This is a genomic window from Agitococcus lubricus, from assembly GCF_003051055.1.
GTDB lineage: Bacteria > Pseudomonadota > Gammaproteobacteria > Pseudomonadales > Moraxellaceae > Agitococcus > Agitococcus lubricus.
This window is the reverse complement of sequence record NZ_QAON01000002.1, coordinates 115,344-286,868: the sequence shown is the minus strand read 5'-3', so window position 1 is coordinate 286,868 and position 171,525 is coordinate 115,344. Positions and strand designations below refer to the sequence as shown.

Genomic DNA, 171,525 nt, shown 5'->3' with positions numbered 1-171,525 from the left:
TAAATTCAGGGCTAAAACGTTTTGCCATTTCTTCTCTCCAAACATAATTCTTAAATTAGCTTTAGAGGGAATAATTGTCCATTTAGTTGGCTAGGATCAGTTGGCAAGTGCGTCATTTAGGGCTTACAGAGTTTGAGCTCAGAGGGGCTTATGCCCAATTGGTTTTAGACGCGGAACAGCCCATCAGTCTACATGGCTTGTTGCAAGAGAGATATTGGTCGGAGTTATTGAGGTTTTTGCAAGATTTGCCTGTGCATTTTCTAGCAGAGTTATATGATGAAGATGGGCAACAAATAGCGCATTTTCATTATTAGATACCAACAATGCGTTTGACCTCATAAGCAGTCCCCATGCAACTAAAAAGCCGTAGGCTTATCCAGAAATCAGCATAGAGTAGAATAAATTTTAGAACTACTTGCATTTGTTAATGAGAATTATTATCATTATTGTGTGGAGCATAATCAGGAGTCGTCCATGCAAAGCACTGTTTCAAAACCAAGCATTAGTACACACCGTTATCCAACACTAGACACACAATCGTTATTTGTGGCAACCAAAGAAATTCGTATTCGTCACGAGGGGGAGGAGTATCGTTTGCGTATTACAAGTAATAATAAATTAATTTTAACCAAGTAGCGTGTGGTGTAAGACTCCCTTCGACTCCGTCAGGGAGCGCGTTGGCTGAGCAGAGTCGAAGCCGAATCGAGCGACTATGATTTTTTGTGGTGTGATTGGCGATGGTCAAGCCATAATTTTTCCATCATCAAATAAGTAAAAGAGGCAGACCAGCCAATCATTAGTAAACCTGTTAGCGCCTCAACGCCTGCAATTAAACGCATGTGTCCCAACGGATAAATATCGCCAAAACCAACAGACGTGTAGACGACAACCGAAAAGTAAATAAAATCAAAAAAATGATTCGTACTTATCCCGTGAAAGGTGCCAAATCCCAGCTCTGCACCCAACACATAGTACGCAATACCAAATAACCAAACTTCTAAGGTATGTGCTATAAAAGCGCCATAAATGACGACTAAAATCCGTAATCTGGCTTGGATTTTTAGCTTGGGTATTAATTCAGAAATCAGTCGTAGAATTTCGTAATGAATAGAGACTGTCAAAAAGACCAATAGTCCTGTGATGAGTGTGGCTAACCAAAAACTACTGTGAATACTCATGATAGCCCAGATGTGAAATCCAAGAGGGATGTAGCTTATTCCAATGATTCGCGGGCGAATGACTCAAAAATGGTGATAGCCCATCAAAAAATACGGGCGCAAAACGACCGCGCCCTAAATTACTCCGAGGAGAGTAAAAACTGTGAATAATTGGCGTGACAACAGCACTTTTATAAGGTGGTCAATAGCAAAAAAAAGCTAATACATAAAAAACACGGGGGAATAGACAGTGTTGTCTAACCTGCGCTACTTAATAAGTGCTATCCCCACGATTCTGGCGTATCACCTTCGGCCAAAATCATAAAATACTGGCTGACGGCCTGTTCTAAATCGGCAACATAATCACGTAGTAATTGCATAACACACCTCGTACGTTGTTTGTCATATCTTCGATTCAGTGTAGACCTTTTTACAGCATTTGCCTAACGCTCTTCGGTATTTAAACGAAAAAATCGACGAATATTATCCAATAAACGGGCATGATGTTGCGCATGTGAGGAAGTGACTTGTCCTTGAACGGCCACTAATTGCTGATTACGTTCCATCAAAATACGGGCAAATTCATCGGCCAATTGAGGACGGGAGCGAATAATATGCTCAAAACTGGTTTTATCAATTCTATAACATTCGACGTCCGTTTTGGCAATCACGGTGGCTCGCCGTGGTTCACCCGTCATTAAACCCATTTCGCCAAATACACGACCTGCACTCAAACTGGTTAAATGTTTGCGTTCATCACGATTAATTTCATACCAAATATCGACTTCACCACTGATGAGCACATACAACCAATGGGCAACCGCGCCCTGACGGGTAATTAAATCGCCTTTAGCAAAGGGAGCATAGGTCAGCGTTTGTGCTAAATGATGGCATTCTTCGGCAGATAATTTCGAAAATAAATCAATGTGTTGTAGCGCTTGTTGTCGTTGTTGTAGCTCGGCATCTTGTAAACGCAGTTCGCGTTCTAGGGTGTCTGAGGTCATGGTAATATCGAGGGCAGGTGAGGCGAGCTGATAACCTTGACGTTTGAGCGCAGCAAAGATATGGCTACGAATCATGCTATCGGTTGGGTCGTCAATTTGAGGATTAGTCAGCCAATAACGTACCGCATAGACGGATAAACCATCCTTATAATTCATTAAAATACAGTTTGGAGCAGGGTTTTTGCTGACTAAATCCAGTTCGGCTTCACTGAGTGCTTTATTGATGCTATCCATGACGCGTTGAGGTGGAATGTCAATATTGAGTGAAAAATAGACCCAACGTCGCCATTGATTCACGTCCTTACTGCCAACGATGGTGACTTTTGCCTTCATTAACACACTATTAGGAATGACGACAATTTCGCCGTTACGTGTACGCACAGCGGTATGTCGCCAATGCACCTCAATGACTTGACCACTGATGTCATCTACTTTAATCCAATTACCGATACTGATGGAGTCATCCAGTTGTAGAGCCAAGCCTCCTAAAATATTGCCAAGTGTGTCTTGCATCGAAAATGCAATAATGCCTGTAATCACCGCAGACGTGGTGACTAAACCCGACAGGTTGACGCCTGCCAAGCTCAGCCGCACCATGCCCCATGCGATATAAGCCAATATCAATAAAATATCTTCTAAAATGCGTGGAGGCATAAAACCGATTTTGGGCAGCCATACTCTAAATAAGGTCAAACCTGTAATACGCAAGGTCAGCACGCCCATTAACAGCATCGCCATTTCATTCAATACCCGACTGGGGGTATGTAACGCCGCTAAATAACACAGTGTACTTAATACGATTAAGACGGTGATGGTAAATAAAAAGCCAAGCGTACTTTTAACAATGGCGAGTGCTTCTTGCCGACAGCGTAAGAGGATGAGCAATAAAATGCCAATAAAAGCCAGTGCTTGAATATATTCACTGTGCCATGTTTGGCTTAAGGCATGTTGTAGCTTATCGGCGAACATAGCCAGCATAAAAACTCCGCTGTGGTGTGTGCGAGACAGCCCCTAGACCGTTAAAAGAGACGATTGCCTTAATCATACATCTTTGCCTGCACGCAGAATAAATGTGACTTGGCTGAATCAAGTTGGATGTTGTGGTCTGCGGTGAGCGTAGTCCAACTCAAAACAATAACAATATCCCCGAAATGCCTCTTTTTGAACAGCATCATAACATGGGGAGAGAGGTGATTGAATATTGAGCGAGAACGGAGAGATATGCGGATGAATGCAGTAGGCACTCATCCGAATAGAGACAGAAGAAGGGGCTTAACGACGCATATATTCAGGTAAATGTGGCGCAACCGTTGTCACTAAGGCTTTCATGACCTTGATGTTGCCCGCAATAATATTGCCTGATTTCAAATAGTTATGACCGCCTGCGGTATCACATACCATGCCGCCTGCTTCACGGATTAATAAATCGCCTGCCGCCATATCCCACGGCGACAAACCCAGCTCAAAAAAGCCATCTAAACGACCCGCCGCGACAAAGGCTAAATCTAAAGACGCTGCCCCTGCACGACGTAAACCAGCCGTTTGTAAGGCAACGGCCTTAAAGGCATTGAGGTAAGCATCTAAATAGCTGTGTTGGTCTGGACGGAAAGGAAAACCTGTGCCAATTAACGCACCGTCTAAGCCTTTACGTTGTGTCACACGCAAACGACGGCCATTGAGAGTCGTGCCATAACCGCGACTGGCACTAAAGCATTCTTCTGTGATGGGGTTGTAGACAACCGCGTGTTCAGTTTGACCTTTATGTTGTACGGCAATACTGACGGCATATTGTGGTAAGCCGTGAATAAAGTTGGTCGTGCCGTCTAAGGGGTCGATAATCCATACCCAGTCTTGGCCTACCCCTGTACCTTCAATAAAACCACATTCTTCGGCCTGAAAACTATGCGTGGGATAGGCTTTGCGTAAGTTTTCTAGAATTAGGCGTTCGGCATCACGGTCAACACGGGTGACAAAATCATTCACGCCTTTGGCTTCGACTTCAATATCAACAAATTGTAATTGTTGAGCGGCTTTGGCTATTAATTCGCCTGCTTGTTTGGCGGCACGTACGGCCATCGTCAGCATCGGTTGCATGGGGGTAGGACTCTTAAAGAACAATAACAGGACTGTGGCAAGGCAGCCCTTAAGGCATTAGGCTGCAAATTATAGCAGAGAGTTATCAATTATTTTGCTAACATGACGTATCTTTTTTTCGACTATTTGCCTCATTATGTTTAGTAATATCCGTATTGTACTGGTCAATACCAGTTTACCCGCCAATATTGGTTCGGCTGCACGCGCCCTAAAAACGATGGGTTTGCGTCAATTAGTGCTGGTTGATCCCAAAGTTTTTCCCAGTAGTGAAGCAACAGCCTTAGCATCGGGGGCGTCAGATGTGTTGGCTACGGCAAAAGTAGTCGCCACTTTAGAGGAGGCGATTGCTGACTGCCCGTTGGTTATTGGCACGAGTGCGCGTAGCCGTACCATTCCTTGGCCTATGTTAGATGCACGTGAAGCAGGTGAGTTGAGCCGTATAGAATCCGAAAAGCACCCAGTTGCTATTGTATTTGGTCGCGAAGACCGTGGCTTGACTAACGAGGAGTTACATCAATGTCATTATCATGTGCAAATTCCGAGTGATAACGAATACGGTGTCTTAAATGTCGCGGCGGCAGTACAAGTGATTGCCTACGAAGTGCGTATGGCGCATTTGCTGGCCGAAAAAGGTCAAGCTCCTACCGAGCGTACCATGCCTCTAGCCCATGCCCCGTGGGATGAAGAGTTAGTACCCGCCAAAGAAATGGAACAGTTTTTTAGTCATTTTGAAGCGGCATTGATTGAATCTGGCTTTTTAGACCCCAATAATCCACGTCAAATGCCAACGCGTGTCCGCCGAATGTTCAGTCGTTTGCGTTTAGATAGACTAGAGTATAATTTATGGCGGGGTATTTTTAGTCGGATGCAAGCAATGGCAGCCGACATTACGAAACTTAAAAAAGAGTAAACTGGATGATGCAGGCTAATCACCTCGTCGAATTACACCAGACATTACGATGTTGTGGCGTTTAAGTTTTTTGCTCCGCATGGCCTTCAGTCGGTAAATGCCAAGTCCGTTGTGTGGGATGTGGTCATTGACTCATCAACAGAGCGGGCTAGAAAAGCGTAGCTCCACCGCCAAGGTCTTAACATAAAGCGCTCACGCATCGTTAATGTGACAACGAGGTTATATCGGTATGTTCAAATTACTCAAACAATTACAAGAAGATGTGCAGTCTGTTTTTGCTCGTGACCCTGCGGCACGCAACACCTTAGAGATTGTCCTTAACTATCCCGGTATTCATGCCATCGCTATGCATCGGGTTGCCCATCATTTATGGCAATCTGAACATAAAGGCACCGCACGCGCAGTGTCTACCTTTAGCCGTTTTTTAACAGGCATCGAAATTCATCCTGCAGCCAAGATAGGTCGGCGTTTTTTTATTGACCACGGTATGGGTGTGGTCATTGGGGAGACAGCAGAAATAGGCGATGACGTGACCTTGTATCATGGTGTCACACTCGGCGGTACGACATGGCAAAAAGGCAAACGTCATCCTACCCTAGAAGATGGCGTAGTTGTTGGGGCAGGCGCAAAAGTATTAGGCCCTTTTACGGTTGGACAAGGTGCAAAAATAGGCTCCAATGCCGTCGTCACTAAGGCACTACCAGCCGGTGCGACAGCAGTAGGAAACCCCGCTCGTATTATTCTCAAACACGTATTCGAATCGCACCCTGATGAAAAAGCACGTTTAGATTTTGCCCAAAAAATAGGCTTCCAAGCCTATGCGGCCAGTCCAGACTTGCCTGATCCCGTCGTGGAAGCGCTGCGTGTGTTACTAGACCACATGCAAGCCACCGATAAGCGTTTAGACAAAATGTGCGGTGCATTAAAACGAGTGAATAAAGATTTTTGCGATGAAAAGCCCGATGCGCTGAAACCCGAATCCTTATCGGTGATGCAAGAATCCGAGTCATAACTTATCGGGTATTATACTTGACTAAAAAAGTCGGAATTAACTATACTATCTGCAAGTAGACTGTTATTGAGGGCGTATTTATTATGCGATTAACTACCAAAGGCCGTTACGCTGTGACGGCTATGCTAGACCTCGCGATTCATGCCCGTCTTGAACCAGTGAGCTTAGCGGATATTTCCGAACGTCAATCGATTTCTATTTCCTATCTAGAACAGCTCTTTGCCAAGCTACGCAAAAGTGGCTTGGTCTCTAGTGTGCGTGGGCCAGGTGGTGGTTATCAGCTTGCGCGTCATGGCGGTGAAATTTTCATTGCACAAATCATTGATGCGGTAGATGAACTGGTCGATGCAACACGTTGTAGCGGACAAGGGGATTGTCAACAGGGTATGATGTGTCTAACCCATGAATTGTGGACAGACCTGAGTGCTCAAATTCACTCTTTTTTAGCAGGTATTAGCTTAGAAGAGTTAGTCAATCGTCGTGAAGTGCAAGCGGTGGCGTTACGACAAAGTAAAGCCTTACGACAAGGTGAAGAGTCATCGTTATTTGCCCTGTAAACCCAGCATTAGCTAGGTCATCAAAGTACTTTTATGAAACGTCAAATATATCTTGATTATTCGGCAACTACCCCCGTCGACCCACGCGTTGCCGCTAAAATGGTCGAATGTCTCACTATGGATGGTAATTTTGGCAATCCCGCCTCACGTTCACACGGTTATGGTTGGCAAGCCGAAGAAGCTATTGAAACAGCACGTCAACAAGTGGCCGATTTAGTCCATGCGGACCCACGAGAAATAGTTTGGACATCAGGTGCTACGGAGTCTAATAACCTTGCTATTAAAGGGGCTGCGCATTTTTACCAAGGCAAAGGTAAGCATATTCTTACCTCTAAAATTGAACACAAAGCAGTGTTGGATACCTGTCGTCAGTTAGAGCGCGAAGGCTTTGAAGTCACTTACTTAGACCCACAACCACAAACAGGGTTGATTACGGTCGAGATGGTTGAGGCCGCTTTACGTCCTGATACGATTGTAGTCTCGCTCATGCATGTCAATAATGAAATTGGCACGATTACCGATATCGCAGCGATTGGCGAATTAACACGTAGTAAAGGTATTATTTTTCACGTCGATGCCGCCCAGTCTACGGGTAAGGTAGCGATTGATTTAGATACCATGAAAGTGGACTTAATGAGCTTTTGTGCGCATAAAACCTATGGGCCAAAAGGGATTGGTGCGTTATATGTGCGTCGCAAACCGCGTATTCGTTTAGAGGCGCAAATTCATGGTGGTGGCCATGAGCGTGGTTTCCGTTCGGGTACGTTGGCCACCCACCAAATTGTTGGGATGGGTGAAGCATTTCGGTTGGCCAAAGAAGAAGGTATGGCCGAACAAGCGCGTCTAAAAGTATTACGCGATAAATTATGGGCAGGTTTAACGTCCTTAGAGCAAGTATTTTTGAATGGTGATGCTGAACAGCGTATTGCAGGCAACATTAATGTCAGCTTTAACTTTGTTGAAGGCGAATCTCTAATTATGGCACTCAAAGATATTGCCGTGTCTTCGGGGTCTGCGTGTACTTCTGCCAGCTTAGAGCCATCTTATGTCTTGCGTGCTTTAGGCTTATCCGATGAGTTGGCGCACAGTTCTATTCGTTTTACCATTGGCCGTTTTACCACCGAAGAAGACATTGATTTTGTTATCAATCATGCTCAAAACGCAGTCAATAAACTGCGTGACTTATCGCCCTTATGGGATATGTATAAAGAAGGTATTGATTTAAGCAAAGTACAGTGGGCGGCACATTAACAATGACTCCTCTCCTTTGTTAAGGAGGAGGAAGGGAGCGGGCTAAACCCCATCCTAACTCTCCTCTAAAGAGGAGTGAACTTTTTACGATGAGGATACCATCATGGCTTACAGTGAAAAAGTCATCGATCATTACGAAAACCCACGTAATGTGGGCACATTAGATAAAGAAGATACCCATGTTGGCACAGGTATGGTGGGTGCGCCCGCGTGTGGCGATGTCATGCGTTTACAGATTCGTGTCAATGACGAGGGAGTGATTGAAGATGCGCGCTTCAAAACCTACGGTTGCGGCTCAGCCATTGCTTCTAGCTCTTTAGTGACCGAATGGTTAAAAGGTAAAACCTTAGACCAAGCTCAAGCCATTAAAAATGCGGAAATTGCCGAAGAATTGGCCTTGCCACCTGTCAAAATCCATTGTTCGGTATTGGCAGAAGATGCTATTAAGGCGGCAATTGAAGATTACCGTCAAAAGCAAAAGTAAGTGCTGAGTTTAAGGGCTTGTCTACCAAGCCCTTGGTTAGACAATAAGGCTTAGGTTGAAAGACTTAAGTATCAGCTCTACCAAGCTGAGTGTTCTTGAGAGGAAAAAATCGTGGCTGTTACCCTAACGCCTGCTGCTGCCAATCATGTAGCTGGTTTTATCCAACATCGTGGCAAAGGAGAAGGGATTCGTCTCGGAGTCAAAGTCTCTGGCTGTTCTGGTCTGGCTTATGTGTTAGAGTTTGTCGATAATGCAGACCAAGCTGACCAAGTATTTGAATCACATGGTGTGAAAGTCTTTGTAGACCCTAAAAGTTTGGTTTATTTAGAGGGTTTAGAAATGGATTTTGTCAAAGAAGGTTTAAATGAAGGCTTTAAGTTCAGCAATCCCAACCAAAAAGGGGAGTGTGGTTGCGGAGAGTCCTTTACTGTTTAAGAGAACATCGCTGTGGAAGCTCACGATAATTATTTTGTCTTATTTAATGTGCCTATCGGCTTTCAGGTCAATGCCGAAGTATTGGCAAGCCGTTATCGTGAGTTGCAACGTCAATTCCATCCTGACCGTTTTGCTCATAATCCTGACGAGCAACAAAAAGCTGTGCAGTGGTCGGCAAAACTCAATACGGCCTACGAAGTCTTAAATAGCCCCGTCAAGCGCGCCAGCTATTTATTAGAGTTAGTCAATAGACCCATTTCGCTCAACACCAGTATTGCAGATACTGACTTTTTGATGAGTCAACTAGAATTACGCGAGCAACTGGATGATGCAGAAAGTCCCGAACAACTCGTCAGTCTACGGTTGGAAGTTGAAGAATGGTTAGACAGTCTCGCACGTGAGTTTGTCTTGGATTATGACGATGAAGATTGGTCAGAGGCGCAAGATACCGTACGCAAAATGCACTTCATGTCCAATTTTTTACTCGATATTCGTCAACAAGAAGACCGCTTTGATGATGAAGATTATTATGATGAAGATTAAACTTCATTAGCCTGAAGCTCTGGCGTGCCATAGGCATGCTGGCTATCGCCTAGTACCACTCTAATCTTATTTCTGATTGCCACGCAAAGTAAATTTATGGCCTTACTTCAAATTGCTGAACCTGGACAAAGCCAAGCCCCGCATCAACATCGTCTTGCTGTTGGTATTGATTTGGGTACGACCAATTCCTTAGTGGCGACCGTGCGTTCAGGTTTAGCGAGTACCTTAGCCAATGAGCAAGGTCAACATCTTTTACCCTCCGTTGTGCGTTATTTGGCCGATGGCAGCAAGATTGTCGGGGAACAAGCCAAAGCGGCGGCAACCGAAGACCCACACAATACGATTATTTCAGTCAAGCGATTGATGGGACGTGGTTTGGCCGACCAAAAGCGTTTGGGTTCAGAGTTTGTCTATCAATTTCGACCCAGTCAAGAAGGTATGCCAGCGTTTGTCACGGTACAAGGCGATAAAACACCCGTTGAAGTATCAGCCGATATTTTGGCGACCTTAAAACAACGTGCCGAACGCACCTTGGGCGGTGACTTAAAGGGAGCAGTCATTACCGTTCCTGCTTATTTTGATGAAGCACAACGGCAAGCGACGCGTGATGCCGCCAATTTAGCAGGCTTGCCTGTTTTACGCTTATTAAGCGAACCAACAGCGGCAGCCGTAGCCTATGGTTTAGACCAAGGAGCAGAAGGGATACATGCTATTTTTGACTTAGGTGGCGGTACCTTTGATATTTCACTATTACGTTTACATAAAGGCGTTTTTGAAGTTTTGGCCACAGGTGGCGATGCCGCTTTAGGTGGCGATGATTTTGACCGTGCGATTGCATTATGGTTGATGCAGCAAGCGCAGTTAGCCGAGCCAAGTCCTAGCCAACAGCGTGCATTAATGATGGCGGCTTGTCAGGCCAAAGAGGCATTAACTCACCAATCTTGTGCATATATTGATTTAGCTGAATGGCAAGGTGACTTGCAACGAGCGCAATTTAATACACTGATTGCCCCTTTAGTAGAAAAAGCCTTACGAGTCTGCAAACGTGCTCTACGGGATGCCCAGTTAACAAGCCGTGATATTTTAGAAGTAGTGATGGTGGGGGGTTCGACCCGTGTGCCCTTAGTTCGCGAAAAAGTGGCTGAGTTTTTTGGTCGTCAACCCCTGACCTCGATTGACCCAGACCGTGTCGTCGCGATTGGTGCAGCCATTCAAGCCGATATTTTAGTGGGTAATAAACCCGATGCTGACATGTTGTTGCTAGACGTCATTCCGTTGTCGTTAGGTCTAGAGACAATGGGGGGCTTGGTTGAAAAAGTCATTCCGCGTAATACGGTCATTCCTGTCACACGTGTACAAGAGTTTACGACCTTCAAAGATGGCCAAACAGCGATGAGTATTCATGTGCTGCAAGGTGAGCGTGAGTTGGTGCAAGATTGCCGCTCTTTAGCACGTTTTACCTTAACAGGTATCCCCCCTATGGTTGCAGGTGCTGCGCGTATTCGTGTGGTATTTCAAGTGGATGCGGATGGCTTACTCAGTGTCAGTGCCACTGAAATGAGTACAGGCCAAAAAAGTGAAATTATGGTCAAGCCGTCTTATGGCTTAAACGAACAAGATATCAGTCGCTTATTGACAGAGTCTTATCAGTCTGCCGAAGCCGATAAACAAGCACGTGCCTTGCACGAAGAAAAAATCGAAAGTCAGCAATTATTAGAAGCCATTCGCGCTGCATTACGTGAAGATGCCAAATTATTATGTGAAGGCGAGTTAAGTACGCTACAAGAAGCGATTAAACATCTAGATATTGCCTTAGGGTCTAGCCAACGCCACATTATTGAAAAAGCACGTTTAGCATTGGTGCCCTTATCAGATGCCTTTGCAGCACGTCGTATGAATCAACATATTCATGAGGCTTTGAGTGGTCATAAGCTGAGTGAGTGGGAGTAATTATGCCAAATATTATTTTTTTACCACATCAAGTCATTTGTCCTGACGGTGCAGTGGTTGAAGCAGAAACAGGTGAAAGCATTTGTGCGGCTGCTTTACGTGCAGGTCTGGAGTTAGAACATGCCTGCGATATGGTGTGTGCCTGTACCACGTGCCATGTGATTATTCGAGAAGGCATGGAAAGTTTGAATGAAATGGATGATTTAGAAGCCGATATGCTCGATAAAGCATGGGGTTTAGAACCCGACTCTCGATTATCGTGTCAGGCGGTGATTGCCGATGAAGATGTCGTGGTCGAAATTCCTAAATATACGATTAACCATGCGTCGGAAAAGCATTAATTTTTATTCCCCTAATTTAGGGGCTGTTGACATTTTGATTGTGGTTGCGAAAGAGACTATTTTTTAGAGGATACGCGGCGTGAAGCACGTGATTTGGTGATTCCAACTAAGCGATGAACAACAAAGTCGCCTCAAAAAATCGTTCTTTCCCTTTGGGTTACGTTAAAAATTGACTCATTCTGCGTGACAACACTTGTCAATAGAACGACTATTAACAGCGTTTTGTGCCTTGCCTGAGTCAATGTTTATCAGCAACGCGGCTCACACGCCAAACGTCAACAGACCTTAGCGCGGGATTAAGTCAGCTACTGACAACCTCGCTCTTATCAAGGGCTAGCATTTGATTGGAGTAACTTCGATGAGCCTAAAATGGACAGATTCGCGTGATATTGCCTTAGATTTAATAGAGGCACATCCAGACGTAGACCCTAAAACGATTCGCTTTACTGACCTGTTTAATTGGGTGATGGCACTACCAAACTTTGATGATGACCCCAAACATTGTGGCGAAAAGATTTTGGAAGCCATCCAAATGTGTTGGTTGGAAGAGGCGGACTAATTTTACGGTCATGTCATGTTTTGTCGTGCCAATCTGACAAAACCTGCGTATAATCGCGCCCCGACTTTTATAAATCCGTGTGTGGGTATTTTTGATAAAAAACCGACACAACCACGGTCATTATTTCCAACCCTTGTCAGTTTCAGGAGTTTATCATGGCGATTGAACGTACTTTATCTATCATCAAGCCCGATGCCGTTGCCAAAAACGTGATTGGTCAAATTTATAGCCGTTTTGAAGGCGCTGGTTTACAAATCGTTGCCGCTAAAATGAAGCATTTATCTAAAGCCGAAGCCGAAGGCTTTTATGCTGAACACAAAGAGCGCGGTTTCTTTGCTGATTTAGTGGCTTTTATGACGTCTGGTCCAGTGATTGTACAAGTTTTAGAAGGTGAAGGCGCTGTATTAAAGCACCGCGATATTATGGGTGCAACTAACCCTAAAAATGCAGCGGCTGGTACAATTCGTGCTGATTTTGCATCCTCTATCGACGAAAATGCAGTACACGGCTCTGACTCCGAAGCCTCAGCAGCGCGTGAAATTGCGTATTTCTTCAGCGCAACTGAAATTGCACCACGTACACGTTAATTCATTTTAATGTGGCGAACAGGGCGCATGATTGCGCCCTTTGTTTTTATGCTAAAATTGTCTCTCTTTACCTGCTCTACTTGCTGCGGTTGTCCTTATGAATCCTGCTGTATCTGACACTTCGTCAACCTCTGAAAAAATTAATTTACTTGGCATGACACGGACGCAAATGGAAGCGTTTTTTGTCAGTATTGGTGAAAAGAAATTTAGAGCGGCGCAAGTGATTAAATGGATTCATCAACTGGGGGTGGATAATTTTGATGAGATGAGCAACGTCTCCAAAGCGCTACGTAGTAAATTAGCAGAGATTGCCGAAATTCGTCCTCCCAAAGTGGTTTACAAAGAGTTTTCTAATGATGGTACACGCAAGTGGGTTTTAGACGTTGGCAATAACAGCATGGTCGAAACGGTATTAATTCCTGCCGATGGCGACCGCAAAACCTTGTGTGTCTCTTCGCAGGTTGGTTGCGCCTTGGACTGTAGTTTTTGTTCTACAGGCAAACAGGGCTTTCAGCGTGATTTGAGTTTGGCGGAAATTATTGGGCAAGTCTGGGTCGCTAATCGTTCGTATTTTGAAGAAAATCAAGACTATGATAGCCGTGAGCGTGCGATTACTAATGTCGTGATGATGGGCATGGGCGAACCCTTATTAAACTTTGATGCCGTTGTCCCTGCGATGGAGTTGATGTTAGATGACTATGCCTATGGCTTATCTAAGCGTCGGGTCACGTTGTCTACGTCGGGTATTGTGCCGATGATGGATAAACTGTCAGAAGTCATTGATGTCTCATTAGCCGTCTCCTTGCATGCCCCAAATGATGAGTTACGTAATGAGCTAGTACCCATCAATAAAAAATATCCTTTGGCCGAATTAACGGCAGCTTGCCGCCGCTTTTTGGCGAAGTTTCAGGGCGAAGAAGGTGGTCGTCGTAAAATTACCATGGAGTATGTCATGTTGGCAGGGGTGAATGACCAAGCCGAACATGCGAAACAGTTAATTAAATTGCTCAAAGATGTACCGAGTAAAATTAACTTAATTCCATTTAATCCATTCCCACATGCGCCTTACGACTGTACGCCGCGCCATGAGATTTTGGCTTTTCAACGTATGCTGACCGAAGCAGGTTTTATTTGTACCATTCGTACCACCCGTGGCGATGATATTGATGCCGCGTGTGGTCAATTGGTGGGTAAAGTACAAGACCGTACCCGTCGTGCCGAGCGTTGGCAACAAAAACTCAAAGCAGGCGAAATTATACGCAGTGGCCAATAAAGGTCTGCCCATTTTAGATAGTGATACGACGAGCAATATAGTATGAAGATGGTGTATACCTTATTGAGACAACGTAGTGGTTTAATAGCCGCCAGTATCTTACTGACACTGAGTTTGTCTGCTTGTACCGTACAAGAGTTTCCTAATCAACGCAAAGCAGACCCTGTGGCCAGCTCAAAAGCCAGAACCGCACTTGCCGCCGAATATTTACAAAAAAATCAACTGGAGTTGGCACAGCAGCAGCTCAAAAAAGCCTTAGAGTTAGACCCCAAATCGCCCGAAGCCCATAATATTATGGGCGCTTTGTTAGAGCGTGACGAAGCCTTTGCCGATGCCGAGCAATATTACCGTAAAGCCATTAATTTACGTTCAGATTACTCACAAGCGCATAATAATTATGGTGTATTGTTGGTTCGCTTAAAGCGTTATAAAGATGCGATTGAGCAGTTTAGTGCCGCCGCCAATGATTTGGGTTATGAGCGCCGTGATATTGCCTTAGTGTATTTGGGGCAAACCGCTTTGTTACTCAACGATACTGCCAAAGCGAAAAATGCTTTTGAACGGGTGTTACGCATGAATGCCCGCTCCTTAGAGGCATTATTGGAGCTGGCGACATTGGCGTTTGATGCAAAAGACTACGCCACCGCCCAAAATTATTATCAACGTTTTGTGAAAGTGCTAGGTAGTGCGCCACAAACTGCACGTAGTTTATGGTTAGGCATTCGTTTGGCACGTCAAAATAATGATGACATTGCTTTAGCAAATTATGAGTCTGTGTTAAAACGGCAATTTGCCAATACCAATGAATACAAGGCGTATTTAGACTCCTTGACTCAGGGTAGATAAATAAGTTGCATGCTGTACAGACGACGCGGCGGGAGCATGTATGGAGCATCAAAGTAGCAAAACAGCGATTAACCAAAGTGCCTATTTAGCCTTTAGGCCAGGCGCTCGCCTAAAGCAAGCCCGCGAGCAGCAAGGTCTGACGGTAGCCGATGTGTGTCAAACACTAAAAATTTTACCCCGTATCATCGAACAACTCGAAGCTGATGATTATGCGGCTTTACCCGAAGCGGTATTTATACGCGGCTATTTGCGTCAGTATGCACAATTATTATCCCTACCGGTTGAGGATATGTTGGCGCGTTTTGACGAGTACTATGTGGCCGACCGTGGTCAACCGCCATCACGTAGCCCGCGTGAACATATTCCTTTTCCTAAGTTACCACAACATATCACTAAACCTGCTCCGCGGGTAAAATGGGCGCGTCCACACAAAAAAATTCCTCTCAAACCAATCGTTATTATTTTCTCCTTAGTGCTGCTCATCAGTGTGCTTAGTCAATCAAATACCTTAATGGCGCGACTGAATTATGCATGGCAGCAAGCGCAGCGCTCTACCGCCAGTCCTGTCCCCGCAGTGATGAGCGAAAACACCATCAGTCTTCCTAACACCACCACGACGGCACAAGCGATAGATACGTTAGACCTGCGCTTTCGTGAAACGTCCTTGGTGGTGATTCGTGATGCCAGTGGCAAAGAATTGGCAAATGGCCACAAAAAAGCAGGCGATAGTTTAGTGGTAACGGGCGAATCCCCATTTAGTATTGAGCTGAGCCAAGCGTCGGCTGTCGAATTTAGATTTAATGACAAAACCATAGATTTGAAACCCTACACTGTAAACGGTGCAGTTAATTTTCGCTTATCGAGGTAAGAATGCATATTTCGCCTATTAAACGTCGTGTGACGCGTAAAATTCGTGTTGGCTCTGTGTATGTAGGGGGCGATGCACCCATCAGTGTGCAAACCATGACCAATACCGATACCTGTGATGTGGCCGCCACCGTCGCACAAATTCAACGCTGTGTGTTAGCAGGCGCAGACATTGTCCGTGTCTCTGTGCCCTCCATGGAAGCAGCAGAAGCATTTGGTTTAATTCGGCAACAAGTACAAGTCCCTTTAGTCGCTGATATTCATTTTGACCACCGTATTGCCCTAGCTGTGGCCGAAAAAGGGGCAGATTGTTTACGGATTAACCCTGGTAATATTGGTTCGGATGACAAAGTACGTGAAGTGGTTGCGTGTGCGCGTGATAAAGGTTTGTCAATTCGGATTGGCGTCAATGCAGGGTCTTTAGAAAAAGATTTGCAAAAAAAATATGGCGAACCCACAGGTGAAGCCCTATTAGAGTCGGCCATGCGCCATATTGATATTTTAGACCGTTTAGACTTTCAAGAATTCAAAGTCAGTGTCAAAGCCTCAAACGTTTTTTTGACCTTAGATGCCTATCGTTTGTTGTCCGCACAAATCGAACAGCCTTTGCATTTAGGCGTGACAGAAGCGGGCGTTTTTAGGTCAGGCACTGTCAAGTCAGCGATTGCCTTGGGCGGTTTGTTGTTAGACGGTATTGGGGATACGATTCGTATTTCTTTAGCGGCTGAACCCGAAGATGAAGTGAAAGTGGGTTTTGATATCTTAAAAGCCTTAGGTATTCGTTCTAATGGCATTAATTTTATTGCCTGCCCAAGCTGTTCACGTCAGGAGTTTGATGTCATTCGGGTGATGAATGCTTTAGAGGCACGTTTAGAAGATGTGCGTATCCCAATGGATGTATCCGTCATCGGTTGTAAGGTTAATGGGCCTGGCGAAGCTAAAGAGGCCGACATTGGTGTCGTTGGCGCTAGCCCCAATAGCTTGGTATACCGTAATGGTGAAAAAAGTCACCTGATTGCAACGGATAAATTGGTCGATGAAATTGAAGCCATGGTGAGAGCCAAAGTCGCGGCAGAAGAAGAAAAACAAGCCAAAATTATCGTCAAAGGGTAGCCACTTGGGGAGACTCAAGGCCTGTCAGCGTATCTGACAGGCAAGGAATCAACCTGTCTCACGCGCTATTGGCCGACGCTCGTCTGTAATCCACTCACTCCATGAGCCTGCATATAAATAGGGCTCGTTTAATTGCGCATGTACCATCGCCAAAATAGTGTGACAGGCCGTGACACCCGACCCACAATAACAAATGACTTCAGGCTGTAATACGGCGGAAAAACGTGCATGTAACTCGGCGGCACTTCGCCAAAACCCATCCTGACAATTTGCCGTAAATGGCATATTCAGCGCGGAAGGAATGTGACCTGCTTTGGCATCTATGGGTTCTTCTTGACCACTAAAACGCTCAGCTTGTCTCGCATCGAGTAAGGCGACATGGGGTTGATAAAGGCGTGTTTGTACCTCAGCACTGCTTAAACAACGGCCTTGCCATTTACCAAGAAATTCGGAGGGTGTGACACAAGGTGTGTGCGCTTCAACAGCACCACCCTCAGCCAGCCATGCACGATAACCACCGTCTAAAACCGCAACCCGAGTATGTCCCATCGCGCGCAACAACCACCAAAAACGTGCAGCAAACATACCAAGGTCTTGGTCATAAGCAATCACTTGTGTCTGTGGGCGGATACCAAGCTGGCTAAAAAATAGGTTCAGTTGCGCAGGTGTAGGTAGAGGGTGTCGTCCTGTTTGCCCCTGAATCACAGGCGATGATAAGTCTCTGTCTAAATGGGCAAAACGTGCTTGTGCTATATGACCGAGATGGTATTGTCGTTCCCCCCACGTGGTGTCACTTAATTGATGGCGACAGTCGACAAAAATAGCTTCTGCTGAGCATTGTTTGGCCTCAGCAACCGAAATTAAACTTTGGAACATCACATAGTCCTTGACTCAGTCAACACAGGTATGATTTGGCAAGTCATTATAGATGCCTCATACCCCAACGCACGCGCTATTGAAAATTCTGCCATCACACAAAACAAAAACAGTCATGCTGACATCAAACGTCAATCTTTTTGTCATTTTTTTCGTCAACAATCAAGCAACAACTTAATAATAGACTAGTCTTTACAAACACCAAAACAAACAAGTCTTTACCATGACCAGCCATGATGCGTCAGAGAAGACATTAACCATTACCTGAGGGGAAAATGACATGAATCGTCGTCAGTTATTAAAGCAGGCAGGTTTTTTGACCAGCTCTGTGGCGGTATTTGGTTTATCCGCTTGTAATAGCAATAATGACAGTGACAGCAAAACCACACCGTCCAAACTGTACAGTTTTCCTCAAGGTGTGATGGCAGCAGACCCTAAACCGAATTCAATTATTTTATGGACACGCGTTGTTGCCCCCAATGATGACCCCATTGCACAAACGGCCAGTGGTCGCCCCGATATTGAGGTCAGTCTTGAGTTAGCAGCCAATAATAGCTTTGCGACCTTACTCACCCCCGCGATTCGTTTAAGTGCAAAAGCAATTTACGACAACTCGATTCGCCATAAGTTGACGGGCTTAAGTCCTGCCACAGAATATTATTATCGTTTTCGTTCGGGTACAGGCATCAGTCGGGTAGGGCGTTTCAAAACCGCGCCTGCGTTAGATGCTGACCCCAGTAGCTTGAAATTTGCCTTTATGGCCTGTCAGGATTGGAGTGTTAACCATTGGCTAGGTTTGAGTGCTTTAGTACAGCAAGATTTGGATTTTGTTGTCCATTTGGGTGACTATATTTATGAGGCAGCAGGCGACAGTTATCAGTCTGAAACAGTTGAAGCGGCGCATGATGCGATTGTGATACCTAGTCAAACCAACAAACCCAATAGTACCACCGCAAAAGTGGCGACTACCCTAGAAGACTATCGCTATTTATATAAAAAATACCGTACCGATAGTCGTTTACAAGCTTTACATGCCAGATTTGCCTTGGTCGCGGTCTGGGATGACCATGAGTTTTCAGATGATTGCTGGCAGAATAACGAAACTTACACGAATGGCTCAGTAAAAATTGAAGGCGGATTGCCTTTATCGCCTGCGCAAATCACAGGCTCAGATACGACCTCTGATACGAATCGTCGTCGCGCGGCGAATCGGGCATGGTTTGAGTTTATGCCCGCCGATATCCCCACCTTAGATGAAACCGTGGCTACTAATTTTGAGACGGTCAAAATTTATCGTGATTTGCAATTTGGTAAACTCGCGCATTTAGTCATGACCGATGAACGTTTGTATCGTGCAGACCATGTTATTCCAGAAGCATTGGATAATCCCTTAACGCCCTTAGCTGACCAGTTAGGCAGTATTGGCACTCGCTATTTTGTGCCAGAGCCGAGTTTTGCACAGTTACAAGGTGGCAAGATGTTGGCTGCCATTAAAAAAGCGATTACGGTTGTCCCAGAAGGGGCAACTAAGACACTGTTACAATCGATAGATGCCAAGCTGAGTCTTGACCCCACAGGCAGCACCTTAACGGCACAAGAGTTTGCCACTTTTAATGAAGTTGGCTTGCCCTTAGTATCCATTTTGGGAGAGACCCAACGAAACTGGTGGAAAAACAAAATGGCCACCAGTACCGCAACATGGAAGTTTTGGGGCAATGAAGTGTCATTGTTACGCATGGCACTCAACTTAAAAGCCTTAGCAGGGGTTGTTGCCGCAGGAGAGAGTAACCCTGCTTTAGCCGCGATGATTAACAGTTACATCATTAATGCTGACCAATGGGATGGTTATAGTGCAGAACGTAGTAATTTAATGAGCTTTTTGACCACCAATAACATCAAAAATGTGGTGGCGGTGACAGGCGATATCCATGCATTTTTTGCAGGCGAAGTGGCGGCAAACTATGCTAGTTACAGTGCAGGCAATGCCGCAATGGTTGATTTAGTGACTGCGGGTATCAGTTCGTCGAGTTTCTGGAGTTATTTGGCCAGTGTTGTCGGCGATTTTCAACAAGAGGTTGATGCTACCTTACAAGGTCGTACGGCAAACCCAAGCACTTACCTCAATCTGTTGGAGTCGGGTGATAATCCGTTTGTCGCCTTGCGTCCTTTGGTCTACACCTGTCCTAATATGCTGATTTATCAGAATGTCAAAAGCGCGGTATTAGCGGCGACTCCTGCCGAAGCGCTCAGTACAGAAGCAGGTAAAGCAGCGGTATATCGTGCTGTGTTTGAGCAATATCTGACGGCCATTAATACAAGTGGTACAAACAATGCCATCGGATATAACCCCATTAACACCCTAAATGAAACCTTAGCGGGCGAGATGGGCAAAACCATTCAAGGTCTTGCGTTATCTTTAGGACAAACCATTCCTAATCCGTATACCAGTACGCCAACAAAACCATCGTTTGACTTTCCGCCCGTACAAAATCCTTGGTTAAAGTATGTGGAAACTAAAACTCAAGGCTTTATTACCGTCAACGTATCTCCCAATCAGGTAGTGGCTACCTACCATCATATTAAGCCGCTGGCGGCTAATCCGACAGCAAGCGAGGTGATTGATGCCACGAAAACCAAAACCATCACCATCAACAAAAACTCGACCTTATTAACTCTCAGTTAAGGACAGATGGGGTTGTGGGATGGCCACAACCCTGTTTTTTCTAAACGCGAGGCATTATTTGTCATCAATAAAAACTATAATCGTGCTATTCACAGACGCCAGTATCACGTGAAGTCTCAAAAGACTGTTTCTTCGTGTTGCTGCATTGTTTACAATGCCAGCCGTTTTTCTTGCTGTTAATAGAGATGCATCATGGCTGCCAAAATCACCGCGATTCGCGGAATGAACGATATTTTGCCCATTCCCACCAAAGACAATCCCGTCACTAGCCAGCGTTGGCAAGCAGTTGAGCAAATATTGCGCCATACCATGCACCAATATGGTTATAAAGAAATTCGTCTACCTATTGTTGAAAATACGCCATTATTCAAACGAGCGATTGGCGAAATCACCGATATTGTCGAAAAAGAAATGTATACCTTTACTGACCGTGGCGGTGACTCTATTACCTTACGCCCAGAAGGCACAGCAGGGTGTGTGCGTGCTTGTTTGGAGCATGGTTTGACCTACAACCAAACACAGCGTTTGTGGTACACAGGGCCGATGTTTCGTTATGAACGGCCACAAAAAGGACGTTACCGACAATTTCATCAATTTGGCGTGGAAACCTTTGGTATGGCCAGTGCCGATATTGATGCGGAGTTGATTTTGTTGACTGCCCGTTTGTGGCGCGAATTGGGTCTAACCGAGGTAGTACATTTAGAAATTAATACCTTAGGCGAAGTACAGGCGCGTCAAACCTATAAAGAGGCATTGGTCGCTTATTTGAGTACACATCTTGAACACTTAGACGAAGACTCCAAGCGCCGTTTAAGCAGCAATCCACTACGCATTTTAGATAGTAAAGATGCCAAAACACAGGCATTATTGGCCAATGCTCCCACCTTATCTGATTATTTAGATGCGGAGTCCACACAACACTTTGCTCAGTTACGTGCCATATTAGATGTTGCGGGCATTCACTATCGAGTCAACCCGCGTTTAGTGCGTGGTTTAGATTATTATAATAAAACGGTCTTTGAATGGGTGACAACGGCATTGGGCGCGCAGGGCACTGTGTGTGCGGGTGGGCGCTATGACGGTTTAGTCACACAATTAGGCGGGCAAGCAACGCCTGCCGTGGGTTTTGCGATGGGTTTAGAGCGTTTGGTACTGTTATTAGACACCTTGCAACAAAATACAAACAGCACTGAAGCGGATATTTATTTAGTGTCCGAGTCCAGCACCATACAGCATGCCTTGTTGGTAGCCGAAACCTTACGCAATCAGTTGCCCAATTTACGCATTGTCAGTCACTGTGGTGGTGGACAATTAAAAAATCAATTAAAACGGGCAGATAAAACAGGGGCAAAACTTGCATTATTAGTGGGTGAGCAAGAAGTGCTCAACCAAACAGTGACCGTCAAATGGTTGCAAACAGGTGAGCAGCAGCAAATAGCACAAACCGAATTGACCACGTATTTAAGTCAGCAGATAGCGACGTTATCGTGGTAATGAGATTCATAACAATCACGGCATGCGTCTACAGACAAAGCCCGTGATTAGCGATATAAGCATGGTTTTATCACTGAGATAAGGCTTAAAGACAACAGCCGCGCGGCAGTGATTATTAGGAGCATAAGCGTGAGTACGCATGACGATGAACAACTAGAAAACTTGAAACGCTTTTGGCAAGACTATGGAACGCCCATTTTAGTGGGCGCAAGTATGGCATTGGCGGTATTTGTAGGCTGGCGTTATTGGCAAAATGATAAAGTACAAACCTCACTACAGGCTTCAACTTTATATGAATCCAGTTATGAGGCGTATCAAAAACTCAATACCAACCCAGAAGACAAAGCGGCCAATACGCAACTACAACGAGATGCCCAAAAACTGTCACAAGAGTTTGGCTCAACGGTATATGCCAATAATGCTAGCCTATTGCTTGCTAAACGTGCGATAGAAAATAAAGACCTGAAAGAAGCCGAAAAACAACTACGTAATGTGTTAACCCAAAGTACTGACGATGGTTTGAAAAGCATTGCTAGTTTTCGGTTAGCGCAAGTCCTATTAGAAAAGGGCGACAATAAAGCCGCGTTAGACGTTTTGAGTAAAGAGACGAGTGTGGCTTTTTTACCGAGTCGTGAAGAGTTGCGTGGTGATATTTTGAAGTTAAACGGTGATACCGCAGGGGCAATCAAAGCCTATCAAGCTGCTTATGATGCACTTAAAGCACGCAATGAACCACGCCCCATTTTAGAAGTCAAAATGGCCGATTTAGGGTTAGATGTGCCTGAATTGAAGACAGAGTCATTACTCAATATCAATCCTTAACGCGTATTGTCCTAATATTGTGAGTCTCTTGATTGGCAATGCCATGTCTGTATGAGGTTATTTTGAAGCGACATTTATCTTTAGTGCTAACCCTGTGTGTAGTAGCGGCTTGTAGCTCCAACCCCAATGAGCATAAACCGTCACCTTTACCCCCCTTGCCGACCAAAAAAGAGCAAGTATTCTTAAAGCGTGTATGGAAGCAAACAGTCGGTGACGGGGTGGCAAAAGATGCCATCAACTTACGAATGGCTCGTCAAAATCAAACCTTATTTGTCGCCAGTCGAGATGGCGTGATTGCTGCGCTAGATGACCAAGGCAAAATACAATGGCAACAAAAGACTAAGCTCCCCTTAACGGGTGGCCTCAGTGCGGGTTATGGCATCTTGGTGATGGCCACAAGCAAAGGCGAACTGCGTGTGTTATCTGCCACAGACGGTCAGCTACGTTGGCAAAAGAAACTACTCGCCCCCGTATTAGCGCCTGCGGCCTTAACGGCAGATACCCTGATTGTGCAGAGTAACGATGGCAAGGTTTATGGCCTTGATTTGCAAACGGGTGAACAACGCTGGGTGTATGATGTGCCTGTCCCCAGCTTGAGTTTACGTGGGTATGCCTCCCCTTTAGTGGTAGACCAGCAAGTACTGATTGCCACATCCTCCGCAAAGGTCGTTTCTTTAGAGGCGAAAACAGGTATTCCCCAATGGGAAAGCCGTGTAAGTGTCAATAATGGCCGCTCAGAGTTAGCGCGTATTGCGGATATAGATGCAGATATGCGCTATGAAGAGGGACAATTATATGTGGTAGGTTATCAGGGACAATTAGCGGCTTTAAGCCTTGATGGTGACAAAGCCAAAATGCGTTGGCAAGCCCCCATGTCGAGTTATCAGACAACGGCAATCGGTACAGACTATATTTTTGTTGTCGATGCAGACAGTACGGTATGGGCACTGAGCAAAAATAGCGGTGAGGTTGTGTGGAAGCAAACCTTGTTTGCATGGCGTGGATTATCCAATCCTGTCACCGTGGGGGATTATCTGATTGTAGGTGACCAAGATGGCTATTTGCATGTGATGACTCAAAAAGAGGGTAAATTATTAGGGCGACAAGCCATTAGTGGGGCAGTGGTGAATCTCTCGGTGCATGATAAACAAGTCCTTGCCTACGGTGCAGAAGGGCAGATTAGCGCATGGCAGTTTCAGCCTTAATGCAACAATCAAAGGGTTACACTGGGAGTTGGCTTTCGTTTTATCCCAAACGCAAGCCAAGTCAGCGCATCTCTGTCAGTAACGCTGTACTAAAACTTTCGTTTGTCTCAAATCATCCAACCGTTCTGTTCCCTCCATAGCCCCTAATACCCTTTGTATGTGTCGACAATTATTCTGCTCAACTGTCGACAAAATCTGTACCTTTTGCCCTTAGCAGCCTACAATACGCCGCTTTAATCGGCAGGCCTTTGGCCTGACGACCGCCTGCCTGTGGGTTTGTCATCGTAGCGATGGTAAAACACACCGATTGCTGTTTTAGAGATTCTCGTCATGAAGCCTGTCATTGCCCTAATTGGCCGCCCCAACGTGGGTAAATCCACCCTATTTAATCAATTAACCAAAACCCGCAATGCCTTGGTTGCCAATTTGCCTGGTTTGACCCGTGACCGCCAATACGGTGATGGCAAATTTGATAACAAATCATTTATTGTGATTGATACGGGTGGGTTAGGCGAAAGTGACGAAGGCATTGATGCTTATATGGCCGAGCAGGCAAAAACAGCGATTCAAGAAGCAGATATCGTTTTATTTGTCGTCGATGCGCGTGCGGGTTTATTAGGCTCAGATGAAATGATTGCTGACCATATTCGCCGTCTAAACAAAACCTCTTATTTAGTGGTTAACAAAATCGATGGGCTACATGAAGATGCCGCAGTTGCCGAGTTTCATCGTCTAGGCTTTAGCCAAATTTTTCAAACGGCGGCCAGTCATGGTCGCGGTGTGTTCCAACTTATTAGTGATGTTTTAGCACCTTTCCCTGACGATGCGCCTGAATTGTCTGAAGCAGAAACAGGCATTAAAATCGCCGTGGTTGGGCGTCCTAATGTGGGTAAATCGACTTTAGTCAATCGGATGCTCGGTGAAGACCGTGTGATTGTCTATGATATGCCTGGCACAACACGCGACAGTATTTATATTCCCTATGAGCGTAACGGCAAAAAGTATACCTTAATTGATACCGCAGGCGTGCGTCGTCGTGGCCGTGTACAAGAAACCGTCGAAAAATTCTCCGTCATCAAAACCTTGCAAGCAATTAAAGACGCGCATGTCGTCATTATTGTTTTTGATGCGCGAGAAGGGATTGTTGAGCAGGATTTGCACATGCTAGGATTCGCTTTAGACAGTGGCCGTGCCGTCGTGTTAGCCATCAATAAATGGGACAACATGACAGAGTATGACCGCAATCAAGTCAAAGGTGCGATAGATAGACGATTGGATTTTATTCCTTTTGTCAAAATTCATTTGATTTCGGCTTTGCATGGTACGGGCGTCGGAGATCTCTATCCCTCTGTGCAACGTGCCTATGATTCTGCTATGTTAAAGGTACCGACTAACCGTCTGACGCAGATTTTACAGGATGCGGTTGAAGGGCATCAGCCACCACTTGTTAATGGCCGACGTATTAAACTGCGTTATGCCCACATGGGCGGACAAAATCCACCTGTGATTGTGATTCACGGCAATCAAACGGAGTCGGTGCCCAAGGACTACAAACGTTATTTAGAAAATATCTTTATAAAAGTATTGAAATTACAAGGAACACCTGTGCAACTGGAATTCAAAACAGGCGACAACCCATATAAAGATGAGGTCAAACTCAAGCCTGCACAACTCGAGAAAAAACGCCGATTTGTGCCAGAACATAAAAAAAGAGAAAAACGCTAGTTGTTAGCGTAACAAACACGGCTTATCTGTATAAGGACAAAGTCACAGCCGTGTGTGTCTGAATAACAACTGGCTGGGGTTATTAAGACATATGAAAAAATTAGTATTAGCGATTGCCATACTCTCTGCGTTTGATAGTGCAAGCGCAGAAGACCTCTTATTTGCTGACCAAGACATGCCCGTTGTGTTATCCGCAACGCGCTTAAAACAAGCGCTTGCAGATGCCCCTGCATCGGTCACCATTATTGACCGTCAAATGATTCAGCAAACGGGTGTCCGAGAGTTACCCGAATTACTGCGCTTAGTGCCTGGCATGGTGGTGGGCTATGAAAAGGGGTGGGAAGCCTTTGTCAGTTATCATGGTACTTCCGCCGATATGGCGCGCCGTATGCAGGTGTTAATTGATGGTCGTTCGGTTTTTCAACCCAGTTTAGCCTTTGTCGATTGGATTGGTTTGCCTTTAGAGTTGGAAGATATTGACCGTATTGAGGTCGTCAGGGGGCCTAATGCGGCTGCTTACGGTGCAAATAGCTTTTTGGCTGTGGTGAATATTATTACCCGAGCCCCTGCGGATTTACCGACTGTTCGTGCCTATACGCGACAAGGTAGTGGCGGTATTAACGATAACTTTGTCAGTTATGCGGGGGTTAATAACCAATTCAGTTGGCAGTTGTCGGCCAATCAACGTAACGATAATGGGTATAGTACCTTCTTCAAAAAAGAAACCGCGCGCGATGCGAACGGTGAGAAAATATTCGATAAAGACGGTAATGCTGTCAAAGTATTTAATCCCTATCCGTATGCAGACGATAAACGACAAAAGTCAGTTTATGGTCAGTTGGTAATGGAAACAGAAAATGATGGTGTGGCTAAAATCGCGTTTGGTCATTCCGAAATGTTAGCGGGTGAAGACTCCGAAACAGAGATAGTGCAGTTTCTAGAGGATCCCGACATTGAAACGAGCCAAAATTATCTCAATTTAGATTTAGAACACAATGTCAAAAACCATAAATTACAATTTCAAGCAAATTACTCGGAGTTTAACTCTAAACAGCATATTCGGGTGGCTGCCCCGCCAGAGTTCTTTTTGCCAGAATTAAGGCAGATGTTTGTCATCGACAGAATATTCACCAAGGCCTTTATGGACGGAGAGCTAGGCGCATCTGAAAATGATGAGTTGATGGGTTTAGCTTATACCGTGTTGTGTAAGCTAGGTCATCCCGCAGTCCCTGAGCCATTGTGTCAGAGTTTACAAGCAACTAAAGATGACTTTTTGGCAAGCGACCAAGAGCTGATTTACGGTGCAGATATTGATAAGCGTGAAACCCGTATTGAGCTTGAATTACAAGACACTTGGAGTATTTCACCCAGTTTACGTCTGGTGTATGGTGCAGGTTTACAAGACTCGCGTGCCGACTCACAACACTATTTTAATGGCAAAGTCGAAAATACCGTGTGGCGAGTATTTGCTCATGGCGAATGGGAGTTTAGACCTGACTGGCGCTTGAATGTTGGTATGATGGACGAGCATGATGATTATGCGGGGCATTTACAGTCGCCACGTGTCGCGCTGAACTGGCGTTTTTTACCCACGCACTCCTTACGTTTAGTGACATCTAAAGCCTACCGTACACCCGACCTGCGTGAGTCTAAAGCGTATTGGCAATTTTATGGTCAAGCCGAAGACCGTCAATATAGCGCACGCGACGGTTATTTTCCGTATTTAGGGCAAGCCCCTGTTAAAGGCCAAGAAACTTGCGTATTTAGTAAAAGTTATGATGATGGTACCTTAGTTTGTACCAATGGCGCACCGTCAGAGCGTATTGTCTCGCGTGAAATTGGTTATTACGGGGAAATTCCAGCATGGCATTTACAAACAGATATTCGGGTATTTCATGACCATTTAGAACTCAGTGAACATAATTTAGAAATTGATGATTTCGTTATTGCCCCCTTAAAAAAGCATGAGCAACGGGGGGTAGAGCTATCGACACAGTGGCGACCACATGCCAATTGGCGTTTTATGCTCAATTATGCCTATGACGACATGAGTTTTAATAACGATAACAATGATTTTGTCCCATTACACAGTGGCAATGTGGCTGCTTGGTATGATAGCCAAGAGGGTATACAAAGTAGTGTGAGTTATGTCTTCTATAATCAGTTATATAATGATTACCATGACGGCGGCTTATATTTTGACCGTTTAGACTTACGGATGGCTAAAAAGTGGTCGTTGCACAAACGTCAAGATTTGGAGTTATCTGGCGTATGGCAAATTCGTCTCACCGAAGATAATGAGTTGCGCCGAGAAAATGGCGCACCGCGTGATAGAATGTGGTTAGGGTTGACGTACACATACGATTAGGGGCGGTTGATGTTGTGATGATGATTGCTCACACGCACCTAGTCGTTTTGCCAATGTTTTGTGTTGTCTCTCATCGTATAACACAAGAACAGGTGCGTTAAACAGCATATCGTGTTAGCTTGATGGCGAGTCAATAAGAAATCAACGGGGAAGCTAATCAAAGCAGACCCCATTAGGCAAGGATTATCGGATAACGCATACAAATAAGAGTGGCGTATTCAACCTCAGTCGTTTTGTTAGCATACCGTTTGAATAAAGACGATGATGTGAATAAAACCGTGAGAAAATCGTCACTTCGGATAAGGATTGGATGTTGTATGTTCTGGTTGTAGAGGGCTAATCGTACTTGCCGATTAGCGTTTAGTAAGGAGGCACAAGGGAAGGTGCATAACATGCTTAGGATTCTTCAGCAACTGCTCGTCATCTGTTATTGCCTATGGACAACAACCATAGGCTATGCAGCGACTAAAGTTCAAATTGTCACTTCGCAAGCAGGCGAGTCTGCGGAGCTAGTCGCCCATTTAACTAAAATTCTCAAAGAAGATGTCACCATCATAACAGGTGATGTTGTCGCCGATAATACCGATATGTTGGTTGTTCTCAATACAGAAGCGGCCAAAAAACTCACGGCTAATCGTCCCCCGACCTTATTTGTCTTGGCTCAACCTAGTAGTGTGGAGTTACAAAAGCAAGACAGTGCCTTGTATTGGTCGCCCAGTTTGGCAGCCCAACTGGCACTCATCCGTGTCATGCTGCCAGCTACAAATCGCATTGGTATGTTAGTCAGTAATAACGAAGACATGTCGTGGTTACGCGTTTTTAAGCAATACGCCGCCGAACAGTCTGTTGAAGTTCGTGTGCAAACGCTAGATAAAGCACGTATTGCTCGCCAAGTTTCGGAGTTAGCTGCGACAACCGATGTCTTATTAGCTCAACCAGATACCGATATTTACAATCGGGATACCATACGTTTTATTTTATTAGCCGCCTATAGACAAAACAAAGTGTTGATTGGTCCTAGTCCTGCGTTTGTGAATGCAGGTGCGCTAGCGACCTTATACGCGCCAACGCCTGTTATTGCCGAAGACATTGGGCAAAAAATCAAATATTACATCAAAAATAATAAGCTGCCGCCGCCTGCTCGCATTAAGGATTTCAGTGTGAGTTTGAATCCACAAGTGGCAAAATCTTTGGGTTTATCAGTACCTGCTATGAACGAATTAGAGCGTTTACTGCACTTAGAGGAGCTTCCAACATGGCCGTAATGACCAAGTGGAGCTTACGTTGGCGGACGCTGATTTTAGCGTTAGTACCCGCCTTAATTATGTTTGTTGTAACATTAGCCTATCATGTCCATGTGCGGCTTGCAGATGCACAAAATGAGCAAGCACGTTCGGGTGCAATCATGGCCACCCAATTAGCCGCTTCTGCCGATTTTGCCGTGATTTCTGGCAATATGGATTCGTTAGTCCCTCAAATTGATACCATCCTTGCCCAGCCAGGTGTGGTATCGGTCAGCATCTTAGATAACGAAAAACAGACCTTATTCAACAAAAGTAATAAGCATCACAAAGGCATACAATTACATCGTTATACCGCGATGATTACGCAACAAGCCTTAGCTTTAGACCATAGCGACTGGTTAGTAGATGCGCCTATTAATAACGAACCCAGTACTTTAGGGTTGGTTGAAGTGGGTATTAGTTCAGACCACATCGTACAACGTGAACATGACATCGTATTAAAAAGTATATTGCTCGGCTGTTTGTTATTGGTCGTTATTGCGGGGATTGGTTTTTGGATGGCACATAGCCTAGAAAGACCATTACGCGCCATTATTGGTTTAGTGGGGGCATTAAAAAATCGCCAATTCACAGCAAGGGTCAGTATTAAACAAGATGGCGAATTGGGCGCATTGGCTTACCATCTTAATTTATTAGCCGCCATGCTCGAAGAGAGCCGTACCCTGCAAATTTCTTATACTGAAGAGTTGATTACCGCTCGTGGTCGTGCAGACAAAGCCAGTCAAGCCAAAAGTGAGTTTTTGGCTATGATGAGTCATGAGTTAAGAACGCCCTTAAATGCGATTTCGGGCGGTTTACAGTTGTTGAATGGCACACCTTTATCACCAGACAGTAAAGAGTATGTCAATCTGGCTACGATGGCGACGAATGATTTACGGCATTTAGTCGATGACGTATTAGATTTTTCTAAAATGGAAGAAGGCCGTTTAATCTTACAGCCACGACCTTTTTTACCTAAAAAATTGCTACAGCATTTGACAGACGGGTTTCGTTTGGAAGCCGAGCATAAAAAACTGGACATCAGTCTGACCTTAGAAGGACAAACCGACTTATGGCTGAAAGGTGACGAAATGCGTATTCGGCAAATTCTCTCGAAATTACTCGATAATGCGATTAAGTTTACCGAAAAAGGTCGTATTGGTATTAGAGCGCGTATTAGTACCTATAATGACATGCAAGCTCAATTCTTATGTGAAGTGTATGATTCGGGTATCGGCATAAATGCAAATGCATTAACGCATATTTTTGAGCCGTTTATGCAGGTTGACCGCTCTCATAGTCGACGTTATGGCGGTGCAGGCTTAGGTTTAGCCATTGCTTCACGTTTAAGTCGTTTAATGCATGCCGATTTACGTGTGGAAAGTGAGCCTTTGGTGGGCACATGTTTCTGTTTTGAATTGGTATTACCCATTTGCGAAGAATGCAGTCACGTTGCTGATATCAGTCAACCGAATTTACATAAGTCTGCCTTTCATGCGCATGTTTTAGTGGTTGACGATAATCCCGCCAATCGCAAAGTAGCAGAAGCGATGCTGAAGTCAGCAGGCTGCACAGTGAGCAGCGCGAATAATGGCCGTGAAGCCTTACAGTTAATGGCAGCGGGCGATATAGATTTGGTGTTGATGGATTGTCAAATGCCGATTATGGACGGTTACGAAGCGACGCAAGAATGGCGCAGCCAAGAACGTGACAAACGACTACCGATTATCGCCTTAACGGCCAATGCGAGCGCAGACAACGAAACGGCCTGTCTGACGGCTGGCATGGATGGCATGCTCAGTAAACCTTTCCGTAAACAACAGTTAGAGATGTTATTAAGTGCATGGCTATAACCCTGTTTACCAACAAAGGTGATGCACCTGCCAAACAGGCGTGTCTAAGTGAACGGCCGCGCTTAATTGCCAGTCGGTGCTGGTCATGCGCCATAACGTGAGAGGTAAATGTTGTACATCCTCTGGGGTGAGGATGGGCGAGAGTTGTTCAGCACCAAATTCAATACGGTGCAAATGATGTGCTAAACCACGATGCCATGCCTTAACGCAGGCTTCTTTACGCGTCCATAAGTCTAAAAACAAGTCGGCACTTTGAGTTTGTGCTAACCATTGATACTCCTGTGGGGTAAAAAAACGCTTGGCAATGGCTAAAAAACGGGCAGGTGCAGGACGCATTTCGATATCAATGCCACAATAAGGGGTCGGTGCTAACAAACAACACACCCAATTATCGCTATGACTTAAACTGATGAAACGCTCGCTTTGCTGAGGGCAAATATAAAGGCGTTGCTCTTGCTTATAAAAACGCCAAGCCTGTTGGCTGCTTTCAACTTGATTAAACGCATGATGTAATAATTGCCGACTAGCAACATAACTACGCAAACGTAAGGGATGTGGGTATTGGCGCGCTGCGTGCTGCATAACGACAGGTAGATTAGCTAACTGTTGGTAGGTTTGTTCTGTATCCCACGTGATACGCGCAATAAAAATATCAATCTGCTTAGTCATGGTGACGGGGGAAGCACTAATAAAGGGTCAACCCGTGCATTATTGATGCTGAGGCCAAAATGTAAGTGTGGACCCGTAGCACGCCCTGTTTGTCCCACTTTACCCACCCGTTGTCCTGCTTTCAGCGTTTGTCCTTTTTCAACGTCAATTTGACTTAAATGGCATAACATCGAAATAATGCCTTGCCCGTGGTCAATCATCACCGTTTTACCATTAAAAAAATAATCACCGATTTGAGCAACAATACCATCGGCGGGTGCATAGATGGTTTTACCCTCAGGAGCAGCAATGTCTAAGCCCGAATGCGGGTCGCGTGCTTCACCATTAAAAAAGCGTTTTAAGCCAAACGGACTGCTAATTTCTCCCTGAATTGGCCAACGAAAGGCTGGCCATTGTGAGGTATAAGGATTAAAAGATTGATAAACGGCTTTTTGTTCTGCGGCTTCACGGCTATAACGTGCAAGTTCTTCCTCGTTAGGGTTTACCTTGTTGGTGGCTTTTAGCGTAATCCGTTGCTCTGGATAGGCTTTAGGATTAATGTCAATACTCAGTTGGTCGGTAAAGTTATCTGCATTTAATAATAATTCGGCATGACCTGTTGGTGTAGATAAAGGCAGTCCTACAACTGCCATACGACTGCCATTAGCCTGTTGAATAATGGGTACTTGATAGCCATTAAATCGGACGTTTACGGATAATGGAGCGTATTCAGGCAAGGGCACTAAAGCAATACCCCCTGCATAACGGGCTTCTTGTGGTAGGGCTACTGCTTGCCCAGCCAAACATAACAAACCTAAATAATGTAATTTGATTGCCATAAGCCCTCTTGTTGGCCTGTATTTGCCAAAGATTAGGTTAGGAAATTAGGGTGTTATCATGCCATAAACCAATGAGCCTTAGCTGTATTTTCGCGTAGGGCGAATGTAGCCAAAATTCACCATTAGCAGATAGATAGACTTCGCTCAGTCACCAGAAATTGAGGTCGCTCAGTATATACTGTCATCTTGAGATGCTATTCTTTATATAAAAAACAGGATGTAGAGGCCGAGTGAGAAGATGCAAAAGTTAGATATCATCAGTATTTTATTAATGACGTCAGCCGTAGGCGTTTGGACACAACGCGACCGCTTGACTGCATTATGGCAAGCGTATCAACGTGAGCAGCAAACAGCAGTCACCATTTATGGGTGGCAAGATAAAAATGGCGAATGGCATTATTCGAGCACACCAGATGATAAACGCGCACAGGCTATTACCTTAGACTCTAAACATATCACCCCTTTACCACCTTTAGCCGACGTACACGCTAACACTACCGAGAATCAGCCACCCACGACGGAGTCGGCCAAGCCTCTTAATGTGCTAGATATCCACGGTTTACGTGAGAGTGTCATTCAGCAACAACAGCACATACGCGCTGAAAAAGAAAAGCAAGTTTTAGCAGAATAGAGCTTAGCCTAAGGTGAGCTAATCTGAATCATGCACTTAAAGTCTAAAACCAATCAATAACATATTATAGACAATGTGACATTGAAAGCCTGCTATAAAGGAGGTTATAACAATATAACGCGTGGCAATACGTCTGTGCCAAGATTTTGATTAGCTAAGTCCATATTTTGCATACTCAGAAGACTGTAAGCCTAGACAGATTGATATTTAGCGTTGCGATATATATGCCCATCCAATATCAATAAACGCTGGGTTTTAGCACTCAGTATAATAATTACAATAGGAGCATCATGATGAAAAAAAATGCCTTAGCCCTTGCCTTAATGGCAGCCACATTGGGCTTGGTGGGTTGTATTGGCGATGATAAAGACCAAGACACACAAGCATTGAATGATGCTTATGTGGGTTTTGAGCCTGTTATCGCCAGTGCCGATAACGCAGGATTACCCGATAGCCAAAAACGTGGGCCTGTGATTCCATTTCCATTTGACGGATTATTTGGTGATTTAACTAAACCGACCTTACAAATTCCTAATCCGAGTAACAATCCCTTGGTGACGCAGGCAAACTTACAAGACGGTTTTTCGACAACCGCTTCATGGTTTGTTGATGTGTTTGGCTTTGTGGACATGAGCACTGTGCCCAGCCATATCGTGATTATTAATCGTTCTACAGGGCAGCTTCTCAAATATAACGAAGACTTTGTTGTACAAAGCTCTACCGTCAAAGATAGCGCGGGTGTACCCATTAACCTGCAACGTACGCGCTTGCTCATTGAACCCTTAAAGCCGTTAGCACCCAATACCACGTACATTGTTGCCTTGACCAAAGGCATTAAAACAACCAATGGCGGCACAGTACAACCCAGTTATGTATTTAGATTGCTGAATAGCGATACTCCCATTAGCGCGCGTTCAGACAGTTATTTACAACGCTTTAACGCCGCCGAAAAAGCTAACTTAGAAAGTTTACGCAGTCAGTTGGTACGACCGATTACGCAAGCCTTAGACGGGCTTGGTATCAAAGAGGTGGTACTGGCTTATAGCGTCACTACACAAAGCACAACAAAAACCTTAGATAAATTAGCGGCTACAACGGTAGCGGGTGCAATCAATGCCCAAGCAACGGGCTTGACCGTACAAAATTTATTGCCTGTGACAGTGCCTAATGCTAACAATACCGATGTCTATGTCGGTACATTAACCGTTCCTTATTATGGCGAAGTGCCTTCTGTGGCTAAACCAACTGCTATTTTGTCAACGTATTGGAAAGCCGATACCACACAGCCTGATGTCAGTGCTAAGTTCTTAGACAAAGTGGTGTGTGGCGCGTATGCAACGGGTGCAGCATTGCCAGCAGGTACGGCTCAAGCCAGTATCAGTACGACGACCTGTTTCCCTATGCCTGTCAAACAGAGCGACCAAACTATCCCCATGTTAGTCACTGTACCTAAAGGGGCAAAGCCTGATGGTGGCTGGCCTGTTGTGATTTTTCAACACGGGATTACGGGTAATCGCAGTAATGTCTTACCCATTGCGCCTGCACTGGCACAAGCGGGTTTTGTGACTGTAGCTATTGATTTACCTTTACATGGCATTACACCGAATGATGTGGCTAAGGCCTTACGTATGACGGGAGTATCAGAGCGTACGTTTGACGTTGATTTTGTCAATAACACCACCAGTGCCGCAGGGGCAGATGGCAATGTCGATAGTTCGGGCACGCATTTTATTAATTTGTCTAGCCCTATCACCAGCCGAGAAAACCTACGTCAAGGTGCGGCGGATATTTTAGTGTTAGCCAAAAGTTTAGCCAATCTGAATTTAGATGGCGTAGCGGGTGGCGATATCAATACTAACCGTGTGCAATTGGCCAGTATCTCGTTGGGTAGTATTGTGAGTACAGTCGCCTTAGGAGCAGATAAAGCCAAAACTATTGGCGCCGCATCGTTATCTGTGGGTGGCAGTGGTATTGCTAAATTATTAGATGCTTCTAAATCCTTCGGACCTCGTATTGCCGCAGGTTTAGCCACGAATGGCGTGACTGAAGGTACCGATAACTACGAAACCTTTTTACGCTTTGCACAAACTTTGGTTGACAGTGGTGACCCCGCTAATTTTGCGGTCTCAGCAAAAGCCAATCATACGATTCATTTAACCGAAGTGACTGATGACCTTGTTGTCCCAAATCAAGCACTAGCAGGTGCAGCTTCTGCCACGCAGGATACGGTCAGTTTAACGGGCTTTTTGTCGGGTACAGAACCTTTAGCCAAAATTTTAGGCTTTAGCACGCCGCAAGCGGTGGATGTGACGAGTCTAACGAAAGCGAATCTGACAGGCGGGGCATGGGTGAAGTTTAAGCAAGGGGCGCATAGCTCTTTATTAGATACCACCGCAAATCCTCCAGTCACTGTCGAAATGCAATGCCAAACAGCAGGCTTTTTTGCCACCAATGGTGCCGTGGTTCCTGTGGGTTGCTCGTTGCCAACAGCAGAGTAAATGTGTGTAGTATAATAGTGGGGAGCTTGACTCCCCATTATTGTTGGTGAGTGGTAGTATCTATAAACAGATTGAACTGCCGCGGATTTTGTCAGAAAACCCACTAGAATGCGCCTTCAATAAACAGAGTTTTAAGCGCTAACGCTATTACTACTTTTGTTAACGCGCTGACAGGTCTATAATTGCGCGACTTTTAATTTAGTCAACGGGTGGCGCGTTCATGTTAACCATCGTCCAAGAAGCCCTCACATTTGATGATGTGCTCTTACTTCCTGCTTTTTCCAACGTTCTTCCCAAAGATGTCTGTTTGAAAACCAAACTCACGCGCGGTATTCACTTAAATATCCCGTTAATGTCAGCCGCAATGGATACGGTATCCGAAGCCAAAATGGCGATTGCGATGGCACAAGAAGGCGGTATTTCTATTTTGCACAAAAATATGGAAATTACTGCCCAAGCAGCAGAAGTGCGTCGTGTCAAAAAATACGAAGCAGGCATGGTTAAAGACCCGATTACCGTTAGCCCAGAAACGACCATTGCCGAGCTATTAGCCTTAACCCAAGCCCATAAAATTTCGGGTGTTCCTGTGGTAAAAGGTAATGATTTGGTCGGCATTGTCACTAGCCGTGATTTGCGTTTTGAAACAGGTTTAAATCAGCCCGTTTCTGCCATCATGACGCCTAAAGATAAATTAGTCACCGTCAAAGAAGGAGAATCTTCTGAGACAATTAAGGCCTTATTGCATCAACACCGTATCGAAAAAGTGTTGGTGGTTGACGATGATTATCAGCTCAAAGGCCTAATTACGGTTAACGATTTCCGTAAAGCCGAAATGTATCCCAATGCGTGTAAAGATGAGCAGGGACGTTTGCGTGTCGGTGCAGCCGTTGGTACAGGTGCAGATACGCCTGCGCGTGTTGACGCCTTAATTGAAGCAGGTGTTGATGTTTTAGTGGTTGACACCGCACATGGCCATTCCAAAGGCGTGATTGACCGTGTGGCATGGATTAAAAAGAACTTCCCGCATATGCAAGTGATTGGTGGCAATATTGCCACAGGTGATGCGGCTTTAGCTTTGTTAGATGCAGGTGCTGATGCTGTTAAAGTGGGTATCGGGCCGGGTTCGATTTGTACCACACGTATTGTGGCAGGGATTGGTGTGCCACAAATTTCGGCGATTGATAATGTGGCGCGTGCCTTAAATAATCAAATCCCCTTAATTGCTGATGGCGGTATTCGTTATTCGGGCGATATTGCCAAAGCCATTGCCGCAGGTGCGCATGTGATTATGGTTGGCTCGTTATTGGCGGGCACAGAAGAAGCGCCAGGTGAAGTAGAGTTATTCCAAGGCCGTTATTACAAAGCCTATCGAGGCATGGGGTCATTGGGAGCGATGTCTGGTCGTACAGGTTCGAGTGACCGTTACTTCCAAGATGCTTCTGCGGGTGTTGAAAAACTTGTACCTGAAGGCATTGAAGGCCGTGTGCCATATAAAGGGCCAATGAGTGGTATTGTGCATCAGTTAATGGGTGGTTTACGTTCGTCAATGGGCTACACAGGTTCGGCCAATATTGAAGACATGCGTAGCAAGCCGCAGTTTGTCAAAATCACCTCGGCAGGTATGAAAGAGTCCCACGTTCATGACGTGACCATTACCAAAGAAGCCCCTAATTATCGTATTGGTTAAGTCTTTTCTAGGTTGCTCCTCCCCCTGATAAGGGGGAGGCAGGGAGGGGGTTGACCTCACCCCATCCCTCTCCTTAGCAAGGAGAGGGAGATTTAAACCCCACCCTAACCCTACCCTAAAGTGGGGGAGGGCATTGCACCTTTATCTTCTTAGAGTATTCCTATGCAAGTTGATATTCACGCCCATCGTATTTTGATTTTAGATTTTGGTTCACAATATACCCAGTTGATTGCTCGTCGTGTACGTGAATTGGGTGTGTATTGTGAGTTACGTGCTTATGATATGACGGCTGATGAAATTAAAGCCTTTAATCCTAAAGGCATTATTTTGTCAGGCGGTCCTGAAAGCGTCACCGAAGCCAATACTCCACGTGCACCTGAAGCTGTTTTTAGTTTTGGTGTGCCAGTCTTAGGGATTTGTTATGGTATGCAAACCATGGCACAACAATTAGGCGGTTTAGTAGAATCGTCTAATGTGCGTGAGTTTGGTTATGCCGAAGTTAACATTGAACAAGCTGATAGCTTATTTAATGGCATCGAAGACCGAACAGGTTTTATTGATGTGTGGATGAGCCATGGTGACAAAGTCACACGTTTGCCTGAAGGTTTTAATATCACGGCAAGCACACCCAGTTGCCCAATTGCAGCTATGAGCTGTGAAGCTAAACGCTTTTATGGTATGCAGTTTCATCCTGAAGTCACCCATACTTTACAAGGTGAAGCGTTATTACGTCGTTTTGTCCGTGAAATTTGTGCGTGTGATGACTTGTGGACACCAGCCCAAATCATCGAGGACAGTATCCGTCGTATTCGTGAACAAGTGGGTGACGACCATGTGTTGTTGGGCTTGTCAGGTGGTGTTGACTCTTCCGTGGTAGCGGCTTTATTACATCGTGCGATTGGTGACAAACTCACGTGCGTGTTTGTGGATAATGGGTTGTTGCGCAAAAACGAAGGCGATATGGTCATGGACATGTTCGCCAAAAACATGGGCGTTAAAGTCATTCGTGCCGATGCCGAAGCCAAGTTTTTGGGCGAATTAGCAGGCGTTGCTGACCCAGAACAAAAGCGTAAAATTATTGGTCGTGTGTTTATTGAAGTATTTGATAGCGAGTCGGCAAAATTAAATAATATCAAATGGTTAGCCCAAGGCACAATTTATCCTGATGTCATTGAATCTGCCGCTAGCAAAACGGGTAAAGCGCATGTCATTAAGTCACACCATAATGTGGGTGGCTTGCCAGAAGATATGAAATTCAAATTGCTCGAACCTTTACGCGAATTGTTTAAAGATGAAGTGCGTAAAATTGGTTTAGAGTTAGGCTTGCCCTATGACATGGTCTATCGACATCCATTCCCTGGCCCGGGTTTGGGCGTGCGTATTTTGGGTGAGGTGAAAAAAGAATATGCCGACGTATTGCGCGAAGCCGATGCCATTTTCTTAGAAGAATTGCATAAAGCAGGTTGGTATCACCGTACCAGTCAATCGTTTGCGGTATTCTTGCCAGTGAAGTCGGTAGGCGTGGTTGGCGATGGTCGTCGTTATGCATGGGTGATTGCCTTACGTGCCGTTGAAACCATTGACTTTATGACCGCACGTTGGGCGCATTTGCCCTATGAGTTAATTGAGAAGGTATCTAACCGTATTATTAACGAAATCTCAGGCGTATCGCGTGTGGTCTATGATGTGTCATCTAAACCGCCAGCAACGATTGAGTGGGAATAAGTACCTGAAAAAGGCTTGTTACAGCTAATGCTGGTCACTTAAGCATTTTTGTTGGTTTCGACTCACTTCGGCTGTGCTCAGTGACCACCGCTCAACCAACGAAAATGTACCCTGAGCGAAGTCGAAGGGGTATTTTTAAGGGACAATGTTCTCTTAACTGACTGGCATTATTTGCTACAGCAAGCCTTTTTTATCCTCAAAAATGCGACTTACTTGACGACAAATAGGGATAACATACCTTGTCGATGCTTGCCAAAATAGAAAATGCCGAAGCAGCCATTTTAGAGTTGATGTTATTTTTTATTCGTCACAGTTTACCTGCATGGCCAGCTAAGCTCAGTACGGTTTTAGAGGCTTTACGTCAACAAAACCCACAACTGGCCTTAAGCGAATGGGCAAAAATTCCCTTAATGGGGGAAACAGGTTTAATGGAAGTGATAGTCAGTTATGACTATGGCTTTCATGTGCTTGACCCTAGCCAAGAGCAATCGCATTTTCAACGTCTGTTAGAGCAAGCTATGCACGCAATTAATAACTTACGTTTATATGTTCGTTCGGGTGTGAATAAACCGTTGATAGACATTTATCTTGATGTTAAGTCCTAATTTTTCTGAACAAGACCAGCAGTTTATGCGTCAGGCTTTGGCATTAGCACAACAAGCGGCTGATGTTGGGGAAGTGCCTGTAGGGGCAGTGATTGTGGTGGATGGGCAAGTGGTGGGCGAAGGTTATAATCAGCCCATAGCGACACATGACCCAACTGCCCATGCTGAGGTGATTGCCATTCGCCAAGCGGCACAAAAACGCCAAAATTATCGATTAGAAAATAGCACCTTATATGTGACCTTAGAGCCTTGTACCATGTGTGTGGGCGCATTGATTCATGCGCGAATTAAACGCGTGGTGTTTGCAACCACAGAACCCAAAGCAGGCTCGTTAGTCAGTGCCAGAAAACAACTAGAAACAGGTTATTACAACCATGTGTTTAAATTCGAAGGCGGTTTACTGGCTGATGAAGCCAGTACGCAGTTGTCGGACTTTTTTAGGCGCAGGAGAGAGGCGAAGCGTTTAGGGCTGTAAATTAGATGTAATAGCATCCATTGCAATTTTATTAAAAGCATAATGTGTTTGGATATGACCAGTTTCGAGAGTTTTTCCGTAAAAAACTTTTCCATCATGTTCGGTATAAAAGGGCTGAGCTAAATAGTTAATACCAAACTCAGGTTTGGAGTTAATATTAATCTTTAACACTTTTTGATTGTTGATAAGTTGTTCTTGCCAGTAGCCACTATTTGAAAAAAGCTTTATTTCTAATGAGTTAGAGTTTTTTATGGTTTGTTTGATTATGTTTAGCTGACCACTATTTAAGAACTGGAGGTGATAGTCAACATCATATCGATTTGTTGTGGAATCTGAACTTTCTTTGTATTGAACTGTGATACCCATTGTCGATAAAAAGTTATTAAAAGGTACTTGGTTGTTTATTTGTGCTGTATTTTTTAGGTCTTGTAGAGATAAAAAAGAATTATCATTACTTTGAGTATGCTCGTATTTTTCTTTTTTGCTAACGAAGTATATTTTATAGCTATACGATTCAGCTGGAAAAGTGGCAGATATAGGTGTTTTAATACTACTAATGAGTTGGAGTGCATTGAGGACATCATTTACTTTTAAATGAGATAAATTATATTTAAAAATGAAAATACTTTGATTGGTGTCATTGTTGATAGATATCCTATTTGATGTTTGCCAACCCGTATTAGTTAATAAAAAGCGATAAGTGAAATTGTTGAAAGTGTTAATTTCGGTGTTTGCTTTGTTGGCTATTGAGTATTCTGTTAGAACTTGTTCAATCTCACCTTTTGTTGTGGACTTGAGTGTAACGTATTGAAAATTAGATGAATAGTCTTTGATATATGGCGTAAATGGATAAATACTATACAAAGGAAAAGCACTTATAACGTTAGATGGGGATATATTAGTATGTGATTTAGTATAGTAAAGATAGTTTTGGGTTGCGATTCCATTAAAATGTGTCATAAAAGATGAAATACCTTTAATCTCGGACTCAAGTGTTTCAAAAGAGTATTTGACAGGAACTCGCATCTCAATAAAACTTAATCGATTTAATGTCACTGTATGAAAAAGATGTTTATAGTTTTTGATGGTATCAGGAGGATTATCTAGATTTTTCCCCCATTTTATACTTTCGTTTAAAACATCCAAAATCAGTTTACCACTTTCACTACTATCGCTCCGATAATCTTTAAACACATCAAAGTCTTTGACTTTTAACTGATAACTAACAATCTGACTAGCGGTATCAATATCCATACCTTGATGCAATCGCATCGTTTCCATCACAAAACTGGTTAAAGGACTAATGACAGCGTGTTTGCCAAGCGGTGTGGTTAAGCTATAAGGCTTGTCAATAATCTCTTTAGTGACAACATCCATCGCACCTTGCGGAATATAAGCAACAGTAGAAGACTGTTTTGCGGTTAAAGCATTTGCATTAAATTGATAAACACCTGATTGATTCGTTTTTGCTTGTGGTTCTTGCGCTTCGCACAATAAATTATCATTGCTATCTAAACAAACAATCGCACCCTGAATGGCATTAGCTCCTAAAACAAGGCCTTTTAATGTGGTCTGTGGGGAGTGAGGTGCTATATGACCATCAGGATTTTCATTACACGCCGCTAAAGCAATGAAAGAGCTGAATAAGGCTAAATGTTTAACTATGCGTGACATCGTGTCTTGTTCCTAATGCGGCTTGTTAGAGCGCAGAATTATATAATATAAACGACTATTCAGCCACGACCCACTTTTTATCTAAACTCGCCATCCAATGATGACGATTACCTTCTAATAATAAGGCATCATAATAACGTCGCACTTCTTGCACATAAACTAAGGCTTGGCCTGAGCGGGGGAGTTGTCGCAAATGACGACTTACATCTAACCATTTGTCGGGGTCATCACCATAACGTGCCGTCAGTTCTCTGGCTTTTAATACATGGCGATATCCCATGTTATAGGCAGCTAAGGCCATCCATGTTCTATCTGGCTCATGTACTGTTGCAGGGATTTTATCAATCATCCGTTGATAATAAGCCGAGCCTGCTAAAATGCTTTGTTGGGGATTGTTACGATTAGCAATGCCCATTTCTTTTGCGGTGCTTTTAGTAAGCATCATAATACCTGTTACACCCGTTGGTGATACTGCGGCAACATCCCACTTAGATTCTTGATAAGCAATCGCGGCGAGTAAGCGCCAATCCATATCGTGTTTATCAGCTTGTTTTTTGAATTGCGTTTGGTAGAGCGGTAAGCGTTGTTGGATGTCTTTTTGAAAAGTCATCACGCCAAAACTATTAAAGGTATTGCCCTGACTATAAAATGCGGTTAAGCGTTTGAGTGTGCCATCTTTGGTAGCGGTATCCAAAAAACGATTGGCAACACGTTGTAAGGTTTTATCTCGCGGGCGAATTGCCCATGATAATTGGGCATTATTTAATTCAGTTTTGATGGTTAAATCAGGAAAGCTCATACGACGCGCAGCAAATTCGCTATCGGTTAACACCGTATAATCGACCTCACCCGCATTAAGCTCACTGAGTAGGGTGTCTGGCGTTGCATGGCGAATTTCAACAACAGAGCCGTATTGTTGATGCAATACTGTCTGCGCTTCGGCGCTATTGGCGCTAACCGCAATTTTGGCCTCATCACTGACCGTATGTTGCCGATGTTTAATCAGTTGTAGACGCGTTTCTAAATACGGATGGCTGAGTAAGAGTTTAGCCAAACGGGGGTCGTCATTAACTAAGCCTGTAATGCCTATATCGGCTTCGCCTGCTTTGAGCGCACTAATGACAGCATCGGCATTGGGGGCTTGTTCAATGACTAGGCTCATATTCAGTTCGTCAGCCAATTGACGCAAAAGCTCATATTGTAAACCACGTACCCCAGCATCGCCGTGTGGTAAAAAAGTGGTAGGCCCTGCAACCCCAATCACACGTAGCTGGCCGCGTTCTAGCACTTCGTCGAGCGTATATTGTTTAGAAGGGTGTAAATTGAGGAGTGCCAGCAAACAAAGGCTAAGCATTGCCCCGCGCCATAGCCGCTGATGATGTTGGCGTAGGGTAGCAAAGGCAGTGGGAAAGCGCATAGTCAGCGCTTGGATAACAGCAGTATAAAACACATAAACGCATACGAAAAAAACGGTACAGCGTGAATAACATCGTTTGGCTGGCAAGGCCAATTTGCCTAACATGTATAGCACCTCATTAGAATAGATGGTCAACAGACACACAACGGTTGGGAGTTAGTCCTTATCCTAGTCTCCATATCACCTGAGTGGTTGGCGGTCTTGCTGTTGAGATGTTCCCCCTGTATTCGGTTTTTGTATGATAATTGAGCGAAAGTGCAAAATTTATACGACAGTCTAACAAAAGTCGAGTGAGTGCCGTCATTTTTCGTCTGTTTGTTAGACAATTTGTATCTAAATATGACTGAAATAGCGGTTGCACTGTTCAGGTATAGCATCGCAGACGTATCAAGATGACACTTGTGAATGGCAGACAATCTTTGCAGAATTGACGCCAATAACGACACGGCGTGGCAAAAAACGCTAAAAAACGGCCATCAGTACTGTAATAAGCCATCACCGCGTCTACGCTAATAATGTTATAATCTGCACCCTTCAAATTCTCAGCACTCTCGTGATGGTCTGTTGTTGTCACGGGAATGAATCTTTTTTTCCTAATGAGCGAGTATGTCATGTTGATTGTCAGTGGTGCTAAGGCGTTATCCTCTTTCAAAAGCCAACGTCTATTAGCCGATTTGCAAGCGATGGAGCCAAACATTGTTGGTTTAAGTAGTCGTTATGTGCACGTCGTATCAGTTAGTCAACCCTTAGATGAGCCACAGCAACAACAATTACAAGATTTGCTACATTACGGTGAAGAATTTAATGGCGAAGGGTTTAGTGATGCCGATTTTGATGCCATGTTTGTGATTACTCCACGCATTGGCACGATTTCTCCGTGGTCATCTAAAGCCACTGACATCGCGCGTAACAGTGGCTTAGATAAAGTACAACGTGTTGAGCGTGTTACCGTCTATTGGTTACAAACCACCCGTGAATTAAGCGCAGAACAACGCCAAGCCGTTGCCGCTAAATTACATGACCGCATGACCCAAAGCGTATTAGCCAGTGTCGAAGATGCAGAGGTGTTATTTGCCGAACATGAGCCACAGCCTTTACAAAAAATTGATATTTTAGGCGGTGGTCGTGATGCCTTAAAACAAGCCAACCAAGAATTTGGTTTTGCCTTATCCCCTGATGAAATTGATTATTTAGTTGACAGCTTTCAGCAATTAGGCCGCAATCCACACGATGTGGAATTGATGATGTTTGCTCAAGCTAACTCTGAGCATTGTCGTCACAAGATCTTTAATGCTGAATGGACAATTGACGGCGAAAAAGCCGATAAGTCTTTATTTGGCATGATTAAAAATACCTACAATCATGCACCAGCCAATATTTTGTCTGCCTATAAAGATAATGCTTCAGTGATTGTTGGTCATCAAGCTGACCGCTTTTTCCCAAATCCAAGCAGCAAAACCTATGGTTATAGCAATGAGCCTGTTCATATTTTAATGAAGGTTGAAACCCACAACCACCCAACCGCGATTTCTCCGTTTGCAGGGGCATCGACAGGTTCTGGTGGTGAAATTCGTGACGAAGGTGCAACAGGTCGTGGTGGCAAACCCAAAGCAGGTTTAGCAGGCTTTACCGTATCCAACTTACAAATCCCCAATTTTGTGCAACCTTGGGAAGTGGCTTATGGCAAGCCCAATCGTATTGTGTCTGCTTTAGACATTATGATTGACGGGCCTTTGGGCGGTGCAGCCTTTAATAACGAATTTGGTCGCCCCAATTTGTGTGGTTATTTCCGTAGCTTTGAATTAGCCGTCAATGGTGTTAATGGGCTTGAAGTCCGTGGTTATCATAAACCGATTATGATTGCAGGCGGCTTGGGTAATATTCGTGAAGAGCATGTGCAAAAAAATGCCATTCAAGCAGGTGATTGCCTGATTGTGTTAGGTGGCCCAGCGTTGTTAATTGGTTTGGGTGGCGGTGCTGCGTCGAGTATGGCCAGTGGTGCAAGCTCTGAAAACTTAGATTTTGCCTCGGTACAACGTGATAATCCCGAAATGGAACGCCGTTGCCAAGAAGTGATTGATGTGTGTTGGGCAATGGGTAACAACAATCCTTTAGTCTCTGTACATGATGTGGGCGCGGGTGGCTTGTCGAATGCGATGCCTGAATTAGTTCACGAGTGGGATTTAGGCGCAACCTTAGAGTTAAGAAAGATTCCTAATTTAGAACGTGGTATGAGCCCACGTGAAATTTGGTGTAATGAAGCACAAGAACGTTATGTGTTGGCGGTTCGTCCAGAACGTTTAGCCGAATTTGAAGCCATTTGTCAGCGTGAACGTTGTCCATTTGCGGTGTTAGGTCAAGCTGAGAAAGTACAACACTTAACCGTCAGTGACAGTCATTTTGCCAACAAAGCAGTCGATATGCCCATGCAAGTGTTGTTGGGCAAACCGCCAAGAATGTCGCGTCAATTTAACAGCCAACACATTGAACAAGCCAGTTTTGATAGCAGCCATATTGATTTAACCGAAGCCACAAAACGCGTATTACAAGTACCAACCGTCGCTTCTAAATCGTTCTTAATTACCATTGGCGACCGCTCGGTGACAGGTTTAGTCGCACGTGAACAAATGGTTGGTCGCTATCAAGTACCTGTTGCTGATTGCGCGGTGACTGCCAGTGGTTTTCATGCGTTTACAGGCGAAGCCATGGCAATGGGTGAGCGTACTCCCTTAGCGTTGATTGATGCAGGTGCTTCTGCACGTATGGCGGTTGGCGAGTCGATTACCAACATCGCTTCTGCCAAAATTGCTCAGTTAAGCGATATTAAATTATCAGCAAACTGGATGGCTGCGGCAGGTTATGGCATTGAAGACCAAAACTTGTTTAATGCGGTAAAAGCCGTGGGCATGGAGTTGTGTCCTGCCTTGGGTATTGCCATTCCTGTGGGTAAAGACTCGTTGTCGATGCGTACCGTATGGAAAGACGGTGAAGAAAACAAAGCCGTGACTGCACCTTTGTCATTGATTGTGTCTTCGTTTGCACCTGTCACCGATATTCGTCAAACCGTCACCCCTGAATTAAAAACAGACGTAGACAGCGTATTGATGTTGATTGATTTGGGTCAAGGCAAAAATCGCCTAGGTGGTTCAGTCTTAGCACAAGCTTATAGCCAAGTGGGGAATGTTGCGCCCGATTTAGATAGCCCCAACTTATTAATTGATTTCTTTAATGGCATCCAAGCACTCAACGGCAAGTTATTAGCTTACCATGACCGTAGTGATGGTGGTTTAGTGGCAACTTTAGCAGAAATGGCTTTTGCCGCACGTGTCGGTTTAGAGCTTGATTTATCTGCTTTAGCAAACAGCAAGCAACAATTAGCTGCCGTCTTGTTTAACGAAGAATTGGGTGCAGTGATTCAAGTGGCCAAAGCCGATGTTGATGCCGTGACAGCCGCATTTGCCAACACCAGTTTAGCCAATGCTGTGTCAGTATTAGGCGGCATTAACCTAACTCAAGACATTCGCTTTAATTATCAAGGCGAAATCGTGTTACAAGGCACACGCGCACAATGGCAACAAGATTGGGCAGAAACCAGTTATCGTATTCAAGCCATTCGTGACAATGCCGACTGTGCTGAGCAAGAATTTGCGTTAATTGCCGATGACACTCAAGCTGGTTTGATTGCTAAGTTAAGTTATGACCAAGATTTAGACATTGCCTTGCCATTTATTAACACAGGTGTACGTCCACGTGTGGCGATTTTGCGTGAACAAGGTGTCAATGGTCATATCGAAATGGCGGCTGCTTTTGATAAAGCAGGTTTTACCAGTGTTGACGTCCACATGAGCGATATTTTAACAGGCCGTATTAGCTTACGTGACTTTGTTGGTTTAGTGGCTTGTGGTGGATTCTCTTATGGTGACGTGTTAGGTGCTGGTGGCGGTTGGGCAAAGTCGGTATTGTTTAACAGTCGTGCGCGTGATGAATTTACCGCGTTTTTTAATCGTCCAGAAACCTTTAGCTTAGGGGTGTGTAACGGTTGTCAAATGTTGTCACAGCTCAAAGATTTGATTCCCCATGCTGAATTGTGGCCACGTTTTGTGCGTAACACCAGTGAGTCTTTTGAAGCGCGTACCTCCTTAGTCAAAATCGAAAAATCGCCGTCTTTATTCTTTAAAGATATGGAAGGCTCAATTATGCCGATTGCCGTGGCGCATGGTGAAGGTCGTGTATTGCATAACCATGTTGAAGTCTTAAATAACAGTGGTTTAGTGGCTGCTCGTTTTGTTGATGCGACTGGTGCAGCAACACAAACGTATCCATTAAATCCAAATGGCTCTCCGTTTGCAATTACCAGTGTCACCAGTGGTGATGGTCGTGCAACGATTTTAATGCCCCATCCTGAACGTGTGTTCCGTGGCGTGCAAAATTCTTGGCAGCCAAAAGATTGGCAACAAGATGGCGCGTGGATGCGTATGTTTAGAAATGCCCGAGTATTTGTGGGTTAGTTAAAATCTGTTATATTTAAAGGCGACGAAAGTCGCCTTTTTTTATGATAATTATAGGGATATATAGAATGCATCTTTTATTAGTACTGCTTTGTTTTTTGTCGTCGCTGACTCAGGCTGATATCTTTAAAGGACAAGAAAAGGATGGATATTTTTATCCTGAGTTTCAGGCATGGCGGGTTGTCGAGGCACGCTATTTATCGCCTATAAACGTCAAAACAGATGTCAGTGCAGTCCCACGTATCCTTTTAAACTCAATGGTTTATGTTGCTCCAAATTATTTCACCCTGAAATCAGTTAATTCAGGGGGAGATATGATTTTTCCTGCTTGTTTTGTTCAGGATAAAAAAGATACGCAAGCACAAATTTTATCTGATGATGGCATAGAATTTATCGGTGATTATGTTGACTTTAAACCTGCTAAAAAAGGTCTAGTTTATATTTTTTTATATAACAGTATTTTGTTAACGCTTAAGCAAGAGACGGAGTTCGATATAAGTCAAAGAGACAAGTTTGAAGAAGCGGTTGCTAAACGACAGAATATGCAAGGCCATTATCAATATATTGAATCTTTCAAAACAAAATATGCAGAGAAGCCTGATGTATTGGCTAAATATTTACCAGAAATCATAAAAAACGGTGCTACATTACTGCAAAAAAAAGCGTGTGATTTTATGCCAGCTCCCCAAGAAATGGCTACAGAACCAAAAAGTTTAAGAGTGATATTTCCACAATTAAATCAAAAAATTGTAGTGCCTGATGGTGTAATGAGTTTAGCTAAAAATATAAATATGGCCTATGGCAACACACACCATAAACAGTCTCGTTCAGTCGAATATGTCAGAAAAAATCAATGCGTATCTGAAATCTTTTTTAGTCATTACACCGTTATTAGTCAGGCCGATAATCATAGGGAAAAATTGAGAGTTACAACAGAGAGAACATATCGTCAGCATAACGCAAGCTCTATGGAGGGCGTTATCACCAAAGGCTTTATGGGGACTTTAGATACGGCAAATCTAGCAATAACAACCGTACGTAGTACATCCTATATGGAGTGGTTAAAATTATTTTATCAATTAAGAACATCTGGTCTAAAGGTTGAAGGTTTACATTTATCTGATATGTTTGCCAAAGCATCGGGTGCTAGTTGTCATCGTGAACAATATCGTAAAAAGTTTAATGTGAATCAAATGCTAACACTCTTTGATGGTTTTCAAGGTTTTACCTTAGAAGGCAAACTTTTAGAAGATTATCCTAGTAAATGGGAAACAAATGATTTATTAGTCTTAACTGCACCTGAGTATAAAATTAAGATTTATGATAGTGGTCAAGATGAGTTAACGGTATTTTTAGAATACCCCATCGTGAAGGAGTAATATGCGCCACTTTTTTATCTTCCTCATCACCTTATACCAAAAGTACATCTCGCCATACAAAGGCTTTAGATGTGCTTATGCTGAGTTTACGCGTCGTGCCACGACTAGCGCGTTGAGTGAGGCACAAATGACATTAGGTCATTTGTCGTCCGAACGAATAAGCGATAACAGCGTAAACGATAAAAAGAATTATCACGACTCATTATCCTGTTCAGCCATAATCAAAAACATCATTGCCGAACAGGGTTTATTCGCAGGTTGGCCGTTAATAAAACAGCAATTTAATAATTGTCATTTGGCTTACCTCGCCTTAGAAACGGAACGCGAAAAGAAGGAGCGAGAGCGCCGCGAACGGCGTTTGCGGCGTGAGCCATGTTTTAGCAAAAAAGATAAATGTGATTGTGGTTTGAATAGTTTGGATTGTTTGCCCGATTTGCCCTGTGACGCTAATCCTTGTAATTATTATACGTTTAAAAAATCTATTCACCAAAAGCGTCAACATCCTCATAAATATGATATAAGAGAATAAAAATAACCCAAAAAATCTATTCATCATGCAACCAACTTTGCTCAAATTATTAGCCAAACAGCCGCAATCGGCCAAAGAGCTAACCCAACAACTCAATATCTCGCAGCCGACTTTATCGCGTTTAGTCAAACAGCAGCCTGCCATTATTAAAATTGGCAAAGCCCGCGCTACGCAATATGCCTTGCAACGTCCGATTCGTGATATGGGTAGTCAATGGCCTGTTTACCGAGTGAATGAACAAGCAAACATCAGTTTGGCAGGGCAGCTCATTGCCATTCATCCACATGGTCTTGTGTGGCACGATGCACTGACCCAAAACGATACGCTTTACGAAAGTTTGCCGTGGTTTTTGTGGGATATTCGGCCACAAGGCTTTTTGGGGCGTGAATTTAGTGCCATTCATCAGCAACTTGGCCTTAATCCACGTTTACAAGATTGGCAAGATGACGATGTCTTAACCTTTTTATTAAAGTTTGGTTTTGTTCAGCCGAGTCATTTTTTAGTGGGCGAAGAAAGTTGTTTGTCTTTTTTGCGTTTACAACAAGATGTCTTGCAACCTGATGAGGAGGATGGTTGGCTAAAAACCCGCGCCTCGTATGGCCAAGAAGCGTGTAAAGTGATTCGGCATGATATTGCCCGTTCTTCTGCGGCAGGGGAGCAACCCAAGTTTGGCTTATTTGTGTTGGAACAACAGCAAGCCTTTGAGTTATTAGTAAAATTCAGTCCACCTATCACCAGCGAGAATGGTCAGCGTTGGTCAGATTTATTAATTGCTGAGCATTTAGCTTTAAAAACTTTACAACATTTTGGCATTGCTGCGGCACAAAGTCAGATTGTGCAAACCGCAGGGCGTACCTTTTTAGAAGTGCTACGTTTTGACCGAACAACCTTGTTGGGACGTAAAGGCATGGTGTCTTTAGAGGCGGTGAGTAATGAGTTTATTGGCCATAACAAAGCGTGGGACGAACAAGCCAAATCTTTACTCACGCTTGGAAAAATCTCAAGTACAGATTATCAATCAATTCTCAAGGTATTTGCGTTTGGCCGTTTAATTGCTAATGAAGATATGCACAATGGCAATTTAAGTTTCTTTTTAGCAGCCGACTTTAGTTTAAGCCTTGCACCGATGTACGATATGTTGCCCATGCGTTTTGCGCCAACGATTCATGGTGAAGTGGTTGAGCGTGAGATAAAACCTGTTCAAGCGACAGCATTAACACAACCCATATGGTCAGAGGTCAGTGGTTGGGCATCATCTTATTGGCAGCAAGTCGCGCATCATCCGCAAATTAGTGCCGAGTTTAGAGCGATTGCCGCACAATATCACCGTATGATGTAGGATGAGTTGAGTGTCGTAGCCCGTATTGAGTATCGCGAAATACGGGATTAAACTCATTAAAAACAAAGATTTATTTCTTTGCTCTTGTCATAAACCCGTGTTTCGTTGCACTTCACACGGGCTACTTGCTACTCGCTGAGTGTAGTCAAATGGTAGCTGAGCGTAGTCGAAGCTAAAAAAACACTATTTGATACTCGGCTGTAAAACGCTCACCACTCCCTAACTGCATAATTCCGCGTTTGTTAACTAACTCAGGTGCGCCATTTTCTAAGTCTGCATGACCAAACCACGGTTCAATACACAAGAACGGTGAGCGTTTATGTTTGCCATCGGCAGTCCATAACGCGACTTCAGGAAACCCCTTAAAATCAACCGTGACACCGTGTCCATGATGGCGATTTTTGAGGGTAATTTGTTGAATTTGTTGATGAGGAAACACAAGGGCATCAACCTCAAAATAGTGATAACTCAACGCAAATTGTTGTAGTGGCTCTTGAAAAGGAATGTCTTTAGCAACCAGTTGCATACGTTCATTTAATTGCCATAAGTGATATTGCTGATGGGTGTCAAATATCACATTGTAATCTTCAAATTGGTCATCGGCATGAAGTTGTGTAGAAAATGCAGGGTGTGCGCCAATCGAAAAGGGTAATGAACAAGCATTAGGATTATCTACATGCCATGTCACACGGAGGCTGTTTTCTGTGAGACGATAAATCACCGACAGCACAAAGTTAAAAGGATAACGGGCTTGATGTTCCGTTTGCGCGTGTAGTACAAAATGTGCGCTATTGGCATCATGGTGCACACAGTCAAATACATCATCACGAGCAAAGCCGTGTTGCATGATTTCGTAGATTTGTCCGTTGATGAGCGTGGTATTGTTGGTTAAACGTCCCACAATCGGAAATAAAATTGGTGATGTTCGACCCCAAAATTCGGGGTCGGCACGCCACATATAGTCAATAGCGTGTTGTTTATGTTTGACGCTTTTTAGTTCAGCACCTACGCCATGAATGGCAATCTTTAAGGTCTCGTTTTCTAAATGATACACGGCGTTGATATCCTATAACGGGGGATTAAAAACAACGACAACCTGCTCTTGTTTGAGCCGTTGTTTTAGCCAAGCATGAATGAGGGAGTGTGAGGGTGTTGGTTTCAGCAATGGGCTTTGTGTGCGAATAATAACAAATTGCGTTACGCTTTGAAGCCTGCTTGACTCACTAATCTGTCCTAATTCTACACTGCTGATTTCGGGATAAAAGACCTGTAATTCGGTCAGTAAATTATGAGCCAAATTGACAGTGACGGTATTGGCCGATGTTTGCTGGAGTTTGCTGAAATCTTCGCGTAAATGCGATACTTCTTTACGCAACAGCTCGGTTTGGTGATTAATGTCACCCAATTGAGAAAAGGAAAAACCTTGTTGAATCGTCAATTTAGCTGCCAAACCGCGACTTTGTGCAAGCTGTTGTAGTTGCTGTTGCTGTGCCTCACTCAGTCCCACTCCACCAAAAATCAAATTAATCTGTCGTCTGGCAGGTTGGACGTCATATTTTAATAAGTAATTGTTCTCGACTTTGATTTGATTGACGAACTCTTTAACTTCTCGTTGAAACTGGTCCTGACGAATAAAGCTAATACCCAAAAAAATACTGGGCACTAAGGTCAGCGCAACAATAAAAGTGACATAACGGTTGGCTTTTCTCTTTTGTGCTATATCGGCTTGTTGAATCAGGGGTTGACCAAATAAACGCGTGGTCACTAAGGCGGCTAAGGCAATAAATACCGTATTGATAGCCAGTAAATACAACGCCCCCGACACAAAGTTAAACTGCTGCGAGGCCAAACCATAACCTGCGGTACATAGCGGCGGCATTAAGGCGGTGGCAATAGCAACACCTGTGATGACATTGCCTTTGTTACGGCTGACAATGGCAATAAAACCCGCTAATCCACCAAAAAAAGCAATCAGGACATCGTAAATAGTGGGTGTGGTACGTGCGAGTAATTCGGAGTGCGCTTCGTTGAGGGGCGATACACTAAAATACAAAGTTGACACAATCAGGCCGATGACAAGTGCAAACAAATAATTTTTAATGGCCTGACGGACTAAGTCAAAATCATACGTTCCTAAGCCATAACCCATGCCAATAATCGGGCCCATTAACGGAGAAATTAACATTGCACCAATAATCACGGCGGTGGAATTGACGTTTAAGCCAACACTCGCCATTAGAATGGCGACCATCAAAATCCATAAATTTGTACCTCTAAAGACAATACCACTGAGAATGTTGTCATGGATAGTTTGTGGGGATTCTTGCTCGTGCGCTAAGCTAAAATGCTTTGCTAAATGACTTAGCATGGGACATGCTCCATAAATCATGGAGTAATAACGAACGATATACCGAGCAACAACTGGCTTTTGTAAGTTTTGTAACCACCAGCTTACAAAACAGGCACTAGCGAATCAGTAAAAAAAGGAGAAACTTTGATGCAGCAATCATCACAAGGCAACACAGGACTTTGGATATTAACTACCTTACTACAACGTTTTTTACGCAGCGAAAGTAAGGCGGGTATTATCTTGATGCTGTGTACAGTGATGTCACTCAGCTTAGCTAATTCAGGAATTGGCGAGAGTTACACGCATTTTTGGCATATAAAAATTGCAGGCATGAGTCTGGAACATTTTATTAATGATGCACTCATGGCCATTTTCTTTTTATTGGTTGGTTTAGAAATCGAACGACAAATTTATGTCGGGGAGTTGCGCCAGTTAAAAGCAGCGTTATTACCTATCTTTGCGGCGATTGGCGGTATGTGTGTGCCTGCACTGATTCATTACGGTTTTAATGCGGGTACACCCTATCAAAGTGGTTTTGGTATTCCTATGGCCACCGATATTGCGTTTGCATTAGGCGTGTTATTGTTATTGGGTGATAAAGTACCTGTTACCCTAAAAATTTTCTTGGTTGCGCTGGCCATTATTGATGACTTGGGAGCGATTATCGTCATTGCTATTTTTTATAGTAAAGGCATTGCATGGGCGTATTTATCCGTTGCGCTGGCTATTTTTATAGGATTAGCCATCTTAAATCGTCTACAGGTGAATCGTTTAAGTCCTTATTTACTTGGTGGCGCAGTTGCATGGTACTGCATGTTACATTCAGGGATTCATGCCACCATCACAGGCGTTATTTTGGCCTTCTTAATTCCCTTTCGTGATGGAGGAGAGCAGTCACCATCGTATATTTTGGAACATAAATTAACTGGTGTAGTTGCTTTTATCATCTTACCGCTCTTTGCCTTGGCCAATACGGCGATTGTTATTCCAAACACATGGGCAGACCAATTATTGACCACACACAGCTTAGGTATTATGTTGGGCTTAATTTTGGGTAAACCCATCGGCATATTTTTATTTAGTTATTTGGCCATTCGTTTAGGTTGGTCAAGTTTGCCAACGGCAATGACATGGCGTCATGTTTGGGGCGTTGGTTTACTCGCAGGGATTGGCTTTACGATGTCGATGTTTATTACCGTCTTAGCGTTTGATTCGGCAGCGCTCATTATCAGTGCTAAGATTGCCATTATGCTGAGTTCTTTGGTTGCCGCGATAGTGGGGGTGACATGGCTACTTTGTGTTGGCCGCTCGCCTAGCCCCATGGAGCAAAAAGTGAATGTATAAAATAACGTTTTACGTGCCTGTGACGCATGTTGAGAAGGTCAAAAATGCCTTATTTGCCGCAGGCGCAGGGCGTATCGGGGATTATGACTCGTGTGCGTGGCAGGTGCTAGGGGTGGGGCAGTTTCGTCCTTTAGCCAATGCACAACCGTTTTTAGGACAAATAGACCAGATTGAGCAAGTTGCAGAATATCGGGTCGAAATGGTTTGTGAGGCGGCGTGTATTGAGGCGGCAATACACGCACTTAAACAAACGCACCCTTACCAAACACCTGCCTATGATGTCTTAAAAATGGAAGCATTTTAAGATAAATGGCTGTGGTATCGCTATCAGTCAAGGGCATATAAATGCACTTGAAATAGCGACACAGCCCTGTGGATTTCGAGGATGAAACGCGTACTTCACTGTCCTTAGACCCTATCTATAAGTCTGATATTACACAAAGAGACCCATTAAATTTTATCTTGGTGACACAGCAAAAAAGTCAATTCCATATAGGCAATTGCTTGATTTTATAAAAAATAGTGCTTTACTATTAGTCATTCACCCCTATGCTACTGTCGCATATCGCCTATAAAAGTGACCAATATCGATAGGGAAATATGTCATTGCCTTGTTTTGATTTAAGAGAAACATAATGTCTGAACGTACTGATGCCGCCATTTTATTACGTTTTATTTATCAAGCGATGCGTAATGCGGGTCTGCCTGCGGAGAAAGTACTGATGGGGGCAGGTGTGGGGCTTAATCGTTTAGACATGAATCAACGTACGCCATCTGCCGCACAAGTTGCGTTTTGGCATTCTGCCGAAGAAGTTTCCAAAGACCCGCATATTGGCCTTCATTTAGGTGAACATTTGCCTTTGTATAGAGGTCAAGTGTTAGAGTATTTGTTTCTCAGTAGTTCAACCTTTGGTGAGGGCTTAAAACGGGTATTGGCGTATCAGCGTCTGATTAGTGATATGTTACAAGCACAATTGATTATTCAAGATGATGAGTGTTACTTAGCCAATATGCTCAATGATGCCACCTTTCGCCATACGGCAGAATGTATTTTGGTGGCGGTATTACGTTTCTTCCGTTTTGTCTCCGAGGGGCAGTTTCAGCCCTTAATGGTTTATTTTACTCATATTGAGGGGGCAAATGCCGAAGAATACGAACGCGTCTATGGTTGTCCTGTGGTTTTAGGTGCGGACGAAATTCGCTTGTACTTCAAGCCAGAGGTTTTAAATACGCGTATTTGGCAAGCAGAGCCTGAGTTGTTGCGTTTTCATGAGCAATTGGCACATGAAAAATTACAAGAGTTAGCCCGTTTTGACTTGGTGGCAGAGGTGAGACGAGCGATTGGTGAATCTTTAGAGAGTGGCAATACCAGTTTAGAAACGGTGGCCAAACGTTTAAGTGTCGCACCACGACGTTTACGCAGTCAATTAACGGAGGCAGGGACGAGTTTTAATCAAGTATTGGCAGACTATCGTTGTCGGCTTGCTAAGCGCTTACTGGCTCAAACGAGTGAAAGTATCGAGCAGATTGTGTATTTGACGGGATTTTCTGAACCGAGTACCTTTTATCGCGCTTTCAAACGTTGGACAAATTTAACACCTATTGAATATCGCCGTAAAAAACAGTCCTAATTAACCAGCTTGCAGGGCGAGCAAGCGCTCACCCTAAGCAATTAGAAGTGAAACTGAGCGCCAATCATTGCGCCATCATATAATTTCACGCCATTTGCTTGGTCGTAGTCGGCACGATTATTTCGATAACCTACATAGCCCGTTAATTGCTCACTGACTTTATATTCGCCACGCAATTCAAATTCACGGTAATTATCCATATCACCAAACGATAATACGTTAGGTGCTAAATACAAACTGGCAGCGATTGCCAGTTTTTTGTCGGCAGCAGGGGTGACACGCAGTGTGCCACCAATGGCGATGGCTGTGCCGTCGGGTAGGTCGTCATGTTGTTGAAAAACGGCCTTGCCACCAATAGCACCCGATAAGTCATTATTAAATTGTTGATTCAAACCTAAACCCGCACTAAAACTATTGCCTAAGTCTTTGACATGTGTCCATGCAAAATCACTTTGGTAGTTAGCATCTATACTATGTTGGTAGTTGATGCGTAAAGCATCATCATTTAAGTCTAAGGATAAGTTATCGGCAGTGGCATAAGAGGCCAAGCTAGCCAACACAATCGCGAAAGAGTGAGATAATAATTTCATTGTTTGCTCCAAGAAGGTGCGTTAAGGTTGTAAAAACCTTATAACGTGCTGGGTATGCTTGAAAAGATGAGTTGTGTAAATACTTTGTTACAATTGCAAAAAGTATATCGTAACTGTGGACAGTTGGCAGTAGATTGACCGTATTTTTGTCACAAAGGCGAGAAAATATGGACTAAACTGACTGAATAATGTCAGAAAAATCAGTATAACTCATAAAAAAATCAGCAAAAATCGCGTGCCCGCTATTAAAGTCACTGTTTATCTGGCCATAATAAGGAATAATAGGCAGGGTTATCGTGCTAAGTATTTTTGTGATGTGACTGCCTATGACGCATGATGAGTAAATTGACGGGTCAGCTAGGTTGCTGACGGAATATGACTGCGTATAAACGGTCAAGCATTGCTGATAATCTGCATATAAAATGGCTATAAATCAATTAAACAGATAACTTGTCGCTAAATAAAAGGTCTGATGGGTCAGTTATTGTTGTTCTAGCGCTCCTAAAGGGGAAGGTTATGGGGCATCGTCTCTCGACGGTGAAAAGTCTGTTGTTACTAGGCATGTTGAGTTTGCTTAGCCTCAGCCTATTTGCGCGTGGTGAGCCAAGTGAAGACCAAGTAAAGGCAGCCTTTGTGTATAACTTTGCCAAGTTTGTCGAGTGGCCAGATAACGCGTTTGACAATAAAGAAACGCCGCTTAATCTATGTGTTATCGGTAAAGATAGAGTCGGGGCTGCATTACAATTATTAGAGCAGCGAGAAGCCCAAGGTCGCCAACTCCATGTCACGGCCTTATTAGCCAGTAAAGACACCCTAAAAGGAAGCCGTTGTCATATTTTATTTATTGCGAGTAGTGAAGCCGCGCGTCAGCAAGAAATTCTTGAGCAGTTTTTAGATGCCCCTGTACTGACAGTAGCCGATAATTTAGACTTTGTTAAACAAGGTGGCATGATTAGTCTTTATGTAGAAGAGCAACGTGTGCAGTTTGCCATTAATCAAAGTGCAACACATAATAATGGCCTCAAACTGAGCGCGCGCATGCTTCAGCTTGCGCGTGTACCAAGGTAGGTGGCTGAGAATGCAAAGTTTAGCCCATTTACCCTTAGAACAAAAATTACGCCGTATTCTCCTCATCAGTGCAGGGGTCGCTTTATTTATTGCATGGCTAACCTTCGCTGTTACCTCAATGGTCAAGCTACACCAAGATACCAATCAACGGTTGACGACCTTAGCTCAGGTCACGTCATTTAATAGCCAAGCGGCATTAACCTTTGATGACCCCAAAGAAACAACCAATGTCTTAAGCTCCTTGCGTAGTGACCCGAATATTGTCTACGCCTGTGTGATTCGCGCATCAGGACAGGTCTTTGCCGAATGGCATAAAGTCACACATAAAAACCAACAGCGTTGTTTAGATAAGCCCGATAACCGTGATGATTGGCTGATACGAACGCTGCATATTAAAGAGGCCATCTTTTTAGAAAATGAACTGATAGGCCACTTGCATATTGACCTTAATATGATGCCTTTATGGTTAACGCTGGTGATGTATTTATTAGCCTTAGCCGCCTTTTTAATCTTGGCATTATTTGTGGGAGCATTATTAGGCCTGCGTTTAAGTAAATATTTAACTGAACCCATTTTAAGTTTGGCTTCTATGGCCGAAGAAGTGTCACAACAAAAAAACTATGCCTTACGGGCAATGGGTAGTGGGCCTGATGAAGTAGGTCATTTGGTTGACCGTTTTAACGAAATGCTGGCGCAAATAGAGCAGCGCGATGTGGAATTAAAAGAACACCGTGAAGGCTTAGAACAACTCGTCACACAACGGACTTATGAATTAAATATTGCCAAAGAAACCGCCGAAACGGCCAATCGTGCCAAATCACAATTTTTGGCGACCATGAGTCACGAAATTCGCACCCCCATGAACGGTATTTTGGGGATGTCTGAATTATTACTAGGCACATCTTTAGATTCTAGGCAACGCCGTTATGTCGAAACTGTTCATGGTTCTGGTGAGGCTTTGCTGCTGATTATTAACGATATTTTAGATTTTTCTAAAATTGAGGCGGGGCGTTTATTGTTAGAATCTGTCGATTTTAGTCCTAAAATCATTGTGCAAGATGTGGTGAGCTTGCTGTCAGAACAGGCACACCGTAAAGGTTTAGTATTAACCTGTCAGATTGAAAGTGATATTCCCCCGTTGTTAAATGGCGACGCAAATCGCTTACGTCAAATCTTACTCAACTTGGTCGGTAACGCACTCAAATTTACTGAACAAGGCTTGGTCAGTATTCATGTACAACGCTCACGCTTAAAAGAAACTACCTTAGAGTTTAAGGTCTCGGATACAGGCATTGGCATCAATCCTGAAGTGCAATCGCATTTATTTCAACCGTTTATTCAGGCCGATAGTTCCCATGCGCGGCGTTTTGGTGGCACAGGTTTAGGCTTAGCGATTGTCAAACAATTAGTCGAACTCATGGGGGGACGTATTTTTGTCCGTAGCGAATTAGGGCAGGGCAGTTGTTTTGAATTTTCCATTAGTTTAGCGCCTGCACAACACGATGAAACACAGTTGCCAACCAACCCACATACAACGCAAAGTAACCGTAGCTCGTGGCAAGGTTGTCATATTTTGTTAGCAGAAGATACACCGACCAATCAAGACGTGATGAAAGCAATGTTGCATGCCTTGGGTTGTGATGTCGATATTGTGGTCAATGGTCAACAAGCCTTAGATGTACTTAAAAATTCGCATTACGATTTAGTGTTAATGGATTGCCAAATGCCTGAAATGGACGGTTTTGAGGCAACACGTCGATTTAGAGACTATGAACAGACACAGGGGGCTAAAAAAACGCCGATTGTCGCGGTGACAGCCAGTGTCTTAAGCGACGAACGAGCAGCCTGTATGGCATGCGGCATGGACGATATTTTGGCCAAGCCCTTTAAGCGTAAAGAGTTGTCGATGATATTGGAGCGCTGGCTAAAACCACAAACTGCACAGAAGTAAATTAGCATGATAAATGCTTCGTATAATAATAAAGAGTATATGCAGATTGGTTGTCAACAAACAAAGCAGATAGGCTTTGCACTCACCTTTTGTCTGTACGCCTCAGTCGCCAGCGCAGTCGACAAAACAGAAGGCACGTTATTTGATATGCCTTTAGAGTCCTTATTGCAGCTTAAAGTATCCGTCGCCTCCCCGTTTCAAGAGCGAGTAGCGAATACCGCCGCATCGGTCTATGTATTGACCCCAGATGATTGGCAACGCCGCTCAACCCATCGTTTAGAGCACGCTTTAGAGCAAGTCCCCGCCTTGGTGTCGTATCCCTCCTTAGGTACGGCCTATATGACCGCTATTCGTGGGTATTCAACCGAGTTATCTGTACGTGGGATTGCGAATTTACTCGATGGTGTGCCTCTGAATAATTTTAGTTATGCGGCCAGTGTCTATGATTTACCTTATGTGCCTTTAGAGTTATTGCAACGGGTAGAAGTGATTAGGGGGCCAGGGAGTACCTTATATGGCAGTGATGCATTTCACGGTGTATTGTCTTTATCCACACAAGGCGTCCTGAGTGACGAACAACGTGTACAAATCAGTGCTAGCTCAAATCAGCGTTATAACGTCAGTGCTAAAAATAGTTTAGCTTCGGAGCGTCTGAGTTTGCAAATGGGAGCAGCATACACCGATTGGCAAGGCCATGCTGTTGATTATCAATATACAGATATCAATAGCCAACACGTTAAAACCAGTGAAAGACAACACATATTATCCGATAAAACAGGCTATTTACATCTTATACTCGGTGATAAAACGGAGGAGTTAGGCGCATGGGGCGTGAGTGTTTATAGCAACGATTATCAGGCGCAAGATTTTGCAGGTGGAGGTACACAGTTCTATCCGCCTGTTACCCGTATCTTACAATTAACAAACTTAAATTTAGCAGGTAGCGAAGACGTCAGTAGCCAAGAATCACGTTTTTCATTGTGGAAACTCACCCATGAGCGATTATTAACTGCCGATATCGAGCTAAGCCTTAAGGCTTATGAATGGCAAAGTCAACAAACATGGGTTTTTGACTTTAGTCAATATCCACAAGAATCGACTTTATTAAATGGCCAAATGGTGCCTTGTCGCCAACAAGCGATGGCAGGAGCATCGCCCTTGTTTTGTCCCCATTATTTAGAGCAAGGAACAGCCGATACCCGCCAAGGCCTCGAGTTGTTGATTAAATCAGATAAGGGGTATAGCGGCCAATGGGCGATTGGTTTAGGACGGGATGATGAGCAAGTAGAAAAAGCGACGGTGCGACGTATTGGCGTGAATCAACAGCTATATGTAGATGCACATGCGCCCTTTGAGGGCAAAGGTCGTACTATCGACCATCTTTTTTTCCACGTACGACATCCTTTATGGCGTGATGACTTACAAATGATTTATGGTCTCCGTTGGGATGATTACAGTGATATTGGCAGTGCCACATCACCACGTTTAGGCTTTGTGTGGCAATTTAGTGACGCATGGACACATAAATTATTGTATAGCCATGCGTTTAGAGCACCAAGTGCAGCAGAACGGTTTGGCTCAGGGGCAGGGTCGCAACAATTTCCGAATCCCAATATTAAACCAGAAACCATAGATACCTTTGAGTGGATTAGCCAGTATCAGGCTGAGCAACAGCAACTCGAGCTAACGGCATTTTATAATCATTGGCAAGACAGTATTGTTTTGACACCCATTACGCAGGTATTAAATCAGTACATCAATACAGGCGAAAATAAAGCCTATGGTTTAGAGTTAGTACACAAGTGGGACGCACGGCCTTGGCAAATACAGAGTAGTGCTGCTTATGTAATGAGTAAAAACGATACGACAGGCCAACGCTATACCACCTTTCCACGCTACAGTGCGAGTCTTGCTGTGGGTTATCAATGGCCACAATATTGGTCAACATGGCTACATCAACGCATACTTTTGCATCAAACAACAACAGACGTATTGGCTACCCAAACCTTGAAAGAGGCAGATGACTACTATCGGACGGATTTGACGATACAGTATCAACGCGATAAGCAACGGTATTTTTTAGATGTGCGTAATCTGTGGCATCAAGGTTTGACTGTGCCGTCTTTATATAATGCCGAAAATGGTATTCCAGAAGAAGGGCGTGTATGGCGTATTGGCTTAGATTGGCAGTGGTAGTGTTTGTCTGTTGAGTCCATTTCAGTCGGCTGTTGAGCACAACTGAAATGGACGCACGAGCGGCTTATAAGCCTGCATCGGCTTTTAATGCGGCAGCTCTATCGGTTTTTTCCCATGTAAATGTGGTAAATGTATCGTCACCTACGGTCATCGTTTGTGGGGTGCGACCAAAATGACCATAAGCGGCGGTTGGCTTATACATGGGGTGTAATAAATCCAACATTTTAGTAATCGCATAAGGGCGTAAATCAAAATGACGACGCACTAAGTCAATAATTTTGTCATCACTGATTTTGCCTGTACCAAAGGTGTTTAAGGAAATAGAGGTGGGTTCAGCAACCCCAATAGCATACGATACTTGAATTTCGCAACGGTCAGCTAAGCCTGCGGCCACGATATTTTTAGCCACATAGCGGCCAGCATAAGCAGCGGAGCGGTCAACTTTAGACGGGTCTTTACCCGAGAAGGCGCCCCCACCATGACGCGCCATACCACCATAAGAGTCAACAATAATCTTACGACCTGTTAAACCGCAGTCACCAACGGGACCGCCAATAATAAATTGGCCTGTGGGATTAATGTGGAACTTAGTCCCTTTATGTAACCATTCAGCAGGTAACACTTGCTTGATGATTAACTCCATGACGGCCTCTTGAAGGTCGGCATAAGCAATGTCTGGGTTATGTTGTGTGGATAACACGACGGCATCAATGGCAACGGGTTTGCCATTTTCATAACGAAAAGTCACTTGTGATTTAGCATCTGGGCGTAACCACGGTAATAACCCCGTTTTACGCACTTCAGCTTGACGTTCTACTAAGCGGTGGGCGTAACAAATGGGGGCAGGCATTAAAACATCGGTTTCATTGCTGGCATAACCAAACATTAAGCCTTGGTCGCCTGCGCCTTGGTCTTCAGAACGTGCGCGGTCAACGCCTTGTGCAATATCAACCGACTGTTTACCGATGATGTTGATAATACCGCAAGTCGAGCCATCATAACCTACCGTCGATGAATTATAACCAATATCATTAATCACTTGACGCACGAGGTCTTCCAAATCGACCCACGCACTGGTGGTGATTTCACCAGATACAATCGCAACCCCTGTTTTCACCATCGTTTCACACGCGACGCGTGCATATTTATCTTGGGCAATAATGGCATCTAACACGGCATCTGAAATTTGATCCGCGATTTTGTCAGGATGTCCTTCGGACACGGATTCACTGGTAAAGACACTGTAGTCGCTCATGGTCAAACCTTTTCTTAAAAATAGTGCAAAGGAGAGGGGGTGTTGCCTACTTAGCAGCAGTCATCAACAGACCCGACAGGACAAATAAAATAAACGGCTAAAGATAAAGTGTTTAACTGATAAGGGCAAGGGAACAATCTTCATGTCTCTCGTTAAAGATACGCAACTTGCATAAAATTGCGGCCAATCCCGTGCCTTTGTATGAGGATTCTGTCCTAAACGACAAGAAAAATGACAATAGCATTTGCCCCGCAACCACAATTAAGCGACAATTATGCGCTTTTATTAACGGCTATTTATAGCCAGCCTTTCTGACTGCCCGCCTTTGGAGTCTTATATGCCCGCCGTCGCTTTACCTGAACGTCGTCTTGCCAATGCCATTCGTGCCCTTGCGATGGATGCAGTACAACAAGCCAATTCTGGTCATCCTGGTGCCCCAATGGGCATGGCCGATATAGCCGAAGTTCTCTGGCGTGGTATTTTTAAGCATAACCCTAGCAATCCAAACTGGATTAATCGTGACCGCTTTGTCTTGTCTAATGGACATGGCTCGATGTTGCAGTATGCTTTATTGCATTTAACAGGGTATGACTTAACTATTGACGACTTAAAGCAATTTCGTCAATTACATAGTCGTACACCGGGTCATCCTGAGTATGGTTATACCGCAGGGGTAGAAACCACAACGGGGCCTTTAGGTCAGGGGATTGCTAATGCCGTCGGCTTTGCGATTGCCGAAAAAACCTTGGCCGCGCAATTTAACCGTGATGGCTTTAATGTCATTGACCACCATACCTATTGTTTTTTAGGTGATGGTTGCTTAATGGAAGGTATTTCCCACGAAGTATGTTCTTTAGCAGGTACTTTAAAGTTAGGAAAATTAGTCGCTTTTTATGATGACAATGGTATTTCCATTGACGGCGAAGTCGAAGGTTGGTTTACCGATAACACAGCACAGCGATTTGCCGCTTATGGTTGGCAAGTGATTGGCCCAATTGATGGCCACGATGCCGACGCGGTACGTGTGGCTATTATGGACGCACACAGCGACAGTACACGCCCCACCCTTATTATTTGTAAAACCGTGATTGGCTGTGGCTCACCCAATAAACAAGGGAAAGAAGAGTGTCATGGTGCTCCGTTGGGCGCCAGCGAAATTGCGGCTACGCGTGCAGCGTTAGGCTGGGATTATGCCCCTTTTGAGATTCCTGCGGATATTTATGAAGCATGGGACTGCCGTGTTAAAGGTGACGTGTTAGAGAAAAATTGGCAAGGTCAGTTTGATGCTTACCAAAAAGCGCATCCTGATTTAGCCTCGGAGTTATTACGTCGTCTCAAAGGCGAATTGCCTGCCGCCTTTGCGCTGCAAGCGAAAGCCTACATTGAGGAGGTCGCCTTAAAAGGTGAAACGATTGCTTCCCGTAAAGCCTCCCAAAATGCCTTAAATGCCTTTGGCCCACTATTACCTGAGTTATTAGGTGGTTCTGCTGACTTGGCAGGCTCTAACTTAACGCTGTGGAAAGGTTGTCATGGTATTCAAGAGAATACCGCAGGTAACTATGTGTTTTATGGTGTGCGTGAATTTGGCATGAGCGCCATTATGAACGGTATTGCACTGCATGGTGGTTTTATCCCCTACGGTGCGACCTTCTTAATTTTCATGGAGTATGCACGTAATGCGGTACGCATGAGTGCGTTAATGAAGCAACGCGTCATTTATGTCTTTACCCATGACTCTATTGGTTTGGGTGAAGATGGACCAACCCATCAACCGATTGAGCAATTAGCCAGTTTACGCGGCACGCCCAATATGTCGGTATGGCGACCAGCCGATGCAGTTGAATCGGCAGTGGCGTGGTTATCTGCCTTGCAAAAAACAGAGGGGCCGACTTCGTTGGTGTTTTCGCGTCAAAATTTGCCACACATGGAGCGAGATGCGCTACAACTGGATAATATCAGTAAAGGTGCTTATATTTTGGCCGAAGAAAAAGGTGTACTAGAAGCTATTATCATCGCGACAGGTTCAGAAGTAGAATTGGCTGTGAAGGCGCAACAACAACTCACCGCACAGGGCAAAGGCGTACGTGTGGTGTCCATGCCGTCTGTTGATGCGTTTATGGCACAAGACGTGAGCTATCGTGACAAAGTCTTACCGCCTGCGGTTCGTGCACGTGTTGCCGTAGAGGCATCGCATGCCGATTATTGGTATAAGTTTGTGGGGCTAGATGGCAAAGTGATTGGCATGACCAGTTTTGGCGAATCTGCGCCCATTAAAGCTTTATATCAGCATTTTGGCATTACCGTAGAGGCCGTTGTAGACGCGGTGAATAGCCTGAGTTAATTATGTTAAGACTTGCCATCAACGGTTATGGTCGGATTGGGCGTCATGTACTCCGCGCTTGGTTTGAGCGCGGCTGTCCTGCAGCGTTAGGATTTGTTGCCATTAATGATTTAGGTGCAGCAGAGACCTTAGTGCATTTAACGCGTTATGACAGCACACATGGCCGTTTTTACGGCGAGGCAAATCTAATTGATGGGCATTTGGCCATGCGTTCAGCAGATGGTCAACAAGTCTGTATGATACCGCTTTACAATCAAGCATTGCCTGAAAACCTGCCTTGGCAAGCGCTGGCAGTAGATGTGGTGTTAGAGTGTACGGGGCAGTTTAGAGCAAAAGCAGAAGCGGCTCGGCATGTGCAGGCAGGGGCTAAAAAAGTGATTATTGGCGCAGCCCCTTTTGATGAAGTCGATGCAACGATTGTGTATGGTGTTAATCACCAACAATTAACCAATGAGCAAAAAATTATCTCCAGTGTCTCGTGTACAACGCATGCACTGGTGCCAATGATGAACATCTTGGATGAGGCTTTTGGTATTGACTCCGCATTGATGACCGAAATTCATGCCGTGACGTCCGACCAAGTGTTACTTGACCATACGCATCGTGATTTACGTCGAGGTCGTGCGGCTGCGCACAATATTATCCCAACGACGTCGAGTAGTATTGGGGCGGTAAAACGGGTATTACCCCATTTGGCTGATAAAATTGATGGTTATTCGATACGCGTACCGACCTTGAACGTGGCGGCGGTCGATTTAAGTTTTGTGGCGCAACGCCCCATCAGCAAAGCGGCTATTAATCAATTGTTTAGTCAAAAGGCTGCCCACGAATATGCCCAAATTTTGGCATATTGCGACGAATGGTTAGTATCTAGTGATTTTAATCACTCCCCCTATTCATTGATTTTTGATGCCACTGAAACGCGAGTGGTTGGGCAGCAGGCAAAAGTTTTAGCGTGGTATGATAACGAATGGGGTTATGCCAATCGTTTATTGGATTTGTGTTTGATGCTAGCGCGTATGCACTAGTTTTTTCGATTCTGGACTGATGCGTATCGACAACAAAACCGTGATGCGCTCAAGACCGACGTTGACGAAGATTGAGGAGTAATTATGTCCGTCTTAAAAATGGCCGACTTAGATTTGGCGGGTAAACGTGTATTGATTCGTGAAGACTTAAATGTGCCGATTAAAGATGGCAAAATCACCAGTGATGCGCGTATTGTCGCTGCTTTACCCACCATCAAATTGGCGATGGAGAAGGGGGCTGCGGTGATGATTTGTTCGCATTTAGGCCGTCCTACCGAAGGTGAGGCTTCTATCGAAAATTCCTTATTACCCGTCGCTACTTATTTGAAAAAGGCCTTAAATCATCCCGTCCCGCTTATTGAAAACTACGTGGATGGTTTTGATATTAAAGCAGGCGATGTTGTGCTGTTTGAGAATGTACGTTTTAACAAAGGCGAAAAGAAAAACAGTGATGAGTTAGCACAAAAATACGCTGCCTTATGTGATGTATTTGTGATGGATGCGTTTGGTACTGCCCATCGTGCCGAAGCCTCTACGCATGGCGTAGCCAAGTTTGCAGCTGTTGCCTGTGCGGGGCCGTTATTAGCCGCAGAATTAGAGGCTTTAGCCAAAGCCTTAGATAACCCTGCCGCGCCGATGGTGGCTGTTGTTGCAGGCTCTAAGGTCTCGACCAAACTGGACGTATTGAAATCTTTGGCAGATGTATGCGACCAATTGATTGTCGGCGGTGGGATTGCTAATACCTTCTTGGCGGCCGCAGGTTACAATGTCGGTAAGTCCTTATATGAAGCCGATATGGTAGACACCGCTAAAGAAATTGCGCGTAGTGTCAGTGTACCTTTGCCAGAAGATGTGGTTGTAGCCAAAGAGTTTGCTGAAAGTGCCAAAGCCACCGTCAAATCGATTAAAGAAGTTGAATCGGATGACATGATTTTGGACATTGGCCCATTAACAGCGGCTAAATTTGCAAACCTGATTAAATCGTCAAAAACCGTCTTGTGGAACGGCCCTGTAGGGGTGTTTGAGTTTGACCAATTTGGTGAAGGCACAAAAACCTTAGCGCAAGCGATTGCCAATAGCAGCGCTTTCTCGATTGCGGGTGGGGGTGATACCTTAGCAGCCATTGATAAGTATGGCGTTGCTCAGCAGATTTCATATATTTCTACAGGTGGCGGTGCTTTCTTAGAGTTTGTCGAAGGCAAAAAATTACCTGCGGTGGAAGCCTTAGAAGAAGCCGCAAAACGCGCTTAATTGAATACGGAAGGAAGCCTTTTGGATTGGCTTTGACTCCGCTCAGCTAGCGTAAACATGCGCTCTGAGCGAAGTCAAAGGGTTATTTCAGAATGGTTCGGCGGAACACTCTACAAGATATTTTTAAAGGAGAACGCACTCATGGCTTTAGTATCCATGCGTCAAATGTTAGACCATGCGGCTGAGTATGGTTATGGTATTCCTGCATTTAACGTCAATAATTTAGAACAAATGCGCGCCATTATGGAAGCAGCAGATAAAACCAATTCGCCTGTTATTGTGCAGGCTTCTGCAGGCGCGCGTAAATATGCAGGCGCACCGTTTTTGCGTCATCTAATTTTGGCGGCGGTTGAAGAATTTCCACACATTCCTGTGGTGATGCACCAAGACCACGGTACTAGCCCAGCGATTTGTCAGCGTTCGATTCAGCTCGGTTTTAGCTCGGTGATGATGGACGGCTCTTTGGCTGAAGATGGTAAAACACCCACTGACTACGACTATAACGTCCGTGTGACAAAAACAGTCGTTGAGATGGCGCATGCCTGTGGTGTATCCGTTGAAGGTGAAATTGGCTGTTTAGGGTCTTTGGAAACCGGTCAAGCAGGCGAAGAAGATGGGGTCGGTGCCGAAGGCATACTTGACCACTCTCAATTGTTAACCGACCCCGAAGAAGCTGCACGTTTTGTGGCGGATACAGGGGTTGATGCGTTAGCCATTGCGATTGGTACATCACACGGTGCTTACAAATTTACCCGTCCACCGACAGGCGATATTTTGGCGATTGACCGTATCAAAGAGATTCATGCGCGTATTCCCAATACACATTTAGTCATGCATGGTTCTAGTTCTGTACCACAAGATTGGTTAGCGATTATTAATGAATTTGGTGGCGATATTAAAGAAACGTATGGTGTGCCTGTTGAGCAAATCGTGGAGGCAATTAAACACGGTGTCCGTAAAGTGAATATTGACACCGATTTACGTTTAGCTTCTACAGGCGCAATTCGTCAATTCATGGCAAAAAATCCAGCCGAATTTGACCCGCGTAAATATTTAGCTAAAACCGTTACTGCGATGCGTGATATTTGTATTGCGCGTTATGAAGCCTTTGGTACCGCAGGCAATGCCAGCAAAATTCACCCTATCTCGTTAGAGAAAATGGTCAGTCGTTATAGTAAATAACCAGCATGCTCTTTTACTTAATGTTAGTGAAAGAGCAAGCCTTGTGAAAGTAAGCACTAAAGCCAATTTTTTTATCTTTAGTGCTTATTTTATATCAAAATAATTAGTTAATTGGACGATACTGATTATTGCTATATTGATTCTTATTTGATTCGAGACTATACCCTCAGTAATTTTAATGATAAAAAATACTGAGAGTGAAGTTTTGAGATGGATTTAATAAATGAACTTTCGGAATGATATAAATGGTCTAAGGGCATTAGCTGTAATGTCCGTTGTACTCTTTCACTTTGGTGTACCTTACATGGAGGGAGGGTTTGTTGGTGTTGATATATTCTTTGTCATTTCTGGCTTTTTGATGACAAGTATTATATTTAACAAATTAGATAAAAATAAATTTTCTGTTCTAGATTTTTATGTGGATAGAGCAAGAAGAATCATTCCTGCTTTATTATTCTTATGTATAGCACTGTTGGGGTTTGGTTGGTTATTGCTTTTACCAACAGAATACCAATTATTATCTAAGCATATTTCATCTAGTCTGCTTTTTCTATCGAATATTTCTTACTCTCTAGAAACCAGTTATTTTGATGTCGCGTCGCATGAAAAATGGTTGTTACATACATGGTCACTGTCTGTAGAATGGCAGTTTTATATTATCTATCCACTATTTATTCTGCTTCTAAAGAAAATAATAAAAGACCTTAAATGGGTTAAGTTAGTCATATTGGCATCAGCATTATTTTCATTATTATTGTCAATATTCCTTTCGGCTAAATATCCAACACATGCGTTTTTCCTGTTGCCAACAAGAGCATGGGAGATGTTCGCAGGGGGATTGATAGTTTTATATCCATTAAATCTTCGCGAGCGTTATTCACGTGTACTTGAGATGCTAGGTATCATATTGATTGTGATATCGATAGCCTTTTTATCCGAAGGTCAACCTTGGCCTGGTCATCTTGCATTGTTACCTGTTGTTGCCACCATGATGATTATTGTGGCTAATCGTTCCAGCTCTTGGCTTACTTCAAATCCTATAGCGCAGTTTTTAGGTACTACGTCATACTCAATTTATTTATGGCATTGGCCCATAGTCGTATTACTAAATTACTTATCAATTAGCTCTATTTCCATGAAAGTGGTTGGGATTGGTTTATCAATCGTATTAGGTTATTTGTCTTATAAGTTGGTTGAAGAAAAAACAAAGAATATTGGTAAAGGTTCTGTATTAGGTAAAAGTTGGCAGAACCGTCAAATGTTAGTATTGATTTCGTTAGTGGGCTTAAGTTTTAGTGCTAGTACCTCAGTATTAATATATAAAGGTATTCCCAATAGAGTCAGTGAACAAGTCAGAATGATGGATGCTGCACATAATGACAATAGCCCATTTAGAGATACTTGTTTCTTGCAGAGCGGCACACAAAGTCCAAACTGTATATTTGGTAATAAACAGGCAGAAAATAAATTCATATTTTTAGGCGATAGTCATGCTTTAGCATTATTAGGCGGTGCAATCGAGGCATTAGGCCCGCAACAAAACCTATTATTTAAGGGGTATTCGGGCTGCCCCACGGTATTAGGTGTTAACCCGAGAAGTCGACCTGAATGCGGAAAGTTTGTTCGTTTAACCATAGATGAGTTGAATACTAAATATATCAATGTTCCTGTCATTATTAGTAATCGTGCGCCGTTAGCAGAGTATCTCAGTAGCTCTACGAAGCGCTCAGATACACTTAAAATTAGTTTTGCTGGAAAAAATATAACCGATAAAGCTGAGCTGAAGCGTGTGTATACTCAGCAATATATAGAAACAATGTGTGCGCTCACAAAATACCATAAAGTATATGTGATTATGCCTGTGCCTGAGCCATCGATAGATGTGCCTAAAATAATGGCGCGAAACTTTAATTTATATGGAAAATCACCAGATTATTCTATTTCGCTTATACAAAATAGACAAGAAAATAGATTTATATTAGATGTCATGACTCAAGCTCAGAGTATATGTGGTGTGACATTGATAAATCCAAGTGATTTTTTATGTGAGAATAATATATGTGCTGTAGCACAAAATAACTACCCACTCTATTATGATGATAATCATTTGAGTGAAAAAGGTAATCGTTTATTAGTCCCTATGTTTCAGCGTATATATCAGCAGTAATCAATAGGGGCCGTTGATATTTTGCGTGTGAGCCGCGTTGTTGATAAAAATTGTCTATTTCGACCTGACATTAAATAAGCAGATACCAATCCCCAAAACCGATGCAGACTCTAGTGTTGGCATCGGTTTTTTATTTATAAGCCTTTAACTGCTCACGTACAGACAAACGCGCTTGACGACGTATCTCAGCGGCTTCAAAACGCTGCTGCTCTTTATCGTTTTCGGGCGTCAGCGTGGGAACGGGTGCGGGTTTTCCATCTTCACCCAAGGCGACAAAGGTAAAATAGGCAGAAACAATATGCCGTTTAGTGCCTAAATAACTATTTTCTGCTTCAACACGTACACCAATCTCCATCGAAGATGTCCATGCTTTGTTGATGGCCGCGCTAAATAATAGGGTGTCATTTTCTTGAGCAGGGGCAACAAAATGCCAAGAGTCGACAGAGGCGGTGACGCAGGTATGACCGCTATGGCGTTCAGCAACCACAACCGCTAAACGGTCGGCCATACTCATAATTAAGCCGCCAAAGACCGTACGTTTGGCATTGAGGTCATTCAAAAAAATTTTATAGACATGATTGTCAATTTTGGACGCAGAAGAAGGTTTGCTATTCATCAGTCATCTGTCTCACATAGGGTTATGCATGGAGTGTAAGAAAATAAAGCCAGTAATCCTAGTTGAATTTTCTTGAATGTTATTCAAGATTGAATTATATTGAATGGCATTCAAGATTGTACATATCATTCGATGATAACGAGGTAAACATGGCCGTTGAAGCCGTATCAGCCATCACAGAGTTACAAGCGTTTTCTACAATAGAGCTTCTTAGCATATTTCGTACGTTAAGTGCACCGAGTATTGCACAAATGCACGGTGAGTATCGAGCCAAACTATTGGCGCAACCCTCTCTCTTGGCCAAATTAGGAGGACAGTTAGCGGTTGCAAACCCATTTATACCTTGGTTATGTAAGGCATTTAGACCTGTCACTGCGTTCGAGGGACGTGGTTACAATACGTTCTTATGGCGAAATCACATCATTCAGCGTTATCCGATGAAAACACGCATCGCTTTATCACGTTATGACAATCAGCCCGTTTATCAGTTAGTGTATCGTGCTTATCATTCTTTATGCGGTGATATGTATATGGTTGATGAACTACGCCAGTTATCTGATACCTTGTATTTGGGTATTGGCACATGGGGATTGACTAAAAAACAGCAGCAAATTCCGTTGCCTTTTGTATTAGAAGGGGCAATAGCGAATTATCGTGGTGATATTGGCCAAGAACGCGCAAATTTTAATTGGTAAACATCAGTGGAGTAAATTAAATGAGTATTCAGCAGCGTACCGCATTAATTACAGGCGCATCGGCAGGCATAGGTGCAACTTTTGCGCGCTTTTTAGCGGCACAAGGTTATGATTTATTATTAGTGGCTCGTCGTGTAGAGCGCTTAAATGACTTGGCTACAGAGCTTAAGCAGCAATATGGGATTCAAACTTATGTATTTGCTGCCGATTTAACCGATAAACAAGCCCCTTCAGCCATTATGGCCTTTGCCAAAGAGCGGGGCGTTGTGATTGATATGTTAATTAACAATGCAGGTTTATCAGGTAAAACCGCATTTGCCGATACCCCATGGCAAGAATTAGCCAACGAAATTCAATTGATGATTACGGCGGTGACTGAATTGGCGCATCGGGTGATTCCTGATATGAAACAACAAGGCTGGGGCAGAATTATTAATTTATCGTCATTAGCGGCCTTTTCTCCACCGGGTGCCAGTTTGTTATACACAGGTATTAAAAGTTATGTGTTAAATATTTCTGAATCTTTAGATATGGAGTTAAAACCGCATGGTATTCATGTCACGGCCTTATGTCCAGGTTTTACCCATAGCGAATTTCATGACGTGATGGGAACACGAGATGCAGCGAACCATTTGCCTGCGATTTTGTGGCAGCAACCAGAAGCGGTAGTGAAAGAAGGTTATGAGGCAGTGATGAAGGGTAAACCTGTGTGTGTACCAGGTATCGTCAATAAAGTGATTGCCAGTAGTATGCGTCCCATTCCTGAGTCAGCACGTTACTTTTTGGGAAAGACCTTTAATCCGTTTAAGAATTGATAGCAGAGTTTAGAGAGGGTTTTTCCTCTCTAAACCCGTTTTAAGCGCTGTTAGAAAGTATAGCCTAAGCTCAGCGCAGAGTGTGTGATGTCATAGTTCACATCACTATCAGAAGGCTCTAATGAAGTTTTGGTATATTCTACACCGATACGTAGTTGTGGTGTTGCTTGGAATTGAAGCCCAATTCCGTAATACATATCTGTACCGTCTTCTTCATACTGGAAAGTGATACCTGGAAAGGAGCTGTCTTTTTCTTCGATATCCATACTCCAGTCACTCATGCCTAAACGCGCATTCAAACTGAATTTGTCATCAAGTGGAATAGTGCCTTTAAGACCTAAGTTTAATGACGTTACACTGAATTTATCGGTAATAAAATCCCCAAATCCATCAACATAGCTGGTATCTACTTCGCCGTGGTCGCTATACCCGAGTTCAACACCAATATAAGGGGTGATTGCATAGCTGCCACGAATGGTTATTGCAGTATCGCTTTCGGAAAGAAATTGCATACTATCGTAGTCAGCTTCATGAGTGGACTTGCCCAAGACTAAGTCTATAGAACCCTGAGACTCCGCAAAAACAGGCGTGGCTAATAAGGATACTAACATCCCTAAAACTAACTTTTTCATTATGACTCCATTTTACCATCACTGTGATGCCTCTTTAGCTTAGAAGAGGCAACATAAAGTATGACATATAATGTAAGGTATGTGTTAGTCTCACTGTTGCTGTTGCTGTTGCTGTTGCTGTTGCTGTGCTTGTTGTTCGCGGGCAATCGCACGGTAGCCAATATCCGTACGATGATATGCATCTTGCCAGTGAATATGTCTTAAATGGGTATAAGCGCGTGCTTGTGCCTCGCTGACCGTCTGACCTATCGCTGTCACACATAATACCCGTCCGCCCTGCGTGATGGTGTGACCTTCTGCATTGAGGCTTGTCCCCGCATGAAAGACTTTGCTATTAGCGACTAAGGTCTCTAAACCCTGAATCATATCGCCTTTGCGTACTTCATTAGGATAGCCACCCGCAGCCATGACCACACCCACCGCAGGACGCGGGTCCCATTGCGCATCTTGAGGTAGTTGTTGTGCTAGACCTGCTTCTACTAAGGCAACTAACGAAGACTGCAAACGCATCATGATGGGTTGAGTTTCAGGGTCACCAAAACGGCAATTAAACTCAATGACTTTGGGTGCGCCTGTGGCGTCAATCATTAGACCTGCATACAAAAAACCAGTATAAGGATGACCTTCAGCCGCCATCCCTTGTACGGTAGGCATAATCACTTCACGCATGACACGGGCATGCACTTCAGGTGTAACCACGGGTGCAGGTGAATACGCGCCCATGCCACCCGTATTAGGCCCTGTATCGCCATCACCAATGCGTTTATGGTCTTGGCTAGTCGCCATGGCTAAGGCATTAACCCCATCAACCATACAAATAAAGCTGGCTTCTTCGCCTGCCAAGAATTCTTCTATGACAACACGGGCGCCCGCGCTACCAAATTTATTATCAGCCAACATGTCCATGACTGCGGCTTCGGCCTCGGCTTGACTCATGGCAACAATTACACCTTTGCCTGCCGCTAAACCGTCGGCTTTAATGACAATGGGCGCGCCTTTGCTGCGTACATACGCTAGGGCTTCGTCAACATCGGTAAAGACGGCATAAAAAGCGGTTGGAATATGGTGGCGAGCCAAAAAATCTTTGGCAAAGGCTTTTGAACCTTCTAATTGTGCCGCGTGTTGGGTTGGCCCCCAAATTTGTTGGCCTGCTGCTCTAAAAGCATTCACCACACCATTGACTAAAGGGGCTTCTGGCCCAACAATCGTCAAGGCGACGGCCTGTTGTTGGGCAAATGCGACTAAAGCGGCATTATCTAAAATATCCAGTGCCACATTTTGGCATTTTTCTTCGTGAGCAGTCCCCGCATTACCTGGGGCAACAAATACCGTATTAACTCGAGGGTCTTGAGCGCATTTCCATGCTAAGGCGTGTTCACGGCCGCCTGAACCTAAAATCAAAATATTCATGTTAAGCTCCATGTAATGAGGGCAAACAAAAAGGGCTTGGAAAACCAAGCCCCTTATCAACGATACATCAATGACGGAAGTGGCGCATGCCTGTAAATACCATCGCCATGCCGTGTTCATCGGCAGCAGCAATGACTTCGGCATCACGCATCGAACCACCGGGTTGAATCACACAGCTAATACCCACTTTGGCTGCATTATCAATGCCATCACGGAAGGGAAAGAAGGCATCAGAAGCCATGACTGCCCCTTGTACTTGTAACCCTGCATGTTCGGCTTTAATGGCAGCAATACGTGCCGAGTTAACGCGGCTCATTTGACCTGCACCAATACCAATAGTTTGACGGCCTTTGGCATAGACAATAGCATTGGATTTAACAAACTTAGCCACTTTCCATGCAAAAATTAAATCATGAATTTCGGCTTCGGTAGGGGCGCGTTTGGTGACTACTTTTAAGTCACCCTCGGTAATCATGCCAATATCTAAATCTTGTACTAACAAACCACCATTAACACGTTTGTAATCTAATTGTTGGCTACGTTCAGCAGACCATTGACCACATTCTAAAACACGCACATTTTGTTTAGCCGCAGTGACAGCTAAGGCCTCGGGACTGACTTTGGGTGCAATAATGACTTCCACAAATTGACGGTCAACAATGGCTTTGGCAGTTTCGGCATCTAACTCACGGTTAAAGGCAATAATGCCACCAAAGGCCGATTCGGTATCGGTTTGGTACGCTAAGTCATAAGCGGCTTTAATACCGTCTAAGGAGACAGCAACACCACAAGGGTTGGCGTGTTTGACGATGACACACGCAGGTTTCACAAAAGACTTAACACATTCTAAGGCGGCATCCGTGTCAGCAATGTTGTTATACGATAACTCTTTGCCTTGCAATTGTTTTGCGGTGGCAATGCTCGCTTCTTTGGGTTGAGCTTCGACATAAAAAGCAGCTTTTTGATGAGGATTCTCACCATAACGTAAATCTTGCGCTTTAATAAACTGACTATTAAAGGTACGAGAGAATTGTTGCGCAGGCTCAGTCACTAAACGGCCTAAATAATTGGCAATCATGCCATCATAAGCAGCAGTATGCTCAAACGCTTTAACCGCTAAATCAAAACGTGTGTTTTGGCTTAAACCACCTGTCGCTTGAATTTCGGCTAAGACAGTGGAGTAGTCAGTGCTATTTACCACAATACCCACATGCGCATTGTTTTTGGCGGCAGAGCGCACCATCGTTGGCCCGCCAATGTCGATATTTTCAATGGCATCTTCTAAAGAGCAATTAGGTTTAGCAACGGTTTGCGCAAAGGGATATAAATTTACTACGACTAAATCAATACGGCCAATGCCATGCTGAGTCATCACTTCATCATCTGTGCCACGACGACCTAAAATACCGCCATGAATTTTCGGATGTAAGGTTTTCACCCGACCATCCATCATTTCTGGAAAACCTGTGTAATCAGCAACTTCTTGCACAGGAATGCCATTATCTTTAATCAATTTGTATGTGCCACCTGTGGATAATAGGGCAACACCTAAATTGGCTAATTCACGGGCAAAGTCAACAATGCCAGTTTTATCTGAAACAGAGAGAAGGGCGCGAGTAACTTGCATGGAGAGTCTCGAAGGAAAACAATTAAGCGGAAGTAATAGATAGAGCCTAGACGTAGACGCCTAAGCTCTAAAGCGACTTAGTCAAAAATGAAACCGTGAGTTTTCATTTTTTTACGTAATGTACCGCGATTTAGTCCTAATAACTGAGCTGCTTTGGTTTGATTACCACGAGTGAACTCTAACACGACGGATAACAATGGCTTTTCGACTTCCGCTAAAACAAGTTCATATACGTCACAAGGTTTTTCGCCATGAAGTTGTGCGAAGTAATGACGCATGGCGCGCTCAACGTGCACACGTAAAGCGGCATCACTTTGAGGAACTGGAATAGAGGACTTAGGACTATTCATATTGACCCTACTACGAAATCAAAATTGGTTGGGTTAAGACAGCGCAGCAAAAAAATCTTTGACTGCGTTGCGTTGCTCAAGGCGAGTGGTAAGTTTGTGAAACTGCCGAACAAAAGGGCGGCTATTGTCCAAATATTCGCCATACCATGCAATATGTTTGCGGGCAAAACGAACACCTAAATCTTCACCATAAAACTCATGCACAGCACAAACGTGTTGATAAATGATATCAGCGCGCTCTTGAAGGCTGGGCGGGGTTAAAAAAGTGCGGGTATTTAGATAGTGGCGAATCTCACGAAAAATCCACGGGCGACCATGGGCGGCGCGGCCGAGCATAATACCATCACAGCCCGTATGTTGCAGCACTGTTAATGCTTTTTCTGGTGAATCTATATCACCATTTGCTAACACGGGTATCTTGACAGCCTGTTTTATGGCACGAATGGTGTCGTATTCAGCATCACCTTCGTATTTGTCGGCACGCGTGCGACCATGAATGGCTAACAGTTGTATGCCGCTATCTTCCGCGATTTGTGCAATCGTCACGCCATTTTTATGTTGTCTGTCCCAGCCTGTCCGAGTTTTTAAGGTCACGGGAACGCTGACCGCCTTGACAACTTTGCTCAAAATGCGTGCGACTAAGGCTTCATCTTGTAATAAGGCGGAGCCTGCTAAACGATTACACACTTTTTTAGCGGGGCATCCCATATTGATATCAATCACTTCTGCTCCGCGCTCAACATTCAGTTGTGCGGCTTCGGCTAACATGTCGGGGTCGTAACCCACAATTTGTACCGATTTAGGACTCTCCTCGCCTGCATGATTTAATCTAAAACTGGACTTGCTCGTTTTCCATAAGAGTGGGTCGGAAGTGACCATTTCTGACACCACATACCCCGCGCCTTGTTGTCGGCACAGTTGGCGAAATGGACGGTCAGTCACACCTGCCATGGGCGCAAGCGCTAGTGGCTCAATGGTGTATTGACCAAGTGGAATAGGATACAACATGGGGATTTGACGATAACGAACTACGGCCAGTTATTATGACATGCTTGGCTAAGAGATTAAAAGATGATGATAAAGTGAACAGTTAAAAAATATTGAATGAATTGTGGCTTTATTAGCGTGGGCAGGCACGAAAACCCGTTGAAAATAATAGGGGCTGTTGACGTTTTGATGGTGGTTGCGAAAGAGACTATTTTTTAGAGGATGCACGGCTTGAGTCGCGTAGTTTGGTTATTCCGAATAAGCGATGAACAACAACGTAGCCTCAAAAAATAGCTCTTTCGCTGCGAGTTGCGTTAAAAATGGATTCATACTATGTGACAAAACTGGCCAATAGAATCACTATTCGCTGCGTTTTGTGCCTTGCCTGAGTCTATTTTTATCAGTAACGCGGCTCACACGCAAAGCATCAACAGCCCATAATATGGAGGGAGTCAAAAAGCTACTGATAAGCGCTAACATGAATGACGGTATACGTCATTCATGGTTCATGGTTAATACAGGGGCTGCATTTTATAATTGCGTAGCTCGGCTTCGGGTTTGATAATCTCTAGGCGAATATGGATGGGCGTTTCTGGTGGAATACGTCGTAAGTTACTGCCTTCACCACGTAAGTACTCTTTAGGTTGAAAGGCACGTGAGGCCGTTACCTTGCTTTTCTTGTCTAAAAACATGAGTTTAAGAGCGGGTAAAGGTTGTGCAAAATCCGCTTTATTATAAATAATTGCATTGACTTCTAAGGCATTCGTCACTTCAGGATGCGGTCTGACACTCAGTTTGTTAATAGCAATCAGTTTGATATTAGGTGGTTCAGGCACTTTGCAGCCTAAAATATTACATAATTGCGTGATTTGAGGACGTGTTTGATCTGCAATGGCAAGGTGGTTAAAATTAAAATAAATATACTGGCTGATTAACATCAGTACGCCCAGTAAACACAATGTTGACCATGTTAACCAATAGCTCCAGTTGACGGACACCATGGTATGTTGGCGTACCTCGACGGGTAAACTCGCATGCCGTTGATTGATGACTGGAGCACTGTTGCTATTAAGAAAGCTCAATAAGTCATCATCTTTATTGAGCGTAGCTTGGTTATCCACTTTAGCGGTGCTGCTAGTTTTATTTTCAGCAACAGGACTCGCTTTGCGTGCAGGCTCTTTGGGCTTGGTCGGTTGTAGCTCCATGCTATAGTTTTTCGACTGCTCTTTTTTCTCTTCCTCTTCAAGCTCGGAAATCAATGCCTGTGCCCAACTTTCGTCGGCGGAGGCTTTGATTTTATCAACTTCCCCAATCCCTTTGAGATGGTCTTTTTCAGCAGGCTCGACCCATGCCTCATGAAGTAAGTCGCTTAATTCATCATCAAATAGCGGTTTTTTACTGGCTTTTGCGGGTGTGGGTGGCGGCGTATTGGCAATGGCCGATTTTTTGGGTACAGGTACAGGCGGAGTGTCTAGAGCGAGGTCATCGAGATTAATATCATCATCGAGTAGATTCGTTACCCATGAGTCATCTTTGACCTTGGGCTTTTTACTCGGGCTAGCCGTCTCTATGGGACTAGGCGTAGGGGTTGGCACACGTGCAGTGGCAGGTGCGCTTGGAGCCATAGGTGACGCTGGCACGGATTGAATCACCGACTCAGTGACCAAATTTTGGTCTGCTCTAAAGACTTGCAAGCAACCGCCGCAACGCACATGGCCGCCGCGCGCCGCAAGTTGGTCATCGGTAATGTTAAAAACACTACTGCAATGTGGGCAGCGTGTTTGTTTGGTTGTGCTCATAATCCCTCAAGCTCCAAATCTTGTAAGTAATTCGCGTATTATACAAATTTTGGTAATAACTTACAGTTTTTTTGTCGATTGGTTCACAGTTTTTGGGGCTGACTCAAAATCACGTGCTGTTACATGCTGGGTGATGTCCGTGATAACGGTGTCGTTATCACGTAGACAGGCTCAAAGAGTAAGCTGCACGCATAGTCTCAGCATACTATGCTAAACGTATGCCAGATAAGCGGCACCAATTCTCATCTTTGATTTTTAGCTGCGTTAAGCTAAACCACGGTTGATAGGCGAGTTTGAGGTCTTCGACTTGACTATCAATAATACCCGACAAAGCTAAGTCGCCGTTGGCATGACATAGTCCCGCTAAGGTGGGGGCTAACTCGGCGAGGGGGCCTGCTAAAATATTGGCAACCACAACCTCTGCACTGACAGAGGGCATGTCTTCTGGAAAACATACCGTCATTTTATCGGCAACACCATTACGCGCGGCATTATCTTTAGTCGCTAATAAGGCTTGAGGGTCGGTATCCACGCAATAGGCATGTTTTGCGCCTAATAACAAGCCTGCAATCGCCAAAATGCCCGAGCCACAACCATAGTCGACAATGATTTTATCTTGTAAATCTAAACCATCTAACCATTCTAAGCACAACGCCGTGGTTGGATGTGTGCCTGTTCCAAACGCCAAACCAGGGTCTAATAATAAGTTAATGGCGTCAGGGCGTGGTGGGGGAGTCCAGCTGGGCACAATCCACAAACGCTCACCAAAACACATGGGATGATAATGGTCCATCCATGCGCGCTCCCAGACTTGGTCTTCTAAAATCTCAACACGATGTGCAGGTAAACCGCCTTCTAGTTGTGCTTGTAAAAACTCTAAAATGGCATCCATATCAGAGTCAATGGTAAACAAGGCGACAATACGTGTTGCGTCCCATAGCGGGGTTGTGCCTAAGGGGGGTTCAAATAAGGGTTGGTCGGCGGCATCTTCCATCATAATTGCGCCAGCACCGACTAATTCCAATGCTTCTTCAATACGGTTGGCGTCTGCTTTGGAGCTGTCGATTTTGAGTTGTAACCATGCCATTGTATTAACCTAAACCTAATTTTTTCTCAAGATAATGAATATCGACGCCACCTTCGTTGAAGGCAGTATCGGTCAGAATGACATCGCGGTGTAAGGGAATATTACTTTTAATACCTTCAACAACAATTTCATCGAGGGCGTTACGCATACGTTGTAATGCAATTTGACGGTCATTGCCAAAGGCAATGAGTTTTCCAATCAGGGAGTCATAGTAGGGAGGGACACTATACCCTGTATAGATGTGAGAATCCATACGAATGCCTAAACCACCTGGTGCATGATAATAATTGATTTTGCCAGGACAAGGTAAGAAGTTTGCAGGATCTTCGGCGTTGATGCGGCATTCAATGGCATGGCCACGAATGACAATATCCGATTGCTGATAAGATAAACCTAAGCCTGCGGCAACGCGTAATTGCTCTTTGATAATATCTACCCCTGTCACCATTTCAGTCACAGGGTGTTCTACTTGAACACGGGTATTCATTTCAATAAAGTAAAAACGGCCATCTTCATATAAAAACTCAAATGTGCCTGCCCCACGATATTTCATTTGCTGACACGCCTTAACACAAGCGGCTGCGACCTCAGCGCGTATCGCATCGGGGATATGAGGAGCAGGCGCTTCTTCGACGACTTTTTGATGACGACGTTGTAGGGAACAATCACGGTCGCCTAAGTGAATTGCAGCCCCCTCACCATCACCCAAGACTTGAATTTCGACATGGCGAGGGTGTTGTAAAAACTTTTCCATGTACACGGTATCGTCACCAAACGCGGCTTTGGCTTCGGCTTGGGTAATTTCGAGTGAACTTAAGAGTGAATCTGCATCGTGTACCACACGCATGCCACGACCACCGCCGCCTGCGGCAGCCTTAATAATAATGGGAAAACCAATACGCTGGGCATGAGCCAGTGCTGTTTCGGCACAAACAGCGCCATCAGAACCAGGCACAGTGGGTACACCTGCGGCTTTCATGGCATCAATGGCGGCGACTTTATTGCCCATCATCCGAATGGTATCGGCACGCGGGCCAATAAACGTAAAGCCAGATTGTTCGACAGCATCTGCAAAGTCGGCATTTTCTGACAAAAAACCATAACCTGGATGAATGGCTTGGGCTTGAGTGGCTTCGGCGGCCGCAATGATAGAGGGAATATTAAGGTAGCTTTCTTTAGAAAAGGCAGGGCCAATACACAAGGCCTCATCTGCCAACCGAACATGTAGTAGGTCGCGGTCTGCTTTAGAATAAACAGCCACAGTGTTAATGCCGAGTTCTTTACAGGCACGTAAAACGCGTAATGCAATTTCGCCACGGTTGGCTATGAGTACTTTATTGAGCATAGTGGCCTCAAATGCGGTTAGACGATCGTAAATAAGGCTTGGTCAAACTCAACCACTTGACCGTTTTCAACTAAAATGGATTCGATGACACCACTCTTTTCGGCTTGAATCTGGTTCATCATTTTCATGGCTTCAATGATACATAAGGTATCGCCCACTTTAACACTTTGGCCAACTTCGGCAAAATTAGCCGCTGCGGGCGAGGGGGCACGGTAGAATGTACCGACCATTGGCGAACGTTGAATAAAACCTTGTGTGGCAGGCTCGACTGCCGCAGGTGCGGTACTATGAGGTTCAGCGATTGGATTCGCCGTAGGGGCGGCCACAGGAGCGGCTGTCATTGGTATCGGTGCAGGCATATAGCTTGCCGTACTGACCACGGAACGGTGACGACAGAGACGAATCGATTCTTCACCTTCTTTGATTTCTAATTCATCAAAGCTGGATTCTTCTAACATATCAATCAATTTTTTAATTTTACGAATATCCATAGCTCAAGTCTCGTTAGCGATTGCTGAAATGGTGAATAGCGTATTGTAAGGCAAAGTCATACCCTTGAGCGCCCAAACCACAAATCACCCCAATAGCGATATCGGAGAAATAAGAGTGATGACGGAACGATTCACGGGCATGTACATTGGATAAATGTACTTCGATAAAGGGCAGTTTTACCGCTAAAATGGCGTCACGTAGGGCAACAGAGGTATGCGTAAAAGCGGCAGGATTGATGATTAAAAAATCAGTACCATCCTGTGCCGTGGCTTGAATACGGTCAATGAGTACCCCTTCATAATTGCTCTGTAGGGTGGTCAGCGTATGACCTGCTTGTTGCGCCTGTGTGACAAGACGGTGATTAATCTGCTCTAAGGTTGTTGCTCCATAAAGGGTTGGCTCACGCGTACCGAGTAAGTTGAGATTGGGGCCATGAAGCAGTAAAAGCTGAGCCATAGAGTTTTTATCATCCGTCAGAAAGAGTGAAAATACGTGAAAATGTAGGGAAATTCACACCTAATCGAGAAATATTCTTGGTTTTTGCCGCGAAGATACCTAAAGTGTTGCTTGAAGGCAATCCTTAACACGCATCAATTTGGCACGGAGTTCACATGCTGGCTAGAGTAAAGTGTTTTTTGATAGGTTTATGGGCATTTTGCCTGACAATTAGACCCGTTTGGTCTGATGAGCAAGTGGAAGAGCAAGTCTTAGCCATGCCTAAGGTGGTGATAGATTTATCTGATGTGGCCTTGTTGATTTTTCAGCAGCAAAGCAAAATAGTCGCATTTATGTTGTTAATTGCTTTGTTTACAAGTGTGTTGGCGTATGGCTTTCTAAAACGTACTCAGCAAGAGCAAACAATAAAAGATGGGATGTTGCCAAGTGTTGTCAGCGTGGTGGCGGTGTTGGTTGTGTTGATGTTAGCGTTGGCTTTACCTGTGATGCGTTATTGGTTAGTGGGTTTGAAATAAATAGGAAGGGAATGACCCTTCCTAAAACGAGTATCAATAAACTGACGATTAAGCCCGTAAACGGCGTGTTTGGAAGGTTTTGAACCCGTGTTCGCCCGCATTCATTAAAAACGATAATAAAGCAGATTCATTGGGCTTAGGCTGTTTGCCATGCGCCATACGACGCAGTTGACGGGAATACCAAACAACTTCCATTAAGGCCATATTGTCAACCATTTTAATGCCCGTTTTGATGGGCTTAACTTGGTAACGTGGCTCTAAACCTGCCAATAAACGCTTGGCAACGTCTGGCTCAATGGCCAACGCGCGGCCTAAACCCACGAAGTCTACGGCACCACTCTCAATGGCCTCATTCATACCAGCCAGACTTCTAAATCCGCCTGTAACCATTAACGGTGTTTTGGTGGTGGCACGTGCTTTTTCGGCAAACTCTAAGAAATAGGCTTCACGACGGCGTGTGGAGTCTTTAACAGGGACTTTTTTGGTGCCACTCATCGCGGGGGCTTCGTAAGTTCCTCCCGAAATTTCAATCATGTTGATGCCAGCATCAGACAAGGCACGAATCACATCTAAGGATTCTTCTTCGCTAAAACCGCCTTTTTGAAAATCTGCGGAGTTGAGTTTGATACCAATCGGAAAGTCGTTGCCTACTTGTTTACGCATTTCAGCATAAACAGCCAAGACAAAACGACGGCGGTTTTCGGCACTGCCACCCCATTGGTCGTTACGCTGATTGTGCTTGCCAGATAAAAATTGGCTCACTAAATAGCCGTGTGCACCGTGAATTTGTACGCCAGAAAAACCTGCTTTTTTGGCAATAGCGGCCGTACGACCAAACCGAGCAATAATTTCCAATATTTCGTCATGTGTTAGTTCGCGCGGGGTAGCAAAAAAGTTGGCCAGTTCTTTGCCAAAAGGAATCGCAGACGGCGCGACATTTTGTCTGTTTAAGCCAATAGGCGACTGCTTACCAGGATGATTGATTTGCATCCACAGTTGTGTGCCCTGACTCGTGCCTGCCTGTGCCCATGCTTGTAATAAGGGTAAATCACGCTCATCTTCAATGACGACATTATTAGGTTCTCCTAATGCGCGACGGTCTACCATCACATTGCCTGTAATCAGAATGCCCATACCACCTTCTGCCCAACGACGATATAAGGTCACTAAGCCTTGTGTGACACGATTATCAGTCGTACCTAAGGCTTCGCTCAGTGCTGATTTAACGAGACGATTTTTGACAGTGACTTGACCTAAGCTAAAGGTTTGGCCAATGGTTTGTGTTGAGTTTGCAGCAGTCATAACCAAGCTCCATAACACGCTCTGATTCAGAGTATGTTATTAGGGTGAAAACGGGGGACAGGCGAGTCAAGACCCAAACTTCATTGGGCTTAACAAGCACTAGCGTCCCATAACTATAAAATATAGTTTGATGATTGTCAAATTATTAAACTGTCGAATGGTTATTGTAAAAAACTCAATACCAAGCCAATTAAACCGCCGACTAAGGTGCCGTTAAGACGAATCATTTGTAAATCTGCACCGATGGCTTTTTCGACCTCACGCACCATTTTTTCGGAGTCCCAACTGCGGACTTGATGACCAATAAAATCAATAATGGCATCACTATAGGCGCTGGTAATAAAACAGAGCGCATCGGTAATCCCTTGGTTTAAGTCTTTTTGAAATTGTTCATCTTGCGCCAAGTTGCGACCCAGCATCATTAAGGCATCTCTCACTGAGATTAAAATGGCAGGCTTAACCGAGTTGAGGTCTTTTTGAATGGCTTCACGAATACTAATGACAATGCTGCTAAAAAACTTAACAACATCAGGGTTATTAATCATTTGGTCTTTGAACGCATTTAAGCGCCGTGATTCGGGCGAATCTACACTCAATACCCCAATATAATGTTTGGCGACTTCATCCAATTTAATCCTAAAAATATGATTAGGGTCATTACGAATTTCATGGGTGAGATTGATTAATCCGTCAATAATTTTTTGTTCTACGTTCAGGGCAGAGGTGAGATTTGCCCGTAGCTGGTCTGCGGCTTTACGAGTTTCAGGTTTCGCAAAGGTAGCAATGCCGCCTACAATCAAGGACACTACGCCTTGTGCTTCATTGCTGATAGACGCTCGCACCCGACTCAAAATCGGGCCAATTAAAGTGTCAATCACGGGGTTGAGTAAATCGCTAGCCTTGTCAGGGTTGTGTTTCAACCAATCATCGGTTTGTTCTAGGACAAACTGAAAGGCTTGTTGATGATTCCCATTATTAAAAATGGCTTGTAGCATTTGGGCAGTCATGGTGTTGGGCGAGGAGGCTCTGACCCATTCCACCACATTACGTTGTACAAAACTTTCAACCGCGTGATGGCGAAAAAATTGCAAGATACGTGGTGCAATAATACCAATCTCATGCGCTAATTGACTGGCGTTCGCCTCTTTTTCTAACCATGAAGCGACACTACCCGCAATATTTTGTTTACTACAACTGCGACGAATCGCTTCATCAGTCAAAAAGTTAGACTGCACAAATACGCCAATCGTGGCGGCAATACGGTCTTGATTATTGGGGATAATCGCGGTGTGTGGAATGGGTAAATTTAATGGGCGACGAAAAATAGCCGTCACTGCAAACCAGTCCGCCAAACCACCGACAAGTGCCGCTTCAAAGGCCATTTTGACATGTGGCATCCATGCACTATAAGCAGGAAAGTGACTCACCAGTGTGGGTTGAATGGCAAAACCAGCGGCGGCAGTGATTAATGCAATATTGGCGACCATTTGTCGCTGTTCTAACGGTTGATTACTTATCATTATTTTCATTCACAGGTTATGAACACAACCCTCTACGGGCAGGGAGCTAAAGAGAGGGCGTGTTATCTATTTATTGTGGTCTTGACTTGGACATTAGCAGTGTTTAACTGTCGATAGCAAGTTATCTGTGTTTGCTCTGGGTCTATTTTTACTTGCAATATGGCTGATATGCAAAACGTCAATAGACGCCATGTTAAGGGAGATTCCGTGGCCGATAGAGCCTCTAATTTTGTCCATACAGTAAATTTTTATTGCGGGTTAGTCGAAAAGGGTGTCTAATCGGGCAGTCCGTGAGAGCTCCAACTGTGTCACCTGATGTTCGCTGATGTTTGGCCGTTGTGGGAAAAAGAGTCTAAAGCATAAAACCTCAGCTTAGGGGTATCCTAAGAGGATGATGAACTCACTGTCTCATGCTTTAGATTCTCATGTAGGTAGCGGCTAAGGTACGCCATGCGTAATTTTCAAACATGAGAGAGAGTCTATTATGTCAACTCGTGAACAAGGCACAGTTAAGTGGTTTAACGATGCAAAAGGTTTTGGTTTTATTCAACGTCAAGCTGGCGAAGATGTATTTGTACATTTCCGCGCAATTTTAGGTGACGGTCATCGTTCTTTACGTGACGGCCAAAAAGTTGAATTTACTGTTGTCAAAGGCCAAAAAGGCTTTCAAGCTGAAGAAGTCCGCACTATTGATTAATGCAGACTAAGCAGTGATAAAAAACGACCCATCATGGGTCGTTTTTTTTGGTTATCAGAGAACGAGGCATCAAATCTATAAAATAAACATGCCATGCATCCAGTGCATTTGTTGTTCTTTTCACAATCTTAAAAAATCAAAAATCTCAACAGACTAAGCGTTTTTGTATTTCGCTATTTACGTGTATATATCGTGTGAATAATGGCCACAAAACACAGTGTCTAATCGTCATAAACAATAATATGCTGCACGTGCTTTTTAGCAGTAACTAGTCTCTCTGCCATGCCATTCATGCATGACTGCAATGCGTTTTGTGGCTTTTGGCATATTAAGTTCGATTTAATTCAGCCTATGTATCGCAAAGTGGTGAGATGTTATCGTGATGGTCGATATTTGAAGTCACGCATACGGATGCCACTTGTGAAGCAGTCAATACGAGAAATGATATGACATACACAGATGACATGATTGCGCCTGCTCCTTGGCAACTCACAGGGCAGGGATATTTGGTCGCGGTTTATTTACCAGCGTCTTTTGATGAGTCGCAACATTTTGTCCCTCCTGCTCTAGCAGCAAGCCGTCGTGGTCGATTTGCCTATGTCATCTTTGCCGATTATCAACAGTCCGATGTGGGGGCATATCATGAGTTATTGTATATCGGGGGGAGTTTACAATTTCCGCAGCGTCGCCATTTGTCGATTTCTAAAATTTATGTGTCGAGTCAAGCCTCAGTGAGCAATGGCCAGCGCAATTGGGGTATTCCTAAAGAGTTAGCACAGTTTCAAGTGACTTATGGTACGGCTAAAAATAATCCAGACAATATTGTACTTAAAACGCCAATGGGTGAAGCGATTGCCCGTTTACAATTTTGTCATTATGGGTGGCCTTTACCTGTGAATACGCGTTTTGTCCCTGTTAAATTACGCACTTTGGGGCAGCTATGGCAGCAACAGTATTTCTTTTTTAGTCCAGAAGCGCAAGGTCATATTCAACCTGCTCGTGTGCAAGCATGGCAATTTGATGCCCGCTACTTTCCTGACTTGGCGAAGGCTAAGGTGGTCGCCTGCTTTAAGGTCAATGATTTTAACATGATATTTCCTGTCCCAAAAACACAAGCAGTTGAGCAATAACATTGCGGTGTGAATTGAGCTATCTTGTTGGCTAGATAATATATCTGTGATATTAAGCGGTAGTTTTAGAAAAAATAGTGATTGCCTGAGTGCCCATGACGCTCTGTTATGGGCTCAGTTTTTTATCAGTGAGCGAAATTCGTTATGGTGTTATCGGTCTTAAAAGAAGTTCAGCATTATTTGGGTGTCGGTGATTTACCTGTCAGTACCTTAAAAGCGCGTTATGGGCAAGATGCGTATTATGAACAGGTTTTAGGTGTGGATGTGCGTATTAAAGAAAGTGGGCAGGGTGAGCCGCTATTGGTATTGCACGGATTTTCTGCATCTGCGGATACATGGGATGGTTGGCGCACAGAATTAAGCCAGCACTTTAGAGTGATTGCTATTGACGTTCCTCCCTTTGCCATAACAGGCCCTTTGCCTTTTGCCAAAACGACACCCCAAAATGTCATTCATTTTATCAATGCGGTCGTTGAAAAATTAGGCATTACTCGTTTTTACTTAGCAGGAAATTCTTTGGGTGGGTATTTAGCATGGAATTACACCTTGCATTATCCGACCAAAGTTAAAAAACTGATTTTGATTGATAGTGCAGGTTATTCGATGCCAACCCCGATTCCTGTCTTACTCATGCGTACGCACGGTATTCGGCATTTGACCAAACATGTAGCTCCCTTGCCTTTTGTCATTCAAAGTGTACGCTCTGTGTATGCGAATCCGAGTCTGATTCCTAAAGGGACAATACGCCGTTATCAAGATTTATTGCGTAGAACAGGGACACGCCATGCAATCGCTGCTATGATGCGTGGTATTGTTTTGGATTCTCCAGACATAAAATTAATCCGTACTCCCACATTGATTATGTGGGGCGCGAAAGATACGTGGATTCCACCGCGCCATGCACATTTATTTCAGCGCGATATTCCACACGCTAAACTAGTTTGCTATGACGATTTAGGTCATATTCCCATGGAAGAAGACCCCAAGCGTACAGCAGCCGATGCAAGACACTTTTTAACACAATGACCCAACAACCGACTTTTGAACAACTTAAACTCAGCCCGTTAGTACAACGGGCGATTACTGACCTTGGCTTTGTTCAGCCAACACCTATTCAAGCGCAAGTCTTACATTTTACCTTAGCAGGCCATGATGCGATTGGTCGGGCACAAACAGGCACAGGTAAAACGGCGGCGTTTTTAATTACCATCATCAATGATTTACTAAATAAACCAGCTGCGCCTGAGCGTTATATTGGTGAAACGCGCGCTTTAGTCTTAGCCCCCACCCGCGAATTAGCCTTACAAATTGCCAAAGATGCAGAGCAGTTAGCAAAATATAGTGGACTGCGGATTGTGACTTTAGTGGGGGGAATGGATTATGACAAGCAAAAGCAACAACTCTATGCGGACTATGTCGATATTATCGTCGCGACACCTGGCCGTTTAATTGATTTTGTTGACCAACAAGCCATTTATTTAGACCAACTTGAAGTGCTCGTGATTGACGAGGCTGACCGCCTATTAGATATGGGCTTTATTCCTGCCATCAAAAAAATAGTACGTCATTGTCCACCTAAAACACATCGTCAGAGCCTATTTTTTTCGGCAACCTTTAATCAAGATGTGTTAAACCTTGCTGACCAATGGCTGTATCAGCCTGTCAAAGTTGAAATAGAACCCGAACAAGTGACCAATGAAACGGTACAGCAAGTGGTTTATATTGTCAGTACCGAACAAAAATACGATTTGCTCTATAACCTGATTCAATTAGATAACTTTGAGCGGGTGATGGTGTTTGCCAATCGCCGTGACCAAGTGCGTAATTTAGCGGATATACTCAAGCGTCATCATATTTCCTGTGCCGTATTATCGGGTGAAGTGCCACAAGAAAAACGGGTTAAAACTTTAGAGAGTTTTAGGGCAGGCAAGGTGCGCGTCTTAGTCGCTACAGATGTCGCAGGGCGAGGCATTCATATTGATGATGTCAGCCATGTCATCAATTTCACCTTACCTGAACATACAGACGATTATGTACATCGTATTGGCCGTACAGGACGGGGTGGCGCAACGGGGGTGAGCATCAGTTTTGCTTGTGAAGATGATGCGTTTTTAATTCCCAATTTAGAAGCGGCCATTGGCCGAAAATTAGACTGTACACATCCGCCTGAGCAATTATTAAAAAAAGCCCGTTAACGCAATAGGCGATAAGGTCTTGCGTTTGAACAGCCGTATGATGAACCTATGATGAAATACATCGCTTGTCTGGCTATGCTGTTTGTCTCACCCTTGGTGCTGGCAAATGATAGTCAATTGCAACTGGGTGTTTTATATGCCGAAGACATACAAGCAGTGGGTTTGTATGCAGGCTTAGAAGTGGTTGATTTAGCCCCCCAAGTAGCAGGTTATTTGGACGTGAGTCTTTTAGTCTCAGAGACCTACCATGCCGAAGAGCCTGTCTTTGGGGGTGTTGCGGTAGGACTAAGAACGGGTTTTAATAGCCCCGTCGCGCCCTATGCAGGTTTGGGTGTGTATGTGGGACAAAATAGCCATGAGCATCCCGCACAACAAGATAAAGTCGATAATGATGATGATGGTTTTACAGATGAAATTGGAGAAACGACTGTAGACAATCAATGGATGTCAGCAATTTATCCTGAGTTGGGAATGCGGATAGCATGGGGACAACAGTTTACCCTGCGGACGATGGCACGTTATATGGTGTCTTCAGCAGGACGTCGGCAGGACGATTGGTTTTATGGGATTAGTTTCGCTTTTAGCCAACAATAACTCGACACACGCAAACCCGAATCATTTAGCGTATGCCATTTTTGCGGCGGTAATGATTCATGCCTTTATTATTATGGGCGTGACTTTTGTTGCCCCTGCAAATCCGCCGCAAGCGATGATGGAAGTGACAGTAGCCTTGCATCGTAGCCCTACCGCAAACCAAGAAGCAGATTTTTTGGCGCAAGCCAATCAGGCAGGGGGAGGGCAACTCAAAAACGCGCGTGAAATCACGACGACACAAGCAGCCGATTTTTATGATGCGCAAATCAACGAAATTAAACCCGAAGATAACTTGGCGTTTGCCCCACCGCCCGAGCCTATCAGTCACCGTTTGATTGTCACGCATCACCGTTCGGTGGTCAAAATTCCGCCCAGTGAACATAAAAAACAGCCGCCCACACAGCAAACCAGTGATGGTTTATTACAAATGTCGGCACAGTCGGCTGCTATTGCCAGTTTGGAAGCGCGCTTAGCCGAAAAACGTCAAGCCTATGCCAAAAAGACTAAAGTACACACGGTTTCTTCTGTGTCCGCACGTCAAGATATGACGGCTGCATATATTGATGGTTTTAGACAAAAAGTAGAAAAAATGGGCAATTTGCATTATCCCGATATTGCTCGTAGTCGACGTTTACAGGGAGAAGTGCGGTTATTAGTCGCGATTTTACCCAATGGTACAGTCAAACAGATAGAGGTTCGTTCTTCATCGGGGTATGGTATTTTAGATGAAGCCGCTAAACGCTCGGTTAAATTAGCAGAGCCTTTTCAAGTCTTTAGCCCTGACATGCGAAAAAATATAGAAGTCTTACAGATTATTAGAACATGGCGTTTTGCCGAAAAAATGCATAATGAGCAATAGCCATTCATGTGATATGTCTTTTAAGTGCATAACGCGCAAGTAGCCACAATCCGCTCAAAGTGGAAGTTAGATGGTTGCACCCCAAAAAGCACGCTTAATAAATCTAATGCCAGTCAGTTAAGAAAAATTGGCACTTAAAAACTGCCCTTCGACCCTTCGGCTTGCTCAGGGCTGGCCAAGCTCAGGGCGCATTTTTGCGTTGACTTAGCGGAGTCGAAGTCGGCAAAAATGGCTTAGCTGACAGGCATTACTCTCAATAAATCGCATTATCCACAAATTTTTCACAATCAAAACCATTGAGTCTTTGCAAAGAGGAAATATGAAAACGTGTTTTCTTCGTTGATTTAGCGCTTCCTTTATTTTTCTCATAGTTGATGGATGAGCCATTGAGATAATTAATACTCAGTCTATAGTAACTGTTATCTGCAAATGACTCCGAGATATCTTCCCGACCAATGAGTTCTAAATCTGAGTATTTTTTATTAAAACGATATTGTGAGGAATGCGTGATGCTGCCGCTTGCATCGGCTTTATGAACCGCTGTTACAAACAAAGATGAGCCAACTATTTCTAAATTATAGAACTTTTGTGCATCACAATATGTGCCAGAGACAGATAAAAGTGTATACCCTCCAGAAGCTAAACCTGCCAATACTAAGACTTTCTTTTCAATAGGATAACCCTGCTCACCTTCGTTGCGAGGCAACGTAATTATCATGGCGACATCGTCCGTCCCGTCACCAGTCAAATCCCCTTCTGCTGAAGTCCACATCCAAGGATTATCATGTGGAAATAGCGTATTAATGGCAGCTTCTCTACTAGAAAATACATTTAATTGCGCAAATACATTGGAGTTAAGCGTGATTGAAATTAATAACACAAAAAGTTTAAGGCTTATACGCATATAGGGTCTAAATTGAAAAATATATAAATATTATCAATAACTTAACGTGTAATTTCTGGATGCTCACTGAGTAACTGGTCGCGCATTTGTTGAATACGGCGCAGTTTTTCTTCTCCTTCGGCAATTTGCTCTGGTTTTAAGCCCATGGCTTTGGCTTTGGCGATATCTTGTTGTAAACGTGGAATTTCTGTATCGGCAGCAGCAACATAACCTTTATATAATTTCATATTTTGCCGAGCTTCATATTGTGCATATAACTTGGGGTTGGCTAATTCTTCGGGGCTGGCGGCTTCTTGTACGGTATCATGAATAATGACAGGTGAGCGCGGGTCGCCATTTTTGAGTGCATTGGCCATCGAGGTGGCCGCGTCGACTTGGGTATTGGCGAGTGGCAAGAGCGGGCTGTCTGTCCCAGAAACGGGCGCAGGCGCGACCTGATTTGGCGAAGGCATACGATTTGCTGTTAATGAACCACTCATATCGGCACTGTTGTTTTCGTGTGCGAGTTGTGCAAAGGCTGGCCTTTCTTTGGCGTCTGTGCCTAGCCAATGTTGAGCAGCAAGCGCTAACACAGTAAGGGTAATTACACCAATACCAAAGCCAATAATGGGTTTTTTCATGCTCTTAATCTTCTAGTGGTGGTGATGGTCTTCATCGCTCGGCTTGTCAATCACAACGTCGCGCTCTAAGTTGTCAGTTTGTGACTTATAGCGGGGCGCAATATGAATATCAGCGTCTTTAATCAGTTTAGTACGGATTTGTTGATATTCTTTAATCACTTTTTGCCGCGCAATAATTTGCGAAGCGACATAGCGTACGCTATCACTATCTGGCGCTTGGAATCCTTCTTCTTTGGCGGTCACTAACAAAATCTCCCACTGTCCTGTCGGGGTTCTGACGGGACGAGAGGGGACATTAGGCGCTTGCACGAACGCTAAGGTATTCAACCAAGAGGGATTTTTGTTGTCATGCACAATCCAACCTAAGTGGCCACCATTCGCTTTATCCATCGCCATAGAATATTGCTGTGCTAGCTTAGTAAAATCACCGCCTTTTTTGAGAGCATCTGCAACGAGGTTAGCTGTTTTTTCGTCAGCTAGGGTAATGTGCTGTGCTTTGACACGTTCAATGCGCTTAAATTCATTTTTATGGTGTTGATAATAGTGTTTAATTTCTTGGCTAGTGACCTTTTTAGCAAGGTCTTTAATGTATTGCACGTCGTCATGAATGTCGGCGGCAATACCAATTAGAGAGGCAAAGGCATCGTGATAGTTTTTATCTTGAATGGCCTCTTTAATCGCGGTAATTTGGGCTTGGCTCAACCCTGAAGCCGTCGTTAGCCAATAATCCAGAAAGTGATTGACGACGAGTTCACGCGCTTGCTGGCGTACAAATTCTGCATCACGGTTGTGGATACTGGTGCGCCCTTGCACATTTTGTGCGTTATAAACTTCTAATAAGCTGATACTGCCTTGATGGGTGGTATCAAATTTATAATTGACTAATATCCGCTTGCTGGCCGCTTCTTCACCTGTGGTGCTGAGTTTGAATTCGGCTTGAATGGTTTTGTTGCTCGGTAAATAGGTATCCCACTCAGTCGGTTTGATAGGCGATTCGTTACTGAGCGTTTGGTCTAAATTGCCACCAAATTTTTTGCGTGCGTCGGCTAAAGGTTTGGCAAATGCAATTTGCATCACCGCTCTAAACTCTTGCTCTTCATAAACTTTAGGCTTAAAGCTGACCTTATTATCTTCGACTAAGGCACTCCGTCCAAAACGTTTGAGTGCATATTGACCCAAGAGTTGATTTTCAATCAAGGCACTTAAAACGCGGCCACGACTCAAGTCTGGCCGCTGTGCAGTAGAAACTTTATACATGACATCGAGTAAGGATTCATCAATCACACGGGTATTGATTGTCGCGGCTTGACCTGCCTTATTTAGGTCATATTTTACTTTGGCGTGACTGGGACTCACACTGAACAGTGTCGCAATCAGGGCAAGTGACCAAGTGTGACGTAGCATAAGCGGCCTCTTTATGGCTGGGTGCGAATGTCATTCGCTCGTTGTAATTATTTAGGGCTGATTGGCTTTGAATGGTTGCGGTTTATATCAGACCTGTGTGTAGGGCGATATCGCTATCCATCCCAACTTATATGCGTACATATTATGTTAGTTTTGCTTAGGGTTAGCTTAAGCATAGATGAAAGTTGAGAGTTTAGGCAAAAAAAATCCCTCTAAAACAATGCTCTAGAGGGATGGGATAAGCGTATTAAAACTTAGAAGCGTTCAGCCGCACGATTTAATACACGGACAACGGTGGCAATCGCATGTGGAATAACGATTTTGCCGACATTACGGCGGTCATTGCTGTCTGTGCTAGATAACACAATCCCGCCTTGGGTATAAGCAACGCTGGCCGCTTGTGTTAATAATGGACGGATATCGGTAGCGGTGGGCGCGATGGGGGTTAAATTATTCAACGCCGTGGTGACTAATGCCGAATTATTTAAGCCTTCGGTGTAATAATTGTCATTTACCCATGTTTCCCAACCAGCATGATTAAGGGCAGAGGTTGTCCAAACGTGGTGTGGTTGCAACAAGTCGGTTGTGTGCATCACAAAACCTAAGGTTTGTACGGTTGGGGTAGTTAAAAATTGTTGAAACCAGTATTGACCCAAGTTATCAATCGGTTGGAAGGGCATTTTTTCAAAGTCGGCATACATGGCATTGGTAGAATAACCGCCTAAACGGTAGTTCTTTTCGGTAATACCATAAGAGTTGTATTTGGTGCTATCACCAAACCAAGCACTGTTACCGCCTTTACCGTCATCTAAGTAGTCGCCGTATAACCAAGAGGCTGCCATATTATCAATATCACCCCAAACAGTGAGCTTGGCGTAGTTATAACCACCTAAGTCATTACCGTGAACGTCAGCACCTTGGGTATGATTTTGGAAGTGCCAGTAAGAGGTATATTTGACGATACCAGAACCTGCGCCCCAAACAGGCGCTTGTTGGCAGCTACCTGTGCTTGCACCGCATAAAAAGGTATCATTAAAGTCATCCACATCGTAAGCACCTTGACCTAAGGCGGCTGCGAATTGGTCAATCGTCAGACCTGCTTTGGTTGCCCCTGCTAAGAGTTTAGCATAGTTGGTGGTGCTGGGATTAGCCTTCATGTAGTTGACGGCATCAATCGCGATACGGCGATGGGTTTCTTGAGAAAATGCTTGGGCATCCATGGCCAAACTGAATGCTAATGTTGCGCCACAAACGAGTTTGGTGAAGGTTGTCATTTTATACCCCTTAAACGATGTTGTTATTGATGACACAAAGGATGCCATCGAATTGAGTTAATAATAGACGAATAAATCAGCACTTATTTGAAGAAAAATGACAAAAACTTAACTTCACGCGCCACCAAGATAAACGGCATAAAAAAAGGGATTAAAGGTAATTTGCCTAAGATAAATGGTACTTAATTTTGGATAAGCGGTGTGTCTAAGGCACAAAAAAGCCCAATCAAGATTGGGCTTTGGCGTGTTTGGTTGTCCTAAGACTATCCATGTCAATTTAGAAGCGTTCGGCTGCCCGATTTAATACACGTACTACCATCGCAATCGCGTGTGGCACCACAATTTTACCGACGTTACGACGGTCATTGCTGTCTGTGCTAGATAACACAATCCCGCCTTGGGTATAAGCAACACGTGCGCCTTGTGTTAACAAAGGGCGAATATCGGTGGCTGTCGGCGAAAGTGGTGTTAAATTATTTAACGCAGTCGTCACTAAAGCGGAATTGTTTAAGCCTTCGGTGTAATAATTATCGTTGACCCATGTTTCCCAGCCCGAATGGTTGAGAGCAGAGGTTGTCCAAACGTGGTGTGGTTGCAACAAGTCGGTTGTGTGCATCACAAAACCTAAGGTTTGTACGGTTGGCGTAGTTAAAAATTGTTGAAACCAATATTGACCTAAGTTATCAATCGGTTGGAAGGGCATTTTTTCAAAGTCAGCATACATGGCATTGGTAGAATAACCGCCTAAACGGTAGTTCTTTTCGGTAATACCGTACGCATTATATTTGGTACTGTCACCAAACCAAGCACTGTTACCGCCTTTGCCATCATCTAGGTAGTCACCATACAACCATGTTGCGGCCATATTATCAATGTCGCCCCAGACTGTGAGCTTGGCGTAGTTATAACCGCCGATGTCGTTCCCATGAACATCAGCACCTTGGGTATGATTTTGGAAGTGCCAGTAAGACGTATATTTAACAATCCCTGCACCTAAGCCCCAAACAGGGGCTAATTGACAACTGCCTGTGGTTGCACCACATAAATAGGTATCCGCAAAATCATCGACATCGTAAGCACCTTGACCTAATGCGGCAGCGAATTGGTCAATCGTCAGGCCTGCTTTGCTTGCCCCTGCTAAGAGTTTAGCGTAATTAGTGGTGTTGGGATTAGCCTTCATGTAGTTGACGGCATCAATCGCGATACGACGATGGGTTTCTTGAGAAAATGCTTGGGCATCAATACTGGCAGTGATGGCGGTCGTTAAGCAGAGTGTTTGAATGATTTTATTCATGGTGTACCCCTTTACTTGGCATGTAGTACCATGCGTACTCGATACCGTTACTGGATTGCATCAGCAGGCATAATGGATACGAATGGTCAGTCGTTGTTATAGTGCATAAGCATAGATTAGTACAAAAAATAGACTTGACCCAATGCGCCAAATTATTGACAGCTTTTAGCAACAGGGCAGACAATATCATGCTAAGGTTTAGCTCTCAAAAAACGCGGCAGGTTTAGTTTTACACATATCTACCCCTTATGGATTCTCAAGTCACCGCCTGTTGCTTTTGCTATCTAAGTTTAAGATGGCAGCACGTGCTTAATATCCATTCTTATAAGGATGCTTCCAAAAACACCCGCACAGATGGGTGTCGGGAGCTTGTATCGAGATAGACAAGAGGTTTACAGGAGCGCTACTAGCTTCTTAGCGACTCTGGTTTAGCAACATAACCGTGATGCAGGCAACCACGCGCTCAAACCAAGATTTTGGTTGTCGATAGCTCTTAGCTTGCTTTCGCGTTATCATTAGCCCGCATCGAAGAGGATGTTTTTGTAGAGCCACTCGGTGAAGGCGATAGACTTTGGCTATCGCTAACTAGCGACAAGTATGTCGAGTTTTTCCTCTTGCGTCATGGTTCATCTTACTCTTTATACATTCAGTCTGCGTTTTAGAGACAGAAATGATGGTCTAAAACAATGCCACTGAGCTGTTTTCATAGGGAATTAGTATCTTGCAACACTTTCGAATATCTTTCATTGTCACCTTTGTGTGCTTAGCACTCTCTGCGTGGTGGGGCTTAACACATGGCCCCGAAGCGGGCATTAATGCCATGTTCAAAGCCTTACTGATTACAGCAATTTTAGCTGTGATGGAAGTTTCTCTCTCCTTTGATAATGCGGTTGTTAATGCGTCTGTCTTGCGTAACTGGGACCATTTTTGGCGTACCATCTTTTTAACGGTTGGTATTTTGATTGCCGTATTTGGCATGCGTTTGGTCTTCCCGTTACTGATTGTTGGCGTGACGGCTGATATGAGTATGGTTGAGGTCGCACAGTTAGCACTCAATGACCCCAAATCATATTCCGAAAAACTGATGGCACATCATGCAGAAATTGCAGCTTTTGGTGGGTTATTTTTGCTATTGGTATTTTTGAACTTTTTATTTGATGATGAAAAAGACACCCATTGGTTTCATTGGTTAGAACATAGACTCGCCAATTTAGCCAATGTGCCTGCGATGTCCGTTTTTATTAGTTTAATTGCGCTCTTGTTTATGGTGAGTGCAGTTGAAGGCGAAACGAAATTAGTAGTGACGCTCGCGGGTATTTGGGGCATTGTTGTTTATGTCGGTGTTAAAGCACTCGGGCATTTACTCGAGAGCAGTAGCCATGATGACGACGCACAAGCCACAGCCAATGTGTCGGGTAATGTTGTCAAAGCAGGTATTGGTGGTTTTTTATATTTAGAAGTCTTAGATGCCTCCTTTAGCTTTGATGGGGTGATTGGTGCTTTTGCGATTACCAGCGATGTCGTCATTATTATGTTGGGCTTAGCGATTGGTGCAATGTTTGTGCGTTCGATGACCATTTATTTGGTAGAAAAAGGTACCTTAGAAGCTTATATTTATTTGGAGCACGGTGCACATTATGCAATTGGTGCATTAGCCGCCATTATGTTACTCAGTGGTACAGGCGTGCATATCCCTGAAGTTATCACGGGGTTAATAGGCGTGGCGTTTATTGGTTGGTCCGTATGGTCATCCATACAACACCGTAAGCTAGAAGCCGCTTAATTATGGGCTGCAATAAAAAGAGCGCTTCGGCGCTCTTTTTTTATGTGTACAAAAGGGCTACAGCTCAATACAAACAGTCCAAAAAATAAGAATTTAGCCTCCTTTTACAATTCTGCTATAAAGTCATATTTGTAAGCTATGATAAAAGCCACATATAAAGCACAAGATTAAGCACTAAGCCCCAAAGTCACCGAAATATACATACAAGGAGTTGTCATTATGGCACTGAGTTTACAAAAAGGCGGAAATGTTAGCTTAAGTAAAACCACCCCTAATCTGAGCCAAATTGTCATCGGTTTAGGTTGGGACGCACGGTCAACCGATGGTGCACCTTTTGACTTAGATGCCAGCCTATTTATGGTGGCAGACACTGGCAAAGTGCGTTCGGATGCGGATTTTATTTTTTATAATCAAACGCGCTCAAGTTGTGGCTCGGTAGAGCATACGGGAGACAACCGTACTGGCGCGGGTGATGGGGATGACGAAGCGATTAAAGTCAATCTGAGCAAAATACCGCCAGAGGTGATGCGTTTAGTGGTGGCGGTCACCATTCATGACGCAGAAAGTCGTCGGCAAAGTTTTGGGCAAGTGATGGGCGCTTTTATGCGTATTATCAATGCCGTTGATAATAGTGAAATTGCGCGTTTTGATTTGAGTGAAGATTATTCGACCGAAACGGCCATGATTTTTGGTGAGGTTTATCGGTATAACGGGGAATGGAAATTTAAGGCAGTAGGTCAAGGCTATAGCGGCGGCCTATTTGCATTATGTAAACAACACGGCGTGAACGTGGGTTAAGACAGCGAAATTTTTAACAAAGGAGCAAGAAAATGGCGATTAGTTTACAAAAAGGTGGCAATGTTAATTTGAGCAAAGAAGCCCCAACCATGACCAAAATGATTGTTGGTTTAGGCTGGGATGTGCGCGCAACTGATGGCGCCGCCTTTGACTTAGATGCAGTCGCATTTGTGTTAAATGCCAGTGGTAAAGTCCGTAACGATAATGATTTTATTTTCTTTAATAACAAACAAAATGCCGAAGGGTCGGTCGCACATGGTGGTGATAACCGCACAGGTGCAGGCGATGGCGATGACGAAACCATTGTCATTGACTTGAGCAAAATGCCAGCCGACGCTGAAAAAGTGGCTGTCTGTGTCGTGATTTATGATGCAGAAGGTCGTCGTCAAAACTTTGGTCAGGTTTCTCGTGCGTATGTGCGGGTATTAAACGATGCGGGTCAGCAAGAAGTTGCGCGTTATGACTTGTCTGAAGACGGTTCGACCGAAGCCGCGATGATTTTTGGTGAAGTCTATCGTCACAATGGCGAATGGAAGTTTAAGGCCGTTGGTCAAGGCTTCAAAGGCGGATTAGGCCCATTAGCGGCCAGTTATGGTGTCAATGTCTAATTAGCCGCTAAAAAAGGCGAGCTAGTCTCGCCTTTTGTTTTAGGATGACATCATGGATATGATTCGTGGCCAAAAATTAAAAATCAGTGATATGTGTCCCACCCAACAACTGGATGTTTATTTACAGTTGCAGAGTGCACTCACCATAGACATCAGTTGCTTTGGTTTGGACAGTCAGGGCAAGCTCAGTGATGAGCGTTATATGACGTTTTTTAATCAGCCACAATCGCCCTGTGGCGGTGTCACCTTAGTGAGTGCGCAAGCACAACAGACCCATTTCCGCATAGATTTAAGTAAATTACCTAATGCTATAGACAAGCTGGTCTTTACCGCCGCTATCGACGGTCAAGGCACGATGTCGCAACTACAGATGAGCCATTTCGCAATCACGACAGGACAAGGTTGTCGTTTTAGTTTTTCAGGGCAAGATTTTGCCGCTGAACGTGCGTTGATGGTGGCAGAACTGTATCGTAAAGACGGTATATGGCGTGTAGCGGCGATTGGACAAGGCTTTAATGGCGGGTTGGCGGCATTAGTCACCCATTTTGGTGGTCAGGTAGCTGACACACCAGCACCCACTAAACCCCATTTAACGAAACGGGTACAACTCGAAAAACGTATTGAGCAAGAAGCCCCACAATTAGTTAATTTAGTCAAAAAAGCACAGATTTCCCTCGAAAAGTCAGGTTTGTCCGAACATCGTGCCAAAGTCTGTTTGTGTTTAGATATCTCTGCCTCGATGAGTGAACTATACAACCAAGGCAAAATTCAAGCCTTTGTAGAACGTATTTTGGCTTTAGCCTGTCGGTTTGATGATGATGGTGAAGTGGATGTCTTTTTGTTTGGCGAAAAGTCACATCATGCGCCAACCATCGACCTGCGTAATTACCAGCACTATATTCGTCACTTAACTCAACAATACCGTCTGGAATTTGGTACAGATTATGCGCCTGCGATGAAGTTGATTCGTCGGCATTATTTAGAGGATGATAGCGAGCGTCAATATCCCATAAAATCGCCTGCCGAATTGCCTATATATGTGATGTTTGTTACCGACGGGGCAACGGGCAATCGTAAAGCGGCCGAAAAACAAATGCTGTATGCCTCCTATCAACCTATTTTTTGGCAGTTTATGGGCATTGGTCGTTCGGGCGCGTTTGAGTTTTTAGAAAAATTAGACGACCTAACAGGTCGTTACGTCGATAATGCGGACTTTTTTAGCGTCAAAAGCCCGCAAGAGCTGAGCGACGAACAATTATTTGCCCGCTTGATGAATGAATACCCCAAGTGGTTAGCCCAAGCACAACAAAAAAATCTACTACACAGAGGATAGGGCATGGAAATTAGCCGTGGTCAGCGTTTGCCAATTGCGTCTTTACTGAATAGCCAAACCTTTGAATTGGCGGTGACAACCGTAGGCGCCTTAGTTGTTGATATCAGTTGTTTTGGGCTAGACGCAACACAAAAGCTCAGTGATGAGCGCTATATGACTTTTTTTAATCAGCCCAAAACGCCCTGTGGTGGCGTAAAGATGATTCCCTCTACAGGTAAAGACGGCACGACCTTTGCCATCAACTTAGGTTTATTGCCATCTACCATTGACCGTTTAGTGATTACGGCTGCTATTGATGGTACAGGCACAATGAATCAATTACGCGAGGGTAGTTATTTACGCCTGTTAGCGCAGGGCGAAGAAAAAGCCCGATTTGCGTTTGCAGGCCGTGACTTTGCCGAAGAAAAAGCCTTAATGCTTGGTGAATTGTATCGTAAGCAAGGCGAATGGCGTTTTTGTGCCATTGGTCAGGGGTTTAATGGCGGCTTAGACGCCTTAGTGACCCATTTTGGCGGGGCTGTTGCCGCGCCAGTCCCAGTGACTGCGCCACCCATGCCGCCCGCCACGCCTGTCAAAGTTTCCCTAAAAAAAGTGGTACTCGAAAAGTCAGGTGACAAAATTTCCCTGACTAAACTAGATGCTAAAGGTTTTGGGCATATTAAGGTCAACTTAAACTGGCAGCGTAAAGTCGCTAAAACAGGGTTTTGGAATACGGGTCAGCAAAATATCGACTTAGACTTGGGCTGTATGTTTGAAACGACGCACGGTGCCAAAGGCGTGGTACAAGCCTTGGGCAATCATTTTGGTAGTTTGCAGCAACCGCCTTTTATTTACTTAGCAGGTGATGACCGTACAGGCGCTGTTAGTGAAGGAGAAAATCTCTGTATTAACGGCGAATATTTTGACGTTTTTAAGCGGATTCTTATTTTTGCCTTTATTTATGAAGGTGTACCGAATTGGGCTGCCACAGATGGAGTCGTCACGATTCAAGCCGAAAACCAGCCGCCTGTTGAAGTTCGCCTCGATACCAGTGATAGCAAAGGGATGTGCGCGATTGCCATGATTGAAAATAAAAACGGGCAATTAGCCATTACCAAATTAGTGGAATATTTTCATGGCCATCCTGATATGGATAAGTGGTTTGGCTTTGGTTTTAACTGGCGAGAAGGCAGTAAATAGACTTCGACTCCGCTCAGTCAGCGCAAAATGCGCCCTGAGCCGAGTCATAAAGCGTTCCCTGAGCGGAGTCGAAGGGAATAAGTAAACATAGATTTTAAGAGAGAATAAATGGCACAGTTTACAGTCACAGGTGAAGTTGACCCGTTTTTGCATGTCAGTTTGCAAACAGGTGAAAAAATCTATTGTGAATCCAATTCGATGGTCATGATGGAAGATACCCTTGATTTGAAAGGAAAAATGGGCGGAATTGGTCAAGCATTAATGCGTAGTTTTGCCAATGGCGAATCCTTGTTTCAACAACACATTGAAGCGGTGAGGGGGGCGGGTGATTGTTTGTTATCGCCTGTACTTACAGGGGGGATGCAAATTTTAGATGTGGGAACAAGCAGTTATTGCTTAAGTGATGGTGCATTTGTTGCCGCAGAAACAGGCGTCAGTTTAGTCTCGCGTATGGAACAGCTCAGTATGCAAGGGGCGTTAATGAGTATGTTTGGTCAGGCTGGCGGCTTTTTTTATTCCGAGGCTTCTGGTTTTGGCAAACTCGTTGTCTCTGGCATGGGGTCTTTGTTTACCTTAGATGTAGAGCCTAACAAAGATGTCATCATCGATAATGCGCATGTCGTGGCATGGGATAGTCGTTTGCAACACAAAGTCTCTTTAAGTACCAGCCAAGGCGGTGGCTTAATGAGTCGTTTGGTAAACAGCGTCACCAGTGGCGAAGGCGTGGTATTACGTTTTTCGGGCAAGGGGAAAGTTGTGATTTGCTCACGTAATAAAGAGAATTTTATTGCATGGATGCGCAGTTCAACCGCAGGTAATGGTTAGTCTTGATAAGTTTAGTTTCGACTTCGCTCAACTAACGCAATCTGTTCCCAGAGCGAAGTCGAAGGATAATAGTGATTTGTTTTTGTTGTTCAAACAGCCTTAATTTTTTAACGTGGAGTAGGGTAAAAATGGCAGTAAATTTACAAAAGGGTCAAAAAATTTCTTTAGAAAAAGAAGCTGGAACTGGCTTGACCCGCGTGGTAATGGGCTTAGGTTGGGACGTTGCTAAAAAGAAAGGTTTTTTAGGTTTTGGTGGCGGCTCGGTAGAAATTGATTTAGATTCTTCTTGTTTACTGTTTGATGACGCGGGTCAGATGGTGGATATCGTCTGGTTTAGACAATTACAAAGTAAAGATGGCAGCATCAAACACAGTGGTGACAACCGTACAGGCGCAGGTGAAGGAGATGACGAGCAAATCGCCGTCGATTTAAGTCGTATTCCTGCGAATGTCAAAAGCCTCGTGTTTACAGTCAATAGCTTTACGGGTCAAAGTTTCTCGCAAGTCGAAAATGCCTTTTGTCGTTTAATCAACGGTGGCAATAACCAAGAAATCGCCCGTTATAACTTGTCTTGTCAAGGCGACCATTCAGCGCAAATCATGGCTAAATTGTATAAACATAACGGCGAATGGAAAATGCATGCCATTGGCGAAAATGGTCAAGGCCGTACCTTTGAACAGTTAATGCCCCAAATTCGTAGTTACTTATAAGCTACTTAGGCACTGACTTAAGGTGAGTGCCTATGCTCTCGCATCCTCATTAACCCTCCAATTATGGAGGGTTTGCCTTCTATAAAACAGACATCACACCCAGCTAGGCACTTGCTATGACCAGAGTTTGGTATAACAAATCGTTTTCTTTTGTCCACGCGATGATTCAACTGATTAAACAGGCCGATACAGACGGGGAGTTTTATCTGATTGCCAGTCATACCCAACACCATGCTCGCGCATTATTGGTGGCCGATGAAGCCTATCTAGAGCCAGCAGGTTTAGTGGGGCAAGCCTACGTTTCATGGTGTTTAGCGTTTTGCCAGCAGCATCAGATTGATATTTTTGTGGTGGGTAAAGAAGCTATTTGTTTGGCAGACTATCAAGCCGAGTTTTTAGCACAAGGCACACGTTTGTTAGTTGTGGCAAGCAGTGAGACGCTAACATTATTAGACGATAAAGCGGCATTTGCGCAACAATTACCCCCTGACATTGCTGTACTCCCGACGACCATCAGTGTCAATAATGGTGCACAATTTCAGGCCGCCTATCAACATTTACGTCAACAGTTTGATACGCTGTGTGTGAAGCCATCACAATCGATTTTTGGTTTGGGTTTTCGCGTCATTGATGAACAACGTGATTGTTTGCAACATATTTTGGCAGGTGATGAATACATTGTGTCATTTGCCGAATTAACACACGCCATTCAACAGCACAGTGAATTTAAGACTTTATTAGTGATGGAATACTTGAATGGCGATGAATGGAGTGTCGACTGTTTAGCGGAACATGGCCAATTATGGTCAGCGATACAACGCCGTAAACCGATGCAAAAAGGACAAATTCCGCATCAAGTGATTGATAATAATCCCCTCATTGCCGCCATGACAGCGCGTTTAACGCAGCATTTACAACTCAATGGCCAATTTAATGTTCAATATCGTCAAGGTGCACACGGCATTAAATTATTAGAAATTAATGCAAGACCGTCTGGGGGTATGGCTATGGCCTGCCTTGCGGGTGTAAATTTACCCTATCTCTTGTTAAAAGGCCTAGTCTGTGGTTATGCTCAGTTACAGTGGCCAGTCCCACAAGTCGGCATGACGGTGGGCGAGGTGAGTCAGGCTTTAGTATTAACAGCGCCTACAATCACCCAACATCAATGAGGGGCATATTGCCCCTAACAATAAGGAAAATAACATGGCAGTGAGTCTTAAAAAAGGTGAAGGTCTTTCTTTACGTAAAAGCGAAAACGATTTAACCCAAGTCACCATTGGTTTGGGCTGGGATATTGCCCAAAGCGCACAAAAAAAAGGTTTTTTTGGCTCTCTGTTTGCGGCAAAACCTGCCGAATTCGACTTGGATGCAGTGGCTTTTTTATTAGATAAAAATGGTAAAGTCGCGAGCCTAGGCGCAAAACAAGACCTGATTGGCGGGGATGTGGTGTTTTTTAATAGCAAACAACATCCGAGTGGTCATATTTGGTTGACGGGCGATAATCGAACAGGTGCAGGTGATGGCGACGATGAACAAATTGTTGTTAAGCTCAACCAGTTAGGGACACAATATCAGCGCATCCTCTTTGTGGTGTCTATTTACCAAGGTCAACAACGCAACCAGCATTTTGGTCAAGTCGCCAATGCCTTTATTCGTGCGGTCGATAGTAAAGGCAAAGAGCTGTGTCGATTTAATATTAGCGCAGAATCACACTACGACCATATGTGTTCGATGACCTTTGCCGAAGTGGTGAGAGAGGCAGACGGTTGGCAGTTCCGTGCCTTAGGGACACCCAATGCCAGCGATAGTTTTGTTGAAATCTTAAAACAGTATTTATGATAACTCAGGCGTGGCTGTCTCCGTTTAGACAGTCACTCGAGTTATTTACTTCAGGCGCTTGTGAGAGTATTTGCTCATGATGACCCGTCGTTTAGCGGTATATTTATTATTAGATACGTCTGGTTCTATGCGTGGTGAGCCGATTGCATCGGTCAATAGTGGCCTCAAAGCCATGCTCGCTTCGTTACGCCAAAACACGCAGGCCTCAGCGGCGGTACACATGGCCATTATCACCTTTGACTCGCAAATTAAAGAAGTCGTGCCCTTAACCCCTCTTGCTCAGCTTAATTTACCGATGATTGTTTGCCCCGAATCAGGTGCGACTTTTTTGGGAGAAGGCTTGGCAACCGTGTGTCAACGGGTCGATAGAGACCTAAACATTGACGACCAACACGATTGGCCGCCCTTATTATTTATCATGACCGATGGCAAACCATCGGATACCTTGGCATTTAGTGAAGCCATTACTGACATTAAAGCACGTAGGTTTGGTCAAATTGTGGCCTGTGCAGCAGGGACTAAAGCCGATGCCAGTGCACTAAAGCGCCTTACAGAGACAGTGGTTAGCTTAGATACCATGGATAGCACCAGTTTTGCAGGCTTTTTTCGTTGGTTATCGGCAACTGTCAGTGCGAATCAACACAGTGAAACAAGCATGACATTGCCGCCGCCACCCGCAGAAATCCATATTGTCATTTGAGGCTATTCTCATGCGGGTGTTCTGAATAACAAGGAGGTGTGTATGCGTCGTTTGCCTATTTTCTTTTTGTTAGATGTCTCTGAGTCTATGGCAGGTGATAATTTGCGCCAGCTACAACACGGTCTGGAGCGTTTAGTCGCCAGTTTACGCACCGACCCCTACGCACTAGAGACCGTCTATTTATCGATTATCGCCTTTGCAGGGAAAGCGAAAACCCTAACGCCCTTGGTCGACGTGGCTTCCTTTTATCCTCCTCGTTTACCCGTTGGCTCAGGCACAGCATTGGGTGCCGCATTAAGCCATTTGATGGCAGAAATAGACCAACAAGTGTTAAAAACCACGCCCGAACGCAAAGGTGACTGGAAACCTGTGGTTTATTTGATGACGGACGGTAAACCGACAGATCATCTCAAAGACGCCCTGTATCGTTGGCAAAAATATTATCAACATCAAGCCTCTTTAGTCGCGATTGGGGTGGGCGAGTATGCCGACCTCAATGCCTTAGCCAAATTAACTCCCCATGTCGTGCATTTGAATGCCCAAAACGAAGACGATTTTAAGCGTTTTATTGATTGGGTGAGTCAGTCAGTGGTAGCACAAAGCCGCAGCGTATCTGCACAACAAAACGGCGTCAGTCTGGCCAAGTTAGATGATTCTATTTTGAGTAAACTGGGCGATTTAAGCCTAGCCGCCAAAGTAGATGAAGACTATGTGATTCTCTCAGGCGTATGTCAACGTAGCCGTCTGCCGTATTTGATTAAATATGAACGCTTGCCAATGACCTTAGCCAATGGCCAATTTAATGTCGATTTTGGTCGTTATCATCTGGTGGGCGTGATGCCCTTAGAGCGGGATTATTATGAATTGTGTGATGACAGTATGGCCACGCCGACGATTAATACCGATTTATTGGTAGGAGCGGCAGGTTGTCCCCATTGTGGACATCGTTATGCCTTAGCAGCCTGTGGTAATTGCAATAATTTATTATGTATTGGTGGCGAAGGTGAGGCGATTTGTCCACACTGCCAATATGAAAATGATTTTGTACTGTCTACTGGCGATGGTTTTGATATCAGCCGTGCGCGTGGTTAAACCATGAACTCTGTAGCCCAGTTTCATTTTGTCCCTGCCTATGTTGGCCGCGCTTATCAGCAAGTGCCACAAACACAGTCTGTCGCTCAGTGGCGAATTTGTGCCCTTGATATCGCCACCAGTACAGGTTTGCGTTTTGACGAGCAACAACAGGCACTGGTGGGGACACCTCAGCAAGCAGGCCAGTATGCCGTACAGATATTTTATCAAGCGACAGATAAATCAACAGCCATTCTCAGCGCGGTCGCCCAACTGACCATACACGCTGACCCGCGTAGTTTGTGGCAAAATATTCCTTCGCGGCCAGATATCTATCCTAAACCAGATAGCCAGTCGCAAATGCTAAACAACAGCGACTATCAGCTAGTTGCCGCGAGTCAACGCGGGCGTGCACACGCCCATAAAGGTTTGTGTCGAGATGACGATTATTTTATTGCCGCGCAAGAGAATTGGGCGATTGCGATAGTTGCCGACGGGGCTGGTAGTGCCAACTATAGTCGTTATGGCGCATATTTGGCTTGTCAGCAAGCAGGTCTTTTTTTACAGCAAACACTCAATCAAGCACCATGTAATCCCCAACAAGTGGAGCGCTATTTACAGCAAGCGGCCGCTTGTGCATGGCATGCGATTGAGCAAGCTGCCAGACAGCAACACGTCTCTACCAATGCCTATGCAACGACCTTATTAATCTTAGTGGTTTGGCGACAAGACGGCCAATTTCACTACCTGAGTTTAGGAATTGGTGATGGCGTATTAGCACTGTATGAGCCAGAACAACCCTTGGTGTGTTTGCATCAACCTGAAACGGGACAGTATGCAGGCGAAACGCAATTCTTAAACGCACAGACGTTGGCGCAGGTACAGGTTAAACACTATGTTAGCCTCATACCGCGCGCCGTTTGGTTGATGACAGACGGTGTCAGTGATGCCTTCTTTGAGTCAGAAAACGCCTTACAGCAGCCTCAGCATTGGCAACAGTTAGACGCACAGATTGGTACAACAGCACAGCAGGCAGAAAGTCTTTTAGCGTGGTTAGACTTTTGGTCGGCAGGTAATCACGATGATAGAACGATAGTACTCCTGCGGAGACGGACAAATGAGTCGAGTCATTCAGCTAACAGCCTTTGATGGCGCAAAGATTGAGTTTATTGATGAAATCAAAGCCTCAGGTGCAATGAAGGATGTCTATTTTTCGCCACAACGGGAGTATGTCGTCGCATTTTTTAGACGTAAAGCAGACGCAGCTTTAATTGAACGTTTGCAAGCGATTACAGGGAGCTATCGACAGAGGGTTTTTCAGCAGCAAGGCGCGGACTATTGGACAACCGTTTATTGCTGGCCAACCACGTTAGTGTCCTACCAAGACCGTATAGGGGTTGTTGTTCCATTTTATGCGCCACATTTCTTTTTTGCCTATGGTGCCAAACAACAAGATATGCTCGGCATCAAAGGTAAAGAAAAAGAAGGCAAATGGTTTGCCTCCGCCAGTAATCGACAAAAATTTTTAGACGAGCGAGAGTTAGGCACATGGTTACACCACGTCCGTATTGGCTTGCAAATTGCCCGCGCGGTGCGACGTTTACATGCCGCAGGTTTAGCACACTCCGACCTGTCGTATAAAAATGTTTTAGTTGACCCCATCACAGGTAATGCCTGTTTAATCGACTTAGATGGTTTAGTTGTGCCCGATAAATTTGCGCCCGATGTCGTCGGTACGCCTGATTTTATTGCACCTGAATGTGTTAAAACGGCACATTTAGCAGTCACAGACCCTGCGCGGGTATTACCGAGCATCAGCACAGACGAGCATGCCTTAGCGGTCTTGATTTATATGTATTTGTTGTATCGTCACCCATTGCGTGGGGACAAAGTCCATGATGTCCGCAATACACAGCGTGATGATGCCTTAATGATGGGCGAGGCAGCACTCTTTATTGAGCACCCCGAAGATACGAGCAATCGCATTAACAAGGCGTATGTCAACGCGGCGGAATTACCGTGGAAAGATACACAAAAATTGCCCTACACGGTAACAGGTATGTATTTGTCGCCTTTGTTTTTTCGGGCTTTTGTCACGGGTTTACATCAGCCGCAGTTACGTCCTAGTGCCGATGAATGGGAGCAAGCGTTGATTAAAACAGTGGATGTCATGTTGCCCTGTGGTAATAGCGCCTGCCAGCAGAAATGGTATGTCTTGACACAAACACCCGCCATCTGTCCGTTTTGCCACACCCCGTGGCAAGGTAGTCTGCCTTTGCTGAACTTTTATTCTGCCGCTGAGGCGGGACGTTTCGTTCCTGATAATCACCGTTTGACGGTATATCACCATCAATCGCTCTATCCGTGGCATAGCCATCATCATATTGTGCCCAATGAACGGCTAAGTCCTGCGCAAAAAAAGCGAGTTGGCTATTTTGTTTTTCATCAGCAACAATGGCTGTTAGTCAATGAAGCCTTGCCCGATTTAGTCAATGTTTCTAGCAAACAACCGATTGCAATAGGCGATAATGTGACCTTGGTCGATGGTTTGCAACTCTTATTATCTAAAGGCGAAGGCAGTCGCTTGGTCGTCGTACAAATGGTCTAAACTCGCTCAAAACATCAACAGACCCTACCGTGAATTACTGTTAAAATAGGCTATATCTGTTTGAAAACACACACTTCTTATGACTTCCTCTTTTGCTGTCCATCTTCAACGCGGTACGCTGTCCGTGCAGGTAGAGCAAGCCGCTATTGCGCCTGAGCAATTATTTGGTTTTGCCGAACGACGCAATCCGAAACGCGCATTTTTATTTGTCTCTAAGGTATTAGGCCGACATATTCCTGTTAAACCCTCGGTGATGACAGATGCCTTTACACAATTAGCAGCAAAAATTCCTGATAATTTACCAGAGCCTATCTTGGTAATTGGCATGGCCGAAACGGCGGTGGGCTTAGGCGCGGGCGTACATCGGGCGTTACAAACACGTTATCCACAGGCAATGTATTGGATGAGTACCCGTCATAGTTTAGGCACACCGTTGTTTGCCCGTTTTGAGGAGGAGCATAGTCATGCCAGCTCCCATTTATTGCATTGGCCTGTTGATGAGGCCTTAAAACAACAATTATTAGCCACTAAAACTTTAATTATTGTTGATGATGAAGCCTCAACAGGGAAAACGTTTATTAATTTGGCGCACGCCTTACAAGACACAGGTTTGCAACAGATTGAGCGTATTATTGCCACGACCTTAACCGACTGGTCGGGGGATGCGGTGCAAGCAACCTTAGGCAAAAAAGCCCAAACGGTATCCTTATTGTCGGGTACTTATTGCTGGCAAGATAATCCGAATGCTCCCTTGCCCGATATGCCCAAAGTAGATAGCGTCGCTCAGGGACAATGGCAACCTAATTTAGCCTTAGATTGGGGACGTTTGGGAGTAATTCATCATCACGCCACGCTAAACGACAAAGTGTCGGCAAATAAAGGTGAAAAAATATTAGTGTTAGGTACGAGTGAATATGTCTGGCGACCCTTTTTATTGGCGGAACAGCTAGAGCAACAAGGGGCTGAGGTGTATTTTGCTTCAACCACGCGCTCACCCATCGCACTGGGGCATGCCATTCACATCAGTCGTGCGTTTAGTGATAACTATGGTTTAGGGATTGCTAATTTTTCTTATAATGTTGATGTTAATCAATATGATAGAATTATTATTTGCACAGAAACCCCCGCAACCATGATAGATAAAACGTTGTTGACCGCATTAAATGCACAGGTGATTGTGGATGATTAAGCCGCTATTTTTAATGGACTTGGATGACACCTTGCTGCAAACGGCACGCAAAATGCCTGCTGATATGCCAAGACAAGTCGCTGCACTAGATAAACAAGGGCAGCCATTGAGTTTTACCAATCCCAAACAACGTGCTTTTATTGACTGGTTGTTGACCCATGCGGATGTTGTACCTGTCACCGCGCGGAGTGTCGATGCCTTCAAACGCGTACAAATTCCGTTTAATCAAGGCGCGATTTGTGCACATGGTGCGGTGATATTAACGCGAAATGGCGACATAGACCCAGATTGGCATGCTGTTATGCAACAACAGCTAAATCCGTATGCCATGTTGTTAGAGGAAGTTCGAGAAAAGCTAGCGCGTATAGGGCAACAGTTGAATTTAACCTTAAGAACATGGTTGGTTGAAGAGCAGGGCTTAGCCTGTTACGCCTTAGCTAAACAAAGTGGTCATGACGATAGTGTGTTAGCCGATGTCGAGCAGCAAATCCAACAGCAGTTGGCGTTAACCGCATTTTATATCCATAGAAATGCGAATAACTTAGCGATTTTGCCCAAGGTATTACATAAAAAATTTGCCGTTGACTATTGGTTGCAACAAGACAAAAAGCGGCATGGCGAGCGTCCCATTTTAGGATTTGGGGATAGCTTGTCGGATGTTGATTTTTTGCAACGCTGTGATTGGTGGGCAACGCCGCAACAAGGCCAATTAGCGAAGAGCGTCTATCAACAATTGGGTATAACGGAGTGATGCAGATGACGGGTTTTGCAGGCACTTATTTGGCCTCAGATGTTGAGTTTTTACTGCAACAACTGACGCTACCTACCGTAGATATTCTAGAAAAAGAGCGTTTAATTCAGTCGGGACAAAAGCACTACTCGCAAATGCTCAGCGAAGAGCCTAAACCCACGGCTTTACATCAACAGTTTTATCAACAAGCCTTACAGCAAGGTGGCGTGAGGTTTGCACAAGATATTGAGTTATTGGCGAGTGCGCTAGCCCCATATGCCCATCAACAAGAAATTACGCTGGTATCTTTTGTTAGAGCAGGTTTACCCATTGCCATCTTGTTAAAACGCGCATTAATACGTCGGGGTTGTCGCGTAACACATTATGGTGTCAGTATTATTCGTGATAAAGGCATTGACCATGTAGCGATGGCGCATATTTTGGCTCATCATCATCCTGACAGCATTTTTTTTGTCGATGGTTGGACGGGTAAAGGGGCTATTGCACAAGAGTTAGCACAGAGTTTAAGTCACTATCCTGAGCTAAAGCATCGTTTGATTACCTTAGCCGACCCCTGTGGCAAAGCATGGTTAGCGGCTTCTGCCGAAGATTGGTTAATTCCATCGGGCGTATTAGGCGCAAGTATTTCGGGTTTAGTCTCGCGTTCGGTACTGACAGAACAAGGTTTTCATGGGTGCATGTTGTGTCCGCATTTGGCCGATGTCGATGTCAGTCAATCGTTTATTGAACACATAGACCATCTGGCACAACAAACCATACTCGGCGAAAAGACAATAGCCCCGTGGACACACCAACAAGCGCAGCATTTACAACAAGCCAGTCAAACCGTCATTCATCAATTTGCCCAACGTCATCAGGTACACAATATCAATCGGATTAAGGTAGGTATTGCCGAAGCCACGCGGGCAGTGATGCGTCGTGTTCCCGAAAAAGTGTTAGTCCGTAGTGACAAAGACCCTGACATTGCCTTATTGCTGTATTTGGCCAAGCAAACAGGCGTGAGGATTGAAGAAGCAGGTGAAGCGTTGGGACAATATCGAGCCTTAACCTTGATTAGGAGTATGCGTTAAATGGAAAAACTATCCCCTTATGCCTTGGGTGCAACCTTATACATGCCTGCAACGCGTAATGATTTATTGGCAGTGGTGTGTGGTGAAAAAATTCCGCAATTACGCTCTTTGGTCATTTGTTTGGAAGATGCGGTTGCCGAACAGGATGTCGACTTTGCGCTCAATAATTTACAGCGTTTATTACTCGATTTGTCACGTCGTGAGCGTTACAAAGATGCGCCCCTAGTCTTTGTGCGGCCTCGCCATTTGAATATGGCTAAACAGTTAGTTGATTGGCCATTAATGTCTTTAATTGATGGCTTGGTATTACCCAAATTTACCCTGCATGATGTAGCGATTTGGCAACACCTTTTACAAGGTACCAGTTTACGAGTGATGCCCACCTTAGAAAGTAAAGAAGTATTTGATGCCACCGCGATGACCGAACTAGCACAGGCATTACAGCAAGAGTTAAATGATAGAGTGTTAGTCTTGAGGATTGGTGGTAATGATTTACTCAGTTGTTTAGGCTTAAGACGCAGCAAAAACCATACACTCTATCAAAGTCCTGTAGGTTATGTGATAGGAATGTTGTCGGGCGTGATGGGGGCGGCTGGTTTTAGTTTAACCGCTCCTGTGTGTGAGCTACTCCAGCAACCCGAATTATTGCGCCAAGAATTAATCTTAGATATAGAACATGGTTTAGTCGGAAAAACCGCCATTCATCCCACCCAAATAGCGATTATTCATCAGGCATTACAAGTGAGTCTTGAAGATTATCAAGCCGCCAGTTTGATTCTCAATCACAGTGCGCCTGCCGTATTTCAGCATAATGGCGCTATGTGTGAGCCTGCTACGCATGAGCGTTGGGCGAGACGTATTTTAGAGCGTGCTTATTGGTATGGGATGAGTGATGTCGCGGTGATTACCGTTTAAGCCTTCAAAGTCTCCCCCTGAAAAGAGGGAGATTTAGGGGGTATAGACTAATGAAAATCCCCCCATAACCAATTTAACACGCTTAATACGGCAACGGGGGCGGTTTCGGTACGTAATACCCGTTGTCCTAAGCACCACGGCGCAAATCCGTGTTCGATACTTTGACTAATTTCGCGCTCAGAGAGTCCGCCTTCTGCACCAATTAATACCGCAATCGTTTGTGGTTTTTGGCTAGGGTTGGGTAAGCCTGTCACGCTCGGTGCTAAGACAAAACGTAAATCAGCTTGAGTGTTTGCCGTCCATGTTTCTAAAACTTGAGGTGGATTAATTTTAGGGACAATATTTAAGCCTGATTGTTCGCAAGCACTAATGGCTACGCCTTGCCAATGTGCCATTTTTTTATCTAAGCGTTCATTACCTAAACGCACTTCGCAACGCTCACTGATGAGTGGGGTAATTTCGCTAACGCCTAATTCGGTGGCTTTTTGAATGGCATAATCAAATCTATCGCCTTTAGATAATACTTGCCCTAAATGAACTTTTAGCGGAGAGCTTTTGTTATTTTCAATAAAGGTTTCTAGGGTGACATAAGCATGGCGTTTGTCAGCACGGCTTAATTGGCCATGATATTCACCCCCTTCACCATTAAATAAACACACTGCATCGCCCACGCGCGCGCGTAAGACTTTAATAAAATGATGAGCAGCTTCTTCAGGCAGTTCAATTTCGGTGTTGAGCGATAAGGGAGTAGGGGTGTAAAGACGGGTCATGGTGTTGCTAAACCTAATGAAAAAGCAATATCTTGAATGGAACGAAATAAAGTTAATGGATTGTCAATTGATGGAATAAATCCTTGTTTTTGCCAAAACTCTGCTGCTTGCGTGTTGATTGCATGGACAATCACCGCTCGGCCACCAATTAAGTGCGCGCCTTGTACACAGCGTTCTAACGCATGGCGTAACAAACCTAAACCAATTCCTTGCCCCATAAAAAGTTTATCGGTGGCTAATTGTCCTAATAATAAACAAGGAATGGGGTTGGGCGGTTGGCCTGTTCTGATGTTTCTAGGTAACTGTTTAGCAATCACCGCAGTTGGAGCAATACTATAATAACCTACTACTTGATAGTTTTGATGCACCACCATCACCACACTAAAGCCACGTTGTTGATTGCTTAATGCACGCTGTTTGATCCAAATGTTTAAAGCTTCTGTGCCACAATCAAAATCGTTAATTAAATGTTGTGTATTTAGTTTTTCGGGGGCAGAAATAGCCATTTATGGCTTATCCCACGGGGCTTTATGTTGGCGTAAAGCAGCAATGGCAGGGGAAATTTGAGGTTCTGCATCAATAGATGCTTGAAAAGCAGCAAAACCCTCGTGACTCATCACCACTAAAGATTGTTCTAAAATGGTTTGAGTTGCGGCTTGTATGGCGGCATTACGCATAAATTGGGTGCGAGAACAGCCTTGTATGTTTGCGGCGCGGTCAATAAGTGATAAATCAACATCAGGCAAACGGAGAGATAAGGGATGTTCGGTACGAGCTTGTTGCATGGTAAAAACTCCTAATTTATAGAGTGTAGTGCTTTTTACAATACGTGGCAAATTGTTATTGATTACTGGTCAAGTTATGCGGAGGTATTTGATCCTGACACGCATCAATCTGTCGGTAAGCATGCAGGAACCAATCATGTGGAGCGATTTAATGCCACTGCACGTCATCGACTGGGTCGGTTAACTCGTCAGACGTTGAGCTTTTCAAAAAACAAGGAAAACCATGAGGCCGTCTTACATGCCTTTATATTGCAGTACAATCAGGAAATGATGCAAAAATATCAAACACGTTAAGTTTTGACACTACCAAAAATTATTAGATAGATGGTCTGTACAGACATCCCATAACTCAAAATGATCACCTTCTGATAGCACTTGGCCTAAATAGACGTTGAGTGGTTAGCTTTTGTTATTTTCAATAAACGTTTCTAGGGTGACATAAGCATGACGTTTATCAGTACGACTTAATTGACCATGATATTCACCGCCGTCACCATTAAATAAACACACTGCATCGCCCACGCGCGCGCGTAAGACTTTAATAAAGTGATGAGCAGCATCTTCAGGCAGTTCAATTTCGGTATTGAGCGATAAGGGAATAGGGGGGTAAAGACGGGTCATATTAAACCTAGTGCTGAATGAGTTTTAGAGCAGTCAGTTTATTATATATGGCTTGGGCAACAATTTGATTACCTTGTGCATTAAGATGAAGACCGTCCTTACGTAATGATTGTGGGACTATATCTTGTTGATAGTTGTTTATGTCAACGGCATCATCTTGCCGATAGCTATCAACTAATACTTGTCGAATATCTAGTACTTGTTGCCCATATGTTGCTATGAGTCTGCGATTAAGTTCTAAAATTTTTGTATGAATACCTGTATTAACACCTTCTCCTTGACCGTTTAAGACAGTCAGTATCAAATAGGAGGATTGATGATGTTTGAATTGATTAACTATCAATTCAATATCACTAAGCACACGTTCTGTCTGAGCGGCATTGTTTCGTCCCACCCAAATAATCCCAATACTGTTTGTCGTATCTATCAATGGGGTTCGTAACTGAAGGTTTTGGGTATTGACTGATTCTGTTAAGGTTAAAAAATAGGTTTTTTCAACTAACTGAATTTCACACTGTATATGGGTTAGGGTTTGACACGTAATTTGTTTGGCGCCTTGAGAAGTAATAGGGGGAGGGAAAATACGACTGAGTTCATTACGTCCTTCAATAAAAAAACCTGCTTTAGCAGATACGTCTATCGCTCGTAATCCTAAACGAGCACTGATATGGTCAGAGCGTTGACCCCCGACACCATAATTAAGCACTGTTAGTTTAGTTAACTCTGCCAGTGGCTCACGATAGTTATTATTTTTACCGCCATTCGTCAGTGAGTCTCCAATTGCAAGGATGCTTAGTTGCGGTGAGTTGAGTCTTGTATCGGCGATATTAGGATGAGATGTTGAACAAGCCTGCAACAGCCATATCAGAGACAACCATAAAACACGCATATTCATTTCCTCTTTAAGGCAAACTTACGCCTACATCACTTCCTTTTGCAGGTGCTTGGGTCGCTATATCCACTGCATTACCTGCCACTTTAAGCACATAACGCAATTCATCATCGGTCATTACATACGGCGGCATCACATACACGGTATTACCAATAGGGCGTAATAACACGCCTTGTTCTAATGCAGCTTGAAATACCTGCAAACCACGACGCTCACGCCAATCAAACGGTGTTTTGCTTGCTTTGTCTTGCACCAAATCAAACGCGCAAATCGTGCCTGTTTGCCGAATATTGACAATATGAGCATGATTTTTTAACGGCTCTAAGGCTTTTTGGCAAACGTGATGAATTTGCTGCTGGCGTTGTAATTGTGGGTCAAGGGCAAATAGTTCTAAAGAAGCTAAAGCGGCTCTTGCCGCTAAAGGATTGCCTGTAAAACTATGCGAATGTAAAAAACCTTTGAGCGTAGAGTAAGGATGGTAAAAGCCTTGATAAATAGCTTCAGTGGTTAACACCACCGACATGGGTAAATAACCTGCGGTTAAGGCTTTGGATAAACACAAAAAATCAGGGCGAATATTGGCGTGCTCACACGCAAAAAAACGACCTGTACGGGCAAAACCAACGGCAATTTCATCAGCAATTAAATGAACGCCATAGTTGTCACAAGCGGCGCGTAATAACTGTAAATAGACAGGATGATACATTTTCATGCCTGCCGCACCTTGAATTAACGGCTCAACAATCACCGCACAAATTTCGCTGTGTTTTTCAATTAGCAGTTGTTCAAGCACGTTAAATTGTTGTCGGGCAAGGGCTTCGGCTGTCATGCCCTCTGGCGCTTGTGTCCAATCTGGCGATGGCACACGGTAATGTTGGGTGAGTAGTGGGGCGTAGGTTTCGGAAAACAGAGGAATATCAGTCACGGCTAATGCGCCAAGCGTTTCACCATGATAGCTACCTTGCAAGGACACAAAACGTGTTTTTTGTTTTTCACCTTGATTATGCCAATAGTGCATACTCATTTTTAAGGCAACTTCAACAGCCGCCGAGCCATTATCAGCAAAAAAACAACGGCTTAAACCTTGTGGTGCAAGGGCAACGAGTTTTTCGGCTAATTCAATGATAGGTTCATGGCTAAAACCTGCCAAAATCACATGCTCAAGTGTATCTAATTGCTGTTTGATGGCTTGATTGATATGAGGATGCGCGTGTCCCCAAATATTGACCCACCACGAGCTAATCGCATCAATATAACGTTTACCCTCAAAATCTTCTAACCAAATACCTTGCGCTTTGGCAATTGGGACTAAAGGAATGTGTTCGTGGTCGTGCATTTGGGTACAAGGGTGCCACAAGACCGCTAAATCACGTTGCATTAGTTGTTGGTTAGTCATTGTTTTTGCCTCGTAAAATCAACGAGGCATTATAGACAGGTTTTGTAAAGGTAGCGGAAATTTGTTTGGTTTCGACTTCGCTCAATCACCATGGCTTTGCTCCCTGAGCGTAGTCGAAGGGCAACCATTTTAGATTTGGTATCCTGAGCGAAGTCGAAAGCTAAGCTAAGCCTTATCCCCCAAATATTTAGCTTTAAGTTTATCTACCATAGATTGGCTATTGTGTTGCCAAGGATGAAAGTCTTTGCGGTAGTACTTAAAATAACTGGGAATCATTTTTCTAAAAATACCTTTTGTTCCCCAATAATAATTAATGCCTTTTGCCCACATTTTAACGTCACCTTGACGCCCCGATTCTCGCATCAAGGTGATAAAGTCATAAGTCGAAAAGCCTAAAAACATCACGGTACAAATCGCCATTTGTGATAAGCGAATCCACTCATTATTGACAGTGGCTTTATAGACATCAAAAGCCACTGCTTTGTGTTCGGTTTCTTCAATGGCATGCCACGCCCATAACGGCGCTAAACGGGCGTCCATTTTGTCTAACTCATTGCTGTTAAATAAGTATTCTTCGGCCATTAATGCGGTAAAGTGCTCAACAGCGGCCGTATGAGCCAATTGACGGGCAGGGCTTAAATAGGTTTTATACCATTTCATCGCAAAGGCAACATTACGGTCAATACGGTCAATTGAATAGCCATGTTTAATCATTAAGTCATTTAATACTTCGTGTTCTTTGGAGTGATGGGCTTCTTGGCCAATAAAGGCGCGAACGGCTTGGCGTAATTCGGGGTCTTTAATTTGGTCTTGAAAATGACGGATGGAATGAATAAAAAAGTGTTCACCTGCGGGAAATCCACCGGATAATGCGGATAGTAGTAAGGTTTTGAAAGGGTCGTTATCATACCAAAATTCGGGAATATCGTTGAGGGCAAAATCCATTTGACGCACTTTTAAATCGTGATGATGACCAGCATGGGTTTGGGTCAATGCGGGGTTAATTGCAGCAGTCATGGCACACCTCTTAGTTAAAATCAGCATACTGAGCAAAGTTGAAGTGTGGTTACTGAGCGGAGTCGAAGTAGGCTTCGACTTCGTGCAGCCGCCGTTATCACATTTGCTCATGGAGCATATTATGGCTTAAGCATAATTGCCTTTCTGGTGAAATCGTGAGACGCTACGCGGACAAGTCACTTATCATTGGTGGCCAGCATGAGCCAAATTACCTATCCAAAAGAACAAACACTATATGCGCATTTGCCAGTCACTTATCCTGCGATTTATTTACAAATTGCGGAAGAGCGCGGGGTGAGCCAAGCGCAAGTATTAGCGCATGCACAGCTTAATCCACAACTCTTTGCTCAAACAACGGGGCGTGTTTCCAGCCAAGACTATGAAAAATTAGTGACGGCGGTCATCGCCTTAGTGGGTAATAATGGCTTAGGTTTAGAGGTTGGTGCGCGCCAACCCCTGACCGCACACGGGAGTTTAGGCTATGCCTTAATGTCGGCGGCAACAATTGCTGATGCGATGTATATTTTACAGCGTTTTTGGCATGTGCGTGGTCGTGGGGTGAATTTACGTTATATTGACGACCCACATTGTGTGGTATTTTCAATTTACTGTCAGTACCCCATGCCTCCCGAGGTCGAAAAAGTGTTGTTGGAGGCTGTACTATCGGGCATTTATTATGGCCTAAAGTTTTTATTAGCGGGTGAAAACTTAGACGCAGAGCTGCATTTTGCCATGCCTGAGCCTGACTACTTAACACAAGTGTCACATTTGGCATTACCTACCTTATGTTATGAGCAAGCGGTGACCCAACTGAGAGTGCCTAAAGCGGTACTGCACTATCCTATTAAAACCGCTAATCCCGAAGCCTTGACCTTAGCGATTGCCCAATGTGAACGAGAATTAGCCCTGTTGCCAACGATGCAACAAGATATGGTGATGATAGTCAAAAACTTATTACAACATCACACGCAAGGGTATTTGACGCCCGAACAAATTGCCGAGCGTTTACATCTCTCAGAGCGGAGTTTACGCCGTCATTTACAACATCAAGGGACGAGCTATCAACAATTAGTAGAAGCTGCTCGTCAGCGCGATGCACAACAATTATTACGCCAAACACAGGCGGATATTCAACAGATTGCTCAACGCTTAGGTTATAACAACCCCGCTAATTTTACCCGTGCTTTTAAGCAGTGGACAGGACAAACACCCACAGAGTTTAGAGCGCGTTTACGTAGGATGTTGCACCACGACTAAACGGTGCCACACAAAAGCACCCACACCGCAGACCATCAGGATGCTGAGTAAAGGCAAGGCACTGTCGCTATGAAATAGGCCTAATAACACCCCGATGGTACTTGCAAGACCAAATTGTAAGACGCCCATTAATGCAGAAGCTGTGCCTGCTTGATGACCTTGATGTGCCATTGCGGCAGCCCCTGCATTAGGTGAAATAAAGCCTAAGCTGACGATATAACTAAAAAAGCCGAATAATAACAGCCATAAGCCATCAAAACCCATCAAAGCCGCTAAGCACAGTAGGGTACTGACTGTTGCAGGAATCCACAACGCCAAGTGTAAAATGCGTAGCATGTTATATTCTTGTCGTAATAACCACGCATTGAGTTGGCTCGCCGCGATAAAACCAAAGGCATTGGTGCCAAACATCAGGCTGTATTGTTGTGGTGATAATCCTTGTAATTCGATAAACACATGGGGTGAACCTGCAATATAAGCAAACATGCCAGAAAAGGCTAAACCACTGGATAGGGTGTAACCGATAAATGTTTTATCGCGTAGCAAATGCCAGTAGCTATTAAACACCTTACGTAGTGCCAGTGAGGCAAAAGGCCCTTTATGACTTTCAGGAATCAATATTAAAATGGCAGTCAAACATACTAAGGCAAACCCAGCTTTGAAATAAAAAATACTGTGCCAACCCCATGCCGTTAAAAAATAACTCCCTGCCATCGGGGCTAAAATGGGGGCTAAGCCCATCACCAATATCAGCATAGAAAAGGCTTGTGCCGCTTGGCTAGGCTGACAACGGTCACGAACAATCGCACGGGCAATCACCATCCCCGAGCAGCCACCAAAACCTTGTAAAAAGCGATAGATAATTAGCTCGTGCATATTGTGTGCTTGACTCGCCGCCAATGCCGAGACCATAAAAATACTCAGCCCGATGATTAAAGGGGCTTTACGGCCAAAGCGGTCACTGAGTGAACCATACAATACTTGACCAATGGCCATGCCAATAAAAAAGCTCGCTAAACTTAATTGCGCGCCTTGACCTAGTTCTTGCTCTAGCGTGGGAAAGCTGGGCAAATACATATCAATAGAGAGCGGGCCAATGGCGGTTAATGCGCCTAATAATATGAGCCAAGGCTCAAATTTTAGCCGTGTCTGACTAGACATAGGTATCTCAATATTAAGAATCTAAGCTATCAAGCGACATATCCCAAAATTCAGGACGTGGTGGGCGAGTTTCGACATTGCCTTTGGTTTTCAAATGACCTGCCATGACCTTACACCATACGCGCACATAATGCTCGATGACTTTTTCGTTAAATACCAAGTGTTTATCCATCGCCATGCCGCGCAATAACCATTGGGTCAAAATCATTAAATGACGCACATTGTCTTTATTGGATTTGGGTTCTAAATAATGTTCGGCTGCTGCGCCAACCGTACTAAATGCCGAAATCCACAATTTTTGTAGCATTGTTGCTAATTCTTGGTCACGACGGCTTGCCACAATCAACTCTAAAATCACGGTATTTTCCGATGCCCCAAATACTTGTTTCCAAGAGGTCATAATCAATTCGGTGAGTTTATCTTCAGATTCGCCAATGCCTGCCATTGCCACACCAAGCTGCACATAGAAACGACGCATTAAGTGTTCGGCAGCGGCAGCAATTAAGGCCGCTTTAGAAGGGAAGTGATGCACAGGAGCACCCCGAGATACCTGTGCGGCCTCGACAATTTTGGTGACAGTAGTGCCTGCATAACCGTCAACCTCTAAACATTTGAGTGTCGCTTCGATTAAACGAATACGCATAGCCTCGCTACGTTCAGCTTGTGTGCGGCGCGTTTTTTTATGAGAGTCTAAAGGACTCGATACGGTGTTTTCGGTCATAGCATCAATAAATCAAAAATAAAAAGGTTGCAGGGACTGCCAAGGTTAGTTGTGTTTTATTCTCACAAACAAGGTCTCAACAGCACCTAGAGTCACAATACAGTTTTAAGATGTGGTTATGGACTTCATGGATGACGGATATTGTAATCTTCTTCTACTATTTAAGCAGCTTGTGCTTGCTATTACAGTAGTCAGCTTTCGCATAAATAACAACTCTTGCCGTAATTTAGTGCGAGTTTATTAGCAAATCACAATTTTCCTGCGTTGACATCTTGACGAACCGCCATAGTTCTTGCTATTTATAAACATATTGTACGTCCGTATTGTAAATTGAGAGTGACACATGAGCAAGCTACATATTCCCGACCAAATCGCCCCCATGATTCCACGCACATTATTTAACAGTGACCACGAGGCATTTCGTAAAACTGCCCGTCGTTTCTTTGAAGAAGAAATTGCGCCCTATCATGAGAAGTGGGAAGAACAACAACATTTAGACCGTGATTTATGGAATAAAGCAGGGGCTTTAGGTTTGTTATGCCCAACCATGCCCGAAGAGTATGGTGGGTCTGGTGTTGACCGTTTATATAGCGTCATCATGATGGAAGAGCAAGCCCGTGTGGGTGACTCTGCCTCGGGGTTCTCTTTGCATTCTGATATCGTCGCTAACTACATCAATAACTTTGGTAACGAAGCACAAAAACAAGCATGGTTACCCAAAATGGCTTCTGGCGAAGTCGTGTCTGCGATTGCCATGACCGAACCTGGTACAGGCTCAGACTTACAAGCGGTACAAACGCGTGCCATTGATATGGGCGACCACTATGTCTTAAACGGCTCTAAAATCTTTATCACTAACGGTTATTTGTGTGATATGGCGGTCGTTGTTGCCAAAACAGGTACAAGCGAAAAAGGCGCACAAAATATCTCTCTATTGATTGTGGATGCCCATAGCGAAGGCTTTAGCAAAGGCAGACCCTTAAAGAAAGTCGGCATGAAAGGCCAAGATACCTGTGAGTTATTCTTTAATAACGTGAAAGTGCCTAAAGAAAACTTGTTGGGTATGGAAGGCATGGGCTTCATCATGTTAATGAAAGAGTTAGCATGGGAACGCATGATGATTGCCATTATGTGTGCCGCAGGGGCAGAGGGCGCATTAGCACAAACCGTCGACTATGTAAAAAACCGTAAAGTATTCGGTAAACCCGTTGCGGCTTACCAAAATACGCGCTTCAAGTTGGCTGAATTACGTTCTGAAGCACAAATTGCCCGTGTCTTTGTTGACCGTTGTATTGAGCAAGTACTTAAACATGAACTCAGTGTCGAAGCAGCCTGTGCCGCGAAATATTGGGTCTCTGACTTATTAAGCAAAGTCGTTGATGAGTGTGTGCAATTACATGGTGGTTATGGCTTTATGCTCGAATACCCCATTGCACGTGCCTACATTGATACCCGTGCCAACCGTATTTATGGTGGCACCAATGAAATTATGAAAGAGTTAATTTCGCGTAGTATTTAATAGCATCTGAGGACGTAGGCAGGCCAGCAAAATGAGTCTGCCAATCCTATGTAAAGATGCTATGTCCGTGTCGATATACAGTGATGGCAGTTATCAGTGTATGCAAGACCTGAGTACAGGGAACGGAAATAGCGGTATTTCAGTCTTGAATGGCGTTGTTTTGGTGGTTTAACAACGCTGTTCCCTTATTCTGTAGCACCATCGTGTGTTACAGAATAAGGCACTCAGCCTGACACTTTTTTGACAAACTCAGATTTGAGTTTCATTGCACCAATACCCTCAATTTTACAATCAATATCGTGGTCGCCATCGACTAAACGAATATTTTTGACTTTTGTCCCCACTTTAACAACTAACGAAGAGCCTTTAACTTTTAGGTCTTTAATCACAGTCACGGTATCTCCATCACTGAGAACATTGCCGTTTGCATCTTTAATGACACGATTATCTTCGCTTGGTGCCGTCGTTTTTGGCCATTCATGGCTGCATTCTGGGCAAAGATAACAATCGCCATCTTCATAGCTATAACTTGATTGGCATTTCGGACAGTTAGGTAAATCGCTCATAAATATCCTAGAAAATTGCCCTTCGACCCTTCGGCTGGTTCAGGTCGCATTTCAGCGTTGACTGAGCGGAGTCGAAGTCAGAAAAGTAGGGCGGGTTATTAAATCACTAAATTTGCTTATGGTTAGACTCCGCTCACCCTACGTAAACAATAAACGTTTAAGCTAAATCTAATAATTGGCACAAGCGAGTAGTTGGCTCGGCTTGATTCATGGTGTAAAAGTGTAAACTTGGTGCACCGCCTTGCAATAAGGTTTCACATAACTTGGCCACAACGTCTTCACCAAAGGCTTTGATGCTTGCGCTATCGTCGCCATACGCGGCTAATTGTTTACGAATCCAACGTGGAATATCAGCACCACAACCATCGGCAAAACGAATTAAATTGCTGGCGTTGGTGATAGGCATAATACCCGGTACGATGGGAATGGTAACGCCTGCTTTACGTACTTTTTCGACAAAGTAAAAATAGGCATCGGCATTAAAGAAAAATTGGGTAATCGCGCTATTTGCACCTGCATTGACTTTGGCAATAAAATTCTTAACATCACTGTCAAAATCATAAGATTGTGGGTGCATTTCGGGGTAGGCTGCGACTTCAATATGAAAGTGGTCGCCTGTTTCTTGACGCACAAACTCGACCAAATCACGCGCATAAGGCAGTTCACCTAAGCCCATTTGGCCTGAGGGCAAATCACCACGTAAGGCCACTAAATGTTTAATGCCTTGATTTTTATAACGATGTAACAGCTCAGCAATTTCGCTTTTGTTGTCACCAATGCACGACAAGTGTGGCGCAACGGGAATGGGGGCAGCTTGTTGAATATTGTCAACAATCGACAAGGTACGTTCACGCGTAGAGCCACCTGCACCATAAGTCACCGAAAAATAGGCAGGATTTAAGGTGGCTAAACGTTGATGAACGTGTAAGAGTTTTTGTGTGCCTTCTTCGGTTTTTGTTGGAAAAAACTCGAAGCTAATAGGAATTTGACGAGGCATGACAATCGGCCATCCTAAAATAAGTAGTCCGTATGCAATACGGGTTAGCGTGGTTATTTTCCCGTATTTCGCTAGGCTACATACAGGCTACTCACTCCCCCTTAAAAAGCAAGGAGGAGGAGCTAAGGCTATTTAGTACTTATAACTTTCTGGCTTATAAGGCCCATCCACAGAGACACCAATATATTCGGCTTGCGCGGGCGTTAATTTGGTTAACACGCCACCAAAACCTGCCACCATGGCTGCGGCGACTTCTTCGTCAAGTTTCTTTGGTAAAACTTCAACTTTGAGCATACGCTCTTGTGCAGCAGGTGAGTGGTCGGCAAACTTTTGTTCATACAAATACATTTGGCCTAACACTTGGTTAGCAAAAGAACCATCCATGATACGAGATGGGTGACCTGTGGCATTGCCTAAGTTCACTAAGCGACCTTCGGATAATAAAATGAGGTAGTTACTATCAGTGGCATCAACGGTGCTATTTTTAGCAGTACGATAGACTTTGTGTACTTGGGGTTTAACTTCTTCCCAGTGCCAGTTCGTACGCATGTAAGCCGTATCAATTTCGGTGTCAAAATGGCCAATATTACAGACTACTGCACCGTTTTTGAGGTTGCGTAACATCGCCGCATCACATACGTTGGTGTTACCCGTCGTAGTCACTAATAGGTCGGTTTCGCCTAATAAGGTTTTGTTAATGTCTGCATCTAAACCTGTGTTGTTGCCATCAATATAAGGCGAAACGACTTCATAACCATCCATACAGGCTTGCATGGCACAGATGGGGTCGATTTCGGTCACACGTACAATCATGCCTTCTTGACGTAAGGATTGAGCAGAGCCTTTACCCACATCACCGTAACCAATCACTAAAGCACGACGACCCGCCATGAGCATATCGGTACCGCGTTTAATGGCATCATTTAAGGAATGGCGACAGCCGTATTTGTTGTCGTTTTTAGCTTTAGTCACCGAGTCATTGACGTTAATCGCAGGCACTTTTAATGTGCCTTTTTTCCACATTTCAATTAAACGATGTACGCCTGTGGTGGTTTCTTCGGTAATACCATGAATGCTTTTTAACATGTCTGGATATTTTTGGTGCACGATATAGGTCACGTCACCGCCATCATCCAAAATCATGTTGGCATCCCAAGGCTTACCATCTTTGAGAATCGTTTGCTCGATACACCACCAAAACTCTTCTTCGGTTTCGCCTTTCCATGCAAAGACAGGAATGCCCACCGCAGCAATTGCTGCAGCCGCTTGGTCTTGTGTGGAGAAAATATTGCAAGATGACCAGCGAACTTCTGCCCCTAAATCAATTAAGGTTTCGATTAATACGGCAGTTTGAATAGTCATGTGGATACAGCCGATAATTTTTGCACCTGCTAACGGTTTGCTGGCAGCATACTTGCGGCGTAAACCCATTAAAGCAGGCATTTCGGCTTCGGCGAGAATGATTTCTTTACGACCCCAAGCGGCTAAAGAAATATCGGCAACTTTATAGTCGCCAACGGATGTCATTGCAGTCATGACAGACTCCTATGGTATAGAGGTGGGTGACGTTGGCAACTATATGTGTACTATTGAGCCTAGCAGTTTTTTAACTGGTGCAGCACCCCTCAATAGTGGCTGAGGATTCTAGCGATAATTATGAAACAACGCAATCAATCAAAAACGAAGGCTGTCCAACAAGCTATTATCCGTATGGGTGAGCATGCAGACGGGGGCTAAGCCCCCTATTGGGTATGAGTGACAGGCTGTCGTTATTATCTTAGCTACAGCTCTGTGACCCATGAGTTATTATTGTAAGGCAGGCAGTCGTTGTTGATAGCGTAGCGGTAAACGCTGCACCACAGCGGAACGTGTTTGATGCCAAAAAATAGAAAGTACCAACAAGAGACCACCAATACTGACGCTAGCAATCGCAAAACTCATATCCAGTCCGCCATACAGTTTTAGGATACGTGTCAGGGCATATAATACATATAACAAGGCAGATAGCATTAAAGCTCGACGGTCGACGGCCAAAGAAATTAAGCCTAACACGCCATACAACAATAAAACCAAACTGATTTCTAAGAGACCACTGTTTTTGTCAAAAATACCAATTAAGGTAAAAATAGGGTGTACAATCAAAGGTGCTGCGAGTAAATGCAGCCAAAATGCGACATCTGATTTACGAGTTTGGCGATAACGGTCTTGGCTATCCCACCACATGGCATAGATAAAGCTGCTTATCCCTCCTAAAAAAAAGAGGGGAATGAGGAACGGCTTTAGGCTGGGTTCTTCGGTCATAAAACTAATTATAGCAAGCAAGACAAAAGCAACGGCGGTCGCCACCGTAATGGGGACTTGGAAGCGTCGCCAGTGTAGATAACTGGCCAACAGGGTGACGACTGCCGCCAACAGTAATACGCTCGGATAAGGGATAACATAAGCGAGTAAGCTATTGCTTAGCCAAAAGACTCCGCCAATAAAACTGACCAATAAAACGATTGCAGGTAAGGCTAAGCGACGTTTACGGACAAAGGATTCGGCCAATAACCAAGAACTTATCAACATAAAACTGGCGCCCATTAAGGGGGTAATGAGATTACCCAACCAACTCATAGAGCCAACAAATAACATGGCGGCAATGGCAACAAAAATATCATTAAAGCCTGAAAGCAACCGAAAATGCTCTTCGTCATTTAGCTGACTTTGACGTTGTCGCGTGATAAATTGCCTAAACGCCTGTACAGATTCTGTGCTTAATACCTTTGCTGCGACAGCAGCGTCTAGGTCTTCATCGTTATACACAGTGGTAGCTCTCCTCTCTATGATGACGGCTATGCTAACGAAAGTTTGGGGCAGATGTTGTGTGTTTTTGATGAAGTTTTACCAAACGCAGCCTATCTAAATAAGGCTTGGGAGGCTGGCGTTTGTTTTGATAACATAGATGACTCTAAAAACACATTGAGAGATGTCTTTGAACTACGTGGACGTAATTATTATAGGTGGCGGTGCGTCGGGATTAATGTGTGCAGCCAGTGCCGCGCAGCGTGGCCGTCGCGTGTTGGTGTTAGATAGCAGTAATAAAGTCGGTAAAAAGATTTTAATGTCAGGCGGTGGCCGTTGTAATTTTACCAATTTATTTGTTGAAGCCAGTAACTACTTATCTGCCAATCCGCACTTTTGTATTTCTGCACTCAATCGTTACACTCAATGGGATTTTATTGCACTGGTTGAAAAACACCGTATTGCTTATCACGAGCGTAAACATGGCCAGTTATTTTGTAATGACTCGGCTAAAGATATTTTGAACATGTTGTTAGCCGAATGTGAACGTACTCAACACGTGACCATTCAAACCCATTGTCAAATTGAAAAAATTAGCCCAGTCAATGATGCTGAGCATCGTTTTCATCTAAATACCAGTAAAGGTCAATTTGCTTGTCAGTCGTTAGTGATTGCGACAGGTGGTTTGTCGATTCCCACGATGGGGGCGAGTGCTTTTGGTTATGAAATGGCTAAACAATTTGGTCATTCTGTATTACCAACCCGCGCAGGTTTAGTGCCATTTACCTTTACTGATAACATCAAAGCAGTGACAGAGCGTTTATCGGGCTTAGCCTTAGATGTGACCATGACCGCCAAAGACAACACCAGTTTTAACGAAAATTTGTTATTTACCCATCGGGGCTTAAGCGGGCCTGTTGCTTTGCAATTATCCAACTATTGGCAATTAGGTGAGGCGGTAGCAGTGAATTTATTGCCCCAATTAGAAATGAATAATTGGCTAAAAGAACAAAAACAGCAACATCCTAAATCCTTATTACGTACACAGTTAACCCCGCTATTAAGTAAAAATTTGGTACTGGAGTTACAAAACTTACATTGGCCAAGTTACGCCGAAACGCCATTGGCTGAAATACCTGATAATGTCTTGTTAACCGTAGCTGATGCCTTGCAAGCATGGCAGTTAAAGCCATCAGGCACAGAAGGGTATCGCACCGCAGAAGTGACTTTAGGTGGCGTGGATACACGCGAGTTATCGTCTAAAACGATGGAAAGTAAAAAGCAAAAAGGCTTGTATTTTATTGGCGAGGTCGTAGACGTGACTGGCTGGTTAGGGGGGTTTAACTTTCAGTGGGCATGGTCGTCGGGGGTAGCGGCAGGGGAGTTTGTGTGATATGGGGCGAGAAAATGACCTAGGCTGAGCATTTTGCTCAGAAAAGATTTTTTCGTTGGTTGCCCTTCGACTTCGCTCAGGGAACGGAGTCGAGGGGGTTGAGCGCTGGTAACTGAGCGCAGCCGAAGTGAATCGGAGCCTACTTCAATTCAGCCGAGCTTTTATTTAATACTCTACGCGCCACAATCAACAATTGAATTTGTTGTGTGCCTTCAAAAATGTCCAAAATTTTTGAATCACGTGACCATTTTTCTAACAGCTCATCTTCGCTATAACCTAATGCACCGCACAACTCGACACATTTTAAGGTTACTTCGTTAGCTACACGACCTGCTTTTGCTTTAGCAATAGACGCTTCTTTGGAGTTAGGGATTTTGTTATCCGCTAACCAAGCTGCTTTAAGCGTTAACAAACGAGCGGCTTCCCATTCGGCTTCTAAACGATTTAAGGTGGCTTCGGCAAACGAGGCTTGCATGGGTTGTGCGCTGTAGTTAACCGACAAACTGTCTTTTAATAATTCACGCGTGCGGTCTAAAGAGGCTTTTGCGACACCAATCGCCATCGCTGCTACTAAAGGACGTGTATTGTCAAAGGTTTGCATGACCCCCGCAAAACCTTTTTGTACATCGACTTCGGGTGTACCCAACAAATTAGCGGCAGGCACACGGCAGTTCGTAAAGGTGATTGCTGCGGTGTCGGAGGCTTTAATACCGAGCTTTTTCTCTAAACGGGTGACTTGCATACCTTCTGTGCCATGTTGCACAACAAAGGATTTAATGGCTGCACGACCTAAGTTTTTGTCTAAGGTTGCCCAAACCACCACGCTATCGGCACGCGCACCAGAAGTCACATAAATTTTTTCACCATTTAGCACATAATGGTCGCCATCTTTGGTGGCCGTAGTGCGAATGGCTGCCGAGTCAGAACCACAGTTGGGTTCAGTAATGGCCATCGCTGCCCACGTGCCTTTGAAGCGTTTGAGTTGTTCTTCATTGGCAACCGCAGCAATGGCGGCATTACCCAAACCTTGACGTGGCATGGCTAACAATAAACCCACATCGCCCCAGCACATTTCAATAATGCCTAAGGCCGCCGACATATTAGAGCCATTTTTAACGCCAGAACCACTGCTGCTAGTGCCAGAGCCTGTGCTACTTGCGCCTACTGCATCAGGTGAACCTTCGTTCATGCCATCTAATAAAGAAGCAAGCATATCCAATTCTTTAGGATACTCATGTTCGGCTTTATCGTATTTGCGCGAAATAGGACGTAATACATTAACCGCCACTTGATGCGCTTGTTCGACCAACATATTAAATTTTTTCGGATTTTCTAAATACATGATTTTGCTCCTTATAATTATAAATGTAAGCCACTGTGCATGACAGCTAAACAACGCATATCACGATACCAACGCTCGACGGGATGTTCTTTGGTAAAACCATGACCACCCAATAATTGCACGGCATCTGTACCCAATTTCATGGCTTTTTCGGCACATAAAATCTTGGCTAAATAGGCTTCACGGTGAAACTCTTTGCCTTGCTCAGCCAAGGCACAGGCGCGCCAAACCATTAACCGCATGGCTTCTAATTCAATAGCAATATCTGCCACCATAAACGCCACACTTTGACGATGGCTAATGGGTTCGCCAAAGGCTTCACGTTCGTTTACATAAGGCACTAAATAATCCAAAATCGCTTGACCACAACCCACGGCTAATGCACACCACGCCAAACTACCCAAGTCTAAAAAGGCTTGATAATCAAAGGTGGCAGGTAAACGGTTGGTCGCAGGAATACGTACTTCTTTTAAGTGTAAGGTTTTGGTTGCGGCGGCTTTGATGCCCATGGCTGAACCATCACTTAGGCTTAAACCTGCCGTGCCACTTTCAACAATAAATAGGGCAGGCGTGCCCTCAGCATCTGCTGCGACAATAAACAGCTCAGCATCTGCACCTGTTAATACTAAGGCTTTTTCGCCATTGAGTAGATAGTCGCTGCCGACTAACTTAGCACTGGTGTTGAGTTTGTTAGGGTCAAATAAGGGCGTTTTTTCAACTACCGCTAACGCTGCTTCGGGTGGGTTTTCGCTCGCAAAAGCCCGCAAATAACGTTCTTGTTGTTCGGAACTGCCCCAACGTGCCAAGGTATTAGCAACACTCACCGAGCTATATAAAGCGGCTGCAATACCCATGTCACCATAGCCTAAATCTTCTAAAATCAGCATTTGGGTGGTGGTGTTATCTTCGGTAGCCATGCCGCCTAAGGCTTCGGGTACTGCGTAATACATTAAGCCTAATTCTTTGGCTTGAGCAAGCAGCTCGGCAGGCACAGCAGCATTGGCATCACTGTCATGTGCGGCTGGACGAATCATTTCTTTGGCAAACATGGTCAAGCTGTCACGAATCATTTGTTGTTCGTCAGACAGGCTTAAGTCAAACACGCCTTTGGCCGCACTCGACACTAAACGTGTGGCTTGATTGCTAGATTTACCCGAACTCGCAAATTGGCGGCTGACTTTGGTCATCACCTTAAAGCCCGTTTTGCTGCCTTGATAAAGTATTTTTTCGATGGGTTTACGCAGCTTTAATTTGTCTGGCCAGTCGCTGCTGGCAATTTGATTCAGAATGGCTAAGCCTACGCCTTGCGCTTGCCCCATAAATGTCGTCATTGTTTTTCCCCTCTTGTTGTTGAACGATACCCTGTGAGAGTTAGTGCTAAACGAATGATACGTTTGCCATAATCTCATCGGGTGTTTGGGTCTAAAATTGGGACTGAAATAGTCACTGATAGCCTGATATTGACAATAGCGAGCGTGAGAATCATTCGCTTTGCTGACAATTTATGCGACAGAAAAGTCAATGTTTGGGGTCTGTAGGTAATCGTGAGGCGACAGGTGAGTGATGTAAATGGTGATGACTCTTGAGGGTCATTAATAGGCTTAAACGCTGGATTTCTAAGCTGCCTGTGCGGCAGTGAACATATCACAAATAGGTTGTGAGACTTTACCGTATTTCTAAGCTGCCTGTGCGGCAGTGAACGTACTTTAGCCGACCAGTTTGCAACGGCAGTTTTTCTAAGCTGCCTGTGCGGCAGTGAACGGGGTAAAATTTGCCCGTGCTGGTTGATAGTTTTTCTAAGCTGCCTGTGCGGCAGTGAACGCTACAGACGGCATAGCTTCTGCAATCTTTTGTTTCTAAGCTGCCTGTGCGGCAGTGAACAAATGGCGTATTATCAGGTTTGCCGATTGGCGTTTCTAAGCTGCCTGTGCGGCAGTGAACGACTTCAAAGACCTAACCGTCGCATCATTGACTTTCTAAGCTGCCTGTGCGGCAGTGAACAGGGCATCCAACGACAATGAGGAATCGGTGACTTTCTAAGCTGCCTGTGCGGCAGTGAACGTACCATGTCGGCTACTTCGGGCGGCTGGCCATTTCTAAGCTGCCTGTGCGGCAGTGAACCTGACTGGTTAAAAGCAATAGCACTTCAATAATTTCTAAGCTGCCTGTGCGGCAGTGAACACTCTAGTCGGCTGTTGGTGTGGGATATTGAGTTTCTAAGCTGCCTGTGCGGCAGTGAACGCACTACAAGAATTTAACTATGGACGAGTTAATTTCTAAGCTGCCTGTGCGGCAGTGAACATGCTAGAAATGAATTATGGCAAAAACTTGAATTTCTAAGCTGCCTGTGCGGCAGTGAACAAAATTAACCGATGATGATGTTAATCATATTATTTCTAAGCTGCCTGTGCGGCAGTGAACTGCAAGTTTCGTGTTTATTCATTTTCTTGGCTTTTTCTAAGCTGCCTGTGCGGCAGTGAACGCAAGACATCACTAAGTATCATTTGCTTGAGTTTTCTAAGCTGCCTGTGCGGCAGTGAACCCATTCAGACCAATACGATTAAGTCGGCATTTTTTCTAAGCTGCCTGTGCGGCAGTGAACAATCAAAGGATGGCCAAAAAGTCACGCTAAGATTTCTAAGCTGCCTGTGCGGCAGTGAACGTAAAGCGATGTTGGGTGGCGCAGGTGTGGCTTTTCTAAGCTGCCTGTGCGGCAGTGAACCGTACCCATGTTGTCCACGGCCATAAATCGTTTTTCTAAGCTGCCTGTGCGGCAGTGAACGCTAAAAAAATCATGGTTGATGGACAGTTAAATTTTCTAAGCTGCCTGTGCGGCAGTGAACAAACAATAACTGAGAATGGAACAATTCTTGGTTTTCTAAGCTGCCTGTGCGGCAGTGAACTCATCAATTCGTTGCTGCTTGGTCATTTTAATTTTCTAAGCTGCCTGTGCGGCAGTGAACTAGGTAGTGATGTTGTGGTGAATGATTTAGCATTTCTAAGCTGCCTGTGCGGCAGTGAACTGTCGCTCGATGAAATCTGAGTCTATTAAACTTTTCTAAGCTGCCTGTGCGGCAGTGAACGGGAAGAAAATTCCAACGCTTTAGATTCTACGTTTCTAAGCTGCCTGTGCGGCAGTGAACTGGCCGCGCCTGTGCAAGGATATGGATGTTTTTTTCTAAGCTGCCTGTGCGGCAGTGAACTGTCCAGCCTGCTCAATAGTTTTGAAAACATCTTTCTAAGCTGCCTGTGCGGCAGTGAACAAGCCCATGCGGTTGTTCACCCGAGTCGGCGCTTTCTAAGCTGCCTGTGCGGCAGTGAACTTGATTGGTAATTTGCTTAACAACAACAGGAATTTCTAAGCTGCCTGTGCGGCAGTGAACGCTTTGGTGAAGAAGGTAATCCAAGTATAGGCTTTCTAAGCTGCCTGTGCGGCAGTGAACGATAACTTTTTAACAAGTTTCGGTAATATTTTTTTCTAAGCTGCCTGTGCGGCAGTGAACATCTGAATATAAAGATGGTCTTGCAGGCATATTTTCTAAGCTGCCTGTGCGGCAGTGAACCTTGGATGTAACCGACGTAATGGCGGCCACGCTTTCTAAGCTGCCTGTGCGGCAGTGAACCCGCCAAACGTCGCAACAAAGCTCGCCATTGATTTCTAAGCTGCCTGTGCGGCAGTGAACACATGGTATTGCCCGCATGGTCGAGTGGTCAATTTCTAAGCTGCCTGTGCGGCAGTGAACTGATAGCTAATGCCATACCGCCGACAATCATTTTTCTAAGCTGCCTGTGCGGCAGTGAACTTGCGGTTGACCAGTCGCCAAATTGCTCAGTTTTTCTAAGCTGCCTGTGCGGCAGTGAACCATAGTTTAAAAAATATTACTAACAACAAAAATTTCTAAGCTGCCTGTGCGGCAGTGAACTAAACGGGGAGTCAATTTGCACACCACAGAAATTTCTAAGCTGCCTGTGCGGCAGTGAACTTTTACTCGGTTAAATAATGCGCCTTGTTCTTTTTCTAAGCTGCCTGTGCGGCAGTGAACGTCGGGTGGTTGCCTGAAAAGATGCGCCTTGATTTCTAAGCTGCCTGTGCGGCAGTGAACGTTATTTTTTTTGGCCTTGTTTGCTTTATGGCTTTCTAAGCTGCCTGTGCGGCAGTGAACAAGCAGCCTTAAAACGCGCATCATCTAGTGTTTTTCTAAGCTGCCTGTGCGGCAGTGAACAGATTATTGTTAATAATTCATCGCCACAAATATTTCTAAGCTGCCTGTGCGGCAGTGAACGGGATGGAAGTCCTAATGACAGGCCGTCAACTTTTCTAAGCTGCCTGTGCGGCAGTGAACAAAAGGTAAACAATCAGAAGCTCAAAAGTTATTTTCTAAGCTGCCTGTGCGGCAGTGAACATGTAATTTAATCGCCATCGTAACAACCGCATTTTCTAAGCTGCCTGTGCGGCAGTGAACGCAACATCTTAATGATTACAGGTGTTCGTCAATTTCTAAGCTGCCTGTGCGGCAGTGAACCATACGCGCCAATGTAATAAAGGGGCTAGTGTTTTCTAAGCTGCCTGTGCGGCAGTGAACTTAGAAATAATAATCCAGGCAATATTCAATATTTTCTAAGCTGCCTGTGCGGCAGTGAACGGAGTAGAGTTGCAAGCTGTTTGCTTGGTATGTTTCTAAGCTGCCTGTGCGGCAGTGAACTTATGATTCGCTTGTTAAATTAGGCTATTCAATTTCTAAGCTGCCTGTGCGGCAGTGAACGCAAATGCAAGTTTGGCTCATTTGATTTCATGTTTCTAAGCTGCCTGTGCGGCAGTGAACACAAGACAAAAAAGACGTTGAAGATATTTTAATTTCTAAGCTGCCTGTGCGGCAGTGAACGATGACGTTTTAGAAGTGGCCGATTTTATCGATTTCTAAGCTGCCTGTGCGGCAGTGAACGGTTGGCAATCTTTTTCAAAGCCTGAAACAATTTTCTAAGCTGCCTGTGCGGCAGTGAACTTGGTGGCGCAGGATTAGCAGGGTATGGCTTATTTCTAAGCTGCCTGTGCGGCAGTGAACAAAAGTTTGTCATATCCGTTGCGGTTTGCCCTTTTCTAAGCTGCCTGTGCGGCAGTGAACACTTATACAATCGGTGATGCCATTGAGGATATTTTCTAAGCTGCCTGTGCGGCAGTGAACAATCAACGCCGCAAACTGCCGTCGCGCCTGATTTTCTAAGCTGCCTGTGCGGCAGTGAACGTGACTACGTGGGCAATATGACGGATAGGGACTTTCTAAGCTGCCTGTGCGGCAGTGAACTGTAAAATTAACACAAAAAATTAAGTTACAACAATAACTTAGTCCATTTTTTATCGGTTTGACCCAATAAAATTGTCACTGTTGTAACTTATTGATTTTATTATATTGTTAAAGAGCATTAAAAAACTTGGGTTAAAATTCGGGTACAGTGACAGTTTTGCTAAGTCCGTATGTGCCAAATTTACCCATGCTTGCCTCATCGGTGAGCGTTTTTTTAATATGTAACTTAAAGATATGCTGACCACTCAAACTTTTTAAGCTAATAAACGGCTCAATCAGTGGCGGATAAACATGGTCTTTAAAGTGAGTCGCTGCCTCTGTAATGCTAATGTTGCGCCGTTGTGCCTGATGCAAAATACGTTTTTCAACACTGTCTTTAGGTACGGCACGACTATAAATTGCATAGCTAATATTATTAGGCGTTTCTCGTGGGGTAGTGATATGCACATAATCGCTCAACCGTGCCAACCATTGATTAAGATTGAGTTGTTCTAGCTCTTGTGTGGAATGGGCAAAAATACGCAATTTATCACCCAAAAAACCAATGTCTTTATCAGAGCTTAAGCGATAGCGAGGAAAAGACACGCCATAAACTATCTTTTCTTGACTATCTTTTTGCTCAACAAAAGCAAGGTGTAGTTGGGTATAGAGTTTTGACCAAAGAAAATACACCGAAGTATCTTCATTAGGCAAAAGGGTTAGTTCGAGATAATATTGCATCATTTATCACTCTCGCCAAAGACCCCACCGCGTATTAAAACCGCCATCACATAGTGTTGTTGTTCAATATCAGGCACTTTATTGGCATTGACCCAATCGTCAAAAATATTATAAAAGTCTTTCTTTTCAGATGGTTGGCGATAGGCTTTACCTTCCGAAGTCACAGAGCCATAGGGTTCAATCGCAATCGGTTTAGTTGCATCAGGATACCAAGTATCAATGGTACGCAAAGCATTACCAATTTTTTGTGAGTGAATACCTGCTTCTTTGTCTTTAATGGCATATAAGGTTTTACTTTTTTTACCTTTAGTATTAGTAGTATCAAGAATTAACTCTTGTGATGGATAAACTTCTTGTCCTTCACCTAAACGCGCAAAACCTGTGATACGTAATAACACATGTTCATTCCCATTTAGACCAGCTTGAATCCACTGCGACAATTGAAGTAAAGAAGATTCTTGTTGCGGATGAACGGTAACCTGATTTAGACGATTTGCTAAGGCATCAAAACTTAATTTTTCTACTGGTTTACCATCAATGATACGCTCAACATTAATATTAACATTTTCAGCACCAATACGATTGCGCCATAAAAAACGACCATTGGCAAGATTACTCGCATAACGTTTGGCTAACTCCTCAAATTGAGTTTGTGATTTATAGCCTGATACAGCATTTTTTAGACGCTCGGCAAAACTTTCATCATTACAGGCAGACGGTTCACCCACATTCGGTAATACACGTAAGGTGAAAGTCACTGCAACGGTATCCGTGCCTTGAGGCAGTGCAGCAATATCTACCGTTTGTAAATTGGCTTTTTCTACAGCCGCATTAATATAAGCAGGGTCAACTTCTTTACTGTTTTTTGGACGATTAGAAATTGTCCCACGTACCGATTTTTCCTCAATTTTAATAGCTGTTGAGCCAGCACCTTGTTGAATATCAGTCCAATTTACCGCAGTCATACGCCCATCAGAAGGGTCTAAATGACGGTTAAAGGATAATACTGATGCGGTTTTGATTTTTGTTGATGTTTTAGTAGCCATGATTAAATTGCCTCGTCTTCTGAGTTTGGATAATGGTCAAATGATTCTTCTTCAAAATCATCGAATGTCGTTTGAGTGTTTTGTTTTTGTGCAAAGGGTTGGAGTAGTTCATATACGCCATCTTTAGGGGAGGGGTTATATGTCCAAAGAGTGCGAGTTAAGTCTTCAATGCGATGAGGACTTTGCCATTCGCCTAAACTCAATAGAGTCTCAACAAAAGTGGCTGGATATTGATTGTCACGTAAACCAGTGATTGTGCCTTTGTCTTGAAGCTCTATTAAAGCCGCATAACCAATCGGAATAGGTACAAGCCAGCCTTGTAAATGCTTAGGGCGAGGACGAACTTGCCAATCACCTTGTTGCTCACCATTGGCTGTTGATTCTTGGCTTGACACACTGTTTAAATTGAGACGGCTAATATCAAGCAAAGTGTCTAATACAGTAGGCGCGTGTCCTTGTGTTTCTAAGTACGATGAGTATTGGCTTAACCATGTTTGATGTGCGATTAACACGTCATGTCGATGAATTAATGCAAAACTTGGCAATAAATAACGACTCAAAGTTTTAGTCTTTTTAGCGGCCTCAGCTAATGACCAATTAACCAGTTTAGCTTTGATACGTTGATGGGGAAAAACAGCACCACCTGCCAAGCGCATACCATAAACAAGATGATTTAAGTGTTTAATAAGTTGTTGGCTTTGTACATTTAAGTCATCATCATTAGCAGATAAATGTTGCTCTAAATCGTCACCACTTAAACCAATAATTAAGCTGACTTCCATGTGGCCTTTACCTTCTTCGACCATTGCTGGCGTAGAACCATCGGCCTCTAAAGGATGTCGTGCTAAATTGAGTTGATAAGGGGCATAACGATAGTCGCTACTTTTAGTGATTTGAGGGCTAAATTGATGACAAATAATGCCAACACCACAACAATCAATCTGATGATAGCCATCTAATTGATTTAATTTACATTGTAAAGCATGGCTAAAGCCCGTAAATGCACTGGGTGCAGGAAAGCCCCACGTTAAATGACTACTAATAATCGAAACGTTTTCGACTTGCAAACGTACAAGATATAGTGCTTTTGGATAGGAGTAACTCATTTATGCAAACTCCTCCTTAAGTAGTTGTAATTTATCGCGTAATGCCAGTGACCATACACGCGCTTCGTTATCATCTAAATCAGGTAATTTAGCTTGTGTGGTCAAAATTTTATTTAGCCAACGTCCAAAGTTATAACCCACTTCGCTATGCCAATCACGTTCGCGGTAAGCCTGTAACCATTCTTGCTCCTCATTGCTTAGATGATCTTCTTTATCAAAAAGTTGTTCACGATAAGCACGATCTAGCCAAAAACTCTCGGCACGATTAAATTGACGGTTTGGCTCAATCGTCCATCCCGAGGTTGCACTTTGTTGGAGTTCAAAACTCATATCAATCACACAATCAACAAGTTGCTCAACCAATCCATCTCGTTTGGTGCGAAATTCAATGTTATTCCGATCATATTCATGACGATACATATAAACGATGGATTTTAAAATCGGTTTAACATCTTTACGGTTACTTAAATAGGCAGTAAATACTGAACCTGATTTGGGCAACTCAACCACTTGTCCTTGCCAAACAGGGGGTAAAGAGGGCAGTAACCACATTGAGCCACGGCGATCACTATTAAGCTGAGAGATATTTTGTGGTTTTGAGCCACCGTAGTTTTGTACCAATAAATTGGGATATTCTCGGCCTTCTTGTGAATGGTGCAGTTTCTTAAATCGTGCTTCACGGATAGTTTTGCTTTGTTCACCAAAACGATCATTTGAAAGTTGCTGATAGGTACGGTGTACCAAAGCACTGGGGTATAAAAGCACTAAGATATGATAGTCATCGGCTTTAACAGGAAAATACACTTGTTTAGATAAACGTCCTGCATTTAACACGCTCGGAATTTGACTAAAAGCCAAAAAACGTTGATAGCGAATTTGTGCTTGTGTTGAATCGGTTGCTAAGGCCGCAATAAAGTCGCCATCCGCTTTTAATAAACGTTCAAGTAATGAAAGATGATTAAATTTTTGTCGTAATAATTTAAACACATCTAAAGCAGCCGCATCACCAACTACATCAGCATCAAGAGCGATAGCTTGTGAGCCAACAAAATCATGAGTTTTATTGGCTGTTGTATAAAACATGGCAGAGGCTTTGGAGCTGGGATGATGTTGTTTGGGCGTATGTGTGGCTAAACGTAAACGCTGTACACGTAAACTGGCATCTTCTAGCCATGTTTCAGGCTGATATTTAGCCAGTAACTTTTCACGCTCAGCAAAATCATCGTCTTTGAGTTTTTCCAACTTTTCATCTAATCGACCTTGAATGTATTGCTCTATCAAAGCGCGAATGGTGGGGGGAGGAGAGTCTTTAATACTCTCTGTTTCATTGATCATGGTTTATCCTGAGTTTTTACAAAGTAAATGCTTTTTTTAAAGTTTGTATTTGTTATCATTTACAGCAGTTTAACTACCGTAAATGATACAAGACGCAAATTGACTAGACCCTTCTAGGCAAATGTGTGCCAAGCATCGTTTCCTCCTTCCCCTTTTGGGGTGATGTGATGATCGTGGTAGATCGTGGTTAAACTAAGATTGAGGGCGGCAATCCCTCAATCGACTTAAATTTTATTAAAGTTAATTCAGAATGTAAGCTGGATAACTGTTATTATTCAATCATGAGTTCTAGTTCTTGACAAGAGCTCTTTTTGTGTTTTTGTAGATTTAGAATTTTTTTCAATCTGCACACCTACTGTACAAGTAGCTTAGAAAAGCTTTCATGCTGAATTTACTTATTAGTTCACTACCGCACAGGTAGCTTAATTTAGGGAGTTACTCCCTAATAAACCCAAGAAAATCATGGTAGAGCCATTTTTTTTGCTCTGCCAATTTGGGTAAATTGACAGTCAAATAACGGGCGCAATTCTCTAACCAACTGCGTTCTGACGAAATTGTATCCAAATATTTCAGTAAGGCAGCATTTGGTTTTTGATTAGGCCAACACTGAATTTGTGGATTTTCGGCTAACGTAAGGGCTTTGACTAAACTCTCAACTAACAACCAATTACCTGTACTTTGATTATATTGGTACAGTTTTAAGGGTTGTTCTTCATCCTCAGCACGTAATGCAGTTAAACTTTCGCCTTGTGAAGCTCTAAAACAACTCAATGTTTGTAAAATACCTGTGTAATGAATCGGTGTATGCCAAAAACTATAAGCAGAAAATTTAATCGGTGACGCATCCGTTAAACGCATTTCAGAGTAAATGCCTCGACCCAATAAAATATGATTCATTCGGTCATGTTCTAAATCAACTAAACGAGGATAACCATGCGTTTCATAGAATGATTTTGGATAATTTGCAGGTGATGGCTCTATCAATCTGGAAATTGAATCTAATTGCTTAAAATGTTTGTTATCCAATAAGCCAGCATTTTTGGCTTCGTCTTTTCCTCTCAAAAAATGACGATTTTCTTTAAATTTGAATCCTTCGGCTTCAAATCCGGGACGTGAAAAACATGCCTTTTGAGGATGTTTATAATGACGAATATTACTTTCCATAATAAAAATATTTGCTTGATGATAAGGCTCAACACGATGTCGCCGTGTTCGCCCCGAAGCCTGAATAATTGAACGCATGGATGAGGGTTCAATAATCATCCAATCATAATCATGGTCGCGGCCAACCTCACAAACTGGCGAAGCCAAAATTAAAATAATTTGCTGTTGTTCGGGAAATTTTTGCAGCCATCCTTGTATCAATGGATGGTCGTGTGGTTGTTGTCCTTGATTACGATTTAAAATTTCATCCAAATATTTTTCAATATTGGCACGTATTAATAAGGGAAAACGTGAATGATAAACACATAAATGAATACGTGTATCTGGTGCAATTTTTTGTTTTAACAACTCTTGGCTGATGGCTGCCATTGGATCAATATTGGCAAATCTTACTAAACCTACACTATATTGTTTTGCTGTTTTGGGGTCAGTAATCGCATTCAGTTGATGGGCTTTAAGGCTGGTTTCTAAGATAGATTGGCTAAAAATAGTTTGCCATTTTTCAGTGGGTAAAATCTGTCTAGGTAGGTCGACCCATTCTAAACTACGTCTTTGATTAGCTTTGGCTTGTTCATGTAAATAAGCTACGCGTTTTTTAGTAAATTGTTGATGTGCTTTTTCAAAAACAGGATTGGCTTGTGAGTTATTAATGCTGTTGTCACAGGGAATAACTTGATGACAAATACTTTTTTCATTTTCATCAAACCATGCTGCAATAATCGGCTGATTCACTTGGGTACGATGTTGATTATAAAATTTTCGCCCTGAACTATATGCCAAATATAAACCATTGATTTCAGCAGGCATTAAGGTTGCCGAAGATAGTAAAACACGACTACCCAACAAACCTGCCCAATACACTAAACGTGTCAGTGCATAATAATCATCGGGTGAAAAGTCGTCAGGTTCATCAAAGACTAAATCCGAAGACATTAAACGCAACATGGGGGCAATTTGTCGTCCGCCGCGTGTACTTTCGGTTGCAGGAATTAAATGGTCAATGGTGCAACACAAAATAGGACTCATCAGTAGTTTTTTGACTTGATGATTGTCTTTTAACCATTTATGTAATAGGTGGTCTGGAGGCAAAATGCCTGCAAAATCAAGCTCAGTTTCCTCAAAATCAATATCAAGGTCTGCCTCAAATAAACCTGATAAGGATTCTGAACCTATTATTTCAGCCAATTCAGCATTTTTTGTCGGGTCAATCAGTGTTGTATCTGCAAATAGATGTTCAGAGCTAGTTTGACTATATTGTTCAAATAACTCTTTAACAGCACCACCACCCACCATAATGGCTAGGTCACTGGTATCTAAATTGAGTTTTTGGCGTAAGGCTTTACCTGTTTGTAAAGTTAAAGTGCGTAAGCCTAAAGCGATATTAAACCTTGCGCCTTTTTCAGTATCAGCTAAACCGTACATAATTCGCGTATTGGCTAAGGTTTTGCCGCGTCCTGTTGAGGCTAAGTTGACACCAAAAAATCCATGATGAGGATAGTTTTTTTGAATGATACAAGCCTCTTGATAAGATTTATCTTGCCAATAATAAATAGGATTACTATTTTTGCCTTCTAAGGCCTTTTGAGGAGGTAATCGACTAAATAAAGCGTCAAGGCGTGTTAAAGCCCCCATAAGTTGACGTACTGAATCACTGACACCAACTAAATGGTCATCTAAGGGCTGTTTTAATTCACCAAATTTATTAGTGTTGGCATAACATGAATATGTCGAGTCATGCCATTTAGGTGTTGGTTCACAACTAGAATAATAATGGTCGGATAGCATTAATACTAATCGAGAAATATGGCTTAAATAGGGATCAGACAGGCTCGGTAGGGCTTGAGCGGCCAATAATGATTTGAGTTTTGCTGCACATTTATTAACTTCTTTACACCATGTTTGACTATTAAATGGAATATCTTTAGAGTTAATTTGCCAACATTGTTTTATATCTTTTTCTTGATTTTTATCAGTAACATCATATTGTCGGGGATAACACCATTTAAAATTTAGGTCTTCTAAGACGGTTGCAAATTTTGAGGCTCGATAGTCTTTATCTTGTGTTTTATCAGCATCAGATGTTTTATATTTTGCTAATAGCGTGTCGGGTATTGGTAAACGATGATGCGAAACAATCAGCCATGCAACGACTTTGGCAATTTCAGGTAGATTTTTAAACGGTGATGAGGAAGGGAGAGTAGGATGATCTTTTATTATAGTATCTAACCATAAATAATCATTATTTTGTGGGGATAATATAGCTAATTTTTCAATCCATGCATTATCCTCATAACCACAAGAGGTGACAAAAGCTTCAAATAGACGTAATGAAATCCATTCGTGCCGAAATGGGTCAGCAATCGGTTTTTTACTATGTTTGGCATTGACTAATTTTTTGGCAAAAAAAGGATTAATCTTGCCAAAATCATGAAATAAAGCAGCGATGCGACTCAGCGTGGTAATTAACGGGGCAGTTTGCCAATTTGCATCACAATCGTCTATTTTTAGAGCTTTGCTTGTGCTATTCACAGGCACAACCCCATCCTTATTAAACTTATTTCTATTTCCTACAATCCACACCAATTCACTACGCAAACGTGAGCGTTGTCGATGACAAGCAACGGCAGTGTTTTTAGTCACGGTTTTTCTTAATAATTGTTTAACAGCCAGTAAGCCATCTTCGGTAATCACCGTTTGCCACGTGTTATCACCAATACGATTAGCAAAGGCGTCCAATACACGGCGAGTACGGTTGATAGCTTTTTTGTCACATTGACTAATAAAGGTGACAATCATGGTTAATCCTTAATGCCTATAGCCGCTTGTTTAACCTGCTCAAACATAAAATCCAACGCCTTATGCTCAGTAAACTTTTGCAAAATTTGCTGTCTAAACTCTTGTTCGGTGGCTTTTTCTTTGGCACAAATAAAAGCGTAGGGCAGTACAATCGCATCTTTAATCAAATCGGCAACATCAAACACCAACGCACCACGGCGCGTTTTACCGTGCATCACCGCAAAGCCATGTGGAGTCCCCAAAACCCATAACGTCGTGGCAGCCAAACCATAGGCCAAATAATTACCATGATTTAAAAAATCATTAGCCAAATCGCCTTGTTCGGGGTTACGCTCAAACGTTAATTTGCAACGTGTGGCAGCAATTTTATAAAGCTGTTTGGTGGTTTGTGCCTCAGCCAACAACAAGTCGCCTACTTTATCTAGCACAGGAATTTTTTTAGCAAAACCCGATAAAGCGTGTTCAATATCCGCATCATCAACATAAAAACCGTTATCTTTTAAGTCTTTATCTTTGCTCCATACATGACGCATATAATCAATTCGAGATTGTTGAAAAGTTCTGGCAACAGCCAAACGTTTATCGGCATCAAACCAAAAACTTAACCAGCCTTGTACATATTCCGTAGGGCGATATTCACTTTGTGGCGTAAGCCATTCTATTTCTGCCCCTGCAAATAACGGTGTACCACCCCCGCCACAAAAACCAACCAAAACACCTGCACTGCATAACATGCGCATAGCCGCTTGGGTAATGGATGTGCCTGTGCCTAATAAAATCACCGTAGTATTGGCAATAGGGATATTCCAATAGTAGTTTTCGTCTTTGCCTTCGGTTAAATACAAAACACGGCCATCTTTTTGCATCACTCGACAATGCTCTAAGTAATACAAATTGGCACGTTTTGAATGCAAAATGGCTTTAAGAGAGGAGGGAGAAAGGTCATCCATGATGTGACTCCATGTGTGCTTGCAGCTTAATGAAAGGGTCAGGATGTTGGCAATAACATCACAAGACGATAGAGTTAGCAATGTTAATTTGATGATTTACTCGTTAACGCGTTAAGTTATGTCGTTATAAACTTCCTTTACGTCTGTATGCCGTATTCCTCAAAATAAAGTACAAAAAGCCATCATCAGCGCGTATCATTCGCCCCATTTCAACCATCATGATTTATGTTTTAAATACATAAATCCTAGAAAAGTTTTAAGCTTATGAGTGGATTAAATAAGGTGTGTACGACTATCGACACACTCAACAAAACAGTGGGACGTGTGGTGGCATGGCTAATTTTAGCCACCGTCTTATTATCAGTGTTTACCGCTGTCGGACGTAAATTTGCCTTTGGTTCTAATGGTTTTTTAGAAGGGCAATGGTACTTATTTTCGGCAGTATTCTTATTGGGCGCAGCCTATACCTTGCAAGCAGACCAACATGTGCGTGTTGATGTATTGTCTAAACGCTGGTCGGCTAAAACCCGTGCTTGGATTGATATTGCAGGTCATGTCTTGTTTTTATTGCCTGTTGCTGTCGGTTTGGCGTGGTTGGGTTGGCACGATTTTATCCAAGTTTGGCAACACAACGAAATGTCTGCCGATGCAGGGGGCTTACCCCGTTGGCCTGTTAAACTACTGATTCCTTTTGGTTTTGTGTTGCTGATTTTGCAAGTGATTAGCGAAATTGGCAAACGTATAACCATATTAAAACATGGAGAGCGAGCATGACAGGTGATTGGGGTTGGCTCGCGCCGTTAATGTTTTTGAGCTTATTTTTATTGTTATTAACTGGCTATCCTGTGGCGTTTGTTTTGGCGGCAGTTGGCCTGATTTTTGGGGCGATAGGCGTGTTGGTGGGCGCATTGCCCATCGAATTGGTGCAAGCTGTGCCAGAACGCTTATTTGGCATTATGCGTAATGAAACGCTGATGGCGATTCCATTTTTTACCTTAATGGGACTGATTTTAGAAAAGAGTCAATTAGCCGAAGATTTACTGGATGCCATTAATCAACTCTTTGGTCGTTTGCGTGGTGGTTTAGCTTTTGCGGTGATTTTAGTCGGCGCATTATTAGCAGCAACCACAGGTGTTGTCGCCGCCAGCGTGATGGCGATGGGCTTGATTTCTTTACCGATGATGATGCGTCAAGGTTATTCACCTGCCATTTCCAGTGGCGTGATTATGGCATCTGGCACATTGGCACAAATTATTCCGCCTTCTTTAGTGTTAATTGTCTTGGCGGATACCTTAACGGTGCCTGTTGGCGATATGTATTTAGGGGCAATGTATCCGAGTTTGGCCTTAGTGGCCTTATTTGCGCTGTTTATTGGTGGTTTAGCGATTATCAAACCTGAGTTATTACCCGCCCAACAACAAACACGCCAAGCCATTCAATGGCGTAAATTATTAGCCGCTTTAGTGCCGCCCTTAGTGTTAATTTTTTTGGTGTTAGGGACAATTTTTATTGGTTTAGCCACCCCAACCGAAGCAGGGGCAATGGGTGCAGCAGGCGCATTAGTCTTAGCCTTAGTCAAACGCCGTTTAAGTGCCTCTTTACTGCATCAAGCCTTAGATAACACCGCCAAATTAACCTCTTTTGTGATGTTTATTTTGGTCGGTTCGAGCTTGTTTGCGTTGGTGTTTAGAGCCTTAAATGGTGATGTTTGGGTTGAGCATTTATTTGATAAGTTACCCGCAGGCGAAATAGCCTTTTTATTAGTGGTTAACTTAATGGTCTTTGGTTTAGGCATGTTTTTAGACTTTTTTGAGATTGTCTTTATTGTGGTGCCGTTATTAGTACCAATCATCCATAAACTTAATATCGACCCTGTGTGGTTTGGCGTGTTGTTGGCCATGAACTTACAAACCTCCTTTTTAACGCCGCCGTTTGGTTTTTCGCTGTTTTATTTACGCAGTGTTGCACCCAAAGAGCTTAATACCAGTCATTTATACAAAGGTGCAGTGCCGTTTATTGTGTTGCAGTTAGTCATGGTAGTGGTGTTGATGATGTATCCCGAATTAGTGCGCCATGAATCTAGCGAAAGCACCACCTTTAACAATAGCCAAGATTTGTCTGATGTCGGTGGCCAAGCAGCCAGTGCCGATGAAGCTATCCGTTTAATGCAAGAAATTGCCAAAGAATATCAGGGTAAATAATCATGCAACGTCGTCAAGCCTTACAAAAAATTGCTGCTTTGGGCGCAGCCACTGCGACAACCGCCAGTTTTGCCGCTCCTGCGGTCATTACACAACCTGCCGTACAATGGCGTTTAGCCTCTAGTTTTCCTAAAAGTTTAGACACCATTTATGGTGCAGGCGAAATGCTCTCTAAACGTGTGGCACAGTTAACCGATGGTAAATTTCAAATTCGCGTGTTTGCAGGCGGAGAATTAGTTCCGGGTTTACAAGTCTTAGATTCGGTCAGTAATGGTACGGTCGAATGTGGCCACACCGCAGGTTATTACTATGTGGGCAAAAGCAAAGCCTTTGCCTTTGATACCTGTTTGCCTTTTGGTTTAACCGCACGTCAGCAAAACGCATGGTATTCACAAGCAGGTGGCCAACAATTATTGGGTGAGTTATTTAAGCAATATAACATTGTTAATTTTGCAGGTGGCAATACAGGCGCGCAAATGGGCGGTTGGTTTAGAAAACCCGTCAATAGCCTTAAAGAATTACAAGGCATCAAAATGCGTATTCCAGGGATTGGTGGCGAAATCATGTCGCGTTTGGGCGTGATTCCCCAAACCATTGCAGGGGCAGATATTTATCCTGCGTTAGAGCGTGGTGCGATTGATGCTAGTGAATGGGTTGGGCCTTACGATGATGAAAAGTTAGGTTTATATAAAGTGGCCAAACATTATTACTTTCCAGGTTGGTGGGAAGCAGGGCCACAGTTAAGTTTTTATGTCAATCAGAGTGCATGGGCAAAATTGCCTAAAGCATGGCAATCGGCGTTTGAAGTGGCAACGATGGAGGCTAATCAAATGATGTTAGCCGCTTATGATGCGCGTAATCCGCAAGCCCTCATTCGGTTAATGAATCAACATGGGGTGGTGTTGCATCGTTACCCTGATGATGTCATGCAAGCAGGGCAAAAAGCTGCTTTTGCGTTATATGATGAGTTATCCGCCGCCGACCCGATGTTTAAAAAGATTTATGCTTCTTGGAAAGACTTTAGACGTTTAAGTCAGGGTTGGACAAACTTGGCCGAAACCTCGTTAGAGAATTTTATGTATAAGAGTGCGAAGTGAGTTTATGATATTCGTAGCCTGTGTGAAGTGCAACGTAACACAGGAAGAATGCTTTAACAGGTGTAGTGTGGGTTGAGGAACGAAACCCACGATAATTAAACGCTCATTGTGGGTTTCCTGCGTCAACCCACGCTATTGGTGATAATCAGGTGTATTGTGATTGATAATCTAAAAATACAAAATTTTCGTTTATTTGAATCTTTAGAGATTCAAGGTATCAAACGAGTGAATTTAATTGTAGGCAAAAATAATGCAGGTAAAAGTGCGTTGTTAGAGGCTTTGCAGTTGTATTTTTCGGGATTTTCTTTAGATGTGATGTATGAAATTTTGTTGAGAAGACAAGAAAATATTAAAGTTAAATCAAATGAATATATATTGAATAATCCGTTAAAAAGCTTTTTCAAAAATTATACATTAGCAATTGGCCATGATTTTCAAGTTAGTATTTCTACTAATCATTATAGTTATTTGATGAAAATTATGATTGAGGGGAATAAAAAATACACCCCATTGAATATGGATAATCTTGACAGATTAAATGATGGAAATGTAGGAGTTGTTGTTTCAACCTATAGTAGAAATAAAGAAATAGCCAGTAAATTTATACAATTAGATAAGCCATTATCTAGTTTATATAATCAAGAAAATATCCAAAAATTAATAGGGGCTTATAATACAATAGCAATAATAAAAAGCGTTAAGTTTGTTGCTGCAAATGGATTAAATGATTTAGAAACGGCACAGTTATGGGATAGTATTAGCTTGACCTCTGCACAAGATGATGTGATTAAAGCTTTTCATATTATTGAACCTAAACTCACGGGTTTAAGCTTTGTTGCGGCTGATAGTGAAACAAATAGCCGAATCCCGATTATAAAACTTAGAGATATGCCCGAACCCATTCCATTAAAAAGTTTAGGTGATGGCATGACACGGTTATTTCATTTAATTTTGTCCTTAGTTACCGCTAAAGATGGCGTATTGCTGATTGATGAGTTTGAAAATGGTTTGCATTGGAGTACCCAAAGCAAAGCATGGCAGTTAATTTTTACTTTAGCCGAACAATGGAATGTACAAGTATTTTGTACCACGCATAGTAAAGACTGTATTAATGGTTTTGAAGAAATTTGGACGCAATATCCACAAGATGCGGCATTTTTTAGGTTATATCGTAAAGATAATCAAAGCTACATCAAAACCTATGATTTAGAGATGTTGTCAGATGCTATTGAAACAGAAACGGAAGTTAGATGATGTCTAAAAAGCCATTTAAGGATGATAAAGCTAATAAGTTGTTATTATTGGAAGGCATTAATGATTGTCATGTCGTAGCCGCTTTATGTGAAGCTCATAAATTGCCACAAGTATTCAAAATTTATGATGCAGGTGGTTGTGAAGATGTTTTAGTCAAATTAATGGCATTAATTGATGCGGCTGATGGTGTTCAAGATATTAATACGATTGGTATTGTATTAGATGCTGATGATAATTTAATGAGTACATGGCAATCTGTTATTGATAACTTGGCTAAGAAAGACTATCTCATACAAAGTGAATTAAATAAAAATGGGACGATTTTAATCCAACAAGGAAGGCCAACGATTGGTATTTGGCTTATGCCGAATAATCAAATCAACGGTATGTTAGAGGATTTTTGTCAAATATTATTAGATAATCCTGTCGCATTAAGTTTTATTGAGCAATGCCTTAATCAAGCCAAAACACAAAAAATCGCTACGTTTAAAGACGTACATCGTGCAAAAGCGATTATACACACCTATTTAGCATGGCAAGACGAACTTGCTAAACCGTTAGGCCAAGCAATTACCGCTAAAATTCTTAATCCTAATCATCAACTTGCGTTAACTTTCAAAGATTGGTTGTTAGACTTGTTTGGAGGCAACCATGCTTCACCCTGATATTGCTGCCTTGTTGCCTGCTTTTCAAGGCAAAGTCTCTTGGTCAGAGATTCCCTTAGTGTCATTACGCAAGTCTTTATTGCGTAATATGGCTGCGTTGGATATGGCCAAAATTGAGTTGGCCGCCATTGAAAACACAACAGTCAGCAACTCAGGATACGAAATTCCTGTGCGTGTCTATCGCCCAAGTTTAGCGCAAGATTTGCCTATTGTTGTGTATTTGCATGGTGGCGGTTGGGTAACGTTTAATGTTGATAGTCATGATAGCTTTTGCCGCTATTTAGCTTTACATAGTCAAAGTATTGTGGTGGCAGTGGATTATCGTCTTGCACCCGAACATAAATTTCCTGCTGCTTTAGAGGATGTGTTAGCGGTGTTGGCATGGTTGCCACAACAAGTTCAACAATGGCAAGCAGACAGCCAAAAGATTGCTATTGCGGGTGATAGTGCAGGGGCAAATTTGGCCACAGTGGCGTGTTATTTAACGCAAGGGCAAGCCATTCAGCCCAAATTACAATGTTTGATTTATCCTGTTGTCGATACCACACAAGAGCGTGAGTCGTTTAGTTTGTTTGCCGAAGGCTATATGCTTGAGCGGCAACATATGCTTTTTTTTATTAATCATTATCTTAATCATGCCGATGAACGCCAAGATGTGCGTGTGTCGCCTTTGTTGATGACTGATAAACGTCATCAACCACCAGCCTTGGTGTTTATCGCAGGTTTTGACCCGTTGCGAGATGAAGGATCGGCCTATGCTCAAGCCTTAGAACAGGCAGGTGTAAGCGTTGAATATCATTGTTTTGATGATTTAATTCATGGCTTTTTGCAATTAGGGAAAATTCCAGTCGCTGCCCAAGCAATTGATATGATTGCTAAAAAACTAGCGGAGAGTTGGGAAAAAATATAATCATAGCAAACAATCAGTTTTATAAATGTACATATCTTTTTTGGTGACCAAATGGAGTGTTTGATTTTTATTGGTATTCAAGCGAGTGGTAAAACAACATTTTATCAGCAGAAGTTTTTATTTACACATGTACATATTTCTTTAGATTTATTAAAAACACGCCATCGTCAGCAACGTTTTATTGAGTTGTGTTTACAGACGCAACAACGTTTTGTAATTGATAATACTAATCCGACTATGACTGAACGGACGAATTATATTGCTTTGGCCAAAGCTCATAAATTCGTGGTAAGTGCTTATTATTTTGTACCAGATGTCGGGCGAGCATTGGTGTATAACCAGCAGCGACCAACACAACGTTGTGTGCCTGACGTAGCCATTAAAGGAACAAAAAAGAGCTTACAAGAGCCTAGTTTTGAAGAAGGATTTGATCAAATATTTTATGTCTATCATAATGATACAGGTGGTTTTATTGTGCAGGAGCAAATAAAAGATGCGATTTGATGAATTAGATAATCGGATGAGAGTCTATGAGACAGCACATGATTTATGTGTATTACCCAATATGTTTATGGTTGCGCGTATTGATGGTCGAGGTTTTACGCGTTTAACTAAAGAAGTTTGTCAATTTGAAGCACCGTTTGATATTCGTTTTAGAGATATGATGGCAGCAACAACAGCACATTTGATGGATTGTGGTTTTCCTGTCATTTATGGATATAGTCAAAGTGATGAAATATCGTTACTACTACATCGCGATAGTGAAGTGTTTAAGCGAAAGCTACGTAAATATGATTCGATTTTGGCAGGTGAGGCCAGTGCTAAGTTTTCGTTATTATTAGGAAAAATAGGCGCATTTGATTGTCGAATTTGTCAGTTACCAACACCTGAGCTCGTGGTTGATTATTTTTTATGGCGGCAAGAAGATGCACATCGAAATGCTTTAAATGCCCATTGCTATTGGAGCTTACGCCAATCAGGTACTCATGCACGACAAGCAGCGAGTCAATTGAGTCGTTTATCTGTTGCAGAAAAGCATGAACTGCTATTTAGTGACTTTGGTAAAAACTTTAATGATTTGCCAAGTTGGCAAAAACGTGGGATGGGGTTATATACCGAAGTATATAACAAGGAAGGACGTAATTTAAAAACTGGTGAAACAACTATTACCGAGCGTAAACGCTTAAAAACGGATTTTGAATTACCTTTAAAAGAAGAGTATGCCATGTTTATACAAAATATCTTAATCAAGCATCATGCAGATATTGTTTTCTAACGTTATAACAACTCAATCGACTTGTATTAGATGTAGTGTGGGTTGAGAAACGAAACCCACGATAATTAAACGCGGATTGTGGGGCGGCTGATTTCTGTCCGTTTAGCCTTACGCCCAAAGTGATATAATTTCCACCATATCAGCGTAAATCTCAGTATGTTCAATATGTCATTAATAAAAACGGCCTATTGAACACACACAACCTCATCGTAAGCACATAGCACACATCTCACCAGCAAGTGTAGCCCGTATGGAGCATCGCGAAATACGGGATTAAATGCTTTTCAAAACAATTTCTTATGACTGAATACTGACACTACTATTCTCACTTCATTACAAGTACGCATCTCACCAGTTTTACAATTTACACCTAAGCAACTACTTAAAAACTGGCGCATTACCCAGCTTTGTTTTAGAATCCTTACTTAGTAATACTTTTAGTAGGCATTAATATGCAAACATCTACCACCGTTACCAGTAAAGGCCAAGTCACCATTCCTAAAGCCGTTAGACAACAATTGGGCATTTGCCAAGGTAGTCAAATTGAGTTTGTAATGGTTGATAACCATGTTGAATTGCGTGTGATTAACAATCCAACGCCTATTGTGCAAAGTGGTTTTGGCTTATTAAAAAGTCAAAAATCACCCATACCCAATGATTTTGATGTGTCTATCTTGGCGCAAAAACCATGAACGGTTTAGATACTAACATATTGGCACGATATTATATTGAAGATGCAGGCGATAGTGAAAGCCTTAAACAACGCCTATTAGCCCAAAAAATTATCGAGGCAGGTACGCCATTAATGGTGTGTAAAACGGTTATTTTAGAATTTGAATGGGTAATGCGTGGTTATTATCAATTTTCGGCACAAGCAATTAGCACCGTATTTAATCATCTATTAAGCCTCAGCCATGTGCAAATAGAAGATAGAGACCTTGTGCAAAAAGCTGTTACCTATTATCTGACAGGCTTAGATTTTGCCGATGCTTTGCATCATGTGAGTTATCAAGCGTGTACCCAAATGCTCAGTTTTGATGACCGCCGTTTTGCGCGTAAAGTCAAAAAAAAGGCCTTATTGCCGCCAGTGATTGTGCCAAAATAATCCATATTAAATATAGGGTCTGTTGACGTTTTGCGTGTGAGCTGCGTTGCTGATAAAAATTGACTCAGACAAGGCACAAAACGAAGCTAATAGTTATTCTATTGGCAAGTTTTGTAACGCAGTATGAGCCAATTTTTAACGCAACCCGAAGGGAAAGAGCTATTTTTTGAGGCTACTTTGTTGTTCATCGCTTATTTGGAATAACCAAACCACGCGATTCACGCCGCGTATCCTCTAAAAAATAGCGTCTTTCGCAACCACAATCAAAACGTCAACAGACCCTATTCATCAAAAAACCTGTATTTCGCTATGCTGCATACAGGCTACTGCTATTTACATAATTGTTAGGACCTCTCATGGAAATTAAAGTCAATTTTCTTGACAAACTTCGACTCGAAGCAAAGTTTGATGACTTCACGGTAATCGCCGACCAACCGATTCGATACAAAGGTGATGGTTCTGCCCCCGGCCCATTTGATTACTTTTTAGCTTCGTCAGCGTTGTGTGCTGCATATTTTGTTAAGTTGTACTGCCAAACGCGCAACATTTCCACCGATAACATTCGTCTGTCGCAAAACAACATTGTTGACCCCGAAAATCGCTATAAACAAATTTTTAAGATTCAAGTCGAACTTCCTGCCGATATTTCAGACAAAGACCGACAAGGCATTTTGCGTTCAATCGACCGTTGTACCGTTAAAAAAGTGGTACAAACCCTACCTGATTTTGTTATTGAAGACGTTGAAAGTATTGATGCCGATGCGCAAGCCTTGTTAATGCCCAATCTAACATCCAAAAATAATACCTATATTTTGGGCAAAGACTTACCACTAGAACAAACCATTGCCAATATGTCGAGCATTATGGCTAATTTGGGCATGAAAATAGAAATCGCCTCGTGGCGTAATATTGTGCCTAATGTTTGGTCGTTGCATATTCGGGATGCCCATTCGCCCATGTGTTTTACCAACGGTAAAGGCGCAAGCAAAGAAAGTGCCTTGGCCTCGGCCTTGGGCGAATTTATTGAACGACTCAACTGCAACTTTTTCTATCACGGCCAGTTTTGGGGTGAAGAAATCGCCAATGCTGATTTTGTCCATCATCCCGATGAAAAATGGTTTAAGCCAGCCCTTAGAAATCGTTTACCCAGAGAAATTTTAGACGAGTATTGCCGCGAAATTTATAACCCTGATGGCGAATTACGCGCCTCACATTTGTATGACACTAATTCGGGTAATGTCAAACGTGGCATTTGTTGTTTGCCTTTTGTGCGTCAATCGGATGGCGAAGTGGTGTATTTTCCGTCTAATTTGATTGAAAACTTATTTTTAAGTAATGGCATGAGTGCAGGCAATACCATTGCGGAAGCACAAGTGCAGTGTTTATCGGAAATTTTTGAACGGGCAGTAAAACGCGAAATTTTAGAAGGGGAGATGGCCTTACCCGATGTGCCACAAGCCGTATTGGCTAAATATCCGCAGATTGTGGCAGGTATCAAAGGCTTAGAAGAGCAGGGCTTTCCCGTGTTAGTCAAAGATGCGTCAATGGGTGGTAAATATCCGGTGATGTGTGTGACCTTGATGAACCCACGCACAGGCGGCGTGTTTGCCTCATTTGGCTCACATCCCAGTTTTGAAGTCGCCTTAGAACGTAGTTTAACCGAGTTATTGCAAGGGCGTAGTTTTGAAGGTTTAAATGACTTGCCTCGACCTACCTTTCAAAGCAATGCGGTTACTGAACCCAATAATTTTGTCGAGCATTTTATTGATTCGAGTGGTTTGGTGTCGTGGCGGTTTTTTAGTGCCAAGGCTAATTTTGAGTTTGTCGAGTGGGATTTTAGCAGTCAAGGTCAGAACGCTAATGTTGAGGAAGCGGCTACCTTGTTTGGCATTCTCAAAGACTTGGGTAAAGAAGTGTATATGGCCGTTTATACCGAATTGGGCGCACCTGCTTGCCGTATTTTAGTGCCCAATTATTCCGAAATTTATCCTGTTGAAGATTTGATTTGGGATAACACCAATAAAGCCTTGTTGTTCCGTGAAGATATTTTAAATTTACATCGTTTAGATGATAACAAGCTAGCTAAATTACTTGAGCGTTTAGAAGAAAGTGATTTGGATGATTACACCGATATTGTCACCTTAATTGGCATCGAGTTTGACGACAACACCCCGTGGGGACAATTAACCCTTTTAGAATTAAAGCTATTGATTCATTTAGCTTTACAGCAGTTTTCTGAAGCCAAAGAGTTAGTTGAACGCTTTTTGCAATACAACACCAACACCATTGACCGTGGTTTGTTTTATCAATGTATGAATGTGGTGTTAGAGGTGATGTTAGATGACGATTTAACATTAGACGATTATCTGTTTAATTTTAGACGAATGTTTGGCGATGAAAAAATGGATGCCGTACTTGGCTCGGTGAATGGCACTGTACGTTTTTATGGTTTAACACCGACTAGTATGAAATTAGAAGGCTTAGACCGACATCAACGCCTAATTGATAATTATAAAAAATTGCATAGTGCGAGAGCGAGGATAGCGGCAAATCGTGGCTAATGTGGATTGAGATACGAAACCCACCATGTATTAACCAAATCAATGCGCGACGGGTTTCATGCCTCAACCTATCCTACGCTTGCTAGCAAGTAGCCCATACACAACGCAGCGACATATGGGCTTTATCTTTTAAACAGACTACTGTTCTACAGGCATTAAAATTTCATTACGTCTAAAAAACCACGGTGTAAAGGGCGCATTATATCTAGCCCAAATGGCTTCACCTGTTGTCTTAACGGATTGTTGTTTAATCCACGCCTCAAGTTGTTGTTTATGATGATTATAGCTTTTTTGACTCCAAAAGCCCGAGTAGCGAATCGCTGCGACATAATGCTCAGGCACTTGTCTTAATATAACTTGACTATCTTTCGGTTTGGGTAAGGTGTCTAAGGTATAGGAAGCAGGCATCGTAAAACTAACGACCCAATTGTTGCCTGATGGTTGTTGACCCACAGGCACCGTCATCGCAATTTTTTCACCTTTTGCTGCTTGCGAAACAGGTGTGGTCATGGCAATGTCTTGACGTGCTTCATTGTGGCCAGAAATATAGTTAAATAAGCGTCTAAAGGCCTTATTGCCTGCCTCTTCAAAGTCACTTTCTACCACTGTTTCAGCCACAATATGAGGCGCATACTGGCGTAACTCCAACGCACCTTCTTTTTTCAAAACCGTGTATTTAGCTTCTTCAATCGCCAAGGCTTGTTTTCCTAATAAGGTTAAAAACAGTACTAAAGTTAGCTGCCTTAAATATAAGCTCATCATCAATGCCCCTTATGTGAATCCCAATCCCATACGCTTCATGAGATATACCAGTAACAACAATCGGTCGGTGGATTAAAACGGCAATATAGCGTGACAGTCGTGTGCAAGAGAATTTTACAAATTCATTGGTTAACAAATTTCTATCAAAATAATCTGTTCAAGAGTGACGGGTATTACAGCCTTTATCAGTGGCGGCTCGCATAAACAATAGGATTGGAACTCAAAAAATGTATTGACTGACAGAACGATATACAGCGACGGTTTTGGTTAAAATGTATTTTTGCTGCTTACTTCTTGTCAATATGGGGGAGGGGTTGGTATAAATTGATACGGACAGACAAAAAATGTCTTAAAAAACCCGTTAGCATGATTAAAATATCACAATGCCGTTATAACACACTCAGTCAGCAACCACAGACCAGAGAACAAACACATGAATCATTCCTTACAAGTTTATTCAACACTGAGCAAGATTTTTCCTTCCTCTAAATACATCCATAAAGTTTTCTTAGTAGGCTTTCTGTCTGTACACGTACCCCTAGTGGCAGGACTCATCTTCTTATTAATGACCGCCCAAAGTAATCCTTGGCACTTACTTGGTGTTGTGTTGTTGGCAACCTTGGCAGGGACTTGTTTGGCGTTTTGGCTGCTTTGGCATTTATTACAGCCTGTGATTTTGGCACGTTTAGCGCTAAACGACTTTCTTATTTTAGATAAAATACCCGAGCTACCTTTATGTTATACCGATGAAGTCGGCGCATTGATGAAGGATATAGTCTTGGTTGCTAATGGTCTAGATATTAAACAAATGGAGTTAAACCATAGCCGTACGTCGGCAACTAAGGTCTAACAAAGTATATCCTCGTGGTGGATTGGTGTAGGTATTGACTAATTTTATCTTAGAGCCAAACTATCGATATGCGCTGTTTTGAGCGTCACGCTGATGTTTTTTACTCTGCAAAAATAGGATGCCGAGCGCTACACAAAAACATCAGCAGCGCCTATAGACACCGAGTTATTTCCAATGCGTATATTTTTTGTATGATTTATTTTGTGACAAATATCACAAAATAAACATTTACTTTTTCTATCGTTAAAAACGACCGTCTGTCTGATGGCTGCTCTTGCCCAGTCATCGCTTTGAGCATAGGCTCTCTAGAAATAATGAGTCTAATTTCTTTATGGCAATCTAATATTGCTAGGAGAGATAAAAAATGCCAGATAAATATACCCTTCGTCTCGTCTCTCCAAATCCCCATGACCAGTTAGTGATGAAGTCTTTAATGGGGATTTTAGGACAGCGTGCGTGTAAAAATTGGTCTTACGCAGAAGATAATTTTAATGCAGATGTTGTGATTGTTGATGTAGATAACGAATACCCCGATATTACAATGCTGCAAAAAAATAATCATTGCCATACCATCGTGTCGTTTAGCGAAACAGCACGTTACGTGCCGCAGATGCGTTTTTCCTTGTCTAAACCGCTCCGCGCCAAAGATATATTGGTGTTATTGAGCGATATTGAGCGTATATTGGTCATACCAACGCCTGTCGCGCTCACGACGACCATTCCTGAAAAAGTGACTACACAGACTGTACAAACGCGTCTTAGCTATTCAGGTGCCTTAGACCAGTTGTTGCGTGCGGCTAAACAACATCAGGGAGAAATTGTAGAGGTCAATTTAGGTCATCAGTTTTTATATTTAGATAATCGTCGTAAAAAAATATTTGTGAATGGTGTGTTTTCGGTTTCGCAACTGACAGAAAAGCAAATGGTTTATCGTACGACGGATAAAGTCCCGTTTACGGCGCTTGAGTCCTTGACGTTCACAGATATTTTTTATGAGCTGACCTTATCACAATCATCGGCAACCCTAGCAAGTGACTTATCTGCAACTGACGAGTTTACGATTAAACAGTGGCCGAATATGGCCAACTCGCGTCATGCTAAACATATGATTCGTATGGCAGCTTATTTTTCTAAACAAAAAGCAAGCATCAATAAAGCGGCACAGGATTTAGCCTTAGAGCTTAATGCGATTATTGGTTTTATTAATGCAGTACACAGTCAAGACCTGTTAGTGTCTCATCCTATGATGCCCTTATCCAATACTACCATCTCCGATACCCGCTTTGGGCATAGTGTGAATGCTCAAGAGCCTGTAGTCGCCAAAACGGCATCAGGTTTAGGGGGATTATTTGGTCGTATTCGTCAAAAATTAGGGATATGAACAAAACCAACGTGGGTTCAGCGATAGAACCCACGAGGGGTGATTAATCATCATAATTAAATGTAGTTGAAATTAATCTCGACTACCATGCACTAAATCTTCGACTCTGACAGGAAAGTGACCTAGTTTGCGGTCGGCAAAAAAGTAGCGTAACGTACGTTTAATGCTGGCAAAGGCTAAATCATCCCAAGGAATAGACTCTTCATCAAACAAGCCTGCTTCAATACTTTCTTCACCTACACCAAATTGACCATCAATTATTTCACCCCGATACATCATATAGACTTGGCTGATTTGTGGAATGTTAAAGACACAATACAACTCGCCAATCTTGACTTTGGCATGCGCTTCTTCCCATGTTTCACGCGCCGCGCCTTCTTGGGTAGTTTCTAAGTTTTCCATAAAGCCCGCAGGTAATGTCCACAAACCATAACGCGGTTCTATACCGCGTTTGCATAACAACACTTTGTCTTGCCATGTCGGTAAACAGCCGCAAATAATATGTGGGTTTTGATAGTGAATGGTTTCGCAACTTTCACAGACATAACGCAAACGACTATCACCTTGGGGAATTTTTTGTACAACAGGATGGCCACAAGCACTACAAAATTTCATTATCGTTTTCCAAGACATCGTTAAATGGGGACACTCGCACACGCGCATAACAGATAGACGAATCTTATGCGTTGGTTCATGACAATCATCGCATCGTATACTATAAATAGTCGATACCTCTCACAAGAAAAGGCTTGTCTCTAACGCTATTTACCCCGTAGTATCAACAGATAATTATAGTTAGTACATACGTCCCATGTTACAGCAATTACTTGCCCGTTTGCCTCAGGATAATCAGACTGCCTCAGCAGATGCGGCTGTGTTAATGGCGATGACGCGTGAAGATATTCCGCGCCTCATTCTTACCCAACGCGCAGCGCACTTAAACAGTCACGCGAGCGAGGTCGCTTTTCCAGGGGGTAAGCGGGATAAAACCGATAGCTCGCTTATTTATACCGCATTACGCGAAGCACAAGAAGAAATTGCCCTCAACCCACAAGATGTAGACGTCGTGGGAGAGTTGGGTATTTTTACCTCTCGTGTCGGGGTGAAGGTAAAACCCATTATTGGTTTATTAGATAACATGCCAACCCTGACGGCAAGCCCTGACGAAATAGACAGTATTTTTACCGTGCCTTTAGACGTTTTTCTGCAACAAAAACCTAATTATCAGCATAAAATTAAATACATGGGACTGAGTATTCCAGTGCCCAGTTTTAATTATCAAGGGTATGTCATTTGGGGCTTAACAGGATTTATGATTGTTGAGTTTATGCGCCGTGTTTATGATGCCGATATTGATTGGCGTTGGCCGAACCCCTTAAAGCGGTAGCAAGTTTTCCCTTTGGTAGCTCCTCTCCCTTATTAAGGGGGAGGTTGGGAGGGGTTATATAATTAACCCCACCCTAACCCGCCCCTAAATTAGGGGAGGGGAAATAGGTTATAATGAGAGTAATAAAATGATTTACAGTTTAGGTGACCGCCAATTACAAACCCATGGCGACTATTGGATTGCCGACAATGCCACGGTCATTGGTTCTGTTGTGTTGGCAAACAATGCGAGCATTTGGTTTAATGTCGTGATTCGTGCCGATAACGACATAATCTGTATTGGCGAAAACAGTAATATCCAAGATGGTTCCGTCTTACATACCGACAGCGGTGTACCATTAACGATTGGCAATAATGTCACCGTTGGCCATAAAGCCATGCTACATGGCTGTACTATTGGCGATAATACCTTAATTGGCATTAATGCAGTGGTGCTAAATCATGCCAAAATTGGTAAAAACTGTATCATTGGCGCGAATGCTTTAGTGACAGAACGCCAAGAAATTCCAGATAATTCTTTAGTCATGGGGTCACCAGCAAAAGTGGTCAAAACCATTTCCGAAGGTCAGGCGATGATGTTACAAATGAGCGCCTTACACTACGTCGAAAACTTCAAACGTTATCAAACACAGCTTAAACCTATTTTATAATCTTATGTCTAAATACCAAGCCTTAGCACTAAAAACGCGTATCTTAGCGGCGCTGACTGCCCCTTCAGAATATCTTGCGCATGCACCAGATAACTTCTTAAAAGCCTTTCAACGTGCAGGAGTGAATCCCTTATTGGGGCGTATCTTATTTGGAAAAAGTGAAACGATGGCGCGCGTAGTGCAGCATCAAGTGCCTTGTGATGTGGGTAGTGTCACAGTACGTTGTTATTATCCTAATCTAGCCACCGATTTACCTGTGATTTTGTTTTTTCATGCGGGTGGTTGGGTGATTGGCAATTTAGAAACCCATGATGCGTTATGCCGTCGCATTGCAAAACAAACCGATTGTTTAGTGGTGTCGGTAGATTATGCCTTAGCGCCGTGGGTGAAATTTCCTGTGCCTGTTTTACAGTGCGAAGCGGTATTACATTGGGTCATCACCCATGCGGCTCAGTTACAGGCGAATAGTCAAAAAATGATCGTGATGGGCGATAGCGCAGGGGGTAATCTATCCGCAGTATTAGCCCGAAAATACCGTCAACAATTATGCGGCCAAGTGCTGGTTTATCCTGTATTAGATGCCACTTTAACCCGTGAGAGCGTGAAGCAGTACCCTGATGCACCTGTCTTAAGCCAAAAGATGATGCAGTTTTTTGTGGATTGTTATATTCGTCAAGATGCCGATAAATATGATGAACAAGTGTCACCCTTATTTAGTACGGATTTTGCGAATTTGCCACCCTGTTTAATGATTACAGGGGAGTTTGATATTTTACGTGAGGATGGCTTTGCCTATGTGCAAAAGCTCAAGGCGGCAGGTAATCACACCCAACATGAACATTATCCTGATATTCATGGCTTTTTAAGTTTACCGTATTTGTGCGATTCAACGCATGAGGCTATGGCGGCTGTAGTGACCTTTATTAAACAAAGGATGAGCTAAATTCGCATCTATTAACGCCGCTCAGAATGGCTCTGAGCGGCACCGAAGCTACGCTTCCTCTAAAACCTGTTTTTTAATTTTGGCAGCCTTAATCGTATTGTCACGGATTTGCATCACCTCAATATAAAAACTTTCCAAACGTAAGCCAACAATTCCATCAGGAATCGTTTCCAATTGTTCTAAAATTAAGCCACTTAAGGTTTTTGCGCCATCGGTTGGTAGTTGCCAGTGCATGGAGCGGTTAATATCGCGAATACTGAGGCCGCCATCCATCATAAAATAACCGTCACTGTGCGGTAAAATGTCTTGGTGATTTTCGGCAATGTTGGTCGTAAATTCACCGACGATTTCTTCTAAAATATCTTCTAAAGTAACAATACCTTGTACATCGCCATACTCATCAACGACTAAGCCCAAACGCCGCTTTTGTTTTTGAAACTGTAAGAGTTGTGCCTGTAGGGGTGTGCTTTCGGGGACATAATACGGCTCGCGTACATATTGCATAATGTCGGTTTTACTCAGGTTATCTTGACCCAAAAACCGTGTTGCATTACGTACATGCAAAATCCCTAAAATTTGATTAAGCTCCCCTTTATACACGGGTAAGCGGGTATGATGTGTGCCGCGTAAAATATCAATAATATCGTCAATGTCATCATCCAAGTTAATGCCAACCACTTCCTGACGGGGAATCATAATGTCATTGACGGTGATGTTATCGAGCTCCAATATGCCTAATAACATATTACGGTGTTTAGCGGGCAAAAATACATCTTGTAAAATGGTATGTAGTTCTTCACGAGTGAGTTTGTCTTTTTTATCGCTCCCCATGCGATTAAGACGAAAGAGTGCATTCGTGACTAAGTTTAATAACCAGACGGCGGGGTACAATACCTTTAATAAACTCGGTAGAAAAAAAGCGGCAATATAGGCAACACGTTCGGGATGATTGGCAGCAAAGGTTTTGGGGCCAACTTCACCAAACACTAATAAGACAAAAGTCAGTACCCCTGCGGCAACACCAACACTGGTATCGTTAGAAATGCCATAACGCTGTGCTAGTGTTTGCCCAATAATAGTGGCAATCGTAGCCGCTAAGGTGTTAACGGTATTATTACCAACTAAGATAACACCAATTAAGCGGTCGGGTTGGCTGAGTAAACTCAGAATACGTTGTGCATTTTTATCACCTAGTTTGGCTTTGTGTTTAAGCCGATAACGGTTACAGGTCATAACGCCTGTTTCAGAAGCGGAGAAAAATGCAGAACCACAGATAAAAACTACAAGCAGGGCAAAAAGTAAGCCCAAATTGGCATCGTCCAAGAGCGTGAACCTTAATAATAGCAGACCACTTTATTAAAAAGCAGATACTTAAAAAGTCAATCTATAGCGATACTTAAATTGTTTAGACTTTTTGCAAAACTAGCTCAAGTACCACTTTTGTGCCATAAAACCCAAATATTAATACCAAAAAACCTGCTAAGGTAAAACGGATAGCACGTTGACCACGCCAACCATAGACATAATGTCCCAGTAATAATGTGCCAAAAATAGTCCATGCCAGTAGGGTTAAAATGGTTTTATGTACCACATGCTGAGCAAACATATTATCAAGACTCATAAAACCACTGGCAATGGCTAGAGATAACAAACCAAAACCTACCGCAATAAAGTCAAATAAAACCGATTCCATGGTTTGTAGGGGGGGCATAATCGTCAAAATAGTGCGTGATTTACTCCGATGTTTGAGCGATTTATTTTGTATCACTAATAGCAGCGCATGTAGACCTGCCATGAACAATACGCTGTAAGCAAAAATAGATAAGATGATATGGCCTTCGGCGCCGCGTGGTAAGTTAGTTAAGGCCTGATAAGGGGCATGAAATAAGATGGACGATAATAAGCCCAGCGCAGCAGTGGGGTAGGCAAATAAGACACCGACAATGAGTGGTCTATAACTATTAACACCGATATGAATACAGGCAGTTATCCAGCCGACCAGTGATAAGATATTAAAAAAGCCTAAATCAATGCCATGACTGGAATAGACCTGCTCAAGCACATGATAGCCATGCGCAGGCAATGCCAAACTGCCAAGGCTGAGAATCCAAATTTTGGAAGGCGGCCGTTTTTTGGCCAATGCAAAGCCCAAAAGTCCACAGGCGAGCAAATAGCAAACGATAGCGAAAATTCCTGCAAGTTGAACTAGCATAGTCCTAAAAACCACAGTCAACAAAAATAAGAGGGTCGATTATAACGGCTTTTTTAACACAAACGGTGATTTGCAGTAGCAGAGAATCGTCATTTTTTCTATCCTTAGTGGTATTATTAAAAGATGCTAATTTGGCCGCACTACATACGCCGTAGCGCCCAACCAAATATTTATCTTAAAACAGGCCAACGCTATGTTTTAACGGCCAATCTGTTTAACACTTAAAAAAGCGATACATCATGTTTGATAATTTAACCGAACGTCTCACCCAGAGCCTGCGTAATGTGACAGGCACAGGCACTCTGACCGAAGATAATATTAAGGATACCCTGCGCGAAGTGCGGATGGCGTTATTAGAGGCCGATGTTGCTTTGCCCGTTGTTAAAGAGTTTATTGAGCGTATTCGTAGCCAAGCACTCGGCCAAGAGGTCATGCAAGCCTTATCACCAGGTCAGGCCTTTGTAAAATTAGTGTTTGATGAACTTGTTAAAACCATGGGTGAGGCCAATGAAAGCCTAAATTTACACACCGCACCGCCTGCTGTGGTGCTAATGGCAGGTTTACAAGGCGCAGGTAAAACAACAACGGTTGCTAAGTTAGCCAAGTATTTACAAGAGCGTCACAAGAAAAAAGTATTGGTGGTGTCGTGTGATATTTATCGTCCCGCCGCAATTAAACAATTAGAAACGGTAGCAGCCGATGTTGGAGCGGGATTTTTTCCATCCCATAAAGACCAAGACCCAATTGCTATTGCACAAGCCGCAATTGCTGAAGCTAAACTGAAATTTTTTGATGTCTTAATCGTGGATACCGCAGGTCGCTTGCACGTTGATGCAGACATGATGGCCGAAATTCAAGGCTTACATGCCGCGATTAACCCCATCGAGACTTTATTTGTGGTGGATGCCATGACGGGTCAAGATGCGGCAAATACAGCCAAAGCCTTTAATGATGCCTTGCCATTAACGGGTGTGATATTAACCAAAATGGACGGGGATGCACGCGGTGGTGCAGCTTTGTCGGTGCGTACGATTACAGGCAAACCCGTCAAGTTTATGGGTATGGGTGAAAAAACCGATGCTCTAGAGCCATTCCATCCTGACCGTATTGCCCAACGTATCTTGGGCATGGGCGATGTTTTGTCGTTAGTCGAAGAAGTTGAGCGCAAAATCGACAAAGAAAAATCGGAAAAAATTGCTAAAAAACTGCGTAAAGGGGGCGGTTTCAATTTAGAAGATTTGTTGGTTCAATTTCAACAAATGAAAGCAATGGGTGGCATGGCAGGTTTCTTAGATAAATTACCTGGCATGAGTGGTTCACAGTTACAACAAGTGACTTCTTCAGGTGCGCCTGAAAAAATGATGAAACAAATGGAAGCCATTATTCAATCCATGACACCATTAGAACGTCATAAGCCCGATGTGATTAACGGCTCACGCAAGCGTCGTATTGCCGCAGGTGCAGGTGTACAAATTCAAGATGTTAACCGTTTGCTCAAACAACATGCGCAAATGGAAAAAATGATGAAGAAGTTATCGACACCATCGGGTATTACCAAAATGATTCGTGGCTTAAAAGGCATGCAAAATAAATTTGCTAATCAAATGCCTGCCGATGGCCAACTCCCCCCCAATATGAATGCCGCTGATTTGGCAAAAATGATGGGAAAGGTGCCTAAAAAATGACGTGGAGTCGTTTATGTGCCAACCTGAGTTTTTGGTTGGCACTGCCTGCGGCCAGTTACGGCCTGCATCATTATGCAGGCCTAGAATGGTTAATTGCGATTCCAATCGCAATTGCGATTGCAGGCTCTTGTGCCTCCACAGTGGCTTTATTGCTCAGTCGTTTTAACTAAATGCGCTGTTATCATCTGTACGTAACGCGTCCGCATGTGGTTTTAGTCTAAGGGAGTAGGCGCTGCTTTTTCGCGCGGTAAGCACAACAATAACGCAATAAAAATCAACATCATGCCAATAATGGCCAAACGGTCAGGTCGCTCGTCCCATAACAACCATGCCCATAGTCCTGCAAAGATAATGGCTAAATAATTGGCAGGGCCAATTTTACCCGCAGGCGCATAACCATAGGCTTTAGAAAGGCAAACCTGACTCAAGGTGGCTAATGTGCCTGCGCCTATCACATACCCTAATTCATGTAAACTCAGTAATCGCCACGACCAATACATAGGAATGGCCGAAATGACAGTGCTGATAAGGCAAAAATAAAAGACAATTCGGGTGGCAGGTTCGGTTTGTGTTAACGCCCGTACGGTCACAAACGCCATGGCGGCTAAAAAGCTAGAGCTCAGACCCACTAAACTTAACCAATTAAACAAACCTTCATTCGGCTTGGAGACTAACATGACACCCAAAAGTCCAATCCCTGCCGCTAAAAGCATCCAGCCACTGATACGTTCTTTGAGAAATAACCACGCGACCAACGGAATAAACACAGGCGAAGAATAGGTAAATACCATGGCATTAGAGAGCGGCAGATGAGCGATGGCATAAAAAAAGCCATACATTGCAATTAATCCGACAATCGCTCGCCATGCATGCATATAAAATTTGTCAGTCTTAAAAAAAGATGCGCCTTGCAGTAGGGCAAATGGTAATAATAGTAAAGTACCCGTCAGGTTGCGCATAAACACAATGGTCGTATTATCGACCGAATGAGAGGCCAAACGGATTAAAACGCCCATGGTGGAAAAGAGCAATGCCGATATACTGAGCAAAGCCAAACCTTTGACTAAAGACTGAGAGCGCATAAAAACAAAGTGGCTAGGGAGAAGAGGCATGATTATGCCATACTATCAGTCATACTTTGCCCTGATTTAGCGACATCAGTCTCAATATATAGGGTCTGTTGACGTTTTGATTGTGGTTGCGAAAGAGACTATTTTTTAGAGGATACGAGGCGTGAATCGCGTAGTTTGGTTATTCCAAATCAGCGACGAACAACAAAGTAGCCTCAAAAAATAGCTCTTTCCCTGTGGGTTGCGTTAAAAATTGACTCATTCTACGTGACAAAACTGGCCAATAGAACGACTATTAACTGCGTTTTGTGCCTTGCCTGAGGCAATTTTTATCAGCAACGCGGCTCACACGCAAAACGTCAACAGACCCTAGGGTTTAAGGCTGTTTGAGTTGCGCCTCTAATTCTTTAATTTGTTGTTCTTTGAGACGAATGATTTCATTACTGTCTTGCAGTTGTGAATCTAGACTCTTTTTGCGTTCAGCGAGTTGTTGTTGGTCTTCGCTTAAACGGTCTAACTCTTCGCCCGCCAGTCCTTTGACTTGCTGAGGTGCAACCGTGGGCGTGCTGATATCGGTGGTGGCTGTTGGCGTCTGTGTCTCTGGCTTTGAAGACTCTGTCGTTTGTGTTGGCTGCGTCGTGGGTGGACAAACAACGGCAGGTTGAGATTGTGTCATTAATACCGTGCTAATACTGGCAGTAGCCACAATACCACCCAGCACAAAACCTAATGCGCCAATGATTAAATGCTCACGATTTAGCATGACATCCCCTTGGGTTATACACAACATACTTCAGTGACATGACATGAAGTTGACTATCTGTCTTTGTCTATAAAACAAATGCTAGATAGTCATGTGGTTAATTTTTTTCCGTGGGGCATGCTCGCTAAGTCTCGTGGCGCTGTCAATTATTTCTGTCGACAAAACACAAAAAATCTGGATTTTGTGAAAAAAAGGGGCTTTCCTGTGCCTGTAAGCCACCTCAAACTAATGTGCGCCTTGCATTTGAAAATCTGCCATTCGACCTTTGAGCCCAGATTGGAGCACATATCGGATATATTGCCGTCCTAATTCTGCACTGGTGGTTTTGGCCAAACGGGTACTGCGGCTGGCTGCATAAACCATCGTTTTAACGACAGGTAACAGATGTCGCTCTGGGTATAATTTGAAACCTAAGCCTTCTACCAAATCTTGGTCTGGAATGACGATACTACCCAATACCCCTAATTCGCGCCTTGGTAAAAAGAAAGGCGGCTGGCTGGCAAACGAATTGGCTAAAGTGTCGGTCAATAAACGGCCACAATCATCGGGCGCACATAAGACTGTCTTTAATTGCGCATATAAACGGGCATCGTGTTCTGGACTGTCACTGAGTAGGGCGTTGGGCACACCCATGAGATGATTGGAATAACGCCATAGGTGATGATAGGCACGACGGTCATCGTCGCTGATATATACGCCAAGCCGTTCTAAACCCACCAGCACCACGTGGCTAAAGCCACAGGCCACCCATGCCATCTCGGCTTGATTGATGGCTAAGGGAAGTTGTAATCCTTGTTCGGCATCTTTGATGGCAACATGACGACGTACAAAGGTATGTAGTAAGCGTACACGCAGCACCGAATTAAAGCCAACCTGATTGACCCTGAGGCCATCTTTGGCCAATACATCACCCACCATAGACCCTGTTTCATATAGTCGACGAATCGCATCTTGTTCTAAGCGTTTGGTCGAAGCTAATACGCGAGCAATATTGGGGACAGCATAGGTTAAGGGTAATGCGCCTAAGGCAAAAGCGACGAGTGCTACAGGCGCTGCCCGTAAAAATACTTGTGCGCCTTGTTCTATGGCTGCCCAATTGACCCAATCAGGCACATCACAGACCTCATGATATAAAGCCTGACATTCTGGATTACCAATAGCCGCCTGTTGCTGTACCAGTTGCCAAATATTGCTTGCACGTAATTTATGTTGATATAAATAATCGACGACCTTATCGGCCAACGGGTCACCTATTTTTTCAAAAGCCAGAATGTCGGCACGCGTAGGAATAGACATCATATCATCCTCAGTGAATAACCATAATTTTTATATGGCTTTTGGCTATCAAGAAGTCGTATATAGCAATAAAGCATCATTTGATTTGGTACTTTCGTACCAATATAGTGGATAAATAGTCAACAAGCAAGTGCTTGGTATGTTCTTTTTATCGTGTTGTGGCTTAGAGGGAGACAGATGCAGGAGATGGAGGAAATAAAAAGAGCGGTATTAAACCGC

At 43.6% G+C, this 171,525-nt stretch carries 151 protein-coding genes, 1 pseudogene, 1 CRISPR repeat array and 1 riboswitch; of the genes and pseudogenes, 94 read left to right on the top strand and 58 right to left on the bottom strand.

Annotation, left to right across the window (positions count from 1 at the left end):
• Positions 1–86 precede the first annotated feature (86 nt).
• Positions 87–314 carry a hypothetical protein gene (locus C8N29_RS03715; RefSeq protein WP_146164418.1) on the top strand — a complete coding sequence of 76 codons (228 nt, stop codon included), beginning with the start codon at positions 87–89 and terminating at the stop codon, positions 312–314.
• Between the two features lie 160 nt (positions 315–474).
• Positions 475–636 (top strand): hemin uptake protein HemP, encoded by a 162-nt coding sequence (gene hemP, locus C8N29_RS03710; protein ID WP_107864688.1) that lies wholly within the window; start codon positions 475–477, stop codon positions 634–636.
• Between the two features lie 74 nt (positions 637–710).
• Here the strand turns inward: hemP and C8N29_RS03705 are convergent, their stop codons facing one another.
• From C8N29_RS03705 to suhB, 3 genes are all read right to left on the bottom strand, one after another.
• Positions 711–1,178 carry a potassium channel family protein gene (locus tag C8N29_RS03705; protein WP_107864687.1) on the bottom strand — a complete coding sequence of 156 codons (468 nt, stop codon included), beginning with the start codon at positions 1,176–1,178 and terminating at the stop codon, positions 711–713.
• Between the two features lie 422 nt (positions 1,179–1,600).
• Complete coding sequence (locus tag C8N29_RS03700; RefSeq protein WP_107864686.1) at positions 1,601–3,139, bottom strand: mechanosensitive ion channel family protein; 1,539 nt, start codon at positions 3,137–3,139, stop codon at positions 1,601–1,603.
• 294 nt (positions 3,140–3,433) lie between these two features.
• The gene (suhB, locus tag C8N29_RS03695) at positions 3,434–4,255 is read right to left on the bottom strand and encodes an inositol-1-monophosphatase (protein ID WP_107864685.1); all 822 of its coding nucleotides are present in this window, start codon (positions 4,253–4,255) and stop codon (positions 3,434–3,436) included.
• 136 nt (positions 4,256–4,391) lie between these two features.
• Between suhB and trmJ the strand changes: the two genes are divergently transcribed.
• The 15 genes and pseudogenes from trmJ to ispG all read left to right on the top strand — a co-directional run bounded on the left by trmJ (position 4,392) and on the right by ispG (position 16,983).
• Positions 4,392–5,165 (top strand): tRNA (cytosine(32)/uridine(32)-2'-O)-methyltransferase TrmJ, encoded by a 774-nt coding sequence (trmJ, locus tag C8N29_RS03690; protein WP_107864684.1) that lies wholly within the window; start codon positions 4,392–4,394, stop codon positions 5,163–5,165.
• A 229-nt stretch (positions 5,166–5,394) separates the two neighbouring features.
• Positions 5,395–6,052: pseudogene (gene cysE / locus C8N29_RS03685) on the top strand (serine O-acetyltransferase); the annotation flags it as partial.
• 208 nt (positions 6,053–6,260) lie between these two features.
• On the top strand, positions 6,261–6,734 hold the full coding sequence (gene iscR / locus C8N29_RS03680) for a Fe-S cluster assembly transcriptional regulator IscR (protein ID WP_107864682.1): 474 nt from the start codon (positions 6,261–6,263) through the stop codon (positions 6,732–6,734).
• 33 nt (positions 6,735–6,767) lie between these two features.
• Positions 6,768–7,985 (top strand): IscS subfamily cysteine desulfurase, encoded by a 1,218-nt coding sequence (locus C8N29_RS03675; RefSeq protein WP_107864681.1) that lies wholly within the window; start codon positions 6,768–6,770, stop codon positions 7,983–7,985.
• Between the two features lie 103 nt (positions 7,986–8,088).
• Positions 8,089–8,469 carry a Fe-S cluster assembly scaffold IscU gene (gene iscU, locus C8N29_RS03670; RefSeq protein WP_107864680.1) on the top strand — a complete coding sequence of 127 codons (381 nt, stop codon included), beginning with the start codon at positions 8,089–8,091 and terminating at the stop codon, positions 8,467–8,469.
• Positions 8,470–8,580: 111 nt separating this feature from the next.
• On the top strand, positions 8,581–8,904 hold the full coding sequence (iscA, locus tag C8N29_RS03665; RefSeq protein WP_107864679.1) for an iron-sulfur cluster assembly protein IscA: 324 nt from the start codon (positions 8,581–8,583) through the stop codon (positions 8,902–8,904).
• Between the two features lie 12 nt (positions 8,905–8,916).
• Positions 8,917–9,447: a Fe-S protein assembly co-chaperone HscB gene (hscB, locus tag C8N29_RS03660; protein WP_170106879.1), complete on the top strand. Its 531-nt coding sequence runs from the start codon at positions 8,917–8,919 to the stop codon at positions 9,445–9,447.
• A 96-nt stretch (positions 9,448–9,543) separates the two neighbouring features.
• The gene (gene hscA, locus C8N29_RS03655) at positions 9,544–11,397 is read left to right on the top strand and encodes a Fe-S protein assembly chaperone HscA (protein ID WP_107864677.1); all 1,854 of its coding nucleotides are present in this window, start codon (positions 9,544–9,546) and stop codon (positions 11,395–11,397) included.
• Between the two features lie 2 nt (positions 11,398–11,399).
• Positions 11,400–11,738 carry an ISC system 2Fe-2S type ferredoxin gene (gene fdx, locus C8N29_RS03650; RefSeq protein ID WP_107864676.1) on the top strand — a complete coding sequence of 113 codons (339 nt, stop codon included), beginning with the start codon at positions 11,400–11,402 and terminating at the stop codon, positions 11,736–11,738.
• A 358-nt stretch (positions 11,739–12,096) separates the two neighbouring features.
• Positions 12,097–12,297 (top strand): Fe-S cluster assembly protein IscX, encoded by a 201-nt coding sequence (gene iscX / locus C8N29_RS03645; RefSeq protein WP_107864675.1) that lies wholly within the window; start codon positions 12,097–12,099, stop codon positions 12,295–12,297.
• A gap of 155 nt (positions 12,298–12,452) precedes the next feature.
• On the top strand, positions 12,453–12,884 hold the full coding sequence (ndk, locus tag C8N29_RS03640; protein ID WP_107864674.1) for a nucleoside-diphosphate kinase: 432 nt from the start codon (positions 12,453–12,455) through the stop codon (positions 12,882–12,884).
• Positions 12,885–12,981: 97 nt separating this feature from the next.
• Positions 12,982–14,157, top strand: coding sequence for a dual-specificity RNA methyltransferase RlmN (gene rlmN / locus C8N29_RS03635; protein ID WP_107864673.1), 1,176 nt, complete (start codon positions 12,982–12,984; stop codon positions 14,155–14,157).
• A gap of 42 nt (positions 14,158–14,199) precedes the next feature.
• Positions 14,200–15,003 (top strand): type IV pilus biogenesis/stability protein PilW, encoded by an 804-nt coding sequence (gene pilW / locus C8N29_RS03630; protein WP_107864672.1) that lies wholly within the window; start codon positions 14,200–14,202, stop codon positions 15,001–15,003.
• 40 nt (positions 15,004–15,043) lie between these two features.
• Positions 15,044–15,871 (top strand): helix-turn-helix domain-containing protein, encoded by an 828-nt coding sequence (locus C8N29_RS03625; RefSeq protein ID WP_107864671.1) that lies wholly within the window; start codon positions 15,044–15,046, stop codon positions 15,869–15,871.
• Between the two features lie 2 nt (positions 15,872–15,873).
• Positions 15,874–16,983: a flavodoxin-dependent (E)-4-hydroxy-3-methylbut-2-enyl-diphosphate synthase gene (gene ispG / locus C8N29_RS03620; protein WP_107864670.1), complete on the top strand. Its 1,110-nt coding sequence runs from the start codon at positions 15,874–15,876 to the stop codon at positions 16,981–16,983.
• A 48-nt stretch (positions 16,984–17,031) separates the two neighbouring features.
• Here the strand turns inward: ispG and C8N29_RS03615 are convergent, their stop codons facing one another.
• A complete protein-coding gene (locus C8N29_RS03615) occupies positions 17,032–17,859 on the bottom strand; it encodes a sulfurtransferase (protein WP_107864669.1) in 828 nt (275 codons plus the stop codon).
• A gap of 280 nt (positions 17,860–18,139) precedes the next feature.
• Between C8N29_RS03615 and C8N29_RS03610 the strand changes: the two genes are divergently transcribed.
• From C8N29_RS03610 to C8N29_RS03570, 8 genes are all read left to right on the top strand, one after another.
• Positions 18,140–20,542, top strand: a complete 2,403-nt coding sequence (locus tag C8N29_RS03610; RefSeq protein WP_107864668.1) for an alkaline phosphatase D family protein — start codon at positions 18,140–18,142, stop codon at positions 20,540–20,542.
• A 192-nt stretch (positions 20,543–20,734) separates the two neighbouring features.
• Positions 20,735–22,036: a histidine--tRNA ligase gene (hisS, locus tag C8N29_RS03605; RefSeq protein ID WP_107864667.1), complete on the top strand. Its 1,302-nt coding sequence runs from the start codon at positions 20,735–20,737 to the stop codon at positions 22,034–22,036.
• Positions 22,037–22,165: 129 nt separating this feature from the next.
• Positions 22,166–22,858: a YfgM family protein gene (locus tag C8N29_RS03600; protein WP_170106878.1), complete on the top strand. Its 693-nt coding sequence runs from the start codon at positions 22,166–22,168 to the stop codon at positions 22,856–22,858.
• Between the two features lie 62 nt (positions 22,859–22,920).
• Positions 22,921–24,063: an outer membrane protein assembly factor BamB gene (gene bamB, locus C8N29_RS03595; RefSeq protein ID WP_170106877.1), complete on the top strand. Its 1,143-nt coding sequence runs from the start codon at positions 22,921–22,923 to the stop codon at positions 24,061–24,063.
• A 330-nt stretch (positions 24,064–24,393) separates the two neighbouring features.
• Complete coding sequence (gene der / locus C8N29_RS03590; RefSeq protein ID WP_107864664.1) at positions 24,394–25,788, top strand: ribosome biogenesis GTPase Der; 1,395 nt, start codon at positions 24,394–24,396, stop codon at positions 25,786–25,788.
• A gap of 91 nt (positions 25,789–25,879) precedes the next feature.
• The gene (locus C8N29_RS03585) at positions 25,880–28,156 is read left to right on the top strand and encodes a TonB-dependent receptor plug domain-containing protein (RefSeq protein ID WP_107864663.1); all 2,277 of its coding nucleotides are present in this window, start codon (positions 25,880–25,882) and stop codon (positions 28,154–28,156) included.
• A gap of 392 nt (positions 28,157–28,548) precedes the next feature.
• On the top strand, positions 28,549–29,421 hold the full coding sequence (locus C8N29_RS03575) for an ABC transporter substrate-binding protein (RefSeq protein ID WP_107864662.1): 873 nt from the start codon (positions 28,549–28,551) through the stop codon (positions 29,419–29,421).
• Positions 29,412–31,292, top strand: coding sequence for a HAMP domain-containing hybrid sensor histidine kinase/response regulator (locus C8N29_RS03570; RefSeq protein ID WP_107864661.1), 1,881 nt, complete (start codon positions 29,412–29,414; stop codon positions 31,290–31,292). Before C8N29_RS03575 ends, C8N29_RS03570 begins: the two co-directional genes overlap by 10 nt.
• A gap of 6 nt (positions 31,293–31,298) precedes the next feature.
• On the opposite strand, the gene C8N29_RS03565 is transcribed toward C8N29_RS03570, so the two are convergent.
• A complete protein-coding gene (locus C8N29_RS03565) occupies positions 31,299–31,961 on the bottom strand; it encodes a 4'-phosphopantetheinyl transferase family protein (RefSeq protein ID WP_107864660.1) in 663 nt (220 codons plus the stop codon).
• Positions 31,958–32,779 carry a peptidoglycan DD-metalloendopeptidase family protein gene (locus C8N29_RS03560; RefSeq protein ID WP_107864659.1) on the bottom strand — a complete coding sequence of 274 codons (822 nt, stop codon included), beginning with the start codon at positions 32,777–32,779 and terminating at the stop codon, positions 31,958–31,960. Before C8N29_RS03560 ends, C8N29_RS03565 begins: the two co-directional genes overlap by 4 nt.
• Before the next feature lie 238 nt (positions 32,780–33,017).
• Here C8N29_RS03560 and C8N29_RS03555 point away from each other — a divergent pair, with 238 nt between their 5' ends.
• The 6 genes from C8N29_RS03555 to tadA all read left to right on the top strand — a co-directional run bounded on the left by C8N29_RS03555 (position 33,018) and on the right by tadA (position 40,400).
• A complete protein-coding gene (locus C8N29_RS03555) occupies positions 33,018–33,410 on the top strand; it encodes a DUF4124 domain-containing protein (protein WP_107864658.1) in 393 nt (130 codons plus the stop codon).
• A gap of 290 nt (positions 33,411–33,700) precedes the next feature.
• Positions 33,701–35,908: a hypothetical protein gene (locus C8N29_RS03550; RefSeq protein ID WP_107864657.1), complete on the top strand. Its 2,208-nt coding sequence runs from the start codon at positions 33,701–33,703 to the stop codon at positions 35,906–35,908.
• A gap of 220 nt (positions 35,909–36,128) precedes the next feature.
• Positions 36,129–37,595: an IMP dehydrogenase gene (guaB, locus tag C8N29_RS03545; protein WP_107864656.1), complete on the top strand. Its 1,467-nt coding sequence runs from the start codon at positions 36,129–36,131 to the stop codon at positions 37,593–37,595.
• Positions 37,596–37,757: 162 nt separating this feature from the next.
• Positions 37,758–39,320 (top strand): glutamine-hydrolyzing GMP synthase, encoded by a 1,563-nt coding sequence (guaA, locus tag C8N29_RS03540; protein WP_107864655.1) that lies wholly within the window; start codon positions 37,758–37,760, stop codon positions 39,318–39,320.
• Between the two features lie 239 nt (positions 39,321–39,559).
• On the top strand, positions 39,560–39,925 hold the full coding sequence (locus C8N29_RS03535) for a hypothetical protein (protein ID WP_146164416.1): 366 nt from the start codon (positions 39,560–39,562) through the stop codon (positions 39,923–39,925).
• Positions 39,912–40,400 (top strand): tRNA adenosine(34) deaminase TadA, encoded by a 489-nt coding sequence (gene tadA, locus C8N29_RS03530; RefSeq protein ID WP_107864653.1) that lies wholly within the window; start codon positions 39,912–39,914, stop codon positions 40,398–40,400. Before C8N29_RS03535 ends, tadA begins: the two co-directional genes overlap by 14 nt.
• Here the strand turns inward: tadA and C8N29_RS03525 are convergent.
• Both C8N29_RS03525 and mltF read right to left on the bottom strand, forming a co-directional pair.
• Positions 40,389–42,074 carry a hypothetical protein gene (locus tag C8N29_RS03525; protein ID WP_107864652.1) on the bottom strand — a complete coding sequence of 562 codons (1,686 nt, stop codon included), beginning with the start codon at positions 42,072–42,074 and terminating at the stop codon, positions 40,389–40,391. The genes tadA and C8N29_RS03525 overlap by 12 nt on opposite strands.
• A gap of 55 nt (positions 42,075–42,129) precedes the next feature.
• Entirely contained in the window at positions 42,130–43,491 is a 1,362-nt protein-coding gene (mltF, locus tag C8N29_RS03520; RefSeq protein ID WP_170106876.1) for a membrane-bound lytic murein transglycosylase MltF, read from the bottom strand.
• Between the two features lie 611 nt (positions 43,492–44,102).
• Here mltF and purL point away from each other — a divergent pair.
• From purL to yjjJ, 4 genes are all read left to right on the top strand, one after another.
• Positions 44,103–47,999 carry a phosphoribosylformylglycinamidine synthase gene (purL, locus tag C8N29_RS03515; protein ID WP_107864650.1) on the top strand — a complete coding sequence of 1,299 codons (3,897 nt, stop codon included), beginning with the start codon at positions 44,103–44,105 and terminating at the stop codon, positions 47,997–47,999.
• A 68-nt stretch (positions 48,000–48,067) separates the two neighbouring features.
• Complete coding sequence (locus C8N29_RS03510) at positions 48,068–49,378, top strand: hypothetical protein (RefSeq protein ID WP_107864649.1); 1,311 nt, start codon at positions 48,068–48,070, stop codon at positions 49,376–49,378.
• A gap of 1 nt (position 49,379) precedes the next feature.
• Positions 49,380–49,907: a hypothetical protein gene (locus C8N29_RS16950; protein WP_204509265.1), complete on the top strand. Its 528-nt coding sequence runs from the start codon at positions 49,380–49,382 to the stop codon at positions 49,905–49,907.
• Positions 49,908–49,932: 25 nt separating this feature from the next.
• A complete protein-coding gene (gene yjjJ, locus C8N29_RS03500) occupies positions 49,933–51,246 on the top strand; it encodes a type II toxin-antitoxin system HipA family toxin YjjJ (protein ID WP_107864648.1) in 1,314 nt (437 codons plus the stop codon).
• Between the two features lie 172 nt (positions 51,247–51,418).
• Here yjjJ and C8N29_RS03495 read toward each other — a convergent pair whose 3' ends face one another.
• Both C8N29_RS03495 and C8N29_RS03490 read right to left on the bottom strand, forming a co-directional pair.
• A complete protein-coding gene (locus C8N29_RS03495) occupies positions 51,419–52,300 on the bottom strand; it encodes an aldose 1-epimerase family protein (protein ID WP_170106875.1) in 882 nt (293 codons plus the stop codon).
• Between the two features lie 12 nt (positions 52,301–52,312).
• Entirely contained in the window at positions 52,313–53,614 is a 1,302-nt protein-coding gene (locus C8N29_RS03490) for a TIGR00341 family protein (RefSeq protein ID WP_170106874.1), read from the bottom strand.
• Positions 53,615–53,743: 129 nt separating this feature from the next.
• Between C8N29_RS03490 and nhaA the strand changes: the two genes are divergently transcribed.
• The 3 genes from nhaA (at position 53,744) to C8N29_RS03475 (ending at position 56,571) form a co-directional block, all read left to right on the top strand.
• Positions 53,744–54,940: a Na+/H+ antiporter NhaA gene (gene nhaA, locus C8N29_RS03485; protein ID WP_107864645.1), complete on the top strand. Its 1,197-nt coding sequence runs from the start codon at positions 53,744–53,746 to the stop codon at positions 54,938–54,940.
• Positions 54,933–55,244 (top strand): YqfO family protein, encoded by a 312-nt coding sequence (locus C8N29_RS03480; protein WP_107864644.1) that lies wholly within the window; start codon positions 54,933–54,935, stop codon positions 55,242–55,244. Before nhaA ends, C8N29_RS03480 begins: the two co-directional genes overlap by 8 nt.
• Positions 55,245–55,575: 331 nt before the next feature.
• Entirely contained in the window at positions 55,576–56,571 is a 996-nt protein-coding gene (locus C8N29_RS03475) for an AraC family transcriptional regulator (RefSeq protein WP_107864643.1), read from the top strand.
• A 41-nt stretch (positions 56,572–56,612) separates the two neighbouring features.
• On the opposite strand, the gene C8N29_RS03470 is transcribed toward C8N29_RS03475, so the two are convergent.
• Entirely contained in the window at positions 56,613–57,161 is a 549-nt protein-coding gene (locus tag C8N29_RS03470; RefSeq protein ID WP_107864642.1) for a YfaZ family outer membrane protein, read from the bottom strand.
• Between the two features lie 516 nt (positions 57,162–57,677).
• Here C8N29_RS03470 and C8N29_RS03465 point away from each other — a divergent pair.
• From C8N29_RS03465 to C8N29_RS03455, 3 genes are read left to right on the top strand one after another with little or no spacing between them, the layout of a single operon-like run.
• Positions 57,678–58,229: a TOL_0243 family YfiR-like periplasmic protein gene (locus tag C8N29_RS03465; protein ID WP_107864641.1), complete on the top strand. Its 552-nt coding sequence runs from the start codon at positions 57,678–57,680 to the stop codon at positions 58,227–58,229.
• A gap of 10 nt (positions 58,230–58,239) precedes the next feature.
• Entirely contained in the window at positions 58,240–60,180 is a 1,941-nt protein-coding gene (locus C8N29_RS03460) for an ATP-binding protein (protein WP_107864640.1), read from the top strand.
• A 6-nt stretch (positions 60,181–60,186) separates the two neighbouring features.
• Positions 60,187–62,376 carry a TonB-dependent receptor plug domain-containing protein gene (locus C8N29_RS03455; protein WP_107864639.1) on the top strand — a complete coding sequence of 730 codons (2,190 nt, stop codon included), beginning with the start codon at positions 60,187–60,189 and terminating at the stop codon, positions 62,374–62,376.
• Positions 62,377–62,440: 64 nt separating this feature from the next.
• On the opposite strand, the gene metK is transcribed toward C8N29_RS03455, so the two are convergent.
• A complete protein-coding gene (gene metK / locus C8N29_RS03450) occupies positions 62,441–63,631 on the bottom strand; it encodes a methionine adenosyltransferase (protein WP_107864638.1) in 1,191 nt (396 codons plus the stop codon).
• A gap of 337 nt (positions 63,632–63,968) precedes the next feature.
• Here metK and tkt point away from each other — a divergent pair, with 337 nt between their 5' ends.
• The 5 genes from tkt (at position 63,969) to C8N29_RS03425 (ending at position 71,600) form a co-directional block, all read left to right on the top strand.
• Positions 63,969–65,972, top strand: coding sequence for a transketolase (gene tkt, locus C8N29_RS03445; RefSeq protein ID WP_107864637.1), 2,004 nt, complete (start codon positions 63,969–63,971; stop codon positions 65,970–65,972).
• Between the two features lie 2 nt (positions 65,973–65,974).
• Positions 65,975–67,000: a type I glyceraldehyde-3-phosphate dehydrogenase gene (locus C8N29_RS03440; protein ID WP_107864636.1), complete on the top strand. Its 1,026-nt coding sequence runs from the start codon at positions 65,975–65,977 to the stop codon at positions 66,998–67,000.
• An 84-nt stretch (positions 67,001–67,084) separates the two neighbouring features.
• Entirely contained in the window at positions 67,085–68,251 is a 1,167-nt protein-coding gene (locus C8N29_RS03435) for a phosphoglycerate kinase (RefSeq protein WP_107864635.1), read from the top strand.
• A gap of 141 nt (positions 68,252–68,392) precedes the next feature.
• Positions 68,393–69,433, top strand: a complete 1,041-nt coding sequence (gene fba / locus C8N29_RS03430; protein WP_107864634.1) for a class II fructose-bisphosphate aldolase — start codon at positions 68,393–68,395, stop codon at positions 69,431–69,433.
• 223 nt (positions 69,434–69,656) lie between these two features.
• A complete protein-coding gene (locus C8N29_RS03425) occupies positions 69,657–71,600 on the top strand; it encodes an acyltransferase family protein (protein ID WP_107864633.1) in 1,944 nt (647 codons plus the stop codon).
• 130 nt (positions 71,601–71,730) lie between these two features.
• On the opposite strand, the gene C8N29_RS03420 is transcribed toward C8N29_RS03425, so the two are convergent.
• Entirely contained in the window at positions 71,731–72,216 is a 486-nt protein-coding gene (locus tag C8N29_RS03420; protein WP_107864632.1) for an acyl-CoA thioesterase, read from the bottom strand.
• Positions 72,217–72,365: 149 nt separating this feature from the next.
• Here C8N29_RS03420 and C8N29_RS03415 point away from each other — a divergent pair, with 149 nt between their 5' ends.
• Both C8N29_RS03415 and C8N29_RS03410 read left to right on the top strand, forming a co-directional pair.
• Positions 72,366–72,911, top strand: coding sequence for a hypothetical protein (locus C8N29_RS03415; RefSeq protein WP_107864631.1), 546 nt, complete (start codon positions 72,366–72,368; stop codon positions 72,909–72,911).
• A 20-nt stretch (positions 72,912–72,931) separates the two neighbouring features.
• Positions 72,932–73,726 carry an SDR family NAD(P)-dependent oxidoreductase gene (locus tag C8N29_RS03410; protein WP_107864630.1) on the top strand — a complete coding sequence of 265 codons (795 nt, stop codon included), beginning with the start codon at positions 72,932–72,934 and terminating at the stop codon, positions 73,724–73,726.
• Between the two features lie 50 nt (positions 73,727–73,776).
• On the opposite strand, the gene C8N29_RS03405 is transcribed toward C8N29_RS03410, so the two are convergent.
• From C8N29_RS03405 to aroQ, 10 genes are all read right to left on the bottom strand, one after another.
• Positions 73,777–74,337, bottom strand: coding sequence for a porin family protein (locus tag C8N29_RS03405; RefSeq protein WP_170106872.1), 561 nt, complete (start codon positions 74,335–74,337; stop codon positions 73,777–73,779).
• Positions 74,338–74,448: 111 nt separating this feature from the next.
• Positions 74,449–75,768, bottom strand: a complete 1,320-nt coding sequence (gene purD, locus C8N29_RS03400; protein ID WP_107864628.1) for a phosphoribosylamine--glycine ligase — start codon at positions 75,766–75,768, stop codon at positions 74,449–74,451.
• Between the two features lie 67 nt (positions 75,769–75,835).
• Positions 75,836–77,395 (bottom strand): bifunctional phosphoribosylaminoimidazolecarboxamide formyltransferase/IMP cyclohydrolase, encoded by a 1,560-nt coding sequence (purH, locus tag C8N29_RS03395; protein ID WP_107864627.1) that lies wholly within the window; start codon positions 77,393–77,395, stop codon positions 75,836–75,838.
• A gap of 77 nt (positions 77,396–77,472) precedes the next feature.
• A complete protein-coding gene (fis, locus tag C8N29_RS03390; RefSeq protein WP_107864626.1) occupies positions 77,473–77,745 on the bottom strand; it encodes a DNA-binding transcriptional regulator Fis in 273 nt (90 codons plus the stop codon).
• Positions 77,746–77,778: 33 nt separating this feature from the next.
• Positions 77,779–78,753, bottom strand: a complete 975-nt coding sequence (gene dusB / locus C8N29_RS03385; RefSeq protein WP_239986950.1) for a tRNA dihydrouridine synthase DusB — start codon at positions 78,751–78,753, stop codon at positions 77,779–77,781.
• 491 nt (positions 78,754–79,244) lie between these two features.
• Positions 79,245–80,531, bottom strand: coding sequence for a DUF3426 domain-containing protein (locus tag C8N29_RS03380; RefSeq protein ID WP_107864625.1), 1,287 nt, complete (start codon positions 80,529–80,531; stop codon positions 79,245–79,247).
• 205 nt (positions 80,532–80,736) lie between these two features.
• Positions 80,737–81,618 carry a 50S ribosomal protein L11 methyltransferase gene (gene prmA, locus C8N29_RS03375; RefSeq protein ID WP_107864624.1) on the bottom strand — a complete coding sequence of 294 codons (882 nt, stop codon included), beginning with the start codon at positions 81,616–81,618 and terminating at the stop codon, positions 80,737–80,739.
• A gap of 4 nt (positions 81,619–81,622) precedes the next feature.
• Complete coding sequence (accC, locus tag C8N29_RS03370; protein ID WP_107864623.1) at positions 81,623–82,963, bottom strand: acetyl-CoA carboxylase biotin carboxylase subunit; 1,341 nt, start codon at positions 82,961–82,963, stop codon at positions 81,623–81,625.
• 17 nt (positions 82,964–82,980) lie between these two features.
• The gene (gene accB, locus C8N29_RS03365) at positions 82,981–83,454 is read right to left on the bottom strand and encodes an acetyl-CoA carboxylase biotin carboxyl carrier protein (protein ID WP_107864622.1); all 474 of its coding nucleotides are present in this window, start codon (positions 83,452–83,454) and stop codon (positions 82,981–82,983) included.
• Between the two features lie 13 nt (positions 83,455–83,467).
• Positions 83,468–83,911: a type II 3-dehydroquinate dehydratase gene (gene aroQ / locus C8N29_RS03360; RefSeq protein WP_107864621.1), complete on the bottom strand. Its 444-nt coding sequence runs from the start codon at positions 83,909–83,911 to the stop codon at positions 83,468–83,470.
• 155 nt (positions 83,912–84,066) lie between these two features.
• On the opposite strand from aroQ, the gene C8N29_RS03355 reads away from it, so the two are divergent.
• The gene (locus C8N29_RS03355; RefSeq protein ID WP_107864620.1) at positions 84,067–84,426 is read left to right on the top strand and encodes a hypothetical protein; all 360 of its coding nucleotides are present in this window, start codon (positions 84,067–84,069) and stop codon (positions 84,424–84,426) included.
• Between the two features lie 48 nt (positions 84,427–84,474).
• Here the strand turns inward: C8N29_RS03355 and C8N29_RS03350 are convergent, their stop codons facing one another.
• Both C8N29_RS03350 and C8N29_RS03345 read right to left on the bottom strand, forming a co-directional pair.
• Positions 84,475–85,728: an NADH:flavin oxidoreductase/NADH oxidase family protein gene (locus tag C8N29_RS03350; protein ID WP_107864619.1), complete on the bottom strand. Its 1,254-nt coding sequence runs from the start codon at positions 85,726–85,728 to the stop codon at positions 84,475–84,477.
• A 161-nt stretch (positions 85,729–85,889) separates the two neighbouring features.
• Positions 85,890–87,248, bottom strand: a complete 1,359-nt coding sequence (locus C8N29_RS03345) for a DUF445 domain-containing protein (RefSeq protein WP_170106871.1) — start codon at positions 87,246–87,248, stop codon at positions 85,890–85,892.
• A gap of 484 nt (positions 87,249–87,732) precedes the next feature.
• Between C8N29_RS03345 and C8N29_RS03340 the strand changes: the two genes are divergently transcribed.
• The 6 genes from C8N29_RS03340 (at position 87,733) to C8N29_RS03315 (ending at position 92,723) form a co-directional block, all read left to right on the top strand.
• Positions 87,733–87,945, top strand: a complete 213-nt coding sequence (locus C8N29_RS03340; RefSeq protein WP_107864617.1) for a cold-shock protein — start codon at positions 87,733–87,735, stop codon at positions 87,943–87,945.
• Positions 87,946–88,391: 446 nt separating this feature from the next.
• A complete protein-coding gene (locus C8N29_RS03335) occupies positions 88,392–89,075 on the top strand; it encodes an acetoacetate decarboxylase family protein (RefSeq protein WP_107864616.1) in 684 nt (227 codons plus the stop codon).
• Positions 89,076–89,219: 144 nt separating this feature from the next.
• Positions 89,220–90,101: an alpha/beta fold hydrolase gene (locus tag C8N29_RS03330; protein WP_107864615.1), complete on the top strand. Its 882-nt coding sequence runs from the start codon at positions 89,220–89,222 to the stop codon at positions 90,099–90,101.
• The gene (rhlB, locus tag C8N29_RS03325) at positions 90,098–91,270 is read left to right on the top strand and encodes an ATP-dependent RNA helicase RhlB (protein WP_107864614.1); all 1,173 of its coding nucleotides are present in this window, start codon (positions 90,098–90,100) and stop codon (positions 91,268–91,270) included. Before C8N29_RS03330 ends, rhlB begins: the two co-directional genes overlap by 4 nt.
• 48 nt (positions 91,271–91,318) lie before the next feature.
• Positions 91,319–91,864, top strand: a complete 546-nt coding sequence (locus C8N29_RS03320; RefSeq protein ID WP_146164415.1) for a hypothetical protein — start codon at positions 91,319–91,321, stop codon at positions 91,862–91,864.
• The gene (locus tag C8N29_RS03315) at positions 91,833–92,723 is read left to right on the top strand and encodes an energy transducer TonB (RefSeq protein WP_107864612.1); all 891 of its coding nucleotides are present in this window, start codon (positions 91,833–91,835) and stop codon (positions 92,721–92,723) included. The genes C8N29_RS03320 and C8N29_RS03315 overlap by 32 nt, the downstream gene beginning before the upstream one ends.
• A gap of 253 nt (positions 92,724–92,976) precedes the next feature.
• Here the strand turns inward: C8N29_RS03315 and C8N29_RS03310 are convergent, their stop codons facing one another.
• The 5 genes from C8N29_RS03310 to C8N29_RS03290 form a co-directional block, all read right to left on the bottom strand.
• On the bottom strand, positions 92,977–93,627 hold the full coding sequence (locus C8N29_RS03310; protein WP_107864611.1) for a hypothetical protein: 651 nt from the start codon (positions 93,625–93,627) through the stop codon (positions 92,977–92,979).
• Positions 93,628–93,668: 41 nt separating this feature from the next.
• Positions 93,669–94,247: a hypothetical protein gene (locus C8N29_RS03305; RefSeq protein ID WP_107864610.1), complete on the bottom strand. Its 579-nt coding sequence runs from the start codon at positions 94,245–94,247 to the stop codon at positions 93,669–93,671.
• Positions 94,248–94,259: 12 nt separating this feature from the next.
• Entirely contained in the window at positions 94,260–95,651 is a 1,392-nt protein-coding gene (locus C8N29_RS03300; RefSeq protein ID WP_107864609.1) for a peptidylprolyl isomerase, read from the bottom strand.
• Positions 95,652–95,905: 254 nt separating this feature from the next.
• On the bottom strand, positions 95,906–96,925 hold the full coding sequence (locus C8N29_RS03295; RefSeq protein ID WP_204509264.1) for a phospholipase C/P1 nuclease family protein: 1,020 nt from the start codon (positions 96,923–96,925) through the stop codon (positions 95,906–95,908).
• Between the two features lie 277 nt (positions 96,926–97,202).
• A complete protein-coding gene (locus tag C8N29_RS03290; protein WP_107864607.1) occupies positions 97,203–98,219 on the bottom strand; it encodes a phospholipase C/P1 nuclease family protein in 1,017 nt (338 codons plus the stop codon).
• A gap of 721 nt (positions 98,220–98,940) precedes the next feature.
• Here C8N29_RS03290 and C8N29_RS03285 point away from each other — a divergent pair.
• The 17 genes from C8N29_RS03285 (at position 98,941) to C8N29_RS03205 (ending at position 115,598) form a co-directional block, all read left to right on the top strand.
• Entirely contained in the window at positions 98,941–100,002 is a 1,062-nt protein-coding gene (locus C8N29_RS03285) for a DUF475 domain-containing protein (RefSeq protein ID WP_107864606.1), read from the top strand.
• A gap of 219 nt (positions 100,003–100,221) precedes the next feature.
• Positions 100,222–100,800, top strand: coding sequence for a TerD family protein (locus C8N29_RS03280; RefSeq protein ID WP_107864605.1), 579 nt, complete (start codon positions 100,222–100,224; stop codon positions 100,798–100,800).
• 32 nt (positions 100,801–100,832) lie between these two features.
• A complete protein-coding gene (locus tag C8N29_RS03275) occupies positions 100,833–101,408 on the top strand; it encodes a TerD family protein (RefSeq protein ID WP_107864604.1) in 576 nt (191 codons plus the stop codon).
• 52 nt (positions 101,409–101,460) lie between these two features.
• Entirely contained in the window at positions 101,461–102,741 is a 1,281-nt protein-coding gene (locus C8N29_RS03270) for a VWA domain-containing protein (protein WP_204509263.1), read from the top strand.
• A gap of 3 nt (positions 102,742–102,744) precedes the next feature.
• Positions 102,745–103,920: a TerD family protein gene (locus C8N29_RS03265; protein ID WP_107864602.1), complete on the top strand. Its 1,176-nt coding sequence runs from the start codon at positions 102,745–102,747 to the stop codon at positions 103,918–103,920.
• A gap of 108 nt (positions 103,921–104,028) precedes the next feature.
• Positions 104,029–104,745, top strand: coding sequence for a TIGR00266 family protein (locus C8N29_RS03260; protein ID WP_107864601.1), 717 nt, complete (start codon positions 104,029–104,031; stop codon positions 104,743–104,745).
• A 128-nt stretch (positions 104,746–104,873) separates the two neighbouring features.
• Positions 104,874–105,455, top strand: coding sequence for a TerD family protein (locus C8N29_RS03255; protein WP_107864600.1), 582 nt, complete (start codon positions 104,874–104,876; stop codon positions 105,453–105,455).
• Positions 105,456–105,571: 116 nt separating this feature from the next.
• Positions 105,572–106,624 carry an ATP-grasp domain-containing protein gene (locus tag C8N29_RS03250; RefSeq protein ID WP_107864599.1) on the top strand — a complete coding sequence of 351 codons (1,053 nt, stop codon included), beginning with the start codon at positions 105,572–105,574 and terminating at the stop codon, positions 106,622–106,624.
• 34 nt (positions 106,625–106,658) lie between these two features.
• Complete coding sequence (locus tag C8N29_RS03245; RefSeq protein ID WP_107864598.1) at positions 106,659–107,294, top strand: TerD family protein; 636 nt, start codon at positions 106,659–106,661, stop codon at positions 107,292–107,294.
• Positions 107,295–107,370: 76 nt separating this feature from the next.
• Positions 107,371–107,994: a vWA domain-containing protein gene (locus C8N29_RS03240; RefSeq protein ID WP_239986949.1), complete on the top strand. Its 624-nt coding sequence runs from the start codon at positions 107,371–107,373 to the stop codon at positions 107,992–107,994.
• A 42-nt stretch (positions 107,995–108,036) separates the two neighbouring features.
• The gene (locus tag C8N29_RS03235; RefSeq protein WP_107864597.1) at positions 108,037–109,086 is read left to right on the top strand and encodes a TerY-C metal binding domain-containing protein; all 1,050 of its coding nucleotides are present in this window, start codon (positions 108,037–108,039) and stop codon (positions 109,084–109,086) included.
• Between the two features lie 3 nt (positions 109,087–109,089).
• Positions 109,090–110,214 (top strand): PP2C family serine/threonine-protein phosphatase, encoded by a 1,125-nt coding sequence (locus C8N29_RS03230; protein WP_107864596.1) that lies wholly within the window; start codon positions 109,090–109,092, stop codon positions 110,212–110,214.
• Positions 110,183–111,673: a helix-hairpin-helix domain-containing protein gene (locus C8N29_RS03225; protein ID WP_107864595.1), complete on the top strand. Its 1,491-nt coding sequence runs from the start codon at positions 110,183–110,185 to the stop codon at positions 111,671–111,673. Before C8N29_RS03230 ends, C8N29_RS03225 begins: the two co-directional genes overlap by 32 nt.
• A gap of 79 nt (positions 111,674–111,752) precedes the next feature.
• A complete protein-coding gene (locus C8N29_RS03220; protein ID WP_107864594.1) occupies positions 111,753–112,862 on the top strand; it encodes a phosphoribosyltransferase domain-containing protein in 1,110 nt (369 codons plus the stop codon).
• Positions 112,855–113,613, top strand: coding sequence for an HAD family hydrolase (locus C8N29_RS03215; RefSeq protein ID WP_239986948.1), 759 nt, complete (start codon positions 112,855–112,857; stop codon positions 113,611–113,613). Before C8N29_RS03220 ends, C8N29_RS03215 begins: the two co-directional genes overlap by 8 nt.
• Positions 113,614–113,618: 5 nt before the next feature.
• Positions 113,619–114,683 carry a cysteine protease StiP domain-containing protein gene (locus C8N29_RS03210; RefSeq protein WP_170106870.1) on the top strand — a complete coding sequence of 355 codons (1,065 nt, stop codon included), beginning with the start codon at positions 113,619–113,621 and terminating at the stop codon, positions 114,681–114,683.
• Positions 114,684–115,598, top strand: coding sequence for an HpcH/HpaI aldolase/citrate lyase family protein (locus C8N29_RS03205; protein WP_107864591.1), 915 nt, complete (start codon positions 114,684–114,686; stop codon positions 115,596–115,598).
• A gap of 47 nt (positions 115,599–115,645) precedes the next feature.
• Here the strand turns inward: C8N29_RS03205 and C8N29_RS03200 are convergent, their stop codons facing one another.
• The 3 genes from C8N29_RS03200 to C8N29_RS03190 are packed head-to-tail and all read right to left on the bottom strand — an operon-like array spanning position 115,646 to position 117,153.
• On the bottom strand, positions 115,646–116,368 hold the full coding sequence (locus C8N29_RS03200; protein WP_107864590.1) for a 16S rRNA (uracil(1498)-N(3))-methyltransferase: 723 nt from the start codon (positions 116,366–116,368) through the stop codon (positions 115,646–115,648).
• A complete protein-coding gene (locus C8N29_RS03195) occupies positions 116,365–116,874 on the bottom strand; it encodes a GNAT family N-acetyltransferase (RefSeq protein WP_107864589.1) in 510 nt (169 codons plus the stop codon). Before C8N29_RS03195 ends, C8N29_RS03200 begins: the two co-directional genes overlap by 4 nt.
• On the bottom strand, positions 116,875–117,153 hold the full coding sequence (locus C8N29_RS03190; protein ID WP_107864588.1) for a type II toxin-antitoxin system TacA family antitoxin: 279 nt from the start codon (positions 117,151–117,153) through the stop codon (positions 116,875–116,877).
• A gap of 18 nt (positions 117,154–117,171) precedes the next feature.
• On the opposite strand from C8N29_RS03190, the gene C8N29_RS03185 reads away from it, so the two are divergent.
• Complete coding sequence (locus C8N29_RS03185) at positions 117,172–117,447, top strand: IS1 family transposase (protein ID WP_107864587.1); 276 nt, start codon at positions 117,172–117,174, stop codon at positions 117,445–117,447.
• A 105-nt stretch (positions 117,448–117,552) separates the two neighbouring features.
• On the opposite strand, the gene C8N29_RS03180 is transcribed toward C8N29_RS03185, so the two are convergent.
• The 4 genes from C8N29_RS03180 to C8N29_RS03165 all read right to left on the bottom strand — a co-directional run bounded on the left by C8N29_RS03180 (position 117,553) and on the right by C8N29_RS03165 (position 121,079).
• A complete protein-coding gene (locus tag C8N29_RS03180) occupies positions 117,553–117,774 on the bottom strand; it encodes an RNA methyltransferase PUA domain-containing protein (RefSeq protein WP_107864586.1) in 222 nt (73 codons plus the stop codon).
• Positions 117,775–117,781: 7 nt separating this feature from the next.
• On the bottom strand, positions 117,782–118,663 hold the full coding sequence (locus C8N29_RS03175) for an SGNH/GDSL hydrolase family protein (protein ID WP_170106869.1): 882 nt from the start codon (positions 118,661–118,663) through the stop codon (positions 117,782–117,784).
• 13 nt (positions 118,664–118,676) lie between these two features.
• Positions 118,677–120,062 carry an adenosylmethionine--8-amino-7-oxononanoate transaminase gene (locus C8N29_RS03170; protein WP_107864584.1) on the bottom strand — a complete coding sequence of 462 codons (1,386 nt, stop codon included), beginning with the start codon at positions 120,060–120,062 and terminating at the stop codon, positions 118,677–118,679.
• 165 nt (positions 120,063–120,227) lie between these two features.
• Positions 120,228–121,079 (bottom strand): metal-dependent hydrolase, encoded by an 852-nt coding sequence (locus C8N29_RS03165; RefSeq protein WP_170106868.1) that lies wholly within the window; start codon positions 121,077–121,079, stop codon positions 120,228–120,230.
• Positions 121,080–121,277: 198 nt separating this feature from the next.
• Here C8N29_RS03165 and C8N29_RS03160 point away from each other — a divergent pair, with 198 nt between their 5' ends.
• Positions 121,278–122,336, top strand: coding sequence for a helix-turn-helix transcriptional regulator (locus tag C8N29_RS03160; RefSeq protein ID WP_107864582.1), 1,059 nt, complete (start codon positions 121,278–121,280; stop codon positions 122,334–122,336).
• Here the strand turns inward: C8N29_RS03160 and C8N29_RS03155 are convergent.
• Both C8N29_RS03155 and C8N29_RS03150 read right to left on the bottom strand, forming a co-directional pair.
• Positions 122,310–123,497, bottom strand: coding sequence for a multidrug effflux MFS transporter (locus C8N29_RS03155; RefSeq protein WP_107864581.1), 1,188 nt, complete (start codon positions 123,495–123,497; stop codon positions 122,310–122,312). The genes C8N29_RS03160 and C8N29_RS03155 overlap by 27 nt on opposite strands.
• A 13-nt stretch (positions 123,498–123,510) precedes the next feature.
• Complete coding sequence (locus tag C8N29_RS03150; RefSeq protein WP_204509262.1) at positions 123,511–124,218, bottom strand: TetR/AcrR family transcriptional regulator; 708 nt, start codon at positions 124,216–124,218, stop codon at positions 123,511–123,513.
• A 343-nt stretch (positions 124,219–124,561) separates the two neighbouring features.
• On the opposite strand from C8N29_RS03150, the gene C8N29_RS03145 reads away from it, so the two are divergent.
• Complete coding sequence (locus tag C8N29_RS03145; protein ID WP_107864580.1) at positions 124,562–125,737, top strand: acyl-CoA dehydrogenase family protein; 1,176 nt, start codon at positions 124,562–124,564, stop codon at positions 125,735–125,737.
• Between the two features lie 224 nt (positions 125,738–125,961).
• Here the strand turns inward: C8N29_RS03145 and C8N29_RS03140 are convergent, their stop codons facing one another.
• The 4 genes from C8N29_RS03140 to C8N29_RS03125 all read right to left on the bottom strand — a co-directional run bounded on the left by C8N29_RS03140 (position 125,962) and on the right by C8N29_RS03125 (position 130,105).
• Positions 125,962–126,303, bottom strand: coding sequence for a zinc ribbon domain-containing protein YjdM (locus C8N29_RS03140; RefSeq protein WP_107864579.1), 342 nt, complete (start codon positions 126,301–126,303; stop codon positions 125,962–125,964).
• 157 nt (positions 126,304–126,460) lie between these two features.
• Positions 126,461–127,300: a methylenetetrahydrofolate reductase [NAD(P)H] gene (metF, locus tag C8N29_RS03135; RefSeq protein ID WP_107864578.1), complete on the bottom strand. Its 840-nt coding sequence runs from the start codon at positions 127,298–127,300 to the stop codon at positions 126,461–126,463.
• 132 nt (positions 127,301–127,432) lie between these two features.
• Positions 127,433–128,836 (bottom strand): adenosylhomocysteinase, encoded by a 1,404-nt coding sequence (gene ahcY / locus C8N29_RS03130; RefSeq protein ID WP_239986947.1) that lies wholly within the window; start codon positions 128,834–128,836, stop codon positions 127,433–127,435.
• A 17-nt stretch (positions 128,837–128,853) separates the two neighbouring features.
• A riboswitch (S-adenosyl-L-homocysteine riboswitch) is annotated at positions 128,854–128,933 on the bottom strand.
• Between the two features lie 173 nt (positions 128,934–129,106).
• Positions 129,107–130,105 carry a hypothetical protein gene (locus tag C8N29_RS03125; protein WP_107864577.1) on the bottom strand — a complete coding sequence of 333 codons (999 nt, stop codon included), beginning with the start codon at positions 130,103–130,105 and terminating at the stop codon, positions 129,107–129,109.
• 163 nt (positions 130,106–130,268) lie between these two features.
• Here C8N29_RS03125 and C8N29_RS03120 point away from each other — a divergent pair, with 163 nt between their 5' ends.
• Positions 130,269–131,477, top strand: a complete 1,209-nt coding sequence (locus C8N29_RS03120; protein ID WP_107864576.1) for a BaiN/RdsA family NAD(P)/FAD-dependent oxidoreductase — start codon at positions 130,269–130,271, stop codon at positions 131,475–131,477.
• 139 nt (positions 131,478–131,616) lie between these two features.
• Here C8N29_RS03120 and C8N29_RS03115 read toward each other — a convergent pair whose 3' ends face one another.
• From C8N29_RS03115 to cas1f, 8 genes are all read right to left on the bottom strand, one after another.
• Positions 131,617–132,819, bottom strand: coding sequence for an acyl-CoA dehydrogenase family protein (locus C8N29_RS03115; RefSeq protein ID WP_107864575.1), 1,203 nt, complete (start codon positions 132,817–132,819; stop codon positions 131,617–131,619).
• A gap of 17 nt (positions 132,820–132,836) precedes the next feature.
• Positions 132,837–134,150, bottom strand: a complete 1,314-nt coding sequence (locus C8N29_RS03110; protein WP_107864574.1) for an acyl-CoA dehydrogenase family protein — start codon at positions 134,148–134,150, stop codon at positions 132,837–132,839.
• 282 nt (positions 134,151–134,432) lie between these two features.
• A CRISPR array of direct repeats spans positions 134,433–138,122; the repeat unit is 28 nt; unit sequence TTTCTAAGCTGCCTGTGCGGCAGTGAAC.
• 132 nt (positions 138,123–138,254) lie between these two features.
• The gene (cas6f, locus tag C8N29_RS03105; RefSeq protein WP_107864694.1) at positions 138,255–138,842 is read right to left on the bottom strand and encodes a type I-F CRISPR-associated endoribonuclease Cas6/Csy4; all 588 of its coding nucleotides are present in this window, start codon (positions 138,840–138,842) and stop codon (positions 138,255–138,257) included.
• The gene (gene csy3 / locus C8N29_RS03100) at positions 138,842–139,888 is read right to left on the bottom strand and encodes a type I-F CRISPR-associated protein Csy3 (RefSeq protein WP_107864573.1); all 1,047 of its coding nucleotides are present in this window, start codon (positions 139,886–139,888) and stop codon (positions 138,842–138,844) included. Before csy3 ends, cas6f begins: the two co-directional genes overlap by 1 nt.
• 2 nt (positions 139,889–139,890) lie before the next feature.
• Positions 139,891–140,994: a type I-F CRISPR-associated protein Csy2 gene (csy2, locus tag C8N29_RS03095; protein ID WP_107864572.1), complete on the bottom strand. Its 1,104-nt coding sequence runs from the start codon at positions 140,992–140,994 to the stop codon at positions 139,891–139,893.
• A complete protein-coding gene (gene csy1 / locus C8N29_RS03090) occupies positions 140,995–142,329 on the bottom strand; it encodes a type I-F CRISPR-associated protein Csy1 (RefSeq protein ID WP_107864571.1) in 1,335 nt (444 codons plus the stop codon).
• Between the two features lie 435 nt (positions 142,330–142,764).
• Positions 142,765–146,289, bottom strand: a complete 3,525-nt coding sequence (gene cas3f, locus C8N29_RS03085) for a type I-F CRISPR-associated helicase Cas3f (RefSeq protein ID WP_107864570.1) — start codon at positions 146,287–146,289, stop codon at positions 142,765–142,767.
• A 2-nt stretch (positions 146,290–146,291) separates the two neighbouring features.
• Complete coding sequence (cas1f, locus tag C8N29_RS03080) at positions 146,292–147,239, bottom strand: type I-F CRISPR-associated endonuclease Cas1f (RefSeq protein WP_107864569.1); 948 nt, start codon at positions 147,237–147,239, stop codon at positions 146,292–146,294.
• Between the two features lie 264 nt (positions 147,240–147,503).
• Here cas1f and C8N29_RS03075 point away from each other — a divergent pair, with 264 nt between their 5' ends.
• The 11 genes from C8N29_RS03075 to C8N29_RS03025 all read left to right on the top strand — a co-directional run bounded on the left by C8N29_RS03075 (position 147,504) and on the right by C8N29_RS03025 (position 158,308).
• A complete protein-coding gene (locus tag C8N29_RS03075; protein ID WP_107864568.1) occupies positions 147,504–148,013 on the top strand; it encodes a TRAP transporter small permease subunit in 510 nt (169 codons plus the stop codon).
• The gene (locus C8N29_RS03070) at positions 148,010–149,440 is read left to right on the top strand and encodes a TRAP transporter large permease (protein WP_107864567.1); all 1,431 of its coding nucleotides are present in this window, start codon (positions 148,010–148,012) and stop codon (positions 149,438–149,440) included. Before C8N29_RS03075 ends, C8N29_RS03070 begins: the two co-directional genes overlap by 4 nt.
• A 2-nt stretch (positions 149,441–149,442) precedes the next feature.
• Complete coding sequence (locus C8N29_RS03065) at positions 149,443–150,537, top strand: TRAP transporter substrate-binding protein (RefSeq protein ID WP_107864566.1); 1,095 nt, start codon at positions 149,443–149,445, stop codon at positions 150,535–150,537.
• A 156-nt stretch (positions 150,538–150,693) separates the two neighbouring features.
• A complete protein-coding gene (locus C8N29_RS03060; protein WP_170106867.1) occupies positions 150,694–151,791 on the top strand; it encodes an AAA family ATPase in 1,098 nt (365 codons plus the stop codon).
• Positions 151,788–152,456 (top strand): DUF3226 domain-containing protein, encoded by a 669-nt coding sequence (locus tag C8N29_RS03055; protein ID WP_146164414.1) that lies wholly within the window; start codon positions 151,788–151,790, stop codon positions 152,454–152,456. The genes C8N29_RS03060 and C8N29_RS03055 overlap by 4 nt, the downstream gene beginning before the upstream one ends.
• Positions 152,443–153,366: an alpha/beta hydrolase gene (locus tag C8N29_RS03050; protein ID WP_107864563.1), complete on the top strand. Its 924-nt coding sequence runs from the start codon at positions 152,443–152,445 to the stop codon at positions 153,364–153,366. The genes C8N29_RS03055 and C8N29_RS03050 overlap by 14 nt, the downstream gene beginning before the upstream one ends.
• A 51-nt stretch (positions 153,367–153,417) precedes the next feature.
• On the top strand, positions 153,418–153,870 hold the full coding sequence (locus tag C8N29_RS03045; protein WP_107864562.1) for an AAA family ATPase: 453 nt from the start codon (positions 153,418–153,420) through the stop codon (positions 153,868–153,870).
• Positions 153,860–154,642, top strand: a complete 783-nt coding sequence (locus C8N29_RS03040; RefSeq protein WP_107864561.1) for a tRNA(His) guanylyltransferase Thg1 family protein — start codon at positions 153,860–153,862, stop codon at positions 154,640–154,642. Before C8N29_RS03045 ends, C8N29_RS03040 begins: the two co-directional genes overlap by 11 nt.
• A 452-nt stretch (positions 154,643–155,094) precedes the next feature.
• Positions 155,095–155,334, top strand: coding sequence for an AbrB/MazE/SpoVT family DNA-binding domain-containing protein (locus tag C8N29_RS03035; protein WP_107864560.1), 240 nt, complete (start codon positions 155,095–155,097; stop codon positions 155,332–155,334).
• A complete protein-coding gene (locus C8N29_RS03030; RefSeq protein WP_107864559.1) occupies positions 155,331–155,747 on the top strand; it encodes a type II toxin-antitoxin system VapC family toxin in 417 nt (138 codons plus the stop codon). The genes C8N29_RS03035 and C8N29_RS03030 overlap by 4 nt, the downstream gene beginning before the upstream one ends.
• A 356-nt stretch (positions 155,748–156,103) precedes the next feature.
• Positions 156,104–158,308 carry an OsmC domain/YcaO domain-containing protein gene (locus tag C8N29_RS03025; RefSeq protein WP_107864558.1) on the top strand — a complete coding sequence of 735 codons (2,205 nt, stop codon included), beginning with the start codon at positions 156,104–156,106 and terminating at the stop codon, positions 158,306–158,308.
• 138 nt (positions 158,309–158,446) lie between these two features.
• Here C8N29_RS03025 and C8N29_RS03020 read toward each other — a convergent pair whose 3' ends face one another.
• Positions 158,447–159,070, bottom strand: coding sequence for an SOUL family heme-binding protein (locus tag C8N29_RS03020; protein WP_204509261.1), 624 nt, complete (start codon positions 159,068–159,070; stop codon positions 158,447–158,449).
• 433 nt (positions 159,071–159,503) lie between these two features.
• Here C8N29_RS03020 and C8N29_RS03015 point away from each other — a divergent pair, with 433 nt between their 5' ends.
• Positions 159,504–159,920, top strand: a complete 417-nt coding sequence (locus tag C8N29_RS03015; protein WP_146164413.1) for a hypothetical protein — start codon at positions 159,504–159,506, stop codon at positions 159,918–159,920.
• Positions 159,921–160,284: 364 nt separating this feature from the next.
• Positions 160,285–161,301, top strand: a complete 1,017-nt coding sequence (locus C8N29_RS03010; RefSeq protein ID WP_107864556.1) for a hypothetical protein — start codon at positions 160,285–160,287, stop codon at positions 161,299–161,301.
• A 72-nt stretch (positions 161,302–161,373) separates the two neighbouring features.
• Here C8N29_RS03010 and C8N29_RS03005 read toward each other — a convergent pair whose 3' ends face one another.
• Complete coding sequence (locus tag C8N29_RS03005; RefSeq protein ID WP_107864555.1) at positions 161,374–161,916, bottom strand: NUDIX hydrolase; 543 nt, start codon at positions 161,914–161,916, stop codon at positions 161,374–161,376.
• Between the two features lie 196 nt (positions 161,917–162,112).
• Here C8N29_RS03005 and C8N29_RS03000 point away from each other — a divergent pair, with 196 nt between their 5' ends.
• The 3 genes from C8N29_RS03000 (at position 162,113) to C8N29_RS02990 (ending at position 164,280) form a co-directional block, all read left to right on the top strand.
• Positions 162,113–162,688 carry a CoA pyrophosphatase gene (locus C8N29_RS03000; protein ID WP_107864554.1) on the top strand — a complete coding sequence of 192 codons (576 nt, stop codon included), beginning with the start codon at positions 162,113–162,115 and terminating at the stop codon, positions 162,686–162,688.
• A gap of 127 nt (positions 162,689–162,815) precedes the next feature.
• Positions 162,816–163,337 (top strand): gamma carbonic anhydrase family protein, encoded by a 522-nt coding sequence (locus C8N29_RS02995; RefSeq protein ID WP_107864553.1) that lies wholly within the window; start codon positions 162,816–162,818, stop codon positions 163,335–163,337.
• 4 nt (positions 163,338–163,341) lie between these two features.
• Positions 163,342–164,280 (top strand): alpha/beta hydrolase, encoded by a 939-nt coding sequence (locus C8N29_RS02990; RefSeq protein WP_107864552.1) that lies wholly within the window; start codon positions 163,342–163,344, stop codon positions 164,278–164,280.
• Between the two features lie 48 nt (positions 164,281–164,328).
• Here C8N29_RS02990 and C8N29_RS02985 read toward each other — a convergent pair whose 3' ends face one another.
• On the bottom strand, positions 164,329–165,603 hold the full coding sequence (locus C8N29_RS02985) for an HlyC/CorC family transporter (RefSeq protein WP_107864551.1): 1,275 nt from the start codon (positions 165,601–165,603) through the stop codon (positions 164,329–164,331).
• Between the two features lie 82 nt (positions 165,604–165,685).
• Entirely contained in the window at positions 165,686–166,492 is an 807-nt protein-coding gene (locus C8N29_RS02980; protein ID WP_107864550.1) for a cytochrome C assembly family protein, read from the bottom strand.
• Positions 166,493–166,731: 239 nt separating this feature from the next.
• Here C8N29_RS02980 and ffh point away from each other — a divergent pair, with 239 nt between their 5' ends.
• Both ffh and C8N29_RS16725 read left to right on the top strand, forming a co-directional pair.
• Positions 166,732–168,177, top strand: a complete 1,446-nt coding sequence (ffh, locus tag C8N29_RS02975) for a signal recognition particle protein (protein ID WP_107864549.1) — start codon at positions 166,732–166,734, stop codon at positions 168,175–168,177.
• Positions 168,174–168,347, top strand: coding sequence for a hypothetical protein (locus tag C8N29_RS16725; RefSeq protein WP_170106866.1), 174 nt, complete (start codon positions 168,174–168,176; stop codon positions 168,345–168,347). The genes ffh and C8N29_RS16725 overlap by 4 nt, the downstream gene beginning before the upstream one ends.
• 42 nt (positions 168,348–168,389) lie before the next feature.
• Here the strand turns inward: C8N29_RS16725 and C8N29_RS02970 are convergent, their stop codons facing one another.
• From C8N29_RS02970 to C8N29_RS02960, 3 genes are all read right to left on the bottom strand, one after another.
• Positions 168,390–169,289, bottom strand: coding sequence for a DMT family transporter (locus C8N29_RS02970; protein ID WP_420836649.1), 900 nt, complete (start codon positions 169,287–169,289; stop codon positions 168,390–168,392).
• A 334-nt stretch (positions 169,290–169,623) separates the two neighbouring features.
• Positions 169,624–170,010 (bottom strand): hypothetical protein, encoded by a 387-nt coding sequence (locus tag C8N29_RS02965; RefSeq protein ID WP_107864547.1) that lies wholly within the window; start codon positions 170,008–170,010, stop codon positions 169,624–169,626.
• 225 nt (positions 170,011–170,235) lie between these two features.
• Complete coding sequence (locus C8N29_RS02960) at positions 170,236–171,309, bottom strand: oxygenase MpaB family protein (RefSeq protein WP_107864546.1); 1,074 nt, start codon at positions 171,307–171,309, stop codon at positions 170,236–170,238.
• Positions 171,310–171,525 lie beyond the last annotated feature (216 nt).

What these genes read in the sequence shown, in the direction of transcription:
- hemP (WP_107864688.1), top strand. Translation starts at nt 475, where the DNA reads ATGCAAAGCACTGTTTCAAAACCAAGCATTAGTACACACCGTTATCCA.
- C8N29_RS03705 (WP_107864687.1), bottom strand. Translation starts at nt 1,178, where the DNA reads ATGAGTATTCACAGTAGTTTTTGGTTAGCCACACTCATCACAGGACTA.
- C8N29_RS03700 (WP_107864686.1), bottom strand. Translation starts at nt 3,139, where the DNA reads ATGCTGGCTATGTTCGCCGATAAGCTACAACATGCCTTAAGCCAAACA.
- suhB (WP_107864685.1), bottom strand. Translation starts at nt 4,255, where the DNA reads ATGCAACCGATGCTGACGATGGCCGTACGTGCCGCCAAACAAGCAGGC.
- trmJ (WP_107864684.1), top strand. Translation starts at nt 4,392, where the DNA reads ATGTTTAGTAATATCCGTATTGTACTGGTCAATACCAGTTTACCCGCC.
- iscR (WP_107864682.1), top strand. Translation starts at nt 6,261, where the DNA reads ATGCGATTAACTACCAAAGGCCGTTACGCTGTGACGGCTATGCTAGAC.
- C8N29_RS03675 (WP_107864681.1), top strand. Translation starts at nt 6,768, where the DNA reads ATGAAACGTCAAATATATCTTGATTATTCGGCAACTACCCCCGTCGAC.
- iscU (WP_107864680.1), top strand. Translation starts at nt 8,089, where the DNA reads ATGGCTTACAGTGAAAAAGTCATCGATCATTACGAAAACCCACGTAAT.
- hscA (WP_107864677.1), top strand. Translation starts at nt 9,544, where the DNA reads ATGGCCTTACTTCAAATTGCTGAACCTGGACAAAGCCAAGCCCCGCAT.
- fdx (WP_107864676.1), top strand. Translation starts at nt 11,400, where the DNA reads ATGCCAAATATTATTTTTTTACCACATCAAGTCATTTGTCCTGACGGT.
- iscX (WP_107864675.1), top strand. Translation starts at nt 12,097, where the DNA reads ATGAGCCTAAAATGGACAGATTCGCGTGATATTGCCTTAGATTTAATA.
- ndk (WP_107864674.1), top strand. Translation starts at nt 12,453, where the DNA reads ATGGCGATTGAACGTACTTTATCTATCATCAAGCCCGATGCCGTTGCC.
- rlmN (WP_107864673.1), top strand. Translation starts at nt 12,982, where the DNA reads ATGAATCCTGCTGTATCTGACACTTCGTCAACCTCTGAAAAAATTAAT.
- pilW (WP_107864672.1), top strand. Translation starts at nt 14,200, where the DNA reads ATGAAGATGGTGTATACCTTATTGAGACAACGTAGTGGTTTAATAGCC.
- C8N29_RS03625 (WP_107864671.1), top strand. Translation starts at nt 15,044, where the DNA reads ATGGAGCATCAAAGTAGCAAAACAGCGATTAACCAAAGTGCCTATTTA.
- ispG (WP_107864670.1), top strand. Translation starts at nt 15,874, where the DNA reads ATGCATATTTCGCCTATTAAACGTCGTGTGACGCGTAAAATTCGTGTT.
- C8N29_RS03615 (WP_107864669.1), bottom strand. Translation starts at nt 17,859, where the DNA reads ATGTTCCAAAGTTTAATTTCGGTTGCTGAGGCCAAACAATGCTCAGCA.
- C8N29_RS03610 (WP_107864668.1), top strand. Translation starts at nt 18,140, where the DNA reads ATGAATCGTCGTCAGTTATTAAAGCAGGCAGGTTTTTTGACCAGCTCT.
- hisS (WP_107864667.1), top strand. Translation starts at nt 20,735, where the DNA reads ATGGCTGCCAAAATCACCGCGATTCGCGGAATGAACGATATTTTGCCC.
- der (WP_107864664.1), top strand. Translation starts at nt 24,394, where the DNA reads ATGAAGCCTGTCATTGCCCTAATTGGCCGCCCCAACGTGGGTAAATCC.
- C8N29_RS03585 (WP_107864663.1), top strand. Translation starts at nt 25,880, where the DNA reads ATGAAAAAATTAGTATTAGCGATTGCCATACTCTCTGCGTTTGATAGT.
- C8N29_RS03575 (WP_107864662.1), top strand. Translation starts at nt 28,549, where the DNA reads ATGCTTAGGATTCTTCAGCAACTGCTCGTCATCTGTTATTGCCTATGG.
- C8N29_RS03570 (WP_107864661.1), top strand. Translation starts at nt 29,412, where the DNA reads ATGGCCGTAATGACCAAGTGGAGCTTACGTTGGCGGACGCTGATTTTA.
- C8N29_RS03565 (WP_107864660.1), bottom strand. Translation starts at nt 31,961, where the DNA reads ATGACTAAGCAGATTGATATTTTTATTGCGCGTATCACGTGGGATACA.
- C8N29_RS03560 (WP_107864659.1), bottom strand. Translation starts at nt 32,779, where the DNA reads ATGGCAATCAAATTACATTATTTAGGTTTGTTATGTTTGGCTGGGCAA.
- C8N29_RS03555 (WP_107864658.1), top strand. Translation starts at nt 33,018, where the DNA reads ATGCAAAAGTTAGATATCATCAGTATTTTATTAATGACGTCAGCCGTA.
- C8N29_RS03550 (WP_107864657.1), top strand. Translation starts at nt 33,701, where the DNA reads ATGATGAAAAAAAATGCCTTAGCCCTTGCCTTAATGGCAGCCACATTG.
- guaB (WP_107864656.1), top strand. Translation starts at nt 36,129, where the DNA reads ATGTTAACCATCGTCCAAGAAGCCCTCACATTTGATGATGTGCTCTTA.
- guaA (WP_107864655.1), top strand. Translation starts at nt 37,758, where the DNA reads ATGCAAGTTGATATTCACGCCCATCGTATTTTGATTTTAGATTTTGGT.
- tadA (WP_107864653.1), top strand. Translation starts at nt 39,912, where the DNA reads ATGTTAAGTCCTAATTTTTCTGAACAAGACCAGCAGTTTATGCGTCAG.
- C8N29_RS03525 (WP_107864652.1), bottom strand. Translation starts at nt 42,074, where the DNA reads ATGTCACGCATAGTTAAACATTTAGCCTTATTCAGCTCTTTCATTGCT.
- mltF (WP_170106876.1), bottom strand. Translation starts at nt 43,491, where the DNA reads ATGCGCTTTCCCACTGCCTTTGCTACCCTACGCCAACATCATCAGCGG.
- purL (WP_107864650.1), top strand. Translation starts at nt 44,103, where the DNA reads ATGTTGATTGTCAGTGGTGCTAAGGCGTTATCCTCTTTCAAAAGCCAA.
- C8N29_RS03510 (WP_107864649.1), top strand. Translation starts at nt 48,068, where the DNA reads ATGCATCTTTTATTAGTACTGCTTTGTTTTTTGTCGTCGCTGACTCAG.
- C8N29_RS16950 (WP_204509265.1), top strand. Translation starts at nt 49,380, where the DNA reads ATGCGCCACTTTTTTATCTTCCTCATCACCTTATACCAAAAGTACATC.
- yjjJ (WP_107864648.1), top strand. Translation starts at nt 49,933, where the DNA reads ATGCAACCAACTTTGCTCAAATTATTAGCCAAACAGCCGCAATCGGCC.
- C8N29_RS03490 (WP_170106874.1), bottom strand. Translation starts at nt 53,614, where the DNA reads ATGCTAAGTCATTTAGCAAAGCATTTTAGCTTAGCGCACGAGCAAGAA.
- nhaA (WP_107864645.1), top strand. Translation starts at nt 53,744, where the DNA reads ATGCAGCAATCATCACAAGGCAACACAGGACTTTGGATATTAACTACC.
- C8N29_RS03480 (WP_107864644.1), top strand. Translation starts at nt 54,933, where the DNA reads ATGTATAAAATAACGTTTTACGTGCCTGTGACGCATGTTGAGAAGGTC.
- C8N29_RS03475 (WP_107864643.1), top strand. Translation starts at nt 55,576, where the DNA reads ATGTCTGAACGTACTGATGCCGCCATTTTATTACGTTTTATTTATCAA.
- C8N29_RS03470 (WP_107864642.1), bottom strand. Translation starts at nt 57,161, where the DNA reads ATGAAATTATTATCTCACTCTTTCGCGATTGTGTTGGCTAGCTTGGCC.
- C8N29_RS03465 (WP_107864641.1), top strand. Translation starts at nt 57,678, where the DNA reads ATGGGGCATCGTCTCTCGACGGTGAAAAGTCTGTTGTTACTAGGCATG.
- C8N29_RS03460 (WP_107864640.1), top strand. Translation starts at nt 58,240, where the DNA reads ATGCAAAGTTTAGCCCATTTACCCTTAGAACAAAAATTACGCCGTATT.
- C8N29_RS03455 (WP_107864639.1), top strand. Translation starts at nt 60,187, where the DNA reads ATGATAAATGCTTCGTATAATAATAAAGAGTATATGCAGATTGGTTGT.
- metK (WP_107864638.1), bottom strand. Translation starts at nt 63,631, where the DNA reads ATGAGCGACTACAGTGTCTTTACCAGTGAATCCGTGTCCGAAGGACAT.
- tkt (WP_107864637.1), top strand. Translation starts at nt 63,969, where the DNA reads ATGCCCGCCGTCGCTTTACCTGAACGTCGTCTTGCCAATGCCATTCGT.
- C8N29_RS03440 (WP_107864636.1), top strand. Translation starts at nt 65,975, where the DNA reads ATGTTAAGACTTGCCATCAACGGTTATGGTCGGATTGGGCGTCATGTA.
- C8N29_RS03435 (WP_107864635.1), top strand. Translation starts at nt 67,085, where the DNA reads ATGTCCGTCTTAAAAATGGCCGACTTAGATTTGGCGGGTAAACGTGTA.
- fba (WP_107864634.1), top strand. Translation starts at nt 68,393, where the DNA reads ATGGCTTTAGTATCCATGCGTCAAATGTTAGACCATGCGGCTGAGTAT.
- C8N29_RS03425 (WP_107864633.1), top strand. Translation starts at nt 69,657, where the DNA reads ATGAACTTTCGGAATGATATAAATGGTCTAAGGGCATTAGCTGTAATG.
- C8N29_RS03420 (WP_107864632.1), bottom strand. Translation starts at nt 72,216, where the DNA reads ATGAATAGCAAACCTTCTTCTGCGTCCAAAATTGACAATCATGTCTAT.
- C8N29_RS03415 (WP_107864631.1), top strand. Translation starts at nt 72,366, where the DNA reads ATGGCCGTTGAAGCCGTATCAGCCATCACAGAGTTACAAGCGTTTTCT.
- C8N29_RS03410 (WP_107864630.1), top strand. Translation starts at nt 72,932, where the DNA reads ATGAGTATTCAGCAGCGTACCGCATTAATTACAGGCGCATCGGCAGGC.
- C8N29_RS03405 (WP_170106872.1), bottom strand. Translation starts at nt 74,337, where the DNA reads ATGTTAGTATCCTTATTAGCCACGCCTGTTTTTGCGGAGTCTCAGGGT.
- purD (WP_107864628.1), bottom strand. Translation starts at nt 75,768, where the DNA reads ATGAATATTTTGATTTTAGGTTCAGGCGGCCGTGAACACGCCTTAGCA.
- purH (WP_107864627.1), bottom strand. Translation starts at nt 77,395, where the DNA reads ATGCAAGTTACTCGCGCCCTTCTCTCTGTTTCAGATAAAACTGGCATT.
- fis (WP_107864626.1), bottom strand. Translation starts at nt 77,745, where the DNA reads ATGAATAGTCCTAAGTCCTCTATTCCAGTTCCTCAAAGTGATGCCGCT.
- dusB (WP_239986950.1), bottom strand. Translation starts at nt 78,753, where the DNA reads ATGTTGTATCCTATTCCACTTGGTCAATACACCATTGAGCCACTAGCG.
- C8N29_RS03380 (WP_107864625.1), bottom strand. Translation starts at nt 80,531, where the DNA reads ATGAGCACAACCAAACAAACACGCTGCCCACATTGCAGTAGTGTTTTT.
- prmA (WP_107864624.1), bottom strand. Translation starts at nt 81,618, where the DNA reads ATGGCATGGTTACAACTCAAAATCGACAGCTCCAAAGCAGACGCCAAC.
- accC (WP_107864623.1), bottom strand. Translation starts at nt 82,963, where the DNA reads ATGCTCAATAAAGTACTCATAGCCAACCGTGGCGAAATTGCATTACGC.
- accB (WP_107864622.1), bottom strand. Translation starts at nt 83,454, where the DNA reads ATGGATATTCGTAAAATTAAAAAATTGATTGATATGTTAGAAGAATCC.
- aroQ (WP_107864621.1), bottom strand. Translation starts at nt 83,911, where the DNA reads ATGGCTCAGCTTTTACTGCTTCATGGCCCCAATCTCAACTTACTCGGT.
- C8N29_RS03355 (WP_107864620.1), top strand. Translation starts at nt 84,067, where the DNA reads ATGCTGGCTAGAGTAAAGTGTTTTTTGATAGGTTTATGGGCATTTTGC.
- C8N29_RS03350 (WP_107864619.1), bottom strand. Translation starts at nt 85,728, where the DNA reads ATGACTGCTGCAAACTCAACACAAACCATTGGCCAAACCTTTAGCTTA.
- C8N29_RS03345 (WP_170106871.1), bottom strand. Translation starts at nt 87,248, where the DNA reads ATGATAAGTAATCAACCGTTAGAACAGCGACAAATGGTCGCCAATATT.
- C8N29_RS03340 (WP_107864617.1), top strand. Translation starts at nt 87,733, where the DNA reads ATGTCAACTCGTGAACAAGGCACAGTTAAGTGGTTTAACGATGCAAAA.
- C8N29_RS03335 (WP_107864616.1), top strand. Translation starts at nt 88,392, where the DNA reads ATGACATACACAGATGACATGATTGCGCCTGCTCCTTGGCAACTCACA.
- C8N29_RS03330 (WP_107864615.1), top strand. Translation starts at nt 89,220, where the DNA reads ATGGTGTTATCGGTCTTAAAAGAAGTTCAGCATTATTTGGGTGTCGGT.
- rhlB (WP_107864614.1), top strand. Translation starts at nt 90,098, where the DNA reads ATGACCCAACAACCGACTTTTGAACAACTTAAACTCAGCCCGTTAGTA.
- C8N29_RS03320 (WP_146164415.1), top strand. Translation starts at nt 91,319, where the DNA reads ATGATGAAATACATCGCTTGTCTGGCTATGCTGTTTGTCTCACCCTTG.
- C8N29_RS03315 (WP_107864612.1), top strand. Translation starts at nt 91,833, where the DNA reads ATGGGATTAGTTTCGCTTTTAGCCAACAATAACTCGACACACGCAAAC.
- C8N29_RS03310 (WP_107864611.1), bottom strand. Translation starts at nt 93,627, where the DNA reads ATGCGTATAAGCCTTAAACTTTTTGTGTTATTAATTTCAATCACGCTT.
- C8N29_RS03305 (WP_107864610.1), bottom strand. Translation starts at nt 94,247, where the DNA reads ATGAAAAAACCCATTATTGGCTTTGGTATTGGTGTAATTACCCTTACT.
- C8N29_RS03300 (WP_107864609.1), bottom strand. Translation starts at nt 95,651, where the DNA reads ATGCTACGTCACACTTGGTCACTTGCCCTGATTGCGACACTGTTCAGT.
- C8N29_RS03295 (WP_204509264.1), bottom strand. Translation starts at nt 96,925, where the DNA reads ATGACAACCTTCACCAAACTCGTTTGTGGCGCAACATTAGCATTCAGT.
- C8N29_RS03290 (WP_107864607.1), bottom strand. Translation starts at nt 98,219, where the DNA reads ATGAATAAAATCATTCAAACACTCTGCTTAACGACCGCCATCACTGCC.
- C8N29_RS03280 (WP_107864605.1), top strand. Translation starts at nt 100,222, where the DNA reads ATGGCACTGAGTTTACAAAAAGGCGGAAATGTTAGCTTAAGTAAAACC.
- C8N29_RS03275 (WP_107864604.1), top strand. Translation starts at nt 100,833, where the DNA reads ATGGCGATTAGTTTACAAAAAGGTGGCAATGTTAATTTGAGCAAAGAA.
- C8N29_RS03270 (WP_204509263.1), top strand. Translation starts at nt 101,461, where the DNA reads ATGGATATGATTCGTGGCCAAAAATTAAAAATCAGTGATATGTGTCCC.
- C8N29_RS03265 (WP_107864602.1), top strand. Translation starts at nt 102,745, where the DNA reads ATGGAAATTAGCCGTGGTCAGCGTTTGCCAATTGCGTCTTTACTGAAT.
- C8N29_RS03260 (WP_107864601.1), top strand. Translation starts at nt 104,029, where the DNA reads ATGGCACAGTTTACAGTCACAGGTGAAGTTGACCCGTTTTTGCATGTC.
- C8N29_RS03255 (WP_107864600.1), top strand. Translation starts at nt 104,874, where the DNA reads ATGGCAGTAAATTTACAAAAGGGTCAAAAAATTTCTTTAGAAAAAGAA.
- C8N29_RS03250 (WP_107864599.1), top strand. Translation starts at nt 105,572, where the DNA reads ATGACCAGAGTTTGGTATAACAAATCGTTTTCTTTTGTCCACGCGATG.
- C8N29_RS03245 (WP_107864598.1), top strand. Translation starts at nt 106,659, where the DNA reads ATGGCAGTGAGTCTTAAAAAAGGTGAAGGTCTTTCTTTACGTAAAAGC.
- C8N29_RS03240 (WP_239986949.1), top strand. Translation starts at nt 107,371, where the DNA reads ATGATGACCCGTCGTTTAGCGGTATATTTATTATTAGATACGTCTGGT.
- C8N29_RS03235 (WP_107864597.1), top strand. Translation starts at nt 108,037, where the DNA reads ATGCGTCGTTTGCCTATTTTCTTTTTGTTAGATGTCTCTGAGTCTATG.
- C8N29_RS03230 (WP_107864596.1), top strand. Translation starts at nt 109,090, where the DNA reads ATGAACTCTGTAGCCCAGTTTCATTTTGTCCCTGCCTATGTTGGCCGC.
- C8N29_RS03225 (WP_107864595.1), top strand. Translation starts at nt 110,183, where the DNA reads ATGAGTCGAGTCATTCAGCTAACAGCCTTTGATGGCGCAAAGATTGAG.
- C8N29_RS03220 (WP_107864594.1), top strand. Translation starts at nt 111,753, where the DNA reads ATGACTTCCTCTTTTGCTGTCCATCTTCAACGCGGTACGCTGTCCGTG.
- C8N29_RS03215 (WP_239986948.1), top strand. Translation starts at nt 112,855, where the DNA reads ATGATTAAGCCGCTATTTTTAATGGACTTGGATGACACCTTGCTGCAA.
- C8N29_RS03210 (WP_170106870.1), top strand. Translation starts at nt 113,619, where the DNA reads ATGACGGGTTTTGCAGGCACTTATTTGGCCTCAGATGTTGAGTTTTTA.
- C8N29_RS03205 (WP_107864591.1), top strand. Translation starts at nt 114,684, where the DNA reads ATGGAAAAACTATCCCCTTATGCCTTGGGTGCAACCTTATACATGCCT.
- C8N29_RS03200 (WP_107864590.1), bottom strand. Translation starts at nt 116,368, where the DNA reads ATGACCCGTCTTTACACCCCTACTCCCTTATCGCTCAACACCGAAATT.
- C8N29_RS03195 (WP_107864589.1), bottom strand. Translation starts at nt 116,874, where the DNA reads ATGGCTATTTCTGCCCCCGAAAAACTAAATACACAACATTTAATTAAC.
- C8N29_RS03190 (WP_107864588.1), bottom strand. Translation starts at nt 117,153, where the DNA reads ATGCAACAAGCTCGTACCGAACATCCCTTATCTCTCCGTTTGCCTGAT.
- C8N29_RS03180 (WP_107864586.1), bottom strand. Translation starts at nt 117,774, where the DNA reads ATGACCCGTCTTTACCCCCCTATTCCCTTATCGCTCAATACCGAAATT.
- C8N29_RS03175 (WP_170106869.1), bottom strand. Translation starts at nt 118,663, where the DNA reads ATGCGTGTTTTATGGTTGTCTCTGATATGGCTGTTGCAGGCTTGTTCA.
- C8N29_RS03170 (WP_107864584.1), bottom strand. Translation starts at nt 120,062, where the DNA reads ATGACTAACCAACAACTAATGCAACGTGATTTAGCGGTCTTGTGGCAC.
- C8N29_RS03165 (WP_170106868.1), bottom strand. Translation starts at nt 121,079, where the DNA reads ATGACTGCTGCAATTAACCCCGCATTGACCCAAACCCATGCTGGTCAT.
- C8N29_RS03160 (WP_107864582.1), top strand. Translation starts at nt 121,278, where the DNA reads ATGAGCCAAATTACCTATCCAAAAGAACAAACACTATATGCGCATTTG.
- C8N29_RS03155 (WP_107864581.1), bottom strand. Translation starts at nt 123,497, where the DNA reads ATGTCTAGTCAGACACGGCTAAAATTTGAGCCTTGGCTCATATTATTA.
- C8N29_RS03150 (WP_204509262.1), bottom strand. Translation starts at nt 124,218, where the DNA reads ATGACCGAAAACACCGTATCGAGTCCTTTAGACTCTCATAAAAAAACG.
- C8N29_RS03145 (WP_107864580.1), top strand. Translation starts at nt 124,562, where the DNA reads ATGAGCAAGCTACATATTCCCGACCAAATCGCCCCCATGATTCCACGC.
- C8N29_RS03140 (WP_107864579.1), bottom strand. Translation starts at nt 126,303, where the DNA reads ATGAGCGATTTACCTAACTGTCCGAAATGCCAATCAAGTTATAGCTAT.
- metF (WP_107864578.1), bottom strand. Translation starts at nt 127,300, where the DNA reads ATGCCTCGTCAAATTCCTATTAGCTTCGAGTTTTTTCCAACAAAAACC.
- ahcY (WP_239986947.1), bottom strand. Translation starts at nt 128,836, where the DNA reads ATGACTGCAATGACATCCGTTGGCGACTATAAAGTTGCCGATATTTCT.
- C8N29_RS03120 (WP_107864576.1), top strand. Translation starts at nt 130,269, where the DNA reads ATGTCTTTGAACTACGTGGACGTAATTATTATAGGTGGCGGTGCGTCG.
- C8N29_RS03115 (WP_107864575.1), bottom strand. Translation starts at nt 132,819, where the DNA reads ATGTATTTAGAAAATCCGAAAAAATTTAATATGTTGGTCGAACAAGCG.
- C8N29_RS03110 (WP_107864574.1), bottom strand. Translation starts at nt 134,150, where the DNA reads ATGACGACATTTATGGGGCAAGCGCAAGGCGTAGGCTTAGCCATTCTG.
- cas6f (WP_107864694.1), bottom strand. Translation starts at nt 138,842, where the DNA reads ATGCAATATTATCTCGAACTAACCCTTTTGCCTAATGAAGATACTTCG.
- csy3 (WP_107864573.1), bottom strand. Translation starts at nt 139,888, where the DNA reads ATGGCTACTAAAACATCAACAAAAATCAAAACCGCATCAGTATTATCC.
- csy2 (WP_107864572.1), bottom strand. Translation starts at nt 140,994, where the DNA reads ATGAGTTACTCCTATCCAAAAGCACTATATCTTGTACGTTTGCAAGTC.
- csy1 (WP_107864571.1), bottom strand. Translation starts at nt 142,329, where the DNA reads ATGATCAATGAAACAGAGAGTATTAAAGACTCTCCTCCCCCCACCATT.
- cas3f (WP_107864570.1), bottom strand. Translation starts at nt 146,289, where the DNA reads ATGATTGTCACCTTTATTAGTCAATGTGACAAAAAAGCTATCAACCGT.
- cas1f (WP_107864569.1), bottom strand. Translation starts at nt 147,239, where the DNA reads ATGGATGACCTTTCTCCCTCCTCTCTTAAAGCCATTTTGCATTCAAAA.
- C8N29_RS03075 (WP_107864568.1), top strand. Translation starts at nt 147,504, where the DNA reads ATGAGTGGATTAAATAAGGTGTGTACGACTATCGACACACTCAACAAA.
- C8N29_RS03070 (WP_107864567.1), top strand. Translation starts at nt 148,010, where the DNA reads ATGACAGGTGATTGGGGTTGGCTCGCGCCGTTAATGTTTTTGAGCTTA.
- C8N29_RS03065 (WP_107864566.1), top strand. Translation starts at nt 149,443, where the DNA reads ATGCAACGTCGTCAAGCCTTACAAAAAATTGCTGCTTTGGGCGCAGCC.
- C8N29_RS03055 (WP_146164414.1), top strand. Translation starts at nt 151,788, where the DNA reads ATGATGTCTAAAAAGCCATTTAAGGATGATAAAGCTAATAAGTTGTTA.
- C8N29_RS03050 (WP_107864563.1), top strand. Translation starts at nt 152,443, where the DNA reads ATGCTTCACCCTGATATTGCTGCCTTGTTGCCTGCTTTTCAAGGCAAA.
- C8N29_RS03045 (WP_107864562.1), top strand. Translation starts at nt 153,418, where the DNA reads ATGGAGTGTTTGATTTTTATTGGTATTCAAGCGAGTGGTAAAACAACA.
- C8N29_RS03040 (WP_107864561.1), top strand. Translation starts at nt 153,860, where the DNA reads ATGCGATTTGATGAATTAGATAATCGGATGAGAGTCTATGAGACAGCA.
- C8N29_RS03035 (WP_107864560.1), top strand. Translation starts at nt 155,095, where the DNA reads ATGCAAACATCTACCACCGTTACCAGTAAAGGCCAAGTCACCATTCCT.
- C8N29_RS03030 (WP_107864559.1), top strand. Translation starts at nt 155,331, where the DNA reads ATGAACGGTTTAGATACTAACATATTGGCACGATATTATATTGAAGAT.
- C8N29_RS03025 (WP_107864558.1), top strand. Translation starts at nt 156,104, where the DNA reads ATGGAAATTAAAGTCAATTTTCTTGACAAACTTCGACTCGAAGCAAAG.
- C8N29_RS03020 (WP_204509261.1), bottom strand. Translation starts at nt 159,070, where the DNA reads ATGATGAGCTTATATTTAAGGCAGCTAACTTTAGTACTGTTTTTAACC.
- C8N29_RS03015 (WP_146164413.1), top strand. Translation starts at nt 159,504, where the DNA reads ATGAATCATTCCTTACAAGTTTATTCAACACTGAGCAAGATTTTTCCT.
- C8N29_RS03010 (WP_107864556.1), top strand. Translation starts at nt 160,285, where the DNA reads ATGCCAGATAAATATACCCTTCGTCTCGTCTCTCCAAATCCCCATGAC.
- C8N29_RS03005 (WP_107864555.1), bottom strand. Translation starts at nt 161,916, where the DNA reads ATGAAATTTTGTAGTGCTTGTGGCCATCCTGTTGTACAAAAAATTCCC.
- C8N29_RS03000 (WP_107864554.1), top strand. Translation starts at nt 162,113, where the DNA reads ATGTTACAGCAATTACTTGCCCGTTTGCCTCAGGATAATCAGACTGCC.
- C8N29_RS02995 (WP_107864553.1), top strand. Translation starts at nt 162,816, where the DNA reads ATGATTTACAGTTTAGGTGACCGCCAATTACAAACCCATGGCGACTAT.
- C8N29_RS02990 (WP_107864552.1), top strand. Translation starts at nt 163,342, where the DNA reads ATGTCTAAATACCAAGCCTTAGCACTAAAAACGCGTATCTTAGCGGCG.
- C8N29_RS02980 (WP_107864550.1), bottom strand. Translation starts at nt 166,492, where the DNA reads ATGCTAGTTCAACTTGCAGGAATTTTCGCTATCGTTTGCTATTTGCTC.
- ffh (WP_107864549.1), top strand. Translation starts at nt 166,732, where the DNA reads ATGTTTGATAATTTAACCGAACGTCTCACCCAGAGCCTGCGTAATGTG.
- C8N29_RS16725 (WP_170106866.1), top strand. Translation starts at nt 168,174, where the DNA reads ATGACGTGGAGTCGTTTATGTGCCAACCTGAGTTTTTGGTTGGCACTG.
- C8N29_RS02970 (WP_420836649.1), bottom strand. Translation starts at nt 169,289, where the DNA reads ATGCCTCTTCTCCCTAGCCACTTTGTTTTTATGCGCTCTCAGTCTTTA.
- C8N29_RS02965 (WP_107864547.1), bottom strand. Translation starts at nt 170,010, where the DNA reads ATGCTAAATCGTGAGCATTTAATCATTGGCGCATTAGGTTTTGTGCTG.
- C8N29_RS02960 (WP_107864546.1), bottom strand. Translation starts at nt 171,309, where the DNA reads ATGATGTCTATTCCTACGCGTGCCGACATTCTGGCTTTTGAAAAAATA.